We start from the raw sequence: 230,686 nt of genomic DNA, 5'->3' as shown, positions 1-230,686 counted from the left end.
TCTTCGAACTGCAGCAGGCGTGCCGCCAGCTGCGCTTCGCGATCTTCATTGATGATGACCTGCGCCTGTGCCAGCACGCTTTCGTCGATCTCAGCCTTACGGAAAACGGAGAGCACGCGGGTGTAGGCATACTGCATGTACGGCGCGGTATTGCCTTCGAAGGCCAGCATGTTATCCCAGTCGAACACGTAGTCGGTGGTACGGTTCTTGGAGAGATCCGCATATTTCACTGCACCGATACCGACGGCGTTGGCCAGTTTTTCCAGTTCGTCAGCAGGCATGTCCGGGTTTTTCTCGGCCACCAGACGACGGGCACGCTCCAGCGCCTCGTCCAGCAGATCCGCCAGCTTCACGGTACCGCCCGCACGGGTTTTGAACGGCTTGCCGTCTTTGCCCAGCATCATGCCGAACATGTGGTGTTCCAGCGGCACGGAATCCGGTACATAGCCCGCTTTACGTACGATGGTCCACGCCTGCATCAGGTGCTGGTGCTGACGGGAGTCGATGTAATAGAGGACGCGATCTGCATGCAGCGTTTCATAACGGTACTTCGCACAGGCGATATCGGTGGTGGTGTAGAGGTAGCCGCCATCCTTTTTCTGGATGATGACGCCCATAGGTTCGCCTTCCTTGTTTTTGTACTCATCAAGGAAGACCACCGTTGCGCCTTCGCTTTCGACCGCCAGCCCTTTGGCTTTCAGGTCGGCCACGATACCGGCCAGCATCGGGTTATACAGGCTCTCGCCCATCACGTCTTTACGGGTCAGGGTCACGTTCAGGCGATCGTAGGTGAGCTGGTTCTGGGACATGGTGATGTCCACCAGCTGACGCCACATCTGACGGAAATACTCGTCGCCGCCCTGCAGTTTCACCACGTAGCTACGCGCGCGCTCGGCAAAGGCTTCGTCTTCGTCGTAGTGCTTTTTCGCGTCACGATAGAAGCCTTCGAGGTCTGCCAGCGCCATTTCACCGGCGTTATCCTGCTGCTGTTTTTCCAGCCAGGCGATCAGCATGCCAAACTGGGTGCCCCAGTCGCCGACGTGGTTCGCACGGATCACGTTGTGGCCGAGGAACTCAAGGGTACGCACGGAGGCATCACCGATGATGGTGGAGCGCAGGTGGCCGACGTGCATCTCTTTCGCCACGTTAGGGGCAGAATAGTCGACGACGATAGTTTGCGCTTGTGGCTGCGCCACGCCCAGACGGTCGGATTTCAGGGCCGCATCAACGTGTTGCGCCAGGAAGGCAGGGTCGAGGAAGATATTGATAAAGCCCGGCCCGGCGATCTCGGTTTTGCTGGCGATACCCTGGAGATCCAGATGCGTCAGGACCTGCTCTGCGAGTTGTCGCGGCGCCATGCCCAGTTTTTTAGCCACTGCCATCACGCCATTGGCCTGATAGTCGCCAAACTGTACTTTCGCTGACTGACGAACCTGCGGTTCACAGTCTGCAGGTGCGCCTGCAGCAATCAGTGCCTGACTGACTTTTTCTGAGAGAAGAGCCTGAATATTCACCGGGATACCTTACATTTTTGACGCGGACCATCATGCTGCCGCGCCCGTTAAAGAATTTAGGCCGGGAGTATACTGCAATTGCCCGTTGCCGTCAGCACTGGCTCAAATCAGCGGTTGGTCGCAGCCCGGCAACAGAGTAAATTAACGCTTTTGCATGACGATAAGAGTATTAATGATGGCGAACTGGCAATCTGTTGACGAGCTGCAGGACATTGCAGCTGATTTACCGCGTTTCACCGGGGCCTTTACGGCGCTTGCCGAACGCCTGGGTCTGGAGATCGCTCCGCTCGCGGCGGACCATATCTCCCTGCGCTGCCACCAGAACGCCACTGCCGATCGCTGGCGGCGCGGGTTTGAGCAGTGCGGCGACCTGCTCTCAGAAAACATCATCAATGGCCGTCCGATCTGCCTGTTCAAGCTGCACGAGCCGGTCTGCGTCGCCCACTGGCGTTTTGACGTTGTTGAGCTGCCGTGGCCGGGTGAAAAGCGCTATCCCCACGAAGGCTGGGAACACATTGAAATCGTCCTGCCTGGCGACCACGATACCCTGAACGCCCGCGCCCTGGCGCTGCTGTCTGACGAGGGCTTAAGCCAGCCCGGGATCTTTGTCAAAACCAGCTCGCCAAAAGGGGAGCGCGAACGTCTGCCGAATCCGACCCTGGCGGTTACCGACGGCAGCGTGACGGTGAAATTTCATCCCTGGACCATCGAACAGATTGTCGCCAGCGAAGAATAAGGAGGTTTTATGGCATTGCTTGAGATCTGTTGTTACAGCATGGAGTGTGCCCTGACCGCGCAGGAGCGTGGCGCAGACCGCATTGAACTCTGTGCGGCACCCAAAGAGGGCGGGCTGACCCCCTCTTATGGCGTACTGAAATCGGTGCGTCAGGCGGTGAGCATCCCGGTGCACCCGATTATTCGCCCACGCGGCGGGGATTTTTGCTACAGCACGGGCGAATTTAACGCCATGCTGGAGGATATCGCTCTCGTGAATCAGCTGGGCTTCCCGGGGCTGGTGACTGGCCTGCTGAATGAGGACGGTCATATCGATATGCCGCGCATGCGCCAGATTATGGCCGCCGCGAAGGGGATGGCGGTAACTTTTCATCGCGCCTTCGATATGTGCGTAAACCCGCAGCAAGCCTTTGAAAATCTGGCGGAACTGGGGGTTGCGCGCGTCCTGACTTCCGGTCAGCAGGCCTCTGCCGAAAAAGGTATTTCATTAATTAAGGAACTAAAAGCGCAATCAGGTGTTCCAATAATAATGGCAGGTGCTGGCGTTCGCGCCGCCAACCTGGAAACGTTTTTAGAGGCAGGGGTAGAAGAGCTTCACAGCTCGGCAGGCAAATGGTTGCCGTCACCCATGCGCTATCGCAACACAGGCTTGTCGATGTCGACGGATGCCGGGGCGGATGAATACTCCCGCTATGGCGTGGACGGCGAGTCGGTTGCAGAGATGAAGGCGATAATCGAAAGGTATTGTCGCTAATACAGTTTTTACCGCGCATCATGTCGCCCAATATGATGCTTGTTTGTACCAGGCCCCTGCAAATTCAACAGGGGTCTTTTTTTGTCTGTTGTTCGGCGGCGTAGAAAAAGCTATGAACAAATTATCAAGAGAGTAAATGACTTACAGCGGCTCCCTGGTCCGGCTGAAAATCGCCGAAGCGTTTCCGTAAGGCCGGGTCGAGGCGCAGGGACGCGCCGAGAGGGCATAGCCTGCAGGGATGCAGGCTGGTGCCCGACCCGAAAGCCTGGAGGAATAAGCTGAGGGTACCGCGAAGCGGCGATTTTCTTTGCCGGGAGCCGGGATTGTGAAGGGGGCGGCGGCGAGCCCCCTTCGCACGTTCACGGGTGACGCGGCTAACAGAGAAGTACGGAACGTAAAGTGAACGGAACAACCATCTCAGTCGCATGTTCCCCCCTCACCCCAACCCTCTCCCTCAAGGGAGAGGGAGTAAATTGTGCAAAGCTTTAATTTATGACGATCCCTTCGGGCCTGGATGAGAGCAATTTTACGGCTTCGTGGCAATCAACACCGCACGTACCGGCGCCGGATAACCTTCAATGGTTTTGCTGCTGTCGTTCGGGTCGAGGAACTCGGCCAGCGACTCGGTGGTCATCCACTCGGTGCGGCGCTGCTCTTCGGTGGTGGTGACGCAGACGTCCGCGATGCGGATATCGACAAAACCACACTTCGCCAGCCAGTTCTTCAGCGCCAGCGCCGACGGGATAAAGTAGACGTTACGCATCTGGGCGTAACGATCGCCCGGCACCAGCACCGCATTTTCATCGCCTTCAATGACCAGCGTCTCCAGCACCAGCTCACCGCCGCTGACCAGCTGATCTTTCAGCTGCCAGAGGTGTTCCAGCGGGGAACGACGGTGGTAGAGCACACCCATTGAGAAGACGGTATCAAACGCGGCCAGCGCCGGAAGCTGCTCAATGCCCAGCGGCAGCAGGTGCGCACGCTGGTCGTTGCCCAGCAGCTTACGCACCGCTTCAAACTGGCAGAGGAACAGCTGCATTGGATCAATCCCGACCGCCAGATGCGCGCCTGCGCCGATCATGCGCCACAGGTGATAGCCGCTGCCGCAGCCGACGTCCAGAATGGTGCGTCCGGTTAAATCGGACAGGTGCGGCAACACCCGATCCCATTTCCAGTCCGAATGCCATTCGGTATCGATATTCATGCCGTACAGGGAGAAGGGCCCTTTACGCCACGGCATCAGATTGCGCATCAGCTTGTCGAGACGCACCATCTGGCCTTCGCTCAGCGGCGCTTCGCTTTCGGCGGTGACGCTGTGCAGCAGATCCAGTTTGTACGGGGTCATCTCCGGCAGAAACTCGACCGCGTTGCTCCACTGCTTAAACTGGCCGTGCAGGGACTCGCGCTGCCAGGCGGCGATCTGCCCCGGCAGGGTTTCCAGCCAGTGCGACAGATGATTTTTAGCAATCAGCTGATAAAAGTTACCGAAATCGATCATGCGTTACCGCCTTTCAGTGCCACCAGAGAGCCAAAGTTAAAGCACTGGAACCACAGCTCGCTGTGCTCGAACCCGGCCTTGTGCAGGCGGGCTTTGTGGGCTTCTACCGAGTCGGTCAGCATCACGTTCTCCAGCATGCTGCGCTTCTGGCTGATCTCCAGCTCGCTGTAGCCGTTGGCCCGTTTGAAATCGTGGTGCATGTTGAACAGCAGCTCGCCAACGGTGGCATCTTCGAAGCTGAACTTCTCCGACAGCACCAGCGCGCCGCCAGGATTCAGCCCCTGATAAATTTTGTCCAGCAGCAGCTGACGGTCGACGGGCTCGAGGAACTGCAGGGTAAAGTTCAGCACCACCATCGAGGCGTTTTGAATCTCGATATGGCGGATATCCCCTTCAACCACCTCAACCGGGGTAGGCGCTTTCCAGGCGTCGATATGGCGGCGGCAGCGTTCAACCATTGCCGGAGAGTTGTCGACGGCGATGATGTTGCAGCCGTCGTGCTTGATGTTACGACGAACCGACAGCGTGGCCGCGCCCAGTGAACATCCCAGATCGTAGACCTGCGTGTTGGGCTGAACAAAGCGTTCCGCCAGCATGCCGATCATGGAGATGATATTGGAGTAGCCGGGGACCGAGCGCTGGATCATATCCGGGAAGACTTCAGCTACCCGTTCATCGAAGGTCCAGTCGCCCAGACTGGCGATAGGCGCAGAAAAAAAGCGTGTCGCGATCTGACATAACGTAAAAATCCGGGAAAAATAAAGGGGCGTATTGTGCGCTAATGCAAGGAGAAAACCAACTCCCACGGCATATACCACAGGTTAGCCAGCACCATTAGCACAAGCGAACACCAGGTGGCGCTCATACCGGAGCGACGCCAGCGGAACAGGCGCTGATGGAGGCCATAGTAATGCATCAGGCGTCCGAGGATCAGCAGCAGGCCGCAGACATGCACCATCCAGGTCTCGGCACCGTTCATTTCCATAAACAGCAGCAGGATCAGCGCCGCCGGAATGTACTCCACCGCATTGCCATGAATGCGGATCGCGGTTTGCAGCTCCGAAAACCCACCGTCGCCATAAGAGACGCGGTACAACATCCGCAGGCGCGCAACATCGAACGAAAACTTAATTAACAGTAACGCACCCAGCACCGCATACAGCGCGCAGACCATACAAACTCCCTGTTTTTTGGCAGATGGCACTTCATATGATAGGGGCTGGGATCAGAAAAGAGAAGATTGCTGCGGAATGGTGGGGGCGTCGCCAATGGACGGAGCCACGGCCTGCAAGGCTTGCCAGAGAGCATCGACCAGTTGCGGGGCCTGTGCGATATCGGGAGTATGTAAAAAAAAGATAGGGTGTGGCGGTCTGTTCCCACTTCGCCAGGGTCTGCAGCCAGACGGCAAACAGCGCCTGGTTTTGCGGCATATTGTCGCTGCCGATAAAACGCACCATCGGGTTGCTGGCGGTCATTACCGCATGCACCGGCACCTTCGGTTTTTTGCGCTGGGCGTCGATGATGGCCTCGTTGTGCGGCACGGCGGCATGCACCGGACGGCTGTCGAGGATGGTTCGATTGACGCCGCGCTCGTGCAGACCGCGATTGAGCGCTTTCTCCGCGTCACCTTTCATAAAGAACTCAGGATGACGGACTTCTACGCCGTAGGTAAATTCCCGTGGCAGGGCGTCGAGGAACTGCCATAGCGCGGGCAGATCCCGGGGGCCAAAGGTGGCGGGGAGCTGAACCCAGTACTGGCCAATGCGGTTGGCCAGCGGAGCCAGTCTCGTGAAAAACTCTTCGGTGAGATCGTCGCAGTTGCGCAGCGCGGCCTGATGAGAAATGGTGGCCGGGAATTTGAAGCAGAAGCGAAAGTCATCGCTGGTCTGCTCCCGCCAGCGCGCCACCACCTCGGCCCTGGGCAGCGCGTACAGCGTGGTGTTGCCCTCCACGCAGTTAAAGTGGCGGGCGTACTCTTCAAGACCGGTAATGCCCAGCCGCACCCATTTCGGGTGCGACCATTGGGGTAAACCCAGATAGATCATAGTGCGTTGATAATCTCGTCGGTGCTGCGCACCCGGCTGATGCGCGGGAAGATATGGGTCACGCTGGCCTGATGCTGTTCGGCGGTGGCCGTGCTGCAGGCGTCTTCGGCGATCACCAGATTAAAGCCCAGCTCCCAGGCGTTGCGCGCGGTGGATTCCACGCCAATGTTGGTGGCGATCCCACACAGAATAATAGTATCAATGCCGCGACGGCGGAGCTGCAGCTCGAGGTCTGTGCCGTAGAAGGCGCCCCACTGGCGTTTGGTCACTTCAATATCGCTGTCGCGCTTGCCGAGTGATTCGGGATAAGTCCACCAGTTGTCCGGCAGGGCATGGGCGGCGCCCTGAGCATCGACAGGCTGCTTCAGCGCCTCGGCAAAGTCCGCAGACCAGCCTACACGCACCATCACCACCGGTGAACCACTTTCGCGGCATTTTTCTGCCAGACGCGCGCTGCGGCTGACCACATCCTGCGCCGAATGCGGACCACCGGCGAAGGGCAGGATCCCTTCCTGTAAATCAATGACCACGAGGGCAGTACGGGAGGCGTCGAGTGTGAACATGTTTTTTCCTGTTAAAGAGTTAACGTTACTCATACCTTACGCTGAGCCAGCATGTTCCAGGTCTGATATTTTTGTTAATTTTTGTGAGAATATGCAGGATGCGAGCAGCAATCGCGCGTCTGGCGCGCTTCTCTCTTATCGTCTGGCGGAATTTCCAGTATAATAGCCGCCTTTTTTCATCCAGTTTGACATACAGAAAGCTGCGACCTTGTAGCCTGCGGCTAAGTTAAGGGATATCTCATGCGTACAGAATATTGCGGGCAGCTGCGTCAGTCCCACGTCGGACAGCAGGTGACCCTGTGTGGTTGGGTCAACCGTCGTCGTGATCTTGGCAGCTTAATCTTTATCGATATGCGCGACCGCGAAGGCATCGTGCAGGTATTTTTCGATCCGGATCGTGCCGACGCGTTAAAGCTGGCCTCTGAGCTGCGTAATGAGTTCTGCATCCAGGTGACCGGCACCGTGCGTGCGCGTGACGAAAAGAACATCAACAGCGACATGGCGACCGGCGAAATCGAAGTGCTGGCGACCGATCTGACCATTATTAACCGTTCAGAATCGCTGCCGCTGGACTTCAACCACGTCAATACCGAAGAAGCGCGTCTGAAATATCGCTACCTCGACCTGCGTCGTCCAGAAATGGCCGATCGCCTGAAGACCCGTGCGAAAATCACCAGCCTGGTGCGCCGCTTCATGGACGATCACGGTTTCCTCGACATCGAAACCCCGATGCTGACCAAAGCCACCCCGGAAGGCGCGCGTGACTACCTCGTGCCATCCCGTGTACATAAAGGCAAATTCTACGCGCTGCCACAGTCACCTCAGCTGTTCAAACAGCTGCTGATGATGTCCGGCTTCGACCGTTACTACCAGATCGTGAAATGCTTCCGCGACGAAGATCTGCGTGCTGACCGTCAGCCTGAATTTACCCAGATCGACGTCGAGACCTCCTTCATGACCGCCGAACAGGTGCGTGAAGTGATGGAAGCGCTGGTGCGCAGCCTGTGGCTGGACGTGAAGGGTGTGGATCTGGGCGACTTCCCGATCATGACCTTCGCCGAAGCCGAGCGTCGCTACGGCTCCGACAAACCAGACCTGCGTAACCCGATGGAGCTGGTGGACGTTGCTGACCTGGTGAAAGGCGTTGAGTTCGCGGTCTTCTCCGGCCCGGCTAACGATCCGAAAGGCCGCGTGGCTGCCCTGCGTGTACCGGGTGGCGCTGCTCTGAGCCGCAAGCAGATCGACGACTACGGCAACTTCATCAAGATTTATGGCGCGAAAGGTCTGGCTTACATCAAGGTCACCGAGCGTGCGAAAGGCATCGAAGGCATCACCAGCCCGGTCGCCAAGTTCCTCAACGCTGAGATCGTCGAATCCATTCTGGCGCGCACTGAAGCCCAGGACGGGGATATGATCTTCTTCGGCGCGGACAACAAGAAAGTGGTTGCCGACTCCATGGGCGCGCTGCGTCTGAAGCTGGGTAAAGATCTGAACCTGACCGACGAAGCCAAATGGGCGCCGCTGTGGGTGATCGACTTCCCAATGTTCGAAGACGACGGCGAAGGCGGCCTGACCGCGATGCACCACCCGTTCACCTCGCCGAAAGACATGAGCGCGGCAGAGCTGAAAGCGGCCCCGGAAGACGCAGTGGCTAACGCCTACGATATGGTTATCAACGGCTACGAAGTGGGCGGCGGTTCCGTGCGTATTTACAGCGGTGAAATGCAGCAGACCGTGTTCGGCATTCTGGGCATCAACGAACAGGAACAGCGCGAGAAGTTCGGCTTCCTGCTCGACGCTCTGAAGTACGGTACGCCTCCGCATGCAGGCCTGGCCTTTGGTCTGGATCGCCTGACCATGCTGCTGACCGGTACCGACAACATTCGTGACGTTATCGCTTTCCCGAAAACCACCGCCGCTGCCTGTCTGATGACCGAAGCGCCAAGCTTTGCTAACCCAACCTCCCTGAGCGAGCTGGGTATCGAAGTGGTGAAAAAGGAAGAGAAAAACTGATATGACATATAAGCTTCCCGTTTCTGTCTTAGTTATCATTTATGCCCAGGACACGAAGCGGGTGCTGATGTTGCAGCGGCGCGACGATCCCGCGTTCTGGCAGTCGGTTACCGGCAGCCTGGAAGAGGGTGAAACCGCGCTGCAGGCCGCCGCGCGCGAAGTAAAGGAAGAGGTCGCCATTGACGTTGCTCGCGAGCAACTGACCCTGAAAGACTGTCAGCGCACGGTGGATTTTGAAATTTTTAGCCATTTACGTCATCGCTATGCGCCGGGGACTGTACGCAATACGGAATCCTGGTTCTGCCTTGCGCTTCCTCACGAGCGGGAGATCGTGTTCACCGAACACCTGACCTACCGCTGGGTTAATGCGGCCGAGGCCGCGTCCTTAACCAAGTCGTGGAGCAACCGGCAGGCGATTGAAGAATTTGTAATCAATGTTAATTAATTTCCAAGCATTTCAGTTTCCAGGAAGGCGGCAAGGTCGCGAATCGCCAGGAGCTTACATCGGTAAGTGACTGGTGTGAGCGGGCGCAGCCAACGCATCTGGAAGCTGAAAGGCGCAGGATAATTTTGAGGAACTTTTTATGGCAGGTCATAGTAAGTGGGCCAACACCAAACACCGCAAAGCGGCACAGGATGCCAAACGCGGTAAGATCTTTACCAAAATCATTCGTGAACTGGTTACCGCAGCCCGTCTGGGCGGCGGCGATGCTGGCTCCAACCCACGTCTGCGTGCGGCGATCGATAAAGCGCTGAGCAACAACATGACGCGTGACACCCTGAACCGTGCTATCGCCCGTGGCGTAGGCGGCGACGATGACACCAACATGGAAACCATCATTTATGAAGGTTACGGTCCAGGCGGCACGGCGGTAATGATTGAGTGCCTGTCCGACAACCGTAACCGCACCGTTGCCGAAGTGCGTCATGCCTTCACCAAAACCGGTGGCAACCTGGGTACCGACGGTTCCGTGGCCTACCTGTTCAGCAAAAAAGGCGTGATCTCCTTCGAGAAAGGCGACGAAGACGTGATCATGGAAGCGGCGCTCGAAGCGGGTGCTGAAGACGTTGTGACCTATGACGACGGCGCGATTGACGTTTATACCGCATGGGAAGAGATGGGCGCGGTGCGTGATGCGCTGGAAGCAGCGGGCCTGAAAGCCGACGCGGCTGAAGTCACCATGATCCCGTCTACCAAAGCGGACATGGATGCGGAAACCGCACCAAAACTGCTGCGCCTGATCGACATGCTCGAAGACTGCGACGACGTGCAGGAAGTTTACCACAACGGTGAAATCTCCGACGAGGTTGCGGCAACGCTGTAATGGCTGAGCTTAAACCGACAACCGGAGAGGCGTGATGGCGATTATTCTCGGTATTGACCCGGGCTCACGCATCACCGGTTATGGCGTAATCCGCCAGGTCGGGCGTCAGTTGACCTACCTTGGCAGCGGCTGTATCCGTACCAAAGTGGACGATCTGCCGTCGCGTCTGAAGCTTATCTACGCAGGCGTGACGGAGATCATCACCCAGTTCCAGCCAGACTATTTCGCCATCGAACAGGTGTTTATGGCGAAGAATGCCGACTCGGCGCTGAAGCTCGGTCAGGCACGCGGCGTGGCGATTGTCGCGGCGGTGAATCAGGATCTGCCGGTGTTTGAATACGCCGCGCGGCAGGTCAAGCAAACCGTAGTGGGGAACGGTGGGGCAGATAAAACCCAGGTGCAGCACATGGTGCGTACTCTGTTAAAACTGCCCGCCAATCCGCAGGCGGATGCCGCCGATGCCCTGGCAATCGCCATTACCCACTGCCACGTCAGCCAGAACGTGATGCAGATAAGCGAGTCGCGGCTCAATCTGGCGCGCGGTCGATTGCGCTAAATGTGAAATCAGGCTGGATGTTTATCCAGCCTTTTTTTATTATGGCAGCGGTAACTTTTAGCCCTTAACGCAGGAGCGTCACGTGATAGGCAGACTCAGAGGCATCATCTTAGAAAAACAACCCCCGATAGTGCTGCTTGAGGCCGGAGGCGTGGGCTACGAAGTACATATGCCAATGACCTGCTTCTATGAATTGCCGGACGCGGGCAAAGAGGCCATTGTCTTCACCCACTTTGTGGTGCGTGAAGATGCCCAGCTGCTGTTTGGTTTTAATAATAAGCAGGAACGCACCCTGTTTAAAGAGCTGATCAAAACCAACGGCGTGGGGCCAAAGCTGGCGCTGGCGATCCTCTCCGGGATGTCGGCTCCGCAGTTTGTGAACGCCGTTGAGCGCGAAGATCCCGCCGCGCTGATTAAACTTCCGGGCATCGGCAAGAAAACAGCCGAGCGCCTGATTGTTGAGATGAAAGACCGCTTTAAAGGTCTGCACGGCGATCTCTTTACCCCGGCTGCCGATCTGGTGCTAACCTCGCCTGCCGGCCCGGCAGCGGATGATGCGGAGCAGGAAGCGGTTGCCGCGCTGGTGGCGCTGGGCTATAAACCTCAGGAAGCGAGCCGTATGGTCAGCAAAATTGCTAAACCGGACGCTACCAGTGAAACCCTGATTCGTGAAGCGCTGCGCGCGGCATTGTGAGGTAAAGGATGATTGAAGCAGACCGTCTGGTCTCGGCAGGCAGCGTTCAGACAGAAGATCTGGTGGACCGTGCGATCCGCCCGAAGCTGTTGGATGAGTATATTGGCCAGCCGCAGGTGCGCTCGCAGATGGAGATCTTTATCCAGGCGGCGAAACTTCGCGGCGACGCCCTCGATCACCTGCTGATTTTTGGCCCGCCAGGCCTCGGGAAAACCACTCTTGCCAATATTGTCGCTAACGAGATGGGCGTTAATCTGCGCACCACCTCCGGCCCGGTGCTGGAGAAAGCGGGCGATCTGGCGGCGATGCTGACCAACCTCGAACCCCACGATGTACTCTTTATCGATGAGATCCACCGCCTGTCACCGGTGGTGGAAGAGGTGCTCTATCCGGCGATGGAAGACTACCAGCTGGATATCATGATCGGTGAAGGCCCGGCGGCGCGTTCGATTAAAATCGATCTGCCGCCGTTCACCCTGATTGGGGCTACCACTCGCGCGGGCTCGTTAACCTCGCCGCTGCGCGACCGCTTTGGCATCGTGCAGCGCCTGGAGTTTTATCAGGTGCCCGATCTCCAGCACATCGTCAGCCGCAGCGCGCGCTACATGGGGCTGGAGATGAGCGAAGAGGGGGCCTTTGAAGTGGCGAAGCGCTCCCGCGGTACGCCGCGTATCGCCAACCGTCTGCTGCGCAGGGTGCGTGATTTTGCCGAGGTGAAGCACGACGGCTCTATTTCGCATGAGATCGCCGCCCAGGCGCTGGATATGCTGAACGTGGATGCCGAAGGGTTTGACTATATGGACCGCAAGCTGCTGCTGGCGGTGCTGGATAAATTCTTTGGCGGGCCGGTCGGGCTGGATAACCTGGCGGCAGCCATTGGTGAAGAGCGGGAAACCATTGAAGATGTGCTGGAGCCATATCTGATCCAGCAGGGCTTTTTACAGCGTACGCCACGCGGGCGCATGGCGACGGTGCGGGCCTGGGATCACTTTGGCATTACGCCACCGGAGATGCCTTAACCTCTGCGGAAATTGCCGGATGGCGGCTGCGCCTTATCCGGCCTACACGTCTTTGTAGCCCCGGTAAGCGCAGCGCCACCGGGGAGCGGCTCAGCTGGCAGGCTTCTTCATCATGCTGAAGATAAACAGCGCTGCCGCACAGAGCACCACCGACGGTCCGGCAGGGGTGTCGTAAAACGCCGAGAAGGTTAACCCGCCGGTCACGGCAATCATTCCGACCCCCACGGCCACGCTGGCCATCTGCTCCGGCGTGCGGGCAAAACGACGCGCGGTGGCGGCGGGAATAATCAGCAGCGACGTAATAATCAACGCTCCGACAAACTTCATCGCCACGCCAATGGTCAGCGCCGTCACCAGCATCAGCAGCAGTTTGACGCGCTGCAGCTTTACGCCATCCACAAAGGCTAAATCCGGGCTGATAGTCATCGCCAGCAGGTTACGCCACTGCCAGAGCAGGACAGCCAGCACGATCACCACTCCGATGGCGATGGCAATGAGATCGTCCGGCGTCACCGCCAGCAGGTCGCCAAACAGATAGGCCATCAGATCCACGCGGATGTTGGACATCAGGCTGACCACCACCAGACCCAGCGACAGGGCGCTGTGCGCCATGATCCCGAGCAGCGTATCCACCGCCAGATGCGGGCGCTTTTCCAGCCATACCAGACCGGCGGCCAGCAGCAGCGTCACCGCAATCACCGCGTAGAACGGATTTACATCCAGCAATAAGCCAAAGGCCACACCCAGCAGGGAGGCGTGGGCGAGGGTATCGCCAAAATAGGACATCCGACGCCAGACGACAAACGAGCCCAGTGGACCCGCCGCGCAGGCAAGCATCATCCCGGCCAGCCAGCCGGGCAATAATAATTCAATCATGAGTTACCGTTTCCCCGGCGCAGGACAATGCGTCCCTGCAAATCATGGCGGTGGTTGTGATGATGGCGATAAATGCCCAGCTGTTCGGCACCGCGAGGGCCAAACATCGAGATAAACTCCGGGTGCATGGAGACCACTTCCGGTGTGCCAGAGCAGCAGATGTGATGGTTCAGACAGAGCACTTCGTCCGTTTTTGCCATCACCAGATGCAGGTCGTGGGATACCATCAGCACGGCGCAGTCCAGCTCTTTGCGCAGCTGATCGATAAGGTCATACAGCGCCACCTGGCCGTTGACGTCCACCCCCTGGGTCGGCTCGTCGAGCACCAGCAGCTGCGGCTTGTTGAGCAGGGCGCGGGCCAGCAGCACGCGCTGGGTCTCGCCGCCGGAGAGCTTTTGCAGGGGCGCGTCGATCAGATGCCCGGCCTGCACCCGCTTCAGCGCCGGCAGAATATCGTCTTTACGCGTCGCGGGACGCAGACGCAGAAAACGGCTCACCGTCAGCGGCAGGGTAGCGTCGAGATGCAGCTTCTGCGGCACATAGCCGATGCGCAGCTGTCGGTCACGCTTGATAAGGCCGCTGTCGGGTGCTACCAGCCCCAGCACCACGCGCACCAGCGTCGATTTCCCCGCGCCATTGGGGCCAAGCAGTGTCAGAATTTTACCGGGTTTCAAATCCAGCGAAACGTCAGAGAGGACGCGGCGCTGACCAAATGAAACCGAAATATTTTCGAGAGATACCAGATTCGTCATGTCAATTTTATGCTTGCAGAAGTCATCGAATGTTATAATATCACATTCCGTCCACTCATTACGATGAATAGTCGCATTATGTTACAGAAAAATACGCTTCTTTTCGCAGCATTATCCGCTGCCCTTTGGGGTTCAACAGCACAAGATGTTAACGCCGCCGTCGTCGCTTCGCTTAAACCGCTCGGTTTTATCGCTTCCGCTATCGCAGACGGGGTGACCGAAACCCAGGTTTTATTGCCTGATGGTGCTTCTGAACACGATTATTCCCTGCGTCCTTCGGATGTAAAACGCTTACAAAACGCGGACTTAGTGGTATGGATTGGTCCGGAGATGGAAGCCTTCATGCAGAAGTCGGCAAATCAGTTGCCGCCGGCAAAACAGGTTAGCATCGCTAATCTTCCGGGTGTGAAACCGCTTCTCATGAAAGGGTCTGATGATGACGATCATGACCACGATCACGGGAGTGCTGAAGGGGAAAAAGGTGACGAGCATCACCATCACGGTGAGTACAATATGCACCTTTGGCTTTCCCCAGAAATAGCGCGCCTGTCGGCGGTTGCAATCCATGAAAAATTAGTGGAACTTATGCCGCAAAGTCGAGCCAAACTTGACGCCAACCTGAAGGATTTTGAGGCACAACTTGCCGCAACCGACAAGCAGGTGGGTACCGAGCTCGCACCACTGAAAGGTAAAGGATATTTCGTTTTTCATGATGCCTATGGCTACTACGAAAAACACTACGGTCTCACGCCGCTTGACCATTTCACCGTCAATCCAGAGATTCAACCCGGTGCGCAGCGTTTACATGAAATCAGAACACAGTTGGTTGAGCAGAAAGCGTCCTGCGTTTTTGCTGAGCCACAGTTCAGGCCAGCGGTCGTTGAAGCCGTGGCAAGGGGTACGTCCGTGCGTATGGGCACCCTTGACCCACTGGGAACCTCTATCCAGTTGAGCAAAGCGAGCTATTCGCAGTTCCTCAGCCAACTGGCGAACCAGTATGCGAGCTGCCTGAAAGGAGATTAACGAGGAAGTGAATACGTGCAACAGATAGCCCGCTCTGTCGCCCTGGCATTTAATAATTTGCCCCGGCCCCACCGCGTCATGCTGGGGTCGCTTACTGTTCTCACCTTAGCGGTCGCCGTCTGGCGGCCCTATATTTACCACCCAAATTCTGCCCCTGTTATTAAAACCATTGAGCTGGAAAAGAGTGAAATTCGCTCTCTTTTACCTGAAGCCAGTGAACCTATCGATCAGGCCCCGCAGGAAGAAGAAGCGATTCCCCAGGATGAGCTTGACGATAAAACCGAAGCCGAAGTGGGCGTACATGAATATGTCGTCTCTACCGGGGATACGTTAAGCAGCGTTCTGAATCAGTACGGCATTGAAATGGGCGAGATCAGCCAGCTTGCCGCAGCCGATAAAGATCTGCGTAACCTGAAAATTGGTCAACAGCTCTCCTGGACTCTGACCGATAGTGGCGATTTACAGCGCCTGACCTGGGAAGTCTCCCGTCGTGAAACCCGCACCTACGATCGTGCTGAAAACGGTTTCAAGATGAGCAGTGAAATGCAGCAGGGCGACTGGGTTAATAGCGCCATCAAAGGCACCTTAGGCGGCGGTAGCTTCGTTGCCAGCGCGCGTGAGGCGGGGCTGACCAGCGGTGAAATCAGTTCAGTGATTAAAGCCATGCAGTGGCAGATGGACTTCCGTAAGCTGAAAAAAGGCGATTCCTACTCGGTGCTGATGTCCCGCGAAATGCTGGACGGCAAGCGTGAGCAGAGCCAGCTGCTTGGGGTTCGTTTACGCTCTGACGGGAAAGATTACTATGCGATCCGCGCCGAAGACGGCAAATTCTACGATCGCAACGGGACCGGGCTGGCGAAAGGCTTCTTACGCTTCCCGACCTCGAAACAGTTCCGCGTCTCCTCGAACTTTAACCCGCGTCGTCTGAACCCGGTTACCGGCCGCGTGGCCCCGCACCGCGGTGTGGATTTCGCCATGCCGCAGGGGACACCCGTTCTGGCGGTAGGTGATGGCGAAGTGGTCATGGCAAAACGCAGCGGTGCGGCGGGTTATTACGTTGCCGTGCGTCACGGACGTACCTACACCACCCGCTATATGCACCTGCGTAAGCTGCTGGTGAAGCCGGGTCAGAAGGTGAAGCGTGGCGATCGCATTGCCCTGTCGGGCAACACCGGTCGTTCTACCGGTCCGCATCTGCACTATGAAGTGTGGATCAACCAGCAGGCGGTTAACCCGTTAACGGCGAAGCTGCCGCGTACCGAAGGGCTGACCGGCAAAGACCGTAGCGATTACCTGGCGCAGGTCAAAGAGGTTATTCCGCAGCTCAGTATTGATTAATCCTGCAGCGATAAAAGCCGGTGCGTTACTGCACCGGCTTTTTCTTTTGTGCCTTGCGCACTGCCTCGCTAAACTAACGCATTACTCTTTTAAGCATCACCCGCCCTGGAAAAAGCATGGAAACCCAAAAAAACAACAGTGAGTACATTCCTGAATTTGAGAAATCCTTTCGTCATCCGCGCTTCTGGGGCGCCTGGCTGGGTGTGTATGCCTTTGCCGGTATTGCGATGCTTCCCGCGTCCGTGCGCGATCCGCTGCTTGGTAAAGTGGGGCGTCTGGCCGGCAAGCTGGGTAAAAGCGCCCGCCGTCGCGCGCAGATAAATCTCTTCTACTGCTTCCCGGAGAAGAGTGAGGCGGAGCGTGAGGCGATCATTGATGAGATGTTTACCACCGCGCCGCAGGCGATGGCGATGATGGGTGAGCTGGCGTTACGCGGGCCGGAAAAAGTCGCCAGCCGCGTTGACTGGAAAGGGCTGGAGATCGTCGAGGAGATGCGTCGCAACGATGAGAAGGTGATCTTCCTGGTACCCCACGGCTGGGGCGTGGATATTCCTGCGATGCTGATGGCGTCGCAGGGACAGAAAATGGCGGCGATGTTCCATAATCAGGGGAACAAGGTCTTCGATTATGTGTGGAATACGGTGCGTCGTCGCTTTGGCGGCCGCCTGCATGCCCGTAATGACGGCATCAAACCTTTTATCAAGTCCGTACGTCAGGGCTACTGGGGCTACTATCTCCCGGACCAGGATCACGGGCCGGAACACAGCGAGTTTGTTGATTTCTTTGCCACCTACAAGGCGACGCTGCCCGCCATTGGCCGGTTGATGAAGGTATGCCAGGCGCGGGTGGTCCCGTTATTCCCGATTTACGATGGCAAAACGCATCGCCTGACGATTGAAGTACGCCCGCCGATGGACGATCTGCTCACCGCCGACGATAACACCATTGCACGCCGAATGAACGAAGAGGTGGAGATTCTGGTGGGGCCGCATGCGGAGCAGTACACCTGGATCCTGAAGCTGCTGAAGACGCGCAAGCCTGGCGAGAAAGAGCCGTACAAGCGCAAAGAGCTGTATCCAAAGAAATAAGAAATACCCCTCACCCTGACCCTCTCCCTAAAAGGGAGAGGGAAAAGTCACGTATGCCGGGTAAGCGCAGCGCCACCCGGCATAACCGCCGTATTATTCGACGGTCATCACGCGAGTGGTGTTGGTTGAACCGATGGTGCTCATCACATCGCCCTGAGTCACGATGACGATATCACCGGAAACCAGATAGCCTTTATCGCGCAGCAGGTTCACGGCATCGTTCGCCGCAGCCACGCCGTCGCTGGTGCTGTCGAAGAACACCGGCGTCACGCCGCGATACAGTGCGGTCAGGTTCAGGGTGCGCTCATGACGGGACATAGCAAAGATCGGCAGGCCGGAGCTGATACGCGAGGTCATCAGCGCGGTACGGCCGGATTCGGTCATGGTGATGATCGCGGTTACGCCTTTCAGGTGGTTGGCGGCATACATCGCCGACATCGCAATCGCTTCTTCCACGTTGTCGAACTGAATGTCCAGACGGTGCTTGGAGACGTTGATGCTTGGGATCTTCTCTGCACCCAGGCAGACGCGCGCCATCGCGGCCACGGTTTCCGCAGGGTACTGGCCGGCTGCGGTTTCGGCTGACAGCATTACCGCATCGGTACCGTCGAGCACGGCGTTCGCCACGTCCATCACTTCCGCACGGGTCGGCATTGGGTTGGTGATCATCGACTCCATCATCTGGGTCGCGGTGATCACGGAGCGGTTAAGCTGACGGGCACGGCGGATCAGCGCCTTCTGGATCCCGACCAGTTCCGGGTCGCCAATCTCAACGCCCAGGTCACCACGGGCCACCATCACCACGTCAGAGGCGAGGATGATGTCATCCATCGCGTCCTGGCTGCAGACCGCTTCAGCACGTTCCACTTTGGCAACGATTTTGGCATCACAACCTGCGTCGCGCGCCAGACGGCGGGCGTAGTTCAGATCTTCGCCGCAGCGCGGGAAGGAGACGGCCAGATAGTCAACGCCGATCTCGGCCGCGGTAAGGATATCGGCTTTGTCTTTTTCGGTCAGGGCTTCAGCAGAGAGACCGCCGCCCAGTTTGTTAATGCCTTTATTGTTGGAGAGCGGGCCGCCAACGGTCACTTCGGTGAACACCTTCATGCCCTGAACTTCCAGCACTTTCAGCTGAACGCGACCGTCGTCGAGCAGCAGGATATCGCCCGGTACCACGTCGGCAGGCAGGCCTTTATAGTCGATGCCCACTTTCTCTTTATCGCCTTCGCCTTTGCTCAGGTTGGCGTCGAGCAGGAATTTGTCACCGATATTGAGGAAAACTTTGCCCTCTTTGAAGGTGGATACACGGATTTTGGGACCCTGCAGGTCGCCGAGGATAGCTACATGACGTCCCAGTTTTGCCGCGATCTCACGGACCTTATCCGCACGTAATTTATGATCTTCCGGTGTTCCGTGAGAGAAGTTCATACGTACCACGTTGGCGCCTGCAGCGATGATTTTCTCGAGGTTATTATCGCGGTCAGTAGCCGGGCCTAAGGTGGTAACGATCTTGGTTCTGCGAAGCCTTCTGGACATGTAATACTCCGTTGTCTGAAACAACCTGGTGTTGCGTGAACGATGATTCGGCACGTTGTCCGCCGTAATACCAACAGGAAACTTACCGAATGCCGAAAAAAAGTAACAACTTTATAATTGACGATCAGGGAACTTCACCCTTGATGAACAATTCTTTATCAAAACGCGATTCCTTGAGCGCTTCTTTGACGCGCTTCAAGTTATCTCTGAATTTCGCCCCGCGACGCAGGGTAAAGCCGGTAGCCAGCACGTCGATGACGGTCAGCTGCGCCAGACGTGACACCATCGGCATGTAGATATCGGTGTCTTCCGGCACGTCGAGGGTGATCGCCAGCGTCGCTTCACGCGCCAGCGGCGTACCAGTGGTGGTGAGGGCGATCACCATGGCATCGTTTTCACGCGCCAGCTGGGCCAGCTCGACCAGACTTTTGGTGCGGCCAGTATGCGATATCAGCACCACCACGTCATCTTCGTTACAATTCATACAGCTCATGCGTTGCAGCACGATGTCGTCGGAATAGATAACCGGGACATTGAAACGAAAAAATTTATTCATTGCATCGTGGGCGACGGCGGCGGACGATCCGAGGCCAAAGAAGGCAATTTTCTTCGCCTGAGTCAGCAGATCGACGGCCCGGTTAACGGAACCCATATCCAGCGACTGCCGGACCTGGTCCAGCGTTGCCATCGCCGATTCGAAAATTTTGCCAGTGTAGGCCTCCACGCTGTCGTCTTCATCGACATTGCGGTTTACATAGGGAGTGCCGTTAGCCAGACTTTGCGCCAGATGCAGTTTAAAATCAGGATAGCCACGCGTCTCCATGCTGCGGCAGAAGCGGTTGACGGTCGGTTCGCTGACCCCCGACTCCTGGGCCAGAGTGGCGATGCTGGAATGAATGGCCTGAGCGGGGGCGGCGAGAATTACTTCAGCCACTTTTCGCTCGGATTTGCTAAGGTGTTCCAGTTGAAACTGGATTTTTTCCAGCATGTTCATTATTAACACGGCGCTCATCGGTGGAAACGATTTCATTAAGGGGTGAAATCGCGATTCGAATTAGCAAGAATATACGCCTGTGATTTGCCAAAAAGGGCAAACCCCGAAAAAAATGTTGTTGTTTTTTTTCATTACTTGATCGCTGTCGGATTTTAGCAACGGCCAGACAGAGCAAAGTTTCACCCGTTTCACTGTTATAACCCCACGCGGGGCGATCCCCTGACGAAATATCGCCGTATCGCACGCGAGGATAAGTGCAAATGGTTTCGGGAATGACATAAAAGCAGTAGAGTGCATGTAATAAAATTACAACGATATTCTGGCAAAAGCACCAGGGTATCCAACTGAGGAGAATGACATGGCGGTAACGCAAACAGCCCAGGCATGTGACCTGGTCATTTTCGGCGCGAAAGGCGATCTTGCACGCCGGAAATTGCTGCCTTCCCTGTATCAACTGGAAAAAGCGGGTCAAATCCACCCGGATACACGCATCCTGGGCGTGGGTCGTGCCGACTGGGATAAAGACGCGTATACCAAAGTGGTGCGCGAAGCGCTGGAAACTTTCATGAAGGAGAAGATCGATGAAAGTTTGTGGGATACGCTGAGTGGACGTCTCGATTTCTGCAACCTCGACGTGAACGACACGTCGGCCTTTGCCGATCTGGGCGCCATGCTCGATCAGAAAAATCGCGTCACCATTAACTATTTCGCCATGCCGCCAAGCACTTTTGGCGCCATCTGCAAAGGGCTGGGCGAGGCCAAACTGAACGCCAAGCCGGCACGCGTGGTCATGGAGAAGCCGCTGGGTACCTCGCTGGCCACTTCCCGTGAAATTAACGACCAGGTCGGTGAATACTTCGAAGAGTGCCAGGTCTACCGTATCGACCACTATCTGGGTAAAGAGACGGTCCTGAACCTGCTGGCGCTGCGCTTTGCCAACTCCCTGTTCGTCAATAACTGGGATAACCGCACCATCGACCACGTGGAGATCACCGTGGCGGAAGAGGTGGGGATTGAAGGGCGCTGGGGTTACTTTGACCAGGCCGGTCAGATGCGCGACATGATCCAGAACCACCTGCTGCAAATCCTCTGCATGATCGCCATGGCACCGCCGTCAGATCTCTCTGCCGACAGCATTCGCGATGAGAAGGTGAAAGTGCTGAAGTCCCTGCGCCGCATCGATCGCTCCAACGTGCGTGAGAAAACCGTCCGCGGTCAGTACACCGCCGGTTTCGCCCAGGGTAAAAAAGTGCCGGGCTATCTGGAAGAAGAGGGTGCGAATAAAACCAGCAGCACCGAAACGTTCGTCGCCATCCGTGTGGATATCGACAACTGGCGTTGGGCGGGTGTGCCGTTCTACCTGCGCACCGGTAAACGTCTGCCAGCAAAATGCTCTGAAGTGGTTGTCTACTTCAAGAACCCGGAGCTGAACCTGTTCAAAGAGTCCTGGCAGGAGCTGCCGCAGAATAAACTGACCATCCGTCTGCAGCCGGACGAAGGCGTGGATATTCAGGTGCTGAACAAGGTGCCTGGCCTCGATCACAAACACAACCTGCAGACCACCAAGCTGGATCTGAGCTACTCCGAAACCTTCAACCAGAACCATCTGGCGGATGCGTACGAACGTCTGCTTCTGGAAACCATGCGTGGGATCCAGGCGCTGTTTGTGCGCCGTGACGAAGTGGAAGAGGCGTGGAAATGGGTCGACTCCATTACCGAAGCCTGGGCTGCGGATCAGGATGCACCAAAACCGTATCAGGCGGGTACCTGGGGACCGGTTGCCTCTGTGGCAATGATCACCCGTGACGGCCGCTCCTGGAACGAGTTTGAGTAAATTTACCGCTAATCCTTAGGGGTTATTTTACCGGTAACATGATCTGGCTCAGGCCAGCGCACAATAATTAATCATTTAAGCTCCGTGTGGATTTCCACCCGGAGCTTTTTTTATTACACTGCCGGAAGCGATTTTGCCCCAGAGCTCCGGCAATCAAGCGTTTCAGCGATGTTATAGCCTGCTAAACACTTTGTTAATTCCAGAGCGCGGACAGATAAATGACAGGAGCTTCTATGAATTCGACTTTGTTACGGGTAACACAGCGCATTGTTGAGCGCTCGAAAAAGACCCGCTCAGCCTACCTCGCTCGCATTCAGCAGGCGAAGACCGATACGGTCCATCGTTCGCAGCTGGCCTGCGGTAACCTGGCGCACGGCTTTGCTGCCTGTCAGCCGGAAGATAAAGCCTCGCTGAAAAGCATGCTGCGTAACAATATCGGCATCATCACCTCCTATAACGACATGCTTTCGGCGCACCAGCCGTATGAGACCTACCCGGATATCATTCGTAAAGCGCTGCACCAGGCCAATGCCGTGGGACAGGTCGCGGGCGGGGTGCCTGCGATGTGCGATGGCGTGACCCAGGGTCAGGACGGGATGGAACTCTCGCTGCTGAGCCGGGAAGTGATCGCCATGTCTGCCGCGGTAGGCCTGTCGCACAACATGTTTGACGGCGCGCTGTACCTCGGCGTGTGCGATAAGATCGTCCCGGGCCTGGCGATGGCGGCGCTGTCGTTTGGTCATCTTCCTGCGCTGTTCGTACCGTCAGGCCCGATGGCCAGCGGCCTGGCTAATAAAGAGAAAGTCCGCATTCGCCAGCTGTATGCCGAAGGCAAAGTGGATCGCATGGCGCTGCTGGAGTCAGAAGCCGCCTCCTACCACGCGCCGGGCACCTGCACCTTCTACGGCACCGCCAATACCAACCAGATGGTGGTTGAGTTTATGGGGATGCAGCTGCCGGGCTCGTCGTTTGTTCACCCGGATGCACCGCTGCGCGAGGCGCTGACCGCCGCCGCGGCGCGTCAGGTGACCCGTCTGACCGGTAACGGCAACGAGTGGATGCCGCTCGGGAAAATGGTCGACGAGAAGGTCGTGGTCAACGGTATCGTGGCCCTGCTGGCGACCGGCGGCTCTACCAACCACACCATGCACATGGTGGCGATGGCCCGTGCGGCAGGCATTCTGATCAACTGGGACGATTTCTCTGATCTGTCTGAAGTGGTGCCGCTGATGACCCGTCTCTACCCGAACGGCCCGGCGGATATTAACCACTTCCAGGCTGCGGGCGGCGTACCGGTACTGATGCGCGAGCTGATGAAGGGCGGCCTGCTGCACGAAGACGTCAACACGGTGGCCGGTTTCGGTCTGCAGCGTTACACCCTGGAGCCGTGGCTGAACGACGGCGAGCTGGACTGGCGTGAAGGGGCGCATGCCTCGCTGGACGACAGCGTGATCGCCACCTTCGACAAGCCTTTCTCTCACCACGGCGGCACCAAAGTGTTGAACGGCAACCTGGGTCGGGCAGTGATGAAGACCTCTGCGGTGCCGGTGGAAAACCAGATTATCGAAGCCCCGGCGGTTGTATTCGAGAGCCAGCATGACGTGCTGCCCGCCTTTGAAGCCGGTCTGCTGGACAAAGATTGCGTGGTTGTGGTCCGTCATCAGGGACCAAAAGCGAACGGCATGCCAGAATTACATAAACTAATGCCGCCACTTGGTGTATTATTGGACCGCTGTTTCAAAATTGCGTTAGTAACCGATGGACGCCTCTCCGGCGCATCAGGTAAAGTGCCTTCTGCCATCCATGTCACCCCGGAAGCTTACGACGGTGGATTGCTGGCAAAAGTATACGATGGCGACATCATCCGCGTTAACGGTCAGACCGGCGAGCTGACCTTACTGGTTGATGAGGCGGTGCTTGCCGCACGTAAGTCACATATTCCTGACCTGAGCGCATCGCGCGTGGGCACGGGGCGCGAAATGTTCAGTGCGCTGCGCGAGAACCTCTCGGGCGCAGAGCAGGGCGCGACCTGTATTACGTTTTAAGACGACAAGAATTATCGATCTGGCGAGAGAAAAACTCTGATGAAAAACTGGAATACAAGTGCAGAAGCAATCCTGAAAACTGGCCCGGTAGTGCCGGTGATCGTGGTTAACAAGCTGGAACACGCTGTGCCGATGGCGAAAGCGCTGGTTGCCGGTGGCGTTCGCGTCCTGGAAGTGACCCTGCGTACCGCCTGTGCAATGGATGCCATTCGCGCCATCGCCAAAGAAGTGCCGGAAGCCATCATCGGCGCGGGCACCGTGCTGAACCCACAGCAGCTGGCTGAAGTTACCGAAGCCGGTGCGCAGTTCGCTATCAGCCCGGGTCTGACCGAGCCTCTGCTGAAAGCGGCAACCGAAGGCTCCATTCCTCTGATCCCGGGTATCAGCACCGTGTCTGAACTGATGCTGGGTCTGGACTACGGCCTGAAAGAGTTCAAATTCTTCCCGGCGGAAGCCAACGGCGGCACCAAAGCGCTGCAGGCTATCGCAGGTCCGTTCGCCAACGTGCGTTTCTGCCCGACCGGCGGCATCTCCCCGGCGAACTACCGTGACTACCTGGCGCTGAAAAGCGTGCTGTGCATCGGTGGCTCCTGGCTGGTTCCGGCGGATGCGCTGGAAGCGGGCGACTGGGATCGCATCACTAAGCTGGCGCGCGAAGCGGTAGAAGGCGCGCAGCAGTAAGATTGTGTTTTGCCGGGTGGCGGCTTCGCCTTACCCGGCCTACGAAATACAACAAATGTCATAAAAAACGGGCCCTCAGGCCCGTTTTTTTTATCCTGCTACCTGCACGCTGGCGGCGGCCTGTTTCGCCCGCTCTATTGCGGTTTCCACATCTTCGCCCGTTGCCAGCGCTACGCCCAGGCGACGCGAACCTTCGATTTCCGGCTTACCGAACAGACGCAGCTGCAGGCCCGCGCCCACTGCGCCATCAACGTTATCAAAGGTGACGTTCTGGCTGGTCAGCTGCGGCAGGATCACCGCCGACGCCGCCGGGCCATACTGACGCACGCCGCCGACCGGCAGGCCGAGGAAGGCGCGAACGTGCAGGGCGAACTCGGAGAGATCCTGAGAAATCAGGGTCACCATGCCGGTATCGTGCGGACGTGGGGAGACTTCGCTGAAGATCACCTCGTCGCCGCAGACAAACAGCTCGACGCCAAACAGACCGTGGCCGCCCAGGGCCAGCACCACTTTGCGGGAGATCTCCTCGGCGCGTGCGCGGGCCAGGGGACTCATCTGCTGCGGCTGCCAGGACTCGCGGTAGTCGCCATCTTCCTGACGATGGCCAATCGGATCGCAGAAGTGCACGCCATCCACGGCGCTGACGGTCAGGAGGGTGATCTCGAAATCAAACTGCACCACGCCCTCAACGATTACCCGCCCGGCGCCGGCGCGGCCACCCTGCTGGGCGTAATCCCAGGCCTGATCCAGCTGGTCGGCGCTGCGCACAAAGCTCTGCCCTTTACCGGAAGAACTCATTACCGGCTTAATAATGCACGGGTAGCCAATGTCGTTCACCGCCTGCAGGAAATCGCTCTTGCTGTCGGCAAAACGGTAGCGGGAAGTCGGCAGGGCCAGCTCTTCCGCCGCCAGACGGCGAATGCCTTCCCGATTCATGGTCAGCTTCGCGGCGCGGGCGCAGGGCACCACACGCTGGCCTTCGGCTTCCAGCGCCAGCAGGGTGTCGGTGGCGATGGCTTCGATCTCCGGCACCACGAAGTGCGGTTTTTCTGCGGCAATCACCGCACGCAGGGCATCGCCATCAAGCATATTGATCACGTGCGAGCGATGGGCAACGTGCATGGCCGGGGCGTCGGCATAGCGATCGACGGCGATCACTTCAATGCCTAAGCGCTGGCACTCAATGGCCACCTCTTTGCCCAGTTCACCGGAGCCGAGCAACATTACGCGCGTCGCTGCCGGTCGCAGCGCAGTTCCTAAACGAGTCATAATCATCCCCCTGAAAAAGTTGCGCGCAGTATAAACGAAAACGTTTGCGTCTGTCTTGCTTCGCGGAAATCCGCCGTCCCGACAGGCGGTTATTTGCATCGCCACATTTTTCGACCATGCTTTTGGGGAGCCAATACCGGAGATCGTGATGAACAAAACAGGGGTAGTAATGACGCTGGCGCTGCTGGGCACCAGCCTGACGGCGCAGGCCGCCGATGAGAAAACCGTGAAGTTTCCAGCTTGTGAAGGTCAGGATGCCCAGGGGATTGCCGCCAGCGTGAAGCGGGACTATCTGCAAAATCGCATCGTGCGCTGGGCCGACGATCAAAAGACCCTCGGCCAGGCCGATCCGGTGGCGTGGATTAACCCTAAAGAAGTGAAGGGTGAAAAAGATCGCTGGACCGTTCCGCTGACGGTACGTGGCAAAAACACCGATATTCACTATCAGGTGAAGGTGGACTGTAAAGCGGGCAGCGCGCAGTACCTGTCGCCGAAAAAGTGAATTTTCGCTTCTTTTGTCGCCGCAGACATTTCCTGACATCCCCTCGCTTAGGCTGTGAGATTCATGCACCGTTAAGTGAGGGAAATCATGTCAAACTGGTTGAATCAATTACAGTCGCTGCTGGGGCAGAAAACGGGGTCATCCTCGGGAGAAGGGCTGAGCAAAATGCTGGCACCAGGGGCACTTGGCGGCCTTGCCGGACTGCTGGTGGCGAATAAATCTTCGCGTAAGCTGCTGGCGAAATACGGCACCGGTGCCCTGCTGGCGGGCGGCGGGGCCATTGCCGGCACCGTGCTATGGAATAAGTACAAGGACAAGGTGCGTGCTGCCCATCAGGGTGAACCGCAGTTTGGTCAGCAGGCCTCGGCGCTGGATGTACGCAGCGAAAGGCTGATTCTGGCGCTGGTCTTTGCGGCGAAGAGCGACGGTCACATTGACGACCAGGAGCGCGCCGCTATTGAACAGCAGCTGCGGGAAGCGGGCGTGGAGGAACAGGGCAGGGCGCTGGTGGCTCAGGCCATTGAGCAGCCGCTCGATCCGCAGCGTCTGGCACAGGGGATCAAAAATGAAGAGGAAGCGCTGGAGCTCTATTTCCTGAGCTGTGCGGCGATCGATATCGATCACTTTATGGAGCGCAGCTATCTCAATGCGCTGGGCGATGCGCTGAAAATCCCGGCCGAGGTCCGCGAGGGGATTGAGCAGGATATTCGCCAGCAAAAACAGGCGCTCCCCGGCTAACTTTTTGCCCCAGGGTATCCCGTTTCGCTTGCATCGTGCGCATGTTTTGCCAACCTTATAGGGTGTTAAACGTAAAAGAATCATACTGACATGCCACCTAAAGCCCAACGCATTCCGCACGCTCTCACCGCGCACGGTGACACGCGTATCGACAACTATTACTGGTTGCGCGACGATACCCGCTCACAGCCGGAGGTACTGGACTACCTCCATGATGAAAATGACTATGGCCGCCGGGTCATGTCGACGCAGCAGGCGCTGCAGGACCGTCTGCTCAACGAAATGGTGGAGCGCATCCCGCAGCGTGACGTCTCGGCGCCCTGGAGCCGCAACGGCTACCGATACCGGCACGTCTATGAGCCCGGTAACGAATACGCTATCTATCAGCGCCAGTCGGTGCTCTGCGCCGAGTGGGAGGAGTGGGAAACGCTGCTGGATGCCAACCAGCGGGCGTCGCACAGCGAGTTCTATACTCTGGGCGGTATGGCGGTGTCCCCGGATAACGCCATTATGGCGCTGGCCGAAGACTACCTCTCACGACGGCAGTATGGCTTACGCTTCCGCAACCTGGAGTCCGGGAACTGGTATCCCGAGATGCTCGATAACGTCTCTCCCGATTTCATCTGGGCCAATGACTCGGAGACGGTCTACTACATCAAAAAGCACGCCACCACGCTGCACCCCTTTCAGGTCTGGCGGCATACGGTAGGCACCGCGTCCACCAGCGACGAACTGGTCTATGAGGAGAAAGACGAAACCTTTTACGTCAGCCTGCATAAGACCACGTCGAAACACTACGTCATTATCTTCCTCGCCAGCGCCACCACCACCGAGGTGCTGCTGCTGGATGCTGAACTGCCGGACGCTCAGCCGCTGTGCTTTATGCCGCGCCGCAAGGATCATGAGTACAGTCTCGACCACTTCCAGCACACCTTCTATTTGCGCTCCAACCGGGAGGGCAAAAACTTTGGCCTCTACAAAACCAAAGTGCGTGACGAGCGCAGATGGGAAGTGCTGATCCCGCCGCGCGATCAGGTGATGCTCGAAGGCTTTACCCTGTTTACCGACTGGCTGGTGGTGGAAGAGCGCCAGCGCGGGCTGACCAGCCTGCGGCAGATCAATCGCAAAACCCGGGAGGTAATCGGTATTGCCTTCGACGATCCCGCTTACGTGACCTGGATTGGCTATAACCCGGAGCCGGAAACCTCGCGCCTGCGCTACGGCTACTCCTCCATGACGACCCCGGATACCCTGTTCGAACTGGATATGGACACCGGGCAGCGCAAGGTGTTGAAGCAGGCTGAAGTTAAAGGCTTTGACGCTGAACTCTATCGCAGCGAGCACGTCTGGATTGTGGCCCGCGACGGCGTCGAAGTGCCGGTCTCGCTGGTCTACCACAAGCACCATTTCCGCAAGGGCAAAAATCCGATCCTCATCTACGGCTACGGCTCCTATGGTTCCAGCATTGACGCCGATTTCAGCAGCAGCCGCTTAAGCCTGCTCGACCGGGGGTTTGTCTTTGCCATCGCCCATATTCGCGGCGGCGGCGAGCTGGGGCAGAAGTGGTATGAAGACGGCAAGTTCCTGAAAAAGAAAAATACCTTCAACGACTATCTTGATGTCTGCGAGGGGTTGCTTGAGCTGGGCTATGGCGATCGAAAACAGTGCTTCGCCATGGGAGGCAGCGCGGGCGGAATGCTGATGGGCACCGTGATTAACGAACGCCCGGGGCTGTTTAAAGGCGTGGTGGCGCAGGTGCCCTTTGTCGATGTGCTGACTACCATGCTGGATGAAACCATCCCATTGACCATCGGGGAGTATGAGGAGTGGGGCAACCCGCAGGATGCAACCTACTACCGCTACATGAAGGCCTACAGCCCTTACGACAACGTGGAGGCGAAGGCCTATCCGCATATGCTGGTCACCACCGGCTTGCATGACTCCCAGGTGCAGTACTGGGAGCCCGCCAAGTGGGTGGCGAAACTGCGTGAAATGAAGACCGACGATAATTTACTGCTGCTCTGCACCGATATGGATGCCGGACACGGCGGGAAGTCGGGGCGCTTTAAATCCTATGAGGGGGGTAGCGCTGGAGTATGCGTTTATCGTCGGCCTGGCGCAGGAGACCCTGACCGCCCGGTCCGGCGAGGCGGATCAGGATCCCCCCAGATAGTGCTTCAGCGTAAGGCGCAGTTCGGGGCTCATTCTGTCGAGGTTGTTATACAGCCAGCGCAGATAGCCCGGATCTTTGTCTGCTACTTCCGCCACCGCTTTCCCGCGGTATTTACCGAAGGTAAAGGTGGTCAGCAGCGCCGGGCGTCCGGTGATATCGGCCATCTCATCCGGGGTCCAGCCGGTGGTGTTCATGATATCAATCAGCAGCGCGGCGGTAATATAGCAGTCGTACAGGGCGCGGTGATGATGCAGCCCTTCCGGCGTTCTGACGCTGAGTTTGCGCGACTTGTAGAGCGCCATGTTGCTGTATTTGATCCCCGGCCATAAGCGCCGGGCCAGCTTCATGGTGCAGATCCATTCCCCCCGGCAGCTCGGGCAGCACGCGGCGATCGAAGCTGGCGTTATGCGCCACATACCACGGGCTGCCGTGGTAGTGCGGGATCACCTCTTCAATCCAGGGTTTGTCGGCCACCATCGCCTCGGTGATGCGGTGAATCGCCATCGCCTGCGGGCTGATGGGGCGATCCGGACGCACCAGATGGCTGCGTGGATTGACGATCTGCCCGTTCACAACATCGACAGACGCCACTTCCACAATCCCTCCCTGCAGATCGCAGGTTTCGGTGTCGATGACACGTAGCATGGCTCTCTCCTGGCCGTAAAAGGTTTAGCGTAATGGAATGATCTCACCTTGCCAACTCTGTCCCACATAGCGCCCCGTTAATAATACCTCTCCGGAATCGGCGCGGAGGATTAACTGCCCGCGGGCATCCCACAGGGCGCTGCCGCCCTCGTGATTCGCCACCAGGACCGAAATCCCATAGCGATGAGCAAAACGCTGCCACTGCGCAAATGAGGCGGGCCGCTCGGCTTCACTCACCGCCATGCCGCGGGTAAACAGCGTGGCGTTGGGGGTGATATTGGGCGGCTCGGCGTGGGCATCGACAAGGGACAGGCCGCTGTGCCGGCTCTCCAGACAGGCGCCTGCTCCATGCGGGTAGAAAATAGCCTGAGGCCGATCCGGGCTAAACCACGCCAGCCCACGCTGACGCTGGCCGTTGTCGTCCACCGTGATCCCGGCAATAACCGAAACGTTACAGGCCTGCGCAGCATCATGCAGGGGGGGCGAGCTGCTGGCGAGCGGGTGGGGCAGGGAGTTGGCTGTCTGGTAAGACCGGCCCGGTTAACGAGAGTTCCGGAAAGAGCAGTAAATTACACTGTTGGCGCGCGGCGGCGGTGATAAAACGCAGATGGTGCGCGACATGTTCGTCCACGCAGTGATGGGTCGGCTGATACTGAGCAGCCGCAATAGTCCAGTGAGACATCGTGATTTCCTTATGCACGGAGTCGCAGAGATTCATAAAGCCCCTGAATGATTCAGGGCTTTTTATCCTGGCATAATCTGTGTAAGGAACTGTAACAGCGGGTAAGGTTACTTAACTTTCGGCTCCCACGGCAGGCGCGAGAGGTTAACAGAGGTCAATCGATGCGCAATCAGACGTTCGCGAAACCAGTCGCGCAGGTGCGCCGGTTGTTCCCGCTCCACCACTTCAGCGATGACCGGCATATTGTAGCGCTCTTTGAATGCCACGCCGGCAGCGGCTAAATCCACATTCACTTTGTCCATCTCCTCCTGGGGGAGGGTGGCGAGATTAATCTTCATAACCGTCTCCTTCATTTGCGGGCCAACGTTACCCAAACGGGGGGCGCATTGACAAGCCCGCGCAGGATGATCCTCGACTGGAACATTATACAGAGTTATCCTCTGACAATCAGGCATAACAAAAAGGAATGTATGTGATGGCGACGCGCCTTTCCCGTGCTGTCTGCACGCTGACTCTGTTACTGACTACGCTGACAACGCCGGTTGTCTTTGCTCATGCCCATTTGAAGCATCAATACCCCGCGGCCGATGCCGCCGTTGACGCGGCACCTCAGGCATTAACGCTCAACTTCTCCGAGGGGATCGAACCGCGCTTTAGCGGCGTGTCCATTACGGATGATAAACAGCAGCCTGTCGAAACCGGGGCGGTAAAACGCAACGAGAAGGACCCGACCCAGCTGATCGTGCCTATGGCGTCATCCCTGACGGCAGGTACTTACCAGGTGGACTGGCACGTGGTCTCAGTGGATGGCCACAAAACCCAGGGTAGCTACCGTTTTAGCGTGAAGTAACATGCTGGCGTTCTGCTACGTTGCGCTGCGCTTTGTCCATTTTTCCGCCCTGATGGTGCTGTTCGGTAACGCCCTCTACGGCGCCTGGTTGGCGCCCGTCTCCCTGCGGCGTTTACTGACGCGCCGTTTTCGCCGTCGGCAAAAAAATCGTCGCGCTTTTCGGCCTGCTTTCGGCGCTGATAATGCTGGCGTTGCAGGGCGGGATGATGGGCAATGGCTGGCAGGATGTTTTCAGTGCGCCAACCTGGCTTGCGGTACTTACCACCCAGTTTGGCCGGATCTGGTTGTGGCAGATGATCCTGGCCCTGATGACCCTCTGGATTGCCTGGCTGGAGCCGCGAAAAGCCGTTCCGCTGATCCTGCTGTTTACCGCCGCGCAGTTTATCCTGCTGGCGGGAACCGGGCATGCGGCGATGCATGAAGGCATGTTGGGCAGGGTGCAGCGCAGCAATCATGCCCTGCACCTGCTGTGTGCCGCCGTCTGGCTGGGTGGCTTGTGGCCGCTGCTTTTTTGCCTGCGCCTGTCGCGCGGACGCTGGCGGGAGGCCGCCATTTACACCATGATGCGCTTCTCGCGCTACGGTCATCTGGCGGTGGCGGGCGTGATACTCACCGGGGCAATCAATACCCTGCTGATTCAGGGCTGGGGTGTACCGTGGCACTCGGCCTGGGGACGCCTGCTGTTGTTGAAATGTGCGCTGGTGGCAATGATGGTGGTAATTGCCCTGGTGAATCGGTATGTTCTGGTGCCGCGATTTCGTTCCGGCGACGGACGTGAGCAACGTTATTTTATCAGGATGACGCAGACTGAGGTTGTGCTGGGGGCGCTGGTTCTGGCGGCAGTCAGCCTGTTCGCGACCTGGGAACCCTTCTGACGAGGTGGAACACAATGAAAAAAACCGTACTTTCTCTTTTATTGCTGGCCTGTTCCGGCACGGCGCTGGCGGCACCGCAGGTGATTACCATTAGCCGCTTTGAAGTAGGTAAAGACAAATGGGCGTTTAACCGGGAAGAGGTGATGCTGACCTGCCGTCCGGGTCATGCGCTCTATGCCATCAACCCGAGTACGCTGGTGCAGTATCCCCTGAACGACGTGGCGCAGCAGCAGGTCGACAGCGGTAAGAGCAACGGCCAGCCGATTTCGATTATTCAGGTCGATGATCCGAAAAATCCGGGGCAGAAGATGAGCCTGGCACCGTTTATTGAGCGCGCGAATACGCTCTGCTAGTTTCCCGCTTCCAATAAAAAAACCGCAGGCTTCTCTTCGGAAGCATTGCGGTTTTTGTGTTTAAGGACAGGCTAACGCTTTTTTTCAGGCCACTTTTGCTGCGGACTGGAAAACCTGGCGTCGTCATCTATTCTTAAAGTGCAAGGCGACTTAGCCTGCATTAATGCCAACTTTTAGCGCACGGCTCTCTCCCAAGAGCCATTTCCCTGGACCGAATACAGGAATCGTATTCGGTCTCTTTTTTATCTGTTGAAAGTAAACGCATTTTCCCGTTGCGGACTTTAACAGATGGGCAACATCCTCTGTTCTTCGTTAAACCATACCACACTACGCCCGGCGGAAGTCCAGCGCTTTTTAGCGCTTGTGTTAAATTTTTGCCTGTTACCGATGAAAGCAAGTATTAGCGGCAAAACCGGGCGCGGATGGCCTGCTCGATCTCATCCAGCAGCTGAAAACGACGGCGGTATTCGGCGCGTTTTTTACTGGCAATGCTCTCCAGCGATTTGCGCTCCATGCCGGATGGCAGTGCCCAGCGGAAGGCATTTTCCTGCTGACCGCCCAGTGAGGCCCAGAATTCATCATAGCTGGCATGCAGATGACGACCTTTGCTCAAACGGTAACGGAGGGCGCGTAAGACATGGCCCTCATCGCTGACGCCGTAAAGAGTGCTGATACCAGATTGCTTCGCCAGATTGAAGACGGCTTCCAGCAAAATACGTTTTGGAAAGAGGCCATAACAGGCGCGTGTGGCGTTTTTGATCGTCTCCCGGCCGACATCCCGGCGCGGCCCCTGTAACCCGCCAATCATCAGCGCGCCGCGTCCATTTTTTTCCAGGACGCAGAAGGTCAGACTCGCCAGCAGGGTATTATCCCCGGCGCGTAACCTGAGCGTGGTTTCGCCCTCGCGTTCGGCCTTGACCGCGGAGGTAGCGTAGATCGTATAGCTGGTATCCTCTTTGGTGGCGAACTGCAGCAGCGGAAGCGGCGTCGGGCTGGTAAAGAGGTGAGCCAGGCCGCTATCCGGCAGGGCATCAATCCAGGCGTAGTGGTGCAGGATCGCCTCTGCGCGCTCACCGGCCGTCAGCCCGCGGGAAAGGTACTGGCGCTGGGTTTTCACCGGCAACGTTGGCTGTGCCTTCAGCAAAGTTGAAAAATCATCGCGACGGGAGATAGCCTCCAGCATGCGGGTGGTCGAGGACCAGAACAGCAGGGTGCGCAGGAAGAATTTCAGCCGGTAATCGCGTTTCTGCCACAGCGGGCCGGGCGTAAGATCGCCTTTCGCCAGAGCGAGAATAACGGAAGAACGGTGCGCGTATGGCACCTCAGCAGGCAGGATAGTATTTGACACGATGATGACCTCTTTATAATTCTGCAATTATCTTAAAGGTCATCGGATAATCATTTAACCGTTGCTAAGCCTTTATTTCCGCTTCGTTTAATAACGATTGAGGTTATTAAACCAGGCGCCATTCACTCCTCATCAGTAGTGCATCCGCAGGGGCTATACTGATCCTGAGGAGGCGCTATGTATCTAAAACTTGATGGTCACAACTGGCGACACGTCTGGGTGGTAAGCGATCTTCACGGGTGTTATCAACTGCTTATGGAGGAAATAAAGCAGCGACATATTAATCCGTATGAGGATTTACTTATTTGCGTCGGCGACCTGATCGATCGCGGACCGGATAGCGTGAAATGCCTGCAGTTATTAAACGAAAACTGGTTTTATACGGTGCGCGGCAATCATGAACAGATGGCGCTGGATGCCCTGCATAATAACAGCTTCGGGCTGTGGTTGATGAATGGCGGGGTCTGGTTTGCCGAATTACAGGGTGAACAGCGAGAGCTGGCACTCGCGCTGCTCGGGCGTTGTGAAACGCTGCCGTGGATTATCGAAATCACCTGCACCAACGGCGTGAACGTGATTGCCCATGCCGATTACCCGTCATCGCACTATGAATGGGATAAACCGGTGGTGAAGCAGAGCATTCTGTGGGACAGGGAGCGCCTGCGGGACTTGATGAACGGCCATGAGGAGGGGATCGCCGGGGCAGATCACTTCTGGTTTGGCCATACGCCGCTAAATAAGCGGTTTGATTGCCAGAACCTGCACTATATCGACACCGGGGCGGTGTTTGGCGGATCGTTGACCCTGGCGCAGCTGCAATAATCAGAGGTCGGCATACTCCTGGGCAGGGCGCCAGAAGCCGTCGACGAAATCTTCTACCGGGTAGCAGCCGCCGTGGCGGATCCGCTGATCGTCCATCGAAGCCTCGCACTGAATTTCGGTGCGATAAACATCCACGACCAGGTCTTCGCAACCCGCGTCCAGATAACAAATAAACAGCACCAGTGCGTACATCATGCCCCTCAGCATTCACTATCGTATTAATATTGTAGGGGATGATTCAGGGAAGGGGGGTAATACGTGACAAATAACCCGCCTGCGGGCGGGTTCTCTCCGGATCAGGCAAGGCGCATGATCCAGGCATCGGAATTGTGATCGTAATGCTCACGGTAGAGTACGGAGTGTTCGCCATCGAGAAGGGCCGGAACGCTGGTGTCTGCATCCCAGGCGTCGAGCTGCATGCACAGATCGGGGTCAGACTTACAGGGGATAGTTAACGTTCGTTCGCCCTGCGTATCGCCGTTTAACTCGGCATCATCGATTTCGAATGCGCCAATGCGCACATTGGTTTTCGTCATAATGCTCTCCAGAATCATGCTGTGGTCTGGTACGACCAGTATGGTCGCCCATCTTTCAGCCTGGTCAAAGGAGAGCAAATGTGCCAGTAAAAAAGTGCCTTTTTTTAGCTGGCGTCGCCGTTACCGGTAAACAGACGACCATCGCGAACCAGTTCGCGCGGGTAGCTGTTCTTAAGACGTGAGCCCACTTTTTTCGCCAGCCCGATGGGAAAACCCTGATACGTCACCACCGCATCATCGCCGGCAGGGCTCTCCTGCGGCCAGACATCGCGGCCGCGATACCACTCTTCCGCTTCCTGCTGGGTTAAGGCAAAGGTATTGTCCTGGCCGGCCAGCGCGATCACCGCTTCATGCTGCCAGCGATAACCTTTGTTGTGCGTTTCGGCCAGCCGGATGCCGAGGCGGGAGAAGCGCACTTTACCGATCAGCGGCTCAATCTCCGTCGGGAATAACCACACCTCTTTGTCGCGCTGCCACAGGCGCAGATTCTCTCCCCAGTGCAAACCGGCCAGATTTGCCGCAGCGGTGAGCTGCGCGGCTTCGCGGGTTTTCAGCGACGTAAACGGGAAGTTGCCCACCTTAAATTTCGGTACCGGCAGCGGGGCGATAGCGGAGGTTTTGCGCAGCCGCGCCACGAAGAAGCCTTCGCAGTCGTAGATGTGCGGGAAGACGTGCAGGAAGCCTTCCTGGGTGACGCATTCACTGGCGCTGGCGAACAGACCGTTCAGCGGCAGAAATTCCACCGCGTCAGGATACTGCTCTTTTAACCACAGGCAGACCGCTTCGTTCTCGTCGCGATTGAGGGTGCAGGTGGAGTAGACCAGGGTGCCGCCAGGGCGCAGGGCATGGAAGGCGCTGTCGATCAGCTCGCGCTGGGTGGCGGCGATCTCCAGATTGCTGGCCACGGACCAGTTCTTCAACGCGTCGGGATCTTTGCGCACTACGCCTTCGCCGGAGCAGGGGGCGTCCAGCAGGATCGCATCAAAGGCTTCCGGCAGGGCGGCACCAAACACGCGGCCATCAAAATGAGTTAGCGCCACGTTGCTGATCCCGCAGCGGCTGATGTTGGCATGCAGCACTTTAACGCGGCTGGCAGAGAACTCATTGGCGAGGATTGCGCCCTGATTTTTCATCCGCGCGGCGATTTGAGTGGTTTTGGAACCCGGGGCTGCCGCCACGTCCATCACGCGGGCGGGCATGTCGTCGTCGGCAAAGAGCGCGGCAACCGGCAGCATGGAGCTGGCTTCCTGAATGTAAAACAGCCCGCTCAGGTGCTCGGCGGTGCTGCCCAGCGGCAGGGCTTCTTCATCGTCACGTTCGATCCAGAATCCCTCTTCGCACCACGGCACTGGCGTAAGCTGCCAGCCGTACGGGGCGACCAGCGTGAGGAAATCCGCCACGCTGATTTTCAGGGTATTGACGCGCAGGCTGCGGCGCAGCGGGCGCTGGCAGGCGGCGATAAACGCATCGAGAGCGAGAGGGTCAGGCAGAGCCTGGCGCATTTGCGCCAGAAATTCATCTGGCAGATAGACGGGACGTTGAGACACGAGCGCACCACAGGGAGTAAAAAGAGGCGCGCAGTGTACCACAAAGGCTCCGGTGCGTTGACACCGGAGCGCAGGCATTAACGTGGCAGGGCGGTTCCCCAGGTGCGCCACTCTTTCGGCTCGCTCTCCTGCAGCAGGAAGTGCTTGCCGGGCTGAGATTTCGGCGCCAGCGGCGTACCCGGCGGCGTCGCGAAGGCGATACCCCCACGGATAAACTGATTGAAGGTCCCGGTTTTCACTACTCCGCCGGTCAGGCCGAAATCGAGCGAATAGCCGGAGGCCAGCCAGAAGACGGAGTTGTTACGCACCAGATGCTGATAGCGATCGCTGATGCGCAGGGCCACCATCACCCGGTCAGAGAGCGTTCCCAGCGTCAGGCCGGTGACTGTACCCACTTCCATTCCGCGGAACAGTACCGGCGTACCGATATCGAGCGATGCCGCATCCGGCACCTCCACCACGATGCTCAGGCCATCAAGATAGCGTGAGTCGGTGATGGTCGCTTCCTGCAGCTCAAAGTCGCGGCGCGGTTTGCCCTGTCCGGGCTCGACGTTGATATAGGGCTGGAGAATGGTATCCAGATGCTCCACCCCCGCGGCGGAAATCTGCGGGGTGATCACCGAGAAACGGGTTCCGGCGCGGGCAAAGTTATCGACATATTCCGGATAAAGCACCGCCGTGGCCTGCACTTCATTGCGGGCGGTAATCAGCTTCAGGCTCTGGACCTGACCAATATCAATCCCCAGATAGCGCACCGGCATCCCTTCGGCGAGCTTGCCCGCATCAAAAGCGTGCAGGGTGATCTGGCCGCCTACCGCGCGGGCTGCGGTTTCAGACGGATAGAGGATCCGCTTGTCACCCTTACGCTGGCTGGCGCTGGCGCCGCTCAGGTTGTCAAAGCTGATGGCGCCGCGCAGGGCACGGGAGAGCGGGGAGGCTTGCACCGTCAGCCCGCTGCCGTTCAGCTGCACTTTGGCCCCGCCTTCGGCCCAGAACACGCTGTTACTGGTCAGCAGCTTGCGGTATTCAGGTTTGATATGCAGTTCGATATCAAAGGCGTTCGCGCGCGGGCGCACGAGGATCACTTCACCCACTTCGAATTTGCGATACAGCACCACCGAGCCCGCCTGCACGTCCGGCAGGGTGTCGGCTACCAGGGTGAGGGTGGTGGTCGGCAGATCGCTCAGGCTGTTTTCGAGCGCTTTGTCCAGGTTGGCATACAGCGGGTAGCTGTCGCGCATGGCACCTTTCTCACCCGGCAGGATACGGATCCCGCCGCTGATCCATTCGCTGGCGCTGGCCGCCAGGAACTCGACGCCGTCGAGCCCGACTTTGACATCTACCCGGCTGTTGACCACGAATTTACTGTCGCCATGCACCAGTTCGCGGTACTGCGGATCGATCGCCACCTCAAAGGTGACCCCTTTGCTGGACAGTGACCGCTCAAGCACCTGGCCAATCTGCACGCCGTGCAGGATCAGCGGCTGACCCGCGTCGATACCATAGCTTTCCGGGGCGCTAAGGTTCACGGTCAGGACGCCGGGTTTTTGTAACAGCGCCTTATCGGCTGGGGCGATAGTGAACTGGTTCACCGGTTCGCCGCCGCCGGGGATCAGCTCAAAGGTACTGCCCGTGAGCAGGCTGCTGACGCTGGGGTTGCTGAGCGACAGTTTAGGACTGCGCATCTCGATGCGCGTTTTTTCCCGCAGCAGATCGACCACACTCGGGTCAACGGTCATTTCACCGGTGACCAGACCGCCAGGATTGAGCGTCATTTTGGTGAGCTGCCCCACCTGTAGTCCCTGGTACATCAGCGGCGTGGAGTCGGCCTTCAGACCATCCGCAGAGGGGAGGGTCAGCTTGACGATCACGCCGCGCTGGCTGTGGGCCAGATCTTTATACAGGCCGAAATCATCTTCCTGGGTGGCGGGCTCAGAGCCTTCCGGCGAGTCGAAGGCGATAGCGCCATTCACCAGCGCCGCCAGGCTTTCCAGCTTCACTTTAGCCCCGCTCAGGCTCAGATCGGCATCGACGCCGGAGACGTTCCAGAAGCGGCTGCCTTTTTTCACCAGCGAGGTAAAGCGTCGTTCAATCAGCACGTCGATGGTCACCCCCTGCTTGTTGGGGGTGATGGCGTAGTCATAGACGCGACCGACGGGGATCTTGCGGAAATAGACCAGCGACCCGCTGTTCAGTGAGCCCAGATCCGGCGCGTGCAGATGGATCATCAGATCGCCGTTGTTGAGCCGGTATTTCGGCTGCGTATCCAGGGCGGTAAAGTGATCCTGTGGCTCACCTTTGCCCGGCATCATGCCGATGTAGTTACCGCCGACCAGCGCATCCAGCCCGGAGACCCCCGCCAGCGAGGCTTTCGGCGTCACCAGCCAGAACTGCGTCTCTTCCCGCAGGGCATCCTTCATGTCGGACTTGATGCTGGCGCGAACCTCAATTTTATTCAGGTTCTTGTCCAGGGAGATATCCTGGACGGTGCCCACCTCAACCCCCTGGAAGCGTACGGGCGTACGGCCCGCAACGATGCCGTCGGCGCTCTGGAAATCAATGGTAATGGTATTGCCGCGATCCTCGTAACTGGTCCAGATTAACCAGCCGGCGATCATCAGAGCGATAACCGGCAGTAACCAGAAAGGCGAAATACGACGTTTTGTTTTAACTCGCGCTTCAGTCGGCGAAGCTGGCGTTTCCTGACTCATGTGCATCCCAAAGTAAGCGGCTATCCAGCCATTCCACTGCAAGAATAGTCAATATCACCGCAGTGCCGAAATAGAGCGCCGCGGGTCCCATAGTAAAAGCAAGGAGCTGATCGCGATTGATCAGCGACATCATCAACGAAATAACAAACAGATCCAGCATTGACCAGCGGCCAATCCAGGTAACGAAACGCAACAGCAGTATGCGGGTTCTCAGCCCCTGTTCACATTTGAAATGAATACTGACGAGCAGAGTAAACATCACGACAACTTTGGTAAAGGGCACCAGAATACTGGCGATAAACACCACGGCCGCGACGGCGATGTTGCTCTGCGCCAGCGAGATAATGCCCGACATAATGGTATCTTCCTGGCGCGCGCCGTTGACGTAAATCACCGAGATGGGCAACAGGTTGGCCGGTAACAGCAATATCAGCGAGGCGATCAGCGCCGCCCAGCATTTTTGCAGGCTGTTGTGGCGGCGCAGGCGCAGCGGAATATGGCATCGTGGACAGCGGCCGCGCGCGTCGGGCAGCCCAGTATAGTGACAGCCCAGACAGACCCGCAGATCGGTATTGTAGCGGGTGGCAGGGCGCTGGGGATAAAACCGCTCCCAGAGCTGCTCTACGTTCAGGTGGATTAGAGTGAGAATGCTCAGGATCACCAGCGCGATAAAGGCGAACAGGCCACTGCCGGGCTGCAGCCAGGCGTAATCCTGCACCTTGATCGAGGCCACAACGATCCCCACCAGGTAGATATCCAGCATCACCCACTCCTTGAGCCTCTCCAGCATCAGCAGCACCGGGCGCAGGTTCATTCCCAGAATATTGCCAAACCACAGATAGGCGATGGCGGCCACCAGCACCACCGGGGCACCAACGGTACAGAACAACACCATCGAGGCGGTGAGGGGATCGCCCTGGCGGGTCATCTGCCAGATCCCCTGCAGCAGGTTGGCGTCGATGCGTACGCCTAACAGGTGCAAACTGAGCAGCGGTTCGCTCCAGGCAAAGGGCATCAGCAGCATCATGGTGACGGCCATCGCGGCCAGTCGCGTCAGGGACCAGTCGCGTCCATCGCGGATTTTTGCGTTGCAGCGCGGGCAGAAAGCACTTTGGTATGATTTCATCTTTGGCAACGTAAAAAGCGTATCGCATTGTGGGCAACGCTGATAATGTGCACGGGGCAGCGCATCGCCGACCGCATGCACAGTAATCTTTTTCGCCGGTGTTATTTTCGGTGTTTTAAGGGCCATCGGTCGCGCTAGAAAAGGATAGTTATTAGTTATCTTAACTCATGAATGGATTCATCTTGAGCATGAACGTAAATAATGCTTATTTTAATAGGCTATGCTGTAATTTTGTAAGACAACCAAGTGATTGAATAATGAACAAAACAGAATTCTACGCGGATTTGAACCGTGACTTTCAGGCATTGATGGCAGGTGAAACCAGTTTTTTAGCCACGCTGGCCAATACCAGCGCGTTACTTTTCGAACGTCTGTCTGATGTGAACTGGGCCGGTTTCTATCTGCTGGAAGGCGAGACGCTGGTGCTGGGGCCCTTCCAGGGCAAACTGGCCTGCGTACGTATTCCGGTCGGGCGCGGCGTGTGTGGTACCGCGGTAGCGCAAGACCAGGTGCAGCGTGTTGACGACGTCCACGCGTTCGACGGGCATATCGCCTGCGACAGCGCCAGCAATGCTGAAATCGTACTTCCTCTGAAAGTGAATAATCAGATTATTGGTGTACTGGATATCGATAGCACGGTCTTTAATCGCTTTACCCACGAGGATGAGCAGGGGCTGCGCGAGCTGGCGGCGAACCTTGAAAACGTCCTCGCCGCGACCGATTATCATAAATTCTTTGCGAGCGTCGCAGGATAATCAACGGATAACGTAGCATTTACCGATGGCGTCATTATAATGACGCCTGTTCATGCCTGCGGCTTGTCGGCAACGTCCGTTGTAATCAGGAAATTTCATGGAAAATCAACCTAAGTTGAATAGCAGTAAAGAAGTTATCGCGTTTTTGGCCGAACGTTTTCCTCAATGTTTTAGTGCCGAAGGCGAAGCTCGTCCCCTGAAAATTGGTATTTTTCAGGATCTGGTAGAGCGTGTTGAAGGTGAGATGAACCTCAGCAAAACCCAACTCCGCTCCGCCTTACGTCTTTATACTTCGAGCTGGCGTTACCTGTATGGTATCAAAGCGGGCGCGACGCGTGTCGATCTCGACGGCAACCCATGCGGTGTGCTGGATGAGCAACACGTAGAGCACGCCCGTAAGCAGCTCGAAGAAGCCAAAGCGCGAGTTCAGGCTCAGCGTGCTGAACAGCAGGCGAAGAAACGCGAAGCGGCCGCGGCCAATGGCCAGGAAGAAGCGCCTCGCCGTGAACGCAAGCCACGTCCTGCACCGCGTCGCAAAGAGAACACCGAGCGTAAGCCACGTGCTGAGCAACCGGCGGCAAAAGCCCCGCGTGCGCCTCGTGAAGAGCCGCGCCACACCCCGGTTTCTGACATTACCGCCCTGAGCGTCGGTCAGTCTCTGAAGGTGAAAGCGGGCAACAACGCTATGGATGCCACCGTACTGGAAATCACCAAAGATGGCGTTCGTGTACAGCTGACTTCTGGTCTGTCAATGATTGTACGCGCAGAACACTTGTTGTTCTAAAACGGAGGCCAAGCCCGGCATGAACACATTTTTTAAGCTCACCGCGCTGGCTGGCCTGTTTGCGATAACAGGCCACGCTTTCGCTGTGGACGAGATTACGCGTGTCGATCAAATTCCGGTACTGAAGGAAGAGACCCAGCACGCAACGGTCAGTGAGCGCGTCACCTCGCGCTTCACCCGTTCGCACTATCGTCAGTTCGACCTCGATAAGGCCTTTTCGACAAAAATTTTCGACCGCTATCTGAACCTGCTGGACTACAGTCACAACGTCCTGCTGGCCAGCGATGTCGAACAGTTTGCCAAAAAGCAGTCTGAAGTGGGCGACGAGTTACGCAGCGGCAAGCTGGACCTGTTCTACGACCTGTATAACCTGTCGCAGAAACGCCGTTTCGAGCGCTATCAGTATGCGCTTAAGGTGCTTGAACGTCCGATGGACTTCACGGGTAACGACACCTTTAATCTTGACCGCAGTAAGTCGCCGTGGCCGAAAGATGAAGCCGAGCTGAATGCGCTGTGGGACAGCAAAGTGAAGTACGATGAGCTGAGCCTCAAACTCACCGGTAAAGATGAGAAAGAGATCCGCGAAACGCTGACCCGCCGCTACAAATTTGCCATTCGTCGCCTGGCGCAGACCAACAGTGAAGATGTGTTCTCGCTGGCGATGACCGCCTTCGCGCACGAAATCGATCCGCACACCAACTATCTCTCTCCGCGCAACACCGAGCAGTTCAACACCGAAATGAGCCTCTCTCTTGAGGGGATTGGTGCGGTGCTGCAGATGGACGACGATTACACCGTCATCAACTCCATGGTTGCCGGTGGCCCGGCTGCCAAGAGCAAAGCGATTAGCGTAGGCGATCGCATTGTGGGGGTTGGCCAGGTTGGTCAGAACATGGTCGATGTTATCGGCTGGCGTCTGGATGATGTGGTTGCCCTGATTAAAGGGCCGAAAGGCAGCAAGGTCCGTCTGGAAATTCTGCCTGCCGGTAAAGGCACCAAGACCCGAATCGTTACCCTGACCCGTGAGCGTATCCGTCTGGAAGATCGCGCGGTGAAAATGTCGGTGAAAACCGTGGGTAAAGACAAGGTCGGCGTGCTGGATATTCCTGGTTTCTACGTAGGCCTGACGGACGACGTCAAGGTTCAGCTGCAGAAGCTTGAAAAACAAAACGTTAAGAGCGTGATTATCGATCTGCGTACCAACGGCGGCGGCGCCCTAACCGAAGCGGTTTCGCTTTCGGGTCTGTTTATCCCGTCCGGTCCGGTGGTACAGGTACGCGACAACAACGGTAAAGTGCGTGAAGATGCCGATACCGATGGCGTTGTTTACTATAAAGGCCCGCTGGTGGTGCTGGTCGATCGCTTCAGTGCTTCGGCATCGGAGATCTTTGCCGCCGCAATGCAGGATTACAGCCGCGCATTGATCGTTGGCGAACCGACCTTCGGGAAAGGCACGGTGCAGCAGTACCGTTCCCTGAACCGCATTTACGATCAGATGCTGCGACCGGAATGGCCAGCGCTGGGCTCGGTACAGTACACCATTCAGAAGTTCTATCGCGTGAATGGCGGCAGTACCCAGCGTAAAGGCGTGACCCCGGATATCATCATGCCGACAGGCACTGAAGAGACGGAAACCGGCGAGAAGTTCGAAGATAATGCGTTGCCGTGGGATAGCGTTAATGCTGCCACCTACGTGAAGTCGGGCGATATGACTCAGTTTGGTCCGGCGCTGTTGAAGCAGCACGACGATCGCATCGCCAAAGATCCTGAGTTCCAGTACATCGTGAAGGATATTGCCCGTTTCAATGCCCTGAAAGCGAAACGCAATATCGTTTCTCTGAACTACGCTCAGCGTCTGAAAGAGAACGAAGAGGATGATGCAACACGTCTGGCGCGTATCAACGACCGCTTTAAACGTGAAGGTAAGCCGCTTCTCAAAAAACTGGACGACCTGCCGAAGGATTACCAGGAGCCCGATCCGTATCTTGATGAGACGGTGAAGATCGCCATTGACCTGGCGCAACTGGAAAAAGACCATCCTGCCGGCGACCCCAAACCAGCGAAATAACCCCCAAACAGGCACAAGAAATTGTGCCTGTTTTTTTGTTAACCGCATCCTGCCGTCAGCCAGTCATTTTGCTATGTAAAGTTGTGTCTTTCTGGTGACTTACGCCGCTGCAATCCTTGAAAATATACGGAATACCCATACGATGTGGGTAATCGCATAGTGCGTTTTGTTAAACTGAGGTTAAAAGAATATTATGATGCGAATCGCGCTCTTCCTGCTCACCAACCTTGCGGTCATGGTGGTCTTCGGGCTGGTACTTAGCCTGACAGGAATTCAGTCGAGCAGCGTTCAGGGCTTGTTAATCATGGCGCTGCTGTTTGGTTTCGGTGGCTCCTTTGTCTCGCTGCTGATGTCCAAGTGGATGGCGCTCAAGTCCGTGGGCGGCGAGGTTATTGAGCAACCGCGTAACGATATGGAACAGTGGCTGATGTCCACCGTTGCCAACCAGGCCCGCCAGGCGGGTATTGCGATGCCGCAGGTGGCGATCTATCACGCGCCCGATATCAACGCCTTCGCCACCGGTGCGCGTCGTGACGCGTCTCTGGTTGCGGTCAGTACCGGCCTGTTGCAGAACATGAGCCGTGACGAAGCCGAGGCGGTTATCGCTCATGAGATCAGTCACATTGCCAACGGCGATATGGTGACCATGACCCTGGTTCAGGGCGTAGTGAACACCTTCGTTATCTTTATCTCGCGTATTATCGCGCAGATTGCCGCCGGCTTTATGGGTGGCGATCGTGAGGAAGGCGAAGCCAGCAACGGCAACCCGCTGATCTACTTTGCGGTCTCTATGGTGCTGGAACTGGTGTTTGGTATTCTGGCGAGCATTATCACCATGTGGTTCTCCCGTCACCGTGAGTTCCATGCGGATGCCGGCTCAGCCAAACTGGTGGGCCGCGAGAAGATGATTGCCGCGCTGCAGCGTCTGAAAACCAGCTACGAGCCGCAGGAAGCCTCCAGCATGATGGCGTTCTGCATTAACGGTAAATCGAAATCGCTGAGCGAACTGTTCATGTCCCACCCACCGCTGGACAAGCGTATCGAAGCGCTGCGTAGCGGCGAGTACCTGAAATAACGGCTTCGTATCGGAAATAAAAAAGCGCGTCCCGGGACGCGCTTTTTTTATGCCTGCGAACGTGGCTGCGTTATCCGTAGCCCGCTGATGATGGCCGCGACGGTCGCCAGCGTGCCGGCGGTCAGCAGCGCCAGATGCGTGCCGCTTTGCCCGGCCAGGTTAAACATTAAGGCCACCAGCGCCGCGCCGGTACTTTGCCCCAGCAGCCGGGCGGTGCCCAGCATGCCGCTGGCACCGCCGCTGCGATGGCGTGGGGCGGCGGTGATGATGGTATGGTTATTCGGCGACTGGAACAGACCAAAGCCCGCCCCGCACAGCACCATCCGCCAGATAATATCCAGATCGTGCGGTGCCGCGGGCAGCAGGGCGAGGGCAAAAAGACCGGCAGCCATTATCACCATCCCCAGCGCCCCCAGTAATCCCGCATGCACCCGCTCAATCAGATAACCTGCCAGCGGTGCCATCACCATAGTCGCCAGCGGCCAGGGCGTTAACAGCAGACCCGTTTCCACCTCTGAACGGCCAATCACGCTCTGCAGGAAGAAAGGCAGGGAGACCAGGGCCAGCATCTGCGCGCAGAAGGAGCATATTGAGGTGCAGATGGAGAGGGAGAAGAGCGGAATACGCAGCAGATCCACCGGCAGTAACGGCACCGGCAGCGACAGCTGACGACGCACGAAGAAGAAGCCGATCGCTAGCAGCGCCACGACCTCGCCGGCAATCAACGTCAGCGACTGTCCCTGAGCGAAACCGCTCAGGGCGGTGATCAGCAGGCCAAAGGTGAGGGCGTTCATCACCGCGCTCGGCAGATCGAATTTAGGCATGCTGCTTTTCGGGCCGTTGGCGGGCAAATAGCGCAGAGCGAACAGCAGCGCCACGATCCCCAGCGGGACGTTGATCAGGAACAGCCACTGCCAGGAGGCCACCGAGAGGATCGCCGCGGCAATCGTCGGCCCCGCCGCCGAGGAGACGGCGACAATAAAGGAGTTAATACCCATTCCCCGACCCAGATGCCGCTGCGGATAGATAAGACGTATCAATGCGGTATTGACGCTCATCAGCGCCGCGCCGCCAAACCCCTGAGCGATGCGCGCCAGCGTCAGGGTGTGCAGGGTGTCCGAAAGGGCGCAGAACAGGGAGGTCAGGGTAAAGACCGCCAGTCCGCACTGATACACCCGGCGGTAGCCAAACATGTCCCCCAGGAAAGAGAACGAAAGCAGCGAGATAACAATCGCTATCTGATAGGCGTTGACGATCCAGATCGAACTGGCCGGCGAGGCATGCAGGTCGCTGGCGATAGTCGGCAGGGCGACGTTAGCGATGGCACCATCCAGCACCGCCATGGAAATACCAATGATAATGGTCGCAATCGCACCATAGCGCTGCGGTAACGGCAGGCCATCTGTGGGAGTTTTTGTCATGAGAATGAATGAGCAGCACAGGTAATTATTAACAGGGTAACGATATTATCACTGTTATTTCGGTTATATGTCGCAGATTTGTAACCAGGTTAGCCAGGATTGATTGCAGCAATGCGGCGGCGAATTTATAATAAAAACCGGTTCTGAATTTTATAAAACACTTGCGTTGAGGTGATTAATGGCAATCGCGGATTTGGATAAACAGCCAGATTCTGTTTCTTCTGTATTAAAGGTGTTTGGCATCCTGCAGGCGCTTGGCGAAGAGCGCGAAATTGGTATTACTGAGCTGTCCCAGCGTGTGATGATGTCAAAAAGCACCGTTTACCGCTTTTTACAGACCATGAAATCACTGGGTTATGTTGCACAGGAAGGCGAGTCTGAAAAGTACTCTCTGACCCTGAAGTTATTTGAACTGGGCGCACGCGCGCTGCAGAACGTCGATCTGATCCGTAGCGCGGATATTCAGATGCGTGAACTCTCTCGTCTGACGAAAGAGACGGTGCACCTGGGTGCGCTGGATGAAGACAGCATTGTCTACATTCATAAGATCGACTCTATGTACAACCTGCGCATGTATTCACGCATTGGCCGTCGTAACCCGCTGTACAGTACCGCTATCGGTAAAGTCCTGCTGGCATGGCGCGACCGTGAAGAAGTGAAGCAGATCCTCGAGAACGTCGAGTACAAACGCAGCACAGAACGCACCATCACCACCACCGAGGAGCTGTTAGCGGTGCTGGATAAAGTGCGTGAGCAGGGTTATGGCGAAGATAACCAGGAGCAGGAAGAAGGCTTGCGCTGCATCGGCGTACCGGTTTTCGACCGTTTCGGCGTGGTGATTGCCGGCCTGAGTATCTCCTTCCCGACGTTGCGTTTCTCTGAGGAACATCTGCACGAATACGTGGAGATGCTGCACACGGCGGCGCGGAAGATTTCTGAGCAGATGGGTTACAACGACTATCCGTTCTGAGTTTTACCCGCATAAAATAACGCTGCCAGATGGCAGCGTTTTTTATGCCCGGCATCAGCCGTTATCGATCACCGTCTCGCTCTTTCGCAGCAGCGGGCAGCGTGAGAGGCCGATAATGCCGCTGTCAGAATGAATATACTGCGCGGTGCTGAAGCCGCGCGCGGTGAGGTACTGGCACTGGATACCCAGCCCGGCAGCATTCTCTTTGCTGCCCGTCAGCACGCCGTAGCCAGCGAGCAGTAGGCCGGTCCAGACCAGGGCTATAACAATCAGTGTGCGAATAAAAAAGCGCATTATTGCCTCATTTTTTTTAATGACTGCCGCCTAGCGTAACCGATACAGTCGCGTTAACAAGCCTATGATTCCGAAAGGCTCGTCTTCACGTTACAGTTAGGCATGGTTTAAGTTGTGCATGATAACCTGGCATCAGGCAGTTATGGGACGGAGAGTGGAGTGAAAAAAATACGCTGGGTAATTCTGGTGCTGGTACTGGTGGCCTGTGTGTTGCTCTGGACGCAGACCATCAATGTGATGTGCGACCAGGATGTACAGTTTTTTAGCGGTATTTGTTCTATCAATAAGTTTATCCCCTGGTAACAGGCATTTTTATCGCAAATGATTTCCTTCCTTAACGCGAGTGCTAGAATGAGCGTTTTTATTGGGGGGGTGAAATGGGTGAGTTAGTGAATTCCGGGATGCTTAATGTGGCATCTCTGGCGATTTCGGTGGTATTGCTGGTCGTGGGTCTGGTGCTGTGGTTTTTCGTCAACCGCGCAAGCTCCCGTACTAATGAGCAAATCGAACTGCTGGAAACCTTAGTCGATTTGCAGAAACGTCAGAACGCGCTGCTGCGCCGCCTGTGCGAAGCCAATGAACCGGAAGAGAAAGAAGTACCAAAAGCGGCAGAAGAGACGGCTAACAGCCAGGACGATGACTTTATTCGTCTGGTAGCCGAACGCTAACCAGTCAGGGGAGGTGAGTATGGCCTGGAGCAATCCCTGGTATAACGCCTCCCTCGCGCATCATACCCCGCAGGGTTTTCGCAATGTCGATGGCGCTGAGCATCAGCCCGGCGATGTTGAACGCTGGCAGAAAGAACGAAAAGCCGCCGGTCTGCCAAAACCGCCCGAACGGGGCTATGACAAGTTTATTCGCCAGTGGTGGCAGCCTGTCACCCTCAATACCGATGAAGAAGACGGTGTCTGGTTTCTGGGACATGCCAGCCTGCTGCTGCGCCTGAACGGAAAATACATTCTCACCGATCCGGTGTTTTCCCGCCGAGCCTCCCCGGTCCCCTTTGCCGGACCGATCAGAAAAACGCCGTCGGTGATGAGCGTCGCGGCGCTTCCGCAACTCGATGCGCTGGTCATTTCCCATAACCACTTTGATCACCTGGACTCCGCCACGATCCGCCAGCTTCTGCGGCGCTTCCCACAGCTGACTATTTTCGTTCCGTTAGGTCTGGGAGAGTGGTGCCGTCGGCGCGGGGCGAAACAGGTCGTCGAGCTGGACTGGTGGCAGAGCTTTACCTATGAAGGGCTGGGGTTCACCGCCGTCCCGGCGCAGCACTGGAGCATGCGCACCCTGTGGGATCGCAACCGCTCGCTCTGGTGTGGCTGGGTCTTTGAGGGGCAAAACCAGCGCTTCTGGTTCAGCGGTGATACCGGCTACACCCCGGAGCTGCTGACCATCCCGCAAAGGCTGGGGAAACTGGACACCATTGCGATACCCGTTGGCGCCTATGCACCACGCTGGTTCATGTCGGTTCATCATATGGATCCACAGGCGGCGGTAGCGCTCTGGCAACAACTGGGGATGCCGACGGCGATCCCGATCCACTGGGGCGTGTTTGAACTGGCGGATGAGTCGCTGGATGAGCCGGTCAGAGAGCTTGCTCGGGCACTGGCGGATTTATCGCTGCCGGGTGAAAAATTTCAGCCCTTGCGTATTGGTCAATATTTATCCATATAAACTATTCTTTGTTCGGTTAGTACTTATTCCTTATTAAACCGACGTTGATCATATTTTATTTTAATCGAAACGTTTTGATTGCTTTTTTTTGAGCCATGTTCATAAAAATATCATTATTTTGGTGCATAGCGACAATCAACGTTGCGGTGTATATAAGTTAAACAAGCGAAGCGCTTAACGCTGTTTTTTTACAAAGAAACAAATGCCTGCCGTTACGATCAAATCAGCATAACTTCTTACTAAATGTTCTAACTGAAATAACCGGCGCACGAAATTGGTCTCACTTGCTGGACGACGTGAAGTTATTGGTCTAAGGTAAAAAAAGTCTTTGATAACAGCGTCTACCCTGACGGTTACTGATCGAGCAACAGACGGGCTATGTATACACGTAAGTGCATTACTGTGCAGATTGTGGCAAATCAGTCCCTGAATTTGTGCGGCTGATCGAGACACGTTTAAAAATGGCTTGCCATTATTTAAGTTGTGTGTGATAACACGGTTTGGGTCAAACGAGGTACAGTTCTGTTTATGTGTGGCATTTTCAGTAAAGAAGTCCTGAGTAAACACGTTGTCGTTGAATACCGCTTCTCTGCCGAACCTTATATTAGTGCCTCATGCAGTAATGTCTCAGTTTTATCTCAGTGAATGCCCGCGGGCTAAGAAAACATTCTAAGGAATTTTGCAAATGGCAAAGATTAAAGGTCAAGTTAAGTGGTTCAACGAGTCTAAAGGTTTTGGTTTCATTACTCCTGCTGACGGCAGCAAAGATGTGTTCGTACACTTCTCTGCAATCCAGGGTAACGGCTTCAAAACTCTGGCCGAAGGCCAGAACGTTGAGTTCGAAATTCAGGACGGCCAGAAAGGTCCGGCTGCTGTTAACGTAACCGCTATCTGATCGAACCCCTGCCTGGTCTGAAGCGTTCCGACGTTTCAGTTGCAGAGTTAAAGCCTCGCGAATGCGGGGCTTTTTAATGCAATTTTTTCAAAGTGTTACCACCTGCGTCTCTGTTTGCAGTTTGTTGCAAAGCTGCGAGAGTATTAGCATTGTTTTCCCCCCTCAGGGTGCAAATTTGCCGTTAAATCAGGGCGTTGTTATTCAGCCCTGGAGCCCTGGTGAAAAAGAAACCCGTCAATCCCGCAGCAAACTTCACCCCGTTACGTTTTGCCCTTCTCTGTCTGGCCATTTTTGGCAGCCTGGTCTTCCTGCTGGGGCGCGTTGCCTGGCTGCAGATCGTGAAACCGGATCCGCTGGTTAAGCAGGAGGATATGCGCTCGCTGCGTGAGGTGGCGATTAACGCCCCGAGAGGGATGATTGTCGACAGGGAGGGGCGACCGCTGGCGGTGAGCGTGCCGGTACAGGCGGTGTGGGCCGATCCCAAAACGGTTCTGGCGAAAGGCGGGGTCGGGTTTGACGATCGCTGGCAGGCGTTAGCCAGCGCCCTGCATCTGTCGCTCACCAGCCTTGCCGCGCGGATCAACAGCAATCCGCAGGGGCGTTTTATCTATCTGGCCCGCCAGGTGGATCCCGCCCAGGCCCAGTGGATCGAAAAACTCCATCTGCCGGGTATCAGCCTGCGCGATGAGTCCCGACGTTTTTACCCGGCCGGACACGTGGCGGCCAACCTGATCGGCTTTACCAACATCGACGGGCAGGGCATCGAAGGGATCGAGAAAAGCTTTAATACGCAGCTTACCGGCAAACCCGGATTGCGACGCGTCCGCGAAGATCGCTACGGGCATGTGATCGAAAATATTACCGAAGTCCCGCCGGTCCCCGCGCACAACATTCAGCTGAGCATTGATGAGCGGCTGCAGACGCTCACAGAAGATGCGCTGGACAATGCCGTGGCGTGGAACAAAGCGGAGTCGGGCGCGGCGGTGCTGATAAACGTCCAGACCGGGGAGATCCTGGCGATGGCCAGCTTCCCGGATTTCAACCCGAATAACCGTGACGGTGCCACGCTGAATGATTTTCGTAATCGCGCCATCAGCGACACCTTTGAACCGGGCTCCACCGTCAAGCCGCTGGTGCTGATGACCGCGCTACAGCAGGGGCTGGTGCAGCCGGACAGCGTTATCGACACCCATCCCTACACCCTGGCCGGGCACCGCATCCGCGACGTCGGGTACTACCCGGAGCTTACCCTGACCGGTATTCTGCAAAAATCGAGCGATACCGGCGTGTCCCGCCTCTCGCTGGCGATGCCGATCCAGCGGCTGCTGGATACCTATCACGGGTTCGGCTTTGGCCGCTCTACCGGCCTCGGCTTAACCGGGGAGAGCAGCGGCCTGCTGCCCGAGCGTAAATTCTGGAGCCAGCTCGATCGCGCCACCTTTGCTTTTGGCTATGGCCTGATGGTCACCCCGCTCCAGCTGGCTCACGTCTACGCCACCATTGGCAGCTATGGCCTGGAGCGCCCGCTCTCCATCACCCGCATTGACCCGCCGGTCATCGGCACCCAGGTGATGCCCGCCTCTATTGTGCAGGAGGTGGAGCACATGATGGAGAGCGTGGCACTGCCGGGTGGCGGTGGAGTCAAAGCGGCGGTGCGTGATTACCGGGTGGCGGTGAAAACCGGCACCGCGAAGAAAATCGATGATGCCGGCAACTATGTTGATAAATACGTGGCCTATACCGCGGGCGTCGCGCCCGCCAGTCGTCCGGTATTTGCCCTTGCGGTGGTGATCAACGATCCGCAAAACGGTGCCTATTACGGCGGGGCGGTCTCGGCACCGGTGTTCAGCCAGATTATGGGTGACGTGCTGCGCATCGAAAACATCAAACCTGATGGCTTACCGGCCGATTCCAGCCATCTTATCGTAATGCGTTAAGGCCGTTTTATAGCGGGGCGATTAGCGGTACACTTTCGCCCTTTATGATTGCCCGGAGTTACCATGACATTCTGCTGTCCTCTTTGCCACGCGCCCCTGACGCACACGGATAAAAGTTACGCCTGCCCGCAGGGGCATCGGTACGATATGGCGAAAGAGGGCTATGTCAATCTGCTCCCGGTGCAGCATAAACGTTCCCGGGATCCGGGCGACAGCGCGGAGATGATGCAGGCTCGCAGAGCTTTTCTCGATGCCGGCCATTATCAGCCCCTGCGCGACGAGGTCGCCGGTAAGCTGGCGGCCTTACTGTCTGACGGGGCGACATCGATCCTCGATATCGGCTGCGGGGAAGGGTATTACACCGCCGCCTTTGCCGATACCGCACAGGAAAAGGGTGCCGCGACCTTTGGTCTGGATGTCTCTAAATCGGCTATCCGGGCTGCGGCCAAACGCTATTCGCAGGTGACTTTTTGCGTGGCGTCCAGCCACCGTCTGCCGTTCGAAGAGAGCAGTATGGATGCGGTGATCCGCATCTACGCCCCCTGCAAAGGGGAAGAGCTGGCCCGGGTGGTAAAAGAGGGCGGCTGGGTGATCACCGTCACGCCGGGTCCGCGTCACCTGATGGAGCTGAAGGGGCTGATTTACAGCGACGTCCTGCTGCATGCGCCGCACTCAGAGCAGCTGGCAGGCTTTGCGCTCCGGGAGGAGCAGTCGCTGGCGTATAACATGTCGTTGAGCGGAACAGAGGCGGTGGCGCTGTTGCAGATGACGCCGTTTGCGTGGCGGGCAAAACCGGAGGTGTGGGAGACGCTGGCAAAACAGGAAATTTTCAGCTGCCAGACAGATTTTAGCATCCACTGCTGGCAGCGCGTCGGTTAACCGGCGAAGTGGCTCCACATGATTTGAGCGCCGATACCGATTAACACCAGTCCGCCGAGGATCTCGGCGCGTTTGCCTAACAGCGGGCCGATAAACCGGCCAATCATCATCCCCAGGGTGGACATGATTAAGGTCGCGCAGCCAATCGCCAGCGCGGTGGCAATGATGTTCACCTGCAGGAATGCCAGCCCCACGCCGACCGCCATCGCATCAAGGCTGGTGGCGATGGCGGTAGTGACCAACAGCCAGAAGCCGTGACGGTGTACGGGCTCATCTTCATCGACATCATTACGAATGCCTTCGATAACCATACGCCCGCCGAGGAAGGTCAGCAGGATAAAGGCGATCCAGTGGTTCCACTCCAGCACGAACTGGCTGGCGAGCATCCCCAGACCCCAGCCGATCAGCGGCGTCAGGGTTTCGATAGCACCAAAGATAAGACCGGTACGCAGGGCTTCAGAGAATTTAGGTTTGTGGAGCGTGGCGCCTTTACCCATGGAAGCAGCGAATGCATCCATCGACATACCAAAGGCCAGAAGAAGTGTTGCAGAGAGGTTCATCAGCGCGTCCAGACCGGGAATATCCATATGACACATCACTGCCCCCAGTAAACAGCAGTTGATGCGTCTATGGTCTCGCCTGATCGCTCTGCCTGTGCAGAAACAATCCGTACGTGCCACGTTTTGCAACGAGTATGTTGACACGTACATTTCCGGTATACCGGAAATCGGCTACTCCCCAACGACGGGCGCAACCTTAACATATTTTGAGAAGTTAAAACAACAACCGGAAAGTATTATTCTCCCGGCTGGTTGATAACGATTTTCATTTAGATTTTGATGTGAAAATAACGTTAATAATATGGCGTGTATTCACCAATAAAATATAGCTTTGGCTATATGACAGGAAGCTTTTTCCATCGAAATATAGCCAGTGCTATTATTTTATCTCATTGAGTTTTAACAAGTAATTTGTATATCTTCTCCAGGTCGTCAATATTCTTCACCCGGACAAGCAGACGGCGCTGCTCTAATTGCATCACCAGCACGCCGTCTTCCGATAAATTCATCTCTTTAATGCGGTTATATTCTATCCAGACATTGGCGAAAAAGAATCCAGTGGATTTGAAGATTATTTTTGGCACCCGCATCCAGAACAGATAAAACGCCATTAATGCCAGGGCACATAATAACCATGTGGTTAATAACGCCCCCCTGGCTCATCACGTTGTTATAAATCAGGATCATCAGCAGGCCGGCAAAGATGACGGCATCAACGCGGCCGCGGCGCAGCAGGGGGATCGTCAGCAAGGTCGCGCCGTTGCGGCGGGGCATGATCAATTCGTCGTAGATGGCATACGCCAGAAGGGCAACAATAAAGATAACCAGTACGATGTCCGTGACCGTCATTCATCCTCCGGATAAAAAAAACGGGGGCTTACATGCCCCCGGGGTATTCAGTGAAACCTTACAGGCCCAGCAGACCGATAGCGTAACCTACGATACCGATAACGAAGAAGCCGACGATGATCCACAGCGCATTGACTTTCTTACGCAGCAGCCACATACAGGCGAAGGTTAACAGCAGCGGCACCAGGCCCGGCATCAGCTGGTCAAGGATGGTTTGCACGGTGGTGACGCGCGTCTGACCATCCTGGCCGGTGATGGTGGAGACCACCAGCGGGATGTTAACGTGCGTCCACTTGTTTACCAGCGCCCCCATGACAAACAGGCCGAGGATTGACGCCCCCTCAGTCAGTTTCTGCAGGAAGCCGCCGCCCATATCCTGAACGATATCCACGCCTTTACGGTAGCCGTACGCCACGCCGTAGTAACGGGTCGCCAGACGCACCACGTTGAACAGGATGAAGAACAGCAGCGGACCGAGCAGGCTGCCGCTCATGGCGATACCGGCACCCAGCGCTGCGAAGACCGGACGTACGGTACCCCAGAAGATCGGGTCACCCACGCCTGCCAGCGGCCCCATCAGACCGACTTTGATACCGTTGATGGCACCATCGTCGATCTCGGCACCGTTCGCACGCTGCTCTTCCATCGCCAGGGTTACGCCCAGTACCGGGGCGGCAACGTAAGGATGGGTATTGAAGAATTCCAGGTGACGCTTAATCGCCTGGCGACGCGCTTCGTTGTTTTCCGGGTACAGGCGTTTGATCGCCGGCACCATCGAGAAGCAAAAGCCCAGCGCCTGCATACGTTCGAAGTTCCATGAACCCTGGAACAGGTTAGAACGGATGAACACGCCACGAATATCCCCTGGAGTCAGTTTTTTCTGAGGGGTAGTTTTAGTCATATCAACCATGTCGCTCACCTGCTAGTCCAGTTCGTTATCGAGATCGTTATTACCAGCAACCTGTGCACCACCGGCTACGCGGTTATATTTCGGGCTCAGCTGGATGTAGAGGATAGCCATTACTGCACCAATCACGCCCAGTGCGACCAGGTTGAAGTTGGTGAATGCCGCAGTAACAAAGCCGAGGTAGAAGAACGGCATCAGATAGCCTGCGCGCATCATGTTGATGACCATCGCGTAACCAACAACCACGATCATGCCGCCGGCAATGTTCAGACCGCCGGTCACCACCTCAGGAATGGCGTTCAGCATGCTCTGGACTTCGCTGGTGCCCACAGAAATCGCCACGATCACCGCCGGGATGGCGATACGCATCGCCTGCAGGAACAGGGATGAGACGTGGATCCAGGAGAGGGCCGTCAGGTTGCCATTCTCCGCCGCCTTATCAGCCGCATGCTGGAACGCAACGGTGATGGTACGCACGATGATGGTCAGAACCTGGCCTGCAGCTGCCAGCGGAATAGCCAGCGCGATACCGGCACCGATATTTTGATGGCCGGCGATAACCAGAACGGTAGAGATGATGGAGGCGAGCGCCGCATCCGGTGCAACCGCAGCACCGATGTTCATCCAGCCGAGGGCGATCATTTCCAGGGTACCACCGATGATGATACCGGTTTTCATATCCCCGAGAACGGCGCCGATTAACGTACAGGCAACCAGCGGACGGTGAAACTGAAATTCATCAAGTACGGATTCCATACCCGCTATACAAGCGACGACGAACACCAGCACAATCTGAAGAGTGGTAATCTCCATTGTACTTCTCCTATGACATAAGCTTTATGTGAAAATCAGCGCAGGGTTATTTCCCGACTTTGCCGATCAAATCCATCATTTTCAGTTTCTGGTCGGTGGAAACCTTACGGGCTTCCAGTTCAATACCGCGTGCATTCAGTTTGTTAAAGGCTTCGATATCCTTCTCATCGACTGAAATCGCGTTATTCACCTGGGTTTTACCCTGACGAAACGCCATACCCCCAATGTTGACGGACTTGATGTTCACGCCGCCTTCGACAACGCGTTCCACGTCGGTCGGATTGGTAAACAGCAGCATGATGCGTTCGCCGGCATATTTCGGGTTGTTGTATACGCGGATCATTTTGGCGACGTCCACCACGTGGGCGGTCACGCCCGGTGGGGCTACCTGAGTAAGAAGGGTTTTACGGACCGTATCGGCGGCCACTTCATCGCTGACCACGATGATGCGCTGGACGTTGGTCTCTTTGGTCCAGCGTGTCGCTACCTGACCATGGATCAGACGGTCGTCGATACGCGCAAGGCCAATCTGCATGTAATCATTCGGACCCATTGGCTTAAGCGGGGCGGTGGGTTTCGCCGCAGCGGCAGCAACCGGCGCAGGTTTTGCAACCTCGACCGGCTTCGCTTTCAGCGCTTTCACACCTTCGCGACCGGTTTCGACCGCCAGCGCCACCAGCTCGTCAAAGCTCGGGTTGTCGTCGCGTGCCATCAGGGTTTCAACCAGCATCGGAATATTGACCCCGGCGACCACCTCATACTGATCTTTATCGACCACAATGCGGCTGGCGGCGTTAAACGGGCTGCCACCCCATGTGTCAACAAGGAACAATACGCCGCTGCTGGTATCCAGTCTGGACAGTTGAGCCGTGTATTTTTCTATCAGTGTCTCGGCGTTTTCACCGGGAACGAAATCGATCCAACCGACGTTTTCCTGTTCGCCTAAAAGCATTTCTGCGGTTTTAAGTAACTGCTCTGCAGCCCAACCATGTGTGCCTATAACAATAGCAATAGTCACTTGCTACCTCCTTTTATTATCGTTAATGTCCAAAACGCGTCAGGACATTAGTGATCATCTTCGAAAGAACGAATCGATTCAGATAAGGGTTAGAGTTCAATGAACTAATACTTACGCGATTTATTTTAGACAGTGAAAAAATAATTTATGTGATGAAGATCCGTAATTTAGCCTAAGCCAATGAGATATTTCTGTGATCAAAAAAAAGCGCTGAAACATCTGTTTGCAAAGGAAAGTAAATCTTTGCCATAAAGCCCAGGTCTCTGATATGTTTAGCGTCCGTTTACTTGTCAGGAGTATTGGGCAGTAGCCCACTGTATGGACCGTCACCGACGCCAGTCACACATCCGGCCAATTCTGGCCAGCCTTACCGGCGATTCGCGCCACTCACTGTTTACGCCTTTTACCGTTTCGCTCGACATTACCGCGGCGCCGTTTTGCCATTCCTTTAGCAGGAGCTTGTCATGGAATTCTTAATGGACCCGCAGATCTGGGTGGGATTGCTCACGCTGGTCGTGCTTGAGATCGTACTCGGCATCGATAACCTGGTGTTTATTGCTATCCTTGCGGATAAACTGCCGCCTAAACAACGCGATAAAGCCCGTTTAATCGGCCTGTCACTGGCGCTGATCATGCGTCTTGCGCTGCTGTCGGTCATCTCCTGGATGGTGACGCTGACGCAACCGCTGTTCACTGCATTCGATTTCACCTTCTCAGGGCGTGACCTCATCATGCTGCTGGGGGGGTATATTCCTGCTCTTCAAAGCCACCACCGAGCTTCATGAACGGCTGGAAAACCGCCAGCATGACGACGGACACGGCAAAGGCTACGCCAGCTTCTGGGTAGTGGTGATGCAAATTGTGGTGCTGGACGCCGTCTTCTCCCTCGACGCGGTGATTACCGCCGTCGGTATGGTGAACCATCTGCCGGTGATGATGGCCGCCGTGGTCATTGCGATGGCGGTGATGTTGCTCGCCTCGAAGCCGTTGACACGATTCGTCAACCAGCATCCGACCGTGGTGGTGCTCTGTCTGAGCTTCCTGCTGATGATTGGTTTGAGCCTGGTAGCAGAAGGTTTCGGCTTCCATATTCCGAAAGGCTATCTGTACGCCGCAATTGGTTTCTCGATCATTATAGAGATGTTTAACCAGATTGCCCGCCGCAACTTTATTCGCCAGCAGTCGAACCAGCCGCTGCGTGCCCGTACCGCTGATGCGATTCTGCGTCTGATGGGCGGCCGCCGTGAAGCCAAAGCGCAGCAGGACAGCGATAACCATGTCCCGGTGCCGGTTCCGGAAGGTGCCTTTGTGGAAGAAGAGCGCTATATGATCAACGGCGTACTGTCGCTGGCCTCGCGCTCTCTGCGTGGGATCATGACTCCGCGCGGCGAGATCAGCTGGGTCGATGCCAGCCTGAGCGTGGATGAAATCCGCCAGCAGCTGCTCTCCTCGCCACACAGCCTGTTCCCGGTGTGTCGCGGTGAGCTGGATGAGATCATCGGCGTGGTGCGTGCTAAAGAGATGCTGGTGGCGCTGGAAGAAGGCGTGGATGTAGAAGCTATCGCCTCTGCGTCGCCTGCCATTGTGGTGCCGGAAACCCTCGACCCGATCAACCTGCTGGGCGTGCTGCGCCGTGCCCGGGGTAGCTTTGTTATCGTGACCAACGAGTTTGGCGTGGTGCAGGGCCTGGTGACGCCGCTGGACGTCCTGGAAGCCATTGCCGGTGAGTTCCCGGATGCTGACGAAACGCCGGAAATCATCAATGATGGTGACGGCTGGCTGGTAAAAGGCACCACCGATCTGCATGCGCTGCAGCATACGCTGGGTCTGGAACATCTGACTAACCACGATGACGATATCGCGACGGTGGCCGGTCTGGTGATTGCCGTTAACGGTCAGATCCCGCGTACCGGTGATGTGCTTGAATTACCGCCGCTGAAGATAACCATCGTGACCGCCAATGATTACCGCGTGGACCTGGTGCGCATTGTTAAAGAGCAGTCTGCCCACGACGAAGAAGAGTAGTCAGGGTAACGACGGCAACATGTTCCCGTTGTGAGGGGGTGGCGGAGGTGAACTCTCCGCCAGCCACTGCGGGAAATCCCGCAGCGGCATAGGCCGCGCATACAGGAACCCCTGCAGAATTTCGACGCCGTGCAGGCGAAGATGTCTTGCCTGATCGCAGGTCTCCACCCCTTCGGCCACCAGCTCGATGTTCAGGCGCTGGGCCAGAGCAATAATAATATCCGTCACCGTCGAGTTAACGGCATCGGTGCCAATCGCGGCGGTGAAGGATTTATCAATTTTCAGCACTTCCGGATTAAGCTTCTCCAGCCACGACAGCGAGCTGTTGCCAGTGCCGAAATCATCGATCGCCAGCTTGACCCCTTTCTGATGCAGGGCCTCCACAATGTTGTAATCCATCTCCAGCAGGGTATCGCGCTCGGTAAGCTCAATCACCAGCTGCTGCGCGGGCTCGGCGCTGAACCAGACGCTGTTCAGATCGTGAAGCAGCATCCCGTCGCGAAAATGTTTGGCCGCCACGTTGATGCCAATATGAAATCCCGACGCGGTGGGAAACATCGCCAGATGGCTGACGGTTTCGATCAGCACATAGCGGGTCAGGGGAACAATCAGGTTATGCTCCTCCGCCAGCGGGATAAAAATATCCGGGGCGATCCACCCCTGCCGCGGGTTGTTCCAGCGCAGAAGAATCTCCACCCCCACGCAGTCCTGCTTTTTGGCATCGATCAGCGGCTGGCAAAACAGCTCAAACTCACCGGCAGCAAGCCCGTAATTAATCTCCCGGGTAAAACTCATGCGGCTGGCGGTGGCAAGCCAGGCGATATAGCCCACCAGCATGGTGAATATCGCCGCCAGCGGCAGCTGTGACGGCAGGCTTCTCAGGGCCAGATCCGTCGGGCCAGGGCCGTTAACGGTAATGGTAAACGGGAAATTGCTGGAGGCCTGCTGATACACCGTCTCGTCACTGTCAAACATCAGCGCATCCGAGAGCTGGCGCTCATGGTTCAGATGCTTACCGCCCACGCTGAGGTTAACGTCGTTGATGATCGGCAGCTCGGGCTCCAGCAGCAGCCTGGCGATAAGATCGATATTCACAATCTCCATCACCCCATCATCACTTTCGCCGGGCACCGGATACCACTGAATAAGCACCGGGCTGCCCTTCAGCAGGGCCCGATCGGCGGTGAGGAGCAGTAAAGGCTCGGGGGAAGGCAGTCGGGGCTGGAACTGGCTGATGGGAATATCGCGATTACCGAACATGCTGGAGCAGTAGAGAATACCGTCCTTGATCAAGCCAATCGAGCGCACGGTTTGCAGGGAGGCGGCCTGTTTACGCAGTAAAAAATTGACCTCAACGCAGGGCAGGCCGATCAGCGGTTGCACCACGTCGCGCCCGGTCTCCAGCGGCTGGAGGATCTTATCCAGCGTCTCGACAGCGTGCGACACGAAGGAGGCGGTGGTCTGCTGATTTAAATTGCGCTGCGAAATAAAGCCAATAGTGAGCGTGCAGACAAGGGTGGAGAATGACAGCACCAGGCAGACGATAATCCGTTTGCGGCGATAATCTGTAATCATCCTGTGAGCTGTTTGCATGCCACGGCCACCCGAAAAGCCACTGGCGTGAATGCCCGTGGCAACTCAGGTAGTGTAGTGGGCATTATTTCAGGTAACGAGAAAAGTTCTTAAAATTCGCCCATCCGTATCAGACGGGCGAAGAGGTATGAAAGACGAAAGTCGCAGGGGACAGTCAGAGGATTAGTCGCACTGCACCTTGATGGCCAGGCCGCCGCGAGAGGTTTCGCGGTATTTGGCGTTCATGTCTTTGCCGGTTTCGTACATGGTTTCGATCACCTTATCCAGCGAGACGCGCGGTTCGCTGGTACGGCGCATCGCCATACGTGAGGCGTTGATCGCTTTCACTGAGGCAATGGCGTTACGTTCGATGCACGGCACCTGCACCTGACCAGCAACCGGATCGCAGGTCAGACCGAGGTTATGCTCCATGCCGATCTCTGCCGCCACGCACACCTGCTCAGGGCTTGCGCCCAGCAGCTCTGCCAGACCGGCCGCCGCCATCGAGCAGGCCACGCCCACTTCACCCTGACAGCCCACTTCGGCGCCGGAGATGGAGGCGTTCATCTTATACAGCGCGCCCACCGCGCCCGCGGCGAGGAAGTAGCGAATATAGATATCCGGGCTCACCGATTCGATAAAGTGATCGTAGTAGGCCAGTACCGCCGGAACGATACCGCAGGCACCGTTGGTCGGCGCCGTTACCACGCGGCCACCGGCGGCGTTCTCTTCGTTTACCGCCAGGGCAAACATGTTGACCCAGTCGATCACGTTCATCGGATCGTTGGAGTACTTATCGGTCGTCACCAGCATCCGGCGCAGGGCTGAGGCGCGGCGCGGTACACGCAGCGGGCCCGGCAACACGCCTTCGGTATTGATGCCGCGATCGATACAGGCGCGCATGGTCTGCCAGACGTTAGCAAAATAGTCTTCAATCTCTTTCTTGCTGTGCAGCGCCAGCTCGTTCTGCATCACCATGCCGGAGAGAGACAGGCCGGTTTCGTGACAGTAATCCAGCATCTCTTTCGCCGATTTGAACGGGTAAGGCACCTGCACGTCGCCCGTCGCATCCTGGCCGAAATGCTCTTCGTCGACGATAAAGCCGCCGCCGATGGAGTAATAGGTTTTGCTGTAGACCACTTTGTCGCCGCTGAAGGCGTGGATCTGCATCCCGTTCTCATGCAACGAGAGGTTGTCGCTGCGAAAACGCATGCCGTCGTCCTGTGGGAAATCCACTTCCTGCCGGCCATTCGCCAGCAGCAGACGACCGCGCGTTTCCACGTCGCGGATAAACGCCGGAATGGCGTCAATATCTACGGTGTCCGGCATATTTCCGGCCAGACCCATAATAATGGCGATATCGGTGTGGTGGCCTTTACCCGTTAACGACAGTGAACCATAAACGTCCACGGCCACGCGGGTAATGCTGTCCAGTAATCCTTTTTCGACCAGGTCATCGACGAACTGTTTACCGGCCTTCATCGGGCCTACAGTGTGGGAAGAAGAGGGACCAATCCCCACTTTGAACATGTCGAATATACTAATCACTTTAACACTCCTGACAGGGTTACCGGGTTTCCAGTAACGATGTAATAACTTCGCATAGTGTAAGAGGGAAGCCCGCCGTCAGCTCAACTATTCACATGAATTAAACTAATGGCTAAGGCGGGATTAACTAATATCGGGAGGCAGATCGCAAAGGCGCAAAAAAAGAGGCGAATGTAAAGTATAGTCAAGGTTTCAGGCCGATCTGCAGCGCCAGCTCGCGAATAATTCCCGCCGTCATGCCCCAGACAAAATAATGCTGATACCAGGAGAGCCACACCCGATGATCGTGCCCGCGGCGTTGAATATCCAGCGGATGATAACGGCCCAAACGCAGGGCTTCCGCCAGCGGCATTTCGAACACCGATTCCACTTCGTCCACGCTGGCGTGATAGTGCAGATCCGGCGGAATAATGCCCACCACCGGCGTCACCTGAAATCCGGTCACGCTGTCCACCGGAGGCAGGACGCCAATCACCTCGACCTTGTGCGGCGGAATAGCCACCTCTTCCTCGGCTTCGCGCAGGGCGGCGGCAATTAACGAGGCGTCGGTGCTGTCCACCGCGCCGCCGGGAAACGCCACCTGACCGGCATGCTTACGCAGCTTCGCCGAGCGCCGGGTTAACAGCAGGCCCGGCTGCTCCCGACGAACCACTGGGATCAACACCGCCGCCTGACGCTGGTTCAACGACGTGCTGTTCACCTGCGGGCGCAGAAGCTGAAAACGCGATAAAAAATTGTCGAGGGTCAGGTCGTGGGTATTCACCAGTTAGCGCTCCAGTTGTTGCAGAATACGATTCACTTTATCAAAGGTTTCCTGATATTCCGCCGCGGCCTGGCTGTCAGCCACGATCCCGCCGCCTGCGGAACAGTAAATTTGTCCGGCTACCGCCGTCAGGGTGCGAATGGTGATGCTGGTATCCATGCCGCCGCACAGGCTGAGATAGCCGATGCTGCCGCACCAGGCGTTACGGCGATGGGGCTCCAGCTCATCGATGATCTCCATCGCCCGCACTTTTGGCGCGCCGGTGATCGACCCGCCCGGGAAGGCAGCGCGCAGCAGGTCGCAGGCGGTCTGCGTTGACGGCAGGCGGGCGGTAATGGTGCTCACCAGGTGATGCACCGCAGGGAAGGGCTCCACCACGAACAGCTCCGGCACCCGCACGCTTCCTGGCTCCGCCACCCGGCCAATGTCATTGCGCATCAGATCGACAATCATCAGGTTCTCGGCTCTGTCTTTCGGCGAGGCGGCGAGTTTCTCCGCCTGCTGGCGATCGGCATCTGCATCCGCGAGGCGTGGCAGGGTGCCTTTGATCGGCCGGGTCTGAATGGTGCCTTCCGCCAGATGAATAAAACGCTCCGGCGACAGGCTCAGGATAGCCCCCTCTTCAAGACGCAAAAAGGCGCTGAACGGGGCGCGGTTGTTGGCATTCAGCCGGGTAAAGGCCTGCCACTCGTCACCCTCATAGCGGGCCTGGAAACGCTGGGCCAGATTGACCTGATAGCAGTCGCCACTGTGCAGAAAGGCCTGCACGCGATCGAATTTCTCCTGGTACTCCGCCGCGGTCATATTGGCCTGCCAGCCGGAGGTCAGCCGGAACGCGGGCAGATTGTCGGGCGCACGTTGTGATTCGAGCCACGCCAGCCGGGCCTCAGCATCCCCATGACAGACCAGCGACACCCGCTGTTGGTGGTGATCGACCACCACTGCCCAGTCGTACAGGCCGACGGCCATGTCCGCCAGGGTGATGTCGCGCTCAGCCAGCTCAGGCAACTGTTCGAAGCGGCGACCGAGGTCGTAGCCGAACAACCCCAGCGCGCCGCCCTGGAAGGGCAGGTCCGGGTTCGGCGTGCAGGGCAGGTTCATTTCATCAATGGCCTGCTGGAGCAGACTCAGCGGACAGGCGTCAGAGTGAACACCGTCAATCAGCGTATCCGTCCCGTGGGTCACCAGCGTGGAACGCGGTTCGGCCACCAGAATGTCAAAGCGGCTGTAGGGATGATCCGCATGACCGGAGTGCAGCAGCATCGCCCACGGCAGATGGCTTATTGGCGCAAACCAGAATTCTGCAGCGTCAGGACGCCAGGGTAATGTCAAAACAGTGGGGGATAACGGGTTCATGGGTGGTAGACTACCGGGCAGCGTGAAATAATTAGCGCTGATAATTTAGCAGGAGTTGACGATGTTTGCAGGTTTACCTTCACTGAGCCACGACCAGCAGCAAAAGGCCGTCGAGCGCATTCAGGAGCTGATGTCCCAGGGGATGAGCAGCGGACAGGCTATTTCTCAGGTGGCAGAAGAGCTGCGCGCCACCCATACCGGCGAGCGGATCGTGGCGCGTTTTGAAGATGAGGATGAAGAGGAGTAACGCCCTTACACCGCGGCGATAATCTTAATCTCAACCTTATACTGCGGTTTCATCAGCGTCGCCTGTACCGTGCAGCGTACAGGCGCGTGACCTGCCACGACCCACTCATCCCAGGCTTTGTTCATCGCCGCAAAATCGTCTTTATTCGCCAGGAAGAGAGTCGCATCCAGAATGCGCGACTTGTCACTGCCCTGTTTTTCCAGCACCGCGTCGATCTGCGCCAGGGTATTGGCGGTCTGCTCATACGCCCCGGCGTCCAGATTTGCCGGAACGCCGGTGTAGTACAGGGTCTGGTTGTGGATCACAACATCTGACCAGCGGGCTTCGGCATCAATGCGCACAATTGTCATTTACGTTTCCTCGTGAGTGTCTGTTTCAGCAGGCAAGACTGCCATATTGTTTTGCCTGCGTCACTCTCGACTGGCGCGAGGAGCAGCGGCCTGACATAATCCCCTGTGCAAAAATACAGGGGGGCAGAGTGGCAGACGATTTCGCAGCAGATGGACAGTTAGCAAAGGCAATTCCCGGCTTTAAGCCGCGCGAGCCGCAGCGTCAGATGGCGCACGCGGTGGCCGATGCCATCGACAGCGCCCAGCCGCTGGTGGTGGAAGCCGGCACCGGCACCGGTAAAACCTATGCCTACCTCGCGCCCGCGTTGCGCGCCAAAAAGAAAGTGATTATCTCCACCGGCTCAAAAGCCTTGCAGGATCAGCTCTACAGCCGCGATCTGCCCACCGTAGCCAAAGCGCTGAAATACAAAGGCCGTCTGGCCCTGCTGAAAGGGCGCTCCAACTACCTCTGTATTGAGCGTCTTGAACAGCAGGCGCTGGCGGGGGGCGATCTGCCGGTGCAGACCCTCAGCGATGTGATTATCCTGCGCAGCTGGGCCAACCAGACCCAGGACGGGGATATCAGCACCTGCGCCAGCGTGGCCGAAGACTCCGCCGCCTGGCCACTGGTCACCAGCACCAACGACAACTGCCTCGGCAGCGACTGTCCAATGTATAAAGACTGCTTCGTGGTCAAAGCGCGTAAAACGGCGATGGATGCCGACGTGGTGGTGGTCAACCACCACCTGTTCCTGGCGGATATGGTGGTGAAAGAGGGCGGCTTTGGCGAGCTGATCCCCGAGGCCGACGTCCTGATCTTCGATGAAGCCCATCAGCTCCCGGATATCGCCAGCCAGTATTTCGGCCAGTCCCTCTCCAGCCGCCAGCTGCTGGACCTGGCGAAAGATTTCACCATCGCCTACCGCACCGAGCTGAAAGACACCCAGCAGCTGCAGAAGTGTGCCGACCGTCTGGCGCAAAGCACTCAGGATTTCCGCATGCAGCTCGGCGATCCGGGCTATCGCGGCAACCTGCGCGAACTGCTGGCCGATCAGCATATTCAGCGCGCGCTGCTGCTGCTCGATGATGCCCTGGAGCTCTGCTACGACGTGGCGAAGCTCTCTTTGGGCCGCTCGGCGCTGCTGGATGCCGCCTTCGAGCGCGCCACGCTCTACCGCGCCCGCCTCAAGCGACTGAAAGAGTTTAACCAGCCCGGCTACAGCTACTGGTACGAATGCAACTCGCGCCATTTTACCCTGGCCCTTACCCCGCTCACCGTGGCCGATAAGTTCCAGGACGTGATGGCGCAAAAGCCGGGCAGCTGGATCTTTACCTCCGCCACGCTGTCGGTTAACGACGATCTGCACCACTTTACCGAACGTCTCGGTATCACAGAGGCCAAATCCCTGCTGCTGCCGAGCCCGTTTGATTATGCCACCCAGGCGCTGCTCTGCGTGCCGCGTAATCTGCCGCTGCCCAATCAGCCCGGGGCCGCCCGTCATCTGGCGGCGATGCTCAAGCCGATGATCGAGGCCAACAACGGCCGCTGCTTTATGCTCTGCACTTCCCACGCCATGATGCGCGACCTGGCGGAGCAGTTCCGCGCCACCATGACCCTGCCGGTGCTGTTGCAGGGGGAAACCAGCAAAGGCCAGCTGCTGCAGCAGTTTGTCTCTGCGGGGAATGCCCTGCTGGTGGCGACCAGCAGCTTCTGGGAAGGGGTGGACGTGCGCGGCGACGCCCTGTCGCTGGTGATCATCGACAAACTGCCCTTTACCTCCCCGGACGATCCGCTGCTGAAGGCGCGGATGGAAGATTGTCGTCTGCGCGGCGGCGATCCCTTTGACGAGGTGCAGCTCCCGGACGCGGTTATTACCCTCAAACAGGGGGGTAGGGCGTCTGATCCGCGACGTGGACGATCGCGGGGTGCTGGTGATCTGCGACAACCGGCTGGTGATGCGCCCGTACGGGGCCACCTTTGTCGCCAGCCTGCCGCCGGCACCGCGTACCCGGGATATCGATCGCGCGGTGCGCTTCCTGGCGGCGTCTCAGTCGGAGTAATTTGCTGACGGGTGTGTTAAAATGCGCGCCTTTTTGTGACTGACCCTTGCGAGAGCGCGACAACACATGCGAATTCTGGCTATTGATACCGCCACAGAGGCCTGCTCTGTTGCCCTGTGGAACGACGGTAAACTCTGTGCTCATTTCGAAGAGTGCCCCCCGGGAACATACCCAACGTATCCTGCCTTTGGTGAAGATGATCCTCACCGAGGGCGACACCTCCCTGAATAACCTTGATGCCCTGGCCTATGGCCGCGGCCCCGGCAGCTTTACCGGCGTGCGTATCGGTATCGGCATTGCCCAGGGGCTGGCGCTGGGCGCTGACCTGCCGATGATCGGCGTCTCGACGCTCGCCACTATGGCCGAGGGGGGCGTGGCGCAATACTGGTGCCACCCGCGTGCTGGCCGCTATCGACGCCCGCATGGGTGAAGTCTACTGGGCGGAATACACCCGCGATGAGCAGGGCGTCTGGCACGGTGAAGAGAGCGAAGCCGTACTCACCCCTGACGCAGCAGGCGAACGCATGAAGCAGCTTTCCGGCGAGTGGGCAACCGTCGGCACCGGCTGGCCGGCGTGGCCTGAGATGGCCAACGACAGCGGTCTGACCCTGGTGGACGGTAAAGTGTTGCTGCCTGCCGCGGAAGATATGCTGCCTATCGCCCGCCAGCTGCTGGCCGCAGGAAAAACTGTGGCGGTCGAGAAGGCCGAGCCGGTTTATTTGCGAAACACCGTAGCGTGGAAGAAACTTCCGGGCCGGGAGTGAATCTCAGTATCAGAGTCTGAGAAAAAGGAGTCGCATCATGGCGGTTCAAAAATATGTTGTTCGCCTGCTGACCGTCGGGGCACTGGCCCTGGCATTAACAGGATGTGTCTCTGTCCCTGATGCTATCAAGGGCAGCAGCCCGACCCCGCAGCAGGATCTGGTCCGGGTGATGAACGCCCCGGAACTGTACGTCGGCCAGGAAGCACGCTTTGGCGGCAAGGTGGTGGAGGTGATGAACCAGCAGGGGAAAACCCGTCTGGAAATCGCCACCGTCCCGCTGGACAGCGGCGCACGGCCGATTCTGGGTGAAGCCTCGCGCGGGCGCATCTATGCCGATATTAACGGTTTCCTCGACCCGGTGGATTTCCGTGGCCAGCTGATCACCGTCGTCGGCACCATCACCGGCGCGGAGCAGGGCAAAATTGGCAACACGCCGTATAAATTTATGACTCTGCAGACCAACGGCTACAAACGCTGGCGGGTGGTGCAGCAGGTTATGATGCCGCCGCAGCCTATTGACCCCTTCTACTGGGGCCCGCATCCGTGGCGCTATGGATATGGCTACGGCTACGGCGGCTGGCCAGGTTACGGTCCCGGACCGGCTCAGGTTCGGACGGTGGTAACAGAGTAAGTACCTGTTATAACTGAAGAAGAAACAGCGGCCCTGCCGCTGTTTCGTTTTTTTTATCGCTATAACAAAAATAAATAGTGACGCGCTTCGCAACCTTAAATCCGGACAATTAATAAACTGGTACGCTGAGTTAATATTATGTTAACGACTTGTTTATTAACCGGGGCTGTGATGACGACGAACACGCTTTTCAGAGGTGATGTAGTGAAGAAGGTTTGGCTTAACCGTTATCCTGCGGATGTTCCTGCAGAGATCAATCCTGACCGTTATCAATCCCTGGTTGAACTGTTTGAAAACTCCGTGACGCGCTACGCCGATCGGCCTGCGTTTGTGAACATGGGCGAGGTGATGACCTTCCGTAAGCTGGAAGAGCGCAGCCGGGCATTTGCGGCCTACCTGCAACAGGGTTTAGGCCTGAAGAAAGGCGACCGCGTGGCATTGATGATGCCTAACCTGCTCCAGTATCCGGTGGCGCTGTTTGGCATCCTGCGGGCCGGGATGATCGTGGTTAACGTCAACCCGCTCTATACCCCGCGTGAGCTGGAGCACCAGCTGAACGACAGCGGCGCCTCGGCGATTGTGATTGTCTCGAACTTCGCGCATACCCTGGAAAAAGTGGTCGATAAGACCCAGGTGAAACACGTCATTCTGACGCGGATGGGCGATCAGCTCTCCACCGCCAAAGGGACGCTGGTGAACTTCGTTGTTAAGTACGTCAAACGTCTGGTGCCTAAATACCACCTGCCGGACGCCATCTCCTTCCGCCGGGCGCTGCACAACGGCTACCGCATGCAGTACGTGAAGCCGGAAGTGGTGCCGCAGGATCTCGCCTTCCTGCAGTACACCGGTGGCACCACCGGGGTGGCGAAAGGGGCGATGCTCACCCATCGCAACATGCTGGCCAACCTTGAGCAGGTGAATGCCACCTACGGGCCGCTGCTGCATCGCGGCAAAGAGCTGGTGATCACCGCGCTGCCGCTCTATCACATCTTCGCCCTGACCATGAACTGCCTGCTGTTTATCGAGCTGGGCGGGCAGAACGTGCTGATCACCAACCCGCGCGACATTCCGGGGCTGGTAAAAGAGCTGGCGAAATATCCCTTTACCGCCATGACCGGGGTGAACACCCTGTTTAACGCGCTGCTGAACAACAAAGAGTTCCAGCAGCTCGACTTCTCGACCCTGCATCTGTCGGCGGGCGGCGGAATGCCGGTCCAGCAGGCGGTGGCCGAGCGCTGGGTCAAGCTCACCGGGCAGTATCTGCTGGAGGGCTACGGCCTGACCGAGTGCGCCCCGCTGGTGAGCGTGAACCCGCACGATATCGACTACCACAGCGGCAGCATCGGCCTGCCGGTGCCCTCCACCGAAGCTAAACTGGTGGATGACGACGATAACGAAGTGCCGCACGGCGAGCCGGGCGAACTGTGCGTACGCGGGCCGCAGGTGATGCTGGGCTACTGGCAGCGTCCGGATGCCACCGACGAAATCATCAAGGACGGTTGGCTGCATACCGGTGACATCGCGGTGATGGATGACGAAGGTTTCCTGCGCATCGTCGATCGTAAGAAAGACATGATCCTGGTCTCCGGGTTCAACGTCTATCCGAACGAGATCGAGGACGTGGTGATGCAGCACAATGGCGTGCTGGAAGTGGCCGCAGTAGGGGTTCCGGCGGGCAGCAGCGGCGAAACGGTGAAAATCTTTGTGGTGAAAAAAGATCCTGACCTCAGCGAAGAGGCGCTAATTACCTTCTGCCGTCGCCAGCTGACCGGCTACAAAGTGCCGAAGCTGGTGGAGTTTCGCGATGAACTGCCTAAATCCAACGTCGGGAAGATATTACGACGAGAATTACGTGACGAAGCGCGCGCCAAAGTAGACAATAAAGCCTGAGCTTCGTGTTAGTCACCCAAAGACGCTGGCCATGCCGGCGTTTTTTTATGGGCGCAAACCAAAGAGAATATGATTTGAATTACCAGATGATCACCACCAACGACGAGCTGGCTTCGCTGTGCGATGTCACCCGTGACGCACCCGCCATCGCGCTGGATACCGAGTTTGTCCGTACCCGCACCTATTACCCGCAGCTGGGTCTGATCCAGATGTATGACGGAAAAAATGTGTCGCTTATCGACCCGCTGGGGATCACCGACTGGGCGCCGATGCGCGCGCTGCTGCTGGATACCGCCATCACCAAATATCTGCATGCCGGAAGTGAAGATCTGGAAGTTTTCCTCAATACCTTCGGCATCATGCCGGAGCCGCTGATCGACACCCAGATCCTCGCCGCCTTTGCCGGCCGCCCGCTGTCATGGGGCTTTGCCGCTATGGTGGAAGAGTACACCGGCCTGGCGATCGACAAGAGTGAATCCCGCACCGACTGGCTGGCACGCCCGCTGACCGAACGCCAGCTCGACTACGCCGCGGCGGATGTGTTCTATCTGCTGCCGATCGCCGGTCAGCTGATGAAAGAGGCCGAAGCCTCCGGCTGGCTGCCTGCCGCCCTGAATGAGTGCCGGATGACGCAGCTGCGTCGTCAGGAGACCACCGATCCGAAAGAGGCGTGGCGCGACATCAGCAACGCCTGGCAGCTGCGCACCCGCCAGCTGGCCTGTCTGCAGCTTCTGGCCGAGTGGCGCCTGCGTAAGGCGCGCGAGCGCGACCTGGCGGTGAACTTTGTGGTGCGTGAAGAGCATCTGTGGGCCGTGGCGCGTTACATGCCGGGTAGCCTGGGTGAACTGGACAGCATCGGCCTTTCTGGTTCGGAGATCCGCTTCCACGGTAAGACCCTGCTGGCGCTGGTAGCAAAAGCGCAGGAGCTGCCGGAAGAGGCATTGCCGCAGCCGCTGTTGAACCTGATGGATATGCCGGGTTATCGCAAAGCGTTTAAGGCGATTAAAGCCCTGGTGCAGGAAGTGGCAGCGGAGAGCAAAGTCAGCGCCGAGCTGCTGGCCTCACGTCGTCAGATCAACCAGCTGCTTAACGCGCACTGGAAACTGAAACCGCAGAACGGTACGCCGGAACTGGTGGCAGGCTGGCGCGGGGAACTGATGGCCGATCGCCTGAACACGCTACTGGAAGCGTATCCGCAGTAATCGCCCAGGAGGGGGGAACCGTAGGCCGGGCAAGCGTAGCGCCGCCCGGCAACAGGCACGGTTACGAACGTGACTCTTCCGCTTCCGGCAGGGTCACGTTGAGCTCCAGAATCGAGATATCCCCGTCCTTTTGCTCCAGCTGTACGGTCACCATTTCCGGGTCAATCTGCACGTACTTGCAGATCACTTCCAGAATGTCTTTACGCAGCTGCGGCAGGTAATGCGGTTCCGCGTCGCTGCGGCGGCGTTCTGCCACGATGATCTGCAGACGCTCTTTTGCGATGTTGGCGGTGCTTTTTTTCCGCGAGAGAAAAAAGTCCAGTAATGCCATAACTTATCCTCCGAACAGGCGTTTGAGGAAACCTTTCTTCTCTTCTTCGATGAAGCGGAAAGGACGTTCTTCTCCGAGCAGACGATCTACCGTGTCCGCATACGCTTTACCGGCGTCTGCGTTAGCGTCGAGGATAACCGGTTCACCCTGGTTAGAGGCGCGCAGCACGGATTGATCTTCCGGGATAACGCCAACCAGTTTGATGCGCAGGATCTCGAGCACGTCTTCCATACTCAGCATATCACCTTTATTGACACGACCCGGATTATAACGGGTCAGCAGCAGGTGCTCTTTAATCGGTTCTTCGCCATTTTCCGCACGGCGGGATTTCGAGGCGAGGATCCCTAAAATACGGTCGGAGTCGCGCACGGACGACACTTCCGGGTTGGTGGTGATGATCGCTTCATCGGCGAAGTAGAGCGCCATCAGCGCGCCGGTTTCGATGCCTGCCGGTGAATCGCAGACCACGAAATCGAACTCCATCTTTTTCAGCTCATCGAGCACCTTTTCCACGCCTTCACGGGTCAGCGCATCCTTGTCGCGCGTCTGTGAAGCGGGAAGAATATAGAGATTGTCGGTACGTTTATCTTTAATCATTGCCTGATTCAGCGTGGCGTCACCCTGAATCACGTTCACAAAATCGTACACCACACGGCGTTCACAACCCATAATCAGGTCAAGGTTACGCAGGCCGATATCGAAATCGATAACGACGGTTTTCTTTCCCTTCTGGGCCAAACCAGTAGCGATGGCCGCGCTGGAGGTGGTCTTGCCAACGCCTCCTTTACCCGAAGTAACAACAATAATGCGTGCCATAGAAATTCCTTGTTAAAAAGGGATCAATTCAACGGTTGAACGGTCAAAGCGTTGTCTGCCAGCCGCAGACGTGCCGCTTTGCCAGAAAATTCGGCCGGGATGTTATCACTCAGCCAGTAAACACCTGCGATGGAGACCAGCTCCGCCTCCAGGTGGGTACAAAAAATTTGCGCATCGCGATCGCCGCTGGCACCTGCCAGCGCGCGGCCTCGCATTGAGCCATAAATATGGATATTGCCATCCGCAATCAGCTCCGCCCCCGCGCTGACGTGGTTGGTCACAATCAGGTCACAGTTTGGCGCATAAATACGCTGACCGGAACGCACTGGCAGATCAATCAATCGCGTTTTTGTGACAGGGGTAACAGGGGGGTTCTGGCGGGGCAGGGGGCTCTGCGCGCGGGGCTTTGTCTTTGCCTTCGTTCAGCAGCGGAAGACCCGCCCGATCGATTTCGGCTTTAAGTTCAGCGTCTTTGCAGCCGCTGATACCCACAATTCGCAGGCCGGTGGCGGTTACCGCCTGTTGCAAATGGTGCCAGTTAACCGGCGCTTCGAGGCCGCTTACGTTGATGACCACGGGCGCATGTTTCAGAAATGCGGGCGCCTGGGCGATTTTGTCTTCTAACGCCTGACGAATAACCTCGGGTTTTGCTTCATGCAAATGAACCACTGATAAGGTGAAGCTACTGCCTTTAAGCTCGATGGGCGTGTTTGACATCCTGGCCTTACTCAATTTGCTTTTACCACGACCTGTGCGCCGTGATATTCCGAAGAGTATCAGGCATGTTATAGTCACAATTATATTGAGGCAAGTCACCCTCCCGCTTAATTCAGAGTAAATATCTATTTTATTTTTGCATGCATTTTCAGCATGCTTAAAAAATATCTATCTGTATCAGCCAGTTGCGCGTTTGTTTTTCGTTCTCCTTATTTTTAGTTCATCTTCGTGTGTCAAAAACGTGACGGAATCGACGAATTTATTAAGATGCTCGGCACTCAGGTGAGCGTATTTTTTCACCATCTCCAGAGTTTCCCATCCACCCATCTCTTTCAACATCATCAGAGGCGTTCCGTTCTGGATGTGCCAACTTGCCCAGGTATGACGTAAATCGTGAAAACGGAAGTCAGGGATTTGTGCGGCCTCAAGTGCCCGGTTAAACTCTTTCCGTTCGATATCTTTCAACCGTTCACCATTAACCGAGAAGACGTACTCACAGGACATGTCGCATTCGCGTAAAATCCTGATCGCTTCATCGTTCAAGGGTAACGCTCTTGCCCGGCCTGATTTTGCATTCTCAGCGGTGACCATAGCATTGCGATTTTCCGTATCGACATTTTCCCACTTCAGAGAAAGTATCTCTCCGCGCCGCGCTCCGGTAAGCAGGGCAAAAGAGACGATTCTCCTCAGCAGGTCAGACTGGATGGCATCAATCAGATCCCTGGCCTGCCACTTCCTCATCCATTTCACCCGCACCTTTGGCTCTCTCAATTCCGGCACGTATGGGCGGTGGTCAATCCACCCATGCTTCAACGCCAGAGAAAACGCTCGCACGATGAAAGCCCGGTATCGGTTGATGGTTCCGTTCTCCAGAGGGTACCGAGATTTATGCTGCGAATGAGTAGGCATCTTTCTGGCTATTTCTTCGCCCTTGATGCTGGTTATCGCCCGGCCTTTAAACACTGCCAGCCAGTATTTTGCATATCCCTTTTTCGAGCCGTACAGCGTCTGGTCTTCTGCATCCTTGAGGGCCAGAATGATGATCTCCTCAAACAGATGTTCCTTCCTTTTATCCAGACGCGACTCACTCCACAGCTCATGCTTCAGCTTGTCGTGGTACTCCTTCGCTTTTGCCTTTTCTTCGGTGCCAGCAGAATGTCTAACTCGCGTTCCATCTGGAGCTGAGATATCAACCCAGTAGTTTTTCCCTCTTTTGTAGATCGGCATTTTGAATGCTCCTTACCGACCACAGCCAGCCGGAAGATATTGTTAGTTGTTTGGGAGAACTTTTCCACGCTTTCTTCGCTTGCCCGCCATGAGCCGCCGACTTTAAACATGTGATAGCGCGATGGGTTCCGGTAGATAGTGCTGGGAGATACGTTGATACGTGCCGCGAATGCTGGCACTTTCATAAACGGTTTTTCGGTTGCCATAGGTTTACTCCAGGCAAAAAAGAAACCGCCCTTAGGCGGTTATTCGATGCGGATGCCAGGAATCTTCCCGGCATTAATGGCGTCGTAAATACAAGAGTAAATATCAATCAATGAGCCATCTTCACGCTCCTGACCAGCAACATCTCGCCACCATTTATGCATTGCATCACAAGCAGCATCACGCTTCCTGTCCTCTTCTGATTGGATAGGACGAAATTGAAGACTGTAAGTTTGATAGCAATCCTCGGTACCTCCAAAAGTTGTAAAAACCGTATGATGATCAGAGATAAATTTGATGGTAACTGGCATCCAATCAGCAACTCTTTTTATCTCGCACTCGCAACCAACAGGTGGCATTCCTTCTCCATCCCAAATTGGCTGATTAGATGCTCCGCCCTTTGATGCAAGTGAAAGAATATCAATATCAGTTGTCATTATTGATGGCGCCGGACATGCAGTAGATACCATAAATGTCACCTATAAAAATGCCCTCGCAATGGAGGGCTAATGAGGGATAACGTGGCAGTGCATTCGCACCCAATAGCCGACTCAGTGAATCAGCTATCAGTTGCGCTACAGGGTGAGCAGGTCGAGCTTTTCCAGTATTGCTGTGGTGTCATCGTCAGAAACTTCATCCTGCCAGTTGAACTCCTCTAAGGCTGCCGTAACCGTATCTCTCTGCTCATCCGTGAAGAAATCATCCCGGTAGTCACTCCATGACGCCGCAACGAGGCGTCCGCCTGCCACACCCATGTCGGCGCTTACCGGCGGCTCCTTGCCATCCTCAAACTCAACAACGAAAGTCATCTTTCCCATAATCTCTCCTCATGCCGCACGCTGGGCGCGCAGCTTCTTCAAATGTGCTGATGTTTCGAGGTCATCCCATAAGCGGAAGTTCTGGGGTATTAAAGGTGACCATCACGCTCAAGTCATCGTTAAGAACTTTCAGGAAATCGATTAGTTGCTTCACCGCCTTACCCTCTGAAGTTACCCGCTAAAAGGCCGCGTTAAGCGGCTTGCTCAGCCTGTTTCTTTTCTTCGTGCTCACACATTCGCTTATGAGCTTCTTCGCACCGCTTAATGCAGTCCTCTCGCTTCTCCTTCGGCAGAGAAAAGAACATCAACTCAATGCAGCCGACCATCCCGCCACTGCATTCGGCAGTTACGCCATCGGCCCAATATTTAACCCTTGCCGAATGATTCGGTTTTTTGTTACTCGCCATACCCTCACCCTTTTGTTTATTCACCGCAGGCCACTCGACCCGATCGATTCGTTCTGTGCGTAATGCTTGCGCCGTGCATCGCGTATCTTCTCCAGCTCGCAATTCTTCGCTGACTGGTGATACTTGCTGATGTGGCAGACCGGAGTGCGTGGGTCGAAGTCACGACCGCATACCGGGCACTTGATGCTGTTCTTCATGGGAACCTCACTATCAGGCTTGAATTACGCATCGCTCTCGCAAAAGCGATCTGTAATTCGCTTGTGAGCAGCATTGCCGTTCTTCATGAACCCGCCGCGCTCCCGACGCATGGTTTACTGTCGCGCCGTTCGACTGACCGAGACGCTGTGCTGTCTCGATGGATTCATAATGTACTGATAGTTCATCAAAGTAAAGTACCCAAAGTACATATTTTAGGTAAGATAAGTTCACAAGCGGTTAAGCTTATGAACTTAAAAGGAATTTATTTTTCTATCCGAATCTGCGAAGGTCTATAGATTGGCGTATAAGTACTTTTGCCATAACAAACAGCTGATCTTCTTCGTTATTTTCTATGAACCAACGTTCGTATGCTGGGTTGTCTGAAATGACAGCAAGCCGGTTCTTGAGCATTTGCAATCTTTTAACATGCAGAGAACGGCCAAAGACGAAAACATAAATCCCATCGCCATCGAAGTGATTTACAGAGATGTCTACGAAAATCTCATCCCCAGGATTTATCGTCCCCTCCATGCTATCGCCATTAACAGTCACTACTTTGACGCTTTCTTGTGGCCTGCCATTGAACATAGAACGCGCCTGTTCGGTCGTGTATTCAATAGCTCTTATCTTTTCAACAAACTCATTTGTGATCATTGTCCCTGGCCCCGCACTGGCTTGGACATCAAGAACATCAACGCGATACACACCCGATGCCCGCTTATAATGATCTGAGTTTATACTATCATTATCTGTATATCCATACAGGTATTGGGCTGTTGTTCCAAGTAACGTAGCAAGCCTCTCCATTAGTGGTGGCCTTGGCACAGACTCGCCATTAAACCACTTGCTTACAGCCTTTGGGGTTATCTTCAGACGGCCAGCTATCTCAGCCTGGCGACCATAAACCGGGATTCCCGCCTTATCACAGGCCAGCGCAAGCCTTTGCGAGAAACTTTCACGCTCTTTTGATTGAACCATAAGTTCAACTATATTCGTTGTTGACTGTACTATCAGTTCCGTCATAATATGAACTACAAGTTCACCACAGGAGACGCAAATGAACGAAGTTACGTTTGGAGCCGTTATCAAATCAGTTCGCGTGTCTGTTGTGGCTGAGGTTTGCGGACTTACGCCCAAAGCCATTTATAAATGGATTGAGCGTGGTTCTCTGCCGCGTACCGAGTTTACAGGAGAAACCGAGTACGCGGACAAGATCGCCAGAGCATCAGGCGGCAAGTACTCAGCAGCACAGATTCGTCGTATCGGTAAGCAGCAATTTGTTATGTAAATAAAATGTACTATTAGTACCGAACGGCCCGGTATATGGTCGGGTGCCCGGCGTGGTCAAGGTTGACTGTCAATGGTGCACGATAAACAACACCAATAAACATTAACTATTTCAAACAAATGGAACGTATATGCAATCACTTACTTATCAACAGAATATCGGATTTTCGCCCGGCGTGATGATAAATCGCGCTCAGCAAAAACAGGAAGATAACCACGACGCGATCCGCAATGCGATTCGCTCATGGGCAGCTTCTCAGGGGCAGGACGTGGTGACGATGCTGATCGTCAATGAGTACCGGGAGCAGGGCGGGGTGGATATCACCTTCCCGGAAGACTTAAGCAGGCAGCGTCAGAAGCTGTTCCGCTTCCTCGATAACCGGTTTGACTCCGAGCAGTACCGCGAGAACGTGCGCCAGCTGACACCGGCAATCATGGCCGTTCTGCCGATTGAGTACCGCACAAAGCTGGTTGGCGCTGACTGCAAGCTGACACGTCTGGCTGAGGCTGAAAAGGAAGTATCGGAAGCTAAGCAGGCCGTCATGCTGGACGCGCCAGAGCATCAGAAGCTGAAAGAGGTAAGCGAGGGTATAGCTGCCATGTTCCGCCTCATGCCGGACCAGGTAGGCCCGCTGATGACGATGGTCACCTCAATGCTGGGAGTTATGTGATGGGTACTACCAAAAAAAGCGAAAGCCCTTGAAGCGGTCACTTCAAAGGCCTTCTCAACACTGTGTTACGCCAAGTAACGGGAGTAAGTATGCCAGGCAATTTTGAATATGTAAATCATCAGGAGGGTAAGTGATGGCTCGTCAATTTTCCACGCAGAAGAGGCTATCTGTTTTCACTAAGTCCTCTGGCAAGTGCGCTTATTGCGGCAACACCCTCTCAATCGAAAGCATGCACATTGATCATATCAAGCCGAAGAAGCGCGGTGGGAATAATGATCTCGGCAATCTTAATGGCTCCTGCCGCCCATGTAATACAGCGAAGGGTGACAGAGATTTAGATGACTACCGCCTGCACATGATGATTAAAAAATCTGAATTCAGTGGCGTGATCACCTTCAAGCAATGGCAGGACCTCAATGAAAGAGGGGTGCTAATTAACCTCCCGATCCACTTATTTAACTTTGAGGTTGAGTCCTTATGAGCAGAGCAGCAACGGACTGGGCGTGGAGCCTTGAACTAAAAGCATCACAAAAACTTCTGATGCTCTCTCTGGCAGACCGTGCTGACGAATCGCACTGCTGCTATCCGGCGCGCATCGTCGATCTGCTGGCTGACGGCCAACCACGTGGAGCGGTAGAGATTGCCCAGGGCCTGGGCGTCACCTACAAGCAGATATCTACCGCGATATCGGTGCTGGTTAAGACTGGCGAGCTGAAGCACCGCGGCGCGAAAGGCGGTCGTGTTTACTCACTGGCTAAGCAGGTGAAAAGGCCAACTCTGCGCTGCAAGTCTGAGAACGTGATTTTCCAGGAGTGCCGGCAGAGCGAGGCTATGAAGCGCGTTCTGATGGTATGGGGAAGGGCTCCAGCATGAGTGAGTGGAGTAATTACCGCTGGATGGTTAGAACCATGGCGAAAGATAACGGCGTAACGCTTATCAGCATCGCCAAGCACTGCGGCGTATCGCGTGTGAGGCTTAACCAAATTTTGCAGGCCGGGCCATCCCAAGAGCAGGAAGAACTCATTGCTGAAGCTCTGGGCTGCGCGGGATGTGACCTTGCGGAAATCCACAGGCAAATGGGTGAGCTGTCAGACAAGTACGGGGAGCCATCAGCATGAGCATCAGAACCTACGCAGTGAATTGCAATGACGCATGGCTTAACACCGAGGGCGATGATATTTCGGGCTCATACGTTAAATACAGAGACCATCAGGAAGTGGTGTCCGCTCTTGAGGCCAAGTGCTCGGCGCTGGCTGCTGAGAATTCGGCGCTGAGCAAGTTCATTGATGATGAATGCTATGTATATGGGCCACACGATGTCGAGCCAGTTGACGCTGCGCTAGAGAAGCCAGAAACCCCGGCCACAGACGCCTTCCTGGCTGAAGTGCGGGCTCAGGGTGTGGAGATGTTTGCCGAAATGTATGCGTGTGAAGCTATCAAAGATGGCGACGTTGAAGGATGGAAATCCAATGTCAGCAATGCCGCCTCAGAATACGCCGCCCAACTTCGCCAGGAGGCCAACACCGCAGAACTGGTAGCCGCTGGAATCATCACTAAGGTGGGGGAGTAGGGATATGGCTAAGTTAACCAAAGAGTTTATGCAAGATATTATCTCGGGCAATGGATTCGGAGTGGCACCTTCCGCAGTTTCGGAAATGGCCCGCCAGCTTCTCGCCAGCATGGAGCAGGAGCCGGTGGCGTGGACAACTGGAGGTTTCAGCCAAAACGTTGGATGTAATTTCGGTGAAAAGGAGCCAGGTGAAGCGCCATCTATCGCTACCGTCTACTGGGATCGCAATGTTTTTAGGCATCACGCGGATTGCGAAGAGACATCCGATAGATGGCTTGCTGAGGCAATAAAAAACACTGGAGCTATGCCACTCTACGCAGCACCACAGTTACCGCAGCCAGCACCAGAAGTCACCGCAGATGATTGCCCGGCATTCATCAAGTATGACGTGACGGATGTGGCTGAGGCATGGTCTCGAGGGCATAACCAGTGCCGCTCCGCCATGCTTCAGGGTGCAGAGCCTGTGCAGGGGTGGATTCCGTGCAGTGAGCGGATGCCTCCTAGGATTCAAGATACGTCAATAGAATACCTGGTGTATGAAACACTGAACAATAGAGTTTCTCATGACTACTGGAGTGTTCCAGAAGGCAACAAAAGCTGCCAGGCATTTTGGAATCATTACAGTGATAGTGTTACCCACTGGATGCCGCTGCCAGCAGCGCCGCAGCAGGAGGCATGATGTACGACAAATACACTCTCAATCGCTGCGACGCCATGGAGTGGCTTGCAGGGCATTACCCGACCTTTCCCGACAAGATGCCAGATGTGCCTTTAAAGGCTGACTGGTGTAGTGCCAGTTTGTTTATGGGGTGGTGCTTCGTGATTTTGCTCGATGGTTCGCTGGTGTTTGCTGACTGCTTATCACCACCGATCCGGGCGGAAGACATGGCGGGCTTCAAGCTTCCTGAAATTACTAATCTCAACGTCAAGCAGCGTTGAAAGTTGATAATCAATTCTCAAAAGTAGTGGTATAATTACTGTGCCGCCGGAGTGAACGACCGGCGGTGCAGGCGCGTCATATTGGGGACGATATGACGACACACATCGAGTACACCAACACCCTTTCACCGATGCAGAAATGCACCGGCGATTTTCTGCATTCTGCGGTTTCCTGCGGGGAGGCCGTATGAAACAGCAATTCCTCCTCCGTAACACCAACATCCGCGCCAATGCCATCAATGCGATTAACCAGTTGCAGCTCGACGAGAAGCGCCCGGTCGTCATCGAGATAAAAGAGATGACCCGCTCCATCGACCAGAATTCCAAGCTTTGGGCAATTTTGGGCGACATCAGCAGCCAGGTTGAATGGCATGGCCGCAAGCTCTCATCTGAGAGTTGGAAGCATATCTTCACCGCCGCGCTGGTAAAGCAGGAAGTCGTGCCGAACTTAGCCGGTGATGGCTTCGTGGTACTGGGCCAGTCAACCAGCAAGATGACCGTCGGCCAGATGCGTGACCTCATCGAGCTGATTCACGCCTTTGGTGCTGAGCGTAACGTCCGCTGGGGCGATGAATCCCGCCTGGCTATGGAATGGGCTTCCCGCTTCGGAGGTGCCCGTGGCTAGTCCTCTTGCTCGCATTATCACAAATGAAATCTACCGCGTCCGTACTCGCCGCAAGCGTAAGCCGGAACTCAAGCCATCCGAAATCCCAACCCTCAAGGGCTACACCGCCCGTCTCGTCGATCAGAAATGGCTGCGCCTGGCAGCAAGGAGAAATCATGCGTGAGTTAAGAGCGGGCGGCCTGGCGCTGATAATCGACAGCAATAAGCAGGCTGATATTGGCAAGTGCGTGACTACGGTCGAACTGGTACCAGCTCGCGGGTCATTTAAGTCCCCGCATGGTCGCCCGACAGTGAACTGCAGCGATTGTCAGTGCTGGCTGGTAACTGGTGATGTGAAGTCTGAAATGGGCAAGGAGTCCCCGATTTGGTCCGGCAACGGTTGGTCGCTTTATCCTCCGCAATATCTGATTCCACTTGACGGAGATGATTTCATCGATGAGCTGATATCTGACAAGGAGAAGTCACATGCGTAAGCCAGCCCGCCGCAAGTGCAAAGTATGCAACGAGTGGTTCATCCCCCAGTACGACAACGTCCGTTGGTGCTGCCCGGCTCACGGCGCTATCTATGCCCTGGAGCTGCGAGCTAAGCAGAAGGTGAAAGAGGCAGCCAAGCGCATCAAGGATGAGCGCCGGAAGGAGCAGGAATCGCGCCGGAGCCACGCAGAACGACGCCGGGCAGTTAAGCCGATCAGCCACTGGATGCAGATGACTCAGCGCGCTGTCAACGACTGGCGGCGCACTACGCTGCTGGCTGCCGGGTATGGCTGCATCTCATGCGGAACAAAGACCGCCTTTGCATGGCATGCCGGCCACTACCGCACCACAGCCGCCGCCCCGCAGCTCCGCTTTAACCCGGACAATATCTGGCTGCAGTGCTCAGCCTGTAACGTTCATAAGTCAGGAAATATCGAGGCCTACAGAGCTGCGCTGGTTGAGCTGATCGGCGAAGAAAATGTGCTGGCGCTCGAATCCAATAACGAAACCCACCGTTACACCCGCGAAGAACTGGACGGCATCCGCGCCGATGCCAGGGCTAAGCTTCGCGCCCTCAAACAGCAGGAGGCAGCATGACCCGCGATCAGATAGCCAGATACCAGGCGGAAAGCGTCATGCGCGCCAATATGCCGCCAGTAGCAAAGCACAGCCAGACCAAACAACCTCAGAAGGAAGCCGCTTAATGAACGTTCAATATCTGCAGTATGTGCGTGAACAGCTGATCGTTGCGACTGCCGATCTGAGTGGTGCCACTAAAGGCCAGCTGGTCGCCTTTGCTGAAAATGCCATGTTCACTGCCACCCCGCGCAGTCGTTCCCGCGTGAAGGTGATTAACCCGGCTAACGGGAAGCTGGTTAACCCGAGCAATCCGCCAATCCCCGGGCAGCAGTCGCGCGCTAAAGGCTCGCACATCCCGCTCGTCCAACCGGTCGAGTTCTCCACTGCATCGTGGCGCCGGGCGGTCCTGTCGCTCGAAGAACACCAGAAGGCGTGGCTGCTCTGGAACTACAGCGAGAACGTGCGCTGGGAGAACCAGGTGGCGATTACTCAGTGGGCATGGGGTGAGTTCAGGGCGCAGCTGGGCGTGAAGAAGGTGGCTGGCAAGACCATGGACAGGCTGAAGGCGTTAATCTGGCTGGCGGCGCAGGATGTTAAAGCTGAGTTGGCCGGTAGGGAGACTTACCAGAAGCAGGATCTAGCTGAGCTATGCGGAGTGAAGCCGGATAACTGGAGTCATAACTACGCCGACTACTGGAATTCCATGTGCGCCATATTCGAGCGACTTGATAGTGATGCTTTGCTGCGAGCGGTGAGAACACGATCACAACAAAAAGCAGCTTTTTCGCAGCAGGGTGTTGCAAAAGTCAATAAAATAGCATACATTTAGCGTAAATCTGATATCGTCGCCATATCTTTGGTTGTCGACTGAATTACACAAAAGAGCCTCGGTTAATAGCCGGGGCTTTTTCGTATCTGAATCCCGCTACCTGGGACCTTTAGGCCGAAGAGCCGGTATTGCCATTCCCTCACATACGCCTACGGGCGATTTAAGCGCCGTTGGAAATCCCCATCTCCAGATGTACGGCGCTCTTTTATTTTTTCAATGCGCAGCTGGGATTACCCAATGGAGAACAGCCTAATCACAAGCATTGCTGCCGTCTTATTTGGTGGCGGTGCGCTCGCGCTTTTCTGGAAGCCACTAAGCGCGGTCATTGCTTCAGCCGTAACGAATAACAGGGCGGGCGGCGAGGTAATCACACATTACAAAGAGCAGGTTGTTCTTCTCAAAGCCACTAACGACGAGCTGCGTCAAGAGAACAACGAATTGAGAGAGCGAAGAGAAAAGGATCTGCAGCGTATTTCCCATCTCGAAAGTGACATACGCATCATCAAAAGCTCGCTTCGCATACTGATAGCAATGACCCAGTCCGGAGGCGATGAACAGTTCCGGGGCCAGGTGAGCTCAATGCTCGCGAAGCTGGAGGAAGATCGCCATGAAAGTTAAAGCGTTTATTGAGAGCCATAAAGGGCGCCTCATGATAGGCGCCATGTTTCTTCTGTTCTGTGCCATGTGCAGCGTAATGACGATCGCCTTCACTTACTCCAACAGCAAAATCCGTGCGGAGTACCGCGATATAGCTGACGAACGAGACAAGAAGGTTGAATTGCTTGCGGTGCAGGTAAGCGAGATGAAATCAAAGCTCGACTCTATTCCAGAGCGAACTGCAGAAAAGACTGCCGACAAAGTAAAGCCACTGGTTGAGGAGGAGAAGAAGTGAGCCAGATTATCCCCATCCTCAACTTTGAGGAAGGCTATCGGGAAAAGCCATACCGAGACACTCTTGGATATCCCACTATTGCCGGCGGCATTAAGATCGGCCCCAAAGGCGCAGCACTTTCCAATTACACCTTCACCGTACCGCGCAGGGTTGGCGACGTGTGGAAAGAGGTATTTGTCGAGAACACTATCACCGAGATGCAACTGCGACCGGCAATCATCAGCGCACTGAAGAGTTGCAATGATGCCCGCCGGGATGTGCTGATTAGCATGGCATACCAAATGGGCGTTCCCGGCCTCGCTGGTTTCAAAAACACTCTCGCTATGATCTCCGAAGGAAACTTCGACGGCGCCTCACGCGGCATGCTCAACAGCCTGTGGGCTAAGCAAACACCAGAACGCGCTCAGCGCCATGCTGAGGTGATGCGATCTGGTAGCTATGACATCTACAAAGGCCTCATCTGATGGATGCTCTGAACATGCTTCGAGGGATGTCGGGGAATATCTCACTCAGTCGCACACAAGCCGCTCTAGGTTTCCTGGTCAGCAGTTGTGTGGTTGCATGGCAGGCCTATCAGGGAACTCTGTCTGAAGTCGTATTTGGCCTGTACTTCGGTTTCTGCACCGCCGGCTACCTCGGTGCCAAAAAGCTGTCCGGAGATAAGGATATCAAAGAGCAACAAATCGACGCCGGTATGAACCCAGGAGAAAAACCATGAGCATCATCGAAATGCTGATAGCCGGTTTCTTCGCTGTATTGGCTATCGCTGCCAGCGCATTTGGCATCGGCCACTCGAAAGGTAAGGGCAAAGCTGAACAGGCCGCCACAGAGAGAGAAACGAAAGCCAAAATCGAACAAGCCACTGCCGCAACCAAACGCCAGACGCAAACAAGCAAAGAGGCTTCAGATGTTCAGGAAACCGTTACTCGCATGCCTGGCAACAATGTTGATGACGAGCTGCGCAGAGACTGGCTCAACAAATAACACAGTCGTGGTGGACACAGCCTGTAACTGGGTGAAGCCGATCCTCGTTACTGATGCTGACATCCTATCGATGGATGAGCGTACCAAAAGAGCGATCCTGACCCACAACAAAACGTGGAAAGCCAACTGCGATACGGAAGCCGCTAAATGAGTGTGTACTCGATCTACAACATCATCTCCGGCGGATGCATTGCTGCGCTGCTAATGACATGGCTCTTCTTCTGGATTTACTGGAGGCAGGAGCACCGTCACCGCGATGAAATAAGACGGCTTCAGCGAGAGGTCGTGATGGAGATAAAGAACGCGCACAAGTTGAATTAGCGCAGGACAAAGAACCTCATCCCTGAGGCTCTGACACAGTCTCTCCTCTGGACTTTAAGCATAGCCACCCGGCTAACCGAGCGAGTATTGACTATTGAGCAAATGAGCAATATAAATAGGCCATGCTGTCACACTAGCATCCGCTCTTAATATCTCCCTCTGAAAAATAGCAGCATCGAACCTCGCCACCGTGCGGGGTTTTTTATGCCTGAATTTCACCGCGCACCGCAGCGCATTCAACCACGTCGAACCCAACCCTTTGGAATGAGCCTTTGAGGAGTCAGTTAGTGCTGGCGAGCCTCGACGGGCTGATCTCCTATGCGGCAAAGGTTCATCTCAAAGTAAGGTACACGCTATGAACTACCCAACAGTCATTAACGGCATCGATTTCCGCGATCTGATTTTTGTGGCAAACAACGATCCGGTTACAGATTCTTTCATGGTGGCAAAAGCATTTGGCAAGCTATCGAAAAACGTAGTCCGCGATATTGAAAGGACTATTGATGCTTGCCCGCCGGAGTTTGATACAAAGCTCAACTTTGAGCTTTGCTATAAAAACAATGAGTTACAGAATGGTAAGCCGCAGAAATTCTACCGTCTCCGCAAAGATGGATTAATGCTTCTGGTGATGTCCTATACCAAGAAGGAAGCTATGCGAATCAAGATTGCATACATCAATGCTTTCAACTGGATGTACGCAATGCTTCAGATTGGCCAGCGCCAGTTTGAGGAAGAGCGAAACGCGGTCATGCTGGAGTTCATGAAAGAGAAAGACGTAGCGAGTATGTCCGGGCGTCTGCTCAATCGCTGGGGAAGGGTGAAAAAGCCTATCCTGCTGGCGAAAATTGAACGACTTGAAAAGCAGGGGCAGATACCGCTGCCGGGATTCACCAAAGCAATTACTGAATAGGGGTCGCCACTGAGCGGCCTTTTTTGTGCCCATTCTAAAGCTCATCTCCGGGTGAGCTTGATAATGGAAAAAGTGTCACCATGATGTAGGTTCACACATGTAATAATGGATAAAATAATGATCTACGACGTGAAGACCTACTACATCAACAGCAAAACAGATAGCCACCTCATTCGATATGATGTGATTGAAATTGACAGTGATACCTACCGAGTAAAAGTGACCATTGATCAGCAGCGAGGGGTAACAACCCCTAACTTGCTGAGCCAAGTTGAAGAATTTGACATTACACTTACTGCGTATCATCAGAAGCACAATATTGGAATTCCCGGAGCTAACTCCCAAATGGGAGGGAAGCCCACATTTGAAGCAGACATCAAGAATTTCCTTCAAGAGCATCGCGATAGACTTTCTTAAACATAACCGCCTCCGGGCGGTTTTTTATTGCCATCACAATGGGAAGACTCATCGTAATGGCTGTAGCGGATAAATATGAAATATGCCCTGTACGGGGTAAAGAGGCTTTATGGCTGACATTCACCAGATCACGATAACCCTTGATATGAAGGAACACGTCGCACGCTCTCAAGAAGTGCTTAAGGAACTGCAGCGAAGGGTGAGTGAGCTTAGCCCGCGTGTCTCAGAAGAGGACGCGCTACGGATCCTTCTTCTCGACATGACCTTCGATTACCTGAAGGCAAAGAGCCAAGCACAGGAAAGAACGGAGTAACGAATGAGCAAGGCGACCAAAGCTAAAACTGGCCGCCCTTCTGATTATTTACCAGAGGTGGCTGCTGACATCTGTTCACTGCTTGCCGATGGGGAAAGTCTGCGCAAAGTTTGCGATCGCCCCGGCATGCCTAATAAGGCAACAGTGTTCCGCTGGCTGGCTCAGCACGAAGAGTTTCGCGACCAATACGCGAAAGCCACTGAGACGCGCGCCGACGCTATTTTCGAAGAGATGTTCGATATTGCGGATGATGTGCCAGCAGAGGCGGCAGAAGTAGCCAAAGCCCGCCTGCGTATCGATACTCGCAAATGGGCGATAGCTCGAATGAACCCGAAGAAGTACGGCGACAAAGTCAGCCAGGAAATTGACCATAAATCATCTGATGGCAGCATGGCGACGAAGCCTACAACGATTCATCTGCTGCCTGTTGAGCCGAAATCATGAGTGAGTCCGTTCAACTTCCGATCCCAGCCAAACTGGCGGCGCTATTCATTGCCACTGGTAAGCGTTATCGCTGCTCACACGGCGGACGCGGAAGTGCAAAGACACGTACATTCGCGCTTATGACAGCGGTGAAAGCGTACCAGGCGATGATGAACGGTGAGAGCGGGGTGATCCTGTGCGCGCGCGAGTTCATGAACTCGCTGGAAGAGTCGAGCATGCAGGAGGTTAAGCAGGCCATTCTGTCTGTACCATGGTTGGCTTCTAACTTCGAGATCGGCGAAAAGTACATCCGCACGATCGACAAGACGGTGACGTATGTATTTGCCGGGTTGCGGCACAACTTAGACAGTATCAAGTCCAAGGCGAGAATCTTGCTCTGTTGGGTCGATGAGGCTGAATCTGTCAGCGAAATAGCCTGGCAGAAGTTGAGCCCGACCGTTCGTGAGGAAGGTTCAGAGATTTGGGTGACGTGGAACCCGGAGCGCGACGGTAGCGCCACGGACAAGCGTTTCCGCAAAGAGGCAGGCGACGACTGCATCACCGTTGAAATGAACTACACGGATAACCCGTGGTTCCCTGACGTGCTGGAAGGTGAGCGACAGAACGATCAGCGACGCCTCGACCCGGCGACATACGCATGGGTGTGGGAAGGCGCTTACCTAGAAAACTCCGATAAGCAGGTGCTGGCTGGCAAATACCGGATCGCAGAGTTCTCAGACAATCTCTGGAAAGAGGCTGAACGCCTGTTCTTTGGTGCTGACTTTGGTTTCGCCAAAGACCCTAACACTCTGGTGCGCTCTTTCATCCTGCATAACCGGCTGTACATCGAGTACGAGGCATACGGTCAGCAGACAGAACTTGACCACATGCCTGAGCTATACGACACAATTCCCGGCTCGCGTGATTGGCCCATTAAAGCCGACTCAGCGCGGCCTGAGACAATCAGCTATCTCAAGCGGCAGGGATTCAATATCTCAGCTGCTGAGAAGTGGCAGGGGAGTGTTGAGGACGGGATAGCGCATCTTCGTGGATTCGACGAAATCATTATCCATCCGCGCTGCAAGAATGTAGCGCGTGAGGCCCGTATGTGGTCGTACAAAACGGACCGCATTACCGGCGAGGTTCTGCCGAAACTGGCCGATGGATATGAGCATTGCTGGGACGGCATTCGTTACAGTCTCGATGGGCACATTAAGCGTAAGGGCCAGATGGCCGGGATGATGATTCCTAAGCGCCTGCAAGGCAAATAATTACCGTAAGATATAGATAAAATAGACTATTCAATGCCATGATTGACACCCTTTATTGATGAGGATATCGAAGTGGATGAATGGTTTGTATCGTGGTGCGTTTACACACCAAGTGACGCGGGTGGACTGAACGTATCGCATTTTGGATCCAGCATAGAGCATTACCCATCTATGGCCCATGCTGATCAAGTGCATGATGATATAAAGAAACAACTATCGACGAAGTACCCCAGAAACTACATTCACATAGTTGCATTTAACCGTATTTAATTATCAGGCCGCTAATGCGGCCTTTTTTATTGCCATAAATCCACCACCGGACAATCCATGACTGACAAATTAACTCTCGCCGTCAACCATGCGTTGAACGATGCACGGATGGCTCGCGCCCGTATGGGGCTGATGGTGCCGGCAATGGGGCTGGACAATAAGCGCCATTCCGCATGGTGCGAGTACGGTTTCCCTGAGCAGATCACATACGATAATCTCTATTCGCTGTACCGGCGCGGCGGCATAGCTCACGGCGCTGTAGAAAAGCTGGTTGGCAAATGCTGGCAGACGAACCCGGAAATCATCGAGGGTGACGATGCTGACGAGAGCGAAGATGAAACGGCCTGGGAGAAGAAGTCTAAACAGGTCTTCACCTCCAGGCTGTGGCGCTCGTTTGCGGATGCAGACCGACGTCGCCTTGTTGGTCGTTATGCTGGCATCCTGCTGCATATCCGCGACGAAAAGGACTGGAACCTGCCAGTCACCAAAGGCCGAGGGCTGCAGAAAGTTTCCGTAGCATGGGCCGGGTCGCTGACTGTAGGTGAGTGGGATACCGGTCTGAATTCGAAGACTTACGGCCAGCCGAAGATGTGGCAATACACCGAGCGGCTGCCAAACGGTTCAAGCCGCAGGGTTAACATCCACCCTGATCGCGTGTTTATCCTGGGTGATTACTCAGATGATGCGATCGGCTTCCTTGAGCCAGCCTATAACGCCTTCGTGAGCCTGGAGAAGGTAGAGGGCGGGTCTGGTGAATCCTTCCTGAAGAACGCGGCTCGTCAGCTTAATGTCAACTTTGAAAAGGAAATAGACTTCAGCAATCTCGCGTCCCTTTATGGCGTGAGCATTGACGAGCTGCAGGATAAGTTTAACGAAGTTGCCGGGGAAATGAACCGTGGCAACGATGTCCTGATGACGACCCAGGGGGGCCACAGTCACGCCGCTGGTCACTGCTGTGGCTGATCCGTCAGCGACCTATGACGTTAACCTCCAGACCGCCGCAGCTGGTGTGGACATCCCTACGCGGATTCTGGTCGGTAACCAGCAGGCCGAACGGTCCAGTACCGAAGACCAGAAGTACATGAATTCCCGCTGCCAGTCGCGCCGCGTAGACCTCGCTTTCGAGATAGAGGACTTCTGCGACAAGCTTATTGACCTCCAGATCGTCGACTCAGTCAGTCAGAAGGCTGTTATCTGGGATGACCTGAACGAACAGACCGGCGCAGAAAAGCTGAACAACGCCAAAACTATGGGCGAGATTAACCAGACCATGCTGGGTGGCGGTGATGACCCGGCATTCAGCCGCGAGGAGATTCGTACCGCGGCAGGCTACGACAATGGCGAAGAAAAGCCGTTAGGAGAAGAGGATGGCGACGAAGAAGACGAAGCCACCGATTCTGCCGCGTAACTATCAGGATCCGACCGGAGCCGATGCGCTGGAACGCCGGGCAATGAAAGAATTCGCAAGGCGGATGAATAAGATTGGTAAAGCGTACAAATCAGCACTCGACAAAATACCCGCCTCCCTTGCAGTAAACGCCCGATACGAATACCAGTTAAACCCAACGCTGCTCACCATCATCCTTAACGATGCCAGTTACCTGGTGGATCAGGTGCTGATGGAGGGCAACGAGTACGACCTGTGGTTCTACGAGTACATCGATCTGGCTTCGGAGAAGGGGACCGGGCAGTCGTTCTACAACCTTAGCCAGCAATCCCCGGTGTACGCAGCCGGGCGGGAATCGCTGGCGTCCATCATCGCAAGCGACCCGTACCAGCAACGAATGGCGCTGGTGCATGCCCGTGTGTTTGAGGAAATGAAGGGGCTGACTGCTGACGTTAAGCGAGATATGGCGCGCGTGCTGACTGATGGTGTGGGGCGCGGGCTTAATCCGCTGGATATTGCGCGCAACCTGACAGACCAGACCGGCATCGAGAAGCGCCGGGCAAACCGTATAGCACGCACTGAAGTGACTACCGCGCTGCGCCGGGCGAAGTGGGATGAGGACCAGGAGGCCAATGACCTTTACGGGCTAAAAACGCTACTGGTTCATATCTCCGCACTGTCGGCGACTACCCGCCATACACATGCGGTGCGTCATGCTCACCTCTATACCAACGAAGAGGTGAGGGACTGGTACAGCAAGGATGGTAACTCCATCAACTGCAAATGCAGTCAGCAGTCGGTGCTGGTCGACGACGAAGGAAAGCCGGAGTACCCGGACACCATCACCAAACTCAAACAGGAATACAAAACGATGCAGGCGCGCGGTTACGCCTGGGCGGAGAAATAGCTATGCCTATGCAGGTAAACATCACCACGAAGGTGAACAGCCAGTCTATCAGGCGTGAAACGCATAATGGCCGTGAGCATCTGGTGCTTCCGAGCTACACGCTGCCGGCCAACGTAGTCATGAACGGCGGTCTGTACACGGCGGAGGAGATCGACGCCCACTATCAGGGGCTGGAAGGCACTCTGGCGCCACTTGGTCATCCGCAGGTTAACGGTGAATTCGTTTCTGCGTTCTCACCTGAGGGCTTGAACGTTGGCTATGTAGGTGCGTGGAACCGAAACGTTAAGAAGTCCGGCAATCGTATCTACGTCGAGAAGTGGGTGGATGTTGCGCGGGCGGAAGAGTCGGAAGGCGGTCGCGAGCTACTTGAGCGTGTGGCAGCTATCGAGCGTGGTGATGACGTTCCACCGATTCATACCAGTGTCGCGGCATTCCTCGACCAGCTTGAGCCTAACGAACAGCAACGAGCTACCGGCGCCGGATGGGTGGCGAAGATCCACAGTATGGACCATGACGCCATTCTGCTGCATGAGGTGGGCGCAGCGACTCCGGAGCAGGGAGTAGGCCTGATGGTCAACGCTGACCTCGCTCAGCCGCTGATGGCCAATTCAGGCGCATTGGTGGGTGAATCCTACAGAGAGCGTGAGCAGCGCCTCGACCGGGCAGCCAAAACTAAGTTTGCGTCCGGGCCAGATGAATACGCCTGGGTGGCTGACTTCACTGACTCTCAGGCTGTGATCATCCGTAACGGCGGAAATGCAGAGGTGTTTGGTTACAAGTCGGAAGGAGGTGCGATCACCTTCGACGATACCGGCACGGCAGTGGCGCGGCAGGAGTCATGGGTGACCGTTGTCGCCAACAAATTCAAATCTCTTTTCACACCGCAGGAACAGCCTGCACCAAACCACAAAACGGAGGGCGACATGCCTTTAACCACTGAAGAGAAACAAGAGCTGATCAGCGAAATCGGCAAAGGCCTGGCCGCTAACTTCGCCGATGCACTGAATCCGATTAAGGATGCGATCACCGGCCTGCAGGCTAACCAGGACAAGCTCGCTGAGACCCTGACTGCCAACTCACGCGCCGAAGAGAAGGCAAAGCGTGAAGCGGTAGCCGCGAAGCACGGTGATGTCGTTGCTAACGCGCTGTCAGGAGATGCGCTGGACGTGATGTTTAAGTCGCTGGGCGAAGCAGCACCGCTGGGCACCAACAACGCACAGCAGTCGAAAGAAACCGGCGCACCTGCCGCAGAAGAACACTTCAAATAAGGAGCCGGACTAATGGCACGTTATCGTCGCGTTAATATCGACGGTCAGTCTCTGTACAAGACCGAAACAAAAATTACCGCCGCTGCACTGCTTCCTGGCACCGCGGCAACCATCAACTCATCCGGTAAGTTTGCTCAGGCAACGGCGCTGACCGGGCGCCTGTACATCATCGATGTCGGTTACCACCAGGGCCTGACCATTACCGAAGCAATCCCATCCGGTGACTCCGCCGTCGGAAATTATGTCGAAGAAGGTCGTGAGCTGGCCCTGCGCTGCCTGCCTGGTGCGTACAAGAAAGACAGCCCGATTAAGCTGGGCACCGCTGGTCAGTTTACCCTGGCAACATCCGACACTGATTCTGTGATCGGCTACAGCCAGGATGAACACACCATCGCTGCCAGCACCACCGATTATATTCGCGTGCGTATGCGCGTTGGCACCGTCGCCGCCGCTAGCGCTTAACAAAAGGAACAACGCACATGTATTTCTCTAAAGACACTCTGGCGGCAAACTCCCGCCTCGGCGGCCACTGGAATGAGCTGTGGGCCAACCGCAACATGTGGAACCTCCAGAACGATTCCATCATTGCTGCTAGCCACTCTGATGCGCAATCAGGCGCTTCTTGAATACAACGAAGCCATCAACAAGATACCGAAGGCCATTAGCGATGCGTCCAGTTCACTCTTATCCTTCGGCGACAAAGCTCTGTCTGCATTCACCGGTGGCTATGCTTCTGTTGATGGATTTAATGAGCGTCTGGCCTCCCTTGAGATCACAACGGATAACTATTCCGATGCGATGAAGCAGGCATATGCAGCTGGCCAGGCTTTCCAGGCCACTACTAACAGCATCGGCAACACCGTCGGCGCCGTGGCCGACAAGTTTGGCATTACTGAGCAGCGAGCCTTTGAGCTGAGTAAGCAGCTATCTGATATCGCTAAAAACCCTTCACCAGAAGCATTGCAGCGACTAGCCACCGAGCTGCAGAACACTCAGAGCTCAACCGAAAAGGGCCAGACCGCGCTGACGGCATTCATCGGAACCCTGGTAAACCTTTCTCGAGAGGCGGTAATTGCCAAAGGCAACGTCTCGGCACTCAAGGAAGAAACCGATAACCTTACCGCTGGGCAAAAGAACCTCGTCAAGCAATCTGAACGAAATCTTGCGCTGTCTAAGCTGCAAGGCGAAGCACGCGCACGGCTTCAGGCGCAATACGCAGCTGAGGATGCAGGTTTTTCCAAAGACGATCCGCATGCCATGCAGATGGAGCAAGACGCAGCAGCGACCTACCGCAACACTCAGGCACAGAAGACACTTCAATCAGAGCATAAGAAGGGTGCTTCGCAGGCTGAAACTATTGCTCAGAAGCTGGCTAACCTGAAACAGCAGTCAGAACTTGCTGCCGACTCAACTAATAAGCTGAGCCGGGAACAGGCCATCCTGAATGCTCAACTGTCCCTTGGCAAAGGTGCGACCAAAGAGCAGATCGCACTGGCAGGCCAGTATGCGGCGGCCAAGTGGGATACTGCTAACGCGCTCAAAGCCCAGACCGCCGCTGAGAAACTACTGCCGGAAGCGCGCGAAAGCGCCAGCTATAAGCAGGATGTTGAGGATCTGAATACAGCTCTGGCCGCTAAGAAAATCAGCCAGGAGCAGTATAACGATACCGCTGAGCGGCTGGAGGCTACTCACCAGAATAACCTAGCAAAAATACGTGCTCAGCAGGCAGTAACGCCACAGCAGGACGCTATCGGCAGCATTGACCCTGTACAGCAGATGGCGAATGAGAACGCCCGCAAGCTCGCCCTTATTCAGGCATTCGAGCAGCAAGGGCTGATCACTCATCAGAATGCGCTGATGCTTCGAGCAGCGGCTGATACTGAGTATGAGCAGGAACGTATCGCCGCTCAGTGGGAAATTTACCGTAATCAGAGCGCGGGCAATGAGCTTCTCGCTACATCTCTGGAAGGATTGCAGAGCGGCGCGACCAATGCACTCACCGGGCTGATTAATGGAACCCAGAGCCTACAGGAGGCGATGGCTAACGTCGGCTCGACCATCATCAACAGTGTGATCAGTAGCCTTGTAGAAATGGGGATGCAGTGGGTTAAAAACCAGGTGATGGGTCAGGCCGCGGCGGCGGCATCTCTGGCGTCAACGATGGCGCAGGCAACTGCTGCCGCGTCAGCATGGGCTCCTGCTGCTATGAGTGCGTCAATCGCCACCTACGGCAGCGCCGCTGCTGTTGGTCAATCGGCCTATGCGGCCTCCATTCTGTCTGCTAAGGGGTTAGCTGTAGCCGGTGCCCGCGAACACGGCGGCCCGGTATCGGCCAGTTCCATGTACCGTGTGGGTGAAGGCGGCAAGCCTGAGATTTTCAAAGCCAATAATGGCAGCCAGTACATGATCCCCGGCGATAACGGTCGCGTCATCAGTAACCGAGATATTGGCGTCGGTGGCGGGGCGTTCAATTACAGCCCGGTCATTCAGGTTAACGGTGATCCGACGGAGCAGACGCTTGCCATGCTTGAGGCGGCGGTTAAGCGCGGTGCGCAGCAGGGCTATGCCATGGCCATCAGCGATGTCGCTAGCGGCAAAGGTAAGCTTTCCAACGCGCTGACCAATAACTTCAACACCAGTCAACGCCTCACATAAGGAGTTACCATGGGGATCAGCAGTACCATTGATTTCCCGCACCAGTATCTGCCGATGCCCCAGCGTTCCGGGCATGGATTCACCCCGGTCAGCCCACTCCAGCGCTCCACTATGACATCAGGCCGCACCCGGCAGCGTCGCAAATACACGTCAGTTCCGACCGAGGCGGGTGTGTCGTGGGTGTTTAATGATGCCCAGGCGCAGTTGTTTGAATCGTGGTTCAGGGATGTGATCACTGACGGGGCGGCGTGGTTCAACATGCGCATGCGTACGCCGATGGGGGTTGGAGACTACGTTTGCCGGTTTAAGGATATCTACGACGGGCCGGTGCTGTACGGGTTAGGATTCTGGAAATTCACAGCAACGCTGGAGCTTTGGGAGCGTCCAATCCTGCCGCCTGGCTGGGGTAACTTCCCTGAGTTTATCGTCGGGCAGAGCATTATCGATTACGCGCTTAACAAGGAGTGGCCGGAAGCATGACCAGTCCAATCCTGAACAGGCTATACGCCAGCGGCGGCAGTGAAATCCTCTTTAATACGCTACAGATTACCGTCGGCGGCCAGAATTACTGGCTGGTTGAGAACTTCGAGGATATTACTGCGGTTACTGAGGCGGGGGCGACAGTGACATTCCAGGCGGCAGCTATGGTCGTCGCACTTCCCGCCAGAAATAGTGACGGTACGCAGGATCTGCAATTCGCCATCAGTAACATAGACGGCATCGTTTCCACCGCGATACGAAACGCCCTTGCTAACCTGGACAACGGCACGCTGATAATGCGGCAGTACGTATCAACTGACCTGAGTTATCCGGCGTCACCACCAATCGTTCTGCAGATTAAGGACGGGTACTGGAAGGCGACCGAGGTGCAAATTACTGCCGGGTTCCTCAATATCCTGAAAACTGCGTGGCCACGCTACCGCTACACGCTGCCGAACTTCCCGGGCCTCCGTTACCTCCAGTAGGAAAACATCATGTTCAATCCTGATAAATACCGTTCTGTCGAGTGGCAGAAGGGCGGTCGCGTTTACCCCGCGCTTGACTGCTTTGGCATCGTCAATGAAATCAGGCGAGACCTTGGCCTGGCACCATGGCCTGATTTTGCCGGGGTCACAAAGGATGATAACGGCCTCGATCGGGAGGCTCGGGGGTTGATGTCTGACCTGCAGCGTTGTGATCCTGCACCGGGCTCGGGCATCGCCTGTTACTCCGGCTCAGTCGTGACGCACGTTGCCATCGTGGTGGAGATTGACGGCCAGTTATGCGCCGCTGAATGCAATCCTCGTACTAACGTGACCTTCCTGCCGCTGGCGCGGTTTGCGCGCCGCTTTGTCCGCGTGGAGTATTATCAGTGACGATACGAATCTACCCCTCCCGCCTGCAGGGAGAGCCGCTGGAAAAGCACGAAAACGAAACCATGACGCTCAGCGCCTGGTTTTCGCAGAATGTGCAGGGCTGGGCGCCGGATCAGCCGCACCCGGTCGCGGTTGAAATCGACGGCGTACCCGTTCCGCCAGCAGAGTGGCCGCTGTGTGTCATCAAACGTGAAACCGACGTGAGGATTTACCCGGTTCCCTATGGTACCGGCGTGGAGATCGCTCTGTGGGTGGCTGTCAGCGTGGCCGTCGCCTCGGCGGCGTACAGCATCTACATGATGAGCACGATGTCTCAGCCGGGCGGCAGTGGTGCCCAGGCTGCGAGCGGCGATCAGATTGACCTGAACCCGGCCAAAGCGAACGCGGCGAAACTGGGTGACCCCATCCGGGAAATATTCGGGAGATACCGGGTCTGGCCTGATTACGTCGTGCAGCCGGTAAGCCGTTTCGTCAACGAGACCAGCATGGAAACCAGCATGTTCCTGTGCGTGGGTGTCGGCGACATGGTGATTAACCAGTCCGATATCAAAATTGGCAATACGCCGATCTCCGCGTTTGGTACCGACGTGCGCTATACCCTCTATCCGCCGGGTGCCACGGTATCCGGCGATACCCGCACCGAGAACTGGTTCAACTCACCAGAGGTGGGGAATACCGGTTCCGGTACCGCCGGTCTGGATCTGGGTTCAAGCGGCCCGGAAACAGTGAGTATCATCGCGGATGCGCTGGTCGTGTCCGGCAACACCATCACGATGGTTGACGTATCGGCATCTGGCGGGGATGAGGAAATCCCGCCATCCTGGACAGTCGGAACGGTGATCACCGTGCTGGCACCAAACTCCTATACCGTTGTGTCCTCCGGCGGTTACAGCGTCATTTATGGCGGCATAGACGAACTTGCACCTTATGTCGGAATGCCGGTGACGCTGAACTATAACGGCAACGATTATGACCTGGTGATCGCCAGTTATGCCCCGGGCGTTCCGGCGGTGCCGGGGGTAGGTGGCAGTGCCGCAACCATAACTGCCAGCGCCGCGCCGACTACCTACGATTTCAGCACCGCGCCGGTGACGTTTAGCATCAGCTGGCAGGGAACGACCTATCCGGTAAGCGTCACGCCAACCCGGCTTTACAGCGGCGGCAGAGCGGCGCGTAGCATCAGCGGCGCGCTGTACCACGTGCTGGAGTCGCTGGGGTTCACGGCAAGCCAGATTGATACGGCGGCGATTAACGCGCTGGAGCAAACCTACTGGACGCCCCGCGGCGAAAAGTTCGACTGGTCCAGCGGTGAGAGTAAGTCAGCGCTCGAGGTACTTCAAAAAATCACCAACGCCGGGATGGGGTACTTCCTGCTGTCGGATGGCCTGGCCTCTGCCGGCAGGGAAGGGATTAAACCCTGGGTCGGCATGATTACCCCGCAGGAAACCACCGAGGAACTGCAGACCGCATTTAAGGCCCCATCTCAGGACGATTACGACGGCGTGGACGTGACGTATATCAACGGCACCACCTGGGCAGAGGAAACCGTGCAGTGTCGCATTCCTGGCAATCCTACGCCGGTGAAAATTGAGGACTACACGCTGGACGGCGTTCTTGATGAGGACCGTGCTTATCGCATCGGCATGCGCCGGTTGCTGGGCTACCAGCTGCAGCGCCTGCAGCACACGACCTCAACCGAGATGGATGCGCTCTGCTACGAGTTCATGGATCGCATTGTAATGGCCGACGATATCCCTGGCGGTCAGCAGTTGAGCTGCCTGATTACCGATATGACTTACGACAGCAGCAAAATCACCATGACACTCAGTGAGGCGCCGGACTGGTCGTTCCAGAACCCGCGCGTGATTATCCGCCATCAGGATGGCAGGGCCTCGGCAATGTTAGTGCCGACGCGCATTGACGACTTCACTATCTCGGTGCCGTACAGCGCCGCGCTGGAGCCGGAACTGTGGGCGATGAACGACGCGTACATCGAGCCGCCGCGCCTGCTGTTCTGTTCGTCTGTCCGTGTCCCGTATGACGCACTGGTAGGGGAAATTACGCCGGGCAATGACGGGATCAGCCAGGTGACTGCCATTCAGTACCACCCGGGCAAGTATGCCTATGACGACGCCACCTACCCCGGCGATGTCGCTTAACAGCACTTCAATATTTTCTGACCCGCTTCGGCGGGTTTTTTTATGCCTGGAGCGAGCATGACTACCTATTTCACGAAAGAACCGCTGGGATCAACGAGTCCGTATGTTTTATTCGATAACTCCCAGAACTTTGACTACGCACTGAATGATATTACCCAAACTATCTGGAAGGACCGTTTTGGACGCAACAGGAAAACATACTGGGGATGGGAGCAGGAATCTGCGGCACAGCTACTGAATCAGCAGCAGCGCTTTAACACATTTATTCAGAGTTCTGGCTATAAGGTTATCGGTGAATATACCGCAGGCCCGTTGACCATCACTGACTACAACCAGCTGATTCGGTATCAGGATGCGTTCTGGAAACTGACTGCCACAACAGATATCCCGTATACGACCACCGGGAATGACGCAGCATCATGGGTGAACGATTCCGTGCATTTCTTTAATGTAGGGGATGGGGAGCTGCGTCAGGAATTAGCTGCGCCGGGGGGGCGCCGGCCTTGTTGGTGGCGTAGCAAAGCCAGTAACCTGGAGTGGTTTTTCTGGCGGGGCGGACCCAACTGGCGTTGCAAGCTCTGACGCCGCGTTCGTTGCTGCCGATGCATACGGTGGGGATGTGCGTGTAGAAGGGAATTTCTTGCTCACGAGCCCCGTTACGCGTTCGAAATCTGTAATGGAATTACCACCAGGCTCAACGGTTACCCCTCGTAAAATGCTGGGAGGTGACACTACCTTAGGTGTCGGCATACCATCAAAAACAATCTTCGGCCGTTATGTTTTCCGCGACAATGATGCAAATCCAATCTCGCCGGCTGATTCATTCGCCACGCACCCTGATATGGGGCAGCTGCTTCGGATGGATGCTACGCAGATACCAGGACAGTGCGCAGTATTTTTAGGAGGAAACAGAAAACTTCCTGTTATAGGGTCAAAAGCATTTGTCGGGTTGCATAGCCACCACGATCAGAGTCCAGCAACCAAAGAAATTTGGGGGTATAACCCGGTCGTCGTGAAAAACATCAGGGCATCTGACACGTCGGATAATATCTCGACCACAATTGGTGCTGAAATAAGCGTATCGAATAACACTGATGAAATAGGTACCCCGCTGACAACCGGGCAGTGTATGGGGCTTTTTGTCTCCTATATCCATAACCAAAATGCCGCCAGTGCAGCCATTGCAACAGGAGGCCTCGCCGCTGGATTCAGAAATGCTCTCTGGCTGGATGGTGTGACACCGGATGGGGCACATATTCAACTTAGGGATGAAGTGAGTGGCAATCTAGGGGCGCGAGTAGGGCTCACCACGACCCAGGTGAGCACATTTACTGATGGAGCCATACTTGTTGGGCGTGGGCACCATATTAATAGTCAGAACATCACTGGTGGCATTACATCAATCGCATATGTCAACGATCAGGACGAATTAGTATTCGGACAAAGTGGAGGATTCTCCCGTTTTGTCTCTACTACTGTTTTATTTAACGGTAACATCAGTCCGGGCACGGCCAATACTGGCAACTGTGGCACTACTGGCAGGCCGTGGGCTGGCGGTTTCACTCAGACGGCATTCACAGTAACGTCAGATGAGGACCACAAAGGTATACCGGTAATGCTGGCAAAGGGAACGCTTAATGCCGCAGCCTTGTCAGATGACAGCACAATGCAGGATGCCTACACCGATGCCATTCTCGACGCCTGGGCAGAAGTTGATTTTGTTCAGTTCCAGTACCTTGACAGAATTGAGGAGAAGGGAGCTGATGGCGCACGCTGGCATTTTGGTGTGATAGCCCAGAGAGCAAAAGAAGCTTTCGAGCGTCACGGTCTTGATGCCCACCGCTTTGGTTTCCTGTGTTACGACGAGTGGGAAGATCAGTACAAGCAGGTACTCACCAACGAAGGTGAGCGCATCCCATCTACGCGCACCGTGAAGAAGAAGGTGGAGGTCACGAAAAAGCGGGTTGTGCAGGTTCCTGTTACGCGAACTGAGCAGCGTGAAACTCTGATTGATGTTGTACTGGAGGATGGCACCAAAATTAAAAAGGCTGTCACCGTCGATGTGGAGGTGTATGTCACCGAAAAAGTCTACGTGTTCAATGAGGATGGCTCTCCCCGCCTCGATGAAACCGGCGTACAGATGTTTGTCATAGAGCCGGTGCTTACTGAAGAAGAGCAGGAATATCAGGATTTCGACGTTATAGATGTTTCCGAAGAGATTACTGTGCCAGCACCACCAGTCTATGAAAATGTACTGGAAACGCCCGCAGGCTCACGTTACGGCATCCGTTATGAAGAGGCTCTGGTACTTGAGGCTGCACTCCAGCGTAGAAACTATGAGCGACTGATGAAACAAAATACAGAGCTGTCCGCCCGTGTTTCCGAACTGGAGCGCCGTTGATTTACCATATATAGATTAACCACCCGCAACTGCACGCGGAGGAGGATATTGCACAGCCAGATGAAGGATTCAGGCCGCCATCGCCTGGTGGTAAGGTGGACCCTTGTAACTTCCTCTCATCTACCGTCCAGGGTAATATAAAGCGGATCAATGCTAAGGTCATCATTGACTTGATCTTATGCAATAGCCACGCTGGCCTTACTAGGACATGGCGATAAGTGTTTATCTAGGGAATAAATATGTCACATTTCATTACCAAGCGAATTAGTGTCACCAAATTGCAGCATGGTGTTGCCAACCTTATTTTTGCTATTGACGCTCCAAAAAGTGAAGAAATAACACTATTTGCCTCTTCAATGGTCAAACTCTCCGGGTGGGCTCTGCATGATAAAAAACCTGTGGACATTGTGATCAAAAATCAACATGGCGAAGAGGCTTTCAAATGCAATAGAGTAAGAAATGACGTATTAAACAACCTAAATATAGACGCCGTCGCACTGTGTGGATTCCTCATCCCCATCGTATTTTCCGGCAGCTTCGACATCGGCTTTATTGTCAATGGTGAAGTTGTCTGGGGGGGCGAGGGTTGACATAAAGACACCTGCAAAAGTTCAACATGGAAAATCTGGCTACCTCTTCTTAGATAATGATCATAATAAAAGTGTGGCACAGCATATCGGGCAGGAGTTGATATCTGACGAAATCCTCTCATCATGGAAAGAGTACTTCTCAACGCTCAATAGTTACATTGACAGCAGCCAGTCAAAACGAATTTTCACACTAGCGCCTTCAAAAGAACTTGTTCTTCCTCATTACTATCCGCACAAAAAAGCGGATATTACGCCGGTGGAGCAGTTTCTTATCAATCTCCACAATGAAGGAATTCTCGATCCGAAAGAATTACTGAGTCATGCAGGGGATAGTACTTATTCCAGGCAGGATACGCACTGGACAGATTTTGGAGCTGGCATTGCGGTTAACCATATTCTTGATAGCATTGGTATCTCATTAAAAGAACCATTCCCATTTAAGTTTAGCTACATCAAATCAAAAGGTGATTTGGGTGTAAAAGTTTCGGAATCAATGTATCAAGAGATCATGAAGGCCGATTTCCATTCGGCTAGAGCATTCAAAATATTTGACAATAAAATTAATAACAGAGGCTATATTCAAGTCTATCAGAACCCCAGCGCTGCCATTAAGCAAAAGATTGTCGTATTCGGTGATTCATTCTCTCATAACATGATTCCATATTTTGCCAATGCGTTTTCCAGAGTGGTCCATGTTTTGTCTGGTGCCTGTATAGATTATGACATTTTGAAGCATGAGAGGCCTAACTTGGTAATATGCGAACTCACCACCCGTTTTTTGGTGCAGGCGCCAGAGTCGAGCTACTCAGTTTCACAGGATTGCAAAAGGAAAATACTATCCATGTCGGAATCAGAGCGAGAGAGCTTTTTAAGCTCCTTACATGATAGCGATGAAAGCTGCTCTTTTTATGTACAAAAAACAATTGCCGATCTAAATGAGCTGGCTCTTCAATCGCCTGCTATAGAAGCTGATGGCAAGGGCAATAACTCGCATAAAAATGAGTTAATAATTTGATTACGTTTTTGTTTTTATTGAATAAAATCAGATGTAAACAAAACGATAAAAATTGATAGGTTGCGCCATCTTGATCTGCACTGCCTTTGAAACTACTGTATATAAAAACAGTAAAAGGAGTGCAGAGCATGCCCCGCCGATACGAAATTCACGCCGCATTTGCGGCTGCAGCACAGCAAAACCCGAAAGGATTTCAGTGTTTACGTACAGATGACTTCATCCGTGAGTTGCGTGCCAGAAACTGGCATTTCAGTCAGGCTGATGCGAATGACTGGATAGAGCGCTACCAGGAGTTCTTCGTCGACAAAACGCCGGGCGATAGCCAGAACCGCCTCTGGATGATGCGTAACATGGGGAGGGTCGTGTAATGGGGTTCCCTTCACCGGCGACGGATTATGTAGAGCGCAGGCTCTGCCCTGAAACTATTTGCGGTATTGGCATCGACAGTCGCATCCTGGAAACCTCATCCGGGTTCGCAGTTATCGAACCGTGCACCAGGCTGGTACAGAATCAGGTTCTGCTGATTTTGTCCGGCGGGCGTACTCAGTTTGCGCGGGTCATGGGAAGAGCGTTAATCACGGATGATGGTGAAGCGATCGAGGGGGGCTGCGGCGGAAGAGGTGGAAGTGCTTGGGCGGGTGACGTTCTTCATCAACAGCGCGATCGAAGACGACAGGGTGGTGTGACGAAATTGTGTCGTAGGAATGACACAAAAACACAGGGAAGGGCAAATATCTGCAAACCCGTTTTAAGCTGGCTGGCTTGTGGCGCGGGTTTGGTTGGTGGTAGCGTATGTCGCAATTACGCATTAAAGAGAGTAAATATATGTTTTGTGTGATCTACAGAAGTACCCAGCGCGACCAGACCTACCTGTATGTCGAAAAAAAGGACGATTTTTCCCGCGTGCCTGAGGCGCTGTTGAAAAGCTTCGGTAAGCCGCAGCTGGTGATGCTGATGCCCCTCGACGGCCGCAAGCAGCTGAGCAACGCCGATCTGGAAAAAGTCAAAACCGCCTTAACCGAACAGGGCTATTATTTACAACTCCCGCCACCGCAAGAGAATTTACTCAAACAGCATCTTGAGGCGCAGGGGAAAAATTAGTTTAAGAATTATCTGTCAGCGTCACATTAACCGTTCAGGGGACGTATATGTATCAACATCATAACTGGCAAGGAGCCTTACTGGATTATCCGGTAAGTAAAGTCGTCTGCGTAGGAAGTAATTACGCTAAGCATATTCAGGAAATGGGAAGTGCAGTTCCGGACGAGCCGGTGCTGTTCATTAAACCGGAAACGGCGCTTTGTGATATCCGCCAGCCGCTGGCGTTACCCCAGGGGCTGGGCTCGGTCCACCACGAAGTGGAGCTGGCGGTGCTGATTGGCGCCACGCTGCGTCAGGCCTCTGAAGATCATGTGCAGAAGGCGATTGCTGGTTATGGTGTGGCGCTGGATCTGACCCTGCGCGACGTGCAGGGCAAAATGAAGAAAGCGGGCCAGCCGTGGGAAAAAGCCAAAGGCTTTGATAATTCCTGCCCGATCTCCGGTTTCGTGCCGGTGGCGGAATTCAACGACGATCCGCAGAACACCACCCTGAGCCTGAAGGTGAACGGCGAGGTGCGCCAGCACGGCTCCACTGCCGACATGATCCACAAGATTGTGCCGCTGATTGCCTACATGAGCCGTTACTTCACCCTGAAGCCGGGCGATGTGATTCTCACCGGCACCCCGGAAGGGGTGGGCCCGCTCACCGGCGGCGACGAGCTGGAATTGGCCGTTAATGGCCTGTCGCTGAAAACCCGCGTGCTGTAATCCCCGCTTGCCGCCCCTTTTGGGCGGCAAAACTTGCATCGAGGTGCCAGACTGGTTATAAGGTGCGCTTTATTTTGACGTGTGGACATCCTTATGAGCGAAATCCCTTTCTGGCAAAGCAAGACTCTCGACAACATGACCGACGCCGAGTGGGAATCGCTGTGCGATGGCTGCGGGCAGTGCTGCCTGCATAAGCTGATGGATGAAGACTCGGACGAAATCTATTTCACCAACGTTGCCTGCAATCAGCTGAACATCAAAACCTGTCAGTGCCGCAACTACGAGCGCCGCTTCGAGTTAGAGCCGGACTGCATCAAGCTGACGCGCGACAACCTGCCGACCTTCGAATGGCTGCCGCCGACCTGTGCGTATCGCCTGCTGGCGGAAGGGAAAGATCTGCCGAAGTGGCACCCGCTGCTGGCCGGCTCGAAAGCAGCCATGCACGGCGAGCGGATTTCAGTGCGCCACATTGCGGTGCGGGAATCAGAGGTGCGCGACTGGGAAGACCATATTATGAATCATCCCAATCGCAGCTAATAAAAAAACCCGCCGAGGCGGGTTTTTTTATTGCCCGGCGGCGCTTCGCTTGCGCGGGCCTACGAGCCTGTAGGTCGGGTAAGCGCAGCGCCACCCGACGTTTTTTATCTGCCGAACAAATCGCGTTTCTTCGGTTTAAACGGCTGGGCAATCAGCACCAGCAGCGCCACGACCAGGAAGGCAGCAAAAATGCCCACCAGCCACTGCGGCATCTCGAGGGTCAGGAACTCCCACTGACGCACGGAGCAGTCACCGCTTGCCACGAACACCTGCGGCAGCCACTTGTCCAGCGGCAGCCAGCTCGGGAAGCGGGCGGCAAAATCACAGGTCTGGAACGGCGACGGATGCAGCTGGATCATGGTGTGCTCCCAGGCCAGCTGGAGGCCTTTACCAGCGCTGTAGAGCCAGATGGCAATCGCGCCGTAACGCAGCGGGCTTTTCGGGGCGATGGCGCCGACCAGGCCTGCACCCATCACGCCAAACAGCGCGCAGCGTTCGTAGATACATAGCACACAGGGCTTCAGCATCATCACATGCTGGAACCACAATGCCACCATTTCGAGCGTGAAGGCGGTCAGGGCCAACAGCAACCACGCTCCGCGTCCACGCGAGCATTGGTTCAAAAATTTCAACATAATCATTTCCCTGGAACAGGTATAGAAAGCGCAGTGTAAACGAAAACAATTCGCGCGCCAGCCTCAGCGCGCAAAATATAACGTAATCGGATATTTATCATTCGAAAGTGCAACCGGGCAGTAAACGACCCGGCTGACTCACTTAATGCGCCGTCAGTATACCCGTCTGCAACATCCATTGGGTAAAAGGAATGAGGGTAATTTTGACGCACAACAAACCGACGCAGGTTAATACCACCGTATAGGGCAACGCCATCCACACCATCCGGCCATAAGAGAGCCTTATTAGTGGTGCCAGCGCCGAGGTGAGCAGGAACAGGAACGCCGCCTGGCCGTTTGGCGTGGCGACGGAGGGCAGGTTGGTCCCGGTGTTGATTGCCACCGCCAGCAGCTCAAACTGCTGCTGGTCTATCGCGCCGCTCTGCAGCGCGGTTTTGGCCTCATTAATATAGACCGAGCCGACAAACACGTTGTCTGAGATGGCCGACAGCAGGCCGTTAAACAGATAAAACAGCGACAGCTGAGCATCCGGCTCCGCCTGTAGCACGTAGCGGATAATTGGCGCAAATAGCTGCTGATCGACAATCACCGCCACCACCGCGAAAAACACCGCCAGCAGGGCAGCAAAGGGCAGCGCTTCGGTAAAGGCTTTGCCGATGGCGTGCTCGTCGGTTACGCCGGTAAAGGCGGTCGCCAGGATAATGACCGACAGGCCGATCAACCCTACCTCGGCCAGATGAAACGCGAGGGCGAAAATCAGCCAGACGCCAATGATGCTCTGAAAAATCAGCGCCAGCTTCTGCTGACGGGTACGCTGGCTGCGGCTCTCATCGTCATAACGCTGTAATACCTCGCGAACCTGGCTCGGGAGCAGGGTGCCGTAGCCAAACCATTTAAACTTCTCCACCAGCCAGCAGGTGAGCAGACCGCACACCAGCACCGGCACGCTGACCGGGGCCACGCGCAGGAAAAATTCGGTAAAGTTCCAGCCCACGGCTTTGGCGATGATCAGGTTCTGCGGCTCCCCGACCATGGTCATCACCCCGCCCAGCGCGGTGCCTACGCCCGCGTGCATCATCAGGCTGCGCAGGAAGGCGCGGAACTGCTCCAGCACCTCGCGCTGTTGGGTGTCGACATGGTTGTCATCGTGCAGGCTATCTTCCGGCTTTGCGGAGGCTACCCGGTGATAGATCCCGTAGAAGCCGACGGCGACGCTGATCACCACCGCCACCACGGTCAGGGCATCGAGGAAGGCCGACAGAAACGCAGCCGCTACGCAGAAGGCCAGCGACAGCAGCGTTTTCGAGGGGATGCTCAGCAGCAGGCGGGTAAAGATAAACAGTAGCAGCTGCTTCATAAAGTAGATCCCGGCCACCATAAACATCAGCAGCAGGAGTACTTCCAGATTATTTGCCAGCTCCTCTTTCACATGTTCGGCGCTGGTCATACCGATCGCCACCGCCTCGAAGGCCAGCAGGCCGCCCGGCAGCAGGGGGTAACATTTCAGCGCCATCGCCAGGGTAAAGATGAACTCCGCCACCAGCAGCCAGCCTGCGGCGAAGGAGTCGACAACAAAGATAAGCGGGTTGAGAACCAGAAAAACAACCAGGGTTGCTTTATACCAGTCGGGGGACTGGCCTAAAAAATTGCGCCACAGGGCGCGGCTATAAGACATTTCCACAACAGATTTCCTTGCCCATCACATAATTACGGCTTAAGTATACGCAAACCGGGCCAGGCAAGGGGCGCGGGCCGAAATTTTAAATGATAAAAATAAAACGGCGATCCCTTTTTTCTCGCCTCGCTGCGCTATCTGCCTCTGTCTGCCTCTGGTATGATGAGTGAATTTTGTAAAAAGCAGTTAATGGAAAACTCACTATGGTCATAAAGGCGCAAAGCCCGGCGGGTTTCGCGGAAGAGTACATTATCGAGAGCATCTGGAATAACCGTTTCCCTCCTGGCTCGATCCTTCCCGCAGAACGCGAACTCTCTGAACTGATTGGCGTCACACGTACCACCTTACGTGAAGTGTTGCAGCGACTGGCCCGCGATGGCTGGCTGACGATCCAACACGGCAAACCGACCAAAGTGAATAACTTCTGGGAAACGTCGGGTCTGAATATTCTTGAAACGCTGGCGCGCCTCGATCACGAGAGCGTCCCGCAGCTGATCGATAATCTGCTCTCCGTGCGTACCAACATCGCCACCATCTTTATCCGTACGGCGTTCCGCCAGCACCCGGATAAGGCGCTGGAAGTGCTGGCGCGTGCCACCGCCGTGGAAGATCACGCCGACGCCTTTGCCCTGCTGGATTACAACGTCTTCCGCGGTCTGGCCTTTGCCTCCGGCAACCCGATTTATGGTCTGATCCTCAACGGCATGAAAGGGCTCTATACCCGTATCGGTCGTCACTACTTCGCCAATCCGGAAGCCCGTAGCCTGGCGCTCGGTTTCTACCATAAGCTGAGCGAACTCTGCTCAGAAGGCATGCATGACCAGGTGTACGAAACCGTGCGTCGCTACGGTCGTGACAGCGGCGAGATCTGGCACCGGATGCAGAAATCCCTGCCGGGCGACCTGGTGATTCAGGGGCGCTAAAATAAAAAACCTCTCACTTGAGAGGTTTTTTTCGCCGGGTGGCGGCTGCGCCTTACCCGGCCTACAACATCTGCAACACGCGTAGGCCGGGTAAGCGAAGCGCCACCCGGCAAAACAAGCCGCACCGAATTACAACATATTACCCTTAACCGGGCACCGCTCCAGCAGCTCCACGCTGCCGTCTTCGTTTTGCTGCTCCAGCATAATGTCAAAGCCCCACAGGCGATGGACATGCTTCAGCACTTCCTTACGCCCTTTATCCAGCGGGGCGCGGTTATGCGGGATATAGCGCAGCGTCAGGGAGCGATCCCCGCGCAGATCGACATTCCAGACCTGAATATTCGGCTCCAGATTGCTTAAGTTGTACTGGGCCGAGAGGCGGGAGCGGATCTCACGATACCCCTCTTCATTGTGGATCGCCGAAATTTCCAGGTAGTTGTTGTGATCGTCATCCAGCACCGTAAACAGGCGGAAGTCACGCATCACCTTCGGCGACAGGAACTGGCTGATAAAGCTCTCATCCTTGAAGTCGCGCATCGCGAAATGCAGCGTCTCCAGCCAGTCGGAGCCGGCAATATCCGGGAACCAGTATTTATCCTCTTCCGTCGGGTTCTGGCAGATCCGCTTGATGTCCTGGAACATGGCAAAGCCCAGCGCGTACGGGTTAATGCCGCTGTACCACGGGCTGTTGTAAGGCGGCTGGAACACCACGTTGGTGTGGCTGTGCAGGAACTCCAGCATAAAGCGCTCGGTCACTTTGCCTTCGTCATACAGGTGATTAAGGATGGTGTAGTGCCAGAAGGTGGCCCAGCCTTCGTTCATCACCTGAGTCTGTTTTTGCGGATAGAAGTACTGGCTCACCTTACGCACGATGCGCAGGATCTCACGCTGCCACGGCTCCAGCAGCGGGGCGTTCTTCTCCATAAAGTAGAGCAGGTTCTCCTGCGGCTCGGAAGGGTAGCGGCGCGCTTCTACTACCGTTTTCTCCTCTTCGCGTTTCGGCAGGGTACGCCACAGCGTATTCACCTGGCTTTGCAGATACTCTTCGCGGCTTTTCTGCCGGGCTTTCTCCTCCTGCAGGGAGATTTTTTGCGGACGTTTGTAGCGATCCACGCCGTAATTCATCAGCGCATGGCAGGAGTCGAGCAGCTTCTCGACCTCCTCGACCCCGTAGCGCTCTTCGCACTGAGTAATGTAATTACGGGCGAAAATCAGGTAATCGACAATCGAACTGGCATCGGTCCAGCTGCGGAACAGGTAGTTATTTTTGAAAAACGAGTTGTGTCCGTAGCAGGCGTGCGCCATCACCAGCGCCTGCATAGTGATGGTGTTCTCTTCCATCAGGTAGGCAATACAGGGGTTGGAGTTGATGACGATCTCATACGCCAGCCCCTGCTGACCGTGTTTGTACAGCCGTTCGGTTTCAATGAATTTTTTACCAAACGACCAGTGGGTATAGTTAATGGGCATCCCGACGCTGGAGTAAGCGTCCATCATCTGCTCGGAGGTAATCACTTCGATTTGATGCGGATAGGCGTCCAGACGGTAGAGTTTCGCCACCCGGTCAATTTCCGCCAGATAGGTGTCCAGCAGCTCGAATGTCCAGTCGGGTCCATCGCTCAGACGTGTGGTGTCCTTATTCATGGAATCAATGGTAGCCATTAGCGCGCCCTCGTTGTTGGTAGCTCTCTCTGTCTGGAGAACCTCTTTTCAAGCATAGAACACGCCATTCAAAAGCGTGCTGGCACGCTATTTTTTTCTTTGCGATTTCCCGTTTTTCGCGTGACGAAAAAGGGGTGTCTCGCAGAATAAAATGCTGGTTAAAAATGCCGCGCAGCAGGAGATGCCAAAACCGCGCTACCCGCGTCAGCAGGGGAAGGTGTGAGATATGTCACCATAAAAAAGGCCTATGTTGAATAATATTTTCAGCTGGGTTATCAATATGTAATCAGAAGATTGTTCTTTTGCTTATTAAGGGAGTGGCTATGCGTGTTGTCATACTGGGAAGTGGCGTCGTTGGCGTAACCAGCGCCTGGTACCTGAGTCAGGCCGGGCACGACGTGACCGTCATCGATCGTGAGCCGGGTCCGGCGCTGGAGACCAGCGCTGCCAATGCCGGGCAAATCTCTCCGGGCTACGCGGCGCCCTGGGCGGCACCGGGCGTGCCGCTGAAGGCGATTAAATGGATGTTCCAGCGCCATGCGCCGCTGGCGATCAGCCTCGACGGCACGCAGTTCCAGCTCAAGTGGATGTGGCAGATGCTGCGCAACTGCGACACCTCGCACTATATGGAAAACAAAGGGCGGATGGTGCGCCTGGCGGAGTACAGCCGCGACTGCCTGAAAGCGCTGCGCGCCTCCACCGGTATTCAGTATGAGGGCCGCCAGGGGGGCACGCTGCAGCTGTTCCGCACCGCCCAGCAGTACGAAAACGCCACCCGCGATATCGCCGTTCTTGAGGATGCGGGGGTCCCGTATCAGCTGCTGGAAGCCAGCCAGCTGGCGCAGGTTGAACCGGCGCTGGCAGAAGTGGCACACAAGCTGACCGGCGGTCTGCGTCTGCCGAATGACGAAACCGGCGACTGCCAGCTCTTTACCCAGAACCTGGCGCAGATGGCGGAGCAGGCGGGGGTTAAATTCCGCTACAACACCTCAGTCGATAAGCTCCTGTACGAAGGAGAGAAGATCTACGGCGTGCTGTGCGGCGACGAGGTGGTGAAAGCCGACGCCTACGTGATGGCCTTTGGCTCATACTCCACCGCCATGCTGAAAGGCATCGTCGATATTCCGGTCTACCCGCTCAAGGGTTACTCCCTGACCATACCGGTGAAAGAGGACAGCGGTGCCCCGGTTTCAACTATCCTTGATGAAACATACAAAATCGCGATCACCCGGTTCGACAACCGGATCCGCGTGGGAGGCATGGCGGAAATCGTCGGCTTTAACACCGAGCTGCTGCAGCCGCGTCGGGAAACGCTGGAGATGGTCGTAGGCGACCTGTTCCCGCGGGGCGGCTTTATCGAACAGGCGACCTTCTGGACCGGGCTGCGCCCGATGACTCCGGACGGCACGCCGGTCGTGGGCCGCACGCCGTTTAAGAACCTGTGGCTTAACACCGGTCACGGCACGCTGGGCTGGACGATGGCCTGCGGTTCCGGGCAGTTACTCAGTGATTTGATCTCCGGGCGCACACCCGCTATTCCGTTTGATGATTTAAGCGTCGCGCGCTACCGTCCGGGGTTCACTCCGTCACGTCCACAGCATTTACACGGCGCGCATAACTAACAAGGAGTCGTCATGTCCCGTCCTGTTGTGGCTCAGCTGGATCTGCAGGCCCTGAAAGATAACCTGCAAATTGTCCGGCGCGCTGCGCCAGCTTCACGCGTCTGGGCGGTGGTCAAAGCCAATGCTTATGGCCACGGTCTGGATCGCATCTGGAGCGCATTAAGCGCGGCCGATGGCTTTGCGATGCTCAATCTGGAAGAGGCGATCCTGCTGCGCGAGCGCGGCTGGAAAGGGCCGATCCTGATGCTCGAAGGCTTCTTCAATAGCGATGAACTGCCGCTGTTTGATAAGTACCGCCTGACCACCAGCGTGCACAGCAACTGGCAGGTCAAGGCGTTGCAGAATGCGAAGCTGCACGCTCCGCTCGATATCTACCTGAAAGTGAACAGCGGCATGAACCGCCTCGGTTTCCAGCCGGAGCGGGTGCACAGCGTCTGGCAGCAGCTGCGGGCAGCGAAGAACGTCGGCGGGATGACGCTGATGGCCCATTTTGCCGATGCGGAAAAAACGGACGGCATCGTGGAGCCGATGATGCGTATCGAGCAGGCGGCGGAGGGGCTGGACTGCCCGCGCTCGCTCTCTAACTCGGCGGCCACCCTCTGGCACCCGGAGGCGCACTTCGACTGGGTACGACCGGGGATCGTGCTTTACGGCGCGTCACCGTCCGGGCAGTGGCAGGATATCGCCAACAGCGGCCTGAAGCCGGTAATGACCCTGCGCAGTGAAATCATTGGCGTTCAGACTCTGAAAGCGGGGGATACCGTGGGCTACGGCAGCCGCTATCGCGCCTCGGGCGAGCAGCGGATCGGGATTGTCGCCGGGGGCTACGCCGACGGTTATCCGCGTATCGCACCAAACGGCACTCCGGTGTGGGTGGACGGCGTACGCACCGGTACGGTCGGCACGGTATCGATGGATATGCTGGCGATTGACCTTACGCCATGCCCGCAGGCCGGGATCGGTACGCCGGTCGAGCTATGGGGGAATGAGGTGAAAGTGGACGACGTCGCGGCCGCGGCGGGCACCATCGGGTACGAACTGTTAACCGCGTTGGCCCCGCGCGTGCCGGTAGTGACAATATAAGTTGTAGGCCGGGTAAGGCGTAGCCGCCACCCGGCATGAACTCCGGAGCCAAACGCCGGGTGGCGCTTACGCTTACCCGGCCTACAAAACCGGGGACATTACTCCTCGCTATCCTCCGCCACGCGCACGCCCACTTTGCGCACCGCGTTATCTTCTTTCTCCGCCACCGTCCAGATCATGCCGGCAAACTCCACCTGGTCACCGACCACCGGTGCGGCACCGAGCAGCTTCTGGACAATCTCGCCCAGAGTCTGCTGGTTATCGCGATACTCCAGCCCTTCATCCAGGCCGTAGATCAAGGCCACGTCGGCAAACTTAGCGCTGGCTTCGAGGATAAAATCACCAAAGAAGCGCTGATCCAGCGCCACCGGCGGCGACTGGCTGAACAGCTTACCGAGGGCAGGGAGGTCACGCTCGCGGCCAATCACGCAGAGAATATCTCCCTCGCGCAACCGGGTGCTCCCGGTCGGGTGCAGCAGGGCGTTATCGCGGAACAGGGCGGCAATGCGGGTCTCTTCAGGCATATGCAGATCGCGCAGCGAGGCGCCCACGCACCACTTGTCGGCGCTGAGCTGGTAAACAAACTGCTCCCAGGGGTTTTCCGGATGAAGATCCAGCCCCACGCGGGAAACCGGCCAGCCCACCGGCGGGATCACCACCTTCGCCTTTTTCGCCGCCCACGACAGAGATGTGCCCTGGAACAGCAGCGACACCAGCACCACGAAGAAGGCCACGTTAAAGAACAGGCGGGCGTTATCCAGCCCGGCCATCATCGGGAACACCGCGAGAATGATCGGCACCGCACCGCGTAATCCCACCCAGCTGATAAACACCCGCTCGCGCAGGTTAAATCCCCTGAACGGCAGCAGGCCGGCAAACACCGACAGCGGACGGGCAAAGAAGATCATCCATATCGACAGCAGCAGGGCCGGAACGGCAATTGGCAGCAGATCCGACGGCGTCACCAGCAGCCCCAGCACCAGGAACATGCCGATCTGCGCCAGCCAGGCGAGGCCGTCGAAGTTTTGCAGGATGCCAAAGCGGTTGCGGATCGGGCGATTCCCCAGCAGGAAGCCGCACAGGTAGACCGCCAGAATGCCGCTGCCGTCCATCGCGGTGGTCAGGGCGAAAATCAGGATCCCGCCGCTCAGGGCCAACAGCGGGTAGAGCCCGGCCGGCAACGAGATACGGTTGATCATCTGTTGCAGCAGATAGCCACCGGCGAGGCCAATGATGATCCCGAGGCCAAACTGCTGAATGATGTGCCAGGCGAACATCCAGCTCAGGCTGGTCTCATGCTGCTGGATCATCTCAATCAGGGTAATGGTCAGAAATACCGCCATCGGGTCGTTGCTGCCGGACTCAATCTCCAGCGTCGAGCCGACACGTTCGTTCAGCCCTTTCCCGCCCAGCAGCGAGAAGACCGCCGCGGCGTCGGTGGAGCCGACAATAGCGCCAATCAGCAGCCCTTCCATGATATCCAGATGGAACAGCCACGCCGCCATCATCCCGGTCAGGCCGGAGGTGATGAGCACCCCGACCGTCGCCAGGGACAGGGCCGGGCCCAGCGCCACGCGAAACGAGCTGGCCTGGGTGCGCATCCCACCATCCAGCAGGATCACCGCCAGGGCGAGGTTACTGATCATGTAGGCAAAGGGGTAGTTATCGAAGGGGATCCCCCCCGACGCCATCAACCCCCGCCAGCATGCCGATGGCGAGAAAAATAACCAGAATGGGGATGCCGAGACGAGAAGAAAATGAACTCAATAAAATACTACAGGTTACAAGAACTGAACCCAGGATAAAAAGACTGATTATTGCTGCGGCATCCAATGTGTGCGTACTCCCTGCGTGACGCGGTGACTGTTACTAAAACCCTACCATATTAACGCCCCTTGCAGCGTGGAAATCCGGTGCTTTCGGGGCTTTTTTTATGCCTGAAGCACCGGATGACCGCTCAGGGTTAAAGAGGTCTTACCTGCGGCGTGAACAAGCGAAGCCTGCGCGCCGAGCGGCAGGGTGACGGTCTTCTGTTCATGACCAAAATCGAGCCCGCTGATAATGGGCACCGACACCCTTGAGCGCAGGTAGTCGATCATGGTCGCCAGATCGTATCCGGCATCGTAATCATTGGCCGCCGAGCCGCTAAAACTGCCGAGCACAATCGCCTGCTGACGGTCGAGGATCCCCGCGTGGTGCATCTGTAGCAGCATGCGCTCCACGCGGAACGGGTGCTCATTGATGTCTTCCAGCACCAGAATGCCGTTCTCAATAGCGGGCAGCCAGCGGGTGCCAATCAGCGACACCACCATCGCCAGATTACCGCCCCACAGCTGGCCTTTGCGTTCACACGTCGGGCCCTCGCCCTGCCACTCCACGGAATAGGTTCGGTTTTGCAGCGCGCGCCAGAAATGCTCCAGGGTGAAGGCGTTCAGCTCCGGTGCGCCAAAGTTGCCCGCCAGCATCGGGCCGCTAAAGGTGATGACGTTATGCAACGCCAGCAGGCCGAGCTGGATAACGGTGAAATCGCTGTGACCGCAGATCAGCAGCGGATCCCGCTGCTGGCGGTCGGCCAGCCCCTGCCAGTCGATCTGCTCCAGCAGGCGGCTGGCCCCGTATCCGCCGCGCACCGCCAGTACAATCTGGTCGGCACCCGGCAGGTGGGCGAGGGCGTTAATGTCGCTCAGGCGCTGCGCCTCGGTTCCGGCAAATCGCTGCTGGCGGCGGGGTATAATTGTCTGATTTTGCACCCGATGCCCGTCATCCAGTAAACGCGCAACGCCCCGTTGGGCCGCTTCCTGGTTAATGCAGTAACCTGATGGTGCGATGAGATGAAACTGAGACATGGCATTTCCTTGCTGACTTATAAATCTAAATGTATATATCATGCCGCCTGAGCGCATCCTTCATCAAGCGGAGGATAGGGTAACAGCGATGAATGACCATAAGGACAGATGACGTGAAATTGAGATGGTTTGCTTTTTTGATTGTGTTGCTTGCAGGATGCAGTTCAAAGCAGGATTACCAGAAACCGGAATGGAACCCGGAAGTGCCGGTGAAACGGGCGATGCAGTGGATGCCGATCAGCGAAAAAGCCGGTGAAGCCTGGGGCGTCAGCCCGCGTCTGGTGACCGCCATCATTGCGGTGGAGTCGGGCGGGAACCCGAATCTGGTCAGTAAATCGAACGCAGTGGGCCTGATGCAGCTGAAAGCCTCTACCGCCGGGCGGGAAGTCTACCGGCATATGGGCTGGAGCGGACAGCCGTCCACCAGCGAGCTAAAAAACCCGGAGCGCAATATCTCGATGGGTACCGCCTACCTGAGCATTCTGGAGCACGGGATCCTGCAGGGAATTGAGGATCCGGAAGTGATGCAGTATGCGCTGGTGGTCTCCTACGTTAACGGGGCAGGCGCGCTGCTGCGCACCTTCTCCTCCGATCGCAAAAAGGCGATTGCCGAGATCAACGACATGGACAAAGACGAGTTCTTTGAGCACGTCGTCAACAATCACCCCGCCCCGCAGGCACCGCGCTATATCTGGAAAGTACAGAAAGCGATGGACGCCATGTAATCCGTTGCCGGGCAGCATCGCGCTGCCCGGTCGCGATTAGCGCACCTTGTTGGCGCGCTCCCGCGCTTCACGCTCCAGCGAGTAGATAATCCGCTGCAGTTCACGTTCCGGGCCCGGCCCGACATTGAGAAAACGGAAGCTCAGACGCGGCGTGGTGATAGTTTCGTTTTTGCTGTCCACCACCTTACGCTCGCTCACCGTGATCAGCTGCGCATCGAAGAAGAAGCGACCCCAGCCGCCCATATCCAGTTCGATTTGCGAGAAGCGCATCCCCTCGACCAGCGCCTCCGGCTTCGCGCTATCCATCAGCGCGCCCATGCCGCCCAGCGAGAGATCGTGCAGACGAAAACGGATCACGCTCTTGTCCGGCATTTTGGCTTTGCAGAAGTAGGCCGGGTGCAGCGGGGCATTGATACGGAAAAACTCCCGGCGCTGGATACACCATACCGAAGCCGGCAGGGCGGTGATAAAAGCGGGCAGTCCCTGGTAAGTTCCCTGTTCCACTTTCGGCAGATCAAACTCCACTTTTGCCCCCTGGGTGTCGGCGGCCACGGTAATGATTTCTGCGCGCAGCACCGAGCGGTTTTCGTACTCCTGGCTCCCCAAATCCATCACCAGTCGTTCTGGCGTTGCATCCAGAATTTTGCTGATGAACTGGTTGTTCCCCCAGCTGATACGCACGGGAACGTCCTGTTTTTGCAGGTCGCGTATGACCCCTAATACAGCCAGCGGATTAGTTTTCAGGAACTGCTCACTGTAATTACTCACGCCCCAAGGCTCCTGGATAGATGACAGTCTGTGGATGCGTTATCGGCACCGGCCCGCGGAACTTAATACAAACCAGCAATTATTTTTTTCGTCAGAGCCGCAATTAAGTCAGTGTACTCAAACTGGTTTTCCGACTATTGCCTATACTTAGATGACTCGCGTGGACAGGTGTTCTGCGCAAGCTTAACTCTGCAAGAGGGCATCGCTATGGGTATCATCGCCTGGATTGTATTTGGTCTGATTGCTGGTGTTATCGCAAAGTTCATCATGCCTGGACGTGATGGTGGCGGCTTTATTGTGACCTGTATCCTTGGGGTCGTAGGTGCGGTTGTCGGCGGCTGGCTGGCAACGATGTTTGGCATCGGCGGCAGTGTATCCGGATTTAACCTGCAAAGTTTTCTGGTCGCCGTGGTTGGCGCCATTCTCGTGCTTCTTGTCTACAGGATGGTACGACGCGCCTGACACGCGTAAAAACGGCTCTTATGTAAGAGCCGTTTTTTTTGGGCCGGGATTTTCTCCCTCTCCCTGAGGGGGGAGGGTTGGGGTGAGGGGGGAATCGGTCCCACCGGTACAACACTCCCGGGTGGCGGCTACGCCTTACCCGGGCTACGAACGACGAACTGCCTTTGACCTTGTAGGCCCTGCAAGCGCAGCGCCGCCGGGCAGTCAAGCCGCACTGAAGCGGCACTGCCGGGTGGCGGCTACGCCTTACCCGTCCTGGGAAACCTTACTGCCCGACACTCTTCTGCGTTTCTGCCGGTTCATCATTAGCCGCAGGCTGTGATGTGGACGGGGTACTGGCCGCCGGTGGCGTTGTTACCGCCGGCTGATCACTGGTGGTCGGTGCGCTAGTGGCCGCCGGTTGATTACCGGTAGCCGCAGGGGTCGTGGTCGCCGGTTCATCATTGGCCGCTGGCTGCGTAGCCGGCAGTTTGTCGCAAGGGTTGGCCTGCGGGCAAACCAGATCCAGCATCTTCAGCGTCACGCCGTTGGTCCAGCCAAAGCCGTCCTGCAGCGGATATTCGCCGCCGCCACCGCCCGTGCCGGTCGTGGAAACATCATATTTCTCCACCAGCTTCTGCTCACGATCGTAGGTGTGCTGCACGTTGGTGAGGAAGCGCCAGGTGACGTCCATCGCCACTTTTTTATGGCCATAGTTCTGCAGACCTTCGGTGGCCACCCACTGCAGCGGTGCCCAGCCGTTTGGCGCATCCCACTGCTGGCCGCTGTTGACGTTGGTCGTTGCAATCCCGCCGGCTTTCAGCAGCTGAGCTTCGGCGGCCGAGGCCGTCTTGTCCGCACGCTCCTGCGAGGCCGCCTGCACGTACAGCGGGAACAGCGCCGCGGCGGTCAGCTGATCGCGCACCTGTTTGGTTTTCAGATCGTAATCCGCATACCAGCCCTGTTTGTCGTTCCACAGATAGCGCTCCATCGCTTTCTGACGATCGGAGGCCAGACCTTCATAGCGGCTGGCCGCTGCGCTGTCCCCGCCGTCCTGGCTGGCCTTCGCCAGCAGTTTTTCCATCTTGAACATCAGGGCGTTCAGATCCACCGGCACGATGCTGGTGGTGCGGATCGTCCCCAGCTGCTGCGGATCGTCCATCCAACGCGAGCTAAAGTCCCAGCCGGAGGCGGCAGCGGAGCGCAGATCGCGGTAGATCTCCGTCGCCGGGCGGCTCGGATATTTTTTCGCGGTGTTGATGTCATCCAGCCAGGATTCCGGACGCGGCGTGTCGCGATTGTCCCAGTAGCGGTTCAGCACGGCACCATCGTCCAGCTTCACCACCCGCTGGCTGGCCTGACCCGGCTGGAGGGCATCCACGCCTTCCATCCAGTAGGCGTACTCTTTTTCCATTTGCGGACGGTATTTCTTCAGCGCCTCGCTGTCGTGCGTCGCCAGCAGTTCAACCATCAGAGAGAAGAACGGCGGCTGAGAGCGGCTCAGGTAGTAGCTGCGGTTACCGTTGGGGATATGGCCCCAGCTATCCAGCTCCCAGGCAAAGTTGGCCACCATATCGGCGACTTTATCCCAGTGACCGCTCTCGGCCAGCCCCAGCATGGTGAAGTAGCTGTCCCAGTAGTAGATCTCGCGGAAACGTCCGCCCGGTACCACGTAAGGTTTCGGCAGCGGCAGCAGCGAATCCCACTTCCCGGCGCTGGAGGTGGTGCGCGTCAGCACCGGCCACAGGCCGTCGATATGCGCGCGCAGGCTCTGCCCGGCAGGTGGAACGTATTTTTCCTTCTCCGCCGGCAGGGTGAAGTTCATGTCGACAAAATGACGCAGGTCGAAGCCGGACTGTTTGCGCTGCATGTGGTAATCGGCAAGGATCGCCTGAGGATCGTTTTTCGGTACCGCATCGGCAAAGGTTTTTTGATCGGGGAAGAGTTTGGCGCTTTGCACATCGTTAAACAGCGGGCCAAACAGGATGTCTGGTGGCTGTTTCTGGCTGCTGGACGAGTCGTCCGCATAGCTGAAGGCGGTGATCCCAAGCAGGATGCCGCCAATCGCCAGCCGCAGTGTAGGGTGGCGTTGAGGTCTCATCATGGTTGTTCTCCTAAGTTCGTTGGGCAGCGTGGCCGCTGTCATCAATCACCTGAAAACCTTAGACGAATCTTAGCCACTTAGCGTGTCGGATAGCGCATTTTGCGCATAACCAGACAATTTACCGTTGCGGACGAATCACAGCGAAGCCGCTGTTTTTTCACACATATGCCGGATCAATCCCTGCATCTGCACTACCTTCATAACCAGGCTAAGTGAAAGGGAGTGCCAATGAAATCGTTATCTTTGATCGTTCCAGCCATCCTGCTTCTTGTCGGCTGCGGGGCGAATAACTCACCGCCGCAGGCGCCCATCCCCGGTGAAAGCACCTCCGCCAAAATGCGCACCCTGGAAACCGGCGCCCAGGTGATTCAGTCCCGGCCGCCGGTGGAGGCGATCAGCGCTTATCTCGACGGCTTTCATTTTTACAGCGGGGATAAAAACGGCCAGATGGAGGCCCATCACTACGTGACGGTGCTTAATGAAGACGTCATGCAGGCGGTCATTTATGACGGCAATACGAAGGACGCCCGACTGATGGGCGTCGAGTACATCATCAGCGAACGCCTGTTTAACACCCTGCCGCCGGAGGAGAAAAAGCTCTGGCACAGCCATCAGTACGAAGTGAAATCGGGCAGCCTGGTGGCACCCGGCCTGCCGGCGGTGGCGGACAAGGCGCTGATGAGCAAAATCGTCAACACCTATGGCAAAACCTGGCACACCTGGCATACGGATCGCGATAAAACCCTGCCACTTGGCATCCCGGCCCTGATGATGGGCTTTACCGGGGAAGGGCAGCTCGATCCGGCGCTGCTGGCGGATCGCGATCGCCGTCTGGGGATCGATACTCAGGAGATTAAACGCCAGCGTGCCGATATCGTGGCCCACCCGGTGGCGAAAGGCGCCAATGCCTGGCAGCAGGGCGAGGTCATCCAGCTCCGGCGGGTGCAGGGCAGCGGTGAACACGGCCACGGCGACACCGCGCATTTTGGCACGTCAGAGCAGAATCAGCAGACGCAATCACCTTGATGAGGAGGCGATATGAAGATCCATCACCTTAACTGCGGGTGCATGTGCCCGCTGGGCGGCGCATTTTACGACGGTTTCAGCAAGGGGCTGCATGCGCACCTGGTCTGCCACTGCCTGCTGATTGAAACCGAGCGCGACGGGCTGGTGCTGGTGGATACCGGCTTCGGGCAAGGGGACGTGCGTGACCCCTCCCGGCTGTCGGGCTTTTTCCGGGTGCTGAATAACATCCAGCGCCGGGAATCGCTCACGGCACGCGCCCGGGTCGAGGCGCTGGGCTTCAGCGTGGCGGACGTCCGCCATATCATTCTGACGCATCTGGATTTCGACCACGCGGGCGGGCTGACCGACTTCCCTCACGCGCGCATCCACTTAATGCAGCAGGAGATCGACACGGCGCAGCAGCGCCACAGCTGGCTGCAGCGGGAGCGCTACCGCCCCGGGCAGTGGAGCGCCACCTCTGGCTGGGAGGGGTATCAGGTGCAGGGAGAGCGCTGGTTTGGCTTCGACGCGGTAACGGCGCTAAACGGACTGCCGCCGGAGATCCTGCTGGTGCCGCTGGCCGGGCATACGCCGGGTCACGCCGGGATTGCCATCCGCCAGCCGCAGGGGTGGCTGCTGCACGGGGGTGACGCCTGGTTTTACCGGGATGAGATGCGCCAGCCGCAGCGCCACTGTACCCCCGGGCTGCGCTTTTACCAGTGGATGATGGCGATGGATAACGATGCCCGGCGTCGTAACCAGCAGCGGCTGCGCGAGCTCTCCTGTTCGCACGCCAACGACATCACTTTTTTCTGTAGCCATGATGCGCGTGAACTGGAAAGCCTGAAGACGTCGCCAAAAACGTCCTGATTACGGGAACTTAGGCGTGGCCTGCTTTTCAGGGGGGTACGCTTAAAAATTATACTGGATATTTGAACAGGTATTTGTATACTATTAGAGCAAATTACCCGAGTAATGTATGAGTGAGGGGTGAAACCTATGGTAATTCCTGTTCAAACTTTCCAGTCCAATAACCCGCTTGCCACCATCAGCAGCCGCGAAATCGCAAAGATGACCGGTATTGCCCATACCGAGGTGAAGCGCATGGTGAAGAGCCTGGAAACAGCGCAGCGTCTTTCGCAGCCGGTAACGGCCAGTCTGTACGAGCGCGAAGGTGAAACGCGGCAGGAGTTTTTGCTCAACAAACGAGACTCCCTGCTGACGGTTTCACGCATCTCCCCGGGCTTCACGGCTGCCATGCTGGATCGCTGGCAGGAGCGTGAGAGAAACGCCAATCTCCCGGACTTTACCAATCCGGCAGCGGCGGCACGCGCCTGGGCCGAGCAGTATGAAAAATGCCACCGGGCGGAGGAGCAGCTTGCCCTTTGGGCCCCAAAGGCGGTGTTTTTTGACCAGTTCGTCAGAGTGAAAGAGGCGATGGGTTTTCGTCAGCTCTGTAAAATGCTGAAAGCCAAAGAGCCGCAGTTCCGCGAGTTCCTGCTGGAGCGCAATATCATGCAGCGCGTCGGCGGCAATCTGGTTCCGCCGCAGCACCATATCGACGCGGGCTATTTTACGCTGCACAGCGGCGTGGGCGAAAACCAGCACACCTGGTCCCAGGCGCGCTTTACCGCGCGCGGCGTGAAATGGGTGGCCGATCTGTGGTCAAAACATCTCTCCACGCTCACCATCGAGCTGCCGCGTGAAGAGCGCAGCGAAGGCACACCGTCGCAGCAGAGCTGGCTTTAACTGCTAATCCGTCCGGTCAGATCTCCTGTGGAGTCTGACCGGCTTCGCGTAACGCGCCCGGCGACTGACCGACAATCCGCTTAAACGCCCGGCTAAACGCCGCCAGTGAGCCGTAACCGAGGCGCAGCGCCACGGTCTCAATCGCCTGATTCTCCTGCCCGATATACTGGATCGCCAGCCGCATCCGCAGCTCGGTCAGGTATTTCGCCGGGGTAGTCCCGGTGGCCGAGAGAAACCGCTCGGCAAACACCGACCGGGATGTTCCCGCCTCCTTTGCCAGCTCCGCCACGCTCCAGTTAACCCCCCGGCTGCTGGTGCATGGCGTAGATCGCCCGGCTGAGACGCGGATCGCGCAGCACCTGGATCCAGCCGGTGGCTTTCCCGCACCCGGCTTCGACCCAGCCGCGGACAATCAGGGCTGCCACCACGTCCGCCAGCCGGGCGAGGATCCCGGCAAATCCCACCTGACGGGTCATCGACTCGCGCTCCATCGCCTCCAGCAGAGGATGGATCTCCGGCCAGGTGGTCATCAGACGGCTGACCATCATCACCTCCGGCATCGCCTTGATCAGCGGCTGCATCCCGCCGAGATCGAAATCCATACACCCGCTAAATATCACCACGTTATCGCTGTCCGGGCAGGGCTCGCAGTGAATATCGCAGACGCTGTTGCAGATCGGCTCGCTGGGAAAAGCCGAGACCGGCGTTACCGTCGCGTCATCCCCTGAGAGCAGGGCGTGGGCATCACCGTTAGGGATAAATACCGCATCGCCGCTGTTCAGCGCAAAACGCGCCCCGCTGTGCATCCGTAATACCGCCGGGCCGCGGCTGATAAAGTGGAACTGCGCTTTTCCCGCGGCCGCGCTGAAGGCCACGCCGAACGGCGCGCTCGCCTCAATCCGGCGGTACTTCACCCCCGACAGGCGCATTCCGCGCAGCAACTCACTGATCAAATCAGGCGACTGTAGCGTCATTTCTCTATTCCCGGACGAATAATCAATAAGTGGAGATTATATGTCATAGATCGTCCGCGGTGAACTATCTATGCTTTGCGACATACGTCACATTTTCATAACGGGAGTATTACAAATGCATTCATCCATCGCCGCAAACGAGGCCAGCACTCCGGCCAGACCTGCCTGGCGCGCGGTCTGGTCGCTGGGGCTGGGGGTATTCGGCCTGATCGTCGCCGAGTTTCTGCCCGCCAGCCTGCTGACGCCCATGGCCGCCAGTCTCGGCGTCAGCGAAGGGGTGGCCGGTCAGTCAGTAACCGCCACCGCGCTGGTGGCGCTGGTCACCGGCCTGCTGATCACCTCTGCTACTAAAAGTATCGACCGTCGCTGGGTGCTGATGTTCTTCTCGGTGCTGCAAATTGTCTCCAGCCTGCTGGTCGCCTTCGCACCCTCTCTGCATGTCCTGCTGATGGGGCGTTTGCTGCTCGGCGTGGCGATTGGCGGCTTCTGGGCGATGTCCACCGCCACCGCGATGCGCCTCGTGCCCGCCAGCGACGTGCCGAAGGCGCTGGCGATTATCTTCTCCGGGGTGTCGATTGCCACCGTGGTGGCCGCGCCGCTCGGCAGCTATCTCGGCAGCCTGATCGGCTGGCGCAACGTCTTTATCCTCTGCGTGGTGCCCAGCGCGCTGGCTCTGCTGTGGCAGCTGTGGGTCCTACCGTCGATGCGCCCTGAGAACAGCGGCAGCCTCAGCACGCTGTGGCGGGTCCTGCGTCGTCCGGGGATGATCGGTGGCCTGCTGGCGACCATTCTGATCTTCAGCGGCCACTTCGCCTTCTTTACCTATCTGCGTCCGTTCCTTGAGACGGTAGGGCAGGCGAGCGTTGAAACCATCTCGCTGATCCTGCTCGGCTTCGGCGTGGCGAACTTCGTTGGCACCTCCATCGCCGGACATCTGCTGGCGCGCAACCTGCGGCTGACCCTGGCGCTGGTGCCCTTTGCGATGGGGATCCTGGCGTTGCTGATGGTGGCCTTTGGGCATCTGGCGCTGGTGGACGGCCTGCTGGTGAGCCTGTGGGGCTTCGCCTTCGGTCTGGTACCGGTGGGCTGGTCCACCTGGCTGGCGACCACCGTCACCGACGAAGCCGAAAGCGCGGGCGGACTGATGGTTGCCGCGATCCAGCTGGCGATCGGCGCGGGTGCGGCAGGGGGCGGGGCGGTGTTCGATCTCAACGGGGCCAGCGGGGTATTCACCGCCAGCGGCGTGCTGCTGGTCGCGGCGATGGTGATGGTGTTTGCCGGGGTGCGGGTGAAACCGGTCGCAGCGGAGTAAGTTTGATTGCCCGGCGGCGCTGCGCTTGCCGGGCCTACAAAAACCGTAGGCCGGGTAAGGCGTAGCCGCCACCCGGCGATGTCACTATTGCTGCGTGGTATTTTTCATCGGAATCAACGCAATCACCACCGCGCCCAGCACAAGGAAACCGGCCACCATAAAGATCCCGGCGTTGAAGTTGCCGGTGATGTCCTTCATCAGCCCCATCAGCAGCGGCCCCAGCGCGGCACCGGTCATCCCGGTGGCGTTGATCACCGCAATTCCCACGGCGCGAGCCCGCAGTGAAATAGAGCGGTCCGGCGTCGTCCAGAAGATCACCATCGCGGCAAAGGCACCCGACGAGGCCATCACGATCCCGGTGAACTGCAGCATCGGATCGCGGCTGGTGGCGGTCAGGATCCAGCCTGCGGCGGCAAACAGGTACGGCAGCAGGGTGTGGACTTTACGCTCGTTGCGCTTATCGGAACGCTTACTCCACCAGACCATCGCCACGATGGTACAGATCTGCGGGATGGCGCTCAGGATCCCGATGGTGACGTTGCTGCTCTCCTCACTGATGCTGCGCAGGATCAGCGGCGTCCAGACGCTCAGGGCGCTCAGGGTATTGGTCAGGCAGAAGTAGGCCAGCGTGTAGAGCATGATGGTCGGGGTGAACAGCTCCCGCATCAGGCTGCCCTGTTTCGGCGCCAGCGCGGCCCGCTCCCGCAGTTGGGTGTTCTCGGCATTCAGGCGATCCGCCTCCAGCATCTCCTTCAGGCAGGCTTTGTCATCCTGGGTCAGCCAGCGGGCTTTATCCGGGCTGTCATCCAGCCAGAACCAGACCACAAAGCCCAGAATCACCGACGGGAAGCCCTCCAGCAGGAACAGCCACTGCCAGCCCTTCAGGTTCATCACCCCATCAAGGTTGAGAATGTACCCGGAGGCCAGCGAGCCCAGCGCCATGGTCACCGGCATGGCAATCATAAACAGGGCGTTGGCGCGGGCGCGGTAGTGCGCCGGGAACCAGAAGGTTAAATAGAGCAGCAGGCCCGGCAGGAAGCCCGCCTCGGCGATCCCCACCAGCATGCGCAGCACATACAGGCTACCAGGGCCGGTGGCGAACATGGTGGCGGTGGACGCAATCCCCCACACCACCATCAGAATGGCGATCCAGCGCCGCGCACCCACCACGCTCAGCATCACGTTGCTGGGGATCCCGCAAATCACATACATCACGTAAAACAGGGTGGTCGCCAGGCCAAACATGGTGCTGGTCAGCCCCAGATCTTTGCCCATCGTCAGCCCGGCAAAGCCGATGTTGATGCGATCCAGGTACGAGAAGACGAACAGGATGAACAAAAAAGTAATGAGCCTGCGGAATAACTTTTTTGATCACCCGCTGTTGACGCGGATCGAGCGCGGCGTCAGCAGGCGAAGGTGGAGCCAGCACGTCAGCGCGTGTCTGTTCCAGCGATGGACTCTCGTTCATGAAAAGCTCCACATTGCGGTTATTGGTATTGTTGTTTCGTGCAACCTGAACACGTGCGCTAACGTATAGGAAATCGCACACATAAACGTCAATGTTATGTTTGAAAAATGATACGCAATTGTTAATCACGTAGCGTTTTCGAATCATATTGCGATGTCGATCGGCTTTCGTGGCGCAGAGGTAATAAGAGAAGGCGCCGCAGGAGGTGAAGAGGCTATAGCGGGCGGACAATAGCGGGTATAATTGCCGCCATTGCATCACTTCTGGAACGTCATTTCATGAGTCAAACCACTACATCGTCAGACAGCGGCTCCTCTTTTCATCGCGAAGAGTTCCCGTTCTACTGGATCGTTAATGTCTATGCGCGTTACACGCAAGTGATGGAAATCACACTGAAAAAGGTGCAGCTCGATGTTTCCCGCTTTCGGGTGCTGATGATTACCGAGCAGTACGGTAAGGCCAGCATCTCGCAGATCTCCGAATATGCGATGACCAAGATGCCGACCGTGACCAAAATCGTCGGTCGCCTACGGGATGACGGCCTGGTGACCACCGCCAGCAGCGTCCAGGACGCCAGGGTCACCGAGGTGATGCTGACCGATGCCGGGCGTGAAAAAGTGGCCGAGGCGCACCGTCTTACCAGCAAAGTTTTTGAGAAGGGTTTTAAGGGCATGACCGCCGCCCAGATGGAAAAAATGAACCTGTCGCTGGCGAAGGTGCTCGATAATCTGAACGAGCTCTGAAGGCACCGTAGGGAGAATTGCGGTTTTGTGACAGCCTTAAAAATTCCCGTTAATCCGCTTTAAAACAATCACTTAAATAATGGCCACCCTGAACCTCAGGGCGGCTTTTTTTTCATTTCAGCGCCCTGTTTATTGTTATTTATCATCATCATAACCCTCCCTCCTGCAAGTGTTATAAAAATGTTTCAATGTTATTTTTACGTAAAATTAACGTGAAAAATTACTTGAATATTCATCTAAATATTCCATGATTGACCTGAGTTCACGTGGGTTGAATCGCAGCGCAGACTGCTCCGCCCGAATATGATTCGTTTTTTCTGGTTAAGGTGCGAATTATGCAGCCTGTTACTGAGAGCAATGGTTACGTAGAACGGTTTACCCTTGGCGAGGGAGACCTCTGCTTCGCGGTGAAAGACACCCTCGACATCGCAGGCTACCCGACCCGTGCCGGCTGCCCGGCGCTGGCAGCCAGTCCGGCGGCGGAACAGCATGCCGACGTGGTGGCGACCCTGCTCGGACAGGACTGCGTCCTGACCGGAAAGACCACCCTGCACGAGCTGGCGTTTGGCGTCACCGGGATCAACCCCTGGAGCGGCACGCCGGTTAACCCCCGATTTCCTGACCTGATCCCCGGCGGCTCCTCCAGCGGCTCGGCCGCGGTGGTGGCCTCCGGTGAGGTGGATTTCGCCCTCGGCACCGACACCGGCGGCTCGGTGCGAATGCCCGCCGCCTGCTGCGGGATCCTCGGGTTAAAACCCACCTACGGCCGGCTGAGCCGGGCAGGGGTGATGCCCGCCCACAGCTCGCTGGACTGCGTGGGCATCTTCGCCCGCAGCAGCAGCGTCCTGCGCCAGGTGCTGACCCGTCTTGCCATTCCGGTGAACGCGCCGCTGACCACGCTGCCCGTGATTGGCTTTATTCCGGCGGCAACCGTCGAAATAGACTCCCTGCTGCTGAATGCCCTGGCACAGATCGACCTGCGCCCGCAGCAGGTTGAACTGCCCCTGCTGGGCGATGCGCACCGCGCCGGGCTGACTGTCATCAGCCACGAAAACTGGCAGGCCTTTAGCCCGTTATTGAGCGATGACCGCGTCTCCGCCGACGTGGCAACCCGCATCCGCGCCGGTGCCAGCATTGATACCGACGCCCTGAAGAGCGCAGAAGATATCCGCCGGATATTTACCGCCCAGGTCGATGCTCAGCTGGCGAACACCCCGCTGCTGGCGCTGGCAACCCTGCCGGAACTGCCCCCGACCCTGGACGAGGCGCAGGACCCGCTTACCGTAGTCAACCTCACCCGGCTGGTGCGCCCGTTCAACCTCAGCGGCCACCCGGCGTTGACCCTGCCGATGGGGGAACTACAGGGTCGCCCGGTGGCGCTACAGCTCGTCGCCGCCAAAGGCGAGGAGGGCCTGCTGGTGCAGGCCGCCGAATGGCTGGCTGAACGACGACGCCGCTAACCATCCCGTTTTAGCGAACACAGTTAATAACTCAGTGAGTACCACTCATTGCGGCAGCGCTCGTCTCTCTGCGGGCCGCACACTCTTTTCGGGAGGAAGTTATGTCAGCCGTTCATGTTCGTGAGGAGCTCGTTCCACTGCTGAATGACGTTGCGGCCCGCAGCGCCGATTTTGAGCAACAGCGTCATATCTCTGACGACATCATCGCCCGGTTTAAGCAGGTCGGCGTCTACCGCGCGCTGGTCCCCAAAATCTACGGCGGCGAGGAGTGTTCCCCGGCGCAGTTCTGCGAGCTGATCGAGCAGATCGCCACCGCCGATGGCTCCGCAGGCTGGGTCGCCAGCTTCGGCATGAGCCCGTTTTATCTCGGCGCGCTGCCAAAGGACACCCTGAAAGAGCTCTACCGCGACGGCCCGGACGTGGTCTTCGCCGGGGGCATCTTCCCGCCGCAGAAGGCGGTGCTGGCCGACGGCGGCTACCGCGTGACCGGCCGCTGGGGCTTTGCCAGCGGCAGCATGGGCGCCTCGGTGTTCGGCGTCGGCATTCTGCCGGAGAGCGGTGAATCCCTGCCGCGGATGGCGGTCCTGCCGCGCGATAGCGTGCAGATCGACCCGGTGTGGAACACCGTCGGCCTGGCCGGAACCGGCAGCCACGATCTGGTGGTTAACGACGCCTTTGTGCCCCGGGAGTGGACCTTCGTGCGCGGCGGTGCGCTGAACCTCGACGGGGCGCTCTATCGCTATCCGGTGCTCTCCCTCGCCACCCAAGTGCTCTCCGTGGTGGCGCTCGGCGTGGCCCGCGCCGCCCTGAATGAAATCTATGCCATTGCCCATCGTCAGCAGTCGGTGACCGGCGCTCCGCGGCTGGCCGACCGCCCCCAGGCGCAGATGCAGATTGCCCGCTGTGAAGCGGATCTGCGTTCCGCCCGGGCGTGGTTCTACGACGCCATCGACGACGTCTGGCAGCGCATTCTCGCCGGGGATGAACCCGCCTGCGAACAGATCAACGCCCTGCGGCTGTCGTCCACCCACGTCACCCGCGTGGCCGCCGAGGTCACCCGTCAGGCGCTGGCGCTGAACGGCATGGGCGGCATCACCATGAAGAGCCCGCTGCAGCGCTACGTGCGCGACACCATGGTGATCACCCAGCACGCCTTTATGGGCGATCTCTCTTATCTCAACGCCGGTACGGTCTACTTCGGTGGCCAGCCTCTGCCGGGTTATTTGTAATTTTGACGAATGGAGCAACAGATGAGCCAGACAACAACCTTACGCGTGCTGTTTTGCATCGGCGTAAACCAGAACTTTTTTGATGCCACCCCGGCAGAAGCCAAACAGGTGTGGGGCGCGTTCGGCGTGATGATGAAAGGTATCGACGAAACCCAGGGCATCCGGGTGATCGGCAACATGGACGACGACCGTCTGATGGTCGGCCCGTCCACCTCATCGCCCTGGACCACCTACGTGCTGGCCGATGCCGACAACCTCGACAGCGTGGTGGCCGCCTGCAACCTGTTCCGCACCACCCCGGTGGGCGACGGCGAGAGCAAGCTGTGGAAGTACTGCAAGATCGAAGCCCGCGTCGGGCGTGAACTGATTATTCAGTAACGGAGCCCAGCATGAGCCCACAGGATGCGCTGCGTTTACAGCAGCTGGAAGATCAGCAGGCAGCCCGGGTCTGTATCAGCAACTACATGCGGCTGTGCGATCGGCTGGACAACATGGCGACGGTACAGGCCATCGGGGCCCTGTTCAGCGCAGACGCCTGCTGGGAAGGGGTGGGTGAACCTTACGCCACCCGGCTGGGCAGACATCAGGGGCGCGAGGCGATTGAAGCGATGATGGCGGGCTATGTCCGCCACCCCGCGCACTTCACCCTCAACGGCCACTTTTTATGCTCGGAAGCGCTGTATCAGGATGCCGACGGCGAGCTGCACGGCCGCTGGCTGATGCTGCAAACCTCCGCCTTTACCGCGGGCGGTGCGCACCTGAACGCCGCCGAGCTGCAGATTATTTTCCGTCGCGAGGCGGGTGAGATGACCATGCACCATTTCACCACCCGCAACCTGTTCAGCCGGCCGGTAAGCCACTGGCAGGCGGCGGATGCGCTCCCGGTACCTGACAACAAGTAGAACCCCGACGACGAGCAGGAGACAGATTATGCAGTGTGACCACATCATCAATGTCAAAAATATCGATACCACGGCGCAGCCCGCCCCGAGCCGGGAAGAGATTGCAGCCCTGGTCAAGCACGACCGCGTCCACACCTCGCTCTATACCTCAGACGCGCTGTTCCAGCTGGAGCTGGACCGTATTTTCACGAAGACCTGGGTCTGGGTAGCACACGTGAGCGAGATCCCGGAGACCGGCAGCTTCAAAACCACCGAGATCGGCACCCAGCCGGTGATCGTGGTACGCGACCGCAAAGGCACCCTTCACACCCTGCTGAACCGCTGCCGCCACCGCGCGGCCACCGTCTGCGAACACCGCAGCGGCAAAACCAACAGCTTCGTCTGCCCGTACCACGGCTGGGGCTACGCCCTCGACGGCAGCCTGCGCGGCGTGCCGCACCCGGAAAGCTACGCCGACCAGCTGGAGAAAAATGAGCTGGGGCTGGTGTCGCTGCGTACCGAGCAGTATGCGGGCATGGTGTTCGCCACCTTTAACGAGCAGATCGAACCCCTGGAGGATTTCCTCGGCGCGGCGAAGAAGTGGATGGATCTGTTTATGAAGCAGGGGGCGGGCTACCCGATTAAGACCGGGCCTGCACACCGCTTCCGCTTCCCGGGCAACTGGAAGATCCAGCTGGAGAACACCACCGACGGCTACCACTTCCCGGTGGTCCACCGCTCCTTCCTGAGCTCCGTCGATAAACAGACCGAAGAGATGCTCAACTTCGTCGACGGTAGCGGCTATGTCGAAGATCTCGGCAACGGCCACAGCGTGATGGTGATGATCCCCGAGCTGGTGGATCTGGAGGCTAACCTCGATGCGCCAATCCCGGAACGCTTTGTTGAGCTGGCGGACGAACTGCGCAAAGAGCACGACGAAGAGCAGGTGCGCCGCATCGTGCGGGCGGTGGGCGGATCCGGCTTCAACCTCAACCTGTTCCCGAACATCGCCTGTTCGATGGCCTTCTTCCGCGTCCTGCAGCCGATCTCGGTGATGGAAACCGAGATTCACCACGCGGTGATCACCATGGACGGCGGGCCGGAGATTGCCAACCAGGCGCGTCTGCGTCTGCACGAACACTTCCAGGGCCCGATGGGCTTTGGCACCCCGGATGACTCCGAAGCCTGGGAGCGCGTCCAGCGCGGGGCCACCGCGGGCGACGACCTGTGGATCATGCTCAACCGCGGCCTGGCCGGGGAGTACCGCACCGATGACGGCCTGCGCAGCGACGTCAGCGCCGAAACCGGAATGCGGGCGGCCTACCAGCAGTGGAAAAAGTTAATGACGGAGAGCGAAAAATGATGACCCCGGATTCTGTGCTGTTCGCGGCGATGTCCGTAATCAACCTCGAAGGCGATCTGCTGGACCAGGGCGAGTTCAACGCCTGGCTGGATCTGTGGCAGCACGACGGCCTGTACGTGGTGCCGATCGACCCGAACGAGAAAGATTTTAAAAACACCCTCAACTACGCCTGCGACGATCACCACATGCGCGAGCGCCGGGTGAAGCGCCTCTACAGCGGGGAGTCGATCTCCACCACGCCGCGGGCCAGAACGTTGCGCACCCTGTCGCGCTTTCGCCTGCTGGAGTCGAGCGAGGATCTGATCGTGGTGCGCGGGGCACAATCCCTGTGGGAGCACCGCAAAGGCCACAGCCGCCACTACGCGGCGGACATTACCTGGCACCTTAAGCCGCAGGACGGCAGGTTGCTGATTACCCGGAAGGTGATCCGCCTGGTCAACAGCGACGATGTGCTGCACAGCATCGGCTACATCCTCTGAGGAGTCCTTCATGACGCAAACCGCATTAGTGACCGGCGCGGCCGCCGGTCTGGGCAACGCGATTGCCGCACATCTGCTGCAGCAGGGTTATCAGGTGGTGCTGACCGATGTCGATATGGCTCGCGCCCGGGAGGCCGCGGATCGTCTCGATAACGGTCAGGGCAGGGTGCTGGCGCTGGGGCTGGATATCTGCCAGCCGCAGGATTTCACGAAGGCGCTCGACGCCACCGTTGAACGCTTCGGCAGCCTGCAGGTGCTGGTCAACAACGCCGCGCTCACTCTCGCCACCCCGGTGATGGAGATTGCGGTCGAGGAGTTCGACCGGGTGATCGCCACCAACCTGCGCGGCACCTTTGTCGGCTGCCAGACCTTTGGGCGCTACTTCGCCACCCGCGGCTACGGCCGCATCATCAACCTGGCCTCGCTGGCCGGGCAGAACGGCGGCACCGCCTCCGGGGCGCACTACGCGGCCTCGAAGGGCGGGATCCTGACCCTGACCAAAATCTTTGCCCGCGAGCTGAGCAAATCTGGCGTGACGGTGAATGCCATTGCCCCGGGGCCGCTGGATCTGCCGATGGTTCACGCCCTGGTGCCGGAAGAGAAGATGCCCGGGCTGCTGCAGATGATCCCGGTCGGCCAGTTAGGTGAAGCAGAGTTTGTCGCCCAGGCCGTGGCCTTGCTGGCATCAGAGCAGGCGTCGTTTGTCACCGGGGCGACCTGGGACATCAACGGCGGTCTGTTTATGCGTTAAGGAGTCAACATGCTGACATTACAGGTTATCAGGCGGGAGTTGCAGGGCGAGGTGGTCCTGCTAACCCTGGCGCATGCTGACGGTATCGACCTCCCGCCCTTCAGCGCGGGAGCGCATATCGATCTGCATCTGGCAGAGGACCTGGTGCGTCCGTACTCTCTGTGCGGCGACCCAAAAAATCGCCAGCACTACCAGCTCGGCATTCTGAAAGATACCCAATCCCAGGGCGGTTCACTGGCCGCCCACGCCCTGAAGGTGGGGGATCGGATCCCGGTCAGCGACCCGCGCAACCTGTTTGCACTGGACGAGACGGCCAGCCACAGCCTGCTGATTGGCGGCGGGATTGGCATTACCCCGATGCTGGCGATGGCCGCCGAGCTGCACGCCAGCGGGCGCTCTTTCAGCCTGCACTACTGCGCCCGAACCCGCGAGGGGGCGGCCTTTATTTCTCAGCTGGAGCAGGCGGCCTGGGCCGACCGCGTCCAGCTGCACTTCAGCGACAGCCAACGCCTGAACCTCGCGGCCGTGCTGACCGACGTCCCGGCCAACACCCACGTCTACACCTGCGGCCCGACCCGGCTGATGGATGCCGTTGCCGAACAGGCGGCGGCAAGCGGCTATCGCCCGGAGCAGGTACATCAGGAGTGTTTCAGCGTCGACGTGGAAACCGGCGGCGCGGCCTTCGAGGTGTTCGCGGCAGCCAGCGGCATCACCGTGCAGGTGCTGGAGAACCAGAGCATCGTCGAGGCGCTGGCGCTTGCCGGGCTGAAGGTGTGCGTCTCCTGCAAGCAGGGGATCTGCGGCAGCTGCCTGACCGACGTGCTGGAAGGCGAGCCGGACCATCGCGACAGTTACCTGACCGATGAAGAGAAAGCCGACGGCGACCAGATTTTGTTGTGTTGTTCCCGGGCCAAAAGCGCCCGTTTAGTTATCGATCTGTGAGGAAACCTTATGACACTGCAAACCGAATTTCGTAATGCCATGGCGCAGCTGGGGAGTGCGGTCTCTGTAATCACCACTGACGGCCCGGCGGGCAAGTTTGGCTTTACCGCCTCCGCCGTGTGCAGCGTCACGGACTCGCCGCCGACGCTGCTGGTCTGCATGAACCGCAACTCCTTTGCCAACGAACACTTCAAGCAGAACGGAGCCCTGTGTGTCAACGTGCTCTCCAGCGACCATCAGGATCTTTCGGGGATCTTCGCCAACGCCAGCCTGCGCTCCGAGCAGCGCTTTCAGTATGACTCCTGGCAGGTGATGGCCAGCGGCGCACCGGTGCTCAGCTCGTCGGTTGCCAGCTTCGACTGCCTGATCGACACCTGTCATGAAGTGGGCAGCCACAGCGTTTTCTACTGCCAGGTGCAGGCGATCCGCGTCAGCGAAGCCCCGCGCGGGCTGGTTTACTTCAACCGTCGCTACCATGCCGTCGGGCATGACCTGGAAGCGTAACACCCACAATAAAAGGTAACGCGGATGAGCAATGTCGTGACTCAAACAACTGCTGCCCCGGCTGTGGGGACGCAGGATGCCGGACAGCTGCGCAAGCTGGTGATCGCCTCGGTGCTGGGCAATGCCCTGGAATGGTATGACTTCTTCCTGTACGGCACCGCCGCGGCGCTGGTCTTCGGCCCGCTGTTCTTTCCGGTGGGCGGCGACCCGATGCAGGGCACGCTGCTGGCCTTCTCCGGCTTTGCGGTGGGCTTCCTCGCCCGTCCGCTGGGCGGGATCGTCTTCGGCCATATCGGGGACCGCTACAGCCGCAAGATGACGCTGATCATGACCCTGACCCTGATGGGGGCTACCACCTTCGTGATCGGCCTGCTGCCGGTCTATGCCCAGATTGGTATCTGAGCGCCGATCTCGCTCATCACCCTGCGCTTTTTACAGGGCGTGGCGTCCGGCGGCGAGTGGGGTGGCGGGGTGCTGATGCTAAGCGAAAACGCCCCGGCATCGCGTCGCGGCTACTTTACCGCCTGGAGCCAGATGGGGGTGTCCGGCGGGTTTGTCCTCTCGGCCTTTGCCTTTTATCTGGTGCAGAAGCTGCCGGAAGAGGAGCTGATGAGCTGGGGCTGGCGCGTGCCTTTCCTGCTCAGCATCCTGATCTTCCTGGTCGGGGTCTATATCCGCAAAAACATCCGCGAGAGCAAGGCCTTTAGCCAGGCCAAACCGGAGGCGAAGCACGAGAAGATCCCCCTGATGGTGCTGATACGCGAGCATCCGAAGGCGCTGCTGCAGGCCATCGCCCTGCGCCTGCCGGAGAACGGGGCCTCCTATATCTTCTTCACCTTCTCGGTGGTCTACGCCAAACACATCGGCATCGGCACCGGGGAGATCATCAGCGCCGTGACTCTGGCGATGCTGGTGGAGTTCTTCTCGATCCTGTTCTGGGGCGCGCTCTCGGATCGCATCGGCCTGAAGCCGGTCTACTACATCGGCGTGATCGGTCTGCTGGTGATGGCCTTCCCGTTCTTCTGGCTGCTCTCCACCGGGGACTACGGCTGGATCATGCTGGCAATGCTGCTCGGCCTGCCGTTCTGCCACGGGGCGATGATCGGCACCCAGCCCTGCATCATGAGCGACCTGTTCCCGGTGCGCGTGCGCTACTCCGGCCTGGCGCTGGGGCATGAGGTGGGCTCGATCTTCTCCGGCGGCCTCGGGCCGATGCTGGCGGTGGCGCTGCTGATGCATTTCGACGCCTCCTGGCCGGTCTCCCTGCTGCTGATGGCCTATGCGCTGCTGGCGTGGATCGCCCTGCGCAGCCTGCCGTCCACGAATAAAAACAACGAGGTAAGCAAATGATTGATAAACGGATTGCCGCCACCGATGCCGCCGTGGCCGATATTTTCGACGGTGCGGTGGTGATGGTGGGCGGCTTTGGCGCGGCCGGACAGCCCGCCGAGCTGCTGGATGCCCTGATCCGCCGTAAGCCGCGGGATCTGACCCTGATCAGCAACAACGCTGGCAACGGTGACTATGGCCTGGCGGCGCTGCTGAAGGCCGGCTGCGTGAAGAAGGTGATCTGCTCCTTCCCCCGCCAGACCGACTCCTGGGTGTTTGACGACCTCTACCGCCGCGGCGAAGTCGAGCTGGAGCTGGTCCCGCAGGGCAATCTCGCGGCCCGTATTCAGGCGGGCGGCAGCGGGCTGGGGGCGATCTTCACCCCTACCGGGTTTGGCACCGAGCTGGCGGCGGGCAAAGAGACCCGCCATATCGACGGCAAAGACTATGTCCTCGAGTACCCGCTGAAAGCCGATTTCGCCCTGATCAAAGCCCTGAAGGCCGATCGCTGGGGCAACCTGGTGTATGACAAAACCGGGCGCAACTTCGGGCCGATCATGGCCGCCGCGGCCAGCTGCACCATTGCCCAGGTGAGCGAAATCGTCGCCCTCGGCGAACTCGATCCGGAAGCGGTGGTCACCCCGGGAATTTTTGTGCAACGCGTGGTGACGGTCGCGCCCGCTCGCCTGCCGCAGACGGCATAAGGAGATCCCGTGAATAAACTGACCCATCAACAGCTGGCCGAACGCATCGCCCGCGACATCCCGGAAGGGGCCTACGTGAACCTGGGGATCGGCCTGCCGACCCGGATCGCCAACTACCTTCCGGCGGATCGCGAGATCTTCCTCCACAGCGAAAACGGCATTCTCGGCATGGGGCCTGCGCCCGCGCCGGGCTGTGAAGATCCGGAGCTGATTAACGCCGGGAAACAGCCGGTGACGCTGCTCGACGGCGGCTGCTATTTCCACCACGGCGACTCCTTCACCATGATGCGCGGCGGCCACCTCGATATCTGCGTGCTGGGGGCCTATCAGGTCTCGGAGCGCGGCGACCTGGCGAACTGGAGCACCGGCGAACCCTCATCTATCCCGGCGGTCGGCGGGGCGATGGACCTGGCGATTGGCGCGAAGCGCGTGTATGTGATGACCGAACATCTGACCCGTCAGGGCGAGTGCAAGATCGTTAAAACCTGCACCTATCCGCTGACCGGCATGGCCTGCATCGACCGGATCTACACCGACATGGCGGTGATGGATATCACGGCGGACGGCATTGTGGTGCGCGAGCTGTTTGGCGACGTGACGCCAGAGTATCTCCAGTCCGTCACCCCGGTGGCGCTGACCTTTGCCCTCAACGCCGAAACCGAGGAGGCATAAATGGATCTGGACTATCGCCTCGATGGCCCACAAGACGCTCCGGTGCTGGTGCTCTCCAACTCGCTGGGCACCACCTGGCAGATGTGGCAGCCGCAGATGGCCGACTTCACTCGCCACTTCCGCGTGTTGCGCTACAACACCCGCGGGCACGGCCGCTCTCCGGTTCCGGCAGAGGACATCACCCTCGATTCGCTGGGGCAGGATGTGATTGCGCTGCTGGATCATCTGGATATTGAGCGCGCCTTTTTCTGCGGCATCTCCCTCGGCGGAATGACCGGAATGTGGCTCAACCGCCATGCCCCGGCGCGTTTTCCGCGCATCGTGGTCGCCAACACCGCGGCGAAGATCGGCGAGGCGAAAGGCTGGTTGCAGCGTGCCGCCACCGTGCGTCAGCAGGGGATGGCCCCGGTCGCCGGTACCGCGGCGGATCGCTGGTTCACTCCGGCCTTCCGCAAGCAGAACCCCGGCATAGTCCAACTGCTGATCGACGATCTCGCCGACACCCCGACCGACGGCTATGCCGCCTGCTGCGAAGCGCTGGCCGCGGCGGATCTGCGCGCTGAGGTCGCCGCCATGCTGCGTCCGATGCTGGTGATTGCCGGTGCTGACGATCCTGTCACCACCCTGCAGGACGCGGAGTGGCTCGCCGCCCAGGCGAAGCAGACTTCATGCGTCGCCTTGCCCGCCTCACACCTGTCGAACGTGGCCTGCCCGTCTGCATTTACCCACCACGTCGTGACCTTTTTAACCGCAGGAGCTTTACATGACCCTCACCATTGAATCCCTGACCTGCTGGCTGGTGGATATCCCGACCATCCGCCCGCACAAGCTGTCGATGGCGACCATGGGGTGCCAGACGCTGACCATCGTCAAAATGACATGCGCGAACGGCATCACCGGCTGGGGCGAAGCCACCACCATCGGCGGCCTGAGCTACGGTGCCGAAAGCCCGGAAGCGATCCAATCCGCCATTCAAACCTATCTGGCCCCGCTGCTGTGCGGCCAGTCGTTCCACGGCGTGGCCGACCTGGCGGAGAAGATGAACGCCAGCGTGAAGGGCAACACCTTTGCGAAATCGGCCCTTGAAACCGCGTTTCTTGATGCCCAGGGCAAAGCGCTGGGACTGCCGGTCAGCTCGCTGCTGGGCGGGGCCTTGACGCAGCGCCTGCCGGTGCTGTGGACCCTGGCGAGCGGCGACACCCAGAAAGACATCGAAGAGGGTAAACGGCTGCTGGCGGAAGGGCGACACAACACATTCAAGCTGAAGATCGGCGCCGGTGGGCTGGATAGCGATATCCGCCAAGCCCTGGCGATCAAAGCCGCGCTGGGCGATGACGTCAGCGTGCGGGTCGACGTCAACCAGGCCTGGGATCTGACTACCGCCATCAAAGGGATGACCCGGCTGCAGGACGGCGGGATCGACCTGGTGGAACAGCCGATCCCGCTGTGGGATCGGCAAGGACTCATCACCCTCAGCCAGCGTTTTGTGGTGCCCATTCTGGCCGACGAAGCGGTGGCGACCAGCCATGACGGCTACGCCCTGGCGAGCGGCGGCTTTACCGGCGCGTATGCCCTGAAGATCGCCAAAGCGGGCGGCCCGGCGCAGGCCCTGAAGCTGGCGCACGTGGCGCAGGCGGCGGGCGTGGCGTTGTACGGCGGCACCATGCTGGAAGGGTCGCTCGGCACGGTGGCCTCGCTGCACGCCTGGTCGACGGTGAAGATGCAGTGGGGCACCGAGATGTTCGGCCCGCTGCTGCTGAAGGATGACATCGTGGTACGTCCGCTGGATTTCAGCGAGGGACAGGTGACGTTACCGCAGGGGCCAGGGCTGGGCGTCGACATCGACGAAGACAAGCTGCGTCATTACGCACGTTAATAAAAGGAAAACGCGATGCTTTTTAAAGTGGAAATGACGGTCAACATTCCGTCGTCGCTGCCTTTGGCAGAAGTCGACGCGATCAAAGCGAAAGAGAAAGCCTACTCCCAGCGCTTACAGCGGGAGGGCAAATGGCCGCATATCTGGCGCGTGGTGGGGCAGTACGCCAACGTCAGTATTTTTGACGTGGCGGACAACCAGGAGCTGCACGACATCCTGACCGCGCTGCCGCTCTACCCGTGGATGGAAATCAGCGTGCAGCCCCTGTGCCTGCATCCATCCTCCATTCATAACGAACAATAGTCGTCGAAAAACAACAAACTGAACCCTACAAAGAGGAAGATGCAATGTCCGTGAATCCTGTACATCAAACCGAGCTGGAATCCTTACTGGCGATCAGCAGCGGCTTAAATTCCACCGGCGGCAACGATCGTCTGAAAAACATCATGCACCAGCTGCTGAGCGACCTGTGTAAGACCATCAAGCAGTTCGACGTGACCGACGAAGAGTTCTGGGTGGCGGTGAACTACCTCAACGAGCTGGGCGGACGCCAGGAAGCGGCACTGCTGGCGGCCGGTCTGGGCCTGGAGCACTATCTGGATATGCGTGCCGACGAGAAAGAAGCCGCATCGGGCAACGACGTGGGCACCCCGCGCACCATTGAAGGGCCGCTATACGTGGCCAACGCGCCGCTGAGCGAAGGCTTTGCCCGCATGGACGACGGTCAGGAGCAGGCGGAAACCATGTGGCTGCAGGGCCAGGTGACCGATCTGCAGGGTAATCCAGTGGCCGGCGCGATTGTCGATATCTGGCACGCCAACACCCTCGGCGGCTACTCCTTCTTCGACCAGTCCCAGAGCGAATACAACCTGCGCCGCCGCATTCGTACCGGTGACGACGGTCGCTATGCGGTGCGCAGCATCGTGCCGTGCGGCTACGGCTGCCCGCCGGATGGCCCAACCCAGAAGCTGCTGACTGCCATTGGCCGCCACGGCAACCGTCCGGCGCACGTGCACTTCTTTGTGTCGGCACCGGGGTATAAGCACCTGACTACCCAGATCAACCTGAACGGGGATGAGTATCTGTGGGATGACTTTGCCTTTGCGACAAGGGCGGAGCTGATTGCGGATCCGGTGAAGATTACGGATAGCTCCGTGGCGAGGGAACGGGATCTTGACGGGGAGCATACCGAGGTGAACTTTAGTTTTACGCTGGTGGGATCCGCAGATAGTAATGAAGAGGAGAGAGGGAAGCGGGCTCGGGTTAAAGAATAAGAACTGAGGCGTTGAAAGGACCGGGGCCGGTTTTTGGCCCCGGTTTTTAATTTTATGGGGAATCACATTTATGGCTGGGGATGGAGATGACTCACTTGAATGACTGCTAAGTGCCAAAAGCGGACATAACAATTTAGGTCAGCAGGTTTTTCATCTATTGTTACAAGCCAGAGCCTATCTGCGTGTTGGTGCCGATAAGGTGAATTAACTGCCCGACAATCTCGTCTTCATCGAGGAGCAGATTGACACTCGCCACCTGTAATTGTTCTTCGCCTGCTAGAATCCTATAGGCCGCATTCAGAGGTTGAGCTCCCAGACCTGCATGATGTGGATAGAGAAGCATAACTTGTGGGCAGTGATAAAGCCGGGCATAGGCCATCATTTGGTAGACATCAGCCTGCGATACGCCATGCCTGACATCTTCTGGATGACGCCCAATACGCTTCCATTTAGTGTCTATGATCATAATAGTCTGATGGTCCCGCTCGATAAGCAGATCCGGTCGGGTCTGGAAGCGTGGTTTACCTTCTATTACATCCTCGACCAGACAGTATAATCTGCCTGCCTGTGCACGAACTGACCATTCCGTACCACGTACAGCACGCTTCGCCAGTGCCGCTATATATGCCTCGAACAGGTCGTTCATCGGGAAAAGCAGTGTAATCCCGTTCTGCGCTCGTTTATCGTGGTGTGTAGCCTGCCAGTCGCGTCGTAAGAGAAGATGTGCCAGATTGTAGAGTGTTTCCCAGCGATGATTGGTTCGGTCGATCCGCACCTGTGACCAAGGCAGGTGACTCAAGGGGATGTCGCTAACACCCGCCAGCAGGATACGCAATTCATTCAGATGGCGAAGCGTATCAGCAGCTCGGGCATAAGGATGAAGCAGAACTACACACGCCTTCATAATTCGAAGTAGGCTGGTATCAGCCGATAGAACGTCGTAACGACAGGCGAGACGATCGGGGCGGACGGCAAGCGTAGTGAATTGTCGTTTGATATTGAGCCTTCCGCGCAATGTGGGCAAATCGTCTTCCTGTGCCAAATAGGTGCGCGGTAATCCCCGATGTACTTCAGATAAGAGTCGCTCGGCGAACAAGCGGATAAGTATCTCTAGCAGGCTTTCAGCTTGTCTCGCCATTGTTGCAGCCTGTCCATTGCCGACTTTAAGGCCGAGGGCGACATCAAGCATACGTATCAGGCGATTTCGGATTGTGGCGTCCGGTTCTATCGTCTCGTCGTCAAATTTGGGCAGGATCTCAAGGCTACATCCCGGAGCGGCAATGACCCCAACCATTTGCCCGGCAATAATTTTGTTATGGCGATCGATTAAGATATTGGTACCGTGCTGATTTGCCAGCGGATGCTCGCGCGCCGCCGTAAGCAGCGTGTTAGCCTGAGGGCGGGTAAAAGCATGAGGAGCGTTTATGCTGCTTTCCGTGTTCACACAAACACCACCCCATTCGTGAACCGTGAGGTGCGTCATTCTTTCGATTCACCAGCCACCTCGAGAGCAGTGGCATTAAACCTTCTGGCTTTGACTACCAGTCGATCAAAGGCGTCATTTCTGAACGGTGCACGCACCGACCAGCTTGATAATGGTTCACCCTCAATTCCTGGCGGCGGTAAGATCTGCTCTTCCTGCATAAAGCCATCGCCCAGCACAGCCGCGATTCGGCTCCAATCCTCGAAGAAATACTCTTGTAACAGCGGTATGACCTTATTGCGCACTGCATCTTCAACTTGTGCCCTGGATTCACAATTGATAAAGAAGGCGTGTCCAATGCGATATTCCCGGCCTATAAGATATTCGATTCGCTGGTTGATGGTGTTAAGAACGGCTTTGAGATCGATCGCCTCTACATCACTTAGCAGGGTAGCGTCAGGAGCCATTTCCCGGAAGTTGAATCGCCGCCTTAATGCTGTGTCGAGCAAGGCGATGGATCGATCGGCGGTATTCATTGTACCTATGATATGAAGGTTGGCGGGGATGCCAAAATCTTTCTTTTTCGAGTAAGGCAGAGTTACTGTGAGTGCATCAGGCATTCCCAGACGTTTATCCGGCTCAATTAACGTAATCAGTTCACCGAACACTTTCGAAATATTTGCCCGATTGATCTCATCAATAATGAGGACGAACTGCTCTGGTTGCCCTTTAACATCGGAACTATTATCGGGGTTTTCTGTACTCGAGAGCAGTCTGCCTAGCGCCGGGATATTCACTCGACTTGTGGCAATCGAATAGAGCGTCCGCATGGTGAAGTTACCATCGATAATGGTATCGAGTGGCAGTGGTTCATCAAGAGTCAGTAGCCAGCGAACAGGGCGGCGGTGGGCATAGTAACCTTCGGCTTCAGGAACGAAATAGTAATCACCAGTGATTTCAGCGATAGCGCGAAACGCAGTGTTCCCATAAGGGACAATCACTATATCGCCAGGTTTCATTTCACAACGGAAGGGATAGGTTTGCGTCCAGTTACTAGGCGTCAGGTTCTCAGGATTTTGCTTGATCCATTCATCATGAATCGCGTTGAACGATGAAAATCTATCCGCGCTCCAGTCTATGGTCCCACCCCACCCCAGAGCGATATACCCGTCGTCGCGGGCATCTTCATACACATCGTCTTCGGTGCCAATTGTCCCTTGCCCCATTTTCCAGAAGCGTTTTTGGGACAGTTGCAGTGCCGAGGCATCCGTCTGTGCTCGGGGTTGTGTTCTGGCCTGATCGGCAAGGGCGCAAATTTCTCTGAAGAGCCCAGGCGTAGGCTTGAGTCTGAATCCTGCAGACGAAGACTCATCGTCACCGATTTCTGGGCGAAGGCCCTCAACGAAGGTTTCGTAGTCATAGCTCTGGTGGAATGTAACGAAAGAGATCCTCTTTTCTGCCATCAGTTCGTTATAGCGCGCCATCAGGGCCGCACGCCCATCTTTTGAGTTCGGATAGGCGTCTTTACCATCGCAGAGCGCTACGGCTTCCCTCGCCGTGTGATAGGTTTTTCCGGTACCAGGAGGACCGTAAAAAATAAGGTTAGTCGGTGTTGGTTTATTCTGGGCCACCAGTTCGCTTCCTTCCGTAAGGATGAACGTATATTTCCGGGTTGTGCTCTTTTTTAGGCCCTTCCGTCACCGGAGGGGGGGACATCCGCTAGCTCCTGAAATTTTTGACCATCAAGAGCCTGACAGATGTTCGGCCATCCCTTGTCAAGACCCATTTCAGTATTCAGAGGGCCAACTACCAGGGTGACGCTGGCGTCACCTCGCTCTCTGGCTGGAGTGATGTAGTTTTCAAGAACATAATCCCGAATTTCGTCGGCCTGAGAATCATCACCGCTCAGGAAGCGTCCATATTGTCCGAGCCAGCTATTCCAGTTGGACAATCGGTTAAGCGGTTGCTCTGATTCGGGCATCAGCAACCGATAGTCGTCGCCGTTGTCTTTAGCATCACGGCGAATCTCTTTGATCCGCTGCCGCAATTGCGCAAACCTATCCGCCTTGTAGGCTGCATCCAGATCTGCATGAGGAGAACCAAGCGCTGCGAGATTTTTTTCGATAGTTTTGACAGCATAAATACGGGAGTTGAGGCCTGCTTGCGTTTTGGCGCCTCTGCTATTCAACCATTCCTGAAATTCAACTTCGAGCATTTCCGATGCCCTCTCATTTTCGTTAACTTACTGATAGCTATCATGGTGGATGATGTAAGGGGCAGTACTGTAGCTCTTCGCTACAGATTACCAATACTGTTAATCTTCCCAGCTGATTGTCTCGCTTGCGGGGCTAAGGGCTTGACCAACCTGGCATAGCAGACAAGCATTATCCTCTAAGGTCATAGTCCATCTGGAGTGTAGTCCAGGCGCTGTGCCGCTTCCGGTAAACATAGCACTGTGGATGCCGTGGTCAAGATGTGTTTTTTCATAATTGATTGATAAAAAACAATAATAGTTATTATGTAATGATTTGAACCTTTATGAGCCTTTTAACAAATCGTCATATCCAAAGCTACTTATCAGCTGAAGGTACAGGCATACAGAAAGCGAGCGGGAATATAAAACAATATCTTTCAGTGTTTCATACTCACGCTTGCCCCCTGTGACGCTGGTGTGAACATAAGCCAGATGCAATTGGTGTTCCTGAGGCAGAATTTCAAAAGGCTCTCGGTCATTCGCCTGCAAGAAGATATCCAAGACGGCTGCAAGCGCTTTTAAGTTGGCAAATAAATGCCAACTTCCGCTTTTCGCTCATAGCAGACTTCGCAGTGTGTCAGGCGGTCCGCTTCGTGCCAGAAGCGGACGTTAATGAGTAGAAGAAGGATCATACTCCCAGTCAGATGGGGCGCTGTAAATATTACCATCGTCGTCCATTACCCGAGCGTTGAGGCGCTCGGCGATACCTAACATCTTTCTATATAGCCGCGTATCTGGCCATTTGGTGTATATATTGCCATCGCTCCAGTCAAGCCATGCCTCATCATGCGATAAAGCACCTGACCACAAAGCATGATAGTCGCCATTTTTAAGGTCCTTCGTTAATTCGCTGTCGCTATCGATGAGGGAAAGCCATTCATCAGGAGTTATCTGGGCTTCTTCATTATCAGCCCAAAAATCAGCGCGTGTTATATAGAACTCTATGCCCATGCTCCCTCCACTAACTATTCAATCATTGTTTTTGTTTAACGGCTTCACTACAAATTAACACAAGCATTTGTTTTTAAGCGAGTTGCACCTAAACATCTGCGTGTGATAGTCCGCTCCTCGCTCATACAGGACAACCATAATCACATCTCCTGACCCAATGGAGATTGAACATGACGATAACCCCTGGAACAATAGCCGCATTGTTGGCCAGAAACGGCCTGTTCAGTTTGAACTGACTAAGGGAACCAGAGAGGCGGTAATCCATCAGAAAACGCTTTATAACAGTCTTGCTTTGCCATACATCGTCACTTCCTCTCAGGGGCAGCGACATTCTCTTGAGTCACCGAACAATCAACACCTCCCTCTGTCACTTTTCGCTAGTGACATATTATCCACTGCCTTATCGGATATATTGGCAATAATGTTTCTACTCACTCTATCTTTATTTGAGTTAAGTGAACTTATCGTCTCAATTAACGATGTTTTACAGCTTTTATTACACGATTACACATATTGACATGAATGTTGCCGATCGGTAATCATTGCGTAAAACAATAAGCATATTCTTATTTGTACTCGCTATTCCGGCCGTGCCATTTATCAAGTCATTGTTATGTCGGGATAACCTGAGAAAAATCGTGATCGGTGGGCCTTTTACTCTTTCTTAAATACAGGGCTCTTCAGACGATGGGGATTCTTCCAGGTCGACACGGTTGTAACATCCTTTCTGCAATCATAATTTCTTTACCCTTTGTCATTTCTGTGACCACAGCTCAGGCGAGGGAACCTTCGTCCTCCTCGCACTCTGTTTCTGACGATACCTCGCCGGGCGGTTTGTTTGCCGCACTGCGCAGCACAATGCTCCATCACCCCGGTCTGGCCAGTCAGCAGGCTCTTGTGCGTTCCAAAGAGGCAAACGCCGACAGCGCCCGCGCGGCACGTTTGCCCACGCTTGGGGCCAGCGCGGGGACAGGGCAAATTTCGGGTTACAATGACTCCAGTTCGACCACGCTCAGCGTATCGCAACCGTTATGGGCTTTCGGGCGTATCGACAGTGCCATTGACTACGCCGATAGTGACACCCTTGCTCAGCAAGCCACGGCCTGGGCGACACGTCGTGACTTGCTGGAAGAGACCGCAGTGGCCTATGCGAATGTCCAGGGTGTTCGCGAGCGTCTTGCCGTTGCAGAATCGAACGTTACCAACCATCAGGCGTTGCAGGAACAGATCCAGCGCCGTCAGCAGGGGGGGACTGGCGTCTTCGGCTGATGTCAGCCTGGCGAAGGCCCGGTTGTTACAGGCGCGTTCCTCGTTTGAACAGGCCAAATCGGACCTGCTTACCGCCGAATCCACGCTGTTATCCCTAACGCAGGAGCCCATCGCAAGCGACCTGCCGGTTCCAGACAGCATCCTCAAACTGCCTGCCGATCGGGCTATACAGGAACAAATTCTTGCGCAGAGCGCGACCGTACGAGCCCGCGAAGCGGGGGTTACGCTGGCGGAAACGGATGTGGAACGTCAGCGCACCTCATCCATGCCGACCGTCTCCCTGCAAGCCTCTCGCAACGACTACTCGGGCATCCCCAACCAGAGAAATGAAAATACGATCAATGTTGTGGTGACCGGCACGATGGAAGGTCTGGGACTGGTGAACCGCGGCCTCAAGAACGCGGCAATGGAACGCGTGGAGTCCGCACGACAGGATCTGGCCCAACAACGCCACAGCGAAGACATTCAGACGCGCCAGCTGCTCGATCAGCGTGATGCTAACCAAATGCTGATGACGGGTTATGAGCAGTCTGTCATTGAACTCAGCGACACGCTGGCATCCTTCCGTCGCCAGTACGAATCGGGCTACAAGAGCTGGCTGGATGTCCTCAACGCCGTGCGCGAATTAACCGAACAACAACAAGCGCTGGTAGCGGTGCGATCGGCATGGCGGGTCGACTGCCTGCGCCTGGCTGCACGCACGGGACGTATGGACGATACCTCTGGCGCCCTGCCCACGGGCACACAATTAGCTAACACGTCTGCGAGCCATCCCTGATGATATCTGTTCCTCTCTCTGAATTACTGGCCTTGCTGGACAAGCTAAAGGCCCCGGTGAATAAAGCGGCTTTAACGCAGGCGTATGCACGTGCGCAGGCCGTTCCTCCGTTGACCGATCGCCCACAGGATCAGGTACGCGGTTTACTGTCGGACGCGGGGATGAAAGATGTCCGGCTGGCGTTGCTTCCCTGGCGGCGTTTTGATCCCCGCCAACTCCCGGCACTGATGTGGCACGAACAGACATGGTGGCTGGCCGAGCGACACAGTGAGGGGGGGGAATACCAATACCCTTACGCTGACCCGTGAAGGTGCCGAAGCCCGAACGCTGACCGTAGACGATATTCTGACCGGTGCACCGGGTACGGTTGCGGATGACGACACGGCTGTACTCTGGTTGAGCCTGGCTTCACCCGTACAGTCAGAAAACCTCGCGGATAGCGAAAATCCGGCCATGCGCCTGGTCTGGCGGGAACTGTTGCGCGACCGCCGTTGGGTGTTCCAGGTCGTAGCCGCCACGCTGCTGGTGAACATTCTGGCCATTCCCACATCGCTCTTCGCGATGCAGGTCTACGATCGCGTGGTTCCCACCCTGGCCTGGGCAACCCTGACCACGCTGGTGGTGGGGATGGTGCTGGTTGTGGGGCTGGACTGGTTGCTCAAAACACTGCGAGCCCGCGTCATGGACAGCGTTGCCAGCAGCGTGGATAAACGCCTCTCCCAGCATGTCTATGAACACCTGCTGCACCTGCAACTCGACCAGCAGCCCGGCAGTCTGGGCACGCTGGCCGCACAGGTGGGGGCCCTGGATTCGGTACGGCAGGTTGTCTCTGCCGGTCTGGTCTTCGGGATCGTGGATCTGCCGTTTGCCTTTCTGTTTATCGGGCTGATTGGTTTGATCGGTGGGCCCGTAGGCTGGGTTTACCTCGGAATGCTCCCTGTCGCGCTGGCGATTGGCCTGTTCACCCGTCTGCGCTTACGCCGTCTCACGCGCCAACAGATGCTTCGCAGCAACGAGCGTCTGGGCCTGCTGGTGGACAGTATCCGCGGTGCCGAGACGCTGCGCGCCAGTCATGCTGGCTGGCGTTTTGCACAAGACTGGCAGACGCTCAGCAATTCCATCGCCGGTTACAGCATTCAGCAAAAATCGCTCAGCCAGTTCTGTACGACCACCACCGGCAGTCTGTCGACGCTGGCGTATGTCATGGGGATTGTGGTGGGGGTGTGGGGCGTCGAGGCCGGATATCTGACCACCGGGGGCATGGTAGCCTGCAGTATTCTGGGTGGTCGTGTCATCGGGCCGGTGAGTCAGGGCGTTCAGTACCTGATGCAGTGGCAGCAGGTCAAAGAAGCGCTGGATATGGTGAACAACCTCCTGCGCAAACCTGGGGAGCGCCGTCCCGGCCAGACCCTGTTGTTGCCCGATCGCCTGCCAGAACATATGAGTGTGGAAAAGCTGCGCTTCGCCTTTCCGCAGTCTCCGGTACAACAACTCAATATTCCCGCACTCCGCTTTCACGCCGGTGAACGCGTTCTGCTGTTAGGACCCGTTGGCGGCGGTAAATCGACGTTGCTGAAGATCCTGGCCGGGCTGTATCGCCCCGGTGAGGGCCGCGTACGCCTGGGAGATGTCGATTTGTGGGAGATTGATCCCCAGCTGGTCAGTGCTCAGGTTGGCTATCTGCCTCAAGCGGTGCAGCTCTTCAAAGGTACGCTGCGAAGCAATCTTATGCTGGCAGGTGCAGTCAGTGACACCACGTTGACGGACGTCACCCGCGATCTGGCGCTGGATCAGGTAGCTGCCAGTAATCCGCTGGGTATGGATATGGCTATCAGTGAGGGTGGCTCGGGTCTTTCTGGCGGTCAGCGCCAGCTGGTAGGTCTGGCACGTGTGCTGATGTCTCGTCCACGTATCTGGCTTCTGGATGAACCGACGGCCTCGCTGGATGGCGAAGCGGAGGCCCGCGTCTGGAAAGCATTACAGGCCAGGCTACAACCAGAAGATATCCTCATCGTCGCCACTCACCGTCCGATGGCTGCCGTTAATTTTGCCACCCGCGTACTGGTCGTGCAGGAAGGCACCATCGTACGTGATGGTGCACCAGAAAAACTGATGCCAGGACTGATGGCCCGCGCCACGGGCTCGCGGCCCACCGTTGAAGTAACGAACTTAAAAACACGTATGCCAGAAGCATCAAATTCAGCAGGAGTCCTTAATGGCCGTTGAACTGTTTGACGACGAGGTCGCTGACGCCGCTCGCGTGCATCGGCTGGAAAACTACCACCGTAGCCGACTCTCCGCCGGGCTGATCGGGAGCATTGTTGTTCTGGTGCTGGGTTTTGTCATATGGGCGATGTATTTCCACATAGATGAAGTCGCCCGGGCACACGGTGAGGTTATCGCCAGCAGCCGGGTGCAGATAATCCAGACCGTGGACGGTGGCGTACTTTCCGAGCTGGGCGTCAAAGAGGGTGACCATGTTAAGGCGGGGCAGATTCTGGCTCGTCTCGACCCAACCCGCGTTGAGGCAGCGGCGGGTGAAGTGGACGCGCGTATCGTCGGTCTCAGGGCGCGTATTGCCCGACTTCGCGCAGAATCAACGGGCCAGTCAGCCCCCCCGGTTCCCCTCCGATCCTGACCCGGCATTGCGCGAGCAGGCTGACATTGAGCGCGCGCTGTTCCTGCAACGCCGTCAAAGCCTGCAGGAAGATATTACAGCGCTGCAAACCGCTGTGAATTTAGCCAGTCAGAAGCTCAGCCTGGTGAACGGGCTTGAACGCTCTGGGGATGTGAGCACCAGTGAGCGGCTCAACGCGCAGCGCGATCTCAATGAAGCCCGTGCCCGCCTGCTGGGTCGACGCAATAAGTTTCTGGATGATGCGCGAGCCGATCTCACCAAGGCCGAAGATGACCTGAGCCAGACCCTGCAACAGATGGCTGGCCGTCGCCAGCAGGTGCACGATACGGTCTTTACGGCCATGGGACCTGGGATCGTCAAAAACGTCCGCGTCACCACGCTGGGTGGGGTATTACGTGCCGGTGATGAGATCATGCAGATCGTCCCGTCAGATGATGCCCTCATCATTGAGGCTAAGGTTCTGCCTGCTGATATTGCCCGGGTTCAGGTTGGGCTGCCGGCCACCGTACGCCTTGATCCCTTCGATTACACCATTTATGGCGCACTACAGGGGGGAGGTGATCTATGTGTCGGCCGACACCCTCAAGGAAAACACATCACGTGGCGAGGAGATCTACTACCGCGTCCATGTTCGTTTGAAAAGCCATGCAGAAGGCCAGTCGGACCATCAGGAAGAAGGGCAGTTTGTGCGCAGTACGACAGGTCGTCAGCTGGACATCCTGCCGGGCATGACATCTCAGCTCGACATCCGTACCGGCGATCGCACGCTGATGGACTTCTTACTTAAACCTTTGCGTAAAACACTCAGTGAATCATTCCTGGAGCGATGACACCGCAGGTGGTCGTTGCAACCCGATTTTCCTGTTCGCCCCAAATGGATATAACAAACAATGAACTCCGAGATCCAGATGAAGCCAAGCCAATACACGCTCAATACCGGCAAAACCCGTATCACTCTGCAGGCCGGGCAGAACAACATTCACAAGGCCGCGCCGGGTGAAACTTACCGGGTGCTCAAGCGTCGGGGCGATAACGATCAGGACAAGCTGGCCGATGACGTAGTGGCTTCGCGTCACGGACAAGATCTGCAGCTGGACTATGCCGATGGCACCACGTTGACCCTGCAGGACTGGTTTACGCAAAGCGATACCAGCGTAACCCTGCCTGCTGATGGCACCTCTACCCAGGTGATGACGCCTGCCAGCACCGAAGGGGCGGCTTTAGCCGACGGCAGCCATGTTTTCTATGCGCACGGTTCTCCGGATGCGCTGGCCAGCATGACCTCTGGTCACCCGGGGCTCGAGAGTATCTTAGCCGGCCTGCAGAATAGCTCTGTGGTGTCTGGCCATCCGGTCACCTACCTTCCTCAATCGCACTCTTACGTGGGCTACCTGGCTGGCGCTCTCGCACTGGGTGGCGTGGTCGGGGTTGCCGCGGCGAGTGGCCATAGCGGGAGTGACAATGGCGGCAAGCACGATAACGGCGGTGGAGAACCCGCTGTACAGAACGCCGTCGAGCTTAATTTTGTCGGCGGCCCGGCGCTCAGCAGTAACGATTTGAATGTGGAGATTTATCAGGCCGATGGCAAAACGCTGATTGGCACGGGGACGCTGGGACCCAATGGCTCGGTAACCGTCTCCGCGGGCAGTTACAGCGGCGTGGTGATTGTTAAGCTCGTCAACAGCGGCAGCGCTGCTGACTACCTGGACGAAGCGACTGGCGCGGGTAAAGACCTCTCTGCTCAGCTCTGGAGCATGGGTGTTATCTCCGGAGACAACAGTACCCTCGTTCTCAATATTAACGTGTTGACCACTCTCGCCTATAACAAGGCTCAGGAAGCCATCGGCGGCACGGCTGACAGTCCAGCCACCCTGAGTGCGACGCAGGTGGCCGACACGTCCGCCGCTATCAGCAGCCTGTTTGGTGTGGATGACATTCTGAACACGACGGTCGTCGCTACCAACGGTGGCAGTTATGACGCTGCCGATGGCCTGAGTGCCGGTGAAAAATATGGTTTGCTGCTGGCAGCATTCTCCGGCGCGGAAGCCAACGCCGGTGCATCCACCCAGACCATCCTTGACACCGTCACTGCCGGGATCACACTCGGCAGCAGTAGCAGTCTGTCCGATGAGGTGCAGTCGTTGCTGATTAAAGGCGCAGCGGCCGCCACTGACGCGTCCGGCGGTCTCAGCCTCATTATTGATACCCATGCTCCTGTCTTCACCAGCCCCAGTACGTCCAGCGTGGATGAAAACATCGGGGCAGGCCAGGTGGTCTGGACTGCTGTCGCGACCGACCCCAGCCAGTTTAGCTACAGCCTGAGCACCACCGGTGATAGCGCGCTGTTCAGCATCAATGCTTCCACCGGCGCGGTCACCCTGACCGGCAATCCGGATTATGAGAGCAAGGCCAGCTACAGCTTCACCGTTGTGGCCACCGATGCGGCGGGCAATGCCAGCAGTCAGAAGGTGACCCTGGGGATCAACAACCTCGACGAAGTTGCCCCGACCATCACCAGCGGCACAACCGCCACGGCGATCAACGAAAACAGCGGCGCAGGCCAGGTGATCTACACCGCCACGGCCACCGACACGGCGGATATCAGCGGGGGCGTCACCTTCTCGCTGAAAGCGGGCAGCGACGCGGGGCTGACGATTGATCCGGTTACCGGCGCGGTCACGCTGACCGGCAACCCGGATTATGAGAGCAAGGCCAGCTACAGCTTCACCGTTGTCGCCACCGATGCGGCGGGCAATGCCAGCAGCCAGAAGGTGACCCTGGGGATCAACAACCTCGACGAAGTTGCCCCGACCATCACCAGCGGCACCACCGCCCCGGCGATCAATGAAAACAGCGGCGCAGGCCAGGTGATCTACACCGCCACGGCCACCGACACGGCGGACATCAGCAATGGCGTCACCTTCTCACTGAAAGCGGGCAGCGACGCGGGGCTGACGATCGACCCGATCACCGGCGCGGTCACCCTGACCGGCAACCCGGACTTTGAAAGCAAAGCCAGCTACAGCTTTACCGTTGTCGCCACCGATGCGGCGGGCAATGCCAGCAGCCAGAAGGTGACCCTGGGGATCAACAACCTCGACGAAGTTGCCCCGACCATCACCAGCGGCGCGACGGCCACGGCAATCAACGAAAACAGCGGTGCAGGGCAGGTGATCTACACTGCCACGGCCACCGACACGGCGGATATCAGCGGGGGCGTTACCTTCTCACTGAGAGCGGGCAGCGACGCGGGGCTGACGATCGACCCGATCACCGGCGCGGTCACCCTGACCGGCAACCCGGACTTTGAAAGCAAAGCCAGCTACAGCTTCACCGTTGTCGCCACCGATGCGGCGGGCAATGCCAGCAGCCAGAAGGTCACCCTGGGTATCAACAACCTCGATGAGCAGGCCCCGACCATCACCAGCGGCACCACCGCTACCGCAATTAACGAAAACAGCGGCGCAGGCCAGGTGATCTACACCGCCACGGCCACCGACACGGCGGATATCAGCGGGGGCGTCACCTTCTCACTGAAAGCGGGCAGCGACGCGGGGCTGACGATTGATCCGGTTACCGGGGCGGTCACGCTGACCGGCAACCCGGATTTTGAAAGCAAAGCCAGCTACAGCTTTACCGTGGTGGCCACCGATGCGGCGGGCAATGCCAGCAGTCAGAAGGTGACCCTGGGGATCAACAACCTCGACGAAGCTGCCCCGTCCATCACCAGCGGCACAACCGCCCCGGCGATCAACGAAAACAGCGGCGCAGGGCAGGTGATCTACACCGCCACGGCCACCGACACGGCGGATATCAGCGGGGGCGTCGCCTTCTCGCTGAAAGCGGGCAGCGACGCGGGGCTGACGATCGACCCGATCACCGGCGCGGTCACCCTGACCGGCAACCCGGACTTTGAAAGCAAAGCCAGCTACAGCTTTACCGTTGTCGCCACCGATGCGGCGGGCAATGCCAGCAGTCAGAAGGTGACCCTGGGGATCAACAACCTCGACGAAGCTGCCCCGTCCATCACCAGCGGCGCGACGGCCACGGCAATCAACGAAAACAGCGGCGCAGGGCAGGTGATCTACACCGCCACGGCCACCGACACGGCGGACATCAGCAATGGCGTCACCTTCTCCCTCAAGGCGGGAAGCGACGCGGGGCTGACGATTGATCCGGTTACCGGCGCGGTCACCCTGACCGGCAACCCGGACTTTGAAAGCAAAGCCAGCTACAGCTTTACCGTGGTGGCCACCGATGCGGCGGGCAATGCCAGCAGTCAGAAGGTGACCCTGGGGATCAACAACCTCGACGAAGCTGCCCCGTCCATCACCAGCGGCACAACCGCCCCGGCGATCAACGAAAACAGCGGCGCAGGGCAGGTGATCTACACCGCCACGGCCACCGACACGGCGGATATCAGCGGGGGCGTCACCTTCTCACTGAAAGCGGGCAGCGACGCGGGGCTGACGATCGACCCGATCACCGGCGCGGTCACGCTGACCGGCAACCCGGATTTTGAAAGCAAGGCCAGCTACAGCTTCACCGTGGTCGCCACCGATGCGGCGGGCAATGCCAGCAGCCAGAAGGTCACCCTGGGTATCAACAACCTCGATGAGCAGGCCCCGACCATCACCAGCGGCACAACCGCCCCGGCGATCAACGAAAACAGCGGCGCAGGGCAGGTGATCTACACCGCCACGGCCACCGACACGGCGGATATCAGCGGGGGCGTCGCCTTCTCACTGAAAGCGGGCAGCGACGCGGGGCTGACGATTGATCCGGTTACCGGCGCGGTCACCCTGACCGGCAACCCGGATTATGAGAGCAAGGCCAGCTACAGCTTTACCGTGGTGGCTACCGATGCGGCGGGCAATGCCAGCGACCGGACGGTCACCTTGGGTATCAATAACCTCGATGAGCAGGCCCCGAGCTTCACTACCGGCAACTTCAGCGACAGCTATGCCAGCGCAACGGTTAGCGTTGCCGAGAATACCGCCGCCAGCACCGCCATCTATACCGCACAGGCCAACGATAATGACGCCGCCGACGGCGGCGAGCATGTCACCTACAGCCTGGCTGACGAGCCTGGTCGCGCAGACGCCCAGTATTTCACTATCGACGCTGCAACGGGTGCGGTCACCTTTAACGCCACCCCCGACTATGAAGGCACCCACGTGCCGCAATACACCTTCAACGTCGTAGCCACTGACGCCGCGGGTCACGCAACCTCGCAGACCGTTACCGTCAATGTCACCGATGTGGACGAAATCGCACCGACTGTCACCCTCGACGGCAGCTCGTCGGGGCCAGTGATGTTAAGCCCGGCGACCTACTCCACTTACCCCAACGGTTTTGACACCACCGCGCTGGGTGACGGCAGCTTCCTGGTGACATGGGCAGGCAACAACAATGGCAGCTACGGGATCTATGCGCAGCGCCTTACCGCTCAGGGTGTGGCGCTGGGTGAACCGGTACAGCTCGCATCAGGTGCGACCAACACGTTCTACAACTGGTCAGACAGTTTTGTCAGCGTGACGGCCATTAATGATGCCGGGGCTTACGCCGTGGCCTGGATCGGCCAGGACGATGGCAGCAACGACACCAGCATCTATACGCAGCTGTTCAACGCTGACGGCATCTCACTATCCGCAGCCGTGAAACTTGATGGGTTCGCTTCTGCGCAGGACATCGCCCCGCAGATCGCGACGCTGGCCGATGGCGGCTATATCGTGACCTGGTACATCAGCGGCGGCGGCATCTACGTGCAGCGTTTTGACGACACCGGCGTTGCCGTGGGCAACACCCTGCCACTGGCTGTGCCTGGCTCTTATGACAATGCCAGCCCGCAGATCACCGTGCTGGACAACGGCGGCTACGTGGTGACCTGGCAGGGCTATACCTCCGGCGATTACCACATCTACGTGCAGCAGTTCGACGCTACCGGCACTGGTTCCCTCCCGGTGGTGCTGGATGGCACCACCGGAAACAGTTCCAGCTACGAAACCCAGCCGCAGATCACGGCGCTGACTGGCGGCGGCTATGTCGTCACCTGGTCGGGCTTCGACTACAACAGCTCGAATTACGACAGCAGCACCTGGGTGCAGCAGTTCGATGCCACTGGCGCTAAAGTCGGCACCACCGTCGAACTGGACGGCTTGAGCAACGGCAGTAACGGTGGCAACTATACCTATCCGTATGTTGCAGCGCTGGCCGACGGTGGCTACGCCATCACCTGGATGGAATACGACACCAACAACGGCTCCTGGGATTACACTGTCTATGTGCAGCAGTTCACTGCGGGTGGCAGCAAAGTGGGCGCTGTCGTGCAACTGGATGCACCGCACAACAATACGAGCAATAGCTACGACGAAAACCCGCGCATCACGGCGCTGGGTGATGGCGGCTACGTCGTCACCTGGATGGGTAATAGCGGCTCGAGCCCGGACATCTATGTGCAGAAATTCAATGCCAGCGGTGTCGCAGTAGGCGATATCGTGCGTCTGGAAGCTTCCGGCGGCGCGATTGACCAATACCCACAAGTCACCGCCGTCGGTGCAGACGGCGAATACATGGTGACCTGGTACGCGTTGAGCCCTGCCAACGGTATTTTTAACTTCCACCTCTATGTGCAGAAATTTAACGCCGACGGCAGCACCTACGAAAACCTCGTCGTGCTGAACCATGACGGCCAGGCCACCGTACAAAGCAGCGAAAGCGGCACCGTCTATCTGGTGAACGACGGTGTCGTGGTCAGTCAGCTCAGCGACATTACCGGTGCGGCCAACGACCAGTGGGCCAGCACAGCTGTCACCGCCAATACCCCTGCATTGATCTCCGCTGCCAACCTCGCTGACGGCACCTACCATGCCTGGGCTGTCGATGCGGCAGGCAATCTGTCGGTCATTTCCGGCAGCAGCGTGATAGTGGATAACGTCGTGCCTGTCTTCACCAGCGCGACCACAGCCGCCGACATTACGGACAGCACCGCCGCTGGTGACACCGTCTATACCGCTGCCGCCACTGACGCGCATGGCGTCACCTACAGCCTGAACGACACCCTGCACTTCCGCATCAACGCCAGCACCGGCGTCGTGACGCTGATTTCCAGCCCGGCCAAGGCCAGCGGTGCGCAATTCACTGTTACCGCCACCGATGCTGCCGGTAATCAGACCACGCAGACCGTCACCTACAACGTCGTCGACACCACGCCGCCAGGCGTCACGCTCCTCAGCGACCTGGATGGCGTGGAGAACAACGGTCAGACTGTCACCGTGCAGAGTTCCGAAGCTGGCACGGTATATCTGGTCAGCGACAGCGTGACGGTGACGGATCTGAACAGCCTCATCAATGCTGCCGACAACCAGGTGATCAGCGTTGCCGTCGCGGCCAACGCTGGCACCGTGCTGGCGCTGACCGGCCTGGACGAAGGGACTTACCGCGCTTACGCCGTGGATGCATCCGGCAATGTTTCTGCTATCTCCGGCAGTAGCGTGACAGTGGACAACACTGCACCTGTTATTGCAGGCGGTGCGATTGCTACCGGTTCCGCCATCACCAGCGGCGCAGCGGCGGGCACCCAGGTGTATGACGCCAACGCCAGCGATGCCCACGCCATCACCTATAGCCTGGATCAGGACAGCCTCGCCTGGTTCGACATCAACGCCACCACCGGCGTCGTCACACTGAACAGCGCCGCCGTCGCCGGCAGCTATAACCTCGTAGTGACCGCCACCGATGCGGCGGGCAACAACAGCAGCCAGACCGTTACCGTTGAGGTAGCGCCCGGCAGCAACCTTGATGGCAGCCAGATGGTGTCGGGCAGCACCACCGACACCTCCACTGAGATGACTGTCAACGTCGGTCTGGAGAAGTTGAGTAACGGCTACACGGTCGTCGAGTACATGCGGCAGACCGGCGGTGACAATCTCACCTGGGATCCGACCGGCGCGTTGTACGACGGCGTCGTCACGGTGCTGGACGCGGGCAACAACGTTGTCAAGACCCTGGACATCAGCATTCCCGCTGGCTACACCATGCTGGATACGCAGATCAAGGCGCTGGCCAACGGCGGCTTCGTCGTGGCCTGGTCGCAGGTGGATAGCATTAACTGGACTGACTATAGCGTCCACTACGCTATCTACGACAACAGCGGCAACCTGCAATCCAGCGACACGCTGGCGTCGCCTGGATCCGGTGTCACCATTGCCGCGCAGAGCAGCGCGAATGGCGGTGATTTCGCGATCGCCTACCAGACGATGGGCCCAGGGACCGACCAGCAGGAAGCCATCTCTGTCTTCCACTACAACGGCAGCGGAACCAGCTTCACACCGGGCACGCAGACCCTGATTGGCGGCAACAACGCGAATCAAAACTTCGGCGGCGTCGCCAGCCCGGCAGTCCAGTTGCTGAAATTCCAGCTGACGCCGGGTGTGCTGACGGCACTGAGCGATGGCAGCTATGTCCTGGCCTCCGAGGTCTACGACTGGATAGGCACGCCGGGCCAGGTGGCGACAAGTACGCCTATCGGTGCCTTCATCTTTAAGCTCGACGCCACCGGCACGCTGGCCAATTTCGACAGCGGCACCACCTGGGCGCGCGTTAACTGGAATGACGAGCAGGGCTCTCCGACCAACGTCATTGCTTTCGACGGCGGTTTTGCCGTCTTCAGCCAGGAATACCGCTCCGCGACCTGGGAGGTCACGCTCTACAACAACAACGGTACGCTGATCACCACCCACGTACAGAGCAACACCGTTTATGGCATGGGGACCCAGAGCTATCACGCCGTGGACGTTGGCGCGATGGACAAAACGCTCCATGACGAGTTGGCGTGGATGAGCAATGGCTCTGTGGCGGCATCGGCCACGGCCTACGACAACGGCACGGATCTGGTATTTGTATTCCCTGACGGTAACGGTGGCTTGAGCCAGGTCACCATCTCCAAAACCACCGGCGAGCTGACCAGTGACGTGACCGACAGCGGTATCACGGTGCCTCAGGGCGGGCAGTTGTATAACCCGCGGATCGTCTCCGATGGCGCGGGCGGCTATGACATCACCTATTCTGTGCTGTTTGATGCCGACACCAGCGATGGCGGCAAGAGCGGCTACGCAGTCGGTGGTATCTACCAGATCGGCCTGAATGCAGGTCCTGCTCCTGTGGCACCGACAGTGACCGATGCCCACATCGCCATCACCTCCATGCCCGGTGGTGCAGATGGCATTACCTACAAGGTCGGCGACACCGTTACCGCCGTGTGGGACAACTCGGCCAGCGGCGACGCCAATACCAGCACCGTGACCAGCGTCACCATGGATTTCAGCCAGTTTGGTGCCAGCACGCCGGCGACGGCCTGGGACGACGGCACTCACGGCGATGCAATCGCGGGCGATGGTAAATATACCGCCCAATACACCATCGCCGCCGGATCCATTGACCACGTAAACGGACGCAACGTCGCCGTTACGGTTACCGCGGCGAACCATACCACGGCCACGGCAGCGGACGGCACCGGTCTGACGGTAGACAACACTACGCCTGTGCTTACCAGCAGCACCCCGCAGGACAACGGCGGCAGCGTGGCCACGGGCGCTAACCTCACGCTGACCTTTAGCGAAGATGTACTTGCTGGCAGCGGCCATATCACCCTCGTCAATGAGAGCGACAGCAGTCAGAACAAGGTCATCAATATCACCGACAGTTCGCAGGTCAGCATCAGCGGCAATACGGTGACGGTTAACCCGACAACGGACCTGGCGGCTGGCGCAAACTACCACGTCCAGATCGACAGCACCGCGCTGCACGACACGGCGGGCAATGACTATGCCGGTATCAGCACCTCGACGGGACTGAACTTCACGACGGCTTTCGCCGGGATCGGGGATCCGTCCATTGTGGTGTTCGACCTGACGACGGGCCAAAGCTCCGATCACAACGGGCGCGTCTTTGATGCCAATACCGCGTACACCATCTATATCAAGGTCAACAGCCCTAACAACAGCTCGCTGGCTGGGCTGGACAGCAACGAGATGTGGTCGGGCGCGCAGAATCTGGGTCTTGACGACAAGATTGTGTTGGTGGGCACGGGCAGTGATGTTCAGGGACACTTTGGCGACCCAGTGATGATGATGAATCACGGTGGGAATTCCGTTAATTGGCTGGCGGGTTTCTCTATGACGTTTTCTTCTTATAACGTCGCCGGAGTTGACGCAAACGGCCAATTCTCTCGTGATGGTAATAACGTCGATCTCTGGAACGGCAACTGGACCGTAAACCCGAATCAGGACAATTCGTTTGCTCAGGTGTATCTGCAGGCGATGCCTGCTGGCGTCCTCACCTCGCAAGGGTTGGCTATGCCATGACAGGTTCTCTGACATTGCTACGCCGTCTGGTGGAAATGCAGCAGTTCGACGCGCTGCAAGAGGCCTGTTATAGCCTGCCGGTGATTTCACCGGCAGAACAGGTGCTGCTGGGCCTGGCCCAGGCCCATCTGGGTCAGCCAGAGGCGGCGCGCCAGGCGCTGATGGCGCTGGACCCGGTGGCACTGGAGGTCGACGTCCGCGTCGACCTGGCCGCCATGCATCTGTTTCTTGGGGAATTTGACGCGGCGCAGGCGCTGCTGGAAGCCTCCCGCCCGGCGGCACCAGACCATGCGCTTCTGCTGGCGCGTCTGGCTGCCTGTTATGTGGAGCAACAACGGGGAGAGGAGGCTATCTCTCTGTATGAGTGCAGTCTGCAGCTGCAACCTGGAATCGCCGTCTATCAGCAACTGCTGCGTCTTTACCTGCAACGTGCGGACTTGCCGCAGGCCGGGGAGACGCTGGACGCCGCCGACCGTTTCTGGGCAGGCGAGCGGGAGCTCTGGCCCGCACGGCAGGCGGCTCTGCACGACCAACAGCTGCGTGGCCTGCGCCTGGAGTTATGGCTGGCACGTGACGACAACGCCCGCGCTGATGCCTGGCTGGACGAACGCCAGGCTGAACTGGCTGAAGAGGATTATTGCGGCCTGCTGAGGGGTTATGCTCAGCGTCTGGCCGAGCGAGGACGCCATGCCCAGGCTGAAGATGCGCTGCGCCGTGGTCTGGGGCATTACCCGGAACATCCGGAGCTGTACCAACAGCACGCTGAACTGGCGGAGCTACAGGGGCGTCTGCCTCAGGCCATGATGTTGCTGCACCGTGCCATCCATCTGGCCGGGCAACAGCAAAAAATGACGCTTCCTTTGCGCCTGAAGCTGGCCAGCGTCGCCACCCAGAGCCATCCGACGCTGGCACGTCAGATGGCCGAACAGGCCATCGAGGAGGCCGGGGCGCTGAGGTCATCACCCGCTATGGACGATGTGCAGATCGGCCAGTGGCTGGCGCAGGCGCAAGTGACACTCGCCGGGGTGGATGCGCAGGAGCAAAACTACACCGGCGCGGAGGCGCGATACGTCGAGGTACTGCAAGCGCATCCGCGCCTGGTCCTCGCCCTGCAGGGGCTGGGGCAGTTGTATATGCAACTGGGGCGCATCGACGAGGCGGTCGCTTTGTTCGGGCAGGTTTTGGCTGTCGACCCGGCACGCGGTCATGCGGCACTGATCAACGCCCGGCATTTTCCGCAGGACGAAGAGACGCTGATTCGCCTGGAAACCCTGGCACGACGGCCTGGCCTGTCCGGCCCGGTGCAGCCTGGATTGCTGCTGCAACTGGCTGCGGCCTGGGAAAAGCGCAAGGACTACACCAAAGCCTTCACCCTGGCAAACGAAGCCAATGCCGCCAGCCGCGCACTTTTAAGCTATGACCCGGTTGCACACCGGCAAAGCAGCGCGCGTATCCGGCATGCATTCAGCAGTTCGCTCTACGAAAACCGACGCGGCATCGGCAACGATTCAACGCTGCCCGTGTTCGTACTGGGTATGCCGCGTTCCGGTACCACGCTTGTCGAACAGATCCTGGCGGGACACAGCCAAATCCACGGTGCGGGCGAACTGGGGGTGATCCCCAGTACGATCGCCCGACTGGAACGCTGGGAACGTCATACGGGTTCAGGATGTCATTACCCGGACTGTGTGGACGATCTGTCGGTCGATGCCGTGGCGGGTATCACTGCCGGCCTGCTCAAGGAACTGCGGGAAACATTGCCGGAAAACGCGCCTGAGATCCGCCATGTGGTGGATAAGCTGCCACACAATTTCGAGAACATTGGTCTTATCAAGCTGCTTTTCCCGAACGCGCGGATAATCTCAGTGCGACGCGATCCACGCGATATCGCTATCTCCAATTTCTTTACCGACTACACGGCAAAGCACGGCGGTATGGGCTTCGCCTATGACCTGCGGTGGATTGGTGAACAACTGGCCGATCACAACCTTATGATGCACCACTGGAACCAGCTGTTCCCTGGCGACATCCTGGAAGTACGCTATGAGGACGTGGTATCTGATCCGGAGCGAGAGGCGCGTCGTATGCTGGATTATCTGGGCGTGCAATGGGAGCCGCAGGTGCTCGACACGACTGAACTGGACAGGCCGGTTAAGACCGCCAGCGTGTGGCAGGTGCGCCAGCCTATCTATCAGACGGCGCGCGAGCGCTGGCGGCGTTATGCGGACTTTCTGACGCCGCTGATCGCGGGGACTAACGCGAAGATCGTGCATGAGCCTGTTGAGATGGTGAGCCTGCCAGTACCCGGCATGCAGACCGATGGCATCGCATGCTATCGTCAGGGGAAGCTTGATGAAGCCGAGATGCTCTTCAGCCGCCTGCTGCACCACGTGCCCGAACATGCTACTGCGCATTTCATGGTGGGCCTGATTTGCGTTCGTAAAGGGCACCTGGCTGATGGCATTGCGCACATGGAAAAGGGACACCAGGCCTGCCCGTGGAATGCTAACTGGCGACGCGATCTGGCGCAGGCATACGAATTAGCGGAGCAACCGGAAAAAGCGCAGATGTTAAGGGGGCGTCACGTCGGTACGGATGACAGAGTGATGAGCGCAATGGATATTGACCAGGATGATGGTCTTCCTCTGGGCTATTCCATTCGCACCTCCGCGATGGCATCGTTTTAATTAATATCGCCATTAGCGGGCAGGGAGGCCCGCAAACAGCACTTCAGTGATCTGTTCGGTTTTATTACCGAGCAGGCGTGGAATGATTTATTCATATACGCAATACAGCGCGGCGCAGTGTTCGGCGGCCTCGAAGAGATCCGCATTAACCGGAAGGGGCAGGGCGATAAGTTGTTGAACAACGCTTTCGTCAGATTGCGAGTAAGAAAAACCAGGGATAGTAGCCATAGGGCATCCTCAATGTGCAGTTTTGATTGACCACCCGTGAGTTCCTGGGCCCGATTGCAGATGTGCCGCAACGCAGTGACTCTACGACGCCGATCCCCTGCGAAAAAGAGTTCACCCCGAATTACATAAGGTTACTTGAGGCTTTGCGAGGCGGCTTCCAGAAAGGTTATACCGGGTGATTGGCTTGCCCTGTGCGGATAACTACACTCCCCAGTAGCCATATAATAAAGAGGGGGTAGATCGTGAACACCAGCTTTCCTTCACCGACCGCTCAACTCAAACAGTGGCTAAGTCGTCTGGCTGCAGCAACCGTGAAAGAGATATTTGCGATTCAGGTCATCGCTGCCGTGTTGGTGTCGGTGCTGTTGTCCGATCTGGCGGGTTTTGATTACCCTGGCTGGGCAGCGCTGAGTAGTTATGCGGTCATGAATACCTCAGTAAAAGCCTCGACGGTTCGGGCTTTCAATCGGGTGACTGGAACCGTACTTGGCGGTGTACTGGCGCTCTTGCTTTCTACGTATCTCATCCAGGATGCGGCGTTTTTGGTGCTGTTCTGCACGATTGTCGGGGGCGTGGCGGTATGGCGGGCGGACGTGTCCCGCTGGTCCTATTCCTGGGTGCTGGGGGCGGTCACATCCATGATGGTGATGGCTGAGGCACAGAAAAACAGTGAGTTTCGCCATCTGCTATGGTTTACGTTTAACCGCATCGAAGAGGTGGTGCTGGGTTGCGCCGTTTGTATTGCGGTTACCCTACTCTTTTACCCGGTTAACCGGCGCAGACAAGCGCCACATCAGGAGAGTCACTCTGAGCCGCCCCGACGACCGCTGCTGCCCCTGCAGGCAGGGATCACGCTGTTACTGGTCACGCCGATACTGCTTGCTTTCCAGCTGACGGGGTTCTGGCAGGCGATGGTTTCCGTGCTGGCGGTCTTTATTCTTCCTTCCTCGGCTCAGCCCGTACAGCAGCAGATCGGCCAGCGAATGCAGCAACGTTTATACGGCTGTATGGCCGCGACGCTGCTGAGTTTGCTCCTTTTACCTTTCATGCACTCTTATCCCCCGGTTTATATTGCCATGCTGGCCGCGGGCTTATGGCTGGGGTGTCATCTGCAACAGCGAAAACAGTCCATCAGCTATTTCGGACGGCAGTTTACCGTGGCCTGGATCATCGTTTTTATCCAGGAGTCGTTGTGGCTGACCGAGCCGAATCAGGCGGTTATGCGCTGTGTCAGCATACTGATCGCCATTATTACCATCGGCATTGTTATGGCGGTATTTCGCTGGTTAAAACTGAGCGTTTGAAGGCGTCGTCAATAAAAGGCTTGCCGGGGGCGCTTCGCTTGCCCGGCCTACGAAGAGCATTAAACAGATGCCGCGGCAAACAGCCCCGGAGTTGTAACTCGCTGCTGGCGGCAGGGTAGTTTTTGGTGCATTGATGAGAAAAACAAAGCCCATTAGCTGAGCCTTATGTTGAAAATATACCGTTAGATGTCGTGCCGTTCACGCACCAGCGGAGTTGCCAGCTTTCTGCGGAGCAGGGCAGCAGAAGATCGTTTCTGAGCTGGAGCAAGCTCGGCTTTAAGATCCCGGATATACGCCTCTGCGCTGATACCGTAAGTTTTCAACTCAGCAGACGCTAACGCCTGGAATACTCGCTTTTCCCTTTCACCAGGGTGTTCATGCTTATTGCAATAAGACATAGCAGGCTCTCCCTTCTGTAACTGTTTTGTAAGCATGAAAATTTCCCTGTATCAGTGGTCGCGGAATTCTCTTTGGCAACCCTGTGCGTGGATTGTAGCGCGGTACATTTTTTAACCCAAGCATAATGTCATAGGTCTCTTCCAGGGTAACACGGCGACCCTTATCAACAATTTCGCCTGAAGCGGCCTGGAAGACAAAACCACCGATTTTCAGTTTCTCATAGTGCGCAATTAACGCCAGCGAGACGGATTGCAAAACGACCGCGCTGCCTAAGCCCTTAAATTTTATATGGCGAAAATCCGCTAAACCACCCATGCCGTCGAAGGTGTCGAAACAGACTACCAACGATCACAGTGTAGACTTCCTGACCAGCAACAAAGACGTAGCTGTGATGAACCCGATGATCGTAGAAAAATGTTTTTCGCCTCATGCCATAATCGTCAAGAAAAACTTCTTCTTCTATACGCACTTATTGCTCCCTGCATGCAATGTCCAATAATGTCCTTACCCCGATTGCGGATATGTCGCAACGCAGTCACTTTATGATCCTGATAACGTCAGTAAAAGTGTGTGACATGAATTACATAGGGTTACTTTTGGCTTTGCGAGGCGTCTTCCAGAAAGGGCAAAGCCTGGGGCGTTTCGCTTGCCCGGCCTACAAAGTTGGCTATCCAGTGATACAGTGAATACAGGCATCCACTCACCAGGAGAAAAGCACATGAACGACCATCCGCTTCACCAGATCATTAAGGCCTGTGACAGGGCGATCACCGCCAAAGATTTCGACTCGCTGATGGAGTATTACGCTGAAGACGCCGTGCTGGTGGTTAAGCCCGGGACGATTGTCAGAGGCAAAAACAATATCCGCAGCGCGTTTATCTCCATCTCTGATTATTTTCAGGATCGGCTGATCGTGAAGCAGGGCGAAATGCAGATTATCGAAGGCGGCGGAGATGCGCTGGTGATCATGGAAACCCAGCTTTTTTATCCGGATGAACTGGGTGGAACCGCTGAGTTAACGCGTCGGGCAACCTATGTCTTCCGCCTGGAAAATGACCGTTGGCTCTGCACCATCGACAATTCTTACGGCACTTCGCTTTTAGATGGTGATAATGCCTGACGTTGTGCTCAGGTGGGGGTGACCAGCCCGACGCTGACAATGCCTTTGTCCCAGATGATCTGGTGCAGGGAGGTCTGAATAATGCTGGTGATAGTTTTCGGGGTTAACAGTGCCCAGCAGAGCCCCTCCCGGTGGCGAACCGAGCGGTACGTTATGCCAGTTTCGCCCGCGACGCGTAGGCTGGCACCCAGCTGTTGCGGTGCGCTGTAGTCCGTGGGATGGTACCAGGGGTGCATATCCGGCAGGCCGGTGATATCGGCAAATGACGAGCCGCCCAGCTCGGTCTCCAGACAACGGTACTCGAATCGTTCGAACTTCAGTTCAGGCACGTTCCGCCAGTAGCGCTGGCAGTGGTAAACAACTTCGGCCAGCGCTGTTTCCGGGCTGTCGCCAAGGTAGTAAACGCCAAAATCGCCATTCGAAAAGCGGCTGCCGTCAGGGTTGATATGGGTGAAAGCCGCCATCGCGTAATGCGCCCCGCGGATGCCCAGCACCCACTCTTCGCGAGGCAGCAGATTGAGATTACCCACTTCCTGCGTCAGGCGCGGATTAGTTAATTTCTGGATGTCATAGAGAACGTCAAACTCTTCCGGAGTAGCAACGTCCTCGAACACGTAAATGGCAGGGTACTTGGTATGCAGCAGGCGGTAACCGGTAATCGGAGTTAGTGCCGTTCTGGGGATCTCAGGATGGATCATCCGGACAGGCCTCCGCGCAGCACGTCCACCCGCTTGGCGACTTCATGCAGGTTGCCGAACTCGCCATCCTCAATCAGGGATAACGGCGTTGCCCCATTGAAATAAGCATTGTGGTTTGCCATGGACATAAACCCGTAGACGTTCTCGGGGTTGCTGAACACGATCCGCAGCGCCGAGTGCATATTCAGCAGGTAGCTGATTCGGGTTAACTGATCGTGGGTCAGCGAGGCCGTCTTCGTCTCTTTCTGGCGGTATTTGTAAAGCGCCGCTCTGGAGAGTTGCAGGATGTTCTGCTGTTGCTCCGTCGAACAGCCCCATTTATCCAGAATGTTCATTGCGGCTCTGATGGCGATCAGATCGCGATCGCCGCGGGTTTCAGAGTCAAGGTTCAGGTGCTTCGTCATATGATTACTCCCTCAGCTCAGCGTGACCAATATAGTCTTAGCATGAACCAAATAAGCTAATCTGTCTATGTGAAGACACCTTTACCTTGGGTCTCTATAGCATGCGGATCTCCCTGGAACGCAGGGTGATATGCACCGGCACCGATTTATACGACGGCGTGCCGCTCTCCTTATCAAGATAATTCAGCGGCACCAGTACGTTAGCCTCGGGGTAGTAGGCGGCTACCGTGCCCGGCGCAATGCTGTACGCCACCAGGGTAATATCATCCAGGCGCTGCTGGCTGTCGGGCAGGGCGGTGGTGATGTCCACCCGGTCGCCGTGCTCCAGCCCCAGCTGCTGCATGTCATCTTCATTCATAAACAGCACGTCGCGGCGGCCGAATACCCCACGATAGCGGTCGTCGAGGGCATAGATGGTGGTGTTGTACTGGTCGTGGCTGCGCAGGGTGACCAGCCGCAGGACGTTTTCGCCTTCCCCCGGGCTGTTCTCCGTCACGCCGTCAAAAAGGGAGAACATCGCCTTGCCGCTGGCGGTCGGCCAGATGCGCTCGGTGGGCGGCAGCGGCATGCGGAAGCCGCCGGGTACCCGGATGCGGGCGTTGAAGTTCTCAAAGCCAGGAAGGGTCTGTTCAATCCGCTCGCGGATGCGGTCGTAATCGGCCACCAGCGCCAGCCAGTCGGTGTTGCTGTTCGTCAGGGTGGCGTGAGCGAGCCCGGCGACAATGGCCGGCTCCGAGCGCAGCCACGGCGAGGCCGGTTTCAGCTTCCCGCTGGAGGCGTGCACCATCGACATGGAATCTTCTACGGTGATCGACTGCTGGCCGCTGCGCTGCATGTCCAGCTCGGTGCGCCCGAGGCAGGGCAGAAGATACGTCTCTCTGCCAACCAGCAGATGGGTGCGGTTCAGCTTGGTGGCAACGTGCACGCTAAGATCGAGGCTTTTCAGCGCCGGAAAGGCTTTATCGTGATCGGGCATCGCCACGGCAAAATTCCCGCCGAGGCACAGCAGCGCTTTCGCCTCGCCGTCGATCATCGCCTGGGCGGCCTGCACCGCGTCATGGCCGTGGGCGGCAGGTGGGGTAAAGCCAAACACCTTGCCCAGCCGATCGAGGAAGGCGGCGGTCGGTTTTTCGGTGATCCCCACCGTGCGGTTACCCTGCACGTTGGAGTGGCCGCGCAACGGGCAGATGCCCGCCCCGGGTTTGCCGATATTGCCGCGCAGCAACAGCAGGTCGGCAATCAGGCGCACGTTGGCGGTGCCCTTGTTGTGCTGGGTGATCCCCATGCCGTAGGTGATGATGGTGGCGCGGGATTTGGCGTAGATCTGCGCCACGTTCTCCAGATCGGCGCGGCTGAGCCCGGACTCGCGTTCTATGGCCTCCCAGGAGGTGGCGGCGATATCGGCGGCAAACTCCGCGAACCCCTGGGTCTGGGTGGCGATAAAGTCGTGATCCAGCGCGTCCAGCACCAGCAAATGTTTTGCAATGCCTTTTAACGCGGCGGCGTCGCCCCCGGCTTTCACCTGGTAGTAGGTCGAGGCGATATCGGTGGCGCTCCAGGTCGCCATCTCCCGGACGCTCTGCGGATCGGCAAAGCGCTCCAGGGCGGTTTCGCGCAGCGGATTAAAGACGATAATCGGCACGCCCCGGCGGGCAAGCTCGTGCAGGGTGCCCATCATCCGCGGGTGGTTAGTGCCCGGGTTGTGGCCGATGGAGATCACCAGTTCGGTGTGGTCAAAATCCTCCAGCGAGACGGTGCCTTTACCAATGCCGATGGAGCGGGGCAGGCCGACGCTGGTGGCCTGATGGCACATGTTGGAGCAGTCGGGAAAATTGTTGGTACCCAGTTCGCGGGCAAACAGCTGATACAGGAACGCGGCTTCGTTCGAGGCGCGCCCGGAGGTGTAAAACTCCACCTGATTCGGTGCCAGGCCGCGCAATACCTCCCCGATACGGGCAAAAGCCTCGTCCCACTCCACCGGGCGGAAGGTGTCGCTCTGCGGATCGTACTTCATGGGATGGGTCAGACGGCCATAGCCCTCCAGCTCAAAATCGCTCTTCGCCCACAGGGTGCTGACGGTATGCTCGGCGAAAAATTCCGGCGTGACGCGCTTCGTGGTCGCTTCCCACGTCACCGCCTTGGCACCGTTCTCGCAAAACTGGAAGGTGGACTTGTGCTCTTTGTCCGGCCAGGCGCAGCCCGGGCAGTCAAATCCGTCGGGCTGGTTGGTGCGCAGCAGCGTTGCAGGGGCGTCAAAGGCGTCCATCTGCGTGCGCACGGCAATCGCCGTGGCCTTTAAAGCTCCCCAGCCGCCCGCCGGACCGGCGTAATGGCGGATCCCGGGAACCGCTCGTCTGTTGTTACTCATCTGTACTCCTGTCTGGTATCTGGTCATGGCGGCGGATCTCCGCCAGCAGCAGCGACGCCTCCTCTGAGTGTGGCACAAGCTCGCCCGGCGTCTCCCCCCTGCCACCAGATCCCGCTGGCTGGCGAATAATTCTTTCCGGCTAACTGCCAGTGGCCGTTCAGCACATACGCGATGCCCTCCGCGTCGGGTCGCAGGGCGTGGCTTGCGATCGTCACCTGCGCACGGGCACGGGTGCGCTGGGTCATCACGTTAAAGTCCATGCCTGGCCCGGTGATCCCCTCGCTGGCAAGCGGCCACTCCCCCCGGAAAGGCCCAGGGCACGCCGGGCTCGAGGCGGTGCAGCAGGTCGTCACCGCGCAGCCACAGCCCGGAACCAGCGAGCAACATAATCACCCGATCGACGCCGGGGAAGAGGGAGAAAGGGCCATCCTGACCGAGCGTGGCGATGCTGGCTCGCCACAGAAAAGGCGCATCCGCAGAGGGAATGCTGACGATCTCCCGGGTTTCACCCGCCCCGTTTTTCCACGGGGTGACCGGCAGGGAAGCAAGCGTAAAGGGGGTAATCATGTCCGTTTGACCCTGATTGTGGGGGGGTTAATAATTCATCTTTGCTACAGATGATTTTCAAAATAATTACAAATTATTCACAGTTCAGTTCACAAATCCATCATCAGATTCGTGTCGGCGGATGTCAATGGTTGTATATACATGATCTGTCATGTGGCGTTGCCCTGACGCAGGCAGGGTGTCTGGCGGTCATCAATCATCCATTCAGAGAGGAAGCTATGTCGTCTTTTTCGTCTTCAGAAGCGCAGTCTAAAAAAAACGGGACGCGGTTGTCGGAAACGCGCTCTATCGATTACATTCCGGATAATGAACGCCACGGCCACCCCTTCAGTCAGTTTACGCTGTGGTTTGGCGGTAACCTGCAGATCACGGCCATTGTCACCGGCGCGCTGGCGGTGGTGCTGGGTGGCGATGTGGTGTGGTCGATCGTTGGCCTGCTGGTGGGACAGGTGCTCGGGGCGACGGTGATGTCGTTCCACGCCCTGCAGGGGCCGCGTCTGGGTCTGCCGCAGATGATCATCAGCCGCGCCCAGTTTGGCGTGCTGGGGGCTGTGATCCCGCTGGTGCTGGTGTGTGTGATGTACGTTGGCTTCTCCGCCAGCGGCACGGTGCTGGCCGGACAGGCGATGGCGAAACTGCTGTCGGTGTCCAACGTGGCGGGGATGATCCTGTTCAGCGCGATCATTATCGTGATTGCGGTGCTGGGCTATCGTGTGATCCACAAGCTCGGCAAGGTGGCGAGCGTCGTGGGTGTACTGGCGTTTGTGTATCTCTTTATCGCCCTGCTGATGTCCAGCGACCTGGGGGCGATTGCACAGAATAACCACTTCTCGATGCCGATGTTCCTGCTGGCGGTGTCGCTCTCCTCATCCTGGCAGATCGCCTTTTGCCCCTACGTGTCGGACTACTCACGCTATCTGCCGCGCAACGTCTCCGGGGTAAAAACTTTCTTCTCGGTCTTCAGCGGCACGGTGCTGGGCACTCAGGCCTCGATGACCCTCGGGGTGATCACCGCCGCGATTGCCGGCAGCGCCTTCAAGGGGCATGAGGTGAGCTATATCGTCGGGCTGGGCAAAAGCGAAGCCATGGCGATGGTGATCTATTTTGCGATCTGCTTCGGCAAAATCACCTTCACCACCCTGAACGCCTACGGCAGCTTTATGTCGCTGACCACTATCGTGTCGGGTTTCCGCAATCAGACCACGCTGAGCCAGAGAAGCCGCGTGATCTTTGTGGTGCTGATGGTGACCATCTCCTGCGTGATTGCGCTGCTCAGCGAACCGGCATTCCTGAAACACTTCACCCATTTCCTGCTGTTCCTGCTGGCGTTCTTCGTGCCGTGGAGCGCTATCAGCCTGACCGACTACTTTATTATTTCCCGTAAAGCGGTGGATATTCCGGCGCTGTTCGATCCGCGTGAACGCTACGGTTACTGGAATATGTTTGGTATCAGCATCTATGCCATTGGCGTGCTGATTCAACTGCCGTTTATTGAAAACCCGCTCTACCACGGCTCCCTGACGTGGATCTTCGCCGACAATGACGTATCGTGGATCATCGGCTGGTTCTGCACGGCGGCGCTTTACTACGCATTCAGACGTTTCGATCGCCGGGTGCTGCCGGAACAGACGATTTATCCGGCGTCGGGCAGGTAAGGGGAGTGCCGAGGGCCACCCCTGGCTGAAGGCCAGGGGAAGCGAGCCTGAGCAAAGGTCAAATATTCATGTATTCGCCTGACAACGACTGGTAGTACGCCGATTTCAGCAGGGCATTTTTGAGCATCGTTTTATCCTGATATTCAAAAAAGGCAAAGTTGATTTTTCCTGCCAGGGAGAGGCCGGTGGGGCGCATCATGTAATAGGTATCATCACCGGAGCCCAGTTTGGGCGCAGTGTAATTGAGCAGCATATCGTTGCCCTGCAGATCGAACTTTTCACTGCTGCCAAAGATCTGCTGATAAATCGCTCTCAGGAGAAGACCCAGGTGTTCATTATTTGGATGGCTGATGGTCGAGTAGCTGCCGGTATTTTCACTGACGCCACGGAAATAATCATCCGAATAATCGAAGCACACATTTCCATTCTGATACAGTGCCTTATATTTATTTGCGTCCTCTTCCAGCAGGGCCAGCTGTTTGGTACTGGATAATTGAACCTGATGATAGCGGGAGACGGCGTCAAGATGATTGTGACCGGTCAGGTATAAATGTAAGAAGCGATAATCGACATACACCATCAGATCCGGGATCGGTTGATCGTAATACCCCAGCTGCGGGGTCGACACGCGGGATTCCAGCGTCGGGAGCAGCCTGATATCAAAATATTGACTTAATGATGCCGTTGAAAAAGCACCCCATTTTTTTGAGTGGTATTGCATAAAGATGGCATCGCATTGCTCAAGCTCGTGGTAAAAATTCAGCAGATGCTCTTTTTCATTGAGTTTGTAGATCGGCGTATTAAAAACGTAGGAAAATTTACCTTCATGCAGTGCGGAATGATTTTTAATCAGATCGCCCAATACTTCCAGCTGACAGTTCCCAACCAGCGCGAGTTTCATTTTGATCTCCATTTGCAGGCACAAAGCCGCTATCGAAACCCTATGCTATCCCAGCGGTTACTTTAGCAATCAATGAATTAATGACTGCTTTAGCGGGCTTTTTTGCCGACCCCGGATGCAGGGTCGGCGCAGGGTATCAGGCGGCGTTAAAAGGGAGACCTTCGTCGGCCCATCCGGTCATGCCACCAATCATGATTTTCACTGGGCGTCCCAGCTGCGCCAGCTTCAGCGCCGCGCGATCGGCACCGTTGCAGTGCGGCCCGGCGCAGTAGACCACAAACAGCGTATCGGCTGGCCATTCTGCCATCCGCTGGGCAGCGATCTCCCGATGGGGCAGATGCAGAGCGCCGGGAATATGACGCCGGGCAAAGGTCTCCGGGCTACCTACCACATGCAGTAAGACAAAATCGACATCCCGCTCCTGGAAGGCGCTCCAGACGTCAGCGCAGTCTGTCTCCACGCTCAGTCGTTGTAAAAAATGGTTCGCCGCGTTTTCTGCGATCGCAGCAGGGTAATCAGTCACATAGCTCATCGTTTTCTCCTGAATTGAGGCTTTACTCTACGGCGACAGCGTGGTTTTGACAGCTGGCAGAAATGCCATATACCATCAGGATCATGACAAAAATATCCTGAGTGCAGTGATGAATAATCCTCTGGTGGTTGCGCTGGCCTATGACGGCTTATGTACGTTCGAATTCGGCATTGCGGTGGAAATTTTTGGTCTTGCCCGCCCTGAAATGGGGGATAACTGGTATCGCTTTGCGGTGGCGGGTGTCGATCCGGGGGGAGCTGCGCGCCACGGGCGGTATCCGGCTGGTGGTCGACGGCGGGCTGGAGCTGCTGGCGCAGGCCGGTACCATAATCGTTCCCGGCTGGCGGGGCGCTGATGTCCCGGTGCCCGCCGCGCTGTGCGAGCAGCTCGCCGCTGCCCATCAGCGTGGGGCGCGGATCCTCTCTATCTGCTCCGGGGTCTTTGTGCTGGCCGCCGCAGGGTTACTTGATAACCGTCAGGCCACTACTCACTGGCGATACACCGACCTGCTGCAACAGCGTTATCCTGCCATTCATGTCACGCCGGATGTGTTGTATATCGATAGCGGTGATGTCCTGACCTCCGCCGGGAGCGCGGCGGGGATCGACCTGTGTCTGCACCTGGTGCGGCGGGATTATGGCAGCGTGGCGGCCAACCAGGTGGCGCGTCGGCTGGTGGTGTCGCCGCATCGCGATGGTGGCCAGGCCCAGTTTATCCAGCAGGCGGTGCCGATCGCCTATGAAGGCCACCGGCTTGGCGCGCTCTTTGATTACCTGCTCGAAAATCTGGCTGCCCCACACCGCGTCGATTCTCTGGCGAAATTTGTTGGTATGAGTCCGCGTACCTTTCTGCGCCGTTTTGCGGCAACCACCGGTAAAACGCCGGCCCAGTGGCTGTTGAACGCCCGTCTGAGCCGCAGCCAGGCGCTGCTGGAGAACAGCCAGCTGTCAATAGAACGTATTGCCGAGCAGGTAGGGTTTGGCAGCGTGGCGACGATGCGCCATCACTTCAGAAATCAGCTGGGGACGACGCCTGCGGCGTACAGGAAAGGGTTCGCTGAGCCAGCGGTTTTGAAGGGGAGTGAATTATACCCGCATAATTTGTAAAGACATCTTTTTGTAGATAAAGTGTGACCCTCAAACGGAAAGTGATAGAGAAAATCAATCAAGAAGGCATGTAAGGTGAAGGGTAAATGAAATTAATCATACAAATCCCCTGCTTTAATGAAGCTGATACGCTTGCAATTGCTTTGAAAGCCCTACCCAGACAGGTTGCGGGTTTTGATGCGGTGGAATGGCTAATTATTGATGATGGCAGTACCGATGATACCGTCAACGTAGCCAGACAAAATGGCGTTGACCATGTCGTTAAACATGCAGGAAATAAAGGGTTAGCGAAAGCCTTTATGACCGGACTCGATGCGTGTCTGAACTTAAACGCTGATGTTATTGTAAATACAGATGCGGATAATCAATACTCTGCTGAAGATATTCCGTTATTAGTTGCCCCCATACTTGAACACCGTGCAGAAATGGTGATCGGTGAAAGACCCATTTCGACCATTGACCATTTCTCTCCCGTCAAAAAATACCTGCAAAAGTTGGGAAGTTGGGTGGTCCGTGTGGCCAGTAATACCAATATTCCCGATGCGCCAAGCGGATTCAGGGCTATGTCGAGAGCAACAGCCCAAAAGCTGATAGTTTTTAATGATTATACCTATACTTTAGAAACTATTATTCAGGCAGGGCAAAAAAATATCACCATTACGTCTGTATCTGTTCGCGTTAATGAGGATTTGCGGCCTTCACGCCTGGTAAAAAGCATCTCGTCTTATATCAAACGAAGTATTATAACCATTGTCCGTATTTTTATAATTTATCGACCATTCAGATTTTTTGGCACAATAGGAACGGTGTTATTTTCAGCAGGATTCTTATTAGGCCTTCGTTTTCTTTATAAATATCTGACCGGCGATGGTAATGGTTATGTTCAGTCATTAATTTTGGCATCTATACTCATGGGTATGGGCTTCCAGACAATACTTGTCGCTTTTGTCACTGACCTGTTGTCGGCTAACAGAAAGCTTCTTGAAGATCTGCGTTTTAAGGTCGCGCAACTGGAATCGAACCGCAATAATAAAACTGATAATAATGACTTCGAACAGCAATAGATGAGGTGAGTATGGGTTTCAAAGTATCGGGTGGTAAGTCAGAAGATGGCGTTGTGTTCGGCAACGCGTATGACAAATATGGCTCAAAAAATCCGATTGTAAAATGGATGATGAAGGGCTTTGACTCCACTCTTGAAAATTTTGTAATACGTGCTAATCCAAAAACAATCCATGAAGTGGGATGTGGTGAAGGATTCTGGGTCAACAAATGGAATGGCCAGGGGTTACAGGCTGTCGGCAGCGATTTCTCTCATGATGTTATTTCTCTGGCAAGGGAGAATGCGCTAGCGGCGGATCTTCGTCCTGACGTATTTAATGCAAAGAGCATTTATGATCTCAAGCCTGAAACGGATAGTGCAGATTTAATCGTCTGCTGTGAAGTAATGGAGCATCTTGAAGACCCGGATCAGGCCATGAAGGTACTACAAACTTTGGTCGGTAATTATCTAATCGTTAGCGTGCCTCGTGAGCCCGTCTGGTGTGCGCTGAATATGGCCCGGGGTAAATATTTAACGAGCTTTGGTAACACCCCTGGTCATATACAGCATTGGTCGAAAAGCGCCTTTATAAAATTCACCGGCAAATATTTCAAGGTCATTGAAGTGGCTTCACCCTTCCCATGGACCATGTTGTTGTGCGTACCCTATGACAAAAAGTAATCTACGCAAGGTGCTCAATATTACAGGGAGTGTTATTGCACTCTTGAGTGTCCTGTTTGTTGCTCACAGAATAATGGCGTATTGGGCCCAGGTTCCAGACGACACCTTTACGCTAAAATTACTTTCGTTGATTCTGATACTGGCGGCGATCTATGGTGCCGCCAACATCATTCTTGCTTCTGCGTGGCGCATACTGATGGTAGGTCTGGAACAGTCTATTAGCTCCCGGATAGCCACCCGGATTTACGGTCTGACTCAGTTAGCGAAATATGTGCCTGGCAATATTTTCCAGTTTGCGGGCAGACAATTCCTGGCGATGTCGCATGGTTTTTCAGGAAAAGCGATTGCGAAGAGCACTTTTCTGGAGCTACTGCTGTTAGTTCTGACGGGGGCCGCTTTTGTATTATGGATGTTACCTCTGTTATATCCTGCTTTTAATATTATCTATGGCTTCTCGCTGTTTATTATTATCGCACTGTTGATTGCTCTGGGGTTGAAATGGCAGGAGAGGAGCAGTTTAATCAAGGTCATAGCACGATACTTCCTGTTCCTGGTGATCTCAGGAACTGTGTTCCTGTGCGTACTCTATTCCATTGTCGATAACTGGATTGCCACCCCCGCGCTGGTACTGCCGCTCATTGGAGCATATGTCATCGCATGGCTTGCGGGGCTTATTACGCCAGGCTCTCCTGCTGGGGTAGGGGTCAGAGAATTTTTGCTCATTTTATTGTTGAAGCCGTTCTTTGCTGAGATAGATATTGTGCTGGCAGTCATACTAAGTCGAATCACCACGGTTGTAGGCGATTGCTTTTTCTACCTGTACTCTCTCTCCTTAAGATGATTATTATGACTAAACAAAAACTCAGTATCGTTTTTATTGTTGTTTTTCTTTCACTGTTTTATCTCATATTAGGGATAGGCTATTCACAATCCTATAATCCTGGATTTTTCCCGGATGAGTTTGCGCATATGGGATATGTGGTTGATGTCATGAAAAATCACTTCCCCGACTATAATAACGGTCTTATATATTCGAGTAATAAACTCAATTACCTTAATCATCCGGCGCTGTATTATATCATCGTTGGCGAACTGGCCAGTCTCTTACATTTGCAGGATGCATTCGCAAGCGTAGGGCGTTACGTAAATATGGTGATTTCCCTTATCATCATCGTCATGACATGCCGGATGCTGTACCAGAGCACTCAATCCAGACTCGCGACTTTTGTGGGAGGCGCATTTTTACTCGTCATCCCTATGTTTGTGCTTTTAGGAAGCGCAGTCAGTAACGATCAGATAAATGTTCTGGGTTGTACCTTTGTCATCTACGGATTGCTGGGATTGATGGAGCGTCACAAAGATGACAGGCCTTTAACATCTTATATTCTTTTTATTTGTGCCGGTGGGATTATCGCTTCACTGAGTAAAGCTACAGGTTCACTAGCGATCGTTTGTTTGTTAGCCTCCGTTGCGCTTTTTAATTTCTCCAGTTTAGTAAAAATAATAAAGGAAATATCGCTAAAGCAATGGTTGATTATTGCTGCATCAATATTCGTTGTTGTCATTTATTTTGTCTGCATACATCTTATTTATGGTGGTTTTTATCCAGCGCCTCAGGGCACCCCCGCAGCATGGTTTTTTATTGAGCATCCAGATGCAAAAAGGCTGGCTTTCTCAGAGTTTCTTAATAATTTTCTTAACGGGAATTTAGTTACTCTGACGATTCCTTATGGGCACGTATATATTTTTGACAGTGAAACCAGAATATTCATTGTTAAAGCTATTTTGATCATGTTAGGCGTCATGGCGGGTTGTGTTTTGGTAAATAAGAATGCCAAAAATAATTATTTGTTCAATGTGACATTCTCCTTTGTGGTAGCCTTTTTTATTTTCTTTGTGATTTACTTTTTCACTATCAGAGATATGCATTTAAAAACAGGCTATACAGGAGCAATGCAGGCCAGATATTTTTTTGGATTTTTACCGGTCTGCTCTCTAGTGATCGCTAAGGTGCTATCCTGGCTTAATAGTAAGGTAATGAAAGGCCTGGTGTCAGCGATGATAATCGCCGGATTGATAGCCTCTCTTTACCCGGCATTAGTTAAGCTTTCAGAGCTTCGTATGTGGCAATCAACACCCATTATCGAGCAGCCGCTTTTCAATACCAGCTACGGATACCTTACAAAGGGACGCAGCTTTGAACAGACAATATTGGCTGAATCAAATGCGCTGAAAGGCGTTGAACTGATGCTGGCGACTTTTGCGCGGCAAAATCATGGCCCATTAACGCTGGAGTTGATTGATCATTCTGGGAATATAGTTACAACTAAAGTGATTATGATGGAAAAGCTCGCCGACAATACCTATGCGTGGTTTGATTTTAATCGGATAAACATAATAAAAAATCAGAAATATACGTTGCGGCTAACGTGCAATGAATGTACCACGGATAATGCTGTTACCTGGTGGGCCATAAAGAAAGAATTTGAGTTGCCAATTTTTTTATTCACAAAATTCGGGCCTGGTGCTGGAGACAGGTATCCTGAAGGTGAAGCCAGGGTCGATGGCGTGAAGGTTGGTGGCGCGTATTCATTCCGTCTCTATTTTTAAGTCGCCTCTACCAGCCTTGCGGAGCGGGGGGAGTGTTTACCTGTGACAAGGCTGGCTAGACGTCATTTATTCCAATCGAATCCCGTACAATAAACTCCGCTGGCAAAATACAACTATCAGGCATGTTTTCCCCGGTTGCCGCGAGCACTCTGGCCACCGCTTCCTTACCCTGAGCGTCTAAATCAAGCCGCACCGTGGTAAGGGAAGGGATGAAAAAGGCGCTTTCGTAACTGTCATCGTAGCCAATGATGGAAACCTGCCGGGGTACCGCGATACCTGCCTTATTCATTGCACTCAGTGCCCCCAGCGCCATCTGGTCGTTACCTACCAGCAGGGCGCTAAACGCAGTCTTATTGTCGATAAGCTGTCGCGCACCGTCGTGACCGCTTTGGGCATCCCAGGTGCCGAAAATAACGGCCGCGGGCGTTTTGCCAAATGTCGCCATGCTGCTTAACCAGTTTTCCAGACGCAATTTGGCTGAAATGGAGTGTTTTGGACCCGGCATCAGCGCAATGTTGGTGTGCCCAAGTTCGCATAAGCGTTTGACGCTCTCCTGAGTCCCGTTCGCCGGATCAAAGATGACATGAAAAACACCGCTGTCCGGCGCGACGTCAAGAAACAGGCAGGTGACATCGGTATTATGCTCAGCCAGCTCCCGGGCGGAAGAAGTCTCCAGCGGGACGTTAATCAGGATTTTTTCGATAAACTGCGATTTAAGATCGTTAATCGATTGCTGAATGGCTGTGGGGTCAGCTTCATCAATCATTGAAATCAGAACCTGATAGCCCGCCTCACGGGCATGCTTTTTCACGGATGCGGCGATTTGTGATGGCGCATGCAGCGCGAGGGAGGTGGTTACTAACCCCAGCGTCTGGGTGCGCTTCCCGACCAGCTGCTGCGCCAGCCGGTTTGGAACGTAGCGTAGATCTTCAATGGCCTGCTCGACACGGATACGCGTTTTTTCGGCCACGTTTACCGATTTATTGAGTACCCGGGATACGGTCTGATAGGAGACACCTGCCCGGCGAGCGACATCTTCCAGCGTCGCATTTCTGTTTTTATTCACCCTCAATCCTTTCTCAGTTCGTCACTAAAAATTACGCGTTTCATCACCGCCTTGAGTAGACATTATATCAAAATGTCATACGTTCACATGGCGTGATTTAGCGATCTTGCTCACCTTTTGCCGCTTTAAAAATTGTGTTCTGTGATGCCGATTGCAGTTTTCATCAAGGAGAGTTGTTCGCGTCATTTGTCAGGTATTGTATGTAACACGTTGATGTGAACGTCATACATTTTAAGGGGCGACCACTGCGCGCTCTGCTTAACAGTACTGACATAACCCAAAAGAACGCCACTCACTGAGCCTTCAGCGAAGCACCGATCCTGTTCCTTCTTGAGGAAGAAAAATATGGTTACCGGTAAAAGGAACTATGTCCTTTTAAGCATTTTTGATTTTCTCTACCTGTTTGCCTGGTCGTCGACGATGGCCTTTTTTGTTATCTGGACGACACAGCATTTAGGGATCAGCGCCACCCAAACGGGGTGGTTGTATGCGATTAATGCCTTTATTGCGCTAACCATGCAGCCGTTCTTTGGTTATATCTCTGATAAATTCGGCACAAAAAAATCGCTTATCTTTTTAATTATTGCGCTGCTGCTTCCGGTCGGACCGTTCTTTATTTATGTTTATGCGCCCTTGCTGGTCAGCTCCTTCTGGTTAGGTGCTGTGCTCGGCGGTATCTATCTGGGGGTTATTTTTAACTCCGGGTGTGGCGTCATTGATTCCTATATCGACAAAATATCCCGCCGTTATTCCTTTGAATATGGACGGGTGAGAATGTGGGGTTCTCTGGGTTGGGCGGCCGCGGCGTATATTGTCGGACGTAATATTAATGATAATCCTAACCTCTCGTTCTGGCTGGCCAGTATTGCCATTGTGTTAGCGGCTGTCTGCTTTATGCTGACGAAAATTACGGTCACGCTGGAAGAAGAAAAAATGACCTCGTCATTAAAAGCGGGGCATGTTGTTGAACTGATGAAAGATAAGCAGTTCTGGATGCTGATTATTTTTACGCTGTTTGTCACGCAAATCTATGACACCTACGACCAGCAGTTTGCGCAGTACTTCTCTCTGCAGTTCCCGAGCGTTGATGAAGGAAATAAATGGTACGGCACCCTGGCATCAATTCAGGTCTGTGGCGAAACTTTATTCCTTGGTCTGATGCCGTGGTTTGTGAACCGCGTCGGGGCGAAGTGGGCGCTGGTGATTGCCGGGACGATTATGTCGGTGCGTATTCTGGGATCTGCCGTTCCGCTGGGCCCGGTATGGATTGCGGCAGTGAAGATGATGCACGCCATTGAGAAACCCTTAATCCTGATCTCTGTATTTAAATTTATTGCCCAAAATTTTGACCATAAATTGTCATCCACGATCTATTTGCTGGTGCTGTTTGCGGCATCCATTGCCACGACGGTCTATTCCCCGGTGGTCGGGCATTTATATGACACCATTGGCTTTGCCAATACCTATATCATTCTTGGCGTCGTTTCAGGACTATTTACGTTGTTCTCAGTATTTTCTCTGCGGAACAAAAAAGACAAGGTTATGGCTCTTTCTCCTGAGAGAGAGTCTTTAGCATAAGGGAGGTGGTGATGAGCAAGTTATTTACTCAACTCAATTTTTTACACGGTGCCGATTATAATCCGGACCAGTGGCTCACTCAGCCCGATATTCTTGAGAAAGATATCGCGATGATGAAAGAGACCAAATGCAACGTGATGTCGGTGGGAATATTTAGCTGGTCTAAACTCGAGCCCGCCGAAGGCGAATATCAGTTTGGCTGGCTGGATAGCGTTCTGGATACGCTTTATGCCAATGGGATTTATGTTTTCCTGGCGACACCGAGTGGTGCCAGGCCCGCCTGGGTATCTGAAAAATACCCGGAGGTATTGCGGACCAATAAGGATCTGACGAAAAACCTGCACGGGGAACGCCATAATCACTGTGTTTCCTCCCCCCAATATTTACGCCTGACCGGGAAAATTAACGCGCAGCTGGCGAAACGTTATGCGCATCACCCTGCCGTCCTGGCCTGGCATATCTCGAATGAGTATGGCGGCGACTGCCACTGCGAGATCTGCCAGCAGGCCTTCCGCGACTGGCTAAAGGAGAAGTATCAGACGTTAGAGAACCTGAACCAGCGCTGGTGGAGCTCATTCTGGAGCCACGAATATTCCAGCTGGAGTCAGATCCATTCCCCAGGGCCACTGGGCGAGCAGTCGGTTCATGGCCTGAATATCGACTGGCGGCGCTTTATGAGTGAGCAGGTTGCGCTGTTTTGCCGCCATGAAATTCAGACGGTGAAAGCCTTCAACCCAGCGTTGCCCGCCACCACTAACTTCCATGGGGTGTTCAGCGATTACGATTACTGGCGACTGGCGCAGGAGGTTGATTTCATCTCATGGGACAGCTATCCGGAGTGGCACAAAGCCCAACAGCAGCAGGATATCGCCGCTTACACGGCCTTCACCTTTGACCTGATGCGAAGCCTGAAACCCGGACTGCCTTTCCTGCTGATGGAATCTACTCCCGGAACCACAAACTGGCAGGCGGTCAGCAAGCTGAAAAGACCGGGGATGCACCTGCTGTCAGCCCTGCAGGCGGTGGCCCACGGTTCCGACTCGGTACAATATTTCCAGTGGCGAAAAAGCCGGGGGTCGGTCGAAAAATTACACGGCGCGGTAGTGGATCATGTCGGCCATCTCAATACCCGCGTCGGACAGGACGTAAAGCAGGTCGGCGCTGCGCTGGAAAAGCTGGCACCTGCGGCAGGCGCGGATTACCGGGCTGAGGTGGCGATAGTCTATGACTGGGACAATCGCTGGGCAGTGAACGATGCTGCCGGGCCCCGAAATTGTGGCATTAAGTTTGAAGAGACGGTGCAGCAACATTATCAGGCACTCTGGCAGCAGAGCATCCCGGTGGATATCGTCTCCCAACATTCAGATCTCAGTGCATACCGGGTCATCATTGCCCCGATGCTCTATATGGTGGATGCAGCCTTTGCCGAACGCGTGAATCAGTTCGTGGCAGTCGGCGGGGTGTTTATTGCCACCTACTGGACGGGCATTGTCGATACAGACGATCTGTGCTTCACAACCGGTTTCCCGGGACCTCTTCGCGATGTATTGGGTATCTGGTCGGAAGAGATCGACGGTCTGTACGATGGCGAAACGAATCAGATCGGCATTACGTCGTCAGTCTGGAACAGCCCTGAACGTGCGTATGAATGTCGGGAACTGTGCGAGCTTATTCATGCGGAAACGGCAGAGGTACTGGGCGTTTATCAGCAGGATTTCTATGCCGGCAGACCCGCAGTAACCCGCAATGCGCATGGCGAAGGGCAGGCGTATTATCTCGCGGCAAGAACCGGAGGCGATTTCCTGCACGATTTTTACCAGATGATCGCTGATGAAAACGGCATTACCGCCTGCACGGGAATGCAATTGCCGGAAGGGGTGGTTGCCACGGCACGACACGACGAAGGGGAGGCGTATATTTTTGTACAGAACTATGGCGATCAGACCGTCACGCTTGATTTGGCAGAGGAGAGCCGGGAGCTGAAACCCCTACTGAATGACGATGTGCCGAAGGGGCATCTTTATCCGCTGCCCGCGTTTGGCGTAGAAGTCTTTTTTAGCGGCAAACAAATAATCTGTTTTTCCTTTAACAAAAAAATCCACGCATTGGCGTGGATTTTTAGCGGAACGCAGATGCGTCAGTCGACAGGCACAATTACACGCCTTTGTGGTCCATCAGCAGCGCCAGATCCACCAGCCGATTCGAGAATCCCCATTCGTTGTCATACCACGCGAGGATCTTCACCATTTTGCCGCCTATCACCAGGGTGGACAGCCCATCGATAATGGAGGAGCGCGGATCGCCCTGGTAATCGCTGGAGACTAATGGCTCATCGCTGTACCCCAGGATCCCTTTCAGTGGCCCGCCCGTCGCCGCGCTGCGAAAGGCATCGTTAACCTCTTCGACGGTCACCTCCCGGCTCAGGGTAACGGTCAGATCGACGATGGAAACGACCGGCACCGGCACGCGCAGCGAATAGCCCGTCAGTCGGCCATCCAGCTCAGGAATCACTTTACCCAGCGCCTTCGCCGCCCCGCTCGAATAGGGCACAATCGACAGCGCCGCCGCACGGGCACCGCGAAGATCTTTTTCCGGCTGGTCGTGCAGCGCCTGGCTGTTGGTGTAGGCGTGGGTAGTATTCATCAACCCGTGCTCAATGCCAAACCGCTGGTGCAGCACCTGTGCTGCGGGCGCCAGGCCGTTGGTGGTGCAGCTCCCGTTACTGACCACGAAATGTTGCGCCGGATCGTACAGGGCATCGTTTACCCCCATGACTACCGTCAGGTCGTCGTTTTTACCCGGCGCTGAAATGATGACGCGCTTTGCGCCGCCGCTGTGAATATGGACCGCCGCCTTCTCGCGCTCGGTGAAAAAGCCCGTGGCCTCGATAACCACCTCCACGCCTGCCTCGGCCCAGCGGATGTTTGCCGGGTCGCGTTCACTGAATACGGTAATGCGCTGACCGTCCACCTGCAGCGCGCCTTCGCCGGCTTCGACAGCTGCCGGCAGGGTGCCGAGCAGGGAGTCGTATTTCAGTAAGTGGGCGAGGGTTTTGCTGTCCGTCAGATCGTTAATCGCTGCAATATGAATATCCGGATTGCCCAGCGCAGCGCGTAAGAAATTACGTCCGATCCTGCCGAAACCGTTAATACCGACCTTAACCATGATTGACTCCTTTTCTGTGATCTCTGGAGTCACTGTAGGCGGCAGGCGTAATGGCGTAAATGACAAAAAAGGATCAGATTACGCCATTTTTCGGCTGTGGAAGCGCTGGCGGTACTCGCCAGGGGTCAGGTGAAGCTGTTTTTCGAAAACCCGACGCAGGTTGATGCTGGTGCCAAACCCGCTCTGCGCTGCGATGCGCTCCAGCGGCTCTGTGGTTTGCTCCAGCAGGTGTCGCGCCGCGGCCAGACGCGCCTCGGTGACATAGCGGGCAGGGGATGCGCCGGTTTCGCGGGTGAATACGCGGGTAAAATTGCGCGGACTCATAGCGGCCTTTTCCGCCAGCTTTTCCACGCACAGATCCGCCGTGAGGTTTTGCAGGATCCAGTTCTGCAGTTCAGCAATCGGGCCGGAGGCGCCGGGCTGTGGCAAATGGTAGCGGCTGAACTGCATCTGTCCACCGGGGCGGCGCAGATACATCACCATGTCCTGCGCGACGTCACGGGCGAGGCTAAAGCCGTAATCCTCCTCAACCAATGCCAGCGTCAGATCGAACCCGGTGCTGACGCCGCCGGAGGTCCAGACCGGGCCGTCCTGGATATACAGCGGGCCGCTTTCAACTTTCACCCGCGGCCAGCGGCTTTGCAGGGTTTCCAGCAGCCGCCAGTGGGTGGTTGCCCGGCGGCCATCCAGCACGCCGGCCTGCGCCAGGAGCAGGGCGCCTCCGCAGACCGAGGCAATACGCTGCGCGTGTGGAGCGGCGAGATGCAGCCAGTCGACAACCGCCGTACTCTCCTGCTCGTTGAGCCCGCGTCCGGTAATAATGATGGTGTCGAGCGGCTCGCGCGGATCAAGCTCCGGCAGGCGGTAGTCGGCCAGCAGGTTCAGGCCGGACTGACCGTGGATCACCTGATGGGGTTGCGTTGTGGCGATAATAATCCGATAGCAGGGACCTTCCGGGCGCAGCTGGTTAGCCTGGGTCAGAATGTCGGCAATACCGGCGGCCTCAAACAACATACCGCCATCAGGAACAATAATCAGGATCTTCTTCATGTCCTGAAAAGTACCTTTATCACAAAATAAGTCAAGCTCCCTCGCGCAAATGCGGGCTTGCTGTGCGTATTTTGTGGCAAAGCAATGCAATTTAAGTTCGTTGTCATTTCTGGCGCGATCCCGGAGGGTTACAACATCTTATCCCTGACGGCGGCATCTGAAGGAATGGCCCTCTATTTACACTCACAACAGCGCGAGCAGATCCGTCGCCTTTCGGCCAGCCTGCTGTGGCGCAGCGAAATACCGACCTGGCTGCTCATCGTGATAATTTATGGCGGCTGGTTTAGCACGCTAGCGTACTGGCACATACTCGGTCTGCTGCCGGCGACACTGCTGCTGATCGGCTTTAGCACCTGGTACATGTCGCTCCAGCATGAGCTGATCCACGGCCATCCCACGCGTTTCCCCTGGCTTAACCAGCTGTTTGGCACCTTGCCGCTGGCGGTCTGGTATCCCTATGGCCTCTACCGGGATTCCCATCTGGCGCACCATCGGCACGACAGTCTTACCGTACCGGTGGACGATCCCGAATCCTATTACTTTACCCCGGCGAGCTGGGCGCGCTTTTCACCCTGGCACAGGCGGGCGATCCAGGCGCGCAATACCTTTTGCGGTCGGCTGCTACTGGGGCCGCTGCTGGATATTGCACAAACGCTCGGCAGCGCGCTGTCGGCGTTTCGCCAGCTGCAGTATGCGGCGATGACGATGTGGCTGGTTCACGGCACGTTGCTTTTCGCGCTGTTTTTCTGGATGGCGCAGCGGGGATTTTCGCCGCTCTGGTTTGTGCTGGCGGTGAGCTACCCGGCGCTGGCCCTGACCAAAGTGCGTTCGTTCCTGGAACACCGGGCGGCGGACGATCCGCTGGCGCGTTCGGTCATTAACGAGGCCGGGATGTTCTGGCAGGTGCTGTTTTTAAATCTCAACTACCATTCAGTTCACCACGATCTGCCCGGCGTGCCCTGGTACGGACTGAAAGCCATCTACCGGCTTAATCGTGAGGACTATCAGCAGCGAAACCAGGGCTTTGTGGTCCAGGGCTATGGCCAGTGGCTTCGCCATTTCTGGCGTACCCCGGTGGATGTCACGGTACATCCCGGCATTGAGGGAGGTAAAGGCCATGAGTGAGACGCTGGCGTTTCCTATGTATAACATTAACCACGCGGACACAGAGGCTCTGTACCGGGCGGTGCAACAGCTGCTGGCGGCGCACGGCGTGGCGACAACCGGTCAGCGCCCCGCGTTTGCCGGGGAAGGGCTGCTGGCGCACTGGCGGCATCCCGACCTGGTGCTGAGTCAGACCTGCGGTTTTCCGCTGATGACGCAACTGCCGGACGTGCAGGTTGTCGGCTGTTTTCACTACACCGCGCCAGGCTGCGAGGGGCGAAATTACCGCAGCCTGCTGGTGGCCCGGGCGCAGGATAGCGATAAAACGCTGGCCGATTTTCGCGGTCGGCGGGCGGTGTGTAACGCTCCGGATTCGCAGTCCGGCTACAACGTGCTGCTGAAAATGGTTGCTCCGCTGGCGGAGCGGGGCCGTTTTTTCTCCGGCGTAGCGTTTAGCGGCAGCCATCGCCAGTCGCTGATCGAGCTCCGGCGCGGTGAGGGCGATATCGCGGCCATCGACTGCGTGACCTGGGCCCTGCTGCAGCGCCATCAACCTGAGCTGCTGGAGGGGCTGGCAGTAATCGGCCGCAGCCCGCTGGCACCCGGTCTGCCTTTGATTACCGCAGCCAGCACTTCATCAGGCACGCTACAGTCCATACGCGACGCGCTTAAGGTGCTGGTGAGCGACCCGCAATACCAGGAGATCTGTTCGGCTCTGTTTATTGGTGGGTTTAGCGAGGCAATGCGACAGTCCTGGGAGGTATTGTTGGACTGGCGCCAGGAGGCCGCTGAGGCTGGTTTGCATCAGCTTTGAGCGTGATAAAAAAAATCCACGCAAAGGCGTGGATTTTTTGTCTGTTTAGCAGCGATTAGACGTTGAACAGGAAGTTCATTACATCGCCATCTTTAACGATGTAGTCTTTCCCTTCTGCACGCATCTTGCCCGCTTCTTTCGCGCCTTGCTCACCCTTGTAGGTGATGAAGTCTTCAAACGCGATAGTCTGCGCACGAATAAACCCTTTCTCGAAGTCGGTGTGGATCTTACCCGCTGCCTGTGGAGCGGTGGCACCAACAGGGATAGTCCATGCACGCACTTCTTTCACGCCAGCGGTGAAGTAGGTTTGCAGGTTCAGCAGCTCGTAACCGGCGCGGATCACGCGGTTCAGACCTGGCTCTTCCAGACCCAGCTCGGCCATGAACTCTTCACGGTCGGCATCGTCCAGCTCGGCGATATCAGATTCAACGGCGGCGCACACTGCAACAACCACAGAACCTTCGGCCGCCGCGATTTCACGCACTTTGTCGAGGTATGGGTTGTTTTCGAAACCGTCTTCGTTGACGTTAGCGATGTACATGGTTGGCTTCAGGGTCAGGAAGCTCAGGTATTTGATCGCCGCTTTGTCTTCTTCAGTCAGGTTTTTCAGCGCGCGCAGCATGCCGGCGTTTTCCAGCTGTGGCAGACATTTTTCCAGCGCAGCCTGTTCCGCTTTCGCGTCTTTATCGCCGCCTTTAGCTTTCTTCTGCACGCGGTGCAGGGCGCGCTCGCAGGTGTCGAGGTCAGACAGCGCCAGCTCGGTGTTGATCACTTCGATGTCGTCAGCTGGATCCACTTTGTTGTTCACGTGGATGATGTTGTCGTTTTCAAAGCAACGAACAACGTGGCCGATGGCTTCGGTTTCACGGATGTTGGTCAGGAACTGGTTGCCCAGGCCTTCACCTTTGGACGCGCCTTTTACCAGACCGGCGATGTCCACGAACTCCATGGTGGTTGGCAGAATGCGCTGCGGCTTAACGATCTCCGCGAGCTGGTCCAGACGTGGATCGGGCATTGGCACGACACCGGTGTTTGGCTCGATGGTGCAGAACGGGAAGTTAGCCGCTTCGATGCCCGCTTTAGTCAGCGCGTTAAACAGGGTGGATTTGCCAACGTTAGGCAGACCAACGATACCGCATTTGAATCCCATTTCTGAATCACCTTAATGTCTTGATATTCAACACGTTAACATTAACGAGTCGAAGAAAAGTAAATAACTTCGCCTATTATACACGTAACCCGCAGCCTGCGGGGCAAAAAAGGCGTGACGGACCGGTTATTGCGCTTTGAAAGCGTGCAGACGGTTGGTGGCTTTAGTTAAGCCATCCTGCAGCCAGATTTCAGTGCAACGCACCGCTTCGTCTACCGCTTCGTCGATCAGCTTCTGTTCCGAAGCTGGGGGCTTGCCGAGGACAAAGCCGACAACTTTGTTTTTATCGCCCGGATGACCAATACCGACGCGTAAACGGTGAAAATTGGGGTTATTGCCCAGTTTGCTGATGATGTCTTTTAAGCCATTATGCCCGCCGTGACCGCCGCCCAGTTTGAATTTTGCCACGCCAGGGGGGCAGATCCAGTTCGTCATGCGCCACCAGGATCTCATCCGGATTGATACGGTAAAAGGTCGCCAGCGCGGCAACCGCTTTGCCGCTTAAGTTCATAAACGTGGTCGGCACCAGAAGACGCATATCGGCTCCGGCCAGGTTCACGCGTGAGGTATAGCCGAAGAATTTCGGTTCCTCGCGCAGGGGAGCGCGCAACCGCTCGGCCAGCAGATCAACATACCATGCGCCCGCATTGTGGCGGGTTGCTGCATATTCCGCGCCAGGGTTGGCCAGGCCGACAATCAGTTTAATCGTCACGTTTTTGTTCCTGAAAGTGCTAAGTCTGGCGCGTAGTGTACTGTCTGCCGCGTCGCTTGACAAAATTCTGCGCGCCGTCGCGTTGGATCTGAATAATACCGTGCCTGAACCATTAGAATTTCATGCTACTCAAAGGCTTATTTGTAAAGTTTTGTTGCCCCGATGTGCGTAAATGTGATCCCTCACGCAATCAGCAAAAGGGGTGTTGTCTATACTTTACACACAAGGATTAGGGAGATTATTCCCCTGCAACCCAAAGCTCCGGAGGTGACACATGAAACGCAGAAACGCTTCGTTACTCGGTAACGTGCTAATGGGGTTGGGATTGGTGGTCATGGTTGTTGGCGTCGGTTATTCCATTTTAAACCAGCTGCCGCAGCTTGACCTGCCGCAATACTTTGCACACGGTGCCATCCTGAGCATCTTCCTGGGTGCCGTATTGTGGCTGGCGGGTGCCCGCGTCAGCGGTCATGAGCAGGTCTGCGACAGATACTGGTGGGTGCGCCACTACGATAAGCGCTGTCGTCGCGATCAGCATAAGCACAGTTAATGCGCTAACCCAAAGAACACCGAAACGGCTCCTTCTGGAGTCGTTTTTTTTTGCATCCCGTATTGACCCTCACGTAACGTAAGGCTCCAGAGTGACGCCACTGGCAATAAGAAGGAGCCGTTATGTTAATTCAGGTCGGGGAACTGGCGAAACGCGCCGGGATCACCGTGCGCACCTTGCACCACTATGAGCAAACAGGGTTGTTGCTGCCTTCTGCCAGAAGCGCGGCAGGGTACCGGCTCTACAATCTGGCCGATGTTCAGCGTCTGCATATGATACAGGCGCTGGCAAAGGCAGGGCTGGAACTTGCTGAAATCAGGGACTTTCTGGAGAAAGATTCACTTACGTTATCGGAACTGCTCGAGGCGCAAATCCGCCTGCTGGATAAGCAGGTGCGCAGCATCACCACGCTGCGCGACCGGCTTGTGGATTTGCGCACCGGGCTCGATACCCATGAGGATCTCGATCTGGAGTCCTGGCTACAGACTCTGGAGTTAATGAATATGTACGATCGCTGGTTTAGCAAAGAAGAGTTACAGCAGCTGCCATTTGCGCAGCACAAAGAGGCGCTGGCGGACATCTGGGCCGCTCTGGTTCAGGAGGCGAAAAGCCTGCTGGAGAATGATGTTGCGGTATCCAATCCGCGAGCGAGGGATCTGGCCACGCGCTGGATGGAGCGTCTGGAGCAGGACACGGCGGGCAAACCGGAGTTTCTCACCCGTCTCAACGAGATGCACAGCGTTGAGCCGCAGATGCGCGAACAGACGGGCATCAAGGCAGAGATGACGGATTACATCACCCGGGCGTTTGCCGAATCGAAGCTTATCATCTGGGAAAACTATCTCACGCCGGAGGAGATGGCCTTTACCCGGGCGCACTATTTCGATCGCATGATGGAGTGGCCGCCGCTGGTGGCGAAGCTGCACCGGGCCCAGCGGGAGGAGCTGGAGCCTGCCTCCGACACCGCGCAACAGCTGGCCGAAAACTGGCTGGCGCTGTTCCAGTCTTATGCCGGAACTAACCCGGTGACGCAGCAAAAATTCCGCCAGGCGATGCAGCAGGAGCCGCATCTGATGAAGGGCACCTGGATGACGCCTGCTGTGCTTGGGTGGCTCCAGCAGGCGATTGGCATCATGATGCAGCGGCGAATGTCACAGATCCGCTAACGCTGCCTCGCGGTTCGGATAGAACGCCAGACGACCGGCAATGGGTTGCACCCCTGCGCGCGCCATGGTACGCAGGGGCTGGAACTCGAGATTGCTCACCCGCAGTTCGCAGCCTTCCGGCAGGCGTTGGACAAACCGCTGGAAGGCATCCAGCCCGCCCGCATCCAGCACCGGGACCGCATCCCACTTCAGAACCACGATCCGTTTCCCCGCAATGCGCGACTCCAGATCGCTGAACAGCCCTTCGGCGGCGGCAAAGAACAGCGGGCCGATCACCCGCAGCACCAGCACGTCGTCCGGCACCGTGACGTTGACCGTCGCCAGACGGGTCATGCGGGCAATGCGGCGCATAAACAGCAGCGAGGCCAGCACGATCCCAACGCTAATCGCAATCACCATATCAAACAGCACGGTCAGCGACATGCAGATCAGCATGACGATGATGTCGTCTTTAGGCGCACGGCGCAGCAGGTTCACCACTTTGTGCGCCTCGCTCATGTTCCATGCCACCATCAGCAGCAGGGCCGCCATCGCCGACAGCGGCAGCCACGAGAGCAGGGGAGCCAGCACCAGCAGGGCGAGGATCACCAGCACCGAGTGAATGACGGCCGAGACCGGAGAGGTCGCCCCGGCGCGGACGTTCGCCGCCGAGCGGGCAATGGCTGCCGTCGCGGTGATGCCGCCGAAGAACGGGGCAATGATATTCCCCAGCCCCTGGCCGACCAGCTCGCTGTTGGCTTTGTGTTTGGTGCCGGTCATGCCGTCCAGCACCACCGCGCAGAGCAAGGACTCAATCGCCCCCAGCATCGCCATCGAAAAAGCGGCAGGCAGCAAGGCACGCAGGGAGTCCCAGCTCAGGGTGAAGCTGGAGCCGGGCAGATTCCACGGCAGCACCAGCTGGGGCAACAGTTGCGGGATGCCGTTACCCTGGGAGCCATCCGCCAGCACATAGTGGAACTGGGAGCCGATAGTGGCGACGTGACCGCCGAGCAGGTTTACTACCCCCATCACCGCACAGCCCAGCAGCAGGGCGGGCAGGTGCCCCGGCAGCCGTATGCCCAGGCGCGGCCAGAGGATCAGCGTGCCCAGCGTCACCACGCCGATCGCCGCATCTCCCGGGTTTGCCGTTGGCAGGGCCATCACCAGCGCCCCCACTTTTTGCAGGTAATGCTCCGGCACGTGGGCCATCTGCAGGCCAAGGAAATCCTTGATCTGCATGGTCCCGATGGTGATACCAATCCCGGAGGTAAAGCCCAGGGTTACGGAGAGCGGAATGTACTCAATCAGCCTGCCAAAGCGCGCCAGGCCGAACAAAATCAAAAATACCCCGGACATCAGGGTCGCCACCAGCAACCCGGCGAGGCCGAACTGCTGAGACACCGGATAGAGGATCACCACAAAAGCTGCGGTCGGCCCGGAGACGCTAAAGCGCGACCCGCCGGTCAGGGCTATCACAATCCCGGCGACGGCGGCGGTGTACAGGCCGTACTGCGGTGCCACGCCGCTGCCAATCGCCAGCGCCATCGCCAGTGGAATAGCAATGATGCCGACGGTGATCCCGGCGATCAGGTCACGGGTGAAGCGTGACAGGGTATATTTTTCGTTCCAGCAGGCGTCGATGAGGGCGCGGAAGGGCAGAACGTGAGAGGAAGTGTTTTTCACAATCATCATCCAGGTGCGCATCATCTGTCATATCAATGGCAGGTGAAGGAGGCATTAATCATACAAATAAATACCACAGACAAAAAAACCCGCCGTAGCGGGTTTTTCGACTGCGTCCGATTAGTGTTCGAACATTGCAGAGATGGATTCTTCGTTGCTGATACGACGAATCGCTTCGGCCAGCATCCCGGACAGGGTCAAAGTACGCACGTTTGGCAGCGCTTTGATCTCGTCGCTCAGTGGGATGGTGTCACACACCACAACTTCATCAATGACGGAGTTGCGCAGGTTGTTCACTGCATTGCCGGAGAAGATCGGGTGAGTCGCGTAAGCGAATACGCGTTTTGCACCACGCTCTTTCAGCGCTTCGGCGGCTTTGCACAGAGTGCCGCCGGTGTCGATCATGTCGTCAACCAGCACGCAGTCACGGCCAGCGACGTCACCGATGATATGCATCACCTGAGAAACGTTAGCGCGTGGACGACGTTTGTCGATGATCGCCATGTCGGTATCGTTAAGCAGTTTGGCGATAGCGCGTGCGCGAACCACGCCGCCGATGTCCGGAGAAACCACAATCGGGTTGTCCAGGTTCAGCTGCAGCATATCTTCCAGCAGGATTGGACTGCCGAATACGTTATCAACCGGAACGTCGAAGAAGCCCTGAATCTGCTCGGCATGCAGGTCAACCGTCAGAACGCGGTCAACGCCAACACTGGAGAGGAAGTCAGCAACAACTTTAGCGGTAATTGGCACACGTGCGGAACGGACGCGACGGTCCTGACGGGCATAACCAAAGTAAGGAATAACAGCAGTGATACGGCCAGCGGAAGCACGGCGCAGGGCATCGACCATGACAACCAGTTCCATCAGGTTGTCGTTAGTTGGAGCACAGGTGGACTGGATGATGAAAATATCACCACCGCGTACATTTTCGTTAATTTGTACGCTGACTTCGCCATCGCTAAAGCGACCTACGGCGGCGTCGCCAAGAGAAGTGTACAGGCGGTTGGCAATACGTTGTGCTAGTTCCGGGGTGGCGTTACCAGCAAAAAGCTTCATATCAGGCACGAGAAGAACCTCAGGCATGCGTCCAGTGGTGGATAGTTCGCCGTAAACTGTGCGGGCCAGGCGAATGCTATCCAGGCGGTGTATTAAAGAGCGCGATGCAACGTCTGGAACAGGGTGACGTTGTCACCGAAACTCAGATTGCGCCAGAATGGCCTGCTGCAGCGGGGAGACGTTCATACCACGCGCTACGAAACCATGCAGCCACTCTGGAGCCAGCTCGAGCACCTGACGTGCAGCGGATTCCGTATCAAATTCAGCAAAGACACAGGCCCCTGTGCCAGTCAGGCGCGACGGCGCGTATTCTAACAGCCAGGAAAGCGCGACATCAACCTCGCGAAAACGTTTTCTTGCGATATCCTCGCAATCGTTGCTGAATTCACAGTTTAATAACGTTTCTATTGACCTTATTGGGGTATCGCGCGGAAGGTCCGGATCTTTAAAGATAACCGGGGTCGGAATGCTGACGCCCGGGTGGGCCACTAGATACCATTTTTCCGCAGGCTCTGCCGGGGAGAGGATCTCGCCCACGCCTTCGGCAAAGGCCGCATGCCCGCGAACAAACACCGGCACGTCGGCCCCGAGCGTCAGCCCGAGCGCGGCCAGCTCATCCACCGTGAGATCGCAGCCCCACAGATGATTGAGCACCACCAGCACGGTGGCGGCGTTAGACGACCCGCCGCCGAGCCCGCCGCCCATCGGCAGGCGTTTTTCCACCCTGATATCCGCGCCGCTGCCCGCTGGCAGACGCCCGGACCGTTCTGCCTCACTCATCAGCAGACGGGCGGCGCGCACGATCAGGTTATCCTCGTCGGCCACCCCTTCGACCGGCGTCAGCAGACGAATCTGCCCGTCGTCGCGCAGTTCAATGGAAATCGTGTCGCCGTAGTCAACAAACTGAAACAGCGTCTGCAGGGTGTGATACCCGTCAGCACGCTGTCCGGTGATGTATAAAAACAGGTTCAGTTTTGCGGGCGAAGGCCAGTGGGTCATCATTTGACAATCCAGTTATCCATTTTCAGCTTAATGCGCTGCCTGCCTTCGGTCAGTTCCAGGCTGGACGGCAGGGCCGGTTTGCTGCTGTTGTCATAGCCGCCGTACACCACTTTCCAGCTTTTACCGTTCTGGCTGTAGTTTACTTCGCTCAGGCGATACTGGTCGTCGAGCTTATAGTCGGTGGCGTCGCCCGGCAGGCCGAGGATCCACTGGCGCAGGCTGGTGATTGGAATAGGCATCCCGGTCAGCTTGCCGAGCATCTCTTCGGCATCGGTGCCGGTATATTTCTGGCCTTTATTGTCGGTGACCTGTGCGCTGCCTGGCTGGGCAATCAGCTCCATTTCCGTGCTGCCAAGCGGGTTCAGCAGCAGCAGGCGATAGCGATCCTGGCCGGTCTGCTGCCAGAAGAAGCGGGCATACACTTTTTGCTGATCGGACAGATAAGCAAAGGCACCGCGGGTCTGATACTGATTTAATGCACGCACTTCTTGCTGGTGCTGTTGCCACTGTGGCGAATCCGGGCTTTTGCCCGGCCCTTTCGGCGGCGTGATGGAACATGCGGTCAGCACCAGCGCGGCCAGGGGCAGGAGGCGAATGAGTCTGGTCATAATGATGACAAATCCTTGAGATACGTGGCAGTTATAACCCTTAATGCTAGCGCCCGCCTGCGGCAGCGTCTACGCTCAAGTTGTCCTAATTCCTGAAATTAACGGTTAATAACAACCAATAACCTATTACTCCGAAAGGGGGCAGTCTCTTTTATTGATCTCGCGCATCCTGTATGATGCGGCCTGCTAACCTTATTAACGCTGGTACTACTCCCGCTCATATGACCCTTTTAGCACTCGGTATTAACCACAAAACAGCCCCGGTATCACTGCGAGAACGTGTGACGTTTTCGCCGGACACGCTCGACCAGGCGCTGGACAGTCTGCTTGCCCAGCCGATGGTGCAGGGGGGCGTGGTGTTGTCAACGTGCAACCGTACTGAGCTCTATCTCAGCGTCGAAGAGCAGGACAACCTGCACGAAGCGCTGGTCCGCTGGTTATGTGAGTACCACAACCTGAATGAAGAAGAGTTGCGCAACAGCCTGTACTGGCATCAGGATAACGATGCAGTCAGCCATCTGATGCGCGTGGCCAGCGGGCTCGATTCGCTGGTGCTGGGCGAGCCGCAGATCCTCGGGCAGGTCAAAAAAGCCTTTGCTGATTCGCAAAAAGGCCACCTCAAGGCCAGCGAGCTGGAACGTATGTTCCAGAAATCCTTCTCCGTCGCCAAGCGAGTGCGAACCGAAACCGATATTGGCGCCAGTGCCGTTTCGGTTGCTTTCGCTGCCTGTACCCTGGCGCGACAAATTTTTGAATCGCTGTCTACGGTCTCGGTACTGCTGGTGGGCGCGGGCGAAACCATCGAGCTGGTGGCGCGCCATCTGCGCGAACACAAAGTGAAAAAGATGATGATCGCCAACCGCACCCGCGAGCGTGCTCAGGTGCTGGCGGATGAAGTCGGCGCGGAAGTGATCGCCCTCAGCGACATCGACGCCCGTCTGAGTGAAGCGGATATCATCATCAGCTCCACCGCCAGCCCGCTGCCGATCATCGGTAAAGGCATGGTGGAGCGTGCCCTGAAGTCCCGCCGTAATCAGCCTATGCTGCTGGTGGACATCGCCGTTCCGCGCGACGTCGAGCCCGACGTCGGCAAACTGGCGAACGCCTATCTGTACAGCGTGGACGACCTGCAAAGCATCATTTCGCACAACCTTGCCCAGCGTAAAGCGGCAGCGGTGCAGGCGGAGACGATCGTTGAGCAGGAAACCAGCGAATTTATGGCCTGGCTGCGCGCGCAAAGCGTCAGCGAGACCATTCGCGAGTACCGCGGTCAGGCGGAACAGGTCCGGAATGAACTGACTGCCAAAGCGATGGCGGCCCTCGAGCAGGGCGGCGATCCGCAGGTCATCATGCAGGAGCTGGCATGGAAACTGACCAATCGCCTGATCCATGCCCCAACCAAATCACTTCAACAGGCCGCCCGTGACGGGGACGACGAACGCCTGAACATTCTGCGCGACAGCCTCGGGCTGGAATAGCGCGCCATACCCATTTTATTATTATAAGGTGCACTTACGCCTATGAAGCCCTCTATCGTCGCCAAACTGGAAGCATTGCACGAGCGCCATGAAGAAGTTCAGGCGCTGCTTGGCGATGCCGCAACCATTGCCGACCAGGAACGTTTCCGCGCCCTGTCGCGCGAGTATGCACAACTAAGTGATGTTTCAAAATGCTTTACCGACTGGCAACAGGTTCAGGAAGATATTGAAACCGCACAGATGATGCTCGACGACCCGGAAATGCGCGAGATGGCGCAGGAAGAGTTGCAGGATGCCAAAGTCCGCGCGGAAGAGATGGAGCAACAGCTGCAGGTACTGCTGCTGCCGAAAGATCCGGACGATGAACGCAACGCCTTTGTGGAAGTCCGCGCCGGGACCGGCGGGGATGAAGCGGCCCTGTTTGCCGGGGATCTGTTCCGCATGTACAGCCGCTACGCCGAATCCCGCCGCTGGCGCGTGGAGATCATGAGCGCCAACGAAGGCGAGCATGGCGGCTATAAAGAAGTCATTGCCAAAATCAGCGGCGACGGCGTCTACGGTCGCCTTAAGTTTGAATCCGGCGGCCATCGCGTGCAGCGCGTCCCGGCCACCGAATCCCAGGGGCGTATCCACACCTCCGCCTGCACCGTGGCAGTGATGCCCGAGCTGCCGGAAGCCGAGCTGCCGGACATCAACCCGGCGGATCTGCGTATCGATACCTTCCGCTCCTCCGGCGCGGGCGGTCAGCACGTTAACACCACCGACTCCGCGATCCGTATTACCCACCTGCCAACCGGCATCGTGGTGGAGTGCCAGGACGAACGTTCCCAGCACAAAAACAAAGCCAAAGCGCTGTCGGTGCTGGGGGCGCGTATTCACGCAGCCGAAATGGCAAAACGCCAGCAGGCCGAAGCCTCGACCCGCCGCAACCTGCTGGGCAGCGGCGATCGCAGCGATCGTAACCGCACCTATAACTTCCCGCAGGGCCGCGTCACCGATCACCGCATCAACCTGACCCTCTACCGTCTGGATGAGACCATGGAGGGCAAGCTGGACTCCCTGATCGAACCTATCGTGCAGGAGTACCAGGCCGATCAGCTGGCGGCGCTGGCAGAGCAGGATTAATGGATTTTCAGCACTGGCTACAGCAGGCGATAAGCGAGCTGGCGGGAGGTGAAAGCCCCCGCCGCGATGCGGAGATCCTGCTGGAGCATGTGACGGGCAAAGCGCGCACCTATATTCTCGCCTTTGGCGAAACCGAGCTTACGGCTGACCAGCAGGCGCAGCTTGACGTCCTCCTGGCCCGCCGCAAAACCGGCGAGCCGGTGGCGCACCTGGTGGGCGAGCGTGAGTTCTGGTCGCTGCCGCTGTATGTCTCCGCGGCCACCCTGATCCCCCGTCCCGACACCGAGTGTCTGGTGGAGCAGGCGCTGGCGAGACTGCCCGCCACGCCCGCGCGCATTCTCGATTTAGGCACCGGCACCGGGGCCATTGCCCTGGCGCTGGCCAGCGAACGTCCGGATTGTCAGGTCACCGCGGTGGATGTGATGCCCGATGCGGTGGCGCTGGCACAGCGCAATCTTGAGCGTCTGGGGCTGCCTAACGTCACCGTGCTGCACAGCAGCTGGTTCTCTGCCCTTGCCGATCGGCAGTTTGAGCTGATCGTCAGTAACCCGCCCTACATTGATGAAGCCGATCCGCATCTCGCTGAAGGCGATGTGCGCTTCGAGCCGCGCAGCGCGCTGGTTGCTGCCGATCAGGGCCTGGCCGATCTCAGCCATATTATCACTCAGTCTCGTCAACACCTGGTGAGCGGCGGCTGGCTGCTGCTGGAGCACGGCTGGACGCAGGGTGAAGCCGTGCGGGCACTCTTCCTGCAGGCAGGTTTTGAGCGCGTCGAAACCTGCCGCGACTATGGCGGCAATGAGCGCCTGACGCTGGGCAAACTGCCATGAACAGCTTCTCCGTGCTGATTACCTTGCATGTGGCTGCCGTTACCCTGACCATCAGCTTTTTCGCGCTGCGTTACTGGTGGCGTTACAGCAATAATCAGCTGATCAACGCCCGCTGGGTGCGGGTACTGCCGCACTGTATCGATACCGTACTCTTTGTGTCGGGAGCGGGGTTGATGTGGGTAACGGGCTATCTGCCGTTCACCGATGACGGTGCATGGCTGACTGAGAAGCTGTTTGGCGTTATCATCTACATCGTTTTGGGTTTTATTGCGCTGGGGCGTCATCGTCCGCGCAGCCAGCAGGTGGGGTTTATTGCCTTTCTGCTGGGGCTGGTGGTGCTGTACATCATCATTAAACTCGCCACCACAAGAATACCGTTACTGGGGTAAGTCATGGAGTCCTTGGCCGATTTCGAATTTAACAAAGTGCCGTTGTGCGATGGAATGATCAAAGTATCAGAGATGATCCGTGATGATTTCGTTTCACAATACGTCTACGACGAGCTGGAGAATCTGGTGAGTCTGGCGCGTGAAGAGATAAGTCAGGCGCGCCCGCAGGACTGGCAACTGGAGAAACTGATTGAGCTGTTTTACGGCGAATGGGGCTTTTGCGATACGCGTGGCGTGTATCGGCTCTCCGATGCCCTGTGGCTCGATCAGGTACTGAAAAACCGTCAGGGTAGCGCCGTCTCCCTGGGGGCCATTTTATTATGGGTGGCGCACCGCCTGGATATTCCGCTGGTGCCGGTCATCTTCCCGACGCAGATGCTGCTGCGCGCCGAGTGGCTGGACGGTGAAATGTGGTTAATCAACCCGTTCAACGGCGACACCCTTGACGATCACACGCTGGATGTCTGGCTGAAGGGCAATATCAACCCGATGGCGGAGCTGTACAACGAAGATCTGGACGAAGCGGATAACGCTGAAGTGGTGCGCAAGCTGCTGGACACCTTAAAATCGGCGCTGATGGAAGAGCGGCAGATGGAGCTGGCGCTGCGTGCCAGCGAAGTGCTGCTGCAGTTTAACCCGGAAGATCCGTATGAGATCCGCGATCGCGGTCTGATCTACGTCCAGCTCGAGTGCGACCACGTCGCGCTGACCGATTTGAGCTATTTCGTTGAGCAGTGTCCGGAAGATCCGATCAGCGAGATGATTCGCGCGCAGATTAATTCCATCGCGCATAAACAGATTACACTGCATTAACCTTAACTCCGATTCACCCTGAATAAGGCGATCCTATGAAACAAAAAGTGGTTAGCATTGGCGATATCAACGTGGCGAACGACCTGCCGTTCGTGCTGTTCGGCGGCATGAACGTTCTGGAATCCCGCGATCTCGCGATGCGTATCTGCGAACATTACGTGACCGTGACCCAGAAGCTGGGTATCCCGTACGTGTTCAAAGCCTCTTTTGATAAAGCCAACCGCTCCTCTATTCACTCTTACCGCGGCCCGGGCCTGGAAGAGGGGATGAAGATTTTCCAGGAGCTGAAGCAGACCTTTGGCGTGAAAGTGATCACCGACGTCCATGAAGCAAGCCAGGCGCAGCCTGTGGCTGACGTTGTCGACGTGATCCAGCTGCCGGCGTTCCTCGCGCGTCAGACCGACCTGGTCGAAGCGATGGCGAAAACCGGCGCGGTCATCAACGTGAAAAAACCGCAGTTCGTGAGCCCTGGTCAGATGGGGAACATCGTCGATAAGTTTATCGAAGGCGGTAACGACCAGGTGATCCTGTGCGACCGTGGTGCCAACTTCGGTTACGACAACCTGGTAGTGGATATGCTGGGCTTCAGCGTGATGAAGAACGTCTCTAACCAGTCGCCGGTGATCTTCGACGTGACCCACGCCCTGCAGTGCCGCGACCCGTTTGGCGCAGCTTCCGGCGGCCGTCGTGCCCAGGTTACCGAACTGGCTCGCGCCGGTATGGCGACCGGCCTGGCGGGTCTGTTTATCGAAGCGCACCCGGATCCAGCCAACGCGAAATGCGACGGCCCATCCGCACTGCCGCTGGATAAGCTGGAGCCGTTCCTGAAACAGATCAAAGCGATTGACGACCTGGTTAAGAACTTTGAAGAGCTGGATACCAGCAACTAATAAAAAACCCGCGAAATAAAAGCAAAAAGGCAACGTAAGTTGCCTTTTTTTGTATGTGCTCCCTCTCCCTGTGGGAGAGGGCTGGGGTGAAGGCATCAGGCCGCACAGTGTTATGCCCGGCGGCGCTGCGCTTGCGCGGGCCTACGGGTTTTGCCGTTGTAGGCCGGGTAAGGCGTAGCCGCCACCCGGCATTACCGCATCACGCAAATATCGTCATCAGATAGGCCGCAAACAACGCCATATGCGCCGCGCCGTTGAGCACGTTGGTGCGCCCGGTTGAAAACGAAATCTGGCACAACAGCAGCGATGCCACCATCACAATCATCTCCGGGGCTCCCAGGCTAAACACCAGCTCATTGCCGGTGAGGAAGGCAATCAGCGTCACCACCGGAACGGTCAGGGAGATGGTCGCCAGCACTGAACCAAAGAACAGGTTCATCGCGCGCTGCACCTGATTGTTGAGCACCGCACGCAGCGCGCCCAGCCCTTCCGGGGAGAGGATCAGCAGCGCCACCAGGAAGCCGGTAAAGGCCACCGGCGCGTTCAGCTCGGTCAGCAGCGTTTCCAGCGGGTTCGCATTCATCTTGGTAACCGCGATAACCGCAATCAGATGCACGATCAGCCAAACGGTGTGCCACAGGCTACTGTGCGCGGACGGTTTGCCGTGGTGCGGGTCATCGTCGTCGCTCTCGTCTTCATGCTCATACACGAACAGGCTCTGGTGCGTTTTGGTCTGGATCAGCAGGAACACGCCGTACATCGCTGCGGAGATCAGCGCTACCAGCAGGGCCTGGCCGGTCGTAAAGTTGGCACCCGGCAGCGCCATTGGGAACACCAGCACGATAATCGCCAGCGGGAAGAGGGCGATCAGATACTGCTTAATACCAAACAGGTTCATGTACTGGGTGGCAAATTTGCGCCCGCCCAGCAGCAGCGAGAAGCCAACCAGCCCCCCGGTCACAATCATAATGATGGAGTAGAGCGTATCGCGCATCAGGGTAGGCGCCGCGTCCCCGGTCGCCATCAGCGCGGAAATAAGGCTTACTTCAAGAATAACGACGGAAAGACTTAAAATCAGCGAGCCGTAGGGCTCTCCCAGTCGGTGGGCCAGCACGTCGGCGTGACGGACAACGCTGAAGGCGCTGCTCAGAATACCCACCAGTGCCAGAATATTAATGCCGATGACCACTGGCAGTGACTGACTACTTCCCCATAAGAGCAGCACGGCCAGGGCCAGCACCGGGAAAATGAGAGACGTCTCCTTATGACGGGTTTTCACCGTCTCGTGTGCAGTTGTCATGTGGTTCTCCAGAGTTGCAGGTGCTTATAATTGTAGATAGAAAAAGAGGACGTTAAATTAACAGATTAGCGTTACATTCTGATGATATTTTACTTAATTTTACGGTATGAAGTGATTATTGTCTGAGAGCGCCATAATAACCAATCTTTGATAAATATATTCTTAATAACAGTCAATTAAGCAAAAGAATTATCCGAATATCAATTTGACTGGAAGCCTCCGGCATTGTCTACCACACTTATTAATTGATTAAAAAGAGGGGTTTGATATGCCATACAAATCGAAAAGCGATTTACCGGACAACGTTAAGCACGTGCTGCCGACCCATGCGCAGGATATTTATAAAGAAGCCTTCAACAGCGCCTGGGATCAATACAAGGATGAAGAGGACCGCCGGGGCGATGCCAGTCGCGAGGAGACCGCGCACCGCGTGGCCTGGGCGGCAGTGAAGAATGACTACGAGAAGGGCGATGACGACAAGTGGCACAAGAAGAAATAGCGCCTGCCTGATTGCCTGTGCTTAATAGTTTGCACCCTGCGCTTTGACTTTTGTGGCGGTTGATCTGTCGTTCTGTTGCACCCGGCGGGTTTATTGCATATCGTCACGGTACTGCTTTCTAATTGAGCAGTAAAAAGACCTGGAAGGTTCAAAAAAAGTGTGGGCAGGGAAGCAGGCAGTGGCGGAGGTGCAATATGTTAACGCGTGATTTTCTTATGAAGGCCGACTGTAAAACGGCCTTTGGTGCGATTGAAGAATCGCTTCTGTGGTCAGCCGAACAGCGGGCGGCATCGCTGGCGGCAACGCTTGCCTGCCGTCCGGACAACGGTCCGGTGTGGCTCTTCGGCTACGGTTCGCTGATGTGGAACCCGGCGCTGGAGTTTGTCGAATCGGCAACCGGCACCCTGCCGGGCTGGCACCGCGCCTTCTGTCTGCGCCTGACCGCCGGTCGCGGTAGCGCCTGCCAGCCAGGGCGCATGCTTGCACTGAAAGAGGGCGGACGCACCACGGGCGTGGCCTATCGCCTGCCGGATGCGACCCTGGAAGAGGAGCTGGCCCTGCTGTGGAAGCGCGAGATGATCACCGGCTGCTATATGCCGAGCTGGTGCAAGCTGGAACTTGATGACGGACGCACCGTTAACGCGCTGGTGTTCATTATGGATCCACGCCATCCGCTGTTTGAAGCCGACACCCGGGCGCAGGTTATTGCCCCGCTGATTGCCGCGGCCAGCGGCCCGCTTGGCACCAACGCGCAGTATCTGTTCTCGCTCGATCAAGAGCTGACGCGGCTGGGTATGCAGGATGACTGTCTGAATGAGCTGGTATCGCGCGTGCGGGCGTTGCTCGACGGCTCCCAGCCCGATAGCCCGCTGAGCGCGAGCTTTGCCTGAAAAAACGCCCGGGGGCTTTGCAGCCTGCCGGGCGATTGCTTATCAGGCAGCGACGTAGCTGATGGAGTGCTCAAGCGACTGGCTGTGGCTGTCGATGAGCACCTCCCAGGTGCCGGTATAGGGCACCGTGAGCCAGGCGCTGTCCCTGTTCTGCACGCTTAAAATATCCGCCTGCGTTTTACGTGGTGCTTTGTTACTCATCAGATGAATATGACAACGCTCTGAGCAGCGCACCACCACCGTATCTCCGCCAAACAACTTCAGACTTGCTTTTACCAGTGCCATTTTTTTACCCCGTATCCGGAAACAACGCTCTCCCTGCGGCCAATCCTGAGCGTGATGTTGTTCACAATTCACTCATGGCATAACACCAAAGGGGAGGGGCGGGGGTGCTGATTTTGATCAAAAAATGGCATAACCCTTAAACAAAAATGACAATATGCCTGAAAGCATTCAGCGGACGTCGCTTTACACCGCTTTCAGGCATCGGGTTAACATTAAATGCGGAAATGTCCGGCGGTTTCAGCCAGCTCGCCTGCCTGACCCTGCAGAGCGCTGGCTGCAGCGGCCGACTGCACCACCAGCTCGGCGTTCTGCTGCACCATGCTGTCAAGATGGGTCACCGCGCGGTTGATCTCCTGAATGCCTTTCATCTGCTCGCTGGTCGCCACGGTGATCTCCCGCATAATCCCCGACATGCTGCCGATGCTGGTGACGATCTCATCCATGCTCTGTCCGGCCAGGTGTACATAGCGCGAACCGGTCGCTACGCTGTCGGTGGTGGAGTCGATCAGGCTTTTGATCTCTTTTGCCGCCTGGGCGCTGCGGCTGGCGAGGCTGCGCACTTCACCTGCGACAACCGCAAAGCCACGGCCCTGCTCACCCGCCCGCGCCGCTTCAACCGCCGCGTTCAGGGCCAGGATGTTGGTCTGGAAAGCGATGCCGTCGATCACGCTGGTGATGTCACCGATTTTGGTCGAGGCGGCTTCGATAGACTGCATGGTAGTGATCGCCCGGGAGACCACGCCGCCGCCGCGGGTAGCGGCCTCGGAGGCTTTACCCGCCTGTTCGTTGGCGATGGCGGCCGATTCAGTCGACTGGGCGACGGAGGCGGTGATCTGCTCTACGGCGCTGGCGGTTTCGCGCAGGCTGGAGGCGGCCCGCTCGGTACGGCCAGAGAGATCCTGGTTACCGGCAGCGATCTCCTGGGCGGCGTTTTTCACCGAGGCGCTGGCGTCGCGGAGCTGCACCATCACCACCGAGAGCTTGTCGCTGAAGGCGTTAAAGGCATGGGCGATCTGCGCCACCTCATCCTCGCCTTTCTCCGGCAGACGCTGGGAGAGATCGTTGGTGCCGTTGGCGATGGCGTGCATCGCATCGCGAATATCCGACAGGCGTTTCAGCAGGCGGGCAATCACGAAATGCACCACCACGGCGCTGAGCAGGACCAGGATCACCAGCGACAGAGAGGAGGCCTTCAGCAGGGTGCGCATCCCGGAGGTGGCATCGTCGCTGTCGAGGGCGACGATCAGCTGCCACTGGGTCCCGGCAATCGGGGTGGCGGCAAAGGTTTTCGCCGCGTCGTTAAACTGGCCTTCGGCGCTCTTGCCGCTCTTCAGGACATTCAGGTCGACGCCGCGGATGACATCGGTGAAGGCTTTCAGGGTCAGGGCAGGATCGTTAGCGGCGATCACCGTTCCGTCGCTGTCGATCAACAGCCCGCTGCTGGCTGGGGTCGGACGGATACCGCGCACGTTGGCGATCACGCTGTCCATCGCCACGTCACCCGCCAGCACCCCTTTCAGTTCGCCGTTCTCTTTCACCGGCACCGCAAAGGTGACCACCAGTTTTTTAGTGCCGGTATCGACATAAGGGGCGGTGACGATGGCGCGATCCTCTTTCACCGCCTGCTGATACCACGGGCGTATGGTGGGATCGTAGTCGGCAGGCACGCCGTCAGGATTGGAGAACTTCGCGGTTTTGCTGGCATAGCCCACGTAGACGTTAATAAACCCGCCCGCCTGCGCTAGCTGTTTGAACATTGGCACCGGATCGTCGCTCAGGGCTACGCTCTGCAGGGAGTTAATAATGGTGGTTTTGCTGCTGACCCAGTCGGCAATCGCGAGGCCGTGGCTGGCGCTGGTGCTGGCCAGCATATCGCGTTGCGACTGTTGATTGTCCTGGCGCGTGACCTGGAAATTAATCACGGTATTCAGAAGAAGCGCGGCGATCAGACATCCGACCGTTGCCGCAATAATACGAGCGCGAATTGACCTGAACATAAATGTAATACCTGCTGTGTTGTTGTAAGAAGCCTATCGGCATCGGGCAGGCAAACTTGATGCTGGAACCGCTCTCATAAGAAAAAAATATTTTAGTTAAATCATTATTAGAAAGTTAATAGTTTGTCCGCGGTTAACGTCCACTGTGCCAGCTCAACCAGGGTACCGATTTCGACCCCGTCGATCAGGGGCAGGGCGCTGATGCCGCGTCCATCGGTGCAGGTCTTGCACAGCTTCACCGGCACGTTTTGCGCGGTGAGGATCTCCAGCATCTGCTGAATGTTATAGCCCTCGGCAGGTTTCTGGCCGCGCAGCCCGGCGGTCACCGCGTCGGACATTAAAAACAGGCGCAGATCCAGCTCGCTCTCCTGCTCGCGTAAGGCAATCGCCAGCCGCAGGCTGTTAAACAGGGATTCACTGCCATAGGCCGCGCCGTTGGCGACAATCACGATCTTCTGCATCTCGACTCCTGAAAGGTAAAAAGGCATGAAAATTGCTTCTCTCAGTCAAACACTGACCCGGGAGAAAAAGCATGACCAACATCACCGGCGCCACCGAATGGTTTCAGCACGCCAGGCTGATGCGTAAACAGCAGCTGTGCAAACTGGCGCAGCTGGGCACGTTAGTGAGCCGGATCGGCCATCTTGCGCACATGCTACAGTGCGAGCGCGGCGCATCCAACATCTGGCTCTGCTCGCAGGGCACGCTATACGCCCTGGAGTGTAAAGCCAGCCGCGCGCTGGTGGACGATCATCTCCAGGCGTTGCACCAGGCGCTCGGCACGCCGCTGATGGCCAGCGGTGCCCTCAGCGAGCGGGTGGGGAATGCCCTGCAAAGCCTGGAACAGCTCCCCGCGCTGCGCGAGGCAATCACCGCCTGCACGCTCTCCGCCGACGCGGCGATGGAGCGCTACAGCCGCACGCTGCGCAACCTGCTCAGTATCGTACCGCAGCTCAATGACAGCATTGACGATCCGCAACTCGCTGGCAGATTTGTTGCCCTCTATAGCCTGATGCAGGGCAAAGAGCTGGTCGGGCAGGAGCGGGCGCTGGGGGCGATCGGCTTTACCCAGGGTTTTTTCAGCGATGAGATGCGCCAGACCCTGGTGGACCGCATCGACGGGCAGCAGGCCTGCTTCGAGGTCTTTCTCTCCCTGACCCCAGCCAGCGTGCACGATCACTTCAGCCTCAGCGTGCCGGGGGCCGAAACCGAACAGCTGCGGCGGCTGGCCTGCACCCGGCAGCCCGCTGCAGATAAGGGCGTGCTGGCCCTGCACTGGTTCTCGCTGCAAACCGAACGTCTCGAACACCTGCGCGGCCTCGAAGAGATGCAGATTGCCGATCTGATGCTGGCGGTGGAGATGCTGATTGGCCGGGCCGACGACGACCTGCCGGAGGAGCCCTCGTCGGAAGAGCCGCTGGCCCTCTATCCGCAAAAGCCGCTCCTGCCGCTGGTGCGCCAGCAGGCGCGGGAGATCGAACAGCTCTCCCGCCAGCTGGCCTCGATGCGTGACACCCTGGAGGAGCGCAAGGTGATCGATAAAGCCAAAAGCGTGCTGATGACCCATCAGCAGATGAGCGAGGAGCAGGCCTGGTGCCAGCTGCGCAAGATGGCGATGGACAAGAACCAGCGGATGGTGGATATCGCCCGGGCCTTGCTCACCGTCAAGGCCCTCTGGCAGCAGTAGCTGCACCTCAGTCGGGCAACGCCTGCATGGTTGAGGTGCGTTTTGAACGCGTGCTGGAAGAAAAAGCCCGTAAACCAGCACCTTAAAAGCTGGCATCCGCTTTGCATTAGTTAAATCACAATTTGAGACGGCGCGCCAACGGCGGTGCGATGGTCTCGAGGATAAAGGCGTCCTGCAGTGCTTCGGCACTGCCGGGCGCTTTTTTTTGGCTTTTTTTCAGGAGTGAGCATGGTGGAATGGACAAGGCGGCGTTTTTTACAGGCCAGCGCGCTGGCAGGCGGGGCGCTGATGTTGCCGGGCGTCATGCAGGCCGCATGGGCCGCAGGCTCCGATAAACCGGAACTCGAGACGGTACGCGTGGGCTTTATCCCGCTCACCGACTGCGCGCCGCTGGCGATCGCGGCGTATAAGGGCTTCGATAAAAAATACGGCTTCACCCTGGTACCCACCAAAGAGGCCAGCTGGGCGGCGGTGCGCGACAAGCTGGTGGCCGGGGAACTGGATGCCGCGCACATTCTTTATGGTCTGCTCTACGGCCTGGAGCTGGGCATTGCCGGTAAGCCCAAACCCATGGCTAACCTGATGACCCTCAACCAGAACGGGCAGGCGATCACCCTGTCGAGCGATCTGGCACAGCAGGGCGTGCGCGACGTCGAAGGGCTGAAGAAGCTGATCGGCCAGCAGGCGCCGGGCAGCTACACCTTCGCCCATACCTTTCCCACCGGCACCCACGCCATGTGGCTTTATTACTGGCTGGCCAGCGCGGGCATTAACCCCTTTAACGACGTGCGCACCGTGGTGGTGCCGCCGCCGCAGATGGTGATGAACATGCGCATCGGCAATATGGTCGGATTCTGCGTCGGCGAGCCGTGGAACGCCCGCGCCATCAACGATCGCATCGGCTTTACCGCCGCCACCTCCCAGTCCATCTGGCCGGAACACCCGGAAAAGATCCTCGGCACCCGCCGGGAGTGGGTTGATGCCCATCCCAACACCGCCCGGGCGCTGGTCAGTGCCCTGCTGGAGGCCCAGCGCTGGATCGATGCCTCGCCGCAGAACAAAGAAGAGACCGCCCGGCTGCTGGCCCGTCGCGCCTGGCTCAACACCAAAGAGCAGTACCTCACCGGGCGCATGCTCGGCGAATACGACAACGGCGTGGGCCAACGCTGGCAGGATGCCCATCCGATCCGCTTCTTTGAGGACGGGGCGGTCAGCTACCCGTGGCACTCCGACGGAATGTGGTTCTTAACCCAGTTCCGCCGCTGGGGATTGCTGAAAACCGACCCGGATTACGCCGCCGTTGCCCAACGCATCAACCGCACCGACGTCTGGCAGGACGCCGCCACCGCGGTGGGGGGCATTACCGCGCCTGCATCGCCGCTGCGCAGCAGTCGGCTTATGGACGGCACCGTCTGGAACGGCACCGACCCGCAGGGTTACGCCAACCGTTTTGCTATTCACCGTACAGGGGCCTGATATGAAAAAAGTTAACACTAAAGCGGCACCCGCCGCGCCGGTCAGCGGGGAAGTGATCGCGCTGCCGCCGGTGCAGGTACGCCGCCGCACGCCTGCGTTTGCCCGCCGGATCAACGACCTGCTGCAGCGTCTTATTCCGGCTCTGCTCGGTCTGGGGCTACTGGTGATCGCCTGGCAGCTGGCGGCCATCAACAGCAAAGGCTTCCCGACGCCGCTCAGCACCCTGGACTCAGCCATCACCCTGTTTGCCGACCCGTTCTACCGCGACGGCCCGAACGACATGGGGGTGGGCTGGAACGTGCTGGCCTCGCTGCAACGTGTTGCCATTGGCTTTGGCCTGGCAGCGCTGGTGGGTATCCCGCTGGGCTTTATGATCGGCCGCTTCACCTTCCTGGCCCGCATGTTTAACCCGCTGATCGCGCTGCTGCGCCCGGTCAGCCCGCTGGCGTGGCTGCCGATTGGCCTGCTGCTGTTCCAGAAGGCGGAACCCGCCTCCAGCTGGACCATTTTTATCTGCTCGATCTGGCCGATGGTCATCAACACCGCCGAAGGGGTGCGCCGCATCCCGGAAGACTACCTCAACGTGGCGCGGGTACTGCAGCTCTCCGAGTGGACGGTGATGCGCCGCATTCTGTTCCCCGCCGTGCTGCCTGCGGTCCTGACCGGGGTGCGCCTCTCCATCGGCATCGCCTGGCTGGTGATCGTTGCCGCCGAGATGCTCACCGGGGGCCTGGGGATCGGCTTCTGGATCTGGAACGAGTGGAACAACCTCAACGTTGAAAACATTCTCATCGCCATCGTCATTATCGGCGTGGTGGGTTTGCTGCTGGAGCAGGGGCTGATGCTGATCGCCCGTCGTTTCAGCTGGCAGGAAAAATAAGGAGCGCACATGAAACCCTTAATTCAGGTCCAGGCCGTCAGCCAGCGTTTTTCCACCGCCAGCGGCGAGTTTCTGGCGCTGCAGAACGTCTCTTTTGATATCCACGAAGGGGAGACCGTCAGCCTGATCGGCCACTCCGGCTGCGGCAAATCAACGCTTCTTAATCTGATCGCCGGTATTACCTTGCCGACGGAAGGCGGGCTGATCTGCGACAACCGCGAAATCGCCGGGCCGGGGCCGGAGCGGGCGGTGGTGTTCCAGAACCACTCCCTGCTGCCGTGGCTCACCTGCTTTGACAACGTGGCGCTGGCGGTGGACCAGGTGTTCCGCCGCAGCATGAGCAAGGCCGAGCGTCGGGAGTGGATCGAACACAACCTCGATCGGGTGCAGATGGGGCACGCCATCCACAAGCGTCCGGGGGAGATCTCCGGCGGGATGAAGCAGCGGGTCGGCATTGCCCGCGCCCTGGCGATGAAGCCGAAGGTGCTGCTGATGGATGAACCGTTTGGCGCACTCGACGCCCTGACCCGCGCCCACCTGCAGGATTCGGTGATGAAAATTCAGCAGGAGCTCAACACCACTATCGTGCTGATCACCCACGACGTCGACGAGGCGGTGCTGCTCTCGGATCGGGTGCTGATGATGACCAACGGCCCGGCGGCGACGGTGGGCGAGATTTTACGCGTTGACCTGCCGCGCCCACGTAACCGGGTGCAGCTGGCGGAGGAGAGCCGCTATCACCATATGCGCCAGCAGATCCTCCATTTCCTCTACGAAAAACAGCCGAAAGCGGCCTGAGGAGCGTCATATGCGCCTGGTCATCATTGGAAACGGCATGGCGGCAACGCGACTGGTTGAGTCGTTGACCGACCGCGCGCCCGGGCGCTTCGTCATCACCGTCATTGGCGATGAGCAGGCTCCGGCCTACAACCGCATTCAGCTCTCCCCGGTGCTCGGGGGCGAGAAAGCCGCCGCCACCACGCAGCTGCACGATGACGGCTGGTATCGTGCGCGCGGCGTCACGGTGCTCTGCGGCGAACGGGTGCTGGCGGTGGAGTGCGAAGCGCGGATGCTGCGCACCGATAAACGTCTGATGGGGTGGGATGAGCTGGTGTTTGCCACCGGATCCCGGCCCTTTGTGCCGCCGATCCCCGGCGTGGGTCTGCCGCATGTCTTTACCTTCCGCACCCACGATGACGTTAACGCCATTCTGGCAACCCCCGGTCCGGCGGTGGTGCTGGGAGGCGGGGTACTCGGCGTGGAAGCCGCCGCGGCGTTACAACGTCACCGTGACAACGTCACGTTAGTGCATCGTGGCCCCTGGCTGATGGATCAGCAGCTGGATCAGCAGGCCGGGCTGCTGCTGGAGCAGGCGCTGGCGGAGCGGGGCATCGACTGCGAGCTGAACGGCGGCCTGACGGCGATTGCTGCCGACAGCGTGACACTCAGCAACGGACGCAATTTACCCGCCTCGCGGGTGGTGCTGGCAACCGGCGTGACGCCCAACGTTGCCCTTGCGCAGGCAAGCGGTGTGCCCTGCGGGCGCGGCATTCAGGTGGATGACCAGATGCGCACCGCCTTAGAGGGCATCAGCGCCATCGGCGAGTGCTGCGAAATTGACGGCCAGACCTGGGGGCTGGTGGCTCCGTGCCTGGCCCAGGCGGAGATCCTCGCCGCCCGTCTGGCCGGGGAAAAGGTCACCCCCTTTACCCCGATACAAAACGGCATGCGCCTGAAGGTGACCGGCATTGAGCTGTTCAGCGTCGGGGAAATGACCGCGCAACAGGATGACGCGGTATGGACCAGCTGGGATCCGCTGACCCGCCACTACCGCCGCTTACTGGTTCGCAACGGCGCGCTGGCAGGCGTGCTGCTGATGGGGGGAGTGTCGCAGCGCGGCCACCCTCACCGATTTACTGGCTATGTCAGAACCCGCCCAGGCGGACTGGCTGTTCGATCGATTCACTACGCAGCCGCAGGTTGCAGGACAAAACGCGATGACAAAACCTACTCTGATTGTGGTTGGGCACGGTATGGTCGGCCACCATTTTCTTGAAGACTGCGTGAACCGCGGTTTGCATCAGCAATACCAGATTGTGGTCTTCGGGGAAGAGCGCTATGCCGCCTACGACCGCGTCCATCTGTCGGAATACTTTGCCGGGCGCAGCGCCGACTCGCTGTCGATGGTGGCCGGTGATTTCTTCGGCGAACACGGCATTGAGCTGCGTCTGTCCCAGCAGATTGTCGCCATCGATCGCGACGCCCGGGTGGTGCGCACCGCCGGCGGGCACGAAACCCACTGGGATAAACTGGTGCTGGCTACCGGATCGTACCCCTTTGTGCCGCCGGTGCCGGGGCGCGAACTGCCGGGCTGCTTTGTCTACCGTACCCTCGACGATCTCGATCAGATTGCTGCCCATGCCAGAAGTTCACGCACCGGGGTAGTGATCGGCGGCGGGCTGCTGGGGCTGGAGGCGGCCAACGCTCTGAAACAGCTCGGGCTGGAGACCCACGTGGTGGAGTTCGCCCCGAACCTGATGGCGGTACAGCTCGATAACGACGGGGCCGCCATGCTGCGGCGCAAAATTGAAGCCCTCGGCGTGGGGGTACACACCAGCAAAGCCACCACTGAGATTGCCGATACCGACGCGGGCAAGGTGCTGCGCTTTGCCGACGGCAGCGAGCTGGCAACCGACATGGTGGTCTTTTCCGCCGGGATCCGCCCGCAGGACGCGCTGGCCCGGAGCTGCGATCTGGTGCTGGGCGAGCGGGGCGGGATCGCCATCGACAACCAGTGCCGCACCTCTGATGAGGACATCTTTGCCATCGGGGAGTGCGCGCTGTGGGAGGGTAAAATCTATGGCCTGGTGGCCCCGGGCTATCAGATGGCGCGTGTAGCGAGTGCCGCGCTGGCCGGGGAGGCGAACGCCTTCACCGGAGCCGACATGAGCACCAAACTCAAACTGCTCGGCGTGGACGTGGCTTCGTTTGGCGATGCCCACGGCCGCACGCCGGGGGCGCAGAGCTACCAGTGGACCCACGGCCCGCAGCAGATCTACAAGAAGATCGTGGTCAGCGCCGACAACAAAACCCTGCTCGGCGGGGTGCTGGTGGGGGACGCCAGCGAGTACGCCACCCTGGTGCAGATGATGCTCAACGATATCCCCCTGCCGAAGGATCCCGAGACCCTGATCCTGCCCGCCGTGGCGGGCAGCGCCCCGAAAGCGCTGGGCGTGGCGGCCCTGCCGGAGAGCGCGCAGATCTGCTCCTGCCACAACGTCAGCAAAGGCGATATCTGCCAGGCGGTGAGCAACGGTGCCACCGACATCGGGGCGGTAAAACAGTGCACCAAAGCGGCCACCGGCTGTGGCGGGTGCAGCGCGCTGGTGAAACAGGTGATGGAGTTCCAGCTGGCGGCTCAGGGCGTGGAGGTGAAAAAGGATATCTGCGAGCACTTCGCCTATTCACGCCAGGAGATCTACCACCTGGTGCGCGTCAACCGCATCCACACTTTTGAACAGCTTATCAGCCGCTACGGCCAGGGCCACGGGTGTGAGATCTGTAAGCCGCTGGTGGGCTCGGTGCTGGCCTCCTGCTGGAACGAATATCTGCTGAAACCGGCCCATCTGCCGCTGCAGGATACCAACGACCGCTACTTTGCCAACATCCAGAAAGACGGCACCTACTCGATTGTGCCGCGCATGGCCGCCGGAGAAGTCACCGCCGACGGGCTGATCGCCATCGGCCAGATCGCCAAACGCTACCAGCTGTACAGCAAAATTACCGGCGGGCAGCGCATCGACCTGTTTGGCGCCCGGCTGGAGCAGCTTCCGGAGATCTGGCAGCAGCTGATCGACGCCGGATTTGAAACCGGCCACGCCTACGGCAAATCCCTGCGCACGGTGAAATCCTGCGTCGGCTCTACCTGGTGCCGCTACGGCGTGCAGGACTCCACCGGCCTGGCGGTGGTTCTGGAGAACCGCTACAAAGGGCTGCGCGCCCCGCACAAGATCAAGATGGCGGTCTCGGGCTGCACCCGCGAATGCGCCGAAGCCCAGAGCAAGGACGTGGGGGTGATCGCCACCGACAAGGGCTGGAACCTCTATCTGTGCGGCAACGGCGGCATGAAGCCGCGCCATGCGGATCTGTTTGCCAGCGATCTTGATGACGCCACGCTCCTGCGCTACGTCGATCGCTTCCTGATGTTCTACATCCGCACCGCCGATCGCCTGCAGCGCACCAGCACCTGGCGGGATAACCTCGAAGGCGGGCTGGAGTACCTGCGCGAGGTGATCATCGACGACAGCCTCGGCATTGCCGAGGAGCTGGAGCAGGAGATGCAGCGGGTGGTGGATACTTACCAGTGCGAATGGCAGACCACTCTGCAGGATCCTGGCCGTCTGGCGCAGTTCCGCACCCTCGACGCCGCCCCGGTGGCATCGAAACGCTGGCAGGCGGTCTGTAACCTGGCGGAGATCCCCGAGGAGGCCGGGATTGGTGCCCGTCTGGGTGAGCAGCACATTGCGCTGTTCCGCTTCGGTAAATCGGTCTACGCCCTCGAAGACCGGGAGCCGGGCGGCAGCGCCAGCGTGTTGTCCCGCGGCATTCTCGGCGATGCCGGGGGCGAGCCGGTGGTGATCTCCCCGCTGTACAAAACGCGGATCCGCCTGCGCGACGGGCGGCATGTCGATACCGGCGAAGTGGCGGTGCGCGCCTGGCCGGTGAAGCTTGACGGCGACCGGGTGCTGGTGGGCAGCGAAGAGCTGGTGATGCGTGCGGAGGCCTCATGAGTGAAACCCAAACGACCTGTCCTTACTGCGGCGTCGGCTGCGGGGTAATCGCAACCGTGGACGATGGCACGGTCAGCGTGCGCGGCGACGACAGCCATCCGGCCAACTTCGGCCGGCTGTGCGTTAAAGGCTCGGCGTTGGGAGAGACCACCGGCCTGGCGGGCCGCCTGCTGCATCCGGAGGTGGACGACCAGCCGGTGAGCTGGGACCAGGCGCTGGACACGGCAGGTGCCCGCCTGCGGGCGATCATCGACACGCACGGGCCGCAGGCGGTGGCCTTTTATGCCTCCGGCCAGCTGCTGACCGAGGATTACTACGCCGCCAACAAGCTGATGAAAGGCTTTATCGGGGCGGCCAATATCGACACCAACTCCCGGCTCTGCATGTCCTCCGCGGTGGTGGGCTACAAGCGCGCCTTCGGGGAGGACATCGTTCCGTGCAGCTACGAAGATGTTGAGCACACCGACCTGGTGGTGCTGGTGGGCTCCAACGCCGCCTGGACCCATCCGGTGCTGTATCAGCGGCTGGTGCAGGCCCGCGCCGCTAACCCGGTGATGAAGGTGGTGGTGATTGACCCGCGGCGCACCGCGACCTGCGACATTGCCGACCTGCATCTGGCCCTGACGCCGGGCAGCGATGCCGGGCTGTTTGTCGGCCTGTTGAACGCCATCGACCCTGCGCAGGGCAGCGACTGGCCGCTGGAACGGGTGGCGGCATTTTGCGGCCTGCCGCCCGACGAGGTCGCCACCTTTTACGCCTGGTTTAACGCCGCCCCGCGCACGGTGACGCTCTACACCATGGGGATCAACCAGTCCACCAGCGGCAGCGACAAGTGCACTGCCATTATTAACGTCCATCTGGCGAGCGGCAAAATCGGCCGCGAAGGCTGCGGCCCGTTTTCGCTGACTGGTCAGCCCAATGCCATGGGCGGCCGCGAGGTGGGTGGGCTGGCGAATCAGCTGGCGGCACACATGAACTTCACCCCGGACGATCTGAGCCGGGTGGCGCGCTTCTGGGGAACGGAGCGGCTGGCGCAAACCCCGGGGCTGATGGCGGTGGAGCTGTTCGAGGCCATTGCGCGTGGCGAGGTGAAGGCGGTGTGGATCATGGGCACCAACCCGGCGGTGTCGCTCCCGGACAGCCATGCGGTCTGTCAGGCCCTGGCGGCCTGTCCGCTGGTGATAATATCGGAAGTGATGCGCGACACCGACACCAGCCGCTTCGCCCATATCCGCTTTCCGGCGCTCGGCTGGGGGGAGAAAAACGGCACCGTCACCAACTCCGAACGCCGCATCTCGCGCCAGCGCGCCTTTCTGCCCGCGCCCGGCGAGGCGAAACCCGACTGGTGGATCATCGCCCGTATAGCGGAGCGGCTGGGTCACGGCGCGGCCTTTGCCTGGGATCATCCCCACGCTATCTTTACCGAACACGCCGGGCTGTCGGCGTTTGAGAACCAGGGTGAACGCGTGTTTAACCTCGCTGAGCTGGCAAATCTGACCCGCGAGCAGTGGGATACCCTGACGCCGTGGCAATGGCCAGTTAACCGGGAGGCGTTAACCCGCGCCCGGCAGGTGCCGGTCATCCCGCAGCCGCACGGCGCCACGCCGGATCTGCTCTATCCCTTTATGCTCAACAGCGGCCGACTCCGCGACCAGTGGCACACCATGACCCGCACCGGCTATGTTCCGCGCCTGATGCAGCACCGGGATGAGCCGACGGTGGATATTTCCCTGCAGGACGCCGCCCGGCTGGGCGTACAGGACGGACAGCTGACGCGCATCAGCGCCCCGCGCGGGGTGATGGTGGCCCGGGCGCGGATCAATGCCGGGCAGCGCGCCGGGGAGCTGTTTGTGCCGATGCACTGGAACAGCTGTTTTTCGCGCCAGGGCAAGGTGAATGCCCTGGTGGAGGGGCGCTGCGATCCCCATTCCGGTCAGCCGGAGAGCAAGCAAACCGCGGTGCGGCTGATGCCCTGGCAGCCTGTCTGGCAGGGGGGAGCTGTACTGCCGGGAGGAATTGGCCCTGCCGGCGAACGTCCACTGGTGGCGCAAGGCGACCGCCGGGGTGTCGCGTCTGACCCTGGCGGGGGATAAGCCGCTTCTGGAATGGCTGATGGCACACTGCAGCGAGCAGGGCTGGCAGCTGCAAATCGCGCAAACCGGCGAGCGAAGCAGCATCCTGGCCTGGCATGATGGGGAGTTGATGCTGGGATTCTGGCAGGGCACAGGCTTGCCGGTGCTGGCGCATACCTTTATTGAAGAGGCTTTTCGCACCGCACCGGTGCAGCTGGCCGAACGTCACGCTCTGTTGCAGGGGCAGAGTCCTGGCGAGCGCGTGGAGCCCGGACGCATTATCTGCAGCTGTTTCAGCGTCGGCGAAAACGCCATCCGCGCGGCCATTGCGGAAGGGTGCGACTCGGCGGCAGCGCTGGGGGCGAAACTGCGCTGTGGTACCAACTGCGGCTCCTGCGTGCCGGAGTTGAAGGAGATGCTTTCCGTGCGGGTGCAAAACGCCTGATGGCGCTACGCTTATCAGGCCTACGGTCCCGTAGGCCGGGTAAGCGCAGCGCCACCCGGCAAGCAGGCCCCACAGGTCGTTAAACGTCAGCGCCACCCGGCAATCTTCGGGTTATTCCTGAAATTTCCCTTAGGGCTGAAATTTTTCCTCAATCACGCTAAGGTGTTAACTCTGTTTTCTCTCAACACAGGCGCCCTTTCACAACGGTGATGGTTGTTTCTCCCCGCATTCGTTGGCTGTTCCTCCTCCTCTGTACTCCCGGAGCCGTTCACAGTGCCCCGAATTCCTTTATCCAGCAGGCCCAAAACCCCTTCGATAATAACGGCGACAGCCTGCCGGACTTAGGCATGGCGACCCCGACGGGAGAGGGTGAAAAGCATCTGGCGGAGATGGCGAAAGCCTTCGGTGAGGCCAGCATGACCGACAACGGCCTGACCACCGAAGAGCAGGCCCGGCAGTTTGCCCTGAGCCAGGTGCGGGACGCGGTCAGCCAGGAAGTGAATCAACACATCGAGTCGTGGCTCTCCCCCCTGGGGAAACGCCAGCGTCGATCTGCTGGTGGATGACGAGGGGCGCTTCACCGGCAGCAAGGGCAGCTGGTTTATCCCCTGGCAGGACAACAACCACTATCTGACCTGGAGCCAGCTCGGCCTGACCCAGCAGGAGGACGGCCTGGTCAGCAACGCGGGTATCGGCCAGCGCTGGGTGGCGGGAAAATGGCTGCTGGGTTACAACACCTTTTACGACAACCTGCTGGATGAAAACCTGCAGCGCGCCGGGCTGGGAGCCGAAGCCTGGGGCGAATACCTGCGTCTGTCGGCCAACTACTATCAGCCCTTTGCCAGCTGGCGTGACAGCTCGGCGGTCGAGGAGCAACGTATGGCGCGCGGGTACGATGTCACCGCCAAAGCCTGGCTGCCGTTCTGGCATCACCTCAATACCAGCGTCAGCTTTGAACAATACTACGGCGACAACGTCGATCTGTTTCACACCGGGACCGGCTATCGTAACCCGCTGGCGGTCAATCTGGGGCTGGATTATACCCCGGTGCCGCTGGTGACCTTCTCCGCCGCGCACAAGCAGGGGGAGAGCGGGGTGAGCCAGAACAACCTCGGCCTGAAGCTCAACTATCGCTTCGGGGTACCGCTGAAAAAACAGCTCTCCGCCAGCGAAGTGATGGACAGCCGCTCCCTGCGCGGCAGTCGCTACGATCCGCCGGAACGCGAGAGCCTGCCGGTGCTGGAGTTCCGCCAGCGCAAGACTTTGTCGGTATGGCTGGCAACGCCGCCGTGGGATCTGCAGCCGGGTGAGACGGTAGTGCTGAAGCTGGATATTCGCAGCCGTCACGGGGTGCGGACGCTGCACTGGCAGGGAGATACCCAGGCGCTGAGTCTGACCTCACCGGCGCAGGCCAGTGACAGCGACGGCTGGAGCATTATTCTGCCAGCGTGGGATAACCGCGAGGGGGGCGAGCAATCGCTGGAAGCTGTCGGTAGTGGTGGAAGATAAAGCCGGGCAGCGTGTCTCTTCCAATGAGATCACGCTGGCGCTGACGCAGCCGCTACTGGCCCTGCCAGAAGAGGATCCGCGCTGGGCGCTGCTGCCGGACGAGTAAACTCAGAAAATACGTTCCTGATGGACCCACACCGCGGCTTCTACGCGGGATTTCAGCTTCATCTTCTTCAGCATATGTTTCACATGCACCTTGACCGTGCTTTCGGTGATGTCCAGACGGCGGGCGATCATCTTGTTCGGCAGGCCCTGGGCAATCAGCTTGAGGATATCGCGCTCGCGCGGGGTCAGCTGGCTGACGTCGCGGTCGGAGGTGGCGCGGTTGGCGCGCAGGCTGGCCGCCAGCACCGGGGTCAAGGCTTCGCTCAGCACCATGTCACCGGCTGCCGCCTGTTGCAGGGATTTCAGCAGCTCTTCCGGCTCCATGTCTTTCAACAGGTAGCCATCGGCGCCGCGTTTCAGGGCGGTGACGACGTCCTCTTCATGGTTCGAGACGCTGAAGACCACCACGCGTCCGGAGAGCGATTTCTCGCGCAGCTTGTCGAGGGTTTCGAGGCCGTTCATGCCGGGCATATTCAGGTCGAGCAGGATCAGATCAGGATCGAGCGCCTCGGCCAGTTCAATGCCCTGTTCGCCGTTGCTGGCTTCGCCCACAACGGTGATATCCGAGGCCATGCTGATAAGTTGTTTTACGCCGGTGCGCAGCATCGGATGGTCGTCGATCAACAGGATTGTGGCTGGCTCCTGATTAGACATGGTGTTCTCCTTGGGCAGTGAAAAGAGGCTTTTCGGGAATAAAGGTGACAATGACGTCCGTACCGCCTGATTCGCCTGGGCGAACCTGACAATCTCCACGCAGGCTTTGCGCGCGGTCGCGCATAATAATCAGACCGTAATGGTTACTTCTTTCAGCGTTGGCCGGTATGCCGCAGCCGTTATCGCGCACCACCAGTTTGACCTGGTTGTCGTGCTGGCTCACGGTGAGCGAAACCGCCGTCGCCCCGGAATGTTTCAGCGCGTTGCTTAAGGCTTCGCGGGCGATCTGCAGCAGGTGGATGGCCTGATGAGAGGGCACAAACCGCGGCGGCAGCTGGTAGTCCAGCGAGACGGTAAAGCCGAGCCGGGCGCTGAACTCCTGGCAACTGGCCTCCAGCGCCGGACGCAGGCCGGGCTCGGTCAGCTGCAGGCGGAAGGTGGTGAGCAGCTCACGCAGCTGCACCCAGGAGGTGTTCAGCTCGTTGCGGATCTGGCTCAGCAGCTGTTTGTGGCTTTCCGGCAGGTCGGCGTCCTGCATCTGCAGACAGCTGACCTGCATCTTCATGCAGGAGAGCGACTGGGCGATGGAGTCGTGTAGCTCCCGGGCAATGGTGGCGCGCTCTTCCATCACAATCAGCTGCTGCTGTTTTTCCTGATGGCGGTCGAGCGCCAGGGTGGCGGTCAGCTGCTCCACCAGAGTATCGACCAGCTGCTGCTGATCGTGGCTCAGGTGGCGTCCGGCGGGCAGGGTGGCCAGTAAAATACCGTACTGCGTCAGGTTGTCCGCCAGCCGCCATTTCAGGGTCGTGCCGCTGGTGGTCAGCGGCGGCAGGCCGCGCGGGCAGAGGTGGCAGCCGATTTCATCGCAGCTCATATCTGACTGGCAGGTAAATTCCTGATGATTATCTTCATCTTCCAGGTCATACACCCGCAGCTCGATATCGTGCAGCAGGGTCAAGTTCTGCAGGCCGTTAAGCACCGGCGATAGCCGCTCGCACAGCGGCACCTGGGAGTGCAGGCGGCGGTTGGCCTGCCAGAGGAAGGAGAGGATCTCGTTTTTCTGCTCCAGCCCGGCGGTTTTTTCCCGCACCCGCTGCTCCAGCACCGCATAGCTTTCGGCCAGCTCGCCGGACATGGTGTTCAGCGCTTCGCCGAGCATCGCCATCTCATTGCGGCCGTTGATGTGCGCCCGTTGGGTAAAATCGCGCTGGGTCACGGCGCGGGCCACCGCCAGCAGCTGCCGCCAGGGGTGCAGCAGTCTGGCGCGTAGCCAGAGAATGGTGAACATCAGCAGCAGGGCCATAAACAGCACCATCAGCCGTTGCATCAGCACCACCCGCTCAATACGCTGTTCGGTGTTGCTGTCGAAAGCGGTGACCAGATTATCGATGCGGCTGACAAAGCCGGAGACGTCGCTGGCGACCGCGTCGGGGCTTTGTGCCTGGCGCAGCCCTGGTGCCAGCTGGTTTTGCCAGTAATCCTGCAGGGCTTTCAGCTGTGCCTGCTGATGATCCCGCTGCGCCGCGTTTTGCAGCGCCGGGCTGAACGCCGTGGCGTTCATTTCGTCGAGTAAGACCTGATCTTTGGCTTCCAGCGGGATAGCCGCCAGCAGTCGATAGCTCTGCATGCGCAGCGAACCGGCTTTATTAATAGCGTGCGCGCTGCCCTGTACGCCCTGGACCAGCCAGCCGGAAATTGCCATCCCCGTCACCCCGATTGCGGTAGACAGCATGACAATAAGCACCAGTTGATTAACCAGCGTCAGCGGTGAAAAACAGCGTTTAAACATAGGGCAGTCTGGCTCCTGACAATGCCTGGACTCGGCAAGGGCTCTATTCTCAGGCATACCCTGGAGTATACCCATACCTCAAAAGGATTACCTACAAATTGCCATTTGTCGGATGAATGGGATGAGGGGGTAAGCGGGGAGTAGCAGCGCCGTGAAAAACCACACCTTTTTTAGAGGATTGCGCTACTCACCAGGGAGTATGGCGACTTTTGCTCGCGGAATTTGCCCACCTTCCCCTTGATTTATATCAACTTCCTGTCTGCTTAAAACCCTGATCTTTGTAGCATCTTTTAAGAATCAGAGGTGTCTATGAGTCACTCAACTACCCCCGAAAGGGATTCCGGCCCGGTTATTACGGAGTGGCGTCCGGAAGATCCGGCGTTCTGGCAACAGCGCGGCCAACGTATAGCCAGCCGTAATCTATGGATCTCCGTTCCCTGTCTGCTGCTGGCGTTTTGCGTCTGGATGTTGTTCAGCGCCGTCGCCGTAAACCTGCCAAAAGTGGGCTTCAAATTTACCACCGACCAGCTGTTTATGTTAACGGCGCTGCCGGCACTCTCCGGTGCGCTGCTGCGTGTGCCTTATGCCTTTATGGTGCCGCTGTTCGGCGGTCGCCGCTGGACCGCGTTCAGTACCGGGATCATGATTATTCCGTGCGTGTGGCTGGGCTTTGCGGTACAGGATACTTCTACTCCGTTCAGCGTCTTTGTGATTATCTCTCTGCTGTGTGGCTTTGCGGGCGCAAACTTTGCCTCCAGCATGGCCAACATCAGCTTCTTCTTCCCGAAACAGAAGCAGGGCGGGGCACTGGGGATCAACGGCGGTCTGGGCAACATGGGCGTCAGCGTGATGCAGCTGATTGCACCGCTGGCGATCTCGGTCTCTATCTTTGCAGCCTTTGGCGGTGCGGGCGTTGAGCAGGCCGACGGCTCTTACCTGTTCCTGCAGAACGCCGCCTGGATCTGGGTGCCGTTCCTGGTGGTCTTAACCCTGGCCGCATGGTTCGGTATGAACGATCTGGCGGCATCGAAAGCCTCCCTGAGCGAACAGCTGCCGGTGCTGAAGCGCGCCCATCTGTGGATCATGGCGCTGCTCTATCTGGCGACCTTCGGCTCCTTTATCGGCTTCTCCGCCGGGTTTGCAATGCTGTCGAAAACCCAGTTCCCGGACGTGCAGATCCTGCACTACGCCTTCTTCGGCCCGTTCATTGGTGCCCTGGCGCGTTCCACCGGCGGGATGATCTCCGACCGTCTGGGCGGTACCCGCGTGACGCTGGTGAACTTTGTGGTGATGGCGATCTTCTGTGCCCTGCTGTTTACGACCCTGCCGGTTAACGGCGTGGGCGGCAATTTTGGCGCTTTCTTCGCGGTATTTATGGTGCTGTTCCTGACCGCCGGGCTGGGTAGTGCTTCGACCTTCCAGATGATCTCGGTGATCTTCCGTAAGCTGACCATGGATCGCGTAAAAGCGCAGGGCGGCAACGAGCAGCAGGCGATGCGTGAAGCGGCCACCGACACCGCAGCCGCGCTGGGTTTCATCTCTGCCATTGGCGCGATTGGCGGGTTCTTTATCCCTAAAGCGTTCGGCATTTCGCTGGACCTGACCGGCTCATCGGCGGGTGCCATGAAAGTGTTCCTCGTTTTCTATATCGCCTGCGTGTTTGTCACCTGGCTGGTATATGGACGCAATTCTAATAAAAAATAAGTAAGTTTGATTATCCATTTGCGCGGCCTGGTGCCGCGCTTTTTTTATTTCAGCATCGCTGCAGTAATGGCTTTGCCCGCCTGTAAGCCGAGCTGGTGGTAGGCTTCCCATTGCTCTTCGTCGAAAAATTGGTCGCCTGTGGTCTGCTGAGGGAAATCAGGATGACGATTCGCATAGCTGGCAGTGTCGAGTCCCATCCCCTCCAGCAGGTGCGGCTTAACAATAATAAGTTTGCCCAACATAGCGTCGTGATTGGCCGTTTTAGGATAGTAGATTCTCGCTTTTATAAGAGGCAGGCATACACCTCCCTCTTTGAGCTGAGCCACCGATGTGCGCTTGCCGGTAATTGTCGGAGAAAAGAAGATCGAGATGCCGTAATCAATGCGCGCTTTGCGTACCAGATTTTCCAAATCTTCGAAGATAAACTCAGGATCAGCACCGCAGTCGGCAACCACAATAGTTTTTACCCGTCGTTTGAGGAGTGGATAAACACCGGTATTTTCGAAATGCCCGCCGTCAGAGAGATACCAGTATTGGCTTTTTTTACCGGGGAATCGGGCGAGCATTTCTGCGAAGAGGGCGGGTAGCGAGCCGGTAACTTCATTTTTCGGTTCAAGATTATTTTCCCAGTACCCCAGACGACCACCGATCAGAAAAAGCATAAATGCCAGCCCCGGAGCGGTGCGGGATCCCATACCGGTTGCCGCCGCCGCCCCCGATATTGCAATCCATTGTGATAACGTTGTTTGCTTTAAATAGTCAGTAGGCTCTGGCAAATGTGTGCCTGTTTCAATCCCAAACGAACTTACCGTGAGAGCAATCCCTTTTCGGTCGGCATTATAGTTTCCTGTACGATCGTCAACTGTCTGGTTAATACAGCAGGTAATCAGGTGAATCGGCCCCTGTTTTTTATGTGGCTGATAATCATTGAATTGAATGTCATCATCAGGTAGTGGAATCGTGACTTTTTCGATATTGCTCAGTTTCTCGCTAAATTTATCGCTCAGAGGATCATCACCAAAGCGATGATTTGGCCTGGTGCCAACATTCGCTACCGATAACCAGGCTCGCTCAATGCGAGAGCGGTATAAGTGATGTAAAGAGCTCAGATTAAGAAATGAAATAATTCGCTGCGGTTGGCAGATAAACCAGAAAAAAATAATAATGCCCAGACTGAGCAGTAAGGGCCAGATAGCGTAGCTGAGCAGTGAATCGTACCGCATAAAATGAATCTCAGCGGCACAGACGGTAATGAGTGAAAAACCAATCAGCAGATATCCAAGCATGTTCGCGCTCTGTATCAAACCCATTGAGACCAGAGGACTGCGCGTCGTCAGTTTACGCAATACTGTTTTTACACCGTCTATTTCCCAAATAATTTTCAACAGAGTGATCACAGCCGGAGGAAGTAGGGTGGTTGAGATGAAATTGCCTCTCGACCAGACTAACCCCAGACCATATATCACCCACAGGATGATGATTGTGCCTGTTAGCCACAGGCTTTTTGACATCGCTCGGGTGAGTTGCTGTCTAAGCTTACCAGCATCATCACTGAGCGGTGTTAACGGGATTTTAATCAAACGCGTATTAATCGCCCCGATAATGATCAGCGGGATGAGTGGCCAGCATGAAAACCAGATGTAGTATAAAAAATCGGTTATCAATGCCAGTACCAGATAACAACATGCCGCAACCACAAAGGCGGTCTGTATTGATTTTTCGGGCTGTTCTTCATCGAGTATCCAGTACGCTACCGCCAGCGCAGCTGAAAAAAAGAGTGGGACCGATAGCGCAATAAGCCAGGGCGTTGTCGCCTGCGATTCCGGTCTGAGAACCAGCAGAGTATTCAGACTGATTGCGATGCCGCTAACAACCAGACACATTAACGTCACAAGAAATAATGCAGCAAAGAAAGATCGAAAGATCTGGGTTATCGCCAGTGACTTATCGAGAAAGCCCGCCGGAGTGAGATAACGGCCATTATTACGGAGCCATGCCAGTAAAATAGAATCGTCACTGGCTAAGGCATTTTCAACCACCTCGGGCTGGACATCAGGTTTATATAAACGCCCCAACATGCCGCCTAAATATCCTCCGCCCGATACGGTCGACAGATAATCGAATTTTTTCAGCAATCCTTTTTTAGCCAGCGCACGAACCAGTCCTAAACAAAAGGTCGCACTGCGGATCCCGCCTCCGGACAATGCGAGTCCGACTGTGCCTGTTTCATCAATCGGGGGCAGGTTTTGTATTTCTCGGCGCCTGTTAATGCTGTCGGCTTCTGTCTCAGCCGCCAGGTCGGGAACATCAGAGGATTCGCTCATCATTTCGCCCTTACAAGGCTATTCACGAGGCAGATAAAGAGACTGTAGACGAAGAAATAAAAAATGAGACTCATACACTGTGCTGATGAATAAACACCGTTCTACCCCTTAATAACTAAGCGGGATGGACTTTTAAGTCATATCAGAATGCCTTTTGTAAATTTTATTAAAAATCAGTAATTTAATAAATGTGAAGCACTACCCTTTTAGGGGTATTTTGCGTGTAAGCCAGTCTGACCATCCCCGGTCCCCTTGATCGTTATCAATTCCCACCATCTTTCAGAGCGTTACCTTCGCTGCAAATCAGCAATGTCGATTTAGAGAGCCACAGGCTCCACACAGGAGATACCCGATGAGCAAATTTTTGGACCGGTTTCGCTACTTCAAACAGAAGGGTGAGACTTTTGCCGATGGGCACGGCCAGGTTCTGGAGACCAACCGGGACTGGGAAGACGGTTACCGTCAGCGCTGGCAGCATGACAAAGTTGTCCGTTCCACCCACGGCGTAAACTGCACCGGCTCATGCAGCTGGAAGATTTTCGTGAAAAACGGTCTGGTGACCTGGGAAATGCAGCAGACCGACTATCCGCGCACCCGCCCGGATATGCCAAACCACGAACCGCGTGGCTGCCCGCGTGGCGCCAGCTACTCCTGGTATCTCTACAGCGCCAACCGCCTGAAATACCCTCTGATGCGTAAACGCCTGATGAAAATGTGGCGTGAAGCAAAAGTGCAGCACAGCGATCCGGTTGAGGCCTGGGCATCTATCATCGAAGACGCTGACAAAGCGAAAAGCTTCAAGCAGGCGCGCGGTCGCGGCGGATTTGTCCGCTCCTCCTGGCAGGAAGTGAACGAGCTGATTGCCGCCTCGAACGTCTATACCGTCAAAACCTACGGCCCGGACCGTGTTGCGGGCTTCTCGCCGATCCCGGCGATGTCGATGGTCTCCTATGCCTCCGGCGCGCGTTATCTGTCGCTTATCGGCGGAACCTGCCTGAGCTTCTACGACTGGTACTGCGACCTGCCGCCTGCGTCTCCGCAGACCTGGGGCGAGCAGACCGACGTACCTGAATCTGCTGACTGGTACAACTCCAGCTACATCATCGCCTGGGGCTCTAACGTTCCACAGACCCGTACCCCGGACGCCCACTTCTTTACCGAAGTACGTTACAAAGGCACCAAAACCGTTGCCGTGACTCCGGACTACGCCGAAATCGCCAAACTGTGCGACCTGTGGCTGGCACCGAAGCAGGGTACGGATGCCGCAATGGCGCTGGCAATGGGCCACGTGATGCTGCGTGAGTTCCACCTCGACAAGCCAAGCCAGTACTTCACCGACTACGTGCGCAAATATACCGACATGCCGATGCTGGTGATGCTGGAAGAGCGCGATGGTTATTACGCCGCAGGCCGTATGCTGCGTGCCGCCGATCTGGTGGACGCGCTGGGCCAGGAAAACAATCCTGAATGGAAAACTGTTGCCTGTAACAGCAACGGCGAACTGGTAGCACCAAACGGCTCTATCGGTTTCCGCTGGGGCGAGAAGGGCAAATGGAACCTCGAGCAGCGCAATGGCGCGACGGGCGAAGAGACTGAACTGCGCCTGAGCATGCTGGGGAGCCAGGACGAAATCGCCGACGTCGGCTTCCCGTACTTCGGTGGCGAAGGTTCAGAGCACTTCAACAAGGTTGAGCTGCAAAACATCCTGATGCACAAACTGCCGGTGAAACGCCTGCAGCTGGCCGACGGCTCTACCGCGCTGGTGACCACCGTTTACGACCTGACCCTGGCCAACTACGGCCTGGAGCGCGGTCTGAACGATGAAAACTGCGCCACTAATTATGACGACGTTAAAGCCTACACCCCGGCCTGGGCAGAGCAGATCACCGGCGTACCGCGGGCGCACATCATCCGCACCGCGCGTGAATTTGCTGATAACGCAGATAAAACCCACGGTCGGTCGATGATCATCGTCGGTGCCGGTCTGAACCACTGGTATCACCTCGATATGAACTATCGCGGTCTGATCAACATGCTGATCTTCTGCGGCTGCGTCGGTCAGAGCGGCGGCGGCTGGGCTCACTATGTCGGCCAGGAAAAACTGCGTCCGCAGACCGGCTGGCAGCCGCTGGCGTTTGCCCTTGACTGGCAGCGTCCGGCGCGTCACATGAACAGCACCTCTTACTTCTATAACCACTCCAGCCAGTGGCGCTACGAGACGGTGACCGCGCAGGAACTGCTGTCGCCAATGGCGGATAAATCCCGCTACAGTGGCCACCTGATCGACTTCAACGTGCGTGCGGAGCGCATGGGCTGGCTGCCGTCTGCGCCACAGCTGGGGACCAACCCACTGCGCATCGCCGAAGAGGCGAAGAAAGCGGGCATGACGCCGGTGGACTACACCGTCAAATCCCTGAAAGAGGGCTCGATTCGCTTTGCGGCCGAACAGCCGGAAAACGGGAAAAACCATCCGCGCAACCTGTTTATCTGGCGCTCCAACCTGCTGGGCTCGTCCGGTAAAGGCCACGAGTACATGCTGAAGTACCTGCTCGGTACCGAAAACGGTATCCAGGGCAAAGATCTCGGCAAGCAGGGCGGGGTTAAACCTGAAGAGGTGGAGTGGAAAGACAACGGCCTGGACGGCAAGCTGGATCTGGTGGTGACGCTCGACTTCCGTCTCTCCAGCACCTGCCTCTACTCCGACATCGTGCTGCCGACCGCCACCTGGTACGAAAAAGACGACATGAATACCTCGGATATGCATCCGTTTATTCATCCGCTGTCTGCCGCCGTTGATCCGGCGTGGGAATCGAAAAGCGACTGGGATATCTACAAGGACATCGCGAAGAAATTCTCCGAAGTCTGCGTGGGCCACCTCGGCAAAGAGACCGACGTGGTGACGCTGCCCATCCAGCACGACTCCGCCGCCGAACTGGCGCAGCCGCTGGACGTGAAGGACTGGAAAAAAGGCGAATGCGACCTGATCCCGGGCGTAACGGCTCCGCACATTATTCCGGTTGAACGTGATTATCCGGCAACCTACGAACGCTTTACCTCTATCGGCCCGCTGCTGGAGAAAGTTGGTAACGGTGGGAAAGGCATTGCCTGGAACACCCAGACTGAGATGGATCTGCTGCGTAAGCTCAACTACACCAAAGCGGACGGCCCGGCGAAAGGCCAGCCAATGCTGAACACCGCCATTGATGCGGCAGAGATGATCCTGACCCTGGCCCCGGAAACCAACGGCCACGTGGCGGTGAAAGCCTGGGCAGCGCTGAGCGAGTTTACCGGCCGTGACCACACGCATCTGGCGACCAATAAAGAGGAAGAGAAGATCCGCTTCCGCGATATTCAGGCCCAGCCGCGCAAAATCATCTCCAGCCCGACCTGGTCTGGCCTGGAAGATGAGCACGTCTCCTATAACGCCGGTTATACCAACGTTCACGAGCTGATCCCATGGCGTACCCTGACCGGTCGTCAGTCCCTGTATCAGGATCACCAGTGGATGCGCGACTTCGGTGAGAGCCTGCTGGTGTACCGTCCGCCAATCGACACCCGCTCGGTGAAAGCCGTGATGGGCGCGAAATCGAACGGCAATCCGGAGAAGGCGCTGAACTTCCTGACGCCGCACCAGAAGTGGGGTATCCACTCCACCTACAGCGACAACCTGCTGATGCTGACCCTGTCACGCGGTGGTCCGATTGTCTGGATGAGCGAAGCGGATGCCAAAGATCTGGGTATCGAAGATAACGACTGGATCGAGGTGTTCAACAGCAACGGTGCCCTGACGGCGCGTGCGGTAGTAAGCCAGCGCGTACCGGCCGGGATGACCATGATGTATCACGCGCAGGAGCGTATCGTTAACCTGCCGGGGTCCGAGATCACCGAGCAGCGCGGCGGGATCCACAACTCCGTGACCCGTATTACGCCGAAACCGACCCATATGATCGGCGGCTATGCGCAGCTGGCCTACGGCTTTAACTACTACGGCACCGTAGGATCGAACCGCGATGAGTTCGTAGTGGTACGTAAGATGAAGAATATTAACTGGTTAGACGGCGAAGGGTGTGACCAGGTACAGGAGAGCGTAAAATGAAAATTCGTTCACAAGTCGGCATGGTGCTGAATCTGGATAAATGCATCGGCTGTCACACCTGTTCAGTCACCTGTAAAAACGTCTGGACCAGCCGGGAAGGTATGGAGTACGCCTGGTTCAACAACGTCGAAAGCAAGCCGGGCACCGGCTTCCCGACCGACTGGGAAAACCAGGAGAAGTGGAAGGGCGGCTGGATCCGTAAAATCAATGGCAAACTGCAGCCGCGCATGGGTAACCGCGCGCTGCTGCTGGGTAAAATCTTCGCCAACCCGCATCTGCCGGGCATCGACGATTACTACGAGCCGTTTGATTTCGACTACCAGAACCTGCACAACGCGCCGGAGAGCAAACACCAGCCGATCGCCCGTCCACGCTCGTTGATCACCGGTCAGCGCATGGACAAGATCACCAGCGGGCCAAACTGGGAAGAGATTCTGGGCGGTGAGTTCGAAAAACGCGCCAAAGACCAGAACTTCGAGAACATGCAGAAGGCGATGTACGGCCAGTTCGAAAACACCTTCATGATGTATCTGCCGCGTCTGTGCGAACACTGCCTCAACCCGGCCTGTGTCGCGACCTGCCCGAGCGGCGCCATCTACAAGCGTGAAGAAGACGGCATCGTGCTGATCGACCAGGACAAGTGCCGCGGCTGGCGTATGTGCATCACCGGCTGCCCGTACAAAAAGATCTACTTCAACTGGAAGAGCGGCAAGTCCGAGAAGTGCATCTTCTGCTACCCGCGTATCGAAGCCGGTATGCCGACCGTCTGCTCTGAGAGCTGCGTAGGCCGTATCCGCTACCTTGGCGTGCTGCTGTATGACGCAGACGCGATTGAGAACGCGGCAAGCACCGAGCATGAGAAAGATCTCT

At 57.1% G+C, this 230,686-nt stretch carries 202 protein-coding genes, 26 pseudogenes and 1 riboswitch (2 of these 229 running past the window's edge); of the genes and pseudogenes, 149 read left to right on the top strand and 79 right to left on the bottom strand.

Translation table 11 applies throughout. From position 1 onward, the window contains the following. Positions 1–1,514 carry the 5' portion of an arginine--tRNA ligase gene (gene argS / locus AAHB66_RS14425; RefSeq protein ID WP_347113400.1) on the bottom strand. It extends 220 nt beyond the left edge of the window, so only the first 1,514 of its 1,734 coding nucleotides appear in the window; it begins with the start codon at positions 1,512–1,514; its stop codon lies beyond the left edge, outside the window. Between the two features lie 175 nt (positions 1,515–1,689). Here argS and AAHB66_RS14420 point away from each other — a divergent pair, with 175 nt between their 5' ends. Further along, complete coding sequence (locus AAHB66_RS14420) at positions 1,690–2,250, top strand: VOC family protein (RefSeq protein WP_347116495.1); 561 nt, start codon at positions 1,690–1,692, stop codon at positions 2,248–2,250. A gap of 9 nt (positions 2,251–2,259) precedes the next feature. Then, a complete protein-coding gene (gene cutC, locus AAHB66_RS14415) occupies positions 2,260–3,003 on the top strand; it encodes a copper homeostasis protein CutC (protein WP_347113399.1) in 744 nt (247 codons plus the stop codon). A 526-nt stretch (positions 3,004–3,529) separates the two neighbouring features. Here the strand turns inward: cutC and cmoB are convergent. The 5 genes and pseudogenes from cmoB to AAHB66_RS14390 form a co-directional block, all read right to left on the bottom strand. After that, positions 3,530–4,501, bottom strand: coding sequence for a tRNA 5-methoxyuridine(34)/uridine 5-oxyacetic acid(34) synthase CmoB (gene cmoB / locus AAHB66_RS14410; RefSeq protein ID WP_347113398.1), 972 nt, complete (start codon positions 4,499–4,501; stop codon positions 3,530–3,532). Then, positions 4,498–5,239, bottom strand: a pseudogene (cmoA, locus tag AAHB66_RS14405) (carboxy-S-adenosyl-L-methionine synthase CmoA). Before cmoA ends, cmoB begins: the two are co-directional and overlap by 4 nt. A gap of 40 nt (positions 5,240–5,279) precedes the next feature. Then, entirely contained in the window at positions 5,280–5,675 is a 396-nt protein-coding gene (locus AAHB66_RS14400) for an MAPEG family protein (RefSeq protein ID WP_138369354.1), read from the bottom strand. 51 nt (positions 5,676–5,726) lie between these two features. Then, positions 5,727–6,546 (bottom strand): annotated as a pseudogene (locus AAHB66_RS14395) (DUF72 domain-containing protein). Then, positions 6,543–7,109: a hydrolase gene (locus AAHB66_RS14390; protein ID WP_347113397.1), complete on the bottom strand. Its 567-nt coding sequence runs from the start codon at positions 7,107–7,109 to the stop codon at positions 6,543–6,545. Before AAHB66_RS14390 ends, AAHB66_RS14395 begins: the two are co-directional and overlap by 4 nt. A gap of 240 nt (positions 7,110–7,349) precedes the next feature. Between AAHB66_RS14390 and aspS the strand changes: the two genes are divergently transcribed. The 6 genes from aspS (at position 7,350) to ruvB (ending at position 12,716) form a co-directional block, all read left to right on the top strand. Continuing rightward, entirely contained in the window at positions 7,350–9,122 is a 1,773-nt protein-coding gene (gene aspS / locus AAHB66_RS14385; protein ID WP_347113396.1) for an aspartate--tRNA ligase, read from the top strand. A gap of 1 nt (position 9,123) precedes the next feature. Then, on the top strand, positions 9,124–9,567 hold the full coding sequence (gene nudB / locus AAHB66_RS14380) for a dihydroneopterin triphosphate diphosphatase (protein ID WP_347113395.1): 444 nt from the start codon (positions 9,124–9,126) through the stop codon (positions 9,565–9,567). Between the two features lie 139 nt (positions 9,568–9,706). After that, positions 9,707–10,447, top strand: coding sequence for a YebC/PmpR family DNA-binding transcriptional regulator (locus AAHB66_RS14375; RefSeq protein ID WP_032611949.1), 741 nt, complete (start codon positions 9,707–9,709; stop codon positions 10,445–10,447). Between the two features lie 34 nt (positions 10,448–10,481). Beyond that, positions 10,482–11,003 (top strand): crossover junction endodeoxyribonuclease RuvC, encoded by a 522-nt coding sequence (gene ruvC, locus AAHB66_RS14370; protein WP_347113394.1) that lies wholly within the window; start codon positions 10,482–10,484, stop codon positions 11,001–11,003. A gap of 82 nt (positions 11,004–11,085) precedes the next feature. Beyond that, entirely contained in the window at positions 11,086–11,697 is a 612-nt protein-coding gene (gene ruvA / locus AAHB66_RS14365; RefSeq protein ID WP_347113393.1) for a Holliday junction branch migration protein RuvA, read from the top strand. 8 nt (positions 11,698–11,705) lie between these two features. Then, positions 11,706–12,716 carry a Holliday junction branch migration DNA helicase RuvB gene (gene ruvB / locus AAHB66_RS14360; protein WP_142489972.1) on the top strand — a complete coding sequence of 337 codons (1,011 nt, stop codon included), beginning with the start codon at positions 11,706–11,708 and terminating at the stop codon, positions 12,714–12,716. 90 nt (positions 12,717–12,806) lie between these two features. On the opposite strand, the gene znuB is transcribed toward ruvB, so the two are convergent. Together znuB and znuC are read right to left on the bottom strand one after the other, a co-directional pair. Beyond that, entirely contained in the window at positions 12,807–13,592 is a 786-nt protein-coding gene (gene znuB / locus AAHB66_RS14355) for a zinc ABC transporter permease subunit ZnuB (RefSeq protein ID WP_337014602.1), read from the bottom strand. Beyond that, positions 13,589–14,344 (bottom strand): zinc ABC transporter ATP-binding protein ZnuC, encoded by a 756-nt coding sequence (gene znuC / locus AAHB66_RS14350; protein ID WP_347113392.1) that lies wholly within the window; start codon positions 14,342–14,344, stop codon positions 13,589–13,591. The genes znuB and znuC overlap by 4 nt, the downstream gene beginning before the upstream one ends. 78 nt (positions 14,345–14,422) lie before the next feature. On the opposite strand from znuC, the gene znuA reads away from it, so the two are divergent. The 3 genes from znuA (at position 14,423) to lpxM (ending at position 17,793) form a co-directional block, all read left to right on the top strand. Next, complete coding sequence (znuA, locus tag AAHB66_RS14345) at positions 14,423–15,367, top strand: zinc ABC transporter substrate-binding protein ZnuA (RefSeq protein WP_347116493.1); 945 nt, start codon at positions 14,423–14,425, stop codon at positions 15,365–15,367. A gap of 15 nt (positions 15,368–15,382) precedes the next feature. After that, the gene (gene mepM, locus AAHB66_RS14340) at positions 15,383–16,705 is read left to right on the top strand and encodes a murein DD-endopeptidase MepM (protein ID WP_347113391.1); all 1,323 of its coding nucleotides are present in this window, start codon (positions 15,383–15,385) and stop codon (positions 16,703–16,705) included. A 116-nt stretch (positions 16,706–16,821) separates the two neighbouring features. Continuing rightward, entirely contained in the window at positions 16,822–17,793 is a 972-nt protein-coding gene (gene lpxM / locus AAHB66_RS14335) for a lauroyl-Kdo(2)-lipid IV(A) myristoyltransferase (RefSeq protein WP_347113390.1), read from the top strand. 93 nt (positions 17,794–17,886) lie between these two features. Here the strand turns inward: lpxM and pyk are convergent, their stop codons facing one another. Both pyk and AAHB66_RS14325 read right to left on the bottom strand, forming a co-directional pair. Next, positions 17,887–19,329, bottom strand: coding sequence for a pyruvate kinase (pyk, locus tag AAHB66_RS14330; RefSeq protein ID WP_333849119.1), 1,443 nt, complete (start codon positions 19,327–19,329; stop codon positions 17,887–17,889). 124 nt (positions 19,330–19,453) lie between these two features. Continuing rightward, on the bottom strand, positions 19,454–20,359 hold the full coding sequence (locus tag AAHB66_RS14325; protein WP_106993321.1) for a MurR/RpiR family transcriptional regulator: 906 nt from the start codon (positions 20,357–20,359) through the stop codon (positions 19,454–19,456). A 322-nt stretch (positions 20,360–20,681) separates the two neighbouring features. On the opposite strand from AAHB66_RS14325, the gene zwf reads away from it, so the two are divergent. The 3 genes from zwf (at position 20,682) to AAHB66_RS14310 (ending at position 24,883) form a co-directional block, all read left to right on the top strand. Next, the gene (gene zwf, locus AAHB66_RS14320; protein ID WP_347113389.1) at positions 20,682–22,157 is read left to right on the top strand and encodes a glucose-6-phosphate dehydrogenase; all 1,476 of its coding nucleotides are present in this window, start codon (positions 20,682–20,684) and stop codon (positions 22,155–22,157) included. A 233-nt stretch (positions 22,158–22,390) separates the two neighbouring features. Further along, positions 22,391–24,202 carry a phosphogluconate dehydratase gene (edd, locus tag AAHB66_RS14315; protein WP_347113388.1) on the top strand — a complete coding sequence of 604 codons (1,812 nt, stop codon included), beginning with the start codon at positions 22,391–22,393 and terminating at the stop codon, positions 24,200–24,202. 39 nt (positions 24,203–24,241) lie between these two features. Continuing rightward, entirely contained in the window at positions 24,242–24,883 is a 642-nt protein-coding gene (locus tag AAHB66_RS14310) for a bifunctional 4-hydroxy-2-oxoglutarate aldolase/2-dehydro-3-deoxy-phosphogluconate aldolase (RefSeq protein ID WP_059307637.1), read from the top strand. Positions 24,884–24,973: 90 nt separating this feature from the next. Here the strand turns inward: AAHB66_RS14310 and purT are convergent, their stop codons facing one another. Next, positions 24,974–26,152: a formate-dependent phosphoribosylglycinamide formyltransferase gene (purT, locus tag AAHB66_RS14305; protein ID WP_347113387.1), complete on the bottom strand. Its 1,179-nt coding sequence runs from the start codon at positions 26,150–26,152 to the stop codon at positions 24,974–24,976. Positions 26,153–26,300: 148 nt separating this feature from the next. Between purT and yebF the strand changes: the two genes are divergently transcribed. From yebF to ptrB, 3 genes and pseudogenes are all read left to right on the top strand, one after another. Further along, positions 26,301–26,654, top strand: a complete 354-nt coding sequence (gene yebF, locus AAHB66_RS14300; RefSeq protein WP_347113386.1) for a protein YebF — start codon at positions 26,301–26,303, stop codon at positions 26,652–26,654. An 87-nt stretch (positions 26,655–26,741) separates the two neighbouring features. Further along, positions 26,742–27,392, top strand: coding sequence for a DUF533 domain-containing protein (locus AAHB66_RS14295; RefSeq protein ID WP_347113385.1), 651 nt, complete (start codon positions 26,742–26,744; stop codon positions 27,390–27,392). Between the two features lie 90 nt (positions 27,393–27,482). Next, positions 27,483–29,565 (top strand): annotated as a pseudogene (gene ptrB, locus AAHB66_RS14290) (oligopeptidase B). On the opposite strand, the pseudogene exoX reads toward ptrB, so the two are convergent. The 4 genes and pseudogenes from exoX to AAHB66_RS14270 all read right to left on the bottom strand — a co-directional run bounded on the left by exoX (position 29,547) and on the right by AAHB66_RS14270 (position 31,230). Further along, positions 29,547–30,210 (bottom strand): annotated as a pseudogene (gene exoX / locus AAHB66_RS14285) (exodeoxyribonuclease X). The pseudogenes ptrB and exoX sit on opposite strands and share 19 nt — an antisense overlap. A 24-nt stretch (positions 30,211–30,234) precedes the next feature. Continuing rightward, positions 30,235–30,636 carry a hypothetical protein gene (locus AAHB66_RS14280; protein WP_347113384.1) on the bottom strand — a complete coding sequence of 134 codons (402 nt, stop codon included), beginning with the start codon at positions 30,634–30,636 and terminating at the stop codon, positions 30,235–30,237. 43 nt (positions 30,637–30,679) lie between these two features. Next, a complete protein-coding gene (locus AAHB66_RS14275) occupies positions 30,680–30,892 on the bottom strand; it encodes a nitrilase-related carbon-nitrogen hydrolase (RefSeq protein ID WP_347113383.1) in 213 nt (70 codons plus the stop codon). A 107-nt stretch (positions 30,893–30,999) separates the two neighbouring features. Next, on the bottom strand, positions 31,000–31,230 hold the full coding sequence (locus AAHB66_RS14270) for a DNA polymerase III subunit theta (protein ID WP_337014616.1): 231 nt from the start codon (positions 31,228–31,230) through the stop codon (positions 31,000–31,002). Between the two features lie 137 nt (positions 31,231–31,367). Between AAHB66_RS14270 and yobA the strand changes: the two genes are divergently transcribed. The 3 genes and pseudogenes from yobA to AAHB66_RS14255 all read left to right on the top strand — a co-directional run bounded on the left by yobA (position 31,368) and on the right by AAHB66_RS14255 (position 32,970). Further along, entirely contained in the window at positions 31,368–31,742 is a 375-nt protein-coding gene (gene yobA, locus AAHB66_RS14265; protein ID WP_347113382.1) for a CopC domain-containing protein YobA, read from the top strand. Between the two features lies 1 nt (position 31,743). Continuing rightward, positions 31,744–32,617: pseudogene (copD, locus tag AAHB66_RS14260) on the top strand (copper homeostasis membrane protein CopD). Positions 32,618–32,631: 14 nt separating this feature from the next. After that, positions 32,632–32,970: a YebY family protein gene (locus tag AAHB66_RS14255; protein ID WP_347113381.1), complete on the top strand. Its 339-nt coding sequence runs from the start codon at positions 32,632–32,634 to the stop codon at positions 32,968–32,970. Positions 32,971–33,370: 400 nt separating this feature from the next. Here AAHB66_RS14255 and AAHB66_RS14250 read toward each other — a convergent pair whose 3' ends face one another. Further along, positions 33,371–34,318: a VirK/YbjX family protein gene (locus AAHB66_RS14250; RefSeq protein ID WP_347113380.1), complete on the bottom strand. Its 948-nt coding sequence runs from the start codon at positions 34,316–34,318 to the stop codon at positions 33,371–33,373. A 177-nt stretch (positions 34,319–34,495) separates the two neighbouring features. Here AAHB66_RS14250 and pphA point away from each other — a divergent pair, with 177 nt between their 5' ends. After that, complete coding sequence (gene pphA, locus AAHB66_RS14245) at positions 34,496–35,140, top strand: protein-serine/threonine phosphatase (protein WP_347113379.1); 645 nt, start codon at positions 34,496–34,498, stop codon at positions 35,138–35,140. Here the strand turns inward: pphA and AAHB66_RS14240 are convergent, their stop codons facing one another. From AAHB66_RS14240 to yebS, 5 genes are all read right to left on the bottom strand, one after another. Next, complete coding sequence (locus AAHB66_RS14240; RefSeq protein WP_337016581.1) at positions 35,141–35,332, bottom strand: YebW family protein; 192 nt, start codon at positions 35,330–35,332, stop codon at positions 35,141–35,143. A 104-nt stretch (positions 35,333–35,436) separates the two neighbouring features. Continuing rightward, on the bottom strand, positions 35,437–35,676 hold the full coding sequence (locus tag AAHB66_RS14235) for a YebV family protein (RefSeq protein WP_337014623.1): 240 nt from the start codon (positions 35,674–35,676) through the stop codon (positions 35,437–35,439). Between the two features lie 104 nt (positions 35,677–35,780). Next, a complete protein-coding gene (gene rsmF, locus AAHB66_RS14230) occupies positions 35,781–37,223 on the bottom strand; it encodes a 16S rRNA (cytosine(1407)-C(5))-methyltransferase RsmF (RefSeq protein ID WP_347113378.1) in 1,443 nt (480 codons plus the stop codon). 77 nt (positions 37,224–37,300) lie between these two features. Then, positions 37,301–39,934 (bottom strand): MlaD family protein, encoded by a 2,634-nt coding sequence (locus AAHB66_RS14225; protein WP_347113377.1) that lies wholly within the window; start codon positions 39,932–39,934, stop codon positions 37,301–37,303. After that, positions 39,903–41,186: a membrane integrity lipid transport subunit YebS gene (yebS, locus tag AAHB66_RS14220; RefSeq protein ID WP_347113376.1), complete on the bottom strand. Its 1,284-nt coding sequence runs from the start codon at positions 41,184–41,186 to the stop codon at positions 39,903–39,905. Before yebS ends, AAHB66_RS14225 begins: the two co-directional genes overlap by 32 nt. A 131-nt stretch (positions 41,187–41,317) precedes the next feature. Here yebS and AAHB66_RS14215 point away from each other — a divergent pair, with 131 nt between their 5' ends. The 4 genes from AAHB66_RS14215 to htpX all read left to right on the top strand — a co-directional run bounded on the left by AAHB66_RS14215 (position 41,318) and on the right by htpX (position 45,742). Next, positions 41,318–41,815 (top strand): GAF domain-containing protein, encoded by a 498-nt coding sequence (locus tag AAHB66_RS14215; protein ID WP_347113375.1) that lies wholly within the window; start codon positions 41,318–41,320, stop codon positions 41,813–41,815. Between the two features lie 97 nt (positions 41,816–41,912). Continuing rightward, positions 41,913–42,599 carry an RNA chaperone ProQ gene (gene proQ / locus AAHB66_RS14210; protein ID WP_039030800.1) on the top strand — a complete coding sequence of 229 codons (687 nt, stop codon included), beginning with the start codon at positions 41,913–41,915 and terminating at the stop codon, positions 42,597–42,599. Between the two features lie 19 nt (positions 42,600–42,618). Then, entirely contained in the window at positions 42,619–44,667 is a 2,049-nt protein-coding gene (gene prc, locus AAHB66_RS14205; protein ID WP_347113374.1) for a carboxy terminal-processing peptidase, read from the top strand. 193 nt (positions 44,668–44,860) lie between these two features. Then, positions 44,861–45,742: a protease HtpX gene (gene htpX / locus AAHB66_RS14200; RefSeq protein WP_347113373.1), complete on the top strand. Its 882-nt coding sequence runs from the start codon at positions 44,861–44,863 to the stop codon at positions 45,740–45,742. A 47-nt stretch (positions 45,743–45,789) separates the two neighbouring features. On the opposite strand, the gene AAHB66_RS14195 is transcribed toward htpX, so the two are convergent. After that, the gene (locus AAHB66_RS14195; RefSeq protein WP_347113372.1) at positions 45,790–47,163 is read right to left on the bottom strand and encodes an MFS transporter; all 1,374 of its coding nucleotides are present in this window, start codon (positions 47,161–47,163) and stop codon (positions 45,790–45,792) included. 178 nt (positions 47,164–47,341) lie between these two features. Here AAHB66_RS14195 and kdgR point away from each other — a divergent pair, with 178 nt between their 5' ends. Further along, positions 47,342–48,133, top strand: a complete 792-nt coding sequence (gene kdgR, locus AAHB66_RS14190) for a DNA-binding transcriptional regulator KdgR (protein WP_347113371.1) — start codon at positions 47,342–47,344, stop codon at positions 48,131–48,133. Between the two features lie 54 nt (positions 48,134–48,187). Here kdgR and AAHB66_RS14185 read toward each other — a convergent pair whose 3' ends face one another. After that, entirely contained in the window at positions 48,188–48,427 is a 240-nt protein-coding gene (locus AAHB66_RS14185) for a YobH family protein (RefSeq protein ID WP_347113370.1), read from the bottom strand. A 159-nt stretch (positions 48,428–48,586) separates the two neighbouring features. Between AAHB66_RS14185 and mgrB the strand changes: the two genes are divergently transcribed. The 7 genes and pseudogenes from mgrB to rlmA all read left to right on the top strand — a co-directional run bounded on the left by mgrB (position 48,587) and on the right by rlmA (position 53,815). Then, positions 48,587–48,730: a PhoP/PhoQ regulator MgrB gene (gene mgrB, locus AAHB66_RS14180; RefSeq protein WP_103180034.1), complete on the top strand. Its 144-nt coding sequence runs from the start codon at positions 48,587–48,589 to the stop codon at positions 48,728–48,730. 74 nt (positions 48,731–48,804) lie between these two features. Next, complete coding sequence (locus AAHB66_RS14175) at positions 48,805–49,095, top strand: YebO family protein (RefSeq protein WP_347113369.1); 291 nt, start codon at positions 48,805–48,807, stop codon at positions 49,093–49,095. Positions 49,096–49,114: 19 nt separating this feature from the next. Further along, positions 49,115–50,104 carry an MBL fold metallo-hydrolase gene (locus AAHB66_RS14170; RefSeq protein ID WP_347113368.1) on the top strand — a complete coding sequence of 330 codons (990 nt, stop codon included), beginning with the start codon at positions 49,115–49,117 and terminating at the stop codon, positions 50,102–50,104. A 528-nt stretch (positions 50,105–50,632) separates the two neighbouring features. Continuing rightward, positions 50,633–50,777 (top strand): annotated as a pseudogene (locus AAHB66_RS14165) (DUF2627 domain-containing protein). 12 nt (positions 50,778–50,789) lie between these two features. Further along, a complete protein-coding gene (cspE, locus tag AAHB66_RS14160; protein ID WP_001062678.1) occupies positions 50,790–50,999 on the top strand; it encodes a transcription antiterminator/RNA stability regulator CspE in 210 nt (69 codons plus the stop codon). 218 nt (positions 51,000–51,217) lie between these two features. Further along, positions 51,218–52,936, top strand: coding sequence for a peptidoglycan glycosyltransferase FtsI (ftsI, locus tag AAHB66_RS14155; protein ID WP_347113367.1), 1,719 nt, complete (start codon positions 51,218–51,220; stop codon positions 52,934–52,936). 63 nt (positions 52,937–52,999) lie between these two features. Beyond that, positions 53,000–53,815, top strand: a complete 816-nt coding sequence (gene rlmA / locus AAHB66_RS14150) for a 23S rRNA (guanine(745)-N(1))-methyltransferase (RefSeq protein ID WP_347113366.1) — start codon at positions 53,000–53,002, stop codon at positions 53,813–53,815. Here rlmA and mntP read toward each other — a convergent pair. From mntP to manX, 5 genes and pseudogenes are all read right to left on the bottom strand, one after another. Continuing rightward, positions 53,812–54,375 (bottom strand): manganese efflux pump MntP, encoded by a 564-nt coding sequence (gene mntP, locus AAHB66_RS14145; protein WP_347116492.1) that lies wholly within the window; start codon positions 54,373–54,375, stop codon positions 53,812–53,814. The two genes, rlmA and mntP, sit on opposite strands and share 4 nt — an antisense overlap. Positions 54,376–54,385: 10 nt before the next feature. Continuing rightward, a riboswitch (yybP-ykoY riboswitch) is annotated at positions 54,386–54,567 on the bottom strand. A gap of 197 nt (positions 54,568–54,764) precedes the next feature. Next, positions 54,765–55,224, bottom strand: a pseudogene (locus AAHB66_RS14140) (DUF986 family protein). 58 nt (positions 55,225–55,282) lie between these two features. Then, positions 55,283–56,134 (bottom strand): PTS mannose transporter subunit IID, encoded by an 852-nt coding sequence (locus tag AAHB66_RS14135; RefSeq protein ID WP_039030789.1) that lies wholly within the window; start codon positions 56,132–56,134, stop codon positions 55,283–55,285. Positions 56,135–56,146: 12 nt separating this feature from the next. Further along, on the bottom strand, positions 56,147–56,944 hold the full coding sequence (locus tag AAHB66_RS14130; protein ID WP_032611504.1) for a PTS mannose/fructose/sorbose transporter subunit IIC: 798 nt from the start codon (positions 56,942–56,944) through the stop codon (positions 56,147–56,149). Between the two features lie 46 nt (positions 56,945–56,990). Continuing rightward, positions 56,991–57,962 carry a PTS mannose transporter subunit IIAB gene (gene manX / locus AAHB66_RS14125; RefSeq protein ID WP_347113365.1) on the bottom strand — a complete coding sequence of 324 codons (972 nt, stop codon included), beginning with the start codon at positions 57,960–57,962 and terminating at the stop codon, positions 56,991–56,993. 464 nt (positions 57,963–58,426) lie between these two features. On the opposite strand from manX, the pseudogene yoaE reads away from it, so the two are divergent. Beyond that, positions 58,427–59,987: pseudogene (yoaE, locus tag AAHB66_RS14120) on the top strand (CNNM family cation transport protein YoaE). Here yoaE and AAHB66_RS14115 read toward each other — a convergent pair. The 4 genes from AAHB66_RS14115 to pabB all read right to left on the bottom strand — a co-directional run bounded on the left by AAHB66_RS14115 (position 59,988) and on the right by pabB (position 65,226). After that, complete coding sequence (locus AAHB66_RS14115; RefSeq protein WP_347113364.1) at positions 59,988–61,580, bottom strand: EAL domain-containing protein; 1,593 nt, start codon at positions 61,578–61,580, stop codon at positions 59,988–59,990. A gap of 162 nt (positions 61,581–61,742) precedes the next feature. Beyond that, positions 61,743–63,107 carry an L-serine ammonia-lyase gene (gene sdaA, locus AAHB66_RS14110; RefSeq protein WP_333849163.1) on the bottom strand — a complete coding sequence of 455 codons (1,365 nt, stop codon included), beginning with the start codon at positions 63,105–63,107 and terminating at the stop codon, positions 61,743–61,745. A 184-nt stretch (positions 63,108–63,291) separates the two neighbouring features. Further along, complete coding sequence (locus AAHB66_RS14105; protein WP_347113363.1) at positions 63,292–63,870, bottom strand: CoA pyrophosphatase; 579 nt, start codon at positions 63,868–63,870, stop codon at positions 63,292–63,294. Between the two features lie 3 nt (positions 63,871–63,873). Further along, positions 63,874–65,226 (bottom strand): aminodeoxychorismate synthase component 1, encoded by a 1,353-nt coding sequence (gene pabB, locus AAHB66_RS14100; RefSeq protein ID WP_347113362.1) that lies wholly within the window; start codon positions 65,224–65,226, stop codon positions 63,874–63,876. Positions 65,227–65,287: 61 nt separating this feature from the next. Here pabB and AAHB66_RS14095 point away from each other — a divergent pair, with 61 nt between their 5' ends. Next, positions 65,288–65,473, top strand: a complete 186-nt coding sequence (locus AAHB66_RS14095; RefSeq protein WP_142489930.1) for a YoaH family protein — start codon at positions 65,288–65,290, stop codon at positions 65,471–65,473. A gap of 5 nt (positions 65,474–65,478) precedes the next feature. Here the strand turns inward: AAHB66_RS14095 and AAHB66_RS14090 are convergent, their stop codons facing one another. Further along, the gene (locus AAHB66_RS14090) at positions 65,479–65,823 is read right to left on the bottom strand and encodes a RidA family protein (RefSeq protein ID WP_347113361.1); all 345 of its coding nucleotides are present in this window, start codon (positions 65,821–65,823) and stop codon (positions 65,479–65,481) included. A gap of 128 nt (positions 65,824–65,951) precedes the next feature. Between AAHB66_RS14090 and AAHB66_RS14085 the strand changes: the two are divergent. The 5 genes and pseudogenes from AAHB66_RS14085 to rnd all read left to right on the top strand — a co-directional run bounded on the left by AAHB66_RS14085 (position 65,952) and on the right by rnd (position 72,350). Next, positions 65,952–67,863: pseudogene (locus AAHB66_RS14085) on the top strand (ATP-dependent DNA helicase). A gap of 66 nt (positions 67,864–67,929) precedes the next feature. Further along, positions 67,930–68,627: pseudogene (gene tsaB / locus AAHB66_RS14080) on the top strand (tRNA (adenosine(37)-N6)-threonylcarbamoyltransferase complex dimerization subunit type 1 TsaB). A 37-nt stretch (positions 68,628–68,664) separates the two neighbouring features. After that, the gene (locus AAHB66_RS14075; RefSeq protein ID WP_347113360.1) at positions 68,665–69,258 is read left to right on the top strand and encodes a Slp family lipoprotein; all 594 of its coding nucleotides are present in this window, start codon (positions 68,665–68,667) and stop codon (positions 69,256–69,258) included. A gap of 204 nt (positions 69,259–69,462) precedes the next feature. Further along, entirely contained in the window at positions 69,463–71,148 is a 1,686-nt protein-coding gene (fadD, locus tag AAHB66_RS14070) for a long-chain-fatty-acid--CoA ligase FadD (protein WP_347113359.1), read from the top strand. Between the two features lie 74 nt (positions 71,149–71,222). Beyond that, positions 71,223–72,350 (top strand): ribonuclease D, encoded by a 1,128-nt coding sequence (gene rnd / locus AAHB66_RS14065; protein WP_347113358.1) that lies wholly within the window; start codon positions 71,223–71,225, stop codon positions 72,348–72,350. 61 nt (positions 72,351–72,411) lie between these two features. Here the strand turns inward: rnd and minE are convergent, their stop codons facing one another. From minE to AAHB66_RS14025, 8 genes and pseudogenes are all read right to left on the bottom strand, one after another. Then, positions 72,412–72,681, bottom strand: a complete 270-nt coding sequence (minE, locus tag AAHB66_RS14060) for a cell division topological specificity factor MinE (protein WP_032611475.1) — start codon at positions 72,679–72,681, stop codon at positions 72,412–72,414. A 3-nt stretch (positions 72,682–72,684) separates the two neighbouring features. Continuing rightward, entirely contained in the window at positions 72,685–73,497 is an 813-nt protein-coding gene (gene minD, locus AAHB66_RS14055) for a septum site-determining protein MinD (RefSeq protein WP_142489923.1), read from the bottom strand. A 23-nt stretch (positions 73,498–73,520) separates the two neighbouring features. Continuing rightward, positions 73,521–74,214 (bottom strand): annotated as a pseudogene (minC, locus tag AAHB66_RS14050) (septum site-determining protein MinC). A 177-nt stretch (positions 74,215–74,391) separates the two neighbouring features. Beyond that, entirely contained in the window at positions 74,392–75,441 is a 1,050-nt protein-coding gene (locus AAHB66_RS14045) for a site-specific integrase (protein ID WP_347113357.1), read from the bottom strand. Between the two features lie 245 nt (positions 75,442–75,686). Next, positions 75,687–76,082, bottom strand: a complete 396-nt coding sequence (locus tag AAHB66_RS14040) for a hypothetical protein (RefSeq protein WP_347113356.1) — start codon at positions 76,080–76,082, stop codon at positions 75,687–75,689. A gap of 138 nt (positions 76,083–76,220) precedes the next feature. Continuing rightward, positions 76,221–76,463, bottom strand: coding sequence for a hypothetical protein (locus tag AAHB66_RS14035; protein WP_347113355.1), 243 nt, complete (start codon positions 76,461–76,463; stop codon positions 76,221–76,223). Positions 76,464–76,654: 191 nt separating this feature from the next. Continuing rightward, on the bottom strand, positions 76,655–76,870 hold the full coding sequence (locus AAHB66_RS14030) for a hypothetical protein (protein WP_347113354.1): 216 nt from the start codon (positions 76,868–76,870) through the stop codon (positions 76,655–76,657). 468 nt (positions 76,871–77,338) lie between these two features. Next, positions 77,339–78,091, bottom strand: a complete 753-nt coding sequence (locus tag AAHB66_RS14025) for a helix-turn-helix transcriptional regulator (RefSeq protein ID WP_347113353.1) — start codon at positions 78,089–78,091, stop codon at positions 77,339–77,341. Between the two features lie 34 nt (positions 78,092–78,125). On the opposite strand from AAHB66_RS14025, the gene AAHB66_RS14020 reads away from it, so the two are divergent. The 43 genes and pseudogenes from AAHB66_RS14020 (at position 78,126) to AAHB66_RS13810 (ending at position 105,925) form a co-directional block, all read left to right on the top strand. After that, positions 78,126–78,356 (top strand): Cro/Cl family transcriptional regulator, encoded by a 231-nt coding sequence (locus AAHB66_RS14020; RefSeq protein ID WP_347113352.1) that lies wholly within the window; start codon positions 78,126–78,128, stop codon positions 78,354–78,356. Between the two features lie 130 nt (positions 78,357–78,486). Next, complete coding sequence (locus AAHB66_RS14015; RefSeq protein ID WP_347113351.1) at positions 78,487–79,026, top strand: toxin YdaT domain-containing protein; 540 nt, start codon at positions 78,487–78,489, stop codon at positions 79,024–79,026. A gap of 133 nt (positions 79,027–79,159) precedes the next feature. Continuing rightward, the gene (locus AAHB66_RS14010) at positions 79,160–79,507 is read left to right on the top strand and encodes an HNH endonuclease signature motif containing protein (protein ID WP_347116490.1); all 348 of its coding nucleotides are present in this window, start codon (positions 79,160–79,162) and stop codon (positions 79,505–79,507) included. Beyond that, positions 79,504–79,617: pseudogene (locus tag AAHB66_RS14005) on the top strand (primosomal protein); the annotation flags it as partial. The gene AAHB66_RS14010 and the pseudogene AAHB66_RS14005, both read left to right, overlap by 4 nt. 278 nt (positions 79,618–79,895) lie before the next feature. Beyond that, a complete protein-coding gene (locus AAHB66_RS14000) occupies positions 79,896–80,144 on the top strand; it encodes an XRE family transcriptional regulator (RefSeq protein ID WP_347113350.1) in 249 nt (82 codons plus the stop codon). Continuing rightward, positions 80,141–80,596 carry a hypothetical protein gene (locus AAHB66_RS13995; RefSeq protein ID WP_347113349.1) on the top strand — a complete coding sequence of 152 codons (456 nt, stop codon included), beginning with the start codon at positions 80,141–80,143 and terminating at the stop codon, positions 80,594–80,596. Before AAHB66_RS14000 ends, AAHB66_RS13995 begins: the two co-directional genes overlap by 4 nt. A gap of 4 nt (positions 80,597–80,600) precedes the next feature. Further along, positions 80,601–81,275, top strand: a complete 675-nt coding sequence (locus AAHB66_RS13990; RefSeq protein WP_347113348.1) for a DUF551 domain-containing protein — start codon at positions 80,601–80,603, stop codon at positions 81,273–81,275. After that, positions 81,275–81,535 (top strand): hypothetical protein, encoded by a 261-nt coding sequence (locus AAHB66_RS13985; RefSeq protein WP_347113347.1) that lies wholly within the window; start codon positions 81,275–81,277, stop codon positions 81,533–81,535. Before AAHB66_RS13990 ends, AAHB66_RS13985 begins: the two co-directional genes overlap by 1 nt. 187 nt (positions 81,536–81,722) lie before the next feature. Next, positions 81,723–82,160: a recombination protein NinB gene (locus AAHB66_RS13980; RefSeq protein WP_347113346.1), complete on the top strand. Its 438-nt coding sequence runs from the start codon at positions 81,723–81,725 to the stop codon at positions 82,158–82,160. Then, positions 82,153–82,323: a NinE family protein gene (locus AAHB66_RS13975; RefSeq protein WP_032612199.1), complete on the top strand. Its 171-nt coding sequence runs from the start codon at positions 82,153–82,155 to the stop codon at positions 82,321–82,323. Before AAHB66_RS13980 ends, AAHB66_RS13975 begins: the two co-directional genes overlap by 8 nt. Next, complete coding sequence (locus AAHB66_RS13970; RefSeq protein ID WP_347113345.1) at positions 82,316–82,633, top strand: hypothetical protein; 318 nt, start codon at positions 82,316–82,318, stop codon at positions 82,631–82,633. The genes AAHB66_RS13975 and AAHB66_RS13970 overlap by 8 nt, the downstream gene beginning before the upstream one ends. Next, positions 82,626–83,231, top strand: coding sequence for a recombination protein NinG (locus tag AAHB66_RS13965; RefSeq protein ID WP_347113344.1), 606 nt, complete (start codon positions 82,626–82,628; stop codon positions 83,229–83,231). The genes AAHB66_RS13970 and AAHB66_RS13965 overlap by 8 nt, the downstream gene beginning before the upstream one ends. Then, on the top strand, positions 83,228–83,338 hold the full coding sequence (locus AAHB66_RS13960; protein ID WP_347113343.1) for a hypothetical protein: 111 nt from the start codon (positions 83,228–83,230) through the stop codon (positions 83,336–83,338). Before AAHB66_RS13965 ends, AAHB66_RS13960 begins: the two co-directional genes overlap by 4 nt. Continuing rightward, a complete protein-coding gene (locus AAHB66_RS13955) occupies positions 83,338–84,042 on the top strand; it encodes a bacteriophage antitermination protein Q (protein ID WP_347113342.1) in 705 nt (234 codons plus the stop codon). The genes AAHB66_RS13960 and AAHB66_RS13955 overlap by 1 nt, the downstream gene beginning before the upstream one ends. Before the next feature lie 237 nt (positions 84,043–84,279). After that, positions 84,280–84,660 carry a hypothetical protein gene (locus AAHB66_RS13950; protein ID WP_032612193.1) on the top strand — a complete coding sequence of 127 codons (381 nt, stop codon included), beginning with the start codon at positions 84,280–84,282 and terminating at the stop codon, positions 84,658–84,660. Next, on the top strand, positions 84,650–84,934 hold the full coding sequence (locus AAHB66_RS13945) for a hypothetical protein (protein WP_347113341.1): 285 nt from the start codon (positions 84,650–84,652) through the stop codon (positions 84,932–84,934). The genes AAHB66_RS13950 and AAHB66_RS13945 overlap by 11 nt, the downstream gene beginning before the upstream one ends. Further along, a complete protein-coding gene (locus tag AAHB66_RS13940; protein ID WP_347113340.1) occupies positions 84,931–85,398 on the top strand; it encodes a glycoside hydrolase family protein in 468 nt (155 codons plus the stop codon). Before AAHB66_RS13945 ends, AAHB66_RS13940 begins: the two co-directional genes overlap by 4 nt. Then, entirely contained in the window at positions 85,398–85,652 is a 255-nt protein-coding gene (locus tag AAHB66_RS13935) for a hypothetical protein (RefSeq protein ID WP_250366121.1), read from the top strand. Before AAHB66_RS13940 ends, AAHB66_RS13935 begins: the two co-directional genes overlap by 1 nt. Then, positions 85,649–85,918, top strand: coding sequence for a hypothetical protein (locus AAHB66_RS13930; protein ID WP_347113339.1), 270 nt, complete (start codon positions 85,649–85,651; stop codon positions 85,916–85,918). Before AAHB66_RS13935 ends, AAHB66_RS13930 begins: the two co-directional genes overlap by 4 nt. A 676-nt stretch (positions 85,919–86,594) precedes the next feature. Further along, positions 86,595–87,149, top strand: coding sequence for a Rha family transcriptional regulator (locus AAHB66_RS13925; protein ID WP_347113338.1), 555 nt, complete (start codon positions 86,595–86,597; stop codon positions 87,147–87,149). A gap of 117 nt (positions 87,150–87,266) precedes the next feature. Further along, positions 87,267–87,566: a hypothetical protein gene (locus AAHB66_RS13920; protein WP_247866743.1), complete on the top strand. Its 300-nt coding sequence runs from the start codon at positions 87,267–87,269 to the stop codon at positions 87,564–87,566. A gap of 109 nt (positions 87,567–87,675) precedes the next feature. Continuing rightward, on the top strand, positions 87,676–87,879 hold the full coding sequence (locus AAHB66_RS13915; RefSeq protein ID WP_347113337.1) for a hypothetical protein: 204 nt from the start codon (positions 87,676–87,678) through the stop codon (positions 87,877–87,879). 3 nt (positions 87,880–87,882) lie between these two features. Beyond that, positions 87,883–88,323, top strand: coding sequence for a ubiquitin carboxyl-hydrolase (locus tag AAHB66_RS13910; protein WP_347113336.1), 441 nt, complete (start codon positions 87,883–87,885; stop codon positions 88,321–88,323). Then, positions 88,320–89,573 carry a PBSX family phage terminase large subunit gene (locus AAHB66_RS13905; RefSeq protein ID WP_347113335.1) on the top strand — a complete coding sequence of 418 codons (1,254 nt, stop codon included), beginning with the start codon at positions 88,320–88,322 and terminating at the stop codon, positions 89,571–89,573. Before AAHB66_RS13910 ends, AAHB66_RS13905 begins: the two co-directional genes overlap by 4 nt. Before the next feature lie 327 nt (positions 89,574–89,900). Further along, positions 89,901–91,251: pseudogene (locus AAHB66_RS13900) on the top strand (phage portal protein). After that, the gene (locus tag AAHB66_RS13895; RefSeq protein ID WP_347113334.1) at positions 91,211–92,137 is read left to right on the top strand and encodes a phage minor head protein; all 927 of its coding nucleotides are present in this window, start codon (positions 91,211–91,213) and stop codon (positions 92,135–92,137) included. Before AAHB66_RS13900 ends, AAHB66_RS13895 begins: the two are co-directional and overlap by 41 nt. A 2-nt stretch (positions 92,138–92,139) precedes the next feature. Continuing rightward, on the top strand, positions 92,140–93,405 hold the full coding sequence (locus AAHB66_RS13890) for a hypothetical protein (protein ID WP_347113333.1): 1,266 nt from the start codon (positions 92,140–92,142) through the stop codon (positions 93,403–93,405). Positions 93,406–93,417: 12 nt separating this feature from the next. Next, the gene (locus AAHB66_RS13885; protein WP_347113332.1) at positions 93,418–93,867 is read left to right on the top strand and encodes a hypothetical protein; all 450 of its coding nucleotides are present in this window, start codon (positions 93,418–93,420) and stop codon (positions 93,865–93,867) included. 17 nt (positions 93,868–93,884) lie between these two features. After that, positions 93,885–94,031: a hypothetical protein gene (locus tag AAHB66_RS13880; RefSeq protein WP_347116563.1), complete on the top strand. Its 147-nt coding sequence runs from the start codon at positions 93,885–93,887 to the stop codon at positions 94,029–94,031. Further along, positions 93,997–96,060, top strand: a pseudogene (locus AAHB66_RS13875) (tail protein (tape measure)); the annotation flags it as partial. The gene AAHB66_RS13880 and the pseudogene AAHB66_RS13875, both read left to right, overlap by 35 nt. A gap of 9 nt (positions 96,061–96,069) precedes the next feature. Then, the gene (locus tag AAHB66_RS13870; RefSeq protein ID WP_347113331.1) at positions 96,070–96,540 is read left to right on the top strand and encodes a hypothetical protein; all 471 of its coding nucleotides are present in this window, start codon (positions 96,070–96,072) and stop codon (positions 96,538–96,540) included. Continuing rightward, on the top strand, positions 96,537–97,025 hold the full coding sequence (locus tag AAHB66_RS13865) for a DUF1833 family protein (protein WP_347113330.1): 489 nt from the start codon (positions 96,537–96,539) through the stop codon (positions 97,023–97,025). The genes AAHB66_RS13870 and AAHB66_RS13865 overlap by 4 nt, the downstream gene beginning before the upstream one ends. A 9-nt stretch (positions 97,026–97,034) precedes the next feature. Then, the gene (locus tag AAHB66_RS13860) at positions 97,035–97,415 is read left to right on the top strand and encodes a nitrite transporter (protein WP_347113329.1); all 381 of its coding nucleotides are present in this window, start codon (positions 97,035–97,037) and stop codon (positions 97,413–97,415) included. Beyond that, the gene (locus AAHB66_RS13855; protein WP_347113328.1) at positions 97,412–99,574 is read left to right on the top strand and encodes a host specificity factor TipJ family phage tail protein; all 2,163 of its coding nucleotides are present in this window, start codon (positions 97,412–97,414) and stop codon (positions 99,572–99,574) included. Before AAHB66_RS13860 ends, AAHB66_RS13855 begins: the two co-directional genes overlap by 4 nt. Positions 99,575–99,631: 57 nt before the next feature. After that, positions 99,632–100,156, top strand: a complete 525-nt coding sequence (locus AAHB66_RS13850; RefSeq protein WP_347113327.1) for a hypothetical protein — start codon at positions 99,632–99,634, stop codon at positions 100,154–100,156. 94 nt (positions 100,157–100,250) lie between these two features. Next, the gene (locus AAHB66_RS13845; protein ID WP_347113326.1) at positions 100,251–101,975 is read left to right on the top strand and encodes a tail fiber domain-containing protein; all 1,725 of its coding nucleotides are present in this window, start codon (positions 100,251–100,253) and stop codon (positions 101,973–101,975) included. 239 nt (positions 101,976–102,214) lie between these two features. After that, positions 102,215–102,565, top strand: a complete 351-nt coding sequence (locus tag AAHB66_RS13840; RefSeq protein WP_347113325.1) for a hypothetical protein — start codon at positions 102,215–102,217, stop codon at positions 102,563–102,565. Continuing rightward, positions 102,534–103,580, top strand: a complete 1,047-nt coding sequence (locus AAHB66_RS13835) for a hypothetical protein (protein WP_347113324.1) — start codon at positions 102,534–102,536, stop codon at positions 103,578–103,580. Before AAHB66_RS13840 ends, AAHB66_RS13835 begins: the two co-directional genes overlap by 32 nt. Positions 103,581–103,708: 128 nt before the next feature. Continuing rightward, positions 103,709–103,948 (top strand): hypothetical protein, encoded by a 240-nt coding sequence (locus AAHB66_RS13830; protein ID WP_347113323.1) that lies wholly within the window; start codon positions 103,709–103,711, stop codon positions 103,946–103,948. Then, positions 103,948–104,266: pseudogene (locus AAHB66_RS13825) on the top strand (hypothetical protein). Before AAHB66_RS13830 ends, AAHB66_RS13825 begins: the two are co-directional and overlap by 1 nt. A 139-nt stretch (positions 104,267–104,405) precedes the next feature. Then, the gene (locus tag AAHB66_RS13820; RefSeq protein WP_347116489.1) at positions 104,406–104,681 is read left to right on the top strand and encodes a YcgL domain-containing protein; all 276 of its coding nucleotides are present in this window, start codon (positions 104,406–104,408) and stop codon (positions 104,679–104,681) included. Between the two features lie 47 nt (positions 104,682–104,728). Then, complete coding sequence (locus AAHB66_RS13815; protein ID WP_347113322.1) at positions 104,729–105,388, top strand: fumarylacetoacetate hydrolase family protein; 660 nt, start codon at positions 104,729–104,731, stop codon at positions 105,386–105,388. Between the two features lie 93 nt (positions 105,389–105,481). Then, entirely contained in the window at positions 105,482–105,925 is a 444-nt protein-coding gene (locus AAHB66_RS13810; RefSeq protein WP_285111280.1) for a YcgN family cysteine cluster protein, read from the top strand. Between the two features lie 104 nt (positions 105,926–106,029). Here AAHB66_RS13810 and dsbB read toward each other — a convergent pair whose 3' ends face one another. Together dsbB and nhaB are read right to left on the bottom strand one after the other, a co-directional pair. Beyond that, entirely contained in the window at positions 106,030–106,560 is a 531-nt protein-coding gene (dsbB, locus tag AAHB66_RS13805) for a disulfide bond formation protein DsbB (RefSeq protein WP_347113321.1), read from the bottom strand. A gap of 142 nt (positions 106,561–106,702) precedes the next feature. After that, the gene (gene nhaB, locus AAHB66_RS13800; protein ID WP_347113320.1) at positions 106,703–108,241 is read right to left on the bottom strand and encodes a sodium/proton antiporter NhaB; all 1,539 of its coding nucleotides are present in this window, start codon (positions 108,239–108,241) and stop codon (positions 106,703–106,705) included. Positions 108,242–108,438: 197 nt separating this feature from the next. Here nhaB and fadR point away from each other — a divergent pair, with 197 nt between their 5' ends. Next, entirely contained in the window at positions 108,439–109,158 is a 720-nt protein-coding gene (fadR, locus tag AAHB66_RS13795) for a fatty acid metabolism transcriptional regulator FadR (protein WP_347113319.1), read from the top strand. A gap of 129 nt (positions 109,159–109,287) precedes the next feature. Here fadR and AAHB66_RS13790 read toward each other — a convergent pair whose 3' ends face one another. After that, positions 109,288–110,820 (bottom strand): SpoVR family protein, encoded by a 1,533-nt coding sequence (locus tag AAHB66_RS13790; protein ID WP_333849181.1) that lies wholly within the window; start codon positions 110,818–110,820, stop codon positions 109,288–109,290. Between the two features lie 323 nt (positions 110,821–111,143). On the opposite strand from AAHB66_RS13790, the gene AAHB66_RS13785 reads away from it, so the two are divergent. Continuing rightward, positions 111,144–112,442, top strand: a complete 1,299-nt coding sequence (locus AAHB66_RS13785; protein WP_347113318.1) for a D-amino acid dehydrogenase — start codon at positions 111,144–111,146, stop codon at positions 112,440–112,442. Positions 112,443–112,454: 12 nt separating this feature from the next. Beyond that, the gene (gene dadX, locus AAHB66_RS13780; protein WP_347113317.1) at positions 112,455–113,525 is read left to right on the top strand and encodes a catabolic alanine racemase DadX; all 1,071 of its coding nucleotides are present in this window, start codon (positions 112,455–112,457) and stop codon (positions 113,523–113,525) included. 98 nt (positions 113,526–113,623) lie between these two features. Here dadX and AAHB66_RS13775 read toward each other — a convergent pair. Together AAHB66_RS13775 and ldcA are read right to left on the bottom strand one after the other, a co-directional pair. Next, positions 113,624–115,358: pseudogene (locus tag AAHB66_RS13775) on the bottom strand (potassium/proton antiporter). Between the two features lie 98 nt (positions 115,359–115,456). Then, the gene (gene ldcA / locus AAHB66_RS13770; protein WP_347113316.1) at positions 115,457–116,371 is read right to left on the bottom strand and encodes a muramoyltetrapeptide carboxypeptidase; all 915 of its coding nucleotides are present in this window, start codon (positions 116,369–116,371) and stop codon (positions 115,457–115,459) included. Between the two features lie 113 nt (positions 116,372–116,484). Here ldcA and emtA point away from each other — a divergent pair, with 113 nt between their 5' ends. Beyond that, on the top strand, positions 116,485–117,096 hold the full coding sequence (gene emtA, locus AAHB66_RS13765) for a membrane-bound lytic murein transglycosylase EmtA (RefSeq protein ID WP_347113315.1): 612 nt from the start codon (positions 116,485–116,487) through the stop codon (positions 117,094–117,096). Positions 117,097–117,132: 36 nt separating this feature from the next. Here emtA and AAHB66_RS13760 read toward each other — a convergent pair whose 3' ends face one another. Then, positions 117,133–117,864 (bottom strand): flagellar brake protein, encoded by a 732-nt coding sequence (locus AAHB66_RS13760; protein ID WP_347113314.1) that lies wholly within the window; start codon positions 117,862–117,864, stop codon positions 117,133–117,135. A gap of 207 nt (positions 117,865–118,071) precedes the next feature. On the opposite strand from AAHB66_RS13760, the gene AAHB66_RS13755 reads away from it, so the two are divergent. Beyond that, positions 118,072–118,326: a GlsB/YeaQ/YmgE family stress response membrane protein gene (locus AAHB66_RS13755; RefSeq protein WP_337014661.1), complete on the top strand. Its 255-nt coding sequence runs from the start codon at positions 118,072–118,074 to the stop codon at positions 118,324–118,326. Between the two features lie 265 nt (positions 118,327–118,591). Here the strand turns inward: AAHB66_RS13755 and treA are convergent, their stop codons facing one another. After that, positions 118,592–120,409, bottom strand: coding sequence for an alpha,alpha-trehalase TreA (gene treA, locus AAHB66_RS13750; RefSeq protein WP_347113313.1), 1,818 nt, complete (start codon positions 120,407–120,409; stop codon positions 118,592–118,594). Between the two features lie 228 nt (positions 120,410–120,637). Here treA and AAHB66_RS13745 point away from each other — a divergent pair, with 228 nt between their 5' ends. The 3 genes from AAHB66_RS13745 (at position 120,638) to AAHB66_RS13735 (ending at position 123,163) form a co-directional block, all read left to right on the top strand. Next, entirely contained in the window at positions 120,638–121,435 is a 798-nt protein-coding gene (locus AAHB66_RS13745; RefSeq protein ID WP_347113312.1) for an OBAP family protein, read from the top strand. Between the two features lie 12 nt (positions 121,436–121,447). Continuing rightward, complete coding sequence (locus AAHB66_RS13740) at positions 121,448–122,284, top strand: MBL fold metallo-hydrolase (protein WP_347113311.1); 837 nt, start codon at positions 121,448–121,450, stop codon at positions 122,282–122,284. A 129-nt stretch (positions 122,285–122,413) separates the two neighbouring features. Next, positions 122,414–123,163, top strand: a complete 750-nt coding sequence (locus AAHB66_RS13735; RefSeq protein ID WP_347113310.1) for a phage antirepressor KilAC domain-containing protein — start codon at positions 122,414–122,416, stop codon at positions 123,161–123,163. Between the two features lie 16 nt (positions 123,164–123,179). On the opposite strand, the pseudogene AAHB66_RS13730 reads toward AAHB66_RS13735, so the two are convergent. Beyond that, positions 123,180–124,137: pseudogene (locus AAHB66_RS13730) on the bottom strand (AraC family transcriptional regulator). 115 nt (positions 124,138–124,252) lie between these two features. Between AAHB66_RS13730 and AAHB66_RS13725 the strand changes: the two are divergent. After that, complete coding sequence (locus tag AAHB66_RS13725; RefSeq protein ID WP_347113309.1) at positions 124,253–125,449, top strand: MFS transporter; 1,197 nt, start codon at positions 124,253–124,255, stop codon at positions 125,447–125,449. An 84-nt stretch (positions 125,450–125,533) separates the two neighbouring features. On the opposite strand, the pseudogene hpaX reads toward AAHB66_RS13725, so the two are convergent. Then, positions 125,534–126,917: pseudogene (gene hpaX, locus AAHB66_RS13720) on the bottom strand (4-hydroxyphenylacetate permease). Between the two features lie 278 nt (positions 126,918–127,195). Here hpaX and AAHB66_RS13715 point away from each other — a divergent pair. The 17 genes and pseudogenes from AAHB66_RS13715 to catA all read left to right on the top strand — a co-directional run bounded on the left by AAHB66_RS13715 (position 127,196) and on the right by catA (position 141,124). After that, entirely contained in the window at positions 127,196–127,660 is a 465-nt protein-coding gene (locus AAHB66_RS13715; RefSeq protein ID WP_347113308.1) for a MarR family winged helix-turn-helix transcriptional regulator, read from the top strand. Between the two features lie 335 nt (positions 127,661–127,995). Continuing rightward, positions 127,996–129,120 carry an amidase gene (locus tag AAHB66_RS13710; protein WP_347113307.1) on the top strand — a complete coding sequence of 375 codons (1,125 nt, stop codon included), beginning with the start codon at positions 127,996–127,998 and terminating at the stop codon, positions 129,118–129,120. A gap of 101 nt (positions 129,121–129,221) precedes the next feature. Further along, positions 129,222–130,349 (top strand): acyl-CoA dehydrogenase family protein, encoded by a 1,128-nt coding sequence (locus AAHB66_RS13705; protein ID WP_347113306.1) that lies wholly within the window; start codon positions 129,222–129,224, stop codon positions 130,347–130,349. A 21-nt stretch (positions 130,350–130,370) separates the two neighbouring features. Beyond that, entirely contained in the window at positions 130,371–130,727 is a 357-nt protein-coding gene (locus tag AAHB66_RS13700) for an IacB protein (protein ID WP_347113305.1), read from the top strand. Positions 130,728–130,738: 11 nt separating this feature from the next. Next, positions 130,739–131,251: a nuclear transport factor 2 family protein gene (locus AAHB66_RS13695; RefSeq protein WP_347113304.1), complete on the top strand. Its 513-nt coding sequence runs from the start codon at positions 130,739–130,741 to the stop codon at positions 131,249–131,251. A 28-nt stretch (positions 131,252–131,279) separates the two neighbouring features. After that, a complete protein-coding gene (locus AAHB66_RS13690; RefSeq protein ID WP_347113303.1) occupies positions 131,280–132,593 on the top strand; it encodes an aromatic ring-hydroxylating dioxygenase subunit alpha in 1,314 nt (437 codons plus the stop codon). Beyond that, the gene (locus tag AAHB66_RS13685) at positions 132,593–133,072 is read left to right on the top strand and encodes an aromatic-ring-hydroxylating dioxygenase subunit beta (protein WP_347116488.1); all 480 of its coding nucleotides are present in this window, start codon (positions 132,593–132,595) and stop codon (positions 133,070–133,072) included. Before AAHB66_RS13690 ends, AAHB66_RS13685 begins: the two co-directional genes overlap by 1 nt. 10 nt (positions 133,073–133,082) lie before the next feature. After that, a complete protein-coding gene (locus AAHB66_RS13680) occupies positions 133,083–133,823 on the top strand; it encodes an SDR family NAD(P)-dependent oxidoreductase (RefSeq protein WP_347113302.1) in 741 nt (246 codons plus the stop codon). Positions 133,824–133,832: 9 nt separating this feature from the next. Beyond that, complete coding sequence (locus AAHB66_RS13675; protein WP_347113301.1) at positions 133,833–134,765, top strand: PDR/VanB family oxidoreductase; 933 nt, start codon at positions 133,833–133,835, stop codon at positions 134,763–134,765. A gap of 9 nt (positions 134,766–134,774) precedes the next feature. Further along, positions 134,775–135,269: a flavin reductase gene (locus AAHB66_RS13670; protein WP_347113300.1), complete on the top strand. Its 495-nt coding sequence runs from the start codon at positions 134,775–134,777 to the stop codon at positions 135,267–135,269. Positions 135,270–135,356: 87 nt separating this feature from the next. After that, positions 135,357–136,619 (top strand): annotated as a pseudogene (locus AAHB66_RS13665) (MFS transporter). Continuing rightward, positions 136,616–137,302 carry a 3-oxoacid CoA-transferase subunit A gene (locus AAHB66_RS13660; protein WP_347113299.1) on the top strand — a complete coding sequence of 229 codons (687 nt, stop codon included), beginning with the start codon at positions 136,616–136,618 and terminating at the stop codon, positions 137,300–137,302. Before AAHB66_RS13665 ends, AAHB66_RS13660 begins: the two are co-directional and overlap by 4 nt. 9 nt (positions 137,303–137,311) lie before the next feature. Beyond that, complete coding sequence (locus AAHB66_RS13655) at positions 137,312–137,974, top strand: 3-oxoacid CoA-transferase subunit B (protein WP_347113298.1); 663 nt, start codon at positions 137,312–137,314, stop codon at positions 137,972–137,974. Beyond that, entirely contained in the window at positions 137,975–138,754 is a 780-nt protein-coding gene (gene pcaD / locus AAHB66_RS13650) for a 3-oxoadipate enol-lactonase (RefSeq protein ID WP_347113297.1), read from the top strand. Continuing rightward, entirely contained in the window at positions 138,738–139,850 is a 1,113-nt protein-coding gene (locus tag AAHB66_RS13645) for a muconate cycloisomerase family protein (RefSeq protein WP_347113296.1), read from the top strand. The genes pcaD and AAHB66_RS13645 overlap by 17 nt, the downstream gene beginning before the upstream one ends. A 15-nt stretch (positions 139,851–139,865) precedes the next feature. Next, a complete protein-coding gene (catC, locus tag AAHB66_RS13640) occupies positions 139,866–140,153 on the top strand; it encodes a muconolactone Delta-isomerase (RefSeq protein ID WP_347113295.1) in 288 nt (95 codons plus the stop codon). Positions 140,154–140,197: 44 nt separating this feature from the next. Continuing rightward, complete coding sequence (gene catA / locus AAHB66_RS13635) at positions 140,198–141,124, top strand: catechol 1,2-dioxygenase (RefSeq protein ID WP_347113294.1); 927 nt, start codon at positions 140,198–140,200, stop codon at positions 141,122–141,124. 160 nt (positions 141,125–141,284) lie between these two features. Here the strand turns inward: catA and AAHB66_RS13630 are convergent, their stop codons facing one another. The 4 genes from AAHB66_RS13630 to AAHB66_RS13615 all read right to left on the bottom strand — a co-directional run bounded on the left by AAHB66_RS13630 (position 141,285) and on the right by AAHB66_RS13615 (position 145,752). Then, the gene (locus AAHB66_RS13630; protein ID WP_347113293.1) at positions 141,285–142,607 is read right to left on the bottom strand and encodes a calmodulin-binding protein; all 1,323 of its coding nucleotides are present in this window, start codon (positions 142,605–142,607) and stop codon (positions 141,285–141,287) included. Next, a complete protein-coding gene (locus tag AAHB66_RS13625) occupies positions 142,604–144,178 on the bottom strand; it encodes an AAA family ATPase (protein WP_347113292.1) in 1,575 nt (524 codons plus the stop codon). The genes AAHB66_RS13630 and AAHB66_RS13625 overlap by 4 nt, the downstream gene beginning before the upstream one ends. 53 nt (positions 144,179–144,231) lie before the next feature. Then, a complete protein-coding gene (locus AAHB66_RS13620) occupies positions 144,232–144,762 on the bottom strand; it encodes a hypothetical protein (RefSeq protein WP_347113291.1) in 531 nt (176 codons plus the stop codon). A gap of 648 nt (positions 144,763–145,410) precedes the next feature. Beyond that, positions 145,411–145,752 (bottom strand): hypothetical protein, encoded by a 342-nt coding sequence (locus tag AAHB66_RS13615; RefSeq protein ID WP_347113290.1) that lies wholly within the window; start codon positions 145,750–145,752, stop codon positions 145,411–145,413. Positions 145,753–146,610: 858 nt separating this feature from the next. Between AAHB66_RS13615 and AAHB66_RS13610 the strand changes: the two genes are divergently transcribed. Genes AAHB66_RS13610 through AAHB66_RS13590 form a run of 5 tightly spaced genes read left to right on the top strand, consistent with a single transcriptional unit; the run spans position 146,611 to position 150,437 of the window. Beyond that, positions 146,611–147,021 (top strand): TolC family protein, encoded by a 411-nt coding sequence (locus AAHB66_RS13610; RefSeq protein ID WP_347113289.1) that lies wholly within the window; start codon positions 146,611–146,613, stop codon positions 147,019–147,021. 22 nt (positions 147,022–147,043) lie between these two features. Next, positions 147,044–147,799, top strand: coding sequence for a TolC family protein (locus AAHB66_RS13605; protein WP_347113288.1), 756 nt, complete (start codon positions 147,044–147,046; stop codon positions 147,797–147,799). Continuing rightward, positions 147,799–148,107, top strand: coding sequence for a hypothetical protein (locus AAHB66_RS13600; protein ID WP_347113287.1), 309 nt, complete (start codon positions 147,799–147,801; stop codon positions 148,105–148,107). The genes AAHB66_RS13605 and AAHB66_RS13600 overlap by 1 nt, the downstream gene beginning before the upstream one ends. Then, on the top strand, positions 148,067–150,025 hold the full coding sequence (locus AAHB66_RS13595) for an ATP-binding cassette domain-containing protein (protein ID WP_347113286.1): 1,959 nt from the start codon (positions 148,067–148,069) through the stop codon (positions 150,023–150,025). The genes AAHB66_RS13600 and AAHB66_RS13595 overlap by 41 nt, the downstream gene beginning before the upstream one ends. Next, entirely contained in the window at positions 150,015–150,437 is a 423-nt protein-coding gene (locus tag AAHB66_RS13590; RefSeq protein WP_347113285.1) for a biotin/lipoyl-binding protein, read from the top strand. Before AAHB66_RS13595 ends, AAHB66_RS13590 begins: the two co-directional genes overlap by 11 nt. A gap of 100 nt (positions 150,438–150,537) precedes the next feature. On the opposite strand, the gene AAHB66_RS13585 is transcribed toward AAHB66_RS13590, so the two are convergent. After that, the gene (locus AAHB66_RS13585; RefSeq protein WP_347113284.1) at positions 150,538–150,759 is read right to left on the bottom strand and encodes a hypothetical protein; all 222 of its coding nucleotides are present in this window, start codon (positions 150,757–150,759) and stop codon (positions 150,538–150,540) included. 244 nt (positions 150,760–151,003) lie between these two features. Here AAHB66_RS13585 and AAHB66_RS13580 point away from each other — a divergent pair, with 244 nt between their 5' ends. From AAHB66_RS13580 to AAHB66_RS13570, 3 genes are read left to right on the top strand one after another with little or no spacing between them, the layout of a single operon-like run. Then, positions 151,004–151,267 (top strand): hypothetical protein, encoded by a 264-nt coding sequence (locus AAHB66_RS13580; RefSeq protein WP_347113283.1) that lies wholly within the window; start codon positions 151,004–151,006, stop codon positions 151,265–151,267. Between the two features lie 60 nt (positions 151,268–151,327). Beyond that, on the top strand, positions 151,328–160,801 hold the full coding sequence (locus AAHB66_RS13575; protein WP_347113282.1) for a cadherin domain-containing protein: 9,474 nt from the start codon (positions 151,328–151,330) through the stop codon (positions 160,799–160,801). Continuing rightward, positions 160,798–163,488, top strand: coding sequence for a sulfotransferase (locus tag AAHB66_RS13570; RefSeq protein WP_347113281.1), 2,691 nt, complete (start codon positions 160,798–160,800; stop codon positions 163,486–163,488). Before AAHB66_RS13575 ends, AAHB66_RS13570 begins: the two co-directional genes overlap by 4 nt. 87 nt (positions 163,489–163,575) lie before the next feature. On the opposite strand, the gene AAHB66_RS13565 is transcribed toward AAHB66_RS13570, so the two are convergent. After that, complete coding sequence (locus tag AAHB66_RS13565; protein WP_347113280.1) at positions 163,576–163,716, bottom strand: hypothetical protein; 141 nt, start codon at positions 163,714–163,716, stop codon at positions 163,576–163,578. A gap of 242 nt (positions 163,717–163,958) precedes the next feature. Here AAHB66_RS13565 and AAHB66_RS13560 point away from each other — a divergent pair, with 242 nt between their 5' ends. Next, positions 163,959–165,020, top strand: a complete 1,062-nt coding sequence (locus AAHB66_RS13560) for an FUSC family protein (RefSeq protein WP_347113279.1) — start codon at positions 163,959–163,961, stop codon at positions 165,018–165,020. Positions 165,021–165,401: 381 nt separating this feature from the next. Here AAHB66_RS13560 and AAHB66_RS13555 read toward each other — a convergent pair whose 3' ends face one another. Next, positions 165,402–165,734, bottom strand: a complete 333-nt coding sequence (locus AAHB66_RS13555; protein WP_347113278.1) for a hypothetical protein — start codon at positions 165,732–165,734, stop codon at positions 165,402–165,404. Positions 165,735–166,137: 403 nt separating this feature from the next. Here AAHB66_RS13555 and AAHB66_RS13550 point away from each other — a divergent pair, with 403 nt between their 5' ends. Next, a complete protein-coding gene (locus tag AAHB66_RS13550) occupies positions 166,138–166,539 on the top strand; it encodes a DUF4440 domain-containing protein (protein ID WP_347113277.1) in 402 nt (133 codons plus the stop codon). 8 nt (positions 166,540–166,547) lie between these two features. Here the strand turns inward: AAHB66_RS13550 and AAHB66_RS13545 are convergent, their stop codons facing one another. The 4 genes and pseudogenes from AAHB66_RS13545 to AAHB66_RS13530 all read right to left on the bottom strand — a co-directional run bounded on the left by AAHB66_RS13545 (position 166,548) and on the right by AAHB66_RS13530 (position 170,576). After that, complete coding sequence (locus AAHB66_RS13545) at positions 166,548–167,237, bottom strand: RES family NAD+ phosphorylase (protein WP_347113276.1); 690 nt, start codon at positions 167,235–167,237, stop codon at positions 166,548–166,550. Next, entirely contained in the window at positions 167,234–167,641 is a 408-nt protein-coding gene (locus AAHB66_RS13540) for an MbcA/ParS/Xre antitoxin family protein (RefSeq protein ID WP_347113275.1), read from the bottom strand. The genes AAHB66_RS13545 and AAHB66_RS13540 overlap by 4 nt, the downstream gene beginning before the upstream one ends. A gap of 94 nt (positions 167,642–167,735) precedes the next feature. Continuing rightward, complete coding sequence (locus AAHB66_RS13535) at positions 167,736–170,009, bottom strand: FdhF/YdeP family oxidoreductase (RefSeq protein ID WP_347113274.1); 2,274 nt, start codon at positions 170,007–170,009, stop codon at positions 167,736–167,738. After that, positions 170,002–170,576, bottom strand: a pseudogene (locus tag AAHB66_RS13530) (HutD family protein). Before AAHB66_RS13530 ends, AAHB66_RS13535 begins: the two are co-directional and overlap by 8 nt. A gap of 269 nt (positions 170,577–170,845) precedes the next feature. Between AAHB66_RS13530 and AAHB66_RS13525 the strand changes: the two are divergent. Next, positions 170,846–172,231: a cytosine permease gene (locus tag AAHB66_RS13525; protein ID WP_347116487.1), complete on the top strand. Its 1,386-nt coding sequence runs from the start codon at positions 170,846–170,848 to the stop codon at positions 172,229–172,231. Between the two features lie 58 nt (positions 172,232–172,289). On the opposite strand, the gene AAHB66_RS13520 is transcribed toward AAHB66_RS13525, so the two are convergent. Together AAHB66_RS13520 and AAHB66_RS13515 are read right to left on the bottom strand one after the other, a co-directional pair. Then, positions 172,290–173,132, bottom strand: coding sequence for a WcbI family polysaccharide biosynthesis putative acetyltransferase (locus AAHB66_RS13520; RefSeq protein ID WP_347113273.1), 843 nt, complete (start codon positions 173,130–173,132; stop codon positions 172,290–172,292). Between the two features lie 136 nt (positions 173,133–173,268). Beyond that, positions 173,269–173,664, bottom strand: coding sequence for a rhodanese-like domain-containing protein (locus AAHB66_RS13515; RefSeq protein WP_347113272.1), 396 nt, complete (start codon positions 173,662–173,664; stop codon positions 173,269–173,271). A 109-nt stretch (positions 173,665–173,773) separates the two neighbouring features. On the opposite strand from AAHB66_RS13515, the pseudogene ftrA reads away from it, so the two are divergent. From ftrA to AAHB66_RS13490, 5 genes and pseudogenes are all read left to right on the top strand, one after another. Beyond that, positions 173,774–174,770 (top strand): annotated as a pseudogene (ftrA, locus tag AAHB66_RS13510) (transcriptional regulator FtrA). Between the two features lie 86 nt (positions 174,771–174,856). After that, entirely contained in the window at positions 174,857–175,834 is a 978-nt protein-coding gene (locus tag AAHB66_RS13505; RefSeq protein ID WP_347113271.1) for a glycosyltransferase family 2 protein, read from the top strand. 11 nt (positions 175,835–175,845) lie between these two features. Beyond that, the gene (locus tag AAHB66_RS13500) at positions 175,846–176,493 is read left to right on the top strand and encodes a class I SAM-dependent methyltransferase (RefSeq protein ID WP_347113270.1); all 648 of its coding nucleotides are present in this window, start codon (positions 175,846–175,848) and stop codon (positions 176,491–176,493) included. After that, positions 176,480–177,334: a hypothetical protein gene (locus AAHB66_RS13495; protein WP_347113269.1), complete on the top strand. Its 855-nt coding sequence runs from the start codon at positions 176,480–176,482 to the stop codon at positions 177,332–177,334. Before AAHB66_RS13500 ends, AAHB66_RS13495 begins: the two co-directional genes overlap by 14 nt. A gap of 5 nt (positions 177,335–177,339) precedes the next feature. Next, positions 177,340–179,103: a hypothetical protein gene (locus AAHB66_RS13490; RefSeq protein ID WP_347113268.1), complete on the top strand. Its 1,764-nt coding sequence runs from the start codon at positions 177,340–177,342 to the stop codon at positions 179,101–179,103. Between the two features lie 55 nt (positions 179,104–179,158). Here the strand turns inward: AAHB66_RS13490 and AAHB66_RS13485 are convergent, their stop codons facing one another. Next, the gene (locus AAHB66_RS13485; RefSeq protein WP_347113267.1) at positions 179,159–180,169 is read right to left on the bottom strand and encodes a LacI family DNA-binding transcriptional regulator; all 1,011 of its coding nucleotides are present in this window, start codon (positions 180,167–180,169) and stop codon (positions 179,159–179,161) included. A 345-nt stretch (positions 180,170–180,514) separates the two neighbouring features. On the opposite strand from AAHB66_RS13485, the gene AAHB66_RS13480 reads away from it, so the two are divergent. Next, a complete protein-coding gene (locus AAHB66_RS13480; RefSeq protein WP_347113266.1) occupies positions 180,515–181,747 on the top strand; it encodes an oligosaccharide MFS transporter in 1,233 nt (410 codons plus the stop codon). An 11-nt stretch (positions 181,748–181,758) separates the two neighbouring features. Next, positions 181,759–183,708 (top strand): annotated as a pseudogene (locus tag AAHB66_RS13475) (beta-galactosidase); the annotation flags it as partial. Positions 183,709–183,901: 193 nt separating this feature from the next. Here the strand turns inward: AAHB66_RS13475 and gap are convergent. Continuing rightward, on the bottom strand, positions 183,902–184,912 hold the full coding sequence (gap, locus tag AAHB66_RS13470; RefSeq protein WP_347113265.1) for a type I glyceraldehyde-3-phosphate dehydrogenase: 1,011 nt from the start codon (positions 184,910–184,912) through the stop codon (positions 183,902–183,904). A gap of 78 nt (positions 184,913–184,990) precedes the next feature. Further along, a complete protein-coding gene (locus tag AAHB66_RS13465) occupies positions 184,991–185,962 on the bottom strand; it encodes a helix-turn-helix domain-containing protein (RefSeq protein WP_347113264.1) in 972 nt (323 codons plus the stop codon). A 165-nt stretch (positions 185,963–186,127) separates the two neighbouring features. Here AAHB66_RS13465 and AAHB66_RS13460 point away from each other — a divergent pair, with 165 nt between their 5' ends. Both AAHB66_RS13460 and AAHB66_RS13455 read left to right on the top strand, forming a co-directional pair. Beyond that, positions 186,128–187,087 carry a fatty acid desaturase gene (locus tag AAHB66_RS13460; protein WP_347116486.1) on the top strand — a complete coding sequence of 320 codons (960 nt, stop codon included), beginning with the start codon at positions 186,128–186,130 and terminating at the stop codon, positions 187,085–187,087. Further along, on the top strand, positions 187,080–187,880 hold the full coding sequence (locus tag AAHB66_RS13455) for a PhnD/SsuA/transferrin family substrate-binding protein (RefSeq protein ID WP_347113263.1): 801 nt from the start codon (positions 187,080–187,082) through the stop codon (positions 187,878–187,880). The genes AAHB66_RS13460 and AAHB66_RS13455 overlap by 8 nt, the downstream gene beginning before the upstream one ends. 55 nt (positions 187,881–187,935) lie before the next feature. On the opposite strand, the gene ychF is transcribed toward AAHB66_RS13455, so the two are convergent. Both ychF and pth read right to left on the bottom strand, forming a co-directional pair. Then, positions 187,936–189,030, bottom strand: a complete 1,095-nt coding sequence (gene ychF, locus AAHB66_RS13450; RefSeq protein ID WP_032611353.1) for a redox-regulated ATPase YchF — start codon at positions 189,028–189,030, stop codon at positions 187,936–187,938. A 126-nt stretch (positions 189,031–189,156) separates the two neighbouring features. After that, positions 189,157–189,742 (bottom strand): annotated as a pseudogene (gene pth, locus AAHB66_RS13445) (aminoacyl-tRNA hydrolase). A 274-nt stretch (positions 189,743–190,016) separates the two neighbouring features. Between pth and ychH the strand changes: the two are divergent. Then, positions 190,017–190,292: a stress-induced protein YchH gene (ychH, locus tag AAHB66_RS13440; RefSeq protein ID WP_337014705.1), complete on the top strand. Its 276-nt coding sequence runs from the start codon at positions 190,017–190,019 to the stop codon at positions 190,290–190,292. Positions 190,293–190,414: 122 nt separating this feature from the next. Then, positions 190,415–191,458 (top strand): MerR family transcriptional regulator, encoded by a 1,044-nt coding sequence (locus tag AAHB66_RS13435; protein WP_347113262.1) that lies wholly within the window; start codon positions 190,415–190,417, stop codon positions 191,456–191,458. Here AAHB66_RS13435 and dauA read toward each other — a convergent pair. The 4 genes from dauA to lolB form a co-directional block, all read right to left on the bottom strand. Then, on the bottom strand, positions 191,444–193,120 hold the full coding sequence (gene dauA / locus AAHB66_RS13430) for a C4-dicarboxylic acid transporter DauA (RefSeq protein WP_347113261.1): 1,677 nt from the start codon (positions 193,118–193,120) through the stop codon (positions 191,444–191,446). The two genes, AAHB66_RS13435 and dauA, sit on opposite strands and share 15 nt — an antisense overlap. Positions 193,121–193,240: 120 nt before the next feature. Continuing rightward, positions 193,241–194,188 carry a ribose-phosphate diphosphokinase gene (prs, locus tag AAHB66_RS13425; protein WP_003856663.1) on the bottom strand — a complete coding sequence of 316 codons (948 nt, stop codon included), beginning with the start codon at positions 194,186–194,188 and terminating at the stop codon, positions 193,241–193,243. A gap of 123 nt (positions 194,189–194,311) precedes the next feature. Next, positions 194,312–195,181 carry a 4-(cytidine 5'-diphospho)-2-C-methyl-D-erythritol kinase gene (gene ispE / locus AAHB66_RS13420; RefSeq protein ID WP_347113260.1) on the bottom strand — a complete coding sequence of 290 codons (870 nt, stop codon included), beginning with the start codon at positions 195,179–195,181 and terminating at the stop codon, positions 194,312–194,314. Next, the gene (gene lolB, locus AAHB66_RS13415) at positions 195,178–195,789 is read right to left on the bottom strand and encodes a lipoprotein insertase outer membrane protein LolB (RefSeq protein ID WP_347113259.1); all 612 of its coding nucleotides are present in this window, start codon (positions 195,787–195,789) and stop codon (positions 195,178–195,180) included. The genes ispE and lolB overlap by 4 nt, the downstream gene beginning before the upstream one ends. Positions 195,790–196,010: 221 nt before the next feature. On the opposite strand from lolB, the gene hemA reads away from it, so the two are divergent. The 6 genes from hemA to kdsA are packed head-to-tail and all read left to right on the top strand — an operon-like array spanning position 196,011 to position 201,314. After that, positions 196,011–197,267: a glutamyl-tRNA reductase gene (gene hemA, locus AAHB66_RS13410; protein WP_142489862.1), complete on the top strand. Its 1,257-nt coding sequence runs from the start codon at positions 196,011–196,013 to the stop codon at positions 197,265–197,267. 42 nt (positions 197,268–197,309) lie between these two features. Further along, positions 197,310–198,392: a peptide chain release factor 1 gene (gene prfA / locus AAHB66_RS13405; RefSeq protein WP_106993217.1), complete on the top strand. Its 1,083-nt coding sequence runs from the start codon at positions 197,310–197,312 to the stop codon at positions 198,390–198,392. Then, on the top strand, positions 198,392–199,222 hold the full coding sequence (gene prmC, locus AAHB66_RS13400) for a peptide chain release factor N(5)-glutamine methyltransferase (protein WP_347113258.1): 831 nt from the start codon (positions 198,392–198,394) through the stop codon (positions 199,220–199,222). The genes prfA and prmC overlap by 1 nt, the downstream gene beginning before the upstream one ends. After that, the gene (gene sirB2 / locus AAHB66_RS13395; RefSeq protein WP_347113257.1) at positions 199,219–199,611 is read left to right on the top strand and encodes an invasion regulator SirB2; all 393 of its coding nucleotides are present in this window, start codon (positions 199,219–199,221) and stop codon (positions 199,609–199,611) included. Before prmC ends, sirB2 begins: the two co-directional genes overlap by 4 nt. 3 nt (positions 199,612–199,614) lie before the next feature. After that, entirely contained in the window at positions 199,615–200,424 is an 810-nt protein-coding gene (gene sirB1 / locus AAHB66_RS13390) for an invasion regulator SirB1 (RefSeq protein ID WP_333849258.1), read from the top strand. Between the two features lie 35 nt (positions 200,425–200,459). Continuing rightward, entirely contained in the window at positions 200,460–201,314 is an 855-nt protein-coding gene (kdsA, locus tag AAHB66_RS13385) for a 3-deoxy-8-phosphooctulonate synthase (RefSeq protein ID WP_142489858.1), read from the top strand. Positions 201,315–201,513: 199 nt separating this feature from the next. Here the strand turns inward: kdsA and chaA are convergent, their stop codons facing one another. Beyond that, positions 201,514–202,614, bottom strand: a complete 1,101-nt coding sequence (chaA, locus tag AAHB66_RS13380; protein ID WP_347113256.1) for a sodium-potassium/proton antiporter ChaA — start codon at positions 202,612–202,614, stop codon at positions 201,514–201,516. A gap of 268 nt (positions 202,615–202,882) precedes the next feature. Between chaA and chaB the strand changes: the two genes are divergently transcribed. Both chaB and AAHB66_RS13370 read left to right on the top strand, forming a co-directional pair. Beyond that, a complete protein-coding gene (gene chaB, locus AAHB66_RS13375) occupies positions 202,883–203,113 on the top strand; it encodes a putative cation transport regulator ChaB (RefSeq protein WP_347113255.1) in 231 nt (76 codons plus the stop codon). A gap of 194 nt (positions 203,114–203,307) precedes the next feature. Next, the gene (locus tag AAHB66_RS13370; protein ID WP_347113254.1) at positions 203,308–204,003 is read left to right on the top strand and encodes a gamma-glutamylcyclotransferase; all 696 of its coding nucleotides are present in this window, start codon (positions 203,308–203,310) and stop codon (positions 204,001–204,003) included. Positions 204,004–204,045: 42 nt separating this feature from the next. On the opposite strand, the gene AAHB66_RS13365 is transcribed toward AAHB66_RS13370, so the two are convergent. The 3 genes from AAHB66_RS13365 to ychN form a co-directional block, all read right to left on the bottom strand. Beyond that, a complete protein-coding gene (locus tag AAHB66_RS13365) occupies positions 204,046–204,288 on the bottom strand; it encodes a DUF1883 domain-containing protein (protein WP_103822284.1) in 243 nt (80 codons plus the stop codon). A gap of 212 nt (positions 204,289–204,500) precedes the next feature. Beyond that, the gene (locus AAHB66_RS13360; RefSeq protein ID WP_347113253.1) at positions 204,501–206,285 is read right to left on the bottom strand and encodes a methyl-accepting chemotaxis protein; all 1,785 of its coding nucleotides are present in this window, start codon (positions 206,283–206,285) and stop codon (positions 204,501–204,503) included. 107 nt (positions 206,286–206,392) lie between these two features. After that, complete coding sequence (ychN, locus tag AAHB66_RS13355) at positions 206,393–206,746, bottom strand: DsrE/F sulfur relay family protein YchN (RefSeq protein ID WP_347113252.1); 354 nt, start codon at positions 206,744–206,746, stop codon at positions 206,393–206,395. A gap of 71 nt (positions 206,747–206,817) precedes the next feature. Here ychN and nasR point away from each other — a divergent pair, with 71 nt between their 5' ends. From nasR to AAHB66_RS13320, 7 genes and pseudogenes are all read left to right on the top strand, one after another. Further along, a complete protein-coding gene (gene nasR / locus AAHB66_RS13350) occupies positions 206,818–207,972 on the top strand; it encodes a nitrate regulatory protein NasR (protein ID WP_347113251.1) in 1,155 nt (384 codons plus the stop codon). A gap of 228 nt (positions 207,973–208,200) precedes the next feature. Continuing rightward, positions 208,201–209,448 carry a CmpA/NrtA family ABC transporter substrate-binding protein gene (locus AAHB66_RS13345; protein ID WP_347113250.1) on the top strand — a complete coding sequence of 416 codons (1,248 nt, stop codon included), beginning with the start codon at positions 208,201–208,203 and terminating at the stop codon, positions 209,446–209,448. Between the two features lies 1 nt (position 209,449). Then, the gene (gene ntrB, locus AAHB66_RS13340) at positions 209,450–210,328 is read left to right on the top strand and encodes a nitrate ABC transporter permease (RefSeq protein ID WP_106993206.1); all 879 of its coding nucleotides are present in this window, start codon (positions 209,450–209,452) and stop codon (positions 210,326–210,328) included. Between the two features lie 9 nt (positions 210,329–210,337). Next, positions 210,338–211,126, top strand: a complete 789-nt coding sequence (locus AAHB66_RS13335) for an ABC transporter ATP-binding protein (RefSeq protein ID WP_225758598.1) — start codon at positions 210,338–210,340, stop codon at positions 211,124–211,126. Positions 211,127–211,136: 10 nt separating this feature from the next. After that, a pseudogene (nirB, locus tag AAHB66_RS13330) lies at positions 211,137–215,118 on the top strand (nitrite reductase large subunit NirB). Beyond that, positions 215,115–217,635: pseudogene (locus AAHB66_RS13325) on the top strand (nitrate reductase). The pseudogenes nirB and AAHB66_RS13325 overlap by 4 nt, the downstream one beginning before the upstream one ends. Positions 217,636–217,844: 209 nt before the next feature. After that, positions 217,845–219,250: pseudogene (locus AAHB66_RS13320) on the top strand (YchO/YchP family invasin). Between the two features lie 2 nt (positions 219,251–219,252). Here the strand turns inward: AAHB66_RS13320 and narL are convergent. Continuing rightward, complete coding sequence (gene narL, locus AAHB66_RS13315) at positions 219,253–219,903, bottom strand: two-component system response regulator NarL (protein ID WP_039030700.1); 651 nt, start codon at positions 219,901–219,903, stop codon at positions 219,253–219,255. Then, on the bottom strand, positions 219,896–221,692 hold the full coding sequence (gene narX, locus AAHB66_RS13310) for a nitrate/nitrite two-component system sensor histidine kinase NarX (protein ID WP_347113249.1): 1,797 nt from the start codon (positions 221,690–221,692) through the stop codon (positions 219,896–219,898). Before narX ends, narL begins: the two co-directional genes overlap by 8 nt. Positions 221,693–222,001: 309 nt before the next feature. Between narX and AAHB66_RS13305 the strand changes: the two genes are divergently transcribed. After that, positions 222,002–223,396 (top strand): NarK family nitrate/nitrite MFS transporter, encoded by a 1,395-nt coding sequence (locus AAHB66_RS13305; RefSeq protein ID WP_347113248.1) that lies wholly within the window; start codon positions 222,002–222,004, stop codon positions 223,394–223,396. 44 nt (positions 223,397–223,440) lie between these two features. Here the strand turns inward: AAHB66_RS13305 and AAHB66_RS13300 are convergent, their stop codons facing one another. Further along, positions 223,441–225,723, bottom strand: a complete 2,283-nt coding sequence (locus AAHB66_RS13300; RefSeq protein WP_347113247.1) for a patatin-like phospholipase family protein — start codon at positions 225,721–225,723, stop codon at positions 223,441–223,443. A gap of 349 nt (positions 225,724–226,072) precedes the next feature. Between AAHB66_RS13300 and AAHB66_RS13295 the strand changes: the two genes are divergently transcribed. Continuing rightward, complete coding sequence (locus tag AAHB66_RS13295; protein ID WP_347113246.1) at positions 226,073–229,816, top strand: nitrate reductase subunit alpha; 3,744 nt, start codon at positions 226,073–226,075, stop codon at positions 229,814–229,816. After that, positions 229,813–230,686, top strand: the 5' portion of a protein-coding gene (gene narH, locus AAHB66_RS13290) for a nitrate reductase subunit beta (protein ID WP_032611297.1). The gene runs 662 nt beyond the window's last position; 874 of the gene's 1,536 nt are visible here — the first part of the coding sequence; it begins with the start codon at positions 229,813–229,815; the stop codon falls past the right edge of the window. The genes AAHB66_RS13295 and narH overlap by 4 nt, the downstream gene beginning before the upstream one ends.

This window comes from Leclercia sp. S52 (assembly GCF_039727615.1).
In the GTDB taxonomy this organism is placed as follows: Bacteria; Pseudomonadota; Gammaproteobacteria; order Enterobacterales; family Enterobacteriaceae; genus Enterobacter; species Enterobacter adecarboxylatus_B.
This window is presented reverse-complemented; position numbering and strand designations above follow the sequence as displayed.

Excerpts from the sequence above, each read along its gene's own strand:
- ispE (WP_347113260.1), bottom strand. The coding sequence starts at position 195,181 with ATGATGACCCACTGGCCTTCGCCCGCAAAACTGAACCTGTTTTTATAC.
- AAHB66_RS14275 (WP_347113383.1), bottom strand. The coding sequence starts at position 30,892 with ATGTCTCACTGGACTATTGCGGCTGCTCAGTATCAGCCGACCCATCAC.
- purT (WP_347113387.1), bottom strand. The coding sequence starts at position 26,152 with ATGACTCGTTTAGGAACTGCGCTGCGACCGGCAGCGACGCGCGTAATG.
- minD (WP_142489923.1), bottom strand. The coding sequence starts at position 73,497 with ATGGCACGCATTATTGTTGTTACTTCGGGTAAAGGAGGCGTTGGCAAG.
- sirB1 (WP_333849258.1), top strand. The coding sequence starts at position 199,615 with ATGGAGTCCTTGGCCGATTTCGAATTTAACAAAGTGCCGTTGTGCGAT.
- yobA (WP_347113382.1), top strand. The coding sequence starts at position 31,368 with ATGGCGACGCGCCTTTCCCGTGCTGTCTGCACGCTGACTCTGTTACTG.
- cspE (WP_001062678.1), top strand. The coding sequence starts at position 50,790 with ATGGCAAAGATTAAAGGTCAAGTTAAGTGGTTCAACGAGTCTAAAGGT.
- ntrB (WP_106993206.1), top strand. The coding sequence starts at position 209,450 with ATGAAAAAAGTTAACACTAAAGCGGCACCCGCCGCGCCGGTCAGCGGG.
- AAHB66_RS13345 (WP_347113250.1), top strand. The coding sequence starts at position 208,201 with ATGGTGGAATGGACAAGGCGGCGTTTTTTACAGGCCAGCGCGCTGGCA.
- ychF (WP_032611353.1), bottom strand. The coding sequence starts at position 189,030 with ATGGGATTCAAATGCGGTATCGTTGGTCTGCCTAACGTTGGCAAATCC.
- prmC (WP_347113258.1), top strand. The coding sequence starts at position 198,392 with ATGGATTTTCAGCACTGGCTACAGCAGGCGATAAGCGAGCTGGCGGGA.
- AAHB66_RS13850 (WP_347113327.1), top strand. The coding sequence starts at position 99,632 with ATGACTACCTATTTCACGAAAGAACCGCTGGGATCAACGAGTCCGTAT.
- AAHB66_RS13790 (WP_333849181.1), bottom strand. The coding sequence starts at position 110,820 with ATGGCTACCATTGATTCCATGAATAAGGACACCACACGTCTGAGCGAT.
- nudB (WP_347113395.1), top strand. The coding sequence starts at position 9,124 with ATGACATATAAGCTTCCCGTTTCTGTCTTAGTTATCATTTATGCCCAG.
- AAHB66_RS14240 (WP_337016581.1), bottom strand. The coding sequence starts at position 35,332 with ATGTACGCACTGGTGCTGTTTATTTGTTATCTGGACGCGGGTTGCGAA.
- cutC (WP_347113399.1), top strand. The coding sequence starts at position 2,260 with ATGGCATTGCTTGAGATCTGTTGTTACAGCATGGAGTGTGCCCTGACC.
- AAHB66_RS13455 (WP_347113263.1), top strand. The coding sequence starts at position 187,080 with ATGAGTGAGACGCTGGCGTTTCCTATGTATAACATTAACCACGCGGAC.
- znuB (WP_337014602.1), bottom strand. The coding sequence starts at position 13,592 with ATGATTGAATTATTATTGCCCGGCTGGCTGGCCGGGATGATGCTTGCC.
- zwf (WP_347113389.1), top strand. The coding sequence starts at position 20,682 with ATGGCGGTAACGCAAACAGCCCAGGCATGTGACCTGGTCATTTTCGGC.
- AAHB66_RS13745 (WP_347113312.1), top strand. The coding sequence starts at position 120,638 with ATGAAATCGTTATCTTTGATCGTTCCAGCCATCCTGCTTCTTGTCGGC.
- AAHB66_RS13550 (WP_347113277.1), top strand. The coding sequence starts at position 166,138 with ATGAACGACCATCCGCTTCACCAGATCATTAAGGCCTGTGACAGGGCG.
- AAHB66_RS14025 (WP_347113353.1), bottom strand. The coding sequence starts at position 78,091 with ATGACGGAACTGATAGTACAGTCAACAACGAATATAGTTGAACTTATG.
- AAHB66_RS13935 (WP_250366121.1), top strand. The coding sequence starts at position 85,398 with ATGGATGCTCTGAACATGCTTCGAGGGATGTCGGGGAATATCTCACTC.
- AAHB66_RS14130 (WP_032611504.1), bottom strand. The coding sequence starts at position 56,944 with ATGGAGATTACCACTCTTCAGATTGTGCTGGTGTTCGTCGTCGCTTGT.
- AAHB66_RS14375 (WP_032611949.1), top strand. The coding sequence starts at position 9,707 with ATGGCAGGTCATAGTAAGTGGGCCAACACCAAACACCGCAAAGCGGCA.
- catC (WP_347113295.1), top strand. The coding sequence starts at position 139,866 with ATGCTTTTTAAAGTGGAAATGACGGTCAACATTCCGTCGTCGCTGCCT.
- AAHB66_RS13515 (WP_347113272.1), bottom strand. The coding sequence starts at position 173,664 with ATGAGCTATGTGACTGATTACCCTGCTGCGATCGCAGAAAACGCGGCG.
- yebF (WP_347113386.1), top strand. The coding sequence starts at position 26,301 with ATGAACAAAACAGGGGTAGTAATGACGCTGGCGCTGCTGGGCACCAGC.
- catA (WP_347113294.1), top strand. The coding sequence starts at position 140,198 with ATGTCCGTGAATCCTGTACATCAAACCGAGCTGGAATCCTTACTGGCG.
- lpxM (WP_347113390.1), top strand. The coding sequence starts at position 16,822 with ATGGAAACCCAAAAAAACAACAGTGAGTACATTCCTGAATTTGAGAAA.
- AAHB66_RS13905 (WP_347113335.1), top strand. The coding sequence starts at position 88,320 with ATGAGTGAGTCCGTTCAACTTCCGATCCCAGCCAAACTGGCGGCGCTA.
- AAHB66_RS13700 (WP_347113305.1), top strand. The coding sequence starts at position 130,371 with ATGAGCCAGACAACAACCTTACGCGTGCTGTTTTGCATCGGCGTAAAC.
- AAHB66_RS13965 (WP_347113344.1), top strand. The coding sequence starts at position 82,626 with ATGCGTAAGCCAGCCCGCCGCAAGTGCAAAGTATGCAACGAGTGGTTC.
- cmoB (WP_347113398.1), bottom strand. The coding sequence starts at position 4,501 with ATGATCGATTTCGGTAACTTTTATCAGCTGATTGCTAAAAATCATCTG.
- AAHB66_RS14045 (WP_347113357.1), bottom strand. The coding sequence starts at position 75,441 with ATGCCGATCTACAAAAGAGGGAAAAACTACTGGGTTGATATCTCAGCT.
- nasR (WP_347113251.1), top strand. The coding sequence starts at position 206,818 with ATGACCAACATCACCGGCGCCACCGAATGGTTTCAGCACGCCAGGCTG.
- AAHB66_RS13615 (WP_347113290.1), bottom strand. The coding sequence starts at position 145,752 with ATGGGCATAGAGTTCTATATAACACGCGCTGATTTTTGGGCTGATAAT.
- AAHB66_RS14035 (WP_347113355.1), bottom strand. The coding sequence starts at position 76,463 with ATGGGAAAGATGACTTTCGTTGTTGAGTTTGAGGATGGCAAGGAGCCG.
- AAHB66_RS13985 (WP_347113347.1), top strand. The coding sequence starts at position 81,275 with ATGTACGACAAATACACTCTCAATCGCTGCGACGCCATGGAGTGGCTT.
- AAHB66_RS13590 (WP_347113285.1), top strand. The coding sequence starts at position 150,015 with ATGGCCGTTGAACTGTTTGACGACGAGGTCGCTGACGCCGCTCGCGTG.
- ruvC (WP_347113394.1), top strand. The coding sequence starts at position 10,482 with ATGGCGATTATTCTCGGTATTGACCCGGGCTCACGCATCACCGGTTAT.
- minE (WP_032611475.1), bottom strand. The coding sequence starts at position 72,681 with ATGGCATTACTGGACTTTTTTCTCTCGCGGAAAAAAAGCACCGCCAAC.
- AAHB66_RS13890 (WP_347113333.1), top strand. The coding sequence starts at position 92,140 with ATGCCTATGCAGGTAAACATCACCACGAAGGTGAACAGCCAGTCTATC.
- AAHB66_RS13670 (WP_347113300.1), top strand. The coding sequence starts at position 134,775 with ATGACACTGCAAACCGAATTTCGTAATGCCATGGCGCAGCTGGGGAGT.
- AAHB66_RS14295 (WP_347113385.1), top strand. The coding sequence starts at position 26,742 with ATGTCAAACTGGTTGAATCAATTACAGTCGCTGCTGGGGCAGAAAACG.
- lolB (WP_347113259.1), bottom strand. The coding sequence starts at position 195,789 with ATGACCAGACTCATTCGCCTCCTGCCCCTGGCCGCGCTGGTGCTGACC.
- znuC (WP_347113392.1), bottom strand. The coding sequence starts at position 14,344 with ATGACGAATCTGGTATCTCTCGAAAATATTTCGGTTTCATTTGGTCAG.
- fadR (WP_347113319.1), top strand. The coding sequence starts at position 108,439 with ATGGTCATAAAGGCGCAAAGCCCGGCGGGTTTCGCGGAAGAGTACATT.
- AAHB66_RS13735 (WP_347113310.1), top strand. The coding sequence starts at position 122,414 with ATGGTAATTCCTGTTCAAACTTTCCAGTCCAATAACCCGCTTGCCACC.
- AAHB66_RS13690 (WP_347113303.1), top strand. The coding sequence starts at position 131,280 with ATGCAGTGTGACCACATCATCAATGTCAAAAATATCGATACCACGGCG.
- AAHB66_RS13675 (WP_347113301.1), top strand. The coding sequence starts at position 133,833 with ATGCTGACATTACAGGTTATCAGGCGGGAGTTGCAGGGCGAGGTGGTC.
- pabB (WP_347113362.1), bottom strand. The coding sequence starts at position 65,226 with ATGAACCCGTTATCCCCCACTGTTTTGACATTACCCTGGCGTCCTGAC.
- AAHB66_RS13610 (WP_347113289.1), top strand. The coding sequence starts at position 146,611 with ATGCTCCATCACCCCGGTCTGGCCAGTCAGCAGGCTCTTGTGCGTTCC.
- treA (WP_347113313.1), bottom strand. The coding sequence starts at position 120,409 with ATGATGAGACCTCAACGCCACCCTACACTGCGGCTGGCGATTGGCGGC.
- AAHB66_RS14325 (WP_106993321.1), bottom strand. The coding sequence starts at position 20,359 with ATGAAATCGTTTCCACCGATGAGCGCCGTGTTAATAATGAACATGCTG.
- chaB (WP_347113255.1), top strand. The coding sequence starts at position 202,883 with ATGCCATACAAATCGAAAAGCGATTTACCGGACAACGTTAAGCACGTG.
- AAHB66_RS13960 (WP_347113343.1), top strand. The coding sequence starts at position 83,228 with ATGACCCGCGATCAGATAGCCAGATACCAGGCGGAAAGCGTCATGCGC.
- AAHB66_RS13600 (WP_347113287.1), top strand. The coding sequence starts at position 147,799 with ATGATATCTGTTCCTCTCTCTGAATTACTGGCCTTGCTGGACAAGCTA.
- chaA (WP_347113256.1), bottom strand. The coding sequence starts at position 202,614 with ATGACAACTGCACACGAGACGGTGAAAACCCGTCATAAGGAGACGTCT.
- AAHB66_RS14235 (WP_337014623.1), bottom strand. The coding sequence starts at position 35,676 with ATGACGAAAACCAATGTGCGCATTGGCGCATTCGAAATCGATGATGCC.
- proQ (WP_039030800.1), top strand. The coding sequence starts at position 41,913 with ATGGAAAATCAACCTAAGTTGAATAGCAGTAAAGAAGTTATCGCGTTT.
- AAHB66_RS13925 (WP_347113338.1), top strand. The coding sequence starts at position 86,595 with ATGAACTACCCAACAGTCATTAACGGCATCGATTTCCGCGATCTGATT.
- AAHB66_RS14030 (WP_347113354.1), bottom strand. The coding sequence starts at position 76,870 with ATGGCGAGTAACAAAAAACCGAATCATTCGGCAAGGGTTAAATATTGG.
- AAHB66_RS13620 (WP_347113291.1), bottom strand. The coding sequence starts at position 144,762 with ATGCTCGAAGTTGAATTTCAGGAATGGTTGAATAGCAGAGGCGCCAAA.
- AAHB66_RS13910 (WP_347113336.1), top strand. The coding sequence starts at position 87,883 with ATGAGCAAGGCGACCAAAGCTAAAACTGGCCGCCCTTCTGATTATTTA.
- sirB2 (WP_347113257.1), top strand. The coding sequence starts at position 199,219 with ATGAACAGCTTCTCCGTGCTGATTACCTTGCATGTGGCTGCCGTTACC.
- ldcA (WP_347113316.1), bottom strand. The coding sequence starts at position 116,371 with ATGTCTCAGTTTCATCTCATCGCACCATCAGGTTACTGCATTAACCAG.
- AAHB66_RS13360 (WP_347113253.1), bottom strand. The coding sequence starts at position 206,285 with ATGTTCAGGTCAATTCGCGCTCGTATTATTGCGGCAACGGTCGGATGT.
- AAHB66_RS13815 (WP_347113322.1), top strand. The coding sequence starts at position 104,729 with ATGTATCAACATCATAACTGGCAAGGAGCCTTACTGGATTATCCGGTA.
- AAHB66_RS13535 (WP_347113274.1), bottom strand. The coding sequence starts at position 170,009 with ATGAGTAACAACAGACGAGCGGTTCCCGGGATCCGCCATTACGCCGGT.
- AAHB66_RS14135 (WP_039030789.1), bottom strand. The coding sequence starts at position 56,134 with ATGGTTGATATGACTAAAACTACCCCTCAGAAAAAACTGACTCCAGGG.
- AAHB66_RS13660 (WP_347113299.1), top strand. The coding sequence starts at position 136,616 with ATGATTGATAAACGGATTGCCGCCACCGATGCCGCCGTGGCCGATATT.
- AAHB66_RS13885 (WP_347113332.1), top strand. The coding sequence starts at position 93,418 with ATGGCACGTTATCGTCGCGTTAATATCGACGGTCAGTCTCTGTACAAG.
- AAHB66_RS13810 (WP_285111280.1), top strand. The coding sequence starts at position 105,482 with ATGAGCGAAATCCCTTTCTGGCAAAGCAAGACTCTCGACAACATGACC.
- AAHB66_RS13305 (WP_347113248.1), top strand. The coding sequence starts at position 222,002 with ATGAGTCACTCAACTACCCCCGAAAGGGATTCCGGCCCGGTTATTACG.
- AAHB66_RS14010 (WP_347116490.1), top strand. The coding sequence starts at position 79,160 with ATGGCTCGTCAATTTTCCACGCAGAAGAGGCTATCTGTTTTCACTAAG.
- AAHB66_RS13435 (WP_347113262.1), top strand. The coding sequence starts at position 190,415 with ATGTTAATTCAGGTCGGGGAACTGGCGAAACGCGCCGGGATCACCGTG.
- AAHB66_RS14390 (WP_347113397.1), bottom strand. The coding sequence starts at position 7,109 with ATGTTCACACTCGACGCCTCCCGTACTGCCCTCGTGGTCATTGATTTA.
- AAHB66_RS14185 (WP_347113370.1), bottom strand. The coding sequence starts at position 48,427 with ATGCGCTTTTTTATTCGCACACTGATTGTTATAGCCCTGGTCTGGACC.
- AAHB66_RS14225 (WP_347113377.1), bottom strand. The coding sequence starts at position 39,934 with ATGAGTCAGGAAACGCCAGCTTCGCCGACTGAAGCGCGAGTTAAAACA.
- AAHB66_RS13915 (WP_347113337.1), top strand. The coding sequence starts at position 87,676 with ATGGCTGACATTCACCAGATCACGATAACCCTTGATATGAAGGAACAC.
- AAHB66_RS14310 (WP_059307637.1), top strand. The coding sequence starts at position 24,242 with ATGAAAAACTGGAATACAAGTGCAGAAGCAATCCTGAAAACTGGCCCG.
- AAHB66_RS14075 (WP_347113360.1), top strand. The coding sequence starts at position 68,665 with ATGGCGGTTCAAAAATATGTTGTTCGCCTGCTGACCGTCGGGGCACTG.
- AAHB66_RS13995 (WP_347113349.1), top strand. The coding sequence starts at position 80,141 with ATGAGCATCAGAACCTACGCAGTGAATTGCAATGACGCATGGCTTAAC.
- yebS (WP_347113376.1), bottom strand. The coding sequence starts at position 41,186 with ATGGCCCTTAAAACACCGAAAATAACACCGGCGAAAAAGATTACTGTG.
- AAHB66_RS13495 (WP_347113269.1), top strand. The coding sequence starts at position 176,480 with ATGACAAAAAGTAATCTACGCAAGGTGCTCAATATTACAGGGAGTGTT.
- AAHB66_RS14400 (WP_138369354.1), bottom strand. The coding sequence starts at position 5,675 with ATGGTCTGCGCGCTGTATGCGGTGCTGGGTGCGTTACTGTTAATTAAG.
- AAHB66_RS13540 (WP_347113275.1), bottom strand. The coding sequence starts at position 167,641 with ATGACGAAGCACCTGAACCTTGACTCTGAAACCCGCGGCGATCGCGAT.
- AAHB66_RS13490 (WP_347113268.1), top strand. The coding sequence starts at position 177,340 with ATGACTAAACAAAAACTCAGTATCGTTTTTATTGTTGTTTTTCTTTCA.
- AAHB66_RS13820 (WP_347116489.1), top strand. The coding sequence starts at position 104,406 with ATGTTTTGTGTGATCTACAGAAGTACCCAGCGCGACCAGACCTACCTG.
- ychN (WP_347113252.1), bottom strand. The coding sequence starts at position 206,746 with ATGCAGAAGATCGTGATTGTCGCCAACGGCGCGGCCTATGGCAGTGAA.
- AAHB66_RS13980 (WP_347113346.1), top strand. The coding sequence starts at position 81,723 with ATGAAACAGCAATTCCTCCTCCGTAACACCAACATCCGCGCCAATGCC.
- pphA (WP_347113379.1), top strand. The coding sequence starts at position 34,496 with ATGTATCTAAAACTTGATGGTCACAACTGGCGACACGTCTGGGTGGTA.
- narX (WP_347113249.1), bottom strand. The coding sequence starts at position 221,692 with ATGTTTAAACGCTGTTTTTCACCGCTGACGCTGGTTAATCAACTGGTG.
- AAHB66_RS14000 (WP_347113350.1), top strand. The coding sequence starts at position 79,896 with ATGAGTGAGTGGAGTAATTACCGCTGGATGGTTAGAACCATGGCGAAA.
- AAHB66_RS14090 (WP_347113361.1), bottom strand. The coding sequence starts at position 65,823 with ATGACAATTGTGCGCATTGATGCCGAAGCCCGCTGGTCAGATGTTGTG.
- aspS (WP_347113396.1), top strand. The coding sequence starts at position 7,350 with ATGCGTACAGAATATTGCGGGCAGCTGCGTCAGTCCCACGTCGGACAG.
- AAHB66_RS14115 (WP_347113364.1), bottom strand. The coding sequence starts at position 61,580 with ATGCAAACAGCTCACAGGATGATTACAGATTATCGCCGCAAACGGATT.
- AAHB66_RS13370 (WP_347113254.1), top strand. The coding sequence starts at position 203,308 with ATGTTAACGCGTGATTTTCTTATGAAGGCCGACTGTAAAACGGCCTTT.
- prc (WP_347113374.1), top strand. The coding sequence starts at position 42,619 with ATGAACACATTTTTTAAGCTCACCGCGCTGGCTGGCCTGTTTGCGATA.
- rlmA (WP_347113366.1), top strand. The coding sequence starts at position 53,000 with ATGACATTCTGCTGTCCTCTTTGCCACGCGCCCCTGACGCACACGGAT.
- gap (WP_347113265.1), bottom strand. The coding sequence starts at position 184,912 with ATGGTTAAGGTCGGTATTAACGGTTTCGGCAGGATCGGACGTAATTTC.
- AAHB66_RS14175 (WP_347113369.1), top strand. The coding sequence starts at position 48,805 with ATGGGTGAGTTAGTGAATTCCGGGATGCTTAATGTGGCATCTCTGGCG.
- AAHB66_RS13505 (WP_347113271.1), top strand. The coding sequence starts at position 174,857 with ATGAAATTAATCATACAAATCCCCTGCTTTAATGAAGCTGATACGCTT.
- pyk (WP_333849119.1), bottom strand. The coding sequence starts at position 19,329 with ATGTCCAGAAGGCTTCGCAGAACCAAGATCGTTACCACCTTAGGCCCG.
- AAHB66_RS13970 (WP_347113345.1), top strand. The coding sequence starts at position 82,316 with ATGCGTGAGTTAAGAGCGGGCGGCCTGGCGCTGATAATCGACAGCAAT.
- AAHB66_RS13725 (WP_347113309.1), top strand. The coding sequence starts at position 124,253 with ATGCATTCATCCATCGCCGCAAACGAGGCCAGCACTCCGGCCAGACCT.
- AAHB66_RS13685 (WP_347116488.1), top strand. The coding sequence starts at position 132,593 with ATGACCCCGGATTCTGTGCTGTTCGCGGCGATGTCCGTAATCAACCTC.
- AAHB66_RS13835 (WP_347113324.1), top strand. The coding sequence starts at position 102,534 with ATGGTGAAGTTGTCTGGGGGGGCGAGGGTTGACATAAAGACACCTGCA.
- AAHB66_RS13465 (WP_347113264.1), bottom strand. The coding sequence starts at position 185,962 with ATGAAGAAGATCCTGATTATTGTTCCTGATGGCGGTATGTTGTTTGAG.
- AAHB66_RS13920 (WP_247866743.1), top strand. The coding sequence starts at position 87,267 with ATGATCTACGACGTGAAGACCTACTACATCAACAGCAAAACAGATAGC.
- kdsA (WP_142489858.1), top strand. The coding sequence starts at position 200,460 with ATGAAACAAAAAGTGGTTAGCATTGGCGATATCAACGTGGCGAACGAC.
- AAHB66_RS14215 (WP_347113375.1), top strand. The coding sequence starts at position 41,318 with ATGAACAAAACAGAATTCTACGCGGATTTGAACCGTGACTTTCAGGCA.
- AAHB66_RS14255 (WP_347113381.1), top strand. The coding sequence starts at position 32,632 with ATGAAAAAAACCGTACTTTCTCTTTTATTGCTGGCCTGTTCCGGCACG.
- AAHB66_RS13500 (WP_347113270.1), top strand. The coding sequence starts at position 175,846 with ATGGGTTTCAAAGTATCGGGTGGTAAGTCAGAAGATGGCGTTGTGTTC.
- AAHB66_RS13570 (WP_347113281.1), top strand. The coding sequence starts at position 160,798 with ATGACAGGTTCTCTGACATTGCTACGCCGTCTGGTGGAAATGCAGCAG.
- AAHB66_RS13895 (WP_347113334.1), top strand. The coding sequence starts at position 91,211 with ATGGCGACGAAGAAGACGAAGCCACCGATTCTGCCGCGTAACTATCAG.
- AAHB66_RS13575 (WP_347113282.1), top strand. The coding sequence starts at position 151,328 with ATGAACTCCGAGATCCAGATGAAGCCAAGCCAATACACGCTCAATACC.
- AAHB66_RS13860 (WP_347113329.1), top strand. The coding sequence starts at position 97,035 with ATGTTCAATCCTGATAAATACCGTTCTGTCGAGTGGCAGAAGGGCGGT.
- AAHB66_RS13755 (WP_337014661.1), top strand. The coding sequence starts at position 118,072 with ATGGGTATCATCGCCTGGATTGTATTTGGTCTGATTGCTGGTGTTATC.
- AAHB66_RS14095 (WP_142489930.1), top strand. The coding sequence starts at position 65,288 with ATGTTTGCAGGTTTACCTTCACTGAGCCACGACCAGCAGCAAAAGGCC.
- AAHB66_RS13865 (WP_347113330.1), top strand. The coding sequence starts at position 96,537 with ATGACCAGTCCAATCCTGAACAGGCTATACGCCAGCGGCGGCAGTGAA.
- htpX (WP_347113373.1), top strand. The coding sequence starts at position 44,861 with ATGATGCGAATCGCGCTCTTCCTGCTCACCAACCTTGCGGTCATGGTG.
- pcaD (WP_347113297.1), top strand. The coding sequence starts at position 137,975 with ATGGATCTGGACTATCGCCTCGATGGCCCACAAGACGCTCCGGTGCTG.
- AAHB66_RS13480 (WP_347113266.1), top strand. The coding sequence starts at position 180,515 with ATGGTTACCGGTAAAAGGAACTATGTCCTTTTAAGCATTTTTGATTTT.
- AAHB66_RS14040 (WP_347113356.1), bottom strand. The coding sequence starts at position 76,082 with ATGACAACTGATATTGATATTCTTTCACTTGCATCAAAGGGCGGAGCA.
- AAHB66_RS13695 (WP_347113304.1), top strand. The coding sequence starts at position 130,739 with ATGAGCCCACAGGATGCGCTGCGTTTACAGCAGCTGGAAGATCAGCAG.
- AAHB66_RS13520 (WP_347113273.1), bottom strand. The coding sequence starts at position 173,132 with ATGAAACTCGCGCTGGTTGGGAACTGTCAGCTGGAAGTATTGGGCGAT.
- AAHB66_RS13845 (WP_347113326.1), top strand. The coding sequence starts at position 100,251 with ATGGAATTACCACCAGGCTCAACGGTTACCCCTCGTAAAATGCTGGGA.
- AAHB66_RS14015 (WP_347113351.1), top strand. The coding sequence starts at position 78,487 with ATGCAATCACTTACTTATCAACAGAATATCGGATTTTCGCCCGGCGTG.
- AAHB66_RS13990 (WP_347113348.1), top strand. The coding sequence starts at position 80,601 with ATGGCTAAGTTAACCAAAGAGTTTATGCAAGATATTATCTCGGGCAAT.
- edd (WP_347113388.1), top strand. The coding sequence starts at position 22,391 with ATGAATTCGACTTTGTTACGGGTAACACAGCGCATTGTTGAGCGCTCG.
- AAHB66_RS13555 (WP_347113278.1), bottom strand. The coding sequence starts at position 165,734 with ATGGGTGGTTTAGCGGATTTTCGCCATATAAAATTTAAGGGCTTAGGC.
- mntP (WP_347116492.1), bottom strand. The coding sequence starts at position 54,375 with ATGAACCTCTCTGCAACACTTCTTCTGGCCTTTGGTATGTCGATGGAT.
- AAHB66_RS13680 (WP_347113302.1), top strand. The coding sequence starts at position 133,083 with ATGACGCAAACCGCATTAGTGACCGGCGCGGCCGCCGGTCTGGGCAAC.
- AAHB66_RS13785 (WP_347113318.1), top strand. The coding sequence starts at position 111,144 with ATGCGTGTTGTCATACTGGGAAGTGGCGTCGTTGGCGTAACCAGCGCC.
- znuA (WP_347116493.1), top strand. The coding sequence starts at position 14,423 with ATGTTACAGAAAAATACGCTTCTTTTCGCAGCATTATCCGCTGCCCTT.
- AAHB66_RS13955 (WP_347113342.1), top strand. The coding sequence starts at position 83,338 with ATGAACGTTCAATATCTGCAGTATGTGCGTGAACAGCTGATCGTTGCG.
- AAHB66_RS14170 (WP_347113368.1), top strand. The coding sequence starts at position 49,115 with ATGGCCTGGAGCAATCCCTGGTATAACGCCTCCCTCGCGCATCATACC.
- AAHB66_RS13870 (WP_347113331.1), top strand. The coding sequence starts at position 96,070 with ATGGGGATCAGCAGTACCATTGATTTCCCGCACCAGTATCTGCCGATG.
- AAHB66_RS13715 (WP_347113308.1), top strand. The coding sequence starts at position 127,196 with ATGAGTCAAACCACTACATCGTCAGACAGCGGCTCCTCTTTTCATCGC.
- AAHB66_RS13335 (WP_225758598.1), top strand. The coding sequence starts at position 210,338 with ATGAAACCCTTAATTCAGGTCCAGGCCGTCAGCCAGCGTTTTTCCACC.
- dadX (WP_347113317.1), top strand. The coding sequence starts at position 112,455 with ATGTCCCGTCCTGTTGTGGCTCAGCTGGATCTGCAGGCCCTGAAAGAT.
- AAHB66_RS13645 (WP_347113296.1), top strand. The coding sequence starts at position 138,738 with ATGACCCTCACCATTGAATCCCTGACCTGCTGGCTGGTGGATATCCCG.
- AAHB66_RS14270 (WP_337014616.1), bottom strand. The coding sequence starts at position 31,230 with ATGAAGATTAATCTCGCCACCCTCCCCCAGGAGGAGATGGACAAAGTG.
- AAHB66_RS13840 (WP_347113325.1), top strand. The coding sequence starts at position 102,215 with ATGTCACATTTCATTACCAAGCGAATTAGTGTCACCAAATTGCAGCAT.
- AAHB66_RS14020 (WP_347113352.1), top strand. The coding sequence starts at position 78,126 with ATGAACGAAGTTACGTTTGGAGCCGTTATCAAATCAGTTCGCGTGTCT.
- ychH (WP_337014705.1), top strand. The coding sequence starts at position 190,017 with ATGAAACGCAGAAACGCTTCGTTACTCGGTAACGTGCTAATGGGGTTG.
- AAHB66_RS13545 (WP_347113276.1), bottom strand. The coding sequence starts at position 167,237 with ATGATCCATCCTGAGATCCCCAGAACGGCACTAACTCCGATTACCGGT.
- AAHB66_RS13365 (WP_103822284.1), bottom strand. The coding sequence starts at position 204,288 with ATGGCACTGGTAAAAGCAAGTCTGAAGTTGTTTGGCGGAGATACGGTG.
- AAHB66_RS13710 (WP_347113307.1), top strand. The coding sequence starts at position 127,996 with ATGCAGCCTGTTACTGAGAGCAATGGTTACGTAGAACGGTTTACCCTT.
- AAHB66_RS14195 (WP_347113372.1), bottom strand. The coding sequence starts at position 47,163 with ATGACAAAAACTCCCACAGATGGCCTGCCGTTACCGCAGCGCTATGGT.
- AAHB66_RS13930 (WP_347113339.1), top strand. The coding sequence starts at position 85,649 with ATGAGCATCATCGAAATGCTGATAGCCGGTTTCTTCGCTGTATTGGCT.
- ruvB (WP_142489972.1), top strand. The coding sequence starts at position 11,706 with ATGATTGAAGCAGACCGTCTGGTCTCGGCAGGCAGCGTTCAGACAGAA.
- AAHB66_RS13945 (WP_347113341.1), top strand. The coding sequence starts at position 84,650 with ATGAAAGTTAAAGCGTTTATTGAGAGCCATAAAGGGCGCCTCATGATA.
- AAHB66_RS13740 (WP_347113311.1), top strand. The coding sequence starts at position 121,448 with ATGAAGATCCATCACCTTAACTGCGGGTGCATGTGCCCGCTGGGCGGC.
- AAHB66_RS13295 (WP_347113246.1), top strand. The coding sequence starts at position 226,073 with ATGAGCAAATTTTTGGACCGGTTTCGCTACTTCAAACAGAAGGGTGAG.
- AAHB66_RS13460 (WP_347116486.1), top strand. The coding sequence starts at position 186,128 with ATGGCCCTCTATTTACACTCACAACAGCGCGAGCAGATCCGTCGCCTT.
- dsbB (WP_347113321.1), bottom strand. The coding sequence starts at position 106,560 with ATGTTGAAATTTTTGAACCAATGCTCGCGTGGACGCGGAGCGTGGTTG.
- AAHB66_RS13630 (WP_347113293.1), bottom strand. The coding sequence starts at position 142,607 with ATGACGCACCTCACGGTTCACGAATGGGGTGGTGTTTGTGTGAACACG.
- AAHB66_RS13950 (WP_032612193.1), top strand. The coding sequence starts at position 84,280 with ATGGAGAACAGCCTAATCACAAGCATTGCTGCCGTCTTATTTGGTGGC.
- AAHB66_RS13830 (WP_347113323.1), top strand. The coding sequence starts at position 103,709 with ATGCCCCGCCGATACGAAATTCACGCCGCATTTGCGGCTGCAGCACAG.
- kdgR (WP_347113371.1), top strand. The coding sequence starts at position 47,342 with ATGGCAATCGCGGATTTGGATAAACAGCCAGATTCTGTTTCTTCTGTA.
- AAHB66_RS13300 (WP_347113247.1), bottom strand. The coding sequence starts at position 225,723 with ATGATGAGCGAATCCTCTGATGTTCCCGACCTGGCGGCTGAGACAGAA.
- hemA (WP_142489862.1), top strand. The coding sequence starts at position 196,011 with ATGACCCTTTTAGCACTCGGTATTAACCACAAAACAGCCCCGGTATCA.
- prfA (WP_106993217.1), top strand. The coding sequence starts at position 197,310 with ATGAAGCCCTCTATCGTCGCCAAACTGGAAGCATTGCACGAGCGCCAT.
- narL (WP_039030700.1), bottom strand. The coding sequence starts at position 219,903 with ATGTCTAATCAGGAGCCAGCCACAATCCTGTTGATCGACGACCATCCG.
- AAHB66_RS13880 (WP_347116563.1), top strand. The coding sequence starts at position 93,885 with ATGTATTTCTCTAAAGACACTCTGGCGGCAAACTCCCGCCTCGGCGGC.
- AAHB66_RS14420 (WP_347116495.1), top strand. The coding sequence starts at position 1,690 with ATGGCGAACTGGCAATCTGTTGACGAGCTGCAGGACATTGCAGCTGAT.
- AAHB66_RS13705 (WP_347113306.1), top strand. The coding sequence starts at position 129,222 with ATGTCAGCCGTTCATGTTCGTGAGGAGCTCGTTCCACTGCTGAATGAC.
- AAHB66_RS13565 (WP_347113280.1), bottom strand. The coding sequence starts at position 163,716 with ATGGCTACTATCCCTGGTTTTTCTTACTCGCAATCTGACGAAAGCGTT.